At 52.8% G+C, this 230,686-nt stretch carries 201 protein-coding genes, 2 tRNA genes, 5 pseudogenes and 1 riboswitch (1 of these 209 cut by a window edge); of the genes and pseudogenes, 77 read left to right on the forward strand and 131 right to left on the reverse strand.

The features are described from left to right. Nucleotides 1-243 precede the first annotated feature (243 nt). The 9 genes from CEK60_RS09170 to CEK60_RS09210 all read right to left on the reverse strand — a co-directional run bounded on the left by CEK60_RS09170 (nt 244) and on the right by CEK60_RS09210 (nt 15,147). A complete protein-coding gene (locus CEK60_RS09170) occupies nt 244-2,445 on the reverse strand; it encodes a KAP family P-loop NTPase fold protein (protein WP_089038754.1) in 2,202 nt (733 codons plus the stop codon). A 236-nt stretch (nt 2,446-2,681) separates the two neighbouring features. Beyond that, nucleotides 2,682-3,479, reverse strand: coding sequence for a Cof-type HAD-IIB family hydrolase (locus tag CEK60_RS09175; RefSeq protein WP_089038755.1), 798 nt, complete (start codon nt 3,477-3,479; stop codon nt 2,682-2,684). 129 nt (nt 3,480-3,608) lie between these two features. Beyond that, nucleotides 3,609-6,302: a beta-N-acetylhexosaminidase gene (locus CEK60_RS09180; protein WP_089038756.1), complete on the reverse strand. Its 2,694-nt coding sequence runs from the start codon at nt 6,300-6,302 to the stop codon at nt 3,609-3,611. Between the two features lie 17 nt (nt 6,303-6,319). Continuing rightward, nucleotides 6,320-7,726: an OprD family outer membrane porin gene (locus tag CEK60_RS09185; protein ID WP_089038757.1), complete on the reverse strand. Its 1,407-nt coding sequence runs from the start codon at nt 7,724-7,726 to the stop codon at nt 6,320-6,322. 192 nt (nt 7,727-7,918) lie between these two features. Beyond that, nucleotides 7,919-9,658 carry an N-acetylglucosamine-specific PTS transporter subunit IIBC gene (gene nagE, locus CEK60_RS09190; protein WP_089038758.1) on the reverse strand — a complete coding sequence of 580 codons (1,740 nt, stop codon included), beginning with the start codon at nt 9,656-9,658 and terminating at the stop codon, nt 7,919-7,921. 1 nt (nt 9,659) lies between these two features. After that, nucleotides 9,660-12,239: a phosphoenolpyruvate--protein phosphotransferase gene (ptsP, locus tag CEK60_RS09195; RefSeq protein WP_089038759.1), complete on the reverse strand. Its 2,580-nt coding sequence runs from the start codon at nt 12,237-12,239 to the stop codon at nt 9,660-9,662. A 29-nt stretch (nt 12,240-12,268) separates the two neighbouring features. Further along, complete coding sequence (locus tag CEK60_RS09200) at nt 12,269-13,288, reverse strand: SIS domain-containing protein (protein WP_089038760.1); 1,020 nt, start codon at nt 13,286-13,288, stop codon at nt 12,269-12,271. Continuing rightward, entirely contained in the window at nt 13,289-14,404 is a 1,116-nt protein-coding gene (gene nagA, locus CEK60_RS09205) for an N-acetylglucosamine-6-phosphate deacetylase (protein WP_089038761.1), read from the reverse strand. Nucleotides 14,405-14,412: 8 nt separating this feature from the next. Then, nucleotides 14,413-15,147 (reverse strand): GntR family transcriptional regulator, encoded by a 735-nt coding sequence (locus tag CEK60_RS09210; protein WP_089038762.1) that lies wholly within the window; start codon nt 15,145-15,147, stop codon nt 14,413-14,415. A 265-nt stretch (nt 15,148-15,412) separates the two neighbouring features. On the opposite strand from CEK60_RS09210, the gene CEK60_RS09215 reads away from it, so the two are divergent. The 3 genes from CEK60_RS09215 to CEK60_RS09225 all read left to right on the forward strand — a co-directional run bounded on the left by CEK60_RS09215 (nt 15,413) and on the right by CEK60_RS09225 (nt 19,622). Further along, the gene (locus CEK60_RS09215) at nt 15,413-17,353 is read left to right on the forward strand and encodes an exoribonuclease II (protein ID WP_089040889.1); all 1,941 of its coding nucleotides are present in this window, start codon (nt 15,413-15,415) and stop codon (nt 17,351-17,353) included. Nucleotides 17,354-17,485: 132 nt separating this feature from the next. Next, nucleotides 17,486-18,604, forward strand: coding sequence for a glycosyltransferase family 4 protein (locus CEK60_RS09220; protein ID WP_089038763.1), 1,119 nt, complete (start codon nt 17,486-17,488; stop codon nt 18,602-18,604). Continuing rightward, a complete protein-coding gene (locus tag CEK60_RS09225; protein WP_089038764.1) occupies nt 18,582-19,622 on the forward strand; it encodes a lysylphosphatidylglycerol synthase transmembrane domain-containing protein in 1,041 nt (346 codons plus the stop codon). The genes CEK60_RS09220 and CEK60_RS09225 overlap by 23 nt, the downstream gene beginning before the upstream one ends. A 66-nt stretch (nt 19,623-19,688) precedes the next feature. On the opposite strand, the gene sucD is transcribed toward CEK60_RS09225, so the two are convergent. From sucD to sdhC, 9 genes are all read right to left on the reverse strand, one after another. Continuing rightward, nucleotides 19,689-20,561 (reverse strand): succinate--CoA ligase subunit alpha, encoded by an 873-nt coding sequence (gene sucD, locus CEK60_RS09230; protein WP_009722518.1) that lies wholly within the window; start codon nt 20,559-20,561, stop codon nt 19,689-19,691. Beyond that, nucleotides 20,561-21,727 carry an ADP-forming succinate--CoA ligase subunit beta gene (gene sucC, locus CEK60_RS09235; RefSeq protein ID WP_009722517.1) on the reverse strand — a complete coding sequence of 389 codons (1,167 nt, stop codon included), beginning with the start codon at nt 21,725-21,727 and terminating at the stop codon, nt 20,561-20,563. Before sucC ends, sucD begins: the two co-directional genes overlap by 1 nt. Nucleotides 21,728-21,876: 149 nt before the next feature. Further along, nucleotides 21,877-23,316, reverse strand: a complete 1,440-nt coding sequence (gene lpdA / locus CEK60_RS09240) for a dihydrolipoyl dehydrogenase (protein WP_089038765.1) — start codon at nt 23,314-23,316, stop codon at nt 21,877-21,879. A gap of 114 nt (nt 23,317-23,430) precedes the next feature. Continuing rightward, on the reverse strand, nt 23,431-24,996 hold the full coding sequence (odhB, locus tag CEK60_RS09245) for a 2-oxoglutarate dehydrogenase complex dihydrolipoyllysine-residue succinyltransferase (protein ID WP_089038766.1): 1,566 nt from the start codon (nt 24,994-24,996) through the stop codon (nt 23,431-23,433). Between the two features lie 38 nt (nt 24,997-25,034). Then, nucleotides 25,035-27,869, reverse strand: a complete 2,835-nt coding sequence (locus CEK60_RS09250) for a 2-oxoglutarate dehydrogenase E1 component (RefSeq protein ID WP_089040890.1) — start codon at nt 27,867-27,869, stop codon at nt 25,035-25,037. A gap of 434 nt (nt 27,870-28,303) precedes the next feature. Continuing rightward, on the reverse strand, nt 28,304-29,014 hold the full coding sequence (locus CEK60_RS09255) for a succinate dehydrogenase iron-sulfur subunit (protein ID WP_009722513.1): 711 nt from the start codon (nt 29,012-29,014) through the stop codon (nt 28,304-28,306). 27 nt (nt 29,015-29,041) lie between these two features. Then, nucleotides 29,042-30,814, reverse strand: a complete 1,773-nt coding sequence (gene sdhA / locus CEK60_RS09260) for a succinate dehydrogenase flavoprotein subunit (RefSeq protein WP_009722512.1) — start codon at nt 30,812-30,814, stop codon at nt 29,042-29,044. Between the two features lie 3 nt (nt 30,815-30,817). Further along, a complete protein-coding gene (gene sdhD, locus CEK60_RS09265) occupies nt 30,818-31,165 on the reverse strand; it encodes a succinate dehydrogenase, hydrophobic membrane anchor protein (protein ID WP_038482412.1) in 348 nt (115 codons plus the stop codon). After that, a complete protein-coding gene (gene sdhC / locus CEK60_RS09270; RefSeq protein WP_171880175.1) occupies nt 31,159-31,536 on the reverse strand; it encodes a succinate dehydrogenase, cytochrome b556 subunit in 378 nt (125 codons plus the stop codon). Before sdhC ends, sdhD begins: the two co-directional genes overlap by 7 nt. Nucleotides 31,537-32,022: 486 nt before the next feature. Here sdhC and gltA point away from each other — a divergent pair, with 486 nt between their 5' ends. Together gltA and CEK60_RS09280 are read left to right on the forward strand one after the other, a co-directional pair. Next, complete coding sequence (gene gltA, locus CEK60_RS09275) at nt 32,023-33,309, forward strand: citrate synthase (RefSeq protein WP_083002030.1); 1,287 nt, start codon at nt 32,023-32,025, stop codon at nt 33,307-33,309. Nucleotides 33,310-33,452: 143 nt separating this feature from the next. Further along, the gene (locus CEK60_RS09280; protein ID WP_089038767.1) at nt 33,453-34,334 is read left to right on the forward strand and encodes an NAD(P)-dependent oxidoreductase; all 882 of its coding nucleotides are present in this window, start codon (nt 33,453-33,455) and stop codon (nt 34,332-34,334) included. Between the two features lie 420 nt (nt 34,335-34,754). Here the strand turns inward: CEK60_RS09280 and CEK60_RS09285 are convergent. The 3 genes from CEK60_RS09285 to gltX form a co-directional block, all read right to left on the reverse strand. Then, a tRNA-Glu gene (locus CEK60_RS09285) sits at nt 34,755-34,830 on the reverse strand. A gap of 75 nt (nt 34,831-34,905) precedes the next feature. After that, nucleotides 34,906-34,981 (reverse strand) — tRNA-Ala (locus CEK60_RS09290). A gap of 137 nt (nt 34,982-35,118) precedes the next feature. After that, entirely contained in the window at nt 35,119-36,597 is a 1,479-nt protein-coding gene (gltX, locus tag CEK60_RS09295) for a glutamate--tRNA ligase (RefSeq protein ID WP_089038768.1), read from the reverse strand. Between the two features lie 285 nt (nt 36,598-36,882). On the opposite strand from gltX, the gene CEK60_RS09300 reads away from it, so the two are divergent. Further along, nucleotides 36,883-37,407, forward strand: coding sequence for a helix-turn-helix domain-containing protein (locus CEK60_RS09300; protein ID WP_089038769.1), 525 nt, complete (start codon nt 36,883-36,885; stop codon nt 37,405-37,407). A gap of 23 nt (nt 37,408-37,430) precedes the next feature. Here CEK60_RS09300 and CEK60_RS09305 read toward each other — a convergent pair whose 3' ends face one another. Next, on the reverse strand, nt 37,431-38,012 hold the full coding sequence (locus CEK60_RS09305; RefSeq protein WP_089038770.1) for a hypothetical protein: 582 nt from the start codon (nt 38,010-38,012) through the stop codon (nt 37,431-37,433). A 333-nt stretch (nt 38,013-38,345) separates the two neighbouring features. On the opposite strand from CEK60_RS09305, the gene dusA reads away from it, so the two are divergent. Further along, nucleotides 38,346-39,374, forward strand: a complete 1,029-nt coding sequence (gene dusA / locus CEK60_RS09310) for a tRNA dihydrouridine(20/20a) synthase DusA (protein WP_089040891.1) — start codon at nt 38,346-38,348, stop codon at nt 39,372-39,374. Nucleotides 39,375-39,436: 62 nt separating this feature from the next. Here dusA and CEK60_RS09315 read toward each other — a convergent pair. The 5 genes and pseudogenes from CEK60_RS09315 to CEK60_RS09335 form a co-directional block, all read right to left on the reverse strand. Continuing rightward, nucleotides 39,437-39,541 (reverse strand): annotated as a pseudogene (locus CEK60_RS09315) (catalase); the annotation flags it as partial. Nucleotides 39,542-39,560: 19 nt separating this feature from the next. Further along, nucleotides 39,561-39,929: a hypothetical protein gene (locus CEK60_RS09320; RefSeq protein WP_157698026.1), complete on the reverse strand. Its 369-nt coding sequence runs from the start codon at nt 39,927-39,929 to the stop codon at nt 39,561-39,563. A gap of 75 nt (nt 39,930-40,004) precedes the next feature. Then, nucleotides 40,005-41,672, reverse strand: a complete 1,668-nt coding sequence (locus tag CEK60_RS09325) for a phosphoethanolamine transferase (RefSeq protein ID WP_089038772.1) — start codon at nt 41,670-41,672, stop codon at nt 40,005-40,007. Nucleotides 41,673-41,697: 25 nt separating this feature from the next. Further along, the gene (locus tag CEK60_RS09330) at nt 41,698-42,390 is read right to left on the reverse strand and encodes a phosphatase PAP2 family protein (RefSeq protein WP_089038773.1); all 693 of its coding nucleotides are present in this window, start codon (nt 42,388-42,390) and stop codon (nt 41,698-41,700) included. After that, nucleotides 42,366-42,743: a diacylglycerol kinase gene (locus CEK60_RS09335; RefSeq protein WP_232471494.1), complete on the reverse strand. Its 378-nt coding sequence runs from the start codon at nt 42,741-42,743 to the stop codon at nt 42,366-42,368. The genes CEK60_RS09330 and CEK60_RS09335 overlap by 25 nt, the downstream gene beginning before the upstream one ends. A 245-nt stretch (nt 42,744-42,988) precedes the next feature. On the opposite strand from CEK60_RS09335, the gene CEK60_RS09340 reads away from it, so the two are divergent. Next, nucleotides 42,989-43,651, forward strand: coding sequence for a response regulator (locus CEK60_RS09340; RefSeq protein WP_089038774.1), 663 nt, complete (start codon nt 42,989-42,991; stop codon nt 43,649-43,651). After that, nucleotides 43,648-45,060 (forward strand): ATP-binding protein, encoded by a 1,413-nt coding sequence (locus tag CEK60_RS09345; RefSeq protein ID WP_089038775.1) that lies wholly within the window; start codon nt 43,648-43,650, stop codon nt 45,058-45,060. Before CEK60_RS09340 ends, CEK60_RS09345 begins: the two co-directional genes overlap by 4 nt. 71 nt (nt 45,061-45,131) lie before the next feature. Here CEK60_RS09345 and CEK60_RS09350 read toward each other — a convergent pair whose 3' ends face one another. Then, nucleotides 45,132-46,163, reverse strand: a complete 1,032-nt coding sequence (locus CEK60_RS09350; protein WP_089038776.1) for a succinylglutamate desuccinylase/aspartoacylase family protein — start codon at nt 46,161-46,163, stop codon at nt 45,132-45,134. Between the two features lie 209 nt (nt 46,164-46,372). Between CEK60_RS09350 and CEK60_RS09355 the strand changes: the two genes are divergently transcribed. Both CEK60_RS09355 and CEK60_RS09360 read left to right on the forward strand, forming a co-directional pair. Further along, nucleotides 46,373-46,984: a TetR family transcriptional regulator gene (locus tag CEK60_RS09355; RefSeq protein ID WP_089038777.1), complete on the forward strand. Its 612-nt coding sequence runs from the start codon at nt 46,373-46,375 to the stop codon at nt 46,982-46,984. A gap of 62 nt (nt 46,985-47,046) precedes the next feature. Next, complete coding sequence (locus tag CEK60_RS09360; RefSeq protein ID WP_089038778.1) at nt 47,047-47,979, forward strand: alpha/beta fold hydrolase; 933 nt, start codon at nt 47,047-47,049, stop codon at nt 47,977-47,979. 26 nt (nt 47,980-48,005) lie between these two features. On the opposite strand, the gene CEK60_RS09365 is transcribed toward CEK60_RS09360, so the two are convergent. The 16 genes from CEK60_RS09365 to CEK60_RS09440 all read right to left on the reverse strand — a co-directional run bounded on the left by CEK60_RS09365 (nt 48,006) and on the right by CEK60_RS09440 (nt 69,136). Continuing rightward, complete coding sequence (locus CEK60_RS09365; protein ID WP_089040893.1) at nt 48,006-48,680, reverse strand: hypothetical protein; 675 nt, start codon at nt 48,678-48,680, stop codon at nt 48,006-48,008. Nucleotides 48,681-48,927: 247 nt separating this feature from the next. After that, a complete protein-coding gene (locus CEK60_RS09370; protein ID WP_089038779.1) occupies nt 48,928-50,946 on the reverse strand; it encodes an oleate hydratase in 2,019 nt (672 codons plus the stop codon). 204 nt (nt 50,947-51,150) lie between these two features. Beyond that, a complete protein-coding gene (locus CEK60_RS09375; protein ID WP_089038780.1) occupies nt 51,151-54,342 on the reverse strand; it encodes an efflux RND transporter permease subunit in 3,192 nt (1,063 codons plus the stop codon). Beyond that, nucleotides 54,342-55,610, reverse strand: a complete 1,269-nt coding sequence (locus CEK60_RS09380; RefSeq protein ID WP_089038781.1) for an efflux RND transporter periplasmic adaptor subunit — start codon at nt 55,608-55,610, stop codon at nt 54,342-54,344. Before CEK60_RS09380 ends, CEK60_RS09375 begins: the two co-directional genes overlap by 1 nt. A 91-nt stretch (nt 55,611-55,701) precedes the next feature. Then, nucleotides 55,702-57,165 carry a TolC family outer membrane protein gene (locus CEK60_RS09385; protein ID WP_089038782.1) on the reverse strand — a complete coding sequence of 488 codons (1,464 nt, stop codon included), beginning with the start codon at nt 57,163-57,165 and terminating at the stop codon, nt 55,702-55,704. Nucleotides 57,166-57,544: 379 nt separating this feature from the next. Next, nucleotides 57,545-58,390, reverse strand: coding sequence for a fructosamine kinase family protein (locus CEK60_RS09390; protein WP_089038783.1), 846 nt, complete (start codon nt 58,388-58,390; stop codon nt 57,545-57,547). A gap of 89 nt (nt 58,391-58,479) precedes the next feature. After that, nucleotides 58,480-59,964 (reverse strand): xylulokinase, encoded by a 1,485-nt coding sequence (gene xylB, locus CEK60_RS09395; RefSeq protein ID WP_089038784.1) that lies wholly within the window; start codon nt 59,962-59,964, stop codon nt 58,480-58,482. Then, nucleotides 59,964-61,451 (reverse strand): mannitol dehydrogenase family protein, encoded by a 1,488-nt coding sequence (locus CEK60_RS09400; protein WP_089038785.1) that lies wholly within the window; start codon nt 61,449-61,451, stop codon nt 59,964-59,966. The genes xylB and CEK60_RS09400 overlap by 1 nt, the downstream gene beginning before the upstream one ends. Before the next feature lie 37 nt (nt 61,452-61,488). Further along, nucleotides 61,489-62,109, reverse strand: a complete 621-nt coding sequence (locus CEK60_RS09405) for a nucleoside/nucleotide kinase family protein (RefSeq protein ID WP_089038786.1) — start codon at nt 62,107-62,109, stop codon at nt 61,489-61,491. Nucleotides 62,110-62,116: 7 nt separating this feature from the next. Continuing rightward, a complete protein-coding gene (locus CEK60_RS09410) occupies nt 62,117-62,902 on the reverse strand; it encodes an L-iditol 2-dehydrogenase (protein WP_089038787.1) in 786 nt (261 codons plus the stop codon). Then, nucleotides 62,886-63,584, reverse strand: coding sequence for an HAD family hydrolase (locus CEK60_RS09415; protein WP_089038788.1), 699 nt, complete (start codon nt 63,582-63,584; stop codon nt 62,886-62,888). Before CEK60_RS09415 ends, CEK60_RS09410 begins: the two co-directional genes overlap by 17 nt. Then, nucleotides 63,581-64,738, reverse strand: a complete 1,158-nt coding sequence (locus CEK60_RS09420; protein ID WP_089038789.1) for an ABC transporter ATP-binding protein — start codon at nt 64,736-64,738, stop codon at nt 63,581-63,583. The genes CEK60_RS09415 and CEK60_RS09420 overlap by 4 nt, the downstream gene beginning before the upstream one ends. An 11-nt stretch (nt 64,739-64,749) precedes the next feature. Further along, the gene (locus CEK60_RS09425) at nt 64,750-65,604 is read right to left on the reverse strand and encodes a carbohydrate ABC transporter permease (protein ID WP_089038790.1); all 855 of its coding nucleotides are present in this window, start codon (nt 65,602-65,604) and stop codon (nt 64,750-64,752) included. A 32-nt stretch (nt 65,605-65,636) separates the two neighbouring features. Next, nucleotides 65,637-66,527 carry a carbohydrate ABC transporter permease gene (locus tag CEK60_RS09430; RefSeq protein ID WP_089038791.1) on the reverse strand — a complete coding sequence of 297 codons (891 nt, stop codon included), beginning with the start codon at nt 66,525-66,527 and terminating at the stop codon, nt 65,637-65,639. A gap of 78 nt (nt 66,528-66,605) precedes the next feature. Then, entirely contained in the window at nt 66,606-67,928 is a 1,323-nt protein-coding gene (locus tag CEK60_RS09435) for an ABC transporter substrate-binding protein (protein ID WP_089038792.1), read from the reverse strand. 251 nt (nt 67,929-68,179) lie between these two features. Then, entirely contained in the window at nt 68,180-69,136 is a 957-nt protein-coding gene (locus CEK60_RS09440; protein ID WP_089038793.1) for a sugar-binding transcriptional regulator, read from the reverse strand. 95 nt (nt 69,137-69,231) lie between these two features. Here CEK60_RS09440 and CEK60_RS09445 point away from each other — a divergent pair, with 95 nt between their 5' ends. Beyond that, nucleotides 69,232-69,543, forward strand: a complete 312-nt coding sequence (locus CEK60_RS09445; protein ID WP_089038794.1) for an NGG1p interacting factor NIF3 — start codon at nt 69,232-69,234, stop codon at nt 69,541-69,543. Nucleotides 69,544-69,603: 60 nt separating this feature from the next. Here CEK60_RS09445 and CEK60_RS09450 read toward each other — a convergent pair whose 3' ends face one another. After that, nucleotides 69,604-70,161 (reverse strand): NUDIX hydrolase, encoded by a 558-nt coding sequence (locus tag CEK60_RS09450; protein WP_089038795.1) that lies wholly within the window; start codon nt 70,159-70,161, stop codon nt 69,604-69,606. Between the two features lie 94 nt (nt 70,162-70,255). On the opposite strand from CEK60_RS09450, the gene CEK60_RS09455 reads away from it, so the two are divergent. Genes CEK60_RS09455 through CEK60_RS09470 form a run of 4 tightly spaced genes read left to right on the forward strand, consistent with a single transcriptional unit; the run spans nt 70,256 to nt 73,841 of the window. After that, entirely contained in the window at nt 70,256-70,915 is a 660-nt protein-coding gene (locus tag CEK60_RS09455) for a CoA pyrophosphatase (RefSeq protein ID WP_198361489.1), read from the forward strand. Beyond that, nucleotides 70,912-71,601, forward strand: a complete 690-nt coding sequence (locus tag CEK60_RS09460; RefSeq protein WP_089038797.1) for a 2OG-Fe(II) oxygenase — start codon at nt 70,912-70,914, stop codon at nt 71,599-71,601. The genes CEK60_RS09455 and CEK60_RS09460 overlap by 4 nt, the downstream gene beginning before the upstream one ends. 6 nt (nt 71,602-71,607) lie before the next feature. Continuing rightward, a complete protein-coding gene (locus CEK60_RS09465) occupies nt 71,608-73,140 on the forward strand; it encodes a PAS domain-containing sensor histidine kinase (protein WP_089038798.1) in 1,533 nt (510 codons plus the stop codon). Beyond that, on the forward strand, nt 73,137-73,841 hold the full coding sequence (locus tag CEK60_RS09470) for a response regulator transcription factor (RefSeq protein WP_232471495.1): 705 nt from the start codon (nt 73,137-73,139) through the stop codon (nt 73,839-73,841). The genes CEK60_RS09465 and CEK60_RS09470 overlap by 4 nt, the downstream gene beginning before the upstream one ends. On the opposite strand, the gene CEK60_RS09475 is transcribed toward CEK60_RS09470, so the two are convergent. Together CEK60_RS09475 and CEK60_RS09480 are read right to left on the reverse strand one after the other, a co-directional pair. Then, a complete protein-coding gene (locus CEK60_RS09475; protein ID WP_089038799.1) occupies nt 73,834-74,799 on the reverse strand; it encodes a L,D-transpeptidase family protein in 966 nt (321 codons plus the stop codon). The two genes, CEK60_RS09470 and CEK60_RS09475, sit on opposite strands and share 8 nt — an antisense overlap. 391 nt (nt 74,800-75,190) lie before the next feature. Then, nucleotides 75,191-75,613 (reverse strand): OsmC family protein, encoded by a 423-nt coding sequence (locus CEK60_RS09480; protein WP_038482328.1) that lies wholly within the window; start codon nt 75,611-75,613, stop codon nt 75,191-75,193. A 238-nt stretch (nt 75,614-75,851) separates the two neighbouring features. Here CEK60_RS09480 and CEK60_RS09485 point away from each other — a divergent pair, with 238 nt between their 5' ends. Beyond that, nucleotides 75,852-76,757: a DMT family transporter gene (locus CEK60_RS09485; RefSeq protein ID WP_089038800.1), complete on the forward strand. Its 906-nt coding sequence runs from the start codon at nt 75,852-75,854 to the stop codon at nt 76,755-76,757. Here CEK60_RS09485 and CEK60_RS09490 read toward each other — a convergent pair. The 6 genes from CEK60_RS09490 to CEK60_RS09515 all read right to left on the reverse strand — a co-directional run bounded on the left by CEK60_RS09490 (nt 76,711) and on the right by CEK60_RS09515 (nt 82,370). Continuing rightward, nucleotides 76,711-77,556, reverse strand: coding sequence for an MOSC domain-containing protein (locus CEK60_RS09490; RefSeq protein WP_089038801.1), 846 nt, complete (start codon nt 77,554-77,556; stop codon nt 76,711-76,713). The genes CEK60_RS09485 and CEK60_RS09490 overlap by 47 nt on opposite strands. Before the next feature lie 93 nt (nt 77,557-77,649). After that, nucleotides 77,650-78,645 carry a gluconate operon transcriptional repressor GntR gene (gene gntR, locus CEK60_RS09495; RefSeq protein ID WP_089040895.1) on the reverse strand — a complete coding sequence of 332 codons (996 nt, stop codon included), beginning with the start codon at nt 78,643-78,645 and terminating at the stop codon, nt 77,650-77,652. Nucleotides 78,646-78,777: 132 nt separating this feature from the next. Further along, the gene (locus CEK60_RS09500; protein ID WP_089038802.1) at nt 78,778-79,302 is read right to left on the reverse strand and encodes a gluconokinase; all 525 of its coding nucleotides are present in this window, start codon (nt 79,300-79,302) and stop codon (nt 78,778-78,780) included. 12 nt (nt 79,303-79,314) lie between these two features. Further along, on the reverse strand, nt 79,315-80,595 hold the full coding sequence (locus CEK60_RS09505) for a TRAP transporter large permease (protein ID WP_089038803.1): 1,281 nt from the start codon (nt 80,593-80,595) through the stop codon (nt 79,315-79,317). 2 nt (nt 80,596-80,597) lie between these two features. Continuing rightward, on the reverse strand, nt 80,598-81,224 hold the full coding sequence (locus CEK60_RS09510; protein WP_089038804.1) for a TRAP transporter small permease: 627 nt from the start codon (nt 81,222-81,224) through the stop codon (nt 80,598-80,600). Nucleotides 81,225-81,296: 72 nt separating this feature from the next. Then, complete coding sequence (locus tag CEK60_RS09515; RefSeq protein ID WP_089038805.1) at nt 81,297-82,370, reverse strand: TRAP transporter substrate-binding protein; 1,074 nt, start codon at nt 82,368-82,370, stop codon at nt 81,297-81,299. A gap of 249 nt (nt 82,371-82,619) precedes the next feature. Here CEK60_RS09515 and CEK60_RS09520 point away from each other — a divergent pair, with 249 nt between their 5' ends. Together CEK60_RS09520 and CEK60_RS09525 are read left to right on the forward strand one after the other, a co-directional pair. Then, nucleotides 82,620-83,069 (forward strand): MarR family winged helix-turn-helix transcriptional regulator, encoded by a 450-nt coding sequence (locus tag CEK60_RS09520; protein ID WP_089038806.1) that lies wholly within the window; start codon nt 82,620-82,622, stop codon nt 83,067-83,069. Between the two features lie 157 nt (nt 83,070-83,226). After that, on the forward strand, nt 83,227-83,652 hold the full coding sequence (locus CEK60_RS09525) for an organic hydroperoxide resistance protein (protein ID WP_089038807.1): 426 nt from the start codon (nt 83,227-83,229) through the stop codon (nt 83,650-83,652). Here CEK60_RS09525 and CEK60_RS09530 read toward each other — a convergent pair. Then, nucleotides 83,649-84,344: an aspartate/glutamate racemase family protein gene (locus tag CEK60_RS09530; RefSeq protein ID WP_089038808.1), complete on the reverse strand. Its 696-nt coding sequence runs from the start codon at nt 84,342-84,344 to the stop codon at nt 83,649-83,651. The two genes, CEK60_RS09525 and CEK60_RS09530, sit on opposite strands and share 4 nt — an antisense overlap. Nucleotides 84,345-84,498: 154 nt before the next feature. Between CEK60_RS09530 and yghU the strand changes: the two genes are divergently transcribed. Together yghU and CEK60_RS09540 are read left to right on the forward strand one after the other, a co-directional pair. Next, nucleotides 84,499-85,362, forward strand: a complete 864-nt coding sequence (gene yghU, locus CEK60_RS09535; protein WP_089038809.1) for a glutathione-dependent disulfide-bond oxidoreductase — start codon at nt 84,499-84,501, stop codon at nt 85,360-85,362. 161 nt (nt 85,363-85,523) lie between these two features. Then, entirely contained in the window at nt 85,524-85,754 is a 231-nt protein-coding gene (locus CEK60_RS09540; protein ID WP_089038810.1) for a DUF2798 domain-containing protein, read from the forward strand. A 210-nt stretch (nt 85,755-85,964) separates the two neighbouring features. Here CEK60_RS09540 and CEK60_RS09545 read toward each other — a convergent pair whose 3' ends face one another. The 10 genes from CEK60_RS09545 to CEK60_RS09590 form a co-directional block, all read right to left on the reverse strand. Then, entirely contained in the window at nt 85,965-86,282 is a 318-nt protein-coding gene (locus tag CEK60_RS09545; RefSeq protein WP_089038811.1) for a DUF6693 family protein, read from the reverse strand. Nucleotides 86,283-86,461: 179 nt separating this feature from the next. Next, the gene (locus tag CEK60_RS09550) at nt 86,462-87,451 is read right to left on the reverse strand and encodes a lipid A deacylase LpxR family protein (protein ID WP_089038812.1); all 990 of its coding nucleotides are present in this window, start codon (nt 87,449-87,451) and stop codon (nt 86,462-86,464) included. 196 nt (nt 87,452-87,647) lie between these two features. After that, nucleotides 87,648-88,187: a YaeQ family protein gene (locus CEK60_RS09555; RefSeq protein WP_089038813.1), complete on the reverse strand. Its 540-nt coding sequence runs from the start codon at nt 88,185-88,187 to the stop codon at nt 87,648-87,650. A 124-nt stretch (nt 88,188-88,311) separates the two neighbouring features. After that, nucleotides 88,312-88,929: a LysE family translocator gene (locus CEK60_RS09560; RefSeq protein ID WP_038482275.1), complete on the reverse strand. Its 618-nt coding sequence runs from the start codon at nt 88,927-88,929 to the stop codon at nt 88,312-88,314. Nucleotides 88,930-89,029: 100 nt separating this feature from the next. Further along, nucleotides 89,030-89,803 carry an enoyl-CoA hydratase/isomerase family protein gene (locus tag CEK60_RS09565; protein WP_089038814.1) on the reverse strand — a complete coding sequence of 258 codons (774 nt, stop codon included), beginning with the start codon at nt 89,801-89,803 and terminating at the stop codon, nt 89,030-89,032. 121 nt (nt 89,804-89,924) lie between these two features. Continuing rightward, on the reverse strand, nt 89,925-90,773 hold the full coding sequence (locus CEK60_RS09570) for a 3-hydroxybutyryl-CoA dehydrogenase (protein WP_089038815.1): 849 nt from the start codon (nt 90,771-90,773) through the stop codon (nt 89,925-89,927). Nucleotides 90,774-90,791: 18 nt separating this feature from the next. After that, complete coding sequence (locus tag CEK60_RS09575; RefSeq protein WP_089038816.1) at nt 90,792-92,423, reverse strand: acyl-CoA synthetase; 1,632 nt, start codon at nt 92,421-92,423, stop codon at nt 90,792-90,794. Nucleotides 92,424-92,469: 46 nt separating this feature from the next. Next, the gene (locus CEK60_RS09580) at nt 92,470-93,843 is read right to left on the reverse strand and encodes a solute carrier family 23 protein (protein WP_089038817.1); all 1,374 of its coding nucleotides are present in this window, start codon (nt 93,841-93,843) and stop codon (nt 92,470-92,472) included. A 199-nt stretch (nt 93,844-94,042) separates the two neighbouring features. Then, a complete protein-coding gene (locus CEK60_RS09585) occupies nt 94,043-95,833 on the reverse strand; it encodes an acyl-CoA dehydrogenase (protein WP_089038818.1) in 1,791 nt (596 codons plus the stop codon). 180 nt (nt 95,834-96,013) lie between these two features. After that, a complete protein-coding gene (locus CEK60_RS09590) occupies nt 96,014-97,384 on the reverse strand; it encodes an MFS transporter (protein ID WP_089038819.1) in 1,371 nt (456 codons plus the stop codon). A gap of 347 nt (nt 97,385-97,731) precedes the next feature. Here CEK60_RS09590 and CEK60_RS09595 point away from each other — a divergent pair, with 347 nt between their 5' ends. The 4 genes from CEK60_RS09595 to CEK60_RS09610 are packed head-to-tail and all read left to right on the forward strand — an operon-like array spanning nt 97,732 to nt 104,198. Next, entirely contained in the window at nt 97,732-99,234 is a 1,503-nt protein-coding gene (locus tag CEK60_RS09595; RefSeq protein ID WP_089040896.1) for an efflux transporter outer membrane subunit, read from the forward strand. Nucleotides 99,235-99,251: 17 nt separating this feature from the next. Further along, nucleotides 99,252-100,322, forward strand: a complete 1,071-nt coding sequence (locus tag CEK60_RS09600) for an HlyD family secretion protein (RefSeq protein WP_089038820.1) — start codon at nt 99,252-99,254, stop codon at nt 100,320-100,322. Then, nucleotides 100,319-103,072, forward strand: a complete 2,754-nt coding sequence (gene rbbA, locus CEK60_RS09605) for a ribosome-associated ATPase/putative transporter RbbA (RefSeq protein ID WP_089038821.1) — start codon at nt 100,319-100,321, stop codon at nt 103,070-103,072. The genes CEK60_RS09600 and rbbA overlap by 4 nt, the downstream gene beginning before the upstream one ends. Before the next feature lies 1 nt (nt 103,073). After that, entirely contained in the window at nt 103,074-104,198 is a 1,125-nt protein-coding gene (locus CEK60_RS09610; protein ID WP_089038822.1) for an ABC transporter permease, read from the forward strand. Between the two features lie 24 nt (nt 104,199-104,222). Here CEK60_RS09610 and CEK60_RS09615 read toward each other — a convergent pair whose 3' ends face one another. Beyond that, nucleotides 104,223-104,870: a class I SAM-dependent methyltransferase gene (locus CEK60_RS09615; protein WP_089038823.1), complete on the reverse strand. Its 648-nt coding sequence runs from the start codon at nt 104,868-104,870 to the stop codon at nt 104,223-104,225. A 39-nt stretch (nt 104,871-104,909) separates the two neighbouring features. Between CEK60_RS09615 and CEK60_RS09620 the strand changes: the two genes are divergently transcribed. The 4 genes from CEK60_RS09620 to CEK60_RS09635 all read left to right on the forward strand — a co-directional run bounded on the left by CEK60_RS09620 (nt 104,910) and on the right by CEK60_RS09635 (nt 107,078). Then, complete coding sequence (locus tag CEK60_RS09620; RefSeq protein WP_038482244.1) at nt 104,910-105,293, forward strand: VOC family protein; 384 nt, start codon at nt 104,910-104,912, stop codon at nt 105,291-105,293. A gap of 87 nt (nt 105,294-105,380) precedes the next feature. After that, on the forward strand, nt 105,381-105,773 hold the full coding sequence (locus CEK60_RS09625; protein WP_038482241.1) for a DUF4870 family protein: 393 nt from the start codon (nt 105,381-105,383) through the stop codon (nt 105,771-105,773). Nucleotides 105,774-105,776: 3 nt separating this feature from the next. Beyond that, complete coding sequence (locus CEK60_RS09630; protein ID WP_089038824.1) at nt 105,777-106,709, forward strand: lysophospholipid acyltransferase family protein; 933 nt, start codon at nt 105,777-105,779, stop codon at nt 106,707-106,709. Nucleotides 106,710-106,727: 18 nt separating this feature from the next. Next, nucleotides 106,728-107,078: a DUF4870 family protein gene (locus CEK60_RS09635; RefSeq protein ID WP_089038825.1), complete on the forward strand. Its 351-nt coding sequence runs from the start codon at nt 106,728-106,730 to the stop codon at nt 107,076-107,078. Between the two features lie 50 nt (nt 107,079-107,128). On the opposite strand, the gene CEK60_RS09640 is transcribed toward CEK60_RS09635, so the two are convergent. Further along, nucleotides 107,129-108,742, reverse strand: a complete 1,614-nt coding sequence (locus CEK60_RS09640; RefSeq protein ID WP_089038826.1) for an alkaline phosphatase — start codon at nt 108,740-108,742, stop codon at nt 107,129-107,131. A 176-nt stretch (nt 108,743-108,918) separates the two neighbouring features. Between CEK60_RS09640 and CEK60_RS09645 the strand changes: the two genes are divergently transcribed. The 4 genes from CEK60_RS09645 to CEK60_RS09660 all read left to right on the forward strand — a co-directional run bounded on the left by CEK60_RS09645 (nt 108,919) and on the right by CEK60_RS09660 (nt 114,069). Next, nucleotides 108,919-110,448: a glucan biosynthesis protein gene (locus CEK60_RS09645; protein WP_089038827.1), complete on the forward strand. Its 1,530-nt coding sequence runs from the start codon at nt 108,919-108,921 to the stop codon at nt 110,446-110,448. Further along, entirely contained in the window at nt 110,441-112,420 is a 1,980-nt protein-coding gene (gene mdoH, locus CEK60_RS09650) for a glucans biosynthesis glucosyltransferase MdoH (RefSeq protein WP_089038828.1), read from the forward strand. Before CEK60_RS09645 ends, mdoH begins: the two co-directional genes overlap by 8 nt. Beyond that, complete coding sequence (locus tag CEK60_RS09655) at nt 112,420-113,202, forward strand: FkbM family methyltransferase (protein ID WP_089038829.1); 783 nt, start codon at nt 112,420-112,422, stop codon at nt 113,200-113,202. The genes mdoH and CEK60_RS09655 overlap by 1 nt, the downstream gene beginning before the upstream one ends. Before the next feature lie 78 nt (nt 113,203-113,280). Next, nucleotides 113,281-114,069 (forward strand): creatininase family protein, encoded by a 789-nt coding sequence (locus CEK60_RS09660; RefSeq protein ID WP_089038830.1) that lies wholly within the window; start codon nt 113,281-113,283, stop codon nt 114,067-114,069. On the opposite strand, the gene ribA is transcribed toward CEK60_RS09660, so the two are convergent. Further along, a complete protein-coding gene (gene ribA, locus CEK60_RS09665; protein WP_089038831.1) occupies nt 114,066-115,169 on the reverse strand; it encodes a GTP cyclohydrolase II RibA in 1,104 nt (367 codons plus the stop codon). The genes CEK60_RS09660 and ribA overlap by 4 nt on opposite strands. Before the next feature lie 187 nt (nt 115,170-115,356). Between ribA and CEK60_RS22675 the strand changes: the two genes are divergently transcribed. Continuing rightward, nucleotides 115,357-116,091 (forward strand): RibD family protein, encoded by a 735-nt coding sequence (locus CEK60_RS22675; RefSeq protein ID WP_232471519.1) that lies wholly within the window; start codon nt 115,357-115,359, stop codon nt 116,089-116,091. 63 nt (nt 116,092-116,154) lie between these two features. Here the strand turns inward: CEK60_RS22675 and CEK60_RS22680 are convergent. The 4 genes and pseudogenes from CEK60_RS22680 to CEK60_RS09685 form a co-directional block, all read right to left on the reverse strand. Next, nucleotides 116,155-117,036, reverse strand: a pseudogene (locus CEK60_RS22680) (lysylphosphatidylglycerol synthase transmembrane domain-containing protein); the annotation flags it as partial. Between the two features lie 4 nt (nt 117,037-117,040). Then, complete coding sequence (locus CEK60_RS09675) at nt 117,041-118,987, reverse strand: glycosyltransferase (protein ID WP_089038833.1); 1,947 nt, start codon at nt 118,985-118,987, stop codon at nt 117,041-117,043. Beyond that, a complete protein-coding gene (locus CEK60_RS09680) occupies nt 118,984-119,382 on the reverse strand; it encodes a 6-pyruvoyl trahydropterin synthase family protein (RefSeq protein WP_089038834.1) in 399 nt (132 codons plus the stop codon). The genes CEK60_RS09675 and CEK60_RS09680 overlap by 4 nt, the downstream gene beginning before the upstream one ends. 34 nt (nt 119,383-119,416) lie before the next feature. Continuing rightward, nucleotides 119,417-120,406 carry a zinc-dependent alcohol dehydrogenase gene (locus CEK60_RS09685; RefSeq protein WP_089038835.1) on the reverse strand — a complete coding sequence of 330 codons (990 nt, stop codon included), beginning with the start codon at nt 120,404-120,406 and terminating at the stop codon, nt 119,417-119,419. A 227-nt stretch (nt 120,407-120,633) separates the two neighbouring features. Here CEK60_RS09685 and CEK60_RS09690 point away from each other — a divergent pair, with 227 nt between their 5' ends. Beyond that, the gene (locus CEK60_RS09690) at nt 120,634-121,368 is read left to right on the forward strand and encodes a CDP-alcohol phosphatidyltransferase family protein (protein ID WP_089038836.1); all 735 of its coding nucleotides are present in this window, start codon (nt 120,634-120,636) and stop codon (nt 121,366-121,368) included. A gap of 167 nt (nt 121,369-121,535) precedes the next feature. Here the strand turns inward: CEK60_RS09690 and CEK60_RS09695 are convergent, their stop codons facing one another. Then, nucleotides 121,536-124,697, reverse strand: coding sequence for an efflux RND transporter permease subunit (locus CEK60_RS09695; protein ID WP_089038837.1), 3,162 nt, complete (start codon nt 124,695-124,697; stop codon nt 121,536-121,538). A 6-nt stretch (nt 124,698-124,703) separates the two neighbouring features. Next, on the reverse strand, nt 124,704-125,888 hold the full coding sequence (locus CEK60_RS09700; RefSeq protein ID WP_089038838.1) for an efflux RND transporter periplasmic adaptor subunit: 1,185 nt from the start codon (nt 125,886-125,888) through the stop codon (nt 124,704-124,706). A gap of 479 nt (nt 125,889-126,367) precedes the next feature. Here CEK60_RS09700 and CEK60_RS09705 point away from each other — a divergent pair, with 479 nt between their 5' ends. Both CEK60_RS09705 and CEK60_RS09710 read left to right on the forward strand, forming a co-directional pair. Further along, on the forward strand, nt 126,368-127,327 hold the full coding sequence (locus CEK60_RS09705) for an AraC family transcriptional regulator (protein ID WP_089038839.1): 960 nt from the start codon (nt 126,368-126,370) through the stop codon (nt 127,325-127,327). A gap of 394 nt (nt 127,328-127,721) precedes the next feature. Beyond that, on the forward strand, nt 127,722-128,288 hold the full coding sequence (locus tag CEK60_RS09710) for a manganese efflux pump MntP (protein WP_089038840.1): 567 nt from the start codon (nt 127,722-127,724) through the stop codon (nt 128,286-128,288). 350 nt (nt 128,289-128,638) lie between these two features. On the opposite strand, the gene CEK60_RS09720 is transcribed toward CEK60_RS09710, so the two are convergent. The 5 genes from CEK60_RS09720 to CEK60_RS09740 form a co-directional block, all read right to left on the reverse strand. Beyond that, complete coding sequence (locus tag CEK60_RS09720) at nt 128,639-129,835, reverse strand: multidrug effflux MFS transporter (protein ID WP_198361491.1); 1,197 nt, start codon at nt 129,833-129,835, stop codon at nt 128,639-128,641. A 159-nt stretch (nt 129,836-129,994) separates the two neighbouring features. Then, nucleotides 129,995-130,423 (reverse strand): SRPBCC family protein, encoded by a 429-nt coding sequence (locus CEK60_RS09725; protein ID WP_089038841.1) that lies wholly within the window; start codon nt 130,421-130,423, stop codon nt 129,995-129,997. Continuing rightward, nucleotides 130,410-130,901, reverse strand: a complete 492-nt coding sequence (locus CEK60_RS09730; protein ID WP_089038842.1) for an SRPBCC family protein — start codon at nt 130,899-130,901, stop codon at nt 130,410-130,412. Before CEK60_RS09730 ends, CEK60_RS09725 begins: the two co-directional genes overlap by 14 nt. Next, complete coding sequence (locus tag CEK60_RS09735; protein WP_083007844.1) at nt 130,894-131,223, reverse strand: ArsR/SmtB family transcription factor; 330 nt, start codon at nt 131,221-131,223, stop codon at nt 130,894-130,896. The genes CEK60_RS09730 and CEK60_RS09735 overlap by 8 nt, the downstream gene beginning before the upstream one ends. Before the next feature lie 37 nt (nt 131,224-131,260). Further along, complete coding sequence (locus tag CEK60_RS09740; protein ID WP_089038843.1) at nt 131,261-132,856, reverse strand: MFS transporter; 1,596 nt, start codon at nt 132,854-132,856, stop codon at nt 131,261-131,263. 93 nt (nt 132,857-132,949) lie between these two features. Between CEK60_RS09740 and CEK60_RS09745 the strand changes: the two genes are divergently transcribed. Next, nucleotides 132,950-133,744: a helix-turn-helix transcriptional regulator gene (locus tag CEK60_RS09745; RefSeq protein WP_089038844.1), complete on the forward strand. Its 795-nt coding sequence runs from the start codon at nt 132,950-132,952 to the stop codon at nt 133,742-133,744. 48 nt (nt 133,745-133,792) lie between these two features. Here the strand turns inward: CEK60_RS09745 and CEK60_RS09750 are convergent, their stop codons facing one another. After that, complete coding sequence (locus CEK60_RS09750) at nt 133,793-134,641, reverse strand: LysR family transcriptional regulator (protein WP_157698027.1); 849 nt, start codon at nt 134,639-134,641, stop codon at nt 133,793-133,795. Between the two features lie 141 nt (nt 134,642-134,782). Here CEK60_RS09750 and CEK60_RS09755 point away from each other — a divergent pair, with 141 nt between their 5' ends. Further along, entirely contained in the window at nt 134,783-135,451 is a 669-nt protein-coding gene (locus tag CEK60_RS09755; protein ID WP_089038846.1) for an FMN-dependent NADH-azoreductase, read from the forward strand. A gap of 61 nt (nt 135,452-135,512) precedes the next feature. Here CEK60_RS09755 and CEK60_RS09760 read toward each other — a convergent pair whose 3' ends face one another. The 9 genes from CEK60_RS09760 to CEK60_RS09810 all read right to left on the reverse strand — a co-directional run bounded on the left by CEK60_RS09760 (nt 135,513) and on the right by CEK60_RS09810 (nt 142,646). Further along, nucleotides 135,513-135,848 carry a TfoX/Sxy family protein gene (locus tag CEK60_RS09760; RefSeq protein WP_089038847.1) on the reverse strand — a complete coding sequence of 112 codons (336 nt, stop codon included), beginning with the start codon at nt 135,846-135,848 and terminating at the stop codon, nt 135,513-135,515. Between the two features lie 159 nt (nt 135,849-136,007). Continuing rightward, nucleotides 136,008-136,607 carry a GNAT family N-acetyltransferase gene (locus CEK60_RS09765; protein WP_089038848.1) on the reverse strand — a complete coding sequence of 200 codons (600 nt, stop codon included), beginning with the start codon at nt 136,605-136,607 and terminating at the stop codon, nt 136,008-136,010. Nucleotides 136,608-136,777: 170 nt separating this feature from the next. Then, the gene (locus CEK60_RS09770; protein ID WP_157698028.1) at nt 136,778-137,245 is read right to left on the reverse strand and encodes a GNAT family N-acetyltransferase; all 468 of its coding nucleotides are present in this window, start codon (nt 137,243-137,245) and stop codon (nt 136,778-136,780) included. A gap of 89 nt (nt 137,246-137,334) precedes the next feature. Continuing rightward, nucleotides 137,335-137,874 carry a hypothetical protein gene (locus CEK60_RS09775; protein WP_089038850.1) on the reverse strand — a complete coding sequence of 180 codons (540 nt, stop codon included), beginning with the start codon at nt 137,872-137,874 and terminating at the stop codon, nt 137,335-137,337. 71 nt (nt 137,875-137,945) lie between these two features. After that, nucleotides 137,946-138,899 carry a hypothetical protein gene (locus CEK60_RS09780; protein ID WP_089038851.1) on the reverse strand — a complete coding sequence of 318 codons (954 nt, stop codon included), beginning with the start codon at nt 138,897-138,899 and terminating at the stop codon, nt 137,946-137,948. Then, complete coding sequence (locus CEK60_RS09785) at nt 138,900-139,541, reverse strand: hypothetical protein (RefSeq protein ID WP_089038852.1); 642 nt, start codon at nt 139,539-139,541, stop codon at nt 138,900-138,902. It lies immediately after the preceding gene. A 73-nt stretch (nt 139,542-139,614) separates the two neighbouring features. After that, nucleotides 139,615-140,202, reverse strand: coding sequence for an HNH endonuclease (locus CEK60_RS09790; RefSeq protein ID WP_089038853.1), 588 nt, complete (start codon nt 140,200-140,202; stop codon nt 139,615-139,617). Nucleotides 140,203-140,916: 714 nt separating this feature from the next. After that, a complete protein-coding gene (locus CEK60_RS09805; protein ID WP_089038854.1) occupies nt 140,917-141,687 on the reverse strand; it encodes an Abi-alpha family protein in 771 nt (256 codons plus the stop codon). A gap of 89 nt (nt 141,688-141,776) precedes the next feature. Beyond that, nucleotides 141,777-142,646, reverse strand: coding sequence for a TIR domain-containing protein (locus tag CEK60_RS09810; RefSeq protein ID WP_198361493.1), 870 nt, complete (start codon nt 142,644-142,646; stop codon nt 141,777-141,779). Nucleotides 142,647-142,900: 254 nt separating this feature from the next. Between CEK60_RS09810 and CEK60_RS09815 the strand changes: the two genes are divergently transcribed. The 4 genes from CEK60_RS09815 to CEK60_RS09830 all read left to right on the forward strand — a co-directional run bounded on the left by CEK60_RS09815 (nt 142,901) and on the right by CEK60_RS09830 (nt 148,008). Beyond that, the gene (locus CEK60_RS09815) at nt 142,901-143,089 is read left to right on the forward strand and encodes a phage integrase N-terminal SAM-like domain-containing protein (RefSeq protein WP_232471496.1); all 189 of its coding nucleotides are present in this window, start codon (nt 142,901-142,903) and stop codon (nt 143,087-143,089) included. Between the two features lie 89 nt (nt 143,090-143,178). After that, a riboswitch (TPP riboswitch) is annotated at nt 143,179-143,337 on the forward strand. Between the two features lie 90 nt (nt 143,338-143,427). Continuing rightward, nucleotides 143,428-144,126: a thiaminase II gene (tenA, locus tag CEK60_RS09820; protein ID WP_089038856.1), complete on the forward strand. Its 699-nt coding sequence runs from the start codon at nt 143,428-143,430 to the stop codon at nt 144,124-144,126. A gap of 44 nt (nt 144,127-144,170) precedes the next feature. After that, a complete protein-coding gene (thiC, locus tag CEK60_RS09825) occupies nt 144,171-146,117 on the forward strand; it encodes a phosphomethylpyrimidine synthase ThiC (RefSeq protein WP_089038857.1) in 1,947 nt (648 codons plus the stop codon). A gap of 181 nt (nt 146,118-146,298) precedes the next feature. Then, nucleotides 146,299-148,008 (forward strand): hypothetical protein, encoded by a 1,710-nt coding sequence (locus CEK60_RS09830; protein ID WP_089038858.1) that lies wholly within the window; start codon nt 146,299-146,301, stop codon nt 148,006-148,008. A 139-nt stretch (nt 148,009-148,147) separates the two neighbouring features. Here CEK60_RS09830 and CEK60_RS09835 read toward each other — a convergent pair whose 3' ends face one another. Next, the gene (locus CEK60_RS09835) at nt 148,148-149,227 is read right to left on the reverse strand and encodes an NAD(P)-dependent alcohol dehydrogenase (RefSeq protein WP_089038859.1); all 1,080 of its coding nucleotides are present in this window, start codon (nt 149,225-149,227) and stop codon (nt 148,148-148,150) included. Between the two features lie 188 nt (nt 149,228-149,415). On the opposite strand from CEK60_RS09835, the gene CEK60_RS09840 reads away from it, so the two are divergent. After that, nucleotides 149,416-150,882 (forward strand): DASS family sodium-coupled anion symporter, encoded by a 1,467-nt coding sequence (locus CEK60_RS09840; protein ID WP_089038860.1) that lies wholly within the window; start codon nt 149,416-149,418, stop codon nt 150,880-150,882. 65 nt (nt 150,883-150,947) lie between these two features. Here the strand turns inward: CEK60_RS09840 and CEK60_RS09845 are convergent, their stop codons facing one another. From CEK60_RS09845 to CEK60_RS09900, 12 genes are all read right to left on the reverse strand, one after another. Further along, the gene (locus CEK60_RS09845) at nt 150,948-151,127 is read right to left on the reverse strand and encodes a CsbD family protein (protein ID WP_089040899.1); all 180 of its coding nucleotides are present in this window, start codon (nt 151,125-151,127) and stop codon (nt 150,948-150,950) included. Between the two features lie 106 nt (nt 151,128-151,233). Continuing rightward, on the reverse strand, nt 151,234-152,316 hold the full coding sequence (locus CEK60_RS09850; RefSeq protein ID WP_089038861.1) for a DUF2955 domain-containing protein: 1,083 nt from the start codon (nt 152,314-152,316) through the stop codon (nt 151,234-151,236). Continuing rightward, a complete protein-coding gene (locus CEK60_RS09855; protein ID WP_089038862.1) occupies nt 152,306-153,367 on the reverse strand; it encodes an HlyD family secretion protein in 1,062 nt (353 codons plus the stop codon). Before CEK60_RS09855 ends, CEK60_RS09850 begins: the two co-directional genes overlap by 11 nt. A 295-nt stretch (nt 153,368-153,662) precedes the next feature. Next, entirely contained in the window at nt 153,663-154,172 is a 510-nt protein-coding gene (locus CEK60_RS09860) for a porin family protein (RefSeq protein WP_089038863.1), read from the reverse strand. 117 nt (nt 154,173-154,289) lie between these two features. Next, complete coding sequence (locus CEK60_RS09865; RefSeq protein WP_089038864.1) at nt 154,290-155,210, reverse strand: EamA family transporter; 921 nt, start codon at nt 155,208-155,210, stop codon at nt 154,290-154,292. Between the two features lie 307 nt (nt 155,211-155,517). After that, nucleotides 155,518-157,308 carry a DUF4153 domain-containing protein gene (locus tag CEK60_RS09870; RefSeq protein ID WP_089038865.1) on the reverse strand — a complete coding sequence of 597 codons (1,791 nt, stop codon included), beginning with the start codon at nt 157,306-157,308 and terminating at the stop codon, nt 155,518-155,520. Between the two features lie 221 nt (nt 157,309-157,529). After that, on the reverse strand, nt 157,530-158,453 hold the full coding sequence (gene cyoE / locus CEK60_RS09875) for a heme o synthase (protein WP_038482136.1): 924 nt from the start codon (nt 158,451-158,453) through the stop codon (nt 157,530-157,532). Continuing rightward, nucleotides 158,411-158,740: a cytochrome o ubiquinol oxidase subunit IV gene (cyoD, locus tag CEK60_RS09880; protein ID WP_089038866.1), complete on the reverse strand. Its 330-nt coding sequence runs from the start codon at nt 158,738-158,740 to the stop codon at nt 158,411-158,413. Before cyoD ends, cyoE begins: the two co-directional genes overlap by 43 nt. Before the next feature lies 1 nt (nt 158,741). Further along, nucleotides 158,742-159,353 (reverse strand): cytochrome o ubiquinol oxidase subunit III, encoded by a 612-nt coding sequence (cyoC, locus tag CEK60_RS09885; RefSeq protein ID WP_089038867.1) that lies wholly within the window; start codon nt 159,351-159,353, stop codon nt 158,742-158,744. After that, nucleotides 159,353-161,380 (reverse strand): cytochrome o ubiquinol oxidase subunit I, encoded by a 2,028-nt coding sequence (cyoB, locus tag CEK60_RS09890; protein ID WP_089038868.1) that lies wholly within the window; start codon nt 161,378-161,380, stop codon nt 159,353-159,355. The genes cyoC and cyoB overlap by 1 nt, the downstream gene beginning before the upstream one ends. A 2-nt stretch (nt 161,381-161,382) precedes the next feature. After that, nucleotides 161,383-162,435, reverse strand: coding sequence for a ubiquinol oxidase subunit II (cyoA, locus tag CEK60_RS09895; protein WP_089038869.1), 1,053 nt, complete (start codon nt 162,433-162,435; stop codon nt 161,383-161,385). Between the two features lie 273 nt (nt 162,436-162,708). Next, the gene (locus tag CEK60_RS09900) at nt 162,709-163,476 is read right to left on the reverse strand and encodes a DeoR/GlpR family DNA-binding transcription regulator (protein ID WP_089038870.1); all 768 of its coding nucleotides are present in this window, start codon (nt 163,474-163,476) and stop codon (nt 162,709-162,711) included. 260 nt (nt 163,477-163,736) lie between these two features. Between CEK60_RS09900 and CEK60_RS09905 the strand changes: the two genes are divergently transcribed. The 7 genes from CEK60_RS09905 (at nt 163,737) to cdd (ending at nt 170,606) form a co-directional block, all read left to right on the forward strand. Beyond that, the gene (locus tag CEK60_RS09905; protein WP_089038871.1) at nt 163,737-164,579 is read left to right on the forward strand and encodes an outer membrane protein OmpK; all 843 of its coding nucleotides are present in this window, start codon (nt 163,737-163,739) and stop codon (nt 164,577-164,579) included. Nucleotides 164,580-164,612: 33 nt separating this feature from the next. After that, entirely contained in the window at nt 164,613-165,896 is a 1,284-nt protein-coding gene (locus tag CEK60_RS09910; RefSeq protein ID WP_089038872.1) for a NupC/NupG family nucleoside CNT transporter, read from the forward strand. A gap of 83 nt (nt 165,897-165,979) precedes the next feature. Then, a complete protein-coding gene (gene deoC, locus CEK60_RS09915; RefSeq protein ID WP_089038873.1) occupies nt 165,980-166,798 on the forward strand; it encodes a deoxyribose-phosphate aldolase in 819 nt (272 codons plus the stop codon). After that, nucleotides 166,799-168,151: a thymidine phosphorylase gene (deoA, locus tag CEK60_RS09920; RefSeq protein ID WP_089038874.1), complete on the forward strand. Its 1,353-nt coding sequence runs from the start codon at nt 166,799-166,801 to the stop codon at nt 168,149-168,151. Further along, complete coding sequence (locus CEK60_RS09925) at nt 168,151-169,395, forward strand: phosphopentomutase (RefSeq protein ID WP_089038875.1); 1,245 nt, start codon at nt 168,151-168,153, stop codon at nt 169,393-169,395. Before deoA ends, CEK60_RS09925 begins: the two co-directional genes overlap by 1 nt. Nucleotides 169,396-169,449: 54 nt before the next feature. Continuing rightward, a complete protein-coding gene (deoD, locus tag CEK60_RS09930; protein ID WP_083001709.1) occupies nt 169,450-170,175 on the forward strand; it encodes a purine-nucleoside phosphorylase in 726 nt (241 codons plus the stop codon). A gap of 23 nt (nt 170,176-170,198) precedes the next feature. After that, the gene (cdd, locus tag CEK60_RS09935; RefSeq protein WP_089038876.1) at nt 170,199-170,606 is read left to right on the forward strand and encodes a cytidine deaminase; all 408 of its coding nucleotides are present in this window, start codon (nt 170,199-170,201) and stop codon (nt 170,604-170,606) included. Between the two features lie 4 nt (nt 170,607-170,610). On the opposite strand, the gene CEK60_RS09940 is transcribed toward cdd, so the two are convergent. From CEK60_RS09940 to CEK60_RS09965, 6 genes are all read right to left on the reverse strand, one after another. After that, complete coding sequence (locus CEK60_RS09940) at nt 170,611-171,603, reverse strand: LacI family DNA-binding transcriptional regulator (RefSeq protein WP_089038877.1); 993 nt, start codon at nt 171,601-171,603, stop codon at nt 170,611-170,613. A gap of 76 nt (nt 171,604-171,679) precedes the next feature. Further along, nucleotides 171,680-172,942 carry an ABC transporter substrate-binding protein gene (locus CEK60_RS09945; protein WP_089038878.1) on the reverse strand — a complete coding sequence of 421 codons (1,263 nt, stop codon included), beginning with the start codon at nt 172,940-172,942 and terminating at the stop codon, nt 171,680-171,682. Between the two features lie 60 nt (nt 172,943-173,002). Continuing rightward, entirely contained in the window at nt 173,003-174,052 is a 1,050-nt protein-coding gene (locus CEK60_RS09950) for a Gfo/Idh/MocA family protein (RefSeq protein WP_089038879.1), read from the reverse strand. Next, nucleotides 174,049-174,828, reverse strand: coding sequence for a ThuA domain-containing protein (locus CEK60_RS09955; protein ID WP_089038880.1), 780 nt, complete (start codon nt 174,826-174,828; stop codon nt 174,049-174,051). The genes CEK60_RS09950 and CEK60_RS09955 overlap by 4 nt, the downstream gene beginning before the upstream one ends. 194 nt (nt 174,829-175,022) lie before the next feature. Then, complete coding sequence (locus CEK60_RS09960; RefSeq protein ID WP_089038881.1) at nt 175,023-175,712, reverse strand: CBS domain-containing protein; 690 nt, start codon at nt 175,710-175,712, stop codon at nt 175,023-175,025. A 123-nt stretch (nt 175,713-175,835) separates the two neighbouring features. Then, nucleotides 175,836-177,266, reverse strand: coding sequence for a hypothetical protein (locus tag CEK60_RS09965; protein ID WP_089038882.1), 1,431 nt, complete (start codon nt 177,264-177,266; stop codon nt 175,836-175,838). Nucleotides 177,267-177,378: 112 nt separating this feature from the next. Here CEK60_RS09965 and CEK60_RS09970 point away from each other — a divergent pair, with 112 nt between their 5' ends. Together CEK60_RS09970 and CEK60_RS09975 are read left to right on the forward strand one after the other, a co-directional pair. Beyond that, nucleotides 177,379-178,377 (forward strand): J domain-containing protein, encoded by a 999-nt coding sequence (locus CEK60_RS09970; RefSeq protein ID WP_089038883.1) that lies wholly within the window; start codon nt 177,379-177,381, stop codon nt 178,375-178,377. A 65-nt stretch (nt 178,378-178,442) separates the two neighbouring features. Continuing rightward, nucleotides 178,443-178,874 carry a hypothetical protein gene (locus CEK60_RS09975; RefSeq protein ID WP_089038884.1) on the forward strand — a complete coding sequence of 144 codons (432 nt, stop codon included), beginning with the start codon at nt 178,443-178,445 and terminating at the stop codon, nt 178,872-178,874. Here CEK60_RS09975 and CEK60_RS09980 read toward each other — a convergent pair. Continuing rightward, a complete protein-coding gene (locus CEK60_RS09980; protein ID WP_089038885.1) occupies nt 178,791-181,289 on the reverse strand; it encodes a mechanosensitive ion channel family protein in 2,499 nt (832 codons plus the stop codon). The two genes, CEK60_RS09975 and CEK60_RS09980, sit on opposite strands and share 84 nt — an antisense overlap. Before the next feature lie 128 nt (nt 181,290-181,417). Here CEK60_RS09980 and CEK60_RS09985 point away from each other — a divergent pair, with 128 nt between their 5' ends. Continuing rightward, entirely contained in the window at nt 181,418-182,425 is a 1,008-nt protein-coding gene (locus CEK60_RS09985; RefSeq protein ID WP_089038886.1) for an amidoligase family protein, read from the forward strand. Nucleotides 182,426-182,454: 29 nt separating this feature from the next. Next, the gene (locus tag CEK60_RS09990) at nt 182,455-183,126 is read left to right on the forward strand and encodes a gamma-glutamyl-gamma-aminobutyrate hydrolase family protein (protein WP_089038887.1); all 672 of its coding nucleotides are present in this window, start codon (nt 182,455-182,457) and stop codon (nt 183,124-183,126) included. 21 nt (nt 183,127-183,147) lie between these two features. On the opposite strand, the gene tpx is transcribed toward CEK60_RS09990, so the two are convergent. Further along, on the reverse strand, nt 183,148-183,651 hold the full coding sequence (gene tpx / locus CEK60_RS09995; RefSeq protein ID WP_089038888.1) for a thiol peroxidase: 504 nt from the start codon (nt 183,649-183,651) through the stop codon (nt 183,148-183,150). Nucleotides 183,652-183,787: 136 nt separating this feature from the next. Here tpx and CEK60_RS10000 point away from each other — a divergent pair, with 136 nt between their 5' ends. Beyond that, a complete protein-coding gene (locus CEK60_RS10000; RefSeq protein ID WP_089038889.1) occupies nt 183,788-184,504 on the forward strand; it encodes a glutamine amidotransferase in 717 nt (238 codons plus the stop codon). On the opposite strand, the gene nfi is transcribed toward CEK60_RS10000, so the two are convergent. Together nfi and CEK60_RS10010 are read right to left on the reverse strand one after the other, a co-directional pair. After that, nucleotides 184,497-185,189, reverse strand: a complete 693-nt coding sequence (gene nfi, locus CEK60_RS10005; RefSeq protein WP_089038890.1) for a deoxyribonuclease V — start codon at nt 185,187-185,189, stop codon at nt 184,497-184,499. The two genes, CEK60_RS10000 and nfi, sit on opposite strands and share 8 nt — an antisense overlap. A 158-nt stretch (nt 185,190-185,347) precedes the next feature. Continuing rightward, nucleotides 185,348-187,060 carry a DEAD/DEAH box helicase gene (locus tag CEK60_RS10010; protein ID WP_089038891.1) on the reverse strand — a complete coding sequence of 571 codons (1,713 nt, stop codon included), beginning with the start codon at nt 187,058-187,060 and terminating at the stop codon, nt 185,348-185,350. Nucleotides 187,061-187,567: 507 nt separating this feature from the next. On the opposite strand from CEK60_RS10010, the pseudogene CEK60_RS10020 reads away from it, so the two are divergent. After that, nucleotides 187,568-187,764: pseudogene (locus CEK60_RS10020) on the forward strand (CsbD family protein). Between the two features lie 49 nt (nt 187,765-187,813). After that, complete coding sequence (locus tag CEK60_RS10025; RefSeq protein WP_089038892.1) at nt 187,814-188,296, forward strand: PRC-barrel domain-containing protein; 483 nt, start codon at nt 187,814-187,816, stop codon at nt 188,294-188,296. Between the two features lie 119 nt (nt 188,297-188,415). Here CEK60_RS10025 and CEK60_RS10030 read toward each other — a convergent pair whose 3' ends face one another. Next, on the reverse strand, nt 188,416-189,438 hold the full coding sequence (locus CEK60_RS10030) for a glutathione S-transferase family protein (protein ID WP_089038893.1): 1,023 nt from the start codon (nt 189,436-189,438) through the stop codon (nt 188,416-188,418). Nucleotides 189,439-189,537: 99 nt separating this feature from the next. After that, a complete protein-coding gene (locus CEK60_RS10035) occupies nt 189,538-190,458 on the reverse strand; it encodes a LysR family transcriptional regulator (protein WP_089040900.1) in 921 nt (306 codons plus the stop codon). Between the two features lie 636 nt (nt 190,459-191,094). Here CEK60_RS10035 and CEK60_RS10040 point away from each other — a divergent pair. Then, nucleotides 191,095-192,780, forward strand: a complete 1,686-nt coding sequence (locus CEK60_RS10040) for a peptidoglycan DD-metalloendopeptidase family protein (RefSeq protein ID WP_089038894.1) — start codon at nt 191,095-191,097, stop codon at nt 192,778-192,780. Nucleotides 192,781-192,914: 134 nt separating this feature from the next. Here the strand turns inward: CEK60_RS10040 and CEK60_RS10045 are convergent, their stop codons facing one another. Further along, the gene (locus CEK60_RS10045) at nt 192,915-194,555 is read right to left on the reverse strand and encodes a L,D-transpeptidase family protein (protein WP_089038895.1); all 1,641 of its coding nucleotides are present in this window, start codon (nt 194,553-194,555) and stop codon (nt 192,915-192,917) included. Between the two features lie 127 nt (nt 194,556-194,682). Between CEK60_RS10045 and CEK60_RS10050 the strand changes: the two genes are divergently transcribed. From CEK60_RS10050 to CEK60_RS10085, 8 genes are all read left to right on the forward strand, one after another. Then, nucleotides 194,683-195,408, forward strand: a complete 726-nt coding sequence (locus CEK60_RS10050; protein ID WP_089038896.1) for a murein L,D-transpeptidase catalytic domain family protein — start codon at nt 194,683-194,685, stop codon at nt 195,406-195,408. Nucleotides 195,409-195,700: 292 nt separating this feature from the next. Continuing rightward, a complete protein-coding gene (locus CEK60_RS10055) occupies nt 195,701-196,798 on the forward strand; it encodes a CZB domain-containing protein (RefSeq protein WP_089038897.1) in 1,098 nt (365 codons plus the stop codon). A gap of 104 nt (nt 196,799-196,902) precedes the next feature. Further along, nucleotides 196,903-197,922, forward strand: coding sequence for a patatin-like phospholipase family protein (locus CEK60_RS10060; RefSeq protein WP_089038898.1), 1,020 nt, complete (start codon nt 196,903-196,905; stop codon nt 197,920-197,922). Between the two features lie 301 nt (nt 197,923-198,223). Beyond that, nucleotides 198,224-199,576 carry a NarK family nitrate/nitrite MFS transporter gene (locus tag CEK60_RS10065; RefSeq protein ID WP_089038899.1) on the forward strand — a complete coding sequence of 451 codons (1,353 nt, stop codon included), beginning with the start codon at nt 198,224-198,226 and terminating at the stop codon, nt 199,574-199,576. Between the two features lie 115 nt (nt 199,577-199,691). After that, nucleotides 199,692-200,978: a nitrate regulatory protein gene (locus tag CEK60_RS10070; protein WP_089038900.1), complete on the forward strand. Its 1,287-nt coding sequence runs from the start codon at nt 199,692-199,694 to the stop codon at nt 200,976-200,978. Between the two features lie 77 nt (nt 200,979-201,055). After that, the gene (locus CEK60_RS10075) at nt 201,056-201,742 is read left to right on the forward strand and encodes an SDR family oxidoreductase (protein ID WP_089038901.1); all 687 of its coding nucleotides are present in this window, start codon (nt 201,056-201,058) and stop codon (nt 201,740-201,742) included. A 133-nt stretch (nt 201,743-201,875) separates the two neighbouring features. Beyond that, a complete protein-coding gene (locus tag CEK60_RS10080; RefSeq protein ID WP_089038902.1) occupies nt 201,876-202,868 on the forward strand; it encodes an LLM class flavin-dependent oxidoreductase in 993 nt (330 codons plus the stop codon). Between the two features lie 23 nt (nt 202,869-202,891). Beyond that, nucleotides 202,892-203,386 (forward strand): GNAT family N-acetyltransferase, encoded by a 495-nt coding sequence (locus CEK60_RS10085; protein WP_089038903.1) that lies wholly within the window; start codon nt 202,892-202,894, stop codon nt 203,384-203,386. A 58-nt stretch (nt 203,387-203,444) separates the two neighbouring features. Here the strand turns inward: CEK60_RS10085 and CEK60_RS10090 are convergent, their stop codons facing one another. After that, nucleotides 203,445-203,993 (reverse strand): DUF1415 domain-containing protein, encoded by a 549-nt coding sequence (locus CEK60_RS10090; protein WP_089038904.1) that lies wholly within the window; start codon nt 203,991-203,993, stop codon nt 203,445-203,447. 97 nt (nt 203,994-204,090) lie between these two features. Continuing rightward, on the reverse strand, nt 204,091-204,759 hold the full coding sequence (locus tag CEK60_RS10095) for a GntR family transcriptional regulator (protein ID WP_089038905.1): 669 nt from the start codon (nt 204,757-204,759) through the stop codon (nt 204,091-204,093). Between the two features lie 190 nt (nt 204,760-204,949). On the opposite strand from CEK60_RS10095, the gene CEK60_RS10100 reads away from it, so the two are divergent. The 8 genes from CEK60_RS10100 (at nt 204,950) to CEK60_RS10135 (ending at nt 213,305) form a co-directional block, all read left to right on the forward strand. Then, nucleotides 204,950-205,507, forward strand: coding sequence for a chromate transporter (locus tag CEK60_RS10100; RefSeq protein ID WP_089038906.1), 558 nt, complete (start codon nt 204,950-204,952; stop codon nt 205,505-205,507). Further along, nucleotides 205,504-206,034, forward strand: a complete 531-nt coding sequence (locus tag CEK60_RS10105; protein WP_089038907.1) for a chromate transporter — start codon at nt 205,504-205,506, stop codon at nt 206,032-206,034. The genes CEK60_RS10100 and CEK60_RS10105 overlap by 4 nt, the downstream gene beginning before the upstream one ends. A gap of 96 nt (nt 206,035-206,130) precedes the next feature. Continuing rightward, nucleotides 206,131-207,081, forward strand: coding sequence for a tripartite tricarboxylate transporter substrate binding protein (locus CEK60_RS10110; protein WP_089038908.1), 951 nt, complete (start codon nt 206,131-206,133; stop codon nt 207,079-207,081). Nucleotides 207,082-207,108: 27 nt separating this feature from the next. Then, nucleotides 207,109-207,606 carry a tripartite tricarboxylate transporter TctB family protein gene (locus CEK60_RS10115; RefSeq protein WP_089038909.1) on the forward strand — a complete coding sequence of 166 codons (498 nt, stop codon included), beginning with the start codon at nt 207,109-207,111 and terminating at the stop codon, nt 207,604-207,606. Between the two features lie 8 nt (nt 207,607-207,614). Further along, entirely contained in the window at nt 207,615-209,138 is a 1,524-nt protein-coding gene (locus CEK60_RS10120; protein WP_089038910.1) for a tripartite tricarboxylate transporter permease, read from the forward strand. A gap of 8 nt (nt 209,139-209,146) precedes the next feature. Continuing rightward, nucleotides 209,147-210,754 carry a gamma-glutamyltransferase family protein gene (locus CEK60_RS10125; protein ID WP_089038911.1) on the forward strand — a complete coding sequence of 536 codons (1,608 nt, stop codon included), beginning with the start codon at nt 209,147-209,149 and terminating at the stop codon, nt 210,752-210,754. A gap of 161 nt (nt 210,755-210,915) precedes the next feature. After that, nucleotides 210,916-212,766, forward strand: a complete 1,851-nt coding sequence (locus tag CEK60_RS10130) for an ABC transporter ATP-binding protein (protein WP_089038912.1) — start codon at nt 210,916-210,918, stop codon at nt 212,764-212,766. Between the two features lie 290 nt (nt 212,767-213,056). Beyond that, nucleotides 213,057-213,305, forward strand: coding sequence for a hypothetical protein (locus CEK60_RS10135; RefSeq protein WP_089038913.1), 249 nt, complete (start codon nt 213,057-213,059; stop codon nt 213,303-213,305). A 116-nt stretch (nt 213,306-213,421) separates the two neighbouring features. Here the strand turns inward: CEK60_RS10135 and CEK60_RS23025 are convergent. Next, nucleotides 213,422-213,703 (reverse strand): annotated as a pseudogene (locus CEK60_RS23025) (IS30 family transposase); the annotation flags it as partial. Nucleotides 213,704-213,788: 85 nt separating this feature from the next. Here CEK60_RS23025 and CEK60_RS10145 point away from each other — a divergent pair. Then, complete coding sequence (locus CEK60_RS10145) at nt 213,789-215,030, forward strand: IS110 family transposase (protein ID WP_089038914.1); 1,242 nt, start codon at nt 213,789-213,791, stop codon at nt 215,028-215,030. Between the two features lie 224 nt (nt 215,031-215,254). On the opposite strand, the pseudogene CEK60_RS23030 reads toward CEK60_RS10145, so the two are convergent. The 8 genes and pseudogenes from CEK60_RS23030 to rhmD form a co-directional block, all read right to left on the reverse strand. Beyond that, nucleotides 215,255-215,927 (reverse strand): annotated as a pseudogene (locus CEK60_RS23030) (IS30 family transposase); the annotation flags it as partial. Between the two features lie 84 nt (nt 215,928-216,011). Then, entirely contained in the window at nt 216,012-216,239 is a 228-nt protein-coding gene (locus tag CEK60_RS10160; protein WP_198361494.1) for a hypothetical protein, read from the reverse strand. A gap of 34 nt (nt 216,240-216,273) precedes the next feature. Then, complete coding sequence (gene aldA / locus CEK60_RS10165; protein WP_089038917.1) at nt 216,274-217,710, reverse strand: aldehyde dehydrogenase; 1,437 nt, start codon at nt 217,708-217,710, stop codon at nt 216,274-216,276. A 106-nt stretch (nt 217,711-217,816) separates the two neighbouring features. Then, nucleotides 217,817-218,614, reverse strand: coding sequence for an HpcH/HpaI aldolase family protein (locus CEK60_RS10170; protein WP_089040901.1), 798 nt, complete (start codon nt 218,612-218,614; stop codon nt 217,817-217,819). Nucleotides 218,615-218,635: 21 nt separating this feature from the next. Continuing rightward, entirely contained in the window at nt 218,636-219,919 is a 1,284-nt protein-coding gene (locus tag CEK60_RS10175) for a TRAP transporter large permease (RefSeq protein WP_089038918.1), read from the reverse strand. Further along, nucleotides 219,916-220,395 (reverse strand): TRAP transporter small permease, encoded by a 480-nt coding sequence (locus tag CEK60_RS10180; protein WP_089038919.1) that lies wholly within the window; start codon nt 220,393-220,395, stop codon nt 219,916-219,918. The genes CEK60_RS10175 and CEK60_RS10180 overlap by 4 nt, the downstream gene beginning before the upstream one ends. Before the next feature lie 20 nt (nt 220,396-220,415). Next, a complete protein-coding gene (locus CEK60_RS10185) occupies nt 220,416-221,420 on the reverse strand; it encodes a TRAP transporter substrate-binding protein (protein ID WP_089038920.1) in 1,005 nt (334 codons plus the stop codon). Nucleotides 221,421-221,494: 74 nt separating this feature from the next. Next, nucleotides 221,495-222,679: an L-rhamnonate dehydratase gene (gene rhmD, locus CEK60_RS10190; protein ID WP_089038921.1), complete on the reverse strand. Its 1,185-nt coding sequence runs from the start codon at nt 222,677-222,679 to the stop codon at nt 221,495-221,497. A gap of 250 nt (nt 222,680-222,929) precedes the next feature. Between rhmD and CEK60_RS10195 the strand changes: the two genes are divergently transcribed. After that, complete coding sequence (locus tag CEK60_RS10195; RefSeq protein WP_232471498.1) at nt 222,930-223,865, forward strand: LysR family transcriptional regulator; 936 nt, start codon at nt 222,930-222,932, stop codon at nt 223,863-223,865. A 102-nt stretch (nt 223,866-223,967) separates the two neighbouring features. On the opposite strand, the gene arfA is transcribed toward CEK60_RS10195, so the two are convergent. The 6 genes from arfA to CEK60_RS10225 form a co-directional block, all read right to left on the reverse strand. Further along, a complete protein-coding gene (gene arfA / locus CEK60_RS10200; RefSeq protein WP_084183661.1) occupies nt 223,968-224,117 on the reverse strand; it encodes an alternative ribosome rescue factor ArfA in 150 nt (49 codons plus the stop codon). A gap of 188 nt (nt 224,118-224,305) precedes the next feature. Then, on the reverse strand, nt 224,306-225,193 hold the full coding sequence (gene cobA, locus CEK60_RS10205; RefSeq protein WP_089038923.1) for a uroporphyrinogen-III C-methyltransferase: 888 nt from the start codon (nt 225,191-225,193) through the stop codon (nt 224,306-224,308). A 45-nt stretch (nt 225,194-225,238) separates the two neighbouring features. Next, entirely contained in the window at nt 225,239-226,957 is a 1,719-nt protein-coding gene (locus CEK60_RS10210) for a bifunctional protein-serine/threonine kinase/phosphatase (protein WP_089038924.1), read from the reverse strand. 69 nt (nt 226,958-227,026) lie between these two features. Continuing rightward, nucleotides 227,027-227,836, reverse strand: a complete 810-nt coding sequence (locus tag CEK60_RS10215) for a formate/nitrite transporter family protein (RefSeq protein WP_089038925.1) — start codon at nt 227,834-227,836, stop codon at nt 227,027-227,029. 68 nt (nt 227,837-227,904) lie between these two features. After that, a complete protein-coding gene (cobA, locus tag CEK60_RS10220; protein ID WP_089038926.1) occupies nt 227,905-228,804 on the reverse strand; it encodes a uroporphyrinogen-III C-methyltransferase in 900 nt (299 codons plus the stop codon). Further along, nucleotides 228,764-230,686 carry the 3' portion of a nitrate reductase gene (locus CEK60_RS10225; RefSeq protein WP_089038927.1) on the reverse strand. Its footprint extends 831 nt past the window's final position, so only the last 1,923 of its 2,754 coding nucleotides appear in the window; the start codon falls outside the window, past its right edge; the stop codon is at nt 228,764-228,766. Before CEK60_RS10225 ends, cobA (CEK60_RS10220) begins: the two co-directional genes overlap by 41 nt.

Here is a 230,686-nt window from a genome sequence, read left to right on the forward strand (position 1 = left end):
ATTTCCGAGTCGTCATCAACGACCATCAAGGTAGCAGGCGTGGTTGTCATGGTAGCAATATGCCCTGGGTTATTATTACTCGTTATTATCATTTTAGGGGCTAGATGATGGTGGAGTGGCCACCCTATCGCAAGTGACCATGGTTCCTGGATTCAGGCTCACAGCGCAAACCGCTGCGATAACCACTAAGCCACCGCAGCCTCGCCGTGACCAGAAGTATCAGCTCGTGGTTGAGGATTGTAATTAGTGTCGAGACTGCTTTATTGCCATTTTCAGCTCAGCAACTTTTTCTCTGAATTCACCATCTTTCAACCGCTCCAAACGAGCATTGGTTTCTTTCCAGTCAAGAAATACTGAAACGGACTCTTCTGAAAGAGGGTAGTAGACTCTATTACTCATCGCCCATCCTCGTAAGTGGTTTAAAATATTGAGAAAACCTTCATCGCGTTTGCAGTAATCTCTTACCCACTCAACCGCTTCGTCATTTCCAGAAATGTTTAGCCAGCCATAGAGATAGGCTGAAACATCCGGCAAGTCTGGTATAAGCTTTTTAGTAGCTGGCTGCCTTATACGCTCTTTGAGGATTCCGATCGCTCGATCAAGAACTTCCTCCGAAATCTCCCACTGATCCGCATGCTCAGCCTTATCACCTACCTTGCCATGGCGAAAAAGCTGGCTTCGGAAGAAATACCCAACTAGCCAATTTATAGCTTCTCCGTCACTTGCGATCTTTCGGACAGTCTTATCTTGCCTATCTGGATCTAGATTCTGTAGCCGGCTAAGGCAGCTTTTCATGATCAAGTTTGCAATTTCATTTAATGAAAGAGAAAAAGCGCGGTGATCACCATCTTCCTTGAGCGCAATGTCCATCATATTTGAAAGTGAAAGAAGCAACCCGACCAATTGATCTTCATCCAGTCTTGATATACACGCATCATCTAGTCTATCCAGCACATGTTCAAACCAAGTTTTACCAGATCTGCGTCGTTGCATAACTTCTTCAGATAGGCGTAATGTCAGTTGTTCAAAATCAGTTTTTGCCAATTCTAACAAGCTATTGAAGTCATCATCGGCCATGACTGTCTTTGGGCCAGTAAGCGCAAAATAAAATCGATAATGTAGCGGGCTGCCAAGCCTTTTTAATGATACTGCCTCAGACATTTCCGATGAACTCATCGCGCTAAAAACACGCTTTTGGGGGTCTTCTTCATCAGACAAGCCGGGCACAAATCGCCGCAAACTCCAGATTGACTGGGCAGTTCCAACGCCCTCTGATGGTAAAAGCCTCTTTAACTCTTCACCTATTTTAGCTCTTTCATCATTTGCAACAGTTGCATCACCTGTCACTAAAACAGAACGTACTGACAAGTACTCCTCCAGCCATTGATACAGTTTGTAGTTTGTAGTTTTGATCAAGCACAGGCGACAGAAATCTGGAAAATATACATCGTCTTTAATCTGTGGAAATACAAAACGAATGCCGTTCAGAGAAAGTTTAACTTCACGTGGCGTAGATAGTCTCATGCCTTGTTGGTCAACCGCAGATTTCAGGTCGCCAAGTAACTCACCCTCGACTTCATGACCCATCACTTCTTCATAGATGGATTTCGCTTCTTCTAAGAATTGTGTTCGAAGATCAAACGGCTCTGGAAGCGGGATATTAAAGGTAAGTTGCACAATTTTTTGCAAAAAAAGATCACCATCCTCTACTTTCAAACCAGTTTTCAGTGCCTGCGCCAATACTTCCCGGTCATAGCACATTAAATAGGCAACTCTTGGAAAATCAGCGACTGATCGGACAAGGCGCACTACCTCGACTGCTTGTTCGGGCTCAAGACGATCAAGATCATCTAGAATAACCACAAAACCGACATCCAATCCTTTAATTTTTTGACTTATTTTTTGTTTTAGCTCAGAAGGAGTCGATTCGGTCGGGAGCACCTGCTCTAATGCGTTTGCTCCTGCTTCAAGCGCATTGCCAACACCTTGTGCACCTGGAACAAAGTATCCTAGGACATTCGCAATTGATGCAGCCCCTCGCGCTGTCTTTGGGCCATAGCTACGAAGCAATTGGCTGACTTCAACCATCTGCTCCCCTGCATCTCTGGCCTGTCTGCCATCAGTTTGAGCAGTTTCTTTCTTCTTTAATATCGCACTCATCGGCTCCAACAATGAAGTTACCAATGATGAAGTATCCCCATTTAACCAAGGCGCAATTGTAATGGTATAAATTTCCTCATCTTGAGCGGCAACAAGCTCACATCGAAGGAAATTTAGCAGCGAAGTCTTGCCTGAACCCCATTTTCCTTCCAACCCAATGACTATGCCGTCACCTTTCGATGCCTCGACGATTGAAGGAGCCAGTCTTTTTGCCATACCAGCAAAACCAAACTTATCTTCATCTTCGTTCTCAAGAGCTCTATCCGAGTCTAATTGCGTTGTCATTCTGTAATCCAGTCAAGTTCACTCAATTAGTCTAAACCGGTCGTATATAAATATCTTTAGCTCACGAATTTCCGAGTCGTCATCAACGACCATCAAGGTAGCAGGCGTGGTTGTCATGGTAGCAATATGCCCTGGGTTATTATTACTCGTTATTATCATTTTAGGGGCTAGATGATGGTGGAGTGGCCACCCTATCGCAAGCGGCCATCGACCAAGGTTGCAGCGTGAAGCGGTTATTACAGCGCAAAGCGTTTTGCTAGCCACCGAGCCACAGCCGCTTCGCTATGATGGCCGATACGCTCAGCGCTGGAAACTCGATCGAAAAGCGCAGGGTGGGCGTTGTTCATTACCTGAGCTTCCCCTGCCAGATTAAGCATTTCAGTATCGTTTAGGTTATCGCCAAATGCTAAGCACTCTGCCGGCGTTAGCTTTAGCTTTTCCAGCAGTGCCGTTAAGGCCACGCCTTTATTAACGCCACCCGCCATAATTTCTAAAGAGTCGATCGTTGAGTATGTGATATGTAGGCTGTGACCATGCGCCTGCTGGGCCTGACATTCCAGTTGCGCTAACGCAGCCGGATCGCCTATATAGAGCACTTTACCAACCCCATCAGCATCCATCGCTGCCTGCGGCACAACCTCGTAACGAAAGCCCGTCGAGGCATGCAATGACAACAGATGCGGTGCGTCGGCATCGATATACCAGCCGCTTTCACGATAAAGGTTGAGCCTTACCTGAGGCGGGCGCGGCAACTGAATAAGCGTTTCGACGTAGGCTGGTTCAAGATGGGTCGCGCTCAAAAGCGTGCCGTCTGGAGCATGGACATATGCCCCGTTGGTACTGATTAAATAGGCCGGGATATCCAACTGATCGCGAAACACGCGCATATCGTTATAGTGGCGACCAGACGCCAGCGCGACATGATGGCCTTGCGCTACAAGCGCTCTCAGCACCTCAATAGTGTTGTCGTGCAGCCGGTGGTCGCTGCCTAACAGCGTACCGTCAAGGTCGGAAACGATAAGGCGTGATGTCATGGTGCACTCCTGATGATAGAACTTCTCAGCTTATCCGATTACGCTCGCCGCTCCCAGCCGGACTAAAGAGACTCAGAGCCCTCTAAGGCAACGCCGCCTGAAGAGGGCTCTTCGCTATCTTAACGCTGGTTAATTTAGCGTCACGACACGGCTATGCCGCTGACCATTGGCACTGGCGCTGCGCAGTAGCACCGTGTTTTCCACCTCAGGGCGCGCGCTGTCCTGATAGACCTGCCAGCTCGCCCCGTCGTCCAAAGAGTACTCAATACTTACTCCAGGTAACGCGACATTGGCCACTAGCCTACCCGCTTCAACCCGCGCTCCTGGCAACGGCAGACGATAAGCGATCCCATCGCGCTCCAGCCGTGGCAGAACACGTTGACCAAGCAGGTTGGCAAAACGCTGCCAGTCCTCGATCAACGATTCATCGTCGACAAAGGACGTCTCGCCACCGATGAACACCTGACCAGGTTGATAATCGAGTTCCCACTCGGCTTGGTGCCAGGCTCGCTCGGCCAACGCTAGCAGACGCGGGAAGATCATGTACTCCATCTGCGTCTCGCTACGAACCGTTTCACCCCAGGCTTGAGCGGAAATCCCCCGAGCACCTTGCCACCCCTCGGCGCTCTCGGAACGAAAGGTATTGCCGTCTCGATCAACTGAGGTTTCCGCATTTTGCGCCAGATTATCGGGGGCAAAGGAGAACACTTTGCGCGTATCGGTGAAACGTGTCGCCCAGTAGTAGCCTCGTTCGTGTGGATTGACCTCGTAGGGCATGTCGAAGTAGAGATAATCTGGGCTCGAAAGAATCACCTCATAACCCCGCGACTGCCACTCGGCCACCGACTGACTACCGCCCCAAAACAGCGGGTCCCAGAAATTGACCGCGACCTGCGGCGTCGCAAACTCGGCGGCGGACTCAACATGCTTAAGACCGTCTTGCCAGGCTGACATCCGCGCTATTCCGTAGCTGTCAGCGAGTTGATTGACCTGTAGGGCAAAACGGCTCGGCAGTTCCTCTACAGAAGCAACCTCTCCATCGGCAACGCTCTGTTGGCAAATTGGCGACGCCTCCCAGGGATGGTGCTGATCACTCTGGTCGATGGTTCCTCGCCAGTCGACCGGTTCTTCAGCATCGATATCCTGAAAACCATGACCTAGCAGGATATTCTTGGCTTCATCACCACCAAAGTGCCAGTTGTCCAGCGCCTGGCCCGCCTCTTGGTGCATCGATACCACTTCGCCCATCACCTTATCGACAAAGCGGTTCGTCGACTCAAGACAGGGGTTAAGGTAGCTGCGACGATCATAGAGCTGAACCGACAGCGTATTGGACGTATCTTCGGGGTCGATTAATCGATACTCATTGGCTGCCGCACTATCGCCCTCCTCCATCAGCCGACGATATCGCGCTTCCATAGCCACCACAGCGGCGCGAGCATGAGCTGGCATATCAATTTCAGGCACCACCTGAATATGGCGAGCCTCGGCATAGCGAACAATATCGATGTAATCCTCACGGGTATAGAAACCGCTACCGGCAGTATCGTCCTTTGGCCCAGAGCCCAACTGAGGTAAAAGACAGTTCGTTTCTGCCAGATCATGACAGCGCTTGCTGCCTACTTCGGTTAGTTCTGCCAGCCCCGGAATTTCCAGCCGCCAGCCCTCATCATCGGTGAGATGGAAATGGAAACGGTTGAGCTTGTACGCAGCCATCTGATCCAGCAGGCGCAACACGGCGGCCTTATCTTTGAAATTCCGTGCAACATCCAGCATGACGCCGCGATAGTCGTAACGTGGAGCATCATCAATGTCCATCGCTGGCACCAGCCCCTCCTCATCCATGGCCGCTATTAGCGACTGGACAGCGTAAAAAGCCCCGCTAGCGTCAAAAGCCAGAATATCGGCACCGGACTCATTGAGCTGCAGGCGATAGCCTCCTTCCCGTGCCAATGCTTCATCGAGAACGTCTGACTCAGAGACCAAGCGGGCTCGGATCACCAAGCTGTCGCCACCTTCGTTGACGGGGATGTCGAGCCGTTCGAAGCGCTCTCCCAGTACCGCTAGGCTGGCCTCGCTCAGCATTGGCATCTCGAGGCTGACCCCTTCAGACAAATCGAGGGTAGCCTCTCCCAGGCGAGATGAGCGCGGTGTCGGCAAAATAGCTCCCCGCAATGCGTCGGCGGGCATTGCAGTGGCCGCAGCGTTGCGCTCGAAGCGTGTCTCGGCCGTCATCACCACGTTGTTATCATCCGGTGTACGCATAAGCTGCTCACCGAACGGAGCACGGACAAAATCGGTCAGCACTTCATCACGGGTATTATCGATCACCGCGGTTTCATCGCCCACTGCCAGGTACCAATTGGGCATCACATCGGTCATGAATAGCTGCCAGTACTCACCCACGATGGGAATTTCCAGGCTCTCCCCAGCGGCCAGTCCAGTAAAGGTGTCGCTGGGTTCAAGGCGATGGAGATCCCCTGTGATACGCGTCAGCGACAGTTCAGGATGATCCATCTGCAGCAAGCGGCGAATACTCGAAAAATAGAGCTCCCAATCGCTCGCCTCAATGGCCTTATCAGAGGTATTGGTCAAAAGGATCGTCGCGGTGAAACAGGCGGCGTAATCCGCCCCCAACCTCTGGCAGTCGATATCATGCGCCTGTGGCTGGTTGGCGGTTATCGTGTACTGCACGTCTAGCCGCTGCGCCAAGTCACGGGCAGACGACGCGTCAAGCTGTGTGGTTTCGCTGGCCTGGGCTGTCGCCGAGTTGATTGCAACCCCGATAGCCAGTGTCGTTAGGGCCTTCGTCAATGTTGTCATTGTTTTCACCTCAAGCATTACAGAATCGAGAAAGGAGCCACAACCGTGAACTTGATGTCGTGCTCATCTTGAAAGGCATTTTTAAAGCCGCCATCTCCCCAGGAGGCGTAGTCGGTGCGGTTGTCGTAGCGGGTATAGTGCAGTTGAAAACGCGTGCCCTCGGCCCAGCCATTCTGAACTTTGTAATGCACATCAAAATTCCAGGCGGACTCACTAAAGCGGCGCCCGGGGTCCTCAAAACCTGAGTAGGGACGAGCATCCCAACCATAAGCATGAGCCAAGCCCAGCGACCAACCGGGCAAATTCCAGCCTTCCAGGTCATAGGTGACACCGGCGTAGAGGGACTTCTCGCCATCGTGATTCCAGTCGGATCGGGCATCCCACCAGATATCCAAGCGGCCGTTGGACGATGCATAAGGGGTGGTCATTCGCGGCAGGAAGTAGCCCTGAGACCCAGGGGCATGCACCCAGCTAAATTCAAGCCGCCAATCGAAGGCACCTTGATCATAGTGAGCGGTAAGCACCTGTTGCCAAGCAGTGCCGTCATAGACGTCGTTGGCCGAGTCATCGTCATGGCGGTCACGGGCGGCGTAGGTTTGGTAACTCAAACGCAGCGGGGAATCGTTTAGCTGGGTGGCATAAGACACCTTACCGAACCCTTGATCCATATAGCCCTGGGCTTGCCCAAAAGCTGCCTCGACGGCCAGATCATCGGTGACGTCGTAGCGTGCTCCCAGCGAGTGTAGGTAGTCGATCGTCTCTCCATCGGCTTGGCGGAACTCATAGAAGCTCTGATACCAAGGGGCCTTGTAACGATCAGCATGAAAATAGCTCAGCGATAGGTCACCTACCCTCGCTCCGAGTTCTCCACCGCGATAAGTGCCTGGCAGGAAGGACCAGTTAGGCGCGATGACACTGGTGCCTTGGGGCTGCAGATACCCTAACCGCCCCCACATATCACCAAACTTAAACTTGAGTGCGGCCCGGTAGAGGCTTGCACCATTCGTTTCCTTACCGTCCCAGCGTTCTTCCCACAGAGTGCTTGCTGGACGAAAATTGAATTCCGTGCCCTGGTGACGGTTCTGAAAGTCGTAAGCAGCAAAGGCGGCTAGATCCAGCCCCACAACGCCCCCCGCATGACCACTCGAGAAGTCGACAGCCAGATTGGCAGTGGAGTGCTGCAGGTTGGAAGCGTAAGCCCCTGGACTGCCCTCACCATCCGGCCCCATACCTCCCGAACGACGATCACGGTCACGATAGATATAAAACAGGGTGGTCTCAAGGCTGGCCTCTTCCATAAAGCCCCGAGGCTCGTCGGCAGAGGACATCAAGGGAACCAACGATAAAGTACCGATCAGGGCTAGTTGACCAAAGCGACCTAACGGCTGCCCTTTTTGGGGCGTAGGTATGCTTGATATCAGCATGGTGTCGTATCCGATTGTTGTTGATTTTGGATTAGCGTTGCAGTGATGTGCACGTTTTAAAGACGCGCGGGGTCTGTGGGGCAGCGCAACGCTGCCCCATAAACATGGGTCTATGACGTAGAAGTCTTGGCTAAATCGCTACGGCTCCCCGTTACTCAGCCGTTGCCGAGTAACGGGTGTCGATTACGAGCGTTAGGCTCTTAGTGAATGCGCGATAGCAGCGGCTTGATCACCGACGATCAGATGCCATGTATTGCCGTTCAACGCCTGGATGCCTCTACATCCCAGTTGGTCAAGCGCGGCGCTGTCTAGCCCAGCGCCATCGACTAGCTCCACGCGCAGGCGTGTCTGGGCTTGAACGTCCAGCCGTTGTACGTTGGCATTACCACCTAAAGCGGCCATCCAGCGTTGGGCCACCTCGGCGGGCAATGCCGTCGGTTTAGATGAGTTTGCGGGGGTGCCAGGGCTCTGTTCAGAAGGGCTATGTGCAGCAGGGCTATGAGAAGAGGTATTAGCATCAACCGCCGCTCCACTCTGCTTGAGCGCTTGTCGAATCTCATCTGCGATACCATCCGCAATGGGCCCCATCACTACCTGGAGACCACCGCCCTGGAGACGCATGATCCCCCGAGAGCCCAGCGATTTCAGAGCCGGCTCATCAATTGCCTCAGGATTCTCCAGCACCAAGCGCAACCGAGTCGTACAGGCACCTACGCTTTGCAGGTTGCTCGCGCCACCTAACGCCGTGACAAACGCGGGGCCACGTTCACCGAGTGGTGTTGGGGCTGCTGCGGAGGAAGCACTTTCCGGCTCGCGCCCTGGGGTAGGTAGATTAAAGCGGACGATGGCCCAGCGAAATACCGTGTAGTACAGAACAAAATAGACGAGGCCGACAGGCAGCATCAGCCAACCATTGGTGGAAAGCCCGTAAGAGAGTGCAAAGTCAAAGGCTCCAGCGGAGAAGGTGAAGCCAAGCTTCACGTCCAGCCAGTGCAGCAGCGCCATGGAAATGCCCGTTAACACTGCGTGCATGCCATAAAGCAGCGGTGCCAGAAACATAAAGGTGAATTCGATGGGTTCGGTGACACCGGTCAGGAAAGCCGTCAATGCCAGCGAAAGTAACAAGCCACCCACCTGGGCACGGCGTCCTTTTGGTGCGGCATGGTACATGGCCAGCGCCGCGGCTGGCAGGCCGAACATCATCACCGGGAAAAAGCCCGCCATAAAGCGCCCTGCTTCAGGGTCACCAGCAAAGAAACGGTTAAGGTCGCCATTGGCTACTACCCCAGCGGCTGTCTCAAAATTGCCGAAGACGAACCACACCAGGCTATTCAGCACGTGATGCAGACCCGTCATAATCAACAAACGGTTAATCGTTCCGTAAACGAAAAGCCCCAGTTCACCGGCGCCAATCAGCCAGTGACCAAGAGCATCAATGCCATGTTGAATAGGCGGCCAAATCACCCCAAAAACCACCCCCATTGCTACTGCCGCTAGGCCAGTAGCAATAGGTACAAAGCGTCGCCCACCAAAAAAGGCCAGATAGTCAGGGAGCTGAATCGACTTATAGCGATTATAAAGCAGGCCTGCCACGCTGCCGGCAATAATCCCTGCCAGCACCCCCATATCAATCTCAGGGTTAAGCGCGGTCAGCACCGCATCTAGCACCAAGTAGCCAATCACCCCGGCCAGGCCGGCAGCGCCGTTACTATCATCCGCGAAGCCTACGGCGAGGCCGATGGCAAAAATCAGCGCCAGGTTGGCGAAAATGGCTTGGCCAGCGCCAGCAATAAAGGCAACATCCAGCAGATCAGGCTGCCCAAGGCGCAGCAATAGACCTGCAATGGGCAATACCGCGATGGGTAGCATCAGAGAGCGGCCAAGCCGCTGTAGCCCGCCCATCAGGCGGGAACCGAAGGTCGTAGAAGACATTTCAGCACCTCTCAAGGGTCGTTGTTGTTATGTCGGTTTGGTTGGCCTTAGCAAGCCACGCGCTTAAGTGCTGGCGTACAGCGGTCGCATCGTCCAAGGCCAGTATTGCGGGAAGTTCATCTGCCAGTGCGGCAGCATTCAGGCAACGCAGGGCAGCTTTCACTGCAGGCACACGTGCAGGTTCTACAGAAAGTTCATCGACACCCAGCGCAACGAGCAGAAGCGCGACCCGCTCATCACCCGCGGCGGCACCGCAGACACCCACGGGGCAGTGTCCTTTCGCGCCGTCTACCGTCGCTTGAATCAGCCGCAGCACCGCGGGATGCAATACATCCGCTCGTGCGGTGAGCGCCGGGTCCTCACGGTCCATCGCCAGGGTGTACTGGGTTAAATCGTTGGTGCCGATTGACAGAAAGTCGGCTTCAACAGCGAGGCTTCTGGCGCACAGAGCAGCACTAGGCACCTCGATCATGGCACCAAGGCGCGGACGCGCATCGAGCCCCATTTCGCTGGCCAACGTCTCTAAGCGCTTGCGCACTTCGCGCAGCTCGCCAACCTCGGTCACCATCGGCAGCATGATATGTAACGTTTCCAACGGCGTAACGCCGAGTAGCGCTCGCAGCTGAGTCTCCAGCAGTTCAGGCTGGCTGGCCCACAAACGAGCGCCCCGCACGCCCAGCGCTGGGTTAGGTACTGACGGCAATCGCAGATAAGGAAGCTGCTTGTCTGCACCAATATCCAGAGTGCGAATAATCACAGGCTTGCCATCTAAGGCCTTCACAGCAGCCTGATACTCATCACGCTGAGTCGCTTCACTGGGGGCACTATCTCGCTCAAGAAACAGGAACTCACTGCGCAGTAGGCCTACACCATCAGCACCCGAATCTGCCGCTAAACGCGCCTCTTCGGCGCCACCGATATTGGCGCATACCTCAATTTCTCGCCCGTCCAGAGTGATCGCTGGTTCATGGGCTAACGCTTGAGCTTGCTCTGCTTCATAACGGCGAGCATCAATGCGCTCTGCCACTTCCGCCCGTTGAGTAGCGCTAGGGCTCAACGCCAAGCGCCCATTTTCCGCATCTAGAATGACGCTCTCGTTTGTGGCGCTATTAGCAGCGTCGATTAGGCTCGCCCCCATGGCCACGAGGCAGGGAATACCTCGGGCGCGTGCCAAAATGGCCACATGAGAAGTGGTGCCGCCGCCCGCGAGACACAGCCCAGCAGGATGCTGGGTAGCAACGGCCACCAGCTCTGAGGGTGTCAGCTCATCAGCAACGACGACGGCCCCTTTAGGCAGCTCAGGAAGTGCCGCTTGCTGGTCGTCGCTTAGTTCCACCATCACACGGCGCTGCAAGTCGCGCAGATCTGCAACCCTGGCGGCAAGCAGCGCATTTCCGCTCGCCGCAAGCCTTTCGGCCTCGTCATCAAGCGCCTCACGCCAAGCTTGGCCAGCGCTGCGACCTTCACTAATGTGCTTACCTGCCGCTGCTGCCAAATCGGGATCATCGAGCCAGGCGCCATGGGCAGCAAAGATTTCCGCCTCGGCGCTCTGCCCCTGGCGCGTTGCTTGCGTTTCAGCGTTGGCTAACGCCTCGCCAACGCTTAACAGCGCCTTTTTCAAGCGAGCTGTCTCAACGGCTTCGCCCTCGCCCATCAAGGGCACGGCGGGTAGCGGCAATTGATAAGAGACAAGCGGACCGATGGCTAAACCAGGGCTAGCCACTAAGCCAGCCAGTTCGCCCTCTTTAAGTGCCACTGCGGTTAATGTAGACGACGCAGGTGCGCTATGTTCGTCGGCTTCAGGCGTGGTCAACAGACGCTCGGCGGCATCCAGCGCAACCTCAGCAGCCTCTCCCTGGGCCGTCAGTTTTAACGTTGCGCCTTCGGTCAGGCCCAAGTTCATTAATGCGCTAAGACTAGCGGCGCTAGCACTGGCAGCGTTGTCGCTTGAACCCTCCTGTTGCACCGTCAGATTAACGTTATGCTCGCGAGCAATAGCACGCAGTCGGGCAGCCGGTCGCGCATGCAGCCCCGATGCCAAGGCTAGGGTCACGCGGCGCTCAGCTAACGGCCCGTCAGTACGTGTATCGGATTGCTCAGTAGCCGTGCGGGTTAGTACCAGCAAAGGCTCACCAAGGGAAACCTGCTCACCCTCGCGGTGCTTCGACGGCAGTAATTGCCAACCAGCCGCTTCGGTGATCACCAATGGGGTAATCAGCGCACTTGCGCCCAGCGCTAACGCATCGGCATCGAAGCGGCACAGCGGGTCACCCGCGCGCACGTGATCACCTACGGCGACCAAAGGCTCAATACCTTTTCCGTTTAACTCAACCGTATCCAGGCCAAGGTGAAGCAGTAATTCAACACCCGCCTCGGTTCTCAAGGTGAACGCATGATGGGTACGCGCGCACTGCACCACTTCACCATCACAGGGAGCATGCAGGCATTCGCCCAGTGGATCGAGAGCAATGCCCTCTCCCAGGGTTAGGCTGGCAAAAACCGGATCGGGCACCGCTGTTAGGGGTACCACAACCCCCGCCACGGGGGCCCGCAGCGTTAATGACTGATTTGAATCTGACATGGGAGGACTCCCAAGATTGTTGTTATACGTTACAGGGTGCAGGTAACTTTATTGAGGTGCCGTGGGCGATCTGGATCGCTTCCCCGGGCCTCTGCAAGACCAGCCACCATTTGATAAAAGCTCTGAATCACCGACAGTGGCTGCAGAGCCTCATGACCAGCATCTACCAAGGTCAAATTGCGCTGTACCACGCTCTTGTCGGCAGCAAGGACGACTCGGGCGCCAACACTCTTGAGCCAATCGGTTAACTCCAGCAAACCAGCCTGTTCGGGCCCTGGTGGCGCGAATACCAACACCGGATAATCAGGGCCAATCAGCGCCATCGGACCATGGCGAACTTCGGCACCGCTAAAGGATTCCGCTTGAATCGCACAGGTTTCTTTAAACTTGAGCGCCGCTTCCTGAGCGACTGCAAGACCTGCTCCACGACCAATCACCATCATCTTGTCGGCATTTAGTAATGCCTCGATGGCTGGGGACCAATCCATCGCCAGGGCCTGGGTCAGGCGTTCTGGAAGTTGTTCCAAAGCAGTGAGTAGCAGGCGGTCTTCCTGCCAGTGGCCGATAAGCTGCGCCATGGCAGAAAGCGTGGCCAAGTAGCTTTTGGTGGCAGCGACACTTTTTTCTTCTCCCGCGTAGAGCGGAATTTCACTATCGCTGGCCGCGCCCAGAGGCGACTGCGGCGTATTGACTAACGCTATCGTTCGAGCCCCAGCGGCAGCGAGCGACTGCTGCATCGCCACTAGGTCAGGGCTTTGTCCAGATTGGGAAACCGCCAAGGATAATTGCCCTGTTAGTCGCCAAGGTGCCTTAGCCAGGGTAGTCAGCGAGGGAGGCAGCGAGGCCACCGGAATGCCTTTACGCTGCATACATTGGTAGGCGAAGTAGCTGGCGGCATGATCGGAACTGCCCCGCGCCACGGTGACTGCGGCAGTCGGCTCGGCAAGGCGCAAGCGTTCACCTAGTGCAGCAAGCAACGCGTGATTACGCTGCAACTGACCGCGAACACGTTCAGGGGCGTTGCGAGTTTCTTCAAGCATCAAAGACATTTATGAGGCTCCTTGGGCGTTTCCACAGATATGACGGCCTTCGACATAGACCGCTTGGAGTTGAAGTTGGGGGTCAAGGATGACCAGATCCGCCAATGCGCCCTCTTGCAGGCGGCCAATGTCGTCGATCCCCAGGAAGTCGGCGGGGAAACGTGACAGGCGATCCGAGGCGTCCGCCAGGGTAAGACCGAGGCTAACGAAGTTACGTAACGCCTGATCCATGGTCAGCGTACTGCCTGCCAAAGTGCCGTCAGCCAAACGCACACCTCCCAGACATTTGGTGACGGTCTGCTCACCTAGACGGTAATCACCGTCTGGCATGCCTGCCGCTGCCGTGGAGTCGGTAACCGCGTAGAGATTAGGGATGCAACGTAAGGCGGCACGGATGGCACCAGGGTGTACGTGCAGCAGATCAGGAATCACTTCGGCGTACTGCGCATGGGCGAGCGCTGCGCCGACCATTCCCGGCTTGCGGTGATGCAGTCCGGTCATGGCATTGAACAGATGAGTAAACCCGCAGGCACCATGAGCCAATGCCTCAACGCCCTCTTCATAGCTGCCAAGCGTATGCCCTATCTGAACCCGCACGCCGCGTTCGCTGAGATGGCGAATTAATGCATAGTGGCCAGCTAACTCAGGGGCAAGTGTCAGTAAGCGGATGGGGGCCAAAGCACACAGCTCATCCACCCCCTCAATCACCCCATTACGCGCATAGGCGGGTTGAGCACCCAGCTTGCCAGGATTGATATAAGGACCTTCCAAATGGACGCCCAACACCTTGGCGGCGTCCGGCTCCTGCGCTTCCATATAGCGGGCGATATCGCCTAGCACCTGACGGATCCGCTCATCTGGCGCCGTCATGGTGGTAGCAAGCAAACGGGTAGTTCCAAAGCGCACATGGGTGCGCGCTAGGGTGGCAACAGCTGTGCCGCCCTCCATGGTGTCGGCACCACCACCACCATGCACATGCAAATCTATAAAGCCGGGAATAATGCGTGGATGGTCATTGGTATCAGGATCTACCGGATCGCCGTCAATGCGCTTAATACGCCCGTCTTCCCAGTGGATCTCTCCCAGGCGCCAGCCCTCAGAGGTGAGAATATTGCCAAACTGCATAAAACCTCCTAGCGGGTCATCTCGACCATAAAGTCGTAATAATCAGTGCGGCAGTAGGTAACGGTAAGCTCCGCCGGAGAGCCATCTGCGAGATAGCCTAGACGCGTCACTTTGAGCAACGCCTGGCCCTCAGGCACCTCAGCCAGCATGGCTAGTTCTGCGCTGGCATTGATAGCCGTCACATGCTGCAAAGCACGTGCTATGCCTCTGCCGCTGGCTTCCAACGTTGCATAAAGCGATGTATCGACCCGGAGAGGATCGGGCAGCACCGAGATGGGCAGGCAACTCTCTTCCACCGCCATTACCACCTCATCGGCTAAACGCAAACGCTTGAGACGCGCGACTTGAGCGTCAGCCCCCAGACCAAGGCGCATGCTCTCTTCTGCACTGGGGTTGGCCAGTTTGCGTTCCAACCAATGAGAACTCGGCGTAAACCCACGCTGGGTGAGCAGCTCGGTAAAACTGGCGAGCCGTGATAAGGACTGATTGAGGCGAGGGGCAATAAACGTGCCCGAACCACGGCTTCGGCGAATCAGCCCAAGTTCTGCTAGGCGATCTAACGCCTTCCGCGCAGTAATGCGCGAAACCGCTAAGCTTTCGGCCAAGTTGCGCTCAGAAGGCAACGCCTCGCCGGCTTGCCAGGCGCCCGTCTCAATTGCCTGTTCTAGCTGGCGCGCTAACTGCTGATAAAGCGGTGTTGCGCCCTGAGGATCAAGATGTAGCTGAGTAAAGCGTGGGTCCATGAGTGTCTCCCAGTAGCGGCCATACCAATTAGATACCACTATAGACCCAATAAGATACCAATCAAATACCAATCAAATACCAATAAGATACAACTATGGTTGAATAGTGGCGTCCAGCCCGGCCAATAAGGCAATAAAGCGCGCACATAATTGAACGCAGATCGTTGATAGTTCGGGGCCAAAGCGAACTTCAGGGTAACCACGATTGGCGCGGCCTTTGGGAATCCGTATAGTGGCAGGCTACTCTCGCCAACTGATTGAACACATGCTGCAAAACAACTCATTGCTTGCCCAGCTCAAGCAACAGATCCGTGATACCACCCCACGCGCTGAAGGGGTGATCAAAGCCACCGAAAAAGGCTTCGGCTTCCTTGAAACCGACAGCGGTGAATCTTATTTCGTGCCGCCCCCCGCCATGAAGCAAGTACTCCATGGCGATCGCGTCGAGGCGGTGATCCATGAAAACGGCGACAAAAAGTCCGTAGAGCCTGAAAAGCTGATCGAAGCTGGGCTTGACCGCTTTGTTGCCCGTGTTCAGAAGCGCGAAGACCGTTTAGCCGTTGTGCCCGACCATCCGTCGATTCGCAATGTACTGAAGGCGCGCATAAAGAACAGCCTGGATGAAGCCACTATTGCTGATGGCGACTGGGTTGTCGCGCGGCTGGTACGCCACCCGCTGAAAGAGAACGATCGCGGCTTCTTTACGCAAATTGATGAGCTAGTGGCTAAGGCCGACGATCCCGCCGTTCCGTGGCGCGTCACCCTTGCCCGCCATGCACTGGAGCAAGAGTGCCCGGACGCAGGTACCGAGTGGCCACTGCATGATGAAGGGTTAACCCGTGAAGACCTCACGGCGCAGCCCTTCTTTACTATCGATGGCGAAAAAACCCGCGACATGGACGACGCGCTACACGTGGAAGCGCTGGAAAGCGGCGGTTGGCGGCTAAGCGTTGCGATCGCTGACCCAACGGCCTACGTTGAAGAAGGCCATGCGGCCGACCTTGAAGCGCGCACCCGTGCTTTTACGGTCTACTTACCCGGCCAAAATGTAACGATGTTGCCTGAACAGCTGGCAGATGACCTCTGCTCGCTATGGGAAGGTCAGGACCGCCCTGCCCTTGCCTGCTCGCTGGACATTAATGCCGACGGCAGCCTAGGTGATTACCGCTTTTTTGCGGCTAACGTAAAATCCCACGCCAAACTAGTCTATGACCGCGTTTCCGACTGGATTGACGGTCAAGGCGAGTGGGCTCCCGCTGACAATATCGCTGAACAGCTGAAAGCACTGCGCGATTTGACTGAGGCGCGCACCGCTTGGCGCAACGAACATGCGCTGGTGTTTAAAGATCGTCCTGATTACGTTTTCGACCTGGACGACGCGGGCAACGTCTTAGGCATTCGCACCGAAGATCGCCGCATTGCCAACCGTATGATTGAAGAGTCGATGATTGCCGCTAACGCTTGCTGCGCGGACTTCCTCGCCAAACATATCGGTCACGGTATCTTTAATGTGCACCGCGCTTTTGAGCCTGAAAAAGCCGAATCTGCTCAAGAGTTCTTAGCAACTCAGGAGATTGAGGTCGCCCAGGAAGCGCTGACTGAGCTGGCTCACTACAAAGAGCTAAAGCGCGCTCTGGAAAGCCGTGATGATGCCTGGCTGGACGCGCGTCTGCGCCGCTTCCAAGGCTTTACCAGCATGTCCGCTCAACCTGGCCCGCACTTTGGTCTTGGGCTACCGGCTTATGCCACCTGGACGTCGCCAATTCGTAAGTACGGCGATATGGTCAACCATCGTTTGATCAAGCGAGTGCTTAAAGGTGAACAGGCTCCGGCAGAAGCCAGCCAGCAGCTCACCGAGCAACTCACCGAGCGGCGGCGCCTGAACCGTATGGCAGAACGCGACGTAAAAGATTGGCTCTACGTTCGCTACTTAACGCCAGCGGCTCAAAACCAAGACGCCTTCGACGCAGAGATCATGGCGATCAACCGTGGTGGTATGCGAGTACGCCTGCTGGAAAATGGTGCTACCGCCTTCGTACCCGCCCCGCTAATGCACAGCGATCGCGATAAAGTGGTCATTGATGATAAAGAGGGTCGCATTCAAATTGAAGGCGAAGAGCGCTACAAGCTGGGCGACAGCCTGCGCATTGCGCTAACAGAAGCCCGTGAGGAAACCCGCTCGCTGGTCGCCAAACCCACAGAATAACGTTACCTTGCACCGCCCACGCCACGGCATTGCCGTGGCGTTTTATTTTCCCGCCACCCATTAACTGTCGCAGAACTGACTTATTTCTTCCTTATGGTAATCCGATGACACCCTTGTAGTTCGGAGGTTACCTTGCACATCGCTGATGTGACCATGTTTCACGCCCCGGCAAGCGGCGGCGTTCGTACTTATCTGCAAGCTAAACACCGGGTGCTAGCGCACACGGCAAACCTACGCACTAGCTTGTTAGTGCCGGGAGCTGAGCGCGATAGCCTGGGTGACCACCACACCTTGCCAGCGCTACACCTCCCCTTGGGCCAGGGCTACCGCTTTCCGCTGAGAGGGTCACGCTGGCGCGATGCACTAATCGAGCTAAAACCTGATCTTATCGAGGCTGGCGACCCTTATGTAACGGCATGGGCAGCCCTTGCCGCAGGCCAAACGCTTGGCGTGCCGGTGGTCGGATTTTATCACTCAGACCTTCCACGCTTAATGGGGGATCGCTTTGGCCGCTACGTAGAGAAACGCTTAACGCGCTATGTCAAAGACCTCTACTGCCAATTTGATAGCGTGCTGGCCCCCTGTAACGCTATGGCTAATCGACTCAGGGAGTGGGGAGTCGATAACGTTCGCGTACAGCCATTAGGGGTCGATTTAAACCATTTTCACCCCCAGCAGCGAGATCCCGCCTTCCGCCAAGGCATGGGTATTCCCAGCGATAAAAAGCTGCTGATCTTTGTCGGTCGCAATTCCCGCGAGAAAAATATTGATGTGCTGCTGGCGACAATGCGCCAGCTCGGCAGTGATTACCATTTATTGCTGATGGGTCCCGGCATGCCCCATCAGGTACCCAACAATGTCACTGTCGTGGATCGCTGCTGCGGCGCACATGAAGTGGCCAAAGCACTCGCCAGTAGCGATGCCCTTCTGCATGCGGGTACCCGGGAAACCTTTGGCTTGATCGCTCAAGAAGCGATGGCCTGCGGTATTCCTATCGTGGGTGCCAGGGCCGGTGCGCTGGCTGAAAATGTGCCATTAGGCGCCGGCATTCTGTGTCAGCCACTCGACCCGGATGCCATGGCCGAGGCATGCACAGCCTTGTTCAGTAATGACATCGCCGCCAGCGGGCGTTATGCCCGTCATTTTGTCGAACGCCAGTTCAGTTGGGATAGCGTTATCCAGTCTCTTCTTGAGCACTACATCGACCTTTGCAACATTGAACGGCCCAATGCCCTCGCCCACCACCACTAAGCCCCAACGATTACTGCGTTTTCGCCCGCTGCATGGTTTTCTACTAGCGGGGGCACTCTTGGCCCCGCTAGTGCTTACCACTTGGCTGGGCGGTGCTGAGGCGCTGCAGCGTATTAAACATTTTCCATTGGCGTTATTGCTGTTGATGCTGCTATTAGCGTTTCTGTGTTGGAACCTGAATGCAGCAAGACTGCGGCTAATGTTAGGTGGCCGTGCAGGGCAACTTGGTCAACGTGGTGCGCTGGGCATTGAGCTGGCATCAAAGTTTGCATTGTGCGCTACGCCTGGAGGGAGTGGAGGACCAGCCACTCTACTTATCCTGCTTGCACGACGCGGCTTTCCTCCCGCCAAAGGGGCAGCGGTGTTTTTGATTGACCAAGGCTGTGACTTGCTGTTCTTCCTTACCATGCTGAGCGGTTTGATGCTCTTCTCTCTGGCCAGCGATACCCAGTGGCCGCATCAGTCACTAGTACAGTGGTCACTGGTCGGTTTAGCATTTATGGCGACGCTGGTCAGTGGTGTGATGTGTTATTTACCCAGCCTGCTGCGTGCAGGTGGCGTTATAACGACATGGCCAAGCCGTTACCGACGGCGCTGGTTAGTAAGGCGCTTATTACGATGCCGATATGCGCTCAAGGTCACACTCGCGCTGCCTTTTACGACGCTGCTCGCGATGATGATGCTTACCGCAGCGCACTGGCTAATGCGCTATAGCTTGCTCTATGTCGCGGTGCTGGGCGTGGGCGGCCATGCCGATTGGATGTGGACGTTTTTAACCCAAATGCTGGCCATGGCGGCCAGCCAGCTTAGTTTTCTTCCTGGCGGCGCAGGTGCGGCTGAAGTGGGCGTTGGCAGTTTGTTACTGCCCTTGATGGAACGCGAGCAGGCCGCAGCAGCCGTCTTAGTATGGCGACTGGTGAGCTACCACCTCTATTTAGCGGTGGGGGCACCACTATTTATTCTATACAGCTACCGAATGCTAAACAGAAAATCCGATAATAAAACGCCGGCAAGATAACCGTGCACCAACGAATAAGGGCGCCCCGAGGGGCGCCCTTATCGCGTGCGACTAGAGGTCGATAGCTTACCAGCCAGTGACTTCTTTCAGTGCATCGCCGATTTCAGCCAGAGAACGCACGGTTTTAACACCGGCATCTTCCAGGGCAGCAAACTTCTCATCCGCAGTACCTTTACCGCCAGAGATGATTGCGCCCGCATGGCCCATACGCTTGCCAGGAGGTGCAGTGACACCAGCAATGTAGGAAACCACAGGCTTAGAAACGTTGGCTTTGATGTAAGCCGCTGCTTCTTCTTCAGCCGTACCACCGATTTCACCGATCATCACGATCGCTTCGGTTTTCGGGTCTTTCTCGAACATTTCAAGAATGTCGATAAAGTTAGAACCCGGAATCGGGTCACCACCGATGCCTACGCAGGTAGACTGACCGAAACCATGGTCAGTTGTCTGCTTAACGGCTTCGTAAGTCAGGGTGCCTGAACGCGACACGATACCGACTTTACCCGGCTGGTGAATGTGGCCCGGCATGATGCCAATTTTACATTCGCCAGGCGTGATAACACCTGGGCAGTTCGGGCCGATCAGACGCACGCCCAGCTCGTCACATTTAACTTTTGCTTCGAGCATGTCTAGCGTCGCGATACCTTCGGTGATGCACACGATCAGCTTGATGCCAGCGTTAGCAGCTTCAAGAATCGAGTCTTTACAGAACGGTGCCGGAACGTAGATCACGCTGGCTTCCGCGCCGGTTTTCTCAACCGCTTCTTTCACGGTGTTGAAAACGGGCAGGCCCAGGTGCGTCTGGCCGCCTTTGCCCGGCGTAACACCACCGACCATTTGCGTGCCATAGGCAATCGCCTGTTCGGAGTGGAACGTGCCCTGGCCACCCGTGAAACCTTGGCAGATGACCTTGGTGTTCTTATCGATCAGGATGCTCATTACTTGCCCTCCGCTGCTTTTACAACCTGCTGAGCCGCGTCGGTCAGACTGGTAGCAGCGATGATGTTCAGACCGCTAGACGCCAGTTTTTCAGCGCCCAATTCAGCGTTATTACCTTCCAGACGCACAACCACTGGAACGTTAACACCAACTTGTTCAACAGCACCGATGATGCCTTCAGCAATCATGTCGCAACGAACGATACCGCCGAAGATGTTCACCAGAACCGCTTTGACGTTGTCGTCAGACAGGATGATCTTGAACGCTTCTGCAACGCGCTCTTTGGTCGCGCCACCACCAACGTCCAGGAAGTTAGCAGGCTTGCCGCCACTCAGGTTGACGATGTCCATGGTGCCCATGGCCAGGCCAGCACCGTTAACCATGCAGCCGATATTGCCATCAAGCGCTACGTAGTTCAGTTCCCACTTCGCTGCATCAGCTTCACGCTGATCTTCCTGGGAAGGATCGCGCATCGCTTGAAGGTCTGGATGACGGTACAGCGCGTTGCTGTCGAGCCCCAGTTTTGCGTCGAGGCAGTGCAGATTGCCTTCGTCGGTAATAACCAGCGGGTTAATTTCTAACAGTGCCAGATCTTTGTCATGGAACAGCTTAGAAAGGCCCAGGAAGATCTTGGTGAACTGCTTGATCTGATCGCCTTTCAGGCCCAGAGCAAATGCCAGCTCACGCGCTTGGTAGGGCTGTGCGCCGACCAGCGGATCGATTTCAGCTTTCAGAATCTTTTCTGGCGTTTCTTCTGCAACGGTCTCGATTTCAACACCGCCTTCGGTAGAGGCCATGAAGACCACGCGACGGGTGGTGCGATCGACGACGGCGCCGAGATACAGCTCGTCAGCGATGTCGGTGCAAGTCTCAACCAAAATTTTAGCAACCGGCTGACCTTTTTCGTCAGTCTGGAAGGTGACCAGGTTCTTACCTAACCACTGCTCGGCGAAAGCTTTTGCTTCAGCCGGATCTTTAATCAGCTTAACGCCACCCGCTTTACCGCGGCCGCCAGCGTGAACCTGGGCTTTAACCACCCACATGTCACCGCCGATCTTTTTGCACGCTTCTTCAGCTTCTTCGGGAGTGTCCACGGCAAAGCCTTTAGACACTGGTAGACCATAATCAGCAAACAGCTGTTTGCCTTGATACTCGTGAAGGTTCATCGATTCATGCCATTGGTTGCATGTGACTCGAACGATGACCCGCTGCTTTAAAAGAGCGGGGCATCCCCGTACCTTCGTCCCCGCTGATTTCTCACAGAGCCGAAAGTGTTGCGCCACCTGACGGTGGCGCTTGGTTGTTGCTTAGCGAATTACTTGCGCTTCTTACGGTTAGCCATATGAATGGCATGGCCGTCTACCGCAAGAGCGGCTTCATGCACAGCTTCCGACATAGTCGGGTGTGCATAGCAGGTCAGAGCTAGGTCTTCAGCGCTAGAGCCGAATTCCATTGCAATCACGCCCTGGGCAATCATCTCACCCGCGTGCTGACCAACAATATGCATGCCGAGAATACGGTCAGTTTCCGCATCGGCGATAATCTTGGCGCTACCCTCGGTGGCGTTATTCGCCATCGCACGACCACTTGCCGCGAACGGGAAGCTACCAGTCTTAACTTCAATACCTTTCGCTTTGGCATCTTGCTCGGTCATACCGACCCAAGCGACTTCCGGGAACGTGTAGATCACGTTCGGAATCGTGTCGTAGTTCATCTCGGCTTTGTGGCCAGCGATGATATCAGCGACCATGATGCCTTCTTCAGATGCCTTGTGCGCCAGCATGGGGCCACGCACACAGTCACCAATAGCATAAACACCGGGTACGTTCGTGCGGCACTGGTCATCAACAAAGATAAAACCGCGTTCGTCCAGTTCAACGCTCACACCATCGGCAATCACACCCTTGGTGTACGGACGGCGACCAACGCAAACAATCAGTTTGTCGAAGGTCATCTCCTGTTCGCCATTGGCATCGGTGTACTTAACGATGACTTCATCGCCATTGGATTCCGAGCCTGTTACGCGGGCGCCCAGTTTAATATCCAGCCCCTGCTTTTTGAGCAGTTTCTGTGTTTCTTTTGCGATCGCCGTATCGACCATCGGCAAGAAGCTATCCATCGCTTCCAGAACAGTAACTTCAGAACCTAAGCGGTTCCAAACGCTACCCAGCTCTAGGCCGATAACGCCAGCACCAATAACGCCTAAACGCTTCGGCGTTTCCTGGAATTCCAGCGCGCCGGTAGAGTCAACAATCAAGCCTTCGGTTAGCGGCGTCGGTGGAATTTCAACCGGCACGGAACCTGCAGCAACAACGATGTTATCAGCGTCGTAAGTGGTGGTATTGCCGTCCAGATCGGTCACTTCGACTTGCTTACCGGAAACCACTTTACCGGTGCCCTCAATAGCCGTAACACCATTGGCTTTAAATAAGCCAGAGATGCCGCCGGTCAAGTTCTTAACGATCTTGTCCTTGCGAGCCATCATTTTTTTGACGTCCATCGTGACGTCACCGGCATTAATACCCATGTCGTCGAAATCGTGCTTGGCTTCGACGAACTTGTGCGAGGCTTCAAGCAACGCTTTAGACGGGATACAGCCGACGTTCAAACACGTACCGCCGTGAACGACGTTGCCTTCTTTACCAATCCATTTTTCAACACAGGCGGCCTTCAGGCCCAGCTGCGCAGCGCGGATAGCCGCTACGTAGCCACCAGGACCTGCACCGATAACGATCACATCAAACTTGTCAGCCATGTTGGCTCCTTTAGCTTGGTTGCCTCCCCCCGTTTGAACTTAAAACGGGCAGGAGGCAAGGTGCGATTGCATTAGAACGCTAATACAGCAGAGGAGGCGGATCAGCGCGCTCCGTTATACGTCCAGCAGCAAGCGAGCCGGGTCTTCCAGCAGCTCTTTAATAGTAACCAAGAATCGTACCGCATCTTTACCATCAATCATGCGGTGGTCGTAGGACAGCGCCAGATACATCATCGGGCGAATCTCGACCTTACCATTCACAGCCATTGGACGATCCTGGATTTTATGCATACCCAGGATAGCGGTTTGAGGTGGATTGATAATCGGGGTCGACATCAAAGAACCAAATGTACCGCCGTTAGTGATAGTGAAGGTGCCACCGATCATGTCATCCATGCCCAGCTTACCGTCACGACCACGCTTACCGAAATCAACAATGGTGCGCTCAACGTCGGCAATTTTCATGCTATCGGTATCACGTAGCACCGGTACCACCAGGCCACGATCCGTTGATACCGCAACGCCGATATCTTGATAACCGTGGTAAACGATATCGGTACCATCAATAGAGGCGTTAACATCCGGGAAGCGCTTGAGTGCTTCAGAAGCCGCTTTTACAAAGAAGCCCATAAAGCCCAGTTTAATATCGTGGGTTTTCTGGAACGTATCTTTGTACTGCGCACGAAGCGCCATGATTTCAGTCATGTCCACTTCGTTATAAGTGGTCAGCATGGCAGCCGTTTGCTGCGCCTGAACCAGACGCTTAGCAATGGTTTGACGCAGACGCGTCATCGGAACGCGCTTCTCGACGCGATCACCTTCCACTGCCGGTGCGGCGGCTGCTGCTTTCGCCGGCGCTGAAGATTTCGCTGCTTTTTTGGCAGAACCATCTTTCACGGCTTTTTGCACGTCTTCTTTCAAGATGCGGCCACCTTTGCCGGTGCCCTCAATCTTGGCAACATCCAAATCATGCTCAGCAACCATCTTGCGTGCCGCCGGCGCTAGGATCTTATCGCCGACCTTCTCATCAGCGCCTTCATCATCGCTACCCGCAGCACTTGAAGCAGAGGCACTGCTGCTCTCTTCACCGGCGCCACCAGCACCTTCGGTAAAGATGGCCAGAACCGCTTCGGACTCAACCTGGCTGCCTTCTTCGGCTTTAATTTCTGCCAGTGCGCCGTCGGCAGGTGCGACAACTTCGAGCACTACCTTGTCGGTTTCGATGTCGGCTAACACTTCATCGCGTTTAACCGCTTCACCAACCTTCTTGTGCCACGTTGCCACGGTGCCTTCCTGGATAGATTCAGGGAAGCTTGGGGCTTTTACGTCATGTTGCTTACCACCGCCGTTACCGCCGCTGGCTTTTTTCTCTTCACTTTTCTCAGCAGGCTTTTTAGCACTAGCATCATCAGAAGATGTATCTTCTTTGCCACTTGCTGCGCTGCCTTCACCGATTTTGCCTAACACTTGCTCTGACTCAACGGTATCGCCTTCTTCTGCCATCACGTCAGTCAGGGTACCCGCTTCCGGTGCGACGACTTCTAGCACCACTTTGTCGGTTTCGATTTCAACAATCAGCTCGTCACGTTCGACGCTGTCACCCGGCTTTTTATGCCACGCAGCCACAGTGCCTTCGGCAACGGATTCCGGAAAGGTTGGCGCTTTGATATCAGTAGCCATGTCGTTTCCCTTATATGTTCTCTAAACCCGGTGGGCGCTTATAGGTTAAAAGCGTCTTCCACCAGCTGGCGCTGCTGTTCAGTGTGGACGGACATATAGCCCGCTGCCGGTGCGGCAGAGGCAGGACGTCCTGCAAATTTCAAATCACGTCCGAGGCCATCTTTCAGCATATCGGCGACGGCGCGCATGTGGTGCTGACTTGAGTACCAAGCGCCCTGGTTTAGCGGCTCTTCCTGGCACCACACGATGTCTTCCACATTGGCATACGCCTGGAGCACTTCCAGAAGTTCTTCTTTCGGGAAGGGGTAGAGTTGCTCGAGACGAATAATCGCCGTGTCATCACGCTCGTTTTCTGCACGCCAGTTGGCTAGGTCGTAGTACACCTTACCGGCACACATAATAACGCGAGTCACCTTTTCTGCCTCAAGATTCGCCTGATCCGGTAGCACCATGTAGAACTTGCCGTGAGCAAGATCTTCTAGGCTAGATACCGCTTCTTTGTGGCGCAGTAGCGACTTCGGCGACATGATTACCAGTGGCTTACGCAACGGACGAATGACTTGACGTCGCATCAGATGATAAATCTGTGCGGGCGTCGTCGGCACACACACCTGCATGTTGTGCTCAGCGCACAGCTGCAAGAAGCGCTCTAAGCGCGCGGAGGAGTGCTCTGGCCCCTGACCTTCATAACCATGCGGCAACAGCATGGTCAGTCCACACAGTCGTCCCCACTTGGTCTCACCAGAAGAGATAAACTGGTCAACCACGACTTGGGCACCGTTGAAGAAGTCACCAAACTGGGCTTCCCAAATGACTAAGTCACCCGGCGCTGTCGTGGAGTAGCCGTACTCAAACGCCAGCACAGCCTCTTCCGATAGGAAAGAGTCGTGAATGGTGAAGCGCGGCTGACCGTCTGACATATTCTGCAGCGGTACGTACGTAGAACCATCTTTCTGGTTATGGATAACCGCATGACGGTGAGAGAACGTCCCACGACCAACATCCTGACCGGTAATACGAATCGGATGCCCTTGATCAAGCAGCGTGGCATACGCTAGCGTTTCAGCGAAGCCCCAGTTAAGCCCCATGCCGCCCGCCTGCATTTTGCGACGGTCTTCATAGATTTTAGCGACTTGGCGCTGTACTTCGACGCCATCAGGAACCTCACACATTCTCGCAGCCAGCTGCTGCAGACGCTTCATATCGAAGGTAGTGTCTGCATTACCGGTCCACTCATGCCCCAGGTAGGGAGCCCAATCCACAAAGAGTGATGTATTAGGCTCCTGCACCAAGGCATTAGCTACGTGATTGCCTGCCACAAGATCATCGCGGTAGGTTTCAACCATTGCCTTAGCGTCTTCTTCTGACAATACGCCCTGTTCGACCAGACGCTTCGCATAGAGTGAACGCGAAGAAGGATGATCTTTAATCTTGGCGTACATCATCGGCTGGGTACCCGATGGCTCGTCGGCCTCGTTGTGGCCGCGGCGGCGATAGCACACCAGATCAATAACAACGTCTTTCTTAAACTGTTGCCGGTAATCCAACGCCACTTGGGTCGCATGGATAACCGCATCAGGATCATCGCCGTTAACATGGAAAATCGGCGCCTGAACCATCTTAGCGATGTCAGTACAGTATTCGGTGGATCGCGCGTCCAAGGGGTTCGACGTCGTAAAGCCCACCTGGTTGTTAATCACGATGTGTACTGTGCCACCGGTTTTATAGGCACGGGTTTGAGACATCTGGAATGTCTCCATGACCACGCCCTGACCAGCAAACGCTGCATCGCCATGAACGTTGATTGGCAGAACTTTGCTGCCCTCTTCATCATTACGGCGATCTTGACGTGCGCGTACCGAGCCTTCTACTACCGGCGCAACAATTTCCAAATGCGATGGGTTAAACGACATTGCCAAGTGAACTTCGCCACCAGGCGACATGACGTTAGAGCTGAAGCCTTGGTGATATTTCACATCACCAGAACCACGCTCAATCACCTTTTTACCGTCGAATTCGTCGATCAATTCAGCGGGATTTTTCCCCAGAATATTAACCAACAGGTTCAAACGGCCACGGTGAGCCATGCCAATAACAACTTCTTTAGTGCCATAGCCACCGGAGCGCTGAATCAACTCGTCCATCATCGGAACAAATGATTCACCACCTTCAAGACCGAAGCGTTTGGTGCCTGGATATTTAGACGCTAGGTAATTTTCCAAACCTTCGGCAGCGGTAAGGCGCTCAAGCACATGCTTACGCACATCGTCGCTGAATTTCGGCGCACTGCGCACCGATTCAAAACGCCGTTGCAACCAACGTTTCTCTTCGGTATCAACAATGTGCATGATCTCGCAACCGATAGAGCGACAATAAGTCTGCTCCAGCGCGTCAACGATCTCACGCAACGGTGCTTTATCAATACCTAGAAAAAACGAACCGGTCTGGAACTCGGTATCAAGATCAGCTTTGGAAAGCTGATGAAATGACAGATCGAGGTCTGGGACGGGGGTGGGATTACGCAGTCCTAGCGGGTCGATATTGGCCTTCTGATGGCCACGAAAGCGGTATGCGTTAATCAGCTGCAGGACTTTTACCTGCTTTTTATTCTCACCGCTATCGGAGGCGGCGGCTACCCGGCCTGGGCGACTTTCACGACCCAGTTGGTAGAACTGATCACGAGTGGGGCTTAGTGGAACATCGTGGGAGGCACTGCCCTCAGAACGAGGCAACTGATCAAAATAGCTGCGCCATTCATCTGAGACAGAATCAGGATCGGCGAGGTACTGCTCATAAAGCGCTTCCACGTAGTGGACATTGCCACCACTAACGTGAGAGGAACGCCACATCAACTCCATTATGCCTTGTTGCATCTCTCGGTCACCCTGCACTGATGGGGTGGTATCGGTATCGCTGCAATCGCGCAACGACATCGCTATTGCCCTGCCGGCGGGGCGGGACATATGCCGGCGGCGCCGACCGAAGGCCGGAAGCCCTATTCATACTAGCTGTAAGTACTACATTTTCACTACGTACCACTTCAGTACGCTCTATTTCACTACGTACTATTATACCTTCGTCTACTTACTACGTTAATACGAAGGCTTCTTTTATCTAGTCATACTCAATCAGTTCATGCTCAAAAGCCGGTACTTGCGGCACCGGCTTTTAAACTTGACTGGTTAGATGGTGCGACGCGTCGCCGCACCACCTAACGCCCCTATGATAACAAGCGAAGCGCCACGATTTAAGTGGCTTTGTGCAGCAACTTACGTAGCGATCGCATTTTTTTCATAGGATTAGGCGTTTACGTCGCATCAGCCAACAACATTTCACGAATTTTACCAATTGCACGGGTCGGATTTAGTCCTTTTGGACAAACCGCAACGCAATTCATGATGCCGCGGCAACGGAACACGGAGAACGGATCTTCCAGGCTGGTAAGACGTTCGCGGGTAGCCGTGTCACGTGTATCCGCAAGAAAGCGATAAGACTGAAGCAAACCAGCCGGACCGACAAACTTGTCTGGATTCCACCAGAACGATGGGCATGACGTAGAGCAGCATGCACAAAGAATACACTCATACAGGCCATCTAGCTTGTCGCGCTCTTCTGGTGATTGCAGACGCTCAATCGCCGGTGCAGGCTCATCGTTCTGCAAGTACGGCTGAATGCGCTCGTACTGCTTATAGAACAGCCCCATATCCACAACCATATCGCGGATAACCGGCAGACCCGGCAACGGGCGCAAGGTCAGTTTATTGCCTTTCACAACATCTGACAGCGGCGTAATACATGCCAAGCCGTTTTTACCGTTCATGTTCATGCCATCGGAACCGCATACGCCCTCACGGCAGCTGCGACGGAACGCAAGTCCGCTATCCTGCTCTTTCATCAGATGCAGAACATCCAGCACCATCAGATCGCGGCCTTTGGTATCGACCTGGAACTCCTGCATATAGGGCGCGGAGTCGGTTTCCGGATTGTAGCGGTATACGGATACCTGAAGGTTAGACATGGTGACTCCCTCTCGTCAGTGCAGAGATTAGTAGGTGCGAACCTTAGGCTCGAATGTATCAACAGTTTTCGGCTTGAAGTTAACGTCGCGCTTCTTCAGCTCTTTCGTGGCCGGGAAGTAAAGCGAGTGCTTCAGCCAGTTGACATCATCACGGTCAGGATAGTCGTAGCGCGAGTGCGCACCACGGCTCTCATTACGCTCAAGGGCAGCAATCGCCGTTGCTTCTGCCACTTCCATTAGGTTATCAAGTTCTAAAGCTTCAACACGCGCCGTGTTGAACGCATTGGACTTGTCAGGCAGGTGCGCATTGGCAATTCGGCTGCGCAGATCCGCCAGTTTCTTGACACCTTCCTGCATATTCTTCTCTTCACGGAATACACCGAAAGAGGTCTGCATGATGTCTTGAAGCTCAGCTTTAAGCTCAGGAATGCTCTCACCACCTTCCGATTCATTCCAGCGCGTAATACGTTTCATCGCTGATTCGATATCAGATTCAGAAGCATCCAGGTAATCAATACCTTCGTTCAGCGCGCCTTCAATAAACATACCCGCCGCACGACCGAAGACCACCAGATCCAGCAGTGAGTTACCGCCCAAGCGGTTAGCACCGTGAACCGATACACACGCCGCTTCACCACAAGCAAACAAACCGTTAACGATATGATCGTTGCCGCTTTCGTCCTGGGTAATTGCCTGACCATGAATATTGGTCGGAATACCGCCCATCATGTAGTGACATGTAGGCACAACAGGAATCGGATCTTTAGCAGGATCAACGTGAGCAAACGTTTTCGACAGCTCAACGATACCCGGCAGGCGTTTACCAAGAACTTCTTCGCCCAGGTGATCAAGCTTCAAGAAGACGTGATCGCCCTTCTCGCCACAACCACGACCTTCCAGAATTTCCATGACCATTGAGCGAGCAACAACGTCACGGCCTGCCAAGTCTTTGGCGTTCGGCGCATAACGTTCCATGAAGCGTTCGCCATCTTTATTGATCAGGTAACCACCCTCACCACGGCAACCTTCAGTGACCAGCGTACCCGCACCATAAATACCGGTCGGGTGGAACTGCCACATTTCCATGTCCTGCATCGGGAAGCCAGCACGTAGCGCCATACCGATACCATCGCCAGTATTGATCAAGGCATTAGTAGTAGAGGCGTAGATACGACCTGCACCACCCGTGGCCAGAACAGTGGCTTTCGATTTAACGTGGACAACTTCGCCAGTTTCGATGCACATGGCGATACAACCCACCACATCACCGTTGCTGTTTTTCACCAGATCTACCGCGTACCACTCATTCAAGAACGTGGTGTTGTTCTTGAGGTTGTTTTGGTAGAGCGTGTGAAGCAGTGCGTGGCCAGTACGGTCAGCGGCTGCACAGGTACGTGCCGCCTGACCGCCTTCGCCGAAGTTTTTCGACTGGCCACCAAACGGACGCTGATAAATACGGCCATTATCAAAGCGCGAGAACGGCAGCCCCATGTGCTCAAGTTCAAACACCGCTTTCGGGCCTTCTGAACACATGTACTCAGCTGCGTCTTGGTCGGCAATGTAGTCGCCGCCTTTAACAGTGTCGTACATGTGCCAGCGCCAATCATCGTTCGGATCTGACGATGCGATGGCGCAAGTAATACCACCCTGGGCAGAAACCGTGTGAGAGCGTGTCGGGAACACTTTGGACAGTACGGCTGTCTTTTTACCAGATTTGGCAAGTTCTAAAGCAGCACGCAAGCCAGAGCCACCGCCACCGATGATAATGGCGTCAAATGTCAGGCTACGAAGGTTAGACATGTATCAAGCTCCCCACAGAATTTGAATGCCCCACACCAGATATACGAAGATGGCCAGAATAATCAGAGTCTGGGCACCCACGCGCAGGCGAGTGGACTTGAGATAATCGGTGGTGACCGTCCACAAACCGATCCAGGCGTGCGCTGCAATGGAAACAAATGCGAGCAGCGAGAAAATACGCATCCAAGTTTGATCGAACAGTCCACTCCAAGCGTAGTAATCCAGATTAGGATTGAGCAGCAGGTAGGCGACGATAAAGACGGTATATACAGCCAGGATTACCGCTGAAACGCGCTGCATTAGCCAATCGGATAACCCGCTACGGCCAAAACTTGTGATGTTGGTTACCATACCCAAACTCCTGCCAGGATGATCAGAACGACACTGACGACAACAGTGATTTGTGCTTTTTTCACGCCACCTTCTAGGGTCACGCCGATATCCGCATCCATCAACAGGTGTTTGATACCTGCTACAAAATGGAATGCCAATGCGGATAACAATCCCCAGGCAATGAACTTGGCGAAAAAGTTATTGGCCAATGCGTTGCTGACGGCATCAAAGCCAGCCGGAGACGATAGTGATTTACCCAGCGCCCAAAAAGCGAAGATCAGGCCAACGAAGAGGATGACACCCGTAATACGGTGTGTAATCGACGTTAGCGCCGGTAGTGGGAAATGTATCGTAGTAAGGTCTAAGTTTACGGGTCGTTTGCTATTCACGGCGTTATACACACTCTCTTGGCCCGCTCTGCGACAGGTCGGGCATGGCCCGAGCGGGCAGTGGTTGCTGGAAGGGGCTCGGCCGTTGCCAAGTCGAGCACGACCTCCTACCTGCCGGTCGCGCGCCGTGGATTATAAGAACCTTCGCCCCTGCTGACAAACCGAACTCAAGCTTAACTCGACTATGGTGCAAGAAAATTGAGGTCAACCTGAGTCGATTTTGCGTTGCAGCATGGTTATAGTGACAGGAGATTGATGGTTTGATAAGTCCGTTAACGTGTCGTCAACCCCCTGACGCCTCTACCACGAACTCCACACTTACCATATACAAAGATTACCCAATACAACAACAGCTGTACAAGGATACCTAGCGCTTAGGCTAATTGACAAAATGTCGCACACTTCTATAGTAGGCGAGCCTTTTCGCCGGCGCGGTATGCGAAACAACGACATTACGTCCCAAACCGAATTCGAAAGGAGGCCAGCATGGCTGACAGGAAAGCGACATTGACGGTAGACGGTCTAGAAAAATCGATCGAACTACCCATGTATTCCGGCACACTTGGCCCCGACGTCATCGACGTACGCGGCTTAGGTGCTGAAGGCCTGTTTACCTACGATCCCGGCTTCATGGCCACCTCTTCCTGCCAGTCCGCTATCACTTATATTGATGGCGGCAAGGGCGTGCTGCTACACCGCGGTTACCCTATCGACCAACTGGCCAAAGAGTCTAATTTTGTCGAGGTATGCTACACCCTGCTATTCGGTGAGCTGCCTAACGATGAACAGTATGCAGATTTCGAGTCGCGCATTCGTAACCACACCATGGTGCACGACCAAATCAACAATTTCTTCAAAGGGTTCCGCCGCGATGCGCACCCGATGTCTATTCTTTGTGGCGTCGTTGGCGGCCTAGCTGCTTTCTACCATGATCACATGGACATCACCCAAGAAGAAGATCGCGTGATCAGCGCTATTCGCCTCATTGCAAAAATGCCGACCCTGGCCGCAATGTCGCACAAGTATAATGTTGGCCAGCCGTTCAACTACCCCCGCAACGACCTGAGCTATGCAGAAAACTTCCTCTACATGATGTTCAGCAATCCGTGCGAAGAGTACAAAATCAACCCAGTGTACGCGAAAGCCATGGACCGCATCTTTATGTTGCACGCGGATCATGAGCAAAACGCTTCGACCTCTACAGTACGCTTAGCAGGCTCAACCGGTGCCAATCCCTTTGCCTGCATCAGCGCCGGCATTGCAGCACTTTGGGGCCCAGCACACGGCGGTGCCAACGAAGCCGTACTGAATATGCTTGATGAAATTGGCGACGACTCTGAAGAAAACATTCAGCGCTTTGTCGACAAAGCCAAAGATAAAGACGACCCCTTCAAGCTGATGGGCTTTGGTCACCGCGTATATCGCAACTTTGACCCGCGCGCCAAAGTAATGAAAGAGACCTGTGATGAAGTCCTTGCTGAGCTTGGCTTAGCTGACGACCCGCAGCTCAAAATCGCCAAGCGCCTTGAGCAAATCGCCCTTGAAGATGAGTACTTCATTGAGCGCAAGCTGTATCCAAACGTCGACTTCTACTCCGGCATCATTCTCAAAGCCATGGGCATACCGACCAATATGTTTACCGTTATTTTCGCGGTATCTCGCACCATTGGCTGGATCTCTCACTGGCATGAAATGCTCAGCGAAAGCTACAAAATTGGCCGCCCGCGCCAGCTGTATATTGGCCACGACATGCGCGATTATCCTAAAAAATAACGCCACGGTAACAACGTAGCGTCACTAGGATAATAAAAGGCCACCCACGGGTGGCCTTTTGCTTATCGTAAATTCTTTTTTTTATTACTCTACACAAAATATTCCACACCCCTAATACTCTTCACACACCCACAAGGTGCTCTATGCGAACCATCACTACTGTTGCTTTTATTGGCCTGGGCGTTATGGGCTACCCCATGGCAGGCCATCTTGCCAAACAAGGCCTTACAACGCGTGTTTACAACCGCACAAGCAGTAAAGCAGATACCTGGGCAAACGAGTATGGCGGCACCGCACACGCCACCCCCAAAGAAGCCGCTGACGGCGCTGACCTTGTTTTGATATGCGTAGGTAATGACGACGACGTCAGGCAAGTAACTATCGGCACCGACGGCGTGCTGAGCAGCATGACAGCCGGCACCTATCTCATCGACCACACGACTGCTTCTGCAGACCTCGCTCTGGAATTAGACACCACCTGCCGCGAGCAAGGTGTAGCCTTTTTAGACGCCCCCGTCTCCGGCGGGCAGCAAGGGGCTGAAAATGGCGCACTAACGATTATGTGTGGTGGTGAACAGGCACACTTTGACGCTGTCCACCCTATCCTTAATCACTACGCCCGTGCCGTCACACTGATGGGCAGCGCTAGCAGTGGCCAGCTTACTAAAATGGTTAACCAGATCTGTATTGCTGGCTTAGTGCAAGGTCTTGCCGAAGGTCTTCACTTTGCTGAACAAGCAGGACTGGATCAACAACAGGTAATTGATGTGGTATCCAAGGGTGCTGCTGGCTCATGGCAGATGGAAAACCGCCACAAAACGATGATTGCCAATGAGTACAATCATGGCTTTGCAGTGGACTGGATGCGCAAAGATTTAGGCATTTGCTTAGAGCAAGCTCGTCGACTGAGCGCCACGCTACCCGTCACCGCCCTTGTTGACCAATTTTATGCTGATGTGCAACGCATGGATGGAGGACGCTGGGACACTTCGTCGCTTTTGAAGCGCCTCCAAAAGCCAGAATAATGCTTGACTTTTAAGCGTCTCGATCTTGAAAAGGGTTTTCCACACTATCTGTGGATAACCCTGTTCACAACCACTACAAAACGTCCCACAATCGCCATGAACAGTGACCCAGCCTTAAATTGATCATTTTTTAACCTAATGTAACTTATTGATTTAAAAGAAATAATGCTAAATCACTGATTTTTTGAGACAACAGCGCAGGGTTGTGCACAACCCCTTCCGCAAACTTGCAAAAGTGGACAAGTCAAGCACAAAATCGTCCAAAAACGATTGAAATGAGAATGATTTCAGCCAACAGCCATAATAACGGGAACGCAAAAACCGACAGATGAGTTGCCTCATTGTCTTTAATTAAAATGCGTATTTTGAGAAATGTTTGCCGACAATAAATCTGCAAATAAATTTCGGGGAAGTAGGAGATGGCGTCCCATAGGGGGTTCGAACCCCTGTTACCGCCGTGAAAGGGCGGTGTCCTAGACCACTAGACGAATGGGACGTTATTAACCTAAATAAATACGGCCTTGAGACGCTATATTGAAAACTTTGTATTAAAAATCAGAGTTTTCGATATTGGTGGAGCCTAGCGGGATCGAACCGCTGACCTCAACACTGCCAGTGTTGCGCTCTCCCAGCTGAGCTAAGGCCCCACATGCCTCGAAGACGGAGCGTATGTTACTGATTACGCCCGCCTTCGTCAAGCCTTTCAAGCACCCTTTTCAAGCACTCGTATTACAGGCACCTTTAGAAAGCCCGCTAGTGCCATATCCTAAACATCAACTAGACATTAGAGATCACGAAACTCTTTTTCAAAGCGTTTGGCTTGCTTCTTGGAAACACCGCCCAATACGTCAATGGCACTACGTAGCCGTGCTCGCGTCACGTCGGAACCTAAGATCGCCATGGCATCCATTACAGAGGTGCTCGACGTACTGCCCGTAATGGCAATAAAGACAGGGGCCAGGAAAGCCTTCATCTTAATATCGAAATGCTCAGCAAGCACTTTAACTTCAGCCAAGAGCAGCTCTTTCGTCCATGCAGGCACGGCTTCAAAACGCCACACCAAGAATTGCAGCAGCTTAACCAGCTCTTCTTTCTCAAGCTTCACGCTAGCAAAGTCGTTTTCCGTTAGCGTAGGCAGCCCAGAGAAGAAGTGCCCCGCCAGCGGAATTACTTGGGAAAGGGTTTCCACACGAGGACGCACCTGAGGAAGTATTTGCTTCACGTACTCTTCATTGAACGCCCATTCGCGAAGCGCCTGAAGTAGCGCGTCGCCATCTAAGTCTTCACGAATATAAACGCCGTTCAACCAGGTCAGCTTTTCCAAATCAAACACTGGCCCACCTAACGATACTCGCTGAATATCAAACTCAGCCATCATATCTGACAGGCTAAACTTCTCGCGTTCGTCAGGCATCGACCAACCCATACGGCCTAAGTAATTAGTGACGGCCTGCGGCAAGAATCCCATACGACGATAATAGTTAATCGACGTCGGATTTTTGCGCTTGGATAGTTTGGACTTATCGGGATTGCGCAGCAGCGGCATATGGCACAACTGCGGCATTTCCCAGCCGAAGTATTCATAAAGTAACTGATGCTTAGGCGCTGAATTAATCCACTCTTCGCCGCGCAGCACATGGGTAATGTTCATTAGGTGATCATCAACCACGTTTGCCAGATGATAGGTAGGCATGCCATCCGACTTCAGCAGAATTTGCGCATCAACTTGCGCCCATTCAACTTCGATTGTGCCGCGCAACATATCGTTCACCACACAAACGCCGGCACTCGGCACCTTCATGCGAACGACATAAGGCCAACCCTCCTGCTCACGACGAGCTTGCTCATCTTTGCTCAACGCTAAATCAACGGGCTTCAAAGCTAAGTGCATACCCGCCGCTTTGCGAGCTTCCCGCAGTTCATCCAACTCTTCACTGGTGCGGTAACACTTAAAGGCATGCCCCGCATCCATAAGCTGCTGGGCGTACCGAGCGTAGATATCACCACGCTCGCTTTGCCGATACGGGCCGTGAGGGCCGCCCACATCAGGGCCCTCATCCCACTCCAGCCCCAGCCAACGTAACGAATCTAAAATCATCTGTTCTGATTCAGCGGTAGACCGAACCCGATCGGTGTCTTCAATGCGCAGAATGAACTGGCCACCATGCTGGCGCGCAAAACAGAGATTAAACAGCGCGATATAGGCAGTACCTACATGCGGATCACCCGTTGGAGAAGGCGCGATACGAGTACGAACGGTCATCAAAATGTCCTTTTGGCAATAAAGCGTCTCGGCATTATACGCACCCTTAAGGCAACCAGCAGTACCTTGCAGGGAACGAGTTTGACTTAAAAGCGTCTGATCAGAAGTTGGAGGCTCATTAATAGGAAGATGCGCGTTAAAGCACAATCGCTTAGTATGGCGCAGCCCCTATGATTCGTGTTCATACTTGAGAGCGCCTCGCGATTTTTAGTATGCACAGAGCGCCGCCGAATAGGGTGGAAGTACACTCAACGAGCTTGTTTAGCTCAACGATAGGAAAATGAAATGGAATCGCTAGGCTCACGTATAAAGCAACTGCGGCTTCGGGCCAAGCTCAACAAAGCTGCCCTCGCACGTAAAGTAGGCGTATCAGATGTCACCATTTCTTACTGGGAATCCGGTGCTATCAAACAAATCGGCCACGAACGCCTTGTTGCGCTCGCCGATGCCCTTGATTGCTCTTTGGCAACCCTACTAGAAGGTGACAGTGCCGCTCCTCTGTTGATCCTGACACATACTGGTCCCCTCCCCTGGGAACAGGTTCAGGCAACGATGATGACGGTACCGCATTATCTGCCGCTAAAGATTGACTGGAAAGCTCCCTGCATAATGGCAACCCCCGGCCAAGAAACGGATTTCTCACCGGTGTCAGCAGGCGACTTAGTGCTATTAGGCCCTACCCATGTATTTCACAAAGCTGGTCATTATCTGATCCAGCAAGAACAAGGTTATGTTATTGAGCATTTTGCTAAAGCGCCCAGTGACACCACCATACATGCGGTACTGCTAGCACACTGGTCTCCTGCCTAAAGCATCTTTATCCCCCCCACGTCCTACATTTCTTCAACTACGTCCACCTGGTCGCGCGTACGTCTTGGTTCACTGCCCACTAAGAAACTGCGCGAGTAGGTGGCAACCTGCCCTAATCCATGGCGAGTTTGGCTAACCAGCTCGCCAGCTAAATGCTCCCCTTCACTGCCAATGCGCGCCTGAACCGCTTCTGGCTGCACGGCGGCTTCTGAAAGCTGGACCTGCACACTATATCGTCCATCCGGTAAGCCACTGCCAGAACCCAAGGGGCCAGCATTAAACTTCTCTTGCGAAACGCTGGTACGTTCCTGCCAACGCACGCGGCTTATCTCACGCTCAATGGTTACCTGAATAAGAGCGCCGTCCGGCAGGTTGGTTTCGCCTTCTACCATTAAACGACGATCAGAGCGCAGAGAGGCCCTAGCCGAAATGGCTACAACGAGAGGATCGACCACCTCTTGTGGTTCGACGCTTTGCTGTGGGCTAGGCACTTCAACGACCGGCTCAGGCGACTCTGAGGGTGACTCCTCCTCCTGACCGCCACAACCAGCCAGCAGCAGCACGCTCACCAACACTAAACTGATACCACCTAGTGTCTTATGCATAGAGACTCCTCAACAACGAAATATCAGCTTACCACTGCCTAGCCCTCATCACATTGAATAAGACCGCAAAACAAGCAAAGTGCTGCAGGGCTCAAAAGGCTTATTTCATTGGCAGACGAAACTAATTTCGTTTTTGTGGATTCAATACCTACGCGCCGGACTATGAACAAGCGATATTCACCTTCCACCTTTGCCAGCCTCTACCCTCACAATTGAGCAGCGCCTGCTTTGTACTCAAACCCGCTTTTTGCGTACAATCGCTCGCCAACGACTCCCCCGCTGTTAAGCAACCACGACTGGCTTATACCGCATCGAATGATGCAAGTGATTGATATGACTAAAACAAGCCCAGCAGACGCTGCTCGTCTGTTTTCTGTGGCACCTATGATGGATTGGACAACCCGCGATTACCGCGCGTTTGCACGCACGTTAACCAAGCGGACATTGCTGTATACCGAGATGGTGACCACTGGTGCCATTTTGCATGGAACGCCCCGTGAGCGCTTCTTAGGCTATAGCGATGTAGAGCATCCGATTGCGTTGCAGCTGGGTGGCAGCGATGCGGGAGAGCTGGCCGAGTGTGCAGCTATTGCCGAGGCGTGGGGTTACGACGAGGTCAATCTGAATGTCGGCTGCCCCAGCGACCGAGTGCAGAACAATATGATTGGCGCTTGCTTGATGGGCTACCCTGAAAAAGTGGCGGCGGCGGTGAAAGCTATGCAGGCGGCAGTGTCGATTCCGGTCACGGTGAAGTGCCGTATCGGGATTGACGATCAGGATGAAGATGCTGACTTGGCGCGGTTTATTGAGATCGTAGCGAATGCCGGTTGCGACGTCTTTACGGTTCATGCGCGCAAGGCGTGGCTGCAGGGTTTGTCGCCTAAGCAGAACCGGGATGTACCGCCCCTTAACTACCCCCGCGTACACCGCCTGAAGCAGAGCCATCCAGAGCTGCATATTGGCATTAATGGGGGGATTAAAACCCTTGCCGAGTGCAAAGCCCAGCTTGAGCACGTAGACAGTGTGATGGTGGGCCGCGAGGCGTATCAGAACCCGTGGCTACTCGCCGGGGTCGATGAGCTGCTGTTTGGTGAAGCGGGGCCTGCGCGCACGCGCTTGGAAGCGGCTAACGCATTTCGCCCATATATTCAGCAGCGGTTAGATGAAGGGGCCAAGCTGAATCACATTACCCGCCATTTGCTGGGGTTATTTCAGGGCTGTCCCGGTGGCAGACGCTTCCGTCGCCACCTGTCTGAGCACGCGCACAAAGAGGACGCGGGCCTGCGCCTTTTCGATGAGGCACTGAGCTTGGTGCGCGAACCAGAAACAGAGATTCAGGAAGCACTACAGCCCGCGACCTAGTTCGGCTTGCATGTTAATACGACGCCTAGCGGCTTGGGCAAGCTAGGCGTAAAACACCATCATGGATTGCGGTCGAGCGTCAGCTTACCAACGTCGATTAATAGGTAATCTTTATAGGACCAGACCTTGGTTAAATCGAAGGGGTTGATGCGGTATTTTTTGGCATCACCACACATATTAATCGCGCTAACCCAATAAATATAAAATTATTAATGTTCCAGCCCCAGCAGCTCCTAATGCGCTTAAAGCATCTATCAAATCATTTTCAACCACTTCCAATACATTGACAGAAAAATAGCGTTCAAGTAACTGTGACATACCATTCGACGTTATACTGAATATGGCAATAATGATCTCGATTTTTTCTATTCCCATTAACCACAATAGAGTTGCTAGCATAGTAATTAAAACAACGCTGACTCTAAAGGAAAGCCATTTAGCAGAACTTATAGATGCATTGACACCACCTATCAAGCCTTCCTCTGTTGTCATTTTTGTAGGTAGAAGCCGTCTCCAAAAACCTTGGTTAGAGTCCAATAGATGCAATAAAACCATGTGCACACACCAGAATAGTTGAGCGGAGTGAAAAACAGCTTGCCATCTAATACTTAACGATCACTTAAACACTCATTAATTGACGCGGCTCTGGCACAGTTGGCTAATATCTTCTGCCTGCTGATAAACGTCCGTTGTTATGTCAAGCAAACCCAGTACGCTGTGAAATAAGTTATCGTGCGAGGCGGCTTGATCAGAGATTTGTCGTAGGCAGTCCGTATCAAGCCCTTGCTGCTGTGAAAATGAGTTGGACAGCCACCAAACCATAGGCACATGCGTCTGTTCGTCGGGGGCAATGGCGTAGGGAATACCGTGCAAATAAAGCCCTTTTTCGCCCAGTGATTCACCATGATCAGAGAGATAGATCATCGCTGTTGCGTATTCATCCTGATGCTTTAGCGTCTCAATCACCTGATCCAACACAGTGTCGGTATATAGAATGGCATTGTCATAGCTGTTGGTAATGGCATCTCTTGAACACTGGGCTAAATCAGCGGTAGTACAAGCGGGAACAAAACGTTCGTAGTCATCAGGGTAGCGTTGGTAATAGCTGGGGCCATGGTTGCCTAGCTGGTGCAGCACGACCACCTGATCAGTTGAGGTACCACTAATTTGCGTGGTTAAAGCTTGAACCAGTGCCTCATCCAAGCATCGCCCATCTTGGCACAAAGATGCATAGTCCTCTGGCGCAAGCGCTTTTGTCGTCACTCCCTCGCAGACGCCTTTACAGCCTGACTGGTTATCAAGCCAGGTGACCTCTAAACCGGCGTGGGCTAATACATCCAGCAAGGATTCATGCTGCTGAGCATACGATTTAGCGTAATCGGCGCGTCCTGGTAATGAAAACATGCAGGGTAATGAGACTGCTGTGCTTGTACCGCATGAGGAAACATCTGAAAAATTGATAACGCCAGGCTGCTGGGCAAGCTTAGGCGTGGTTTGGCGTTCATAACCATTTAACCCCCAGTTCGACGCCCGCACCGTTTCGCCCACCACAATGACGAGTAGTGTAGGTTTGTCGCCTACTTGCGAACTGATACGGGCGTCCTCCCCCACAGGAGAACGCACCGTATTCGCGGTAGCGTGTTGGCTGGAAAGGGCCTGAGCCATCGAAACAATATAATTACCTGGGGTCACCAAGTAGCGAAGCTCTTTATTGTTGCGCATGAGTGACGACAACTCTTGATAAGATAAGAAGATCGCCAACAGCAATATAGCAGTGCTGGCAAGGCAATAAGCCGAGCGACGCAACACTGCTTTCTTCCAGGTTGAAGGTGTTATTTTAACTCGCCAAATCATGACGGTAGGCAAGCCAAAAAAGATTGCCAAATGAATCAGCAAACCAACTGTGAGTAGTTCCTGTGCTTCGTTAGCGTCCGTTTGAAGCACATTTTCTAGCATGGAAGTATCAAAATAGGTGCCGTAGTAACTGGTAAAGTAACTGACGAAGGCGGCAATTAGAAATAGCAAGATTAATAAGGGTTTTACCAGCGTTCGAAAAGCAAGGCTAACGAAGACCAAATAGTTAAGGCAGGTCATCACCAAAAACATATTGGCAAAGGTTAGCCACGTCTTGGTGGCAAAAGGGTCATAGCCAGCAAAGGCTTGTTGCCAAAAAGGGACATTGTAAAAAACACTGAATATGACAACGCTCCATAAGACAAGCTGCTCCGTACTTAATGCGGGACGATAATGCCAAACGGTGTCAACGGCTTTTGAAGGCAATGATAGCAAAGAGGGCATCGAAAGGATCTCTGTATAAAAAAGATTAATGAACGCTGGGGCGTAATAAGAAGCTTGAAAGCACAAAACTTACTGTCCAACAAATCATGACGGTCCAGAGGTCATGAGAGAGAAAGTGCGCCCCGCGAAACTGTTGAGTGATTCCAAACGTAAGGCCAAGCCCTAAACCCAGTGCGAGCCCTGCCCATCGCCATTGGGGCCGTATGGCGGCAAAAAAGAAGTAGCAGGCTATCCACATATATCCTGCGCTGGCGTGCCCGGCGGGAAAGCAGGCGGACGCTGGCATTGAGGAAGGCCGCATGTTGAACAAGCCAATAAAGTCACGTGCTCCACCATAGCGAACTAAATCCCAAGGGCATTCCATACTCACCAGGTGTTTAATAGTTGCTACAAGTAGTGCTGAAAGAAGCGTTGCGGAAAAAAGATAAAACAGCGGCGTGCGATATGTTTTAAGACAAGCAACCGTGGTGCTTAGCATCAATAGTAGAAGTGTGGCTAACCCCATAGCCAAGCTTAGCCATTTACCGCCTTTATGAAGAACATCTTGGGTAAGATAGCTATCTTTCCATGTCCAAGCATTACCCTGAAGGCGATAGATAAAATCAGTTACCGTGAAGTCTATATTTAAAACACTAAAAACTGACATAGCGATTAGAAATAAAATCCATGCGCATGCTACAGGTTTGATAACATTTAGTTGATCAGCACGCACAGCCATACACCCATCATCATAAAAATGGTCATCATGACGGCGGCAGCTCCCATGTCTTTAGCACGCCCGCTAAGTTCGTTATTTTCTAGCCCGATACGGTCGATCGTGCTTTCTATGGCGGAGTTAATGAGTTCCACTATCACTACAAGGGTGAGTGAAGAAAACAGCAACGCTTTTTCTACAGAAGTGGCATTAACAAAAAATATAAAAGGGTAGAGAATGAGACAGAGCATTACCTCTTGTCTAAAGGCAGATTCATTTAGCCAGCAAGCTTTTAAACCCGACACTGCATTTATAGAAGCGCGAAAGATGCGTTTAACACCGGCACCATTGCGTTTTGGTGTAGTTAAAATAGGCAAGACAGCACTCTCGATAACGTAATAGTAGCGTCACTATAAAGTGCGAAACTTAACGAACAGTTATGCCGTTAATTCAGTCGCTAGAACATAAACACCCATCACTGAGTGGTGATGTTACCCACTGTATTGGTTGGCCTACTGGCTGAATTCAGATGAGTGTGCTATTTGGAAAGTAAGTTACCGTATTTAAGAAAAGCTTAAGTTTTGGTAGCGAAGATAACAGTTTGTCGATTGAGGGGATCAGCATGCGCGCACTGCTAATAGAAGATGACCCCTTGCTTGGGGATGGCATTAAGACGGCGCTAGAGCGTGAGGGCTATACGGTCGATTGGTTTATGCTTGGCCGCGAGGCAATCAGCGCTATCGACAGCGAGACCTTCAGTGTGATTATTTTGGATCTTGGCCTGCCCGATATGGACGGTATGCAGGTACTGCGTTTACTCCGGCAGCAATCTACTCTACCTATTCTGATTTTGACGGCTCGTGATGCGATGGAAGACCGTATTGGCGGTTTAGATGCGGGAGCGGATGACTATGTGCTAAAGCCGTTTAATTTGCAGGAGCTACTCGCCCGTTTGCGGGTCGTAATGCGGCGCGCTGAGGGGCGTGCCTCGCAAATATTAACGCTGGGTGCACTGAGCATTGATGAAGCTCGCCATACAGTGAGCTGGCGGGGCAAAGACGTAAAATTGGGTCGACGCGAGTATGCCCTATTGCTAGAGCTAGCTAGACACCCAGACAGGGTGCTATCTCGCCCTCGTTTAGAAAGTTTGCTGTACGGCTGGGGCGAAGAAGTGGAGTCCAATACGGTGGAGGTTCACATTCATCATCTGCGTAAAAAACTTGCAAAGCATCTGATTATTAACGTGCGCGGGATTGGCTACCGGCTGGATAGCCAGGCGCAATGAGATCGATACGGCATTATCTGCTTCGCACGCTAGCCATTGCCATGGTTGTCGCCGGAGGCGTTGCGGTCACCGCGGCTTATTTAATTACCGATCACGAGCTAGAGGAGATCCTCGATACACAGCTCAGTCTGCATAGCCGGATTGTGGCTGGCCAGCTCAATCCTAACGCGACCATTGACGACTATGCTCGTCTGGCTTCGCGTATGGGCCTTCCTGAACATCCAGCTCAACTATATCGCGACGGTAACGCAGTGCCCGTGAGTAGCTCTGAATCAAGCCCTAAGCTTTACCACGAGGAAGAGCTTAAATTAGTCCTGGGTTTTTGGAATGCCGATGGCTCACCCAGGCTGCTAGGAGGCAAATGGAGTGATGCAGGCCCTTTCCCCGCGCCTTTAGAAGAGGGTTTTCGCTGGGAAAACTACGATGGCCATCGTTGGCGGGTTTTCAGCATGTTCGATGTTGCCAGCGATACCTGGATTAGCATGGGGCTGCGAGGTTCGTTTCATGATGCAGTGGTGGAGCGCATTACCTGGAACAATTTGTTGCCAATGCTCCTGTTGCTGCCACTCCTGCTTTGGCTGATGAGTCGCATTATCCAACGTGGCATTGCGCCCATCCAAGCGCTTTCCAGCCAGGTACAAGGCCGCTCCGCCCACGACCTGCGTAAAATTGATAATTCGGTTCCTCAAGAGCTTTATGGATTACGCCAATCGCTAAACGACTTTATCGCCCGGTTGAAAGAAACCTTAGAGCGCGAGCGGCGCTTCACTGCAGATGCAGCCCATGAGTTACGCACGCCCTTGGCTGCGCTGAGAATCCACTTAGATAATGCGCAGGCAGGCGGAGAGCAATCATTACAAAAGGCTTATGTCGGGGTTGAACGGCTTCAGCGGGTGGTAGAACAACTGCTTATTTTGGCTCGATTGGACCAAGTGGCCACAACCTCAACGGCCACTATCGACCTCTATCCGATTATTGCTGAACTGGTAGCCGAACTGTGGCCACTCGCTGAAGAGCGCAATCAGCACTTGAGGCTAATAGGCTTAACCCACCTGGAGGTTCGCGCCGACGAAATTGAGGTGGGAATTCTCTTTCGTAACCTGCTGGATAACGCCCTGCGCTATACGCCGCAAGGCGGTCAAGTGGAGGTAGAATTAGCGCGTTGTGAGGGGTTGCCTCAACTCACAGTGAGAGACACGGGCCCCGGACTCCCCGAAGCACTTTTGGATAAAGTCACTGAGCGCTTTAGGCGCGCTGCTGGCCAGGGTACCACCGGTAGCGGATTGGGTTTATCGATTGTCTCGGAGTTGGCCCAGCGCCAAAAAGCACGCCTTACGCTTAGTAATCGCACGCCCAACGGACTAGCGGCAAGTGTGACGTGGGAGCAAAACCAACATCAAGATAGTTAATTAGCTTCAGCACAGTGATTGTCACCAACTCCAAACACTAAGTAATACGCACCACGCACTAAAGCCGAGTATCAATACATCGCATCAGGCTGAGGCGTCAGGCTTGATTGAAAATTCTCAATCGCCGTCTCAGCTTCTTCAATTTCATCAAAGCGGGCGATGTGATAAAGCGCTTCACCTTCGTTTGCTAGTGGCAAGCGGCTCATACCAATAACAATCCCGTCGGCCATAGAGAGCACCTCACCTTCATCATTGCCGAAGGGGTCTGCCACTTTACCGAGCACCTCGCCTTTTGCTACCCGAGCGCCCAGACGCACCTTAGGACGCAAAATGCCATCAATAGGCGCCCTCGCCCAGCTGGAGCCATTGGCAAGTTCAGCAGGCATTGGCGAGCGGCGACGCTGCTCGCCGGTCAGCATACCTAAACGGCGCATCACGCGTAAAACGCCACGCACGCCGGGGGCAATTGCCCACTCATCAAAACGTAGCGCCTCACCAGCTTCATAAGTTAGCACCGGAATGCCACGGTTCTGAGCATAGTGGCGTAAGCTACCTTCGCGAAGCTCTGCATTGAGTACCACAGGGGCACCAAACGCATCGGCCATGCGCTCAGTTTCACTGCCTGGCTGTAGCTGAGCACGAATTTGCGGAAGATTGGTGCGATGAATAGCACCCGTATGCAAGTCGATAATATGCGTGGCGTGATCGACAATTTCATCGCGAAATAGCGCCGCAATACGCCCGCCTAACGAGCCCTTTTCACTGCCCGGAAAACAACGGTTCAAATCGCGGCGGTCTGGCAAATAGCGCGTTTGCTGTAAAAAACCGAAAACATTAACGACGGGTACAGCGATTAACGTGCCACGCAAGCTATTGATTGCCTTGGAACGCAGCAAGCGACGAACAATTTCAACCCCATTAATTTCATCGCCATGAATTCCACCGCATACCAGCATGATCGGGCCATCTTTACGCCCATGCACGACTTCAACCGGAATATGCAGCTGCGTGTGGGTATATAGGCGTGCCACAGGCACATCAATTTGTAAGCGTTGGCCAGGCATTACAGTGCGCCCAGCTAGGGTAAAAGGTGCTCGCGCCATGCTGAAAATCCTATAGCGTGCCTAATAACGGTTTCGTTTCGAAACGGCGTTTCCAAATAAATCTTATACGCTTTTTACTGACAAATGACGAATTTGTTAATCCACGTTATGAGCTAAAGTAATTAACCATACAGTTTTGAATGTAAAAAGTGGTGCACATAAGATAAAATGGGCTCATCACGTGTCAATTACTGAGGTTACGTTTTTATATGGCAAGAAAAACCAAAGCGGAGGCTGCTGCAACTCGCGAAGCGCTGTTGGATGCGGCTGAAGAGGTGTTTTTCGCAAAAGGCGTAGCTCGCACATCGCTGGAGCAAATTGCTCGTCACGCTGACCTGACGCGCGGTGCTGTTTATTGGCATTTTAAAAATAAAGGCGACCTTTTTATGGCGCTAGTGGAGCGTGTGCGTATGCCCTTCCAGTCGCTAATGGAAGAGGTAAATAACGCCGACCCGACTATCTCACCACTAACTGCCATACAACTTGCCTGCCATGCCGGCTTAAACCGCATGGAGCAGCCATCCCATCAGCGAATTTTATCGATTCTTTTACACCGCTGTGAATTCTTTAGCGATATCAACCCGATTCAGATGCAAGATGAGATTGCAGACGAGTGTTTTGATGAAATGCTGTCGGTATTTCAACTGGCCCAACAGCAGCAGTTGCTACGCGATGATTTAACCCCCGAGGTGGCAACGCGGCTTATGCAGGCGGCACTGGGTGGCTTATTTCATGATTGGTTGCGAAATCCAGAGTCTTTTTCGTTGTGCGAACGCGGCGGTGAACTCATCGATACATTAATCACCATGATGAAGCGCTAACCGTCTCGCTGCAATGCAGCAATACTCCTATACTGAGCAGATTATCAGCATAGGATAATTTTATGGATGCTCTTGAATTTGTTCGTATCCGCGAACTTGATATCGCTGTGCGCATTTGGAATCCCGACGCACCCCGCACGCTAATTGCATGGCATGGTCTTGCTCGCCACGGCGGTGATTTCGAAGCCCTAGCCCATCAGTTGGGCAGCGAATGGCGTATTCTTGCGCCAGACACGCCCGGTCGCGGCCTGTCCAGCTGGTCACTGTTTCCTGCCCACGATTATCTCTACAGCCACTACATGACTATCGCGATAGGCGTGCTAGATCATTTTCAATTAAAGCAGGTCGACTGGCTGGGCACTTCCATGGGTGGGCTATTGGGCATGCTGCTGGCTGCTGACAAAACACATCAACAGCGGATTTCTAGACTTATCCTGAATGATGTTGGGCCTGAGTTGAATAAAGACGGCCTAATCGCGCTCTCCAGTTATTTCAGCCTAACTCACCGTTTTACGAACTTTGCAGACCTACAAAAAGAGCTGACACAGCACTACGCAAGCTTTGGAATTACCACTGACGATGAATGGCGAGCGCTGGCATTGGGAAGCGCACGACGACTCCCTGATGGTAGCTGGACCTATCACTTCGACCCCCGTATTGGCGAGCAATTCATCCATGACACACCGCGAGACACATGGGCAGATTGGGCAAACATTCGCTGCCCTGTGATGGTGATTCGAGGTGCCGAATCAACCTTACTGGATGCCGAAACGCTGCCGCGTATGAAAGAGGTGCAACCCGGCTTAGTCACTTTCACCGCCCCAGGCTGTGGCCATGCTCCTATGCTGAATCAACCCGAGCAAGTAACACCGCTCCGTCAGTTTCTCGACACGCCACTCAGCGCCTTCCCCTGCAGCAAACCAGCAAGCGCCACCGCCACTTCACACCCTATTGGCCAGTGGCTTATTAAGCAGTGGCGGCGCCTATTGGGCTAGGCAATGCGTTGGCTAGACAACATTCGCTAGGTGGAATAGCCGTTTGAATGATGCTTACGGCGCAAGCGAAGCTTATTCACGCGAACCCGCGTATCAAGATACTGTTGCTCAAGCACACTGCGGTACGCACCTTCGCTGGCAAGATATTTCACAAGCACCCGGCGCTCGCCAGTTTGAGGGCAGTCCCCCGCTTTGCAATGCAATTTAACGGCGCTGCCGGGCTCATTCTCCAGCTGAGCAGATGCGTATTCATCATTCTGGCGCTCTGAGACAACGACCGTAGCGCCCAATAAACAGCGGCGATTGAATGGCTGATAGCGATGAAGCGCGCGTTGCAATGAATGGCACACCGCTGCCGCAACTGGCGACGCAACTGCAAATGAGATCCACAGCACGAGCACGCCGACAGGCACCCTCAACATCCCCAGCGATAACCAGCGGAGGGCTAGTAGCTCAATAGCCAGCGAAATAGCACTCGCAAAAAGTACCAAAAAGCTTAATGCAAGCGTGGCAGGCACACCTGCAAAGCCTAAAGACACCAGTGTGCTGGCCATATGATCGTCGCGCAGGCTATCGCGCTCATATAGCTCCAGCGGCGCAAGTCTGATTAACACCAGCAGCCAGTAGAGCGCTATCAAAGCCAACAAGAAGGTAAAGACAATCGTTGGAAATTGCAGTACGGCGGAAACAAGTGATTGCATCATGGCGTGTTCTCCTCCAGACGAAGCCTGGTGATGTTTTCGCTTGACGTTATATTTATTAGCACAAGCTAAAAACAGGGTCTCTTTTAGCGTAGACCACCTTACGCGTTTATGTGTTTAGCTACCTTGACTGCCATCACTTATCGACCAAAAGCTAAGCCCTGCGTTTCGTACGAAAACGGCCTCAACTCACCGCACAAAGGCAGCGAGCTGAGACAACTAATCAACTAAAATAAATTACCTTAAATCAGCGACGCCCCCGCAGCTTATCCCTTAACGCTTGAAACCGGCTTTTAACTTCATCTAGGGTATGGCTTTCGCCCATCAAACCACGTATAGCCTGGAGCTGATGTTCAAACAGTCCATGATGGTGGAGATCCTCGGGGGTTTCTTCCCGACCAAGCGGCAGGATATTTTCGAAGTAGGTTCCCCCCAGAATACGCCGTAATACGCCTTCTCCCAGAAATGCTTCATCACTGTTCAGAGTGCGAGTTGCCCGCAGCAAGCGACGCACATCGTATTGACCAGGGTAGATGTCCGGCACCTGCTTCTTGAGCCCAAGCAAGCTATAAACACCAATACGAGCAGTTCTTACCGAGCTTTCCAGTGTGAACACGACATCGTTATGGGTTTCTACAAACTGCCCCATGCAGGCTAGGTTGGTACAGCCTTCAGGAACCACGCTGGGGCGATCTCCCTTGGCTCTTGGCATGAATTGAGCGGTGATATAAGGCATTAGCGCGATACGTGTTTTGGTAGCAGCCAGTATGGCGTCGAGCTGATCAGTCAGGCCAAGGTGATAACACATCTCGGTCAGCACTTCTTTCCCGGTACACTCAGGCATTGGCTTTTTGACATAATTGCCGGGCTTGTCCATCAACAATGCGTATGTCCATAGCACAATCACATCATCGGGCTGGTCGGGAAAATGCGGTTGGCGATTACAGGTAAAGCTCATCAGCCAGGAAGAGTCGGTAAAGGTGATAATCCCGCCTGTAGCCGTGAACCCTGAATAGGGGTCATTAACCGACAGTTCTTTAAGTTTATCCATCAGGGGCGAAGGTTTACAGGTAAGCGTTACTGACTCCCAGGTAGAGCGTGGAATGTCCCCGCAGAACTTTTCTGGCTTCCCGAAGATGTCTGATTCTTCTGCGAGATTCTTCCACAGTTGCCAGCCTGAACCCTTGCCAGCCTGAACCCGATCCTTCAGGTGTGGAATGGTGTCGTCGTCGCCATAAGCAGTGTCTTCGGTCATCGAGCCCGTAGTAACAAACACCAAGTCGCGGGGGGCGATAGCAATGGTTTTGTTGCCATCACTACCACGGCACTGAAGAGCGGTGATGGTGCTGCTGCCGTCCTGGGTATCCATGTCCAGGTTTTCGACAACCGTATCGTACTGGATATTCACGCCCTGATCTTGCAGCCAGTTCATCAGCGGTCGGACAAAACTGTCGTACTGGTTGTACTTTGGAAAAACCAGTGACGTCATGTCGTTAAGCCCATCCATCAAGTGCAGAAAGCGATGCATGTACAGCTTCATTTCAAGTGCTGAATGCCAGTTCTGGAAGGCAAACATAGTGCGCCAGAAGGTATAGAAATTGGTTTCCAGAAACCCTTCACTGAACCACTGCTCTACTGTGACATCATCCAGATCCTCTTTGCGTGCTAGCAGTAGCTTAACAACCTCTAACTGCTGGCGTTTGGTGAGATTCATGGTGGAAAAGTCTTTGATCTGGCCCTGCTTTTCCAACAGACGCGCTTTTGACCAATTTTTGTCGGCGTCATTCACGATGCGATACTCATCCAGCACAGTAAATGGTGGCGGCAACTCCAGAGCCGGTATTTCCGAGAAGACGTCCCAGAAATTCTGGTAGGTCATCTCCATTTCACGGCCTCCACGCACGATATAGCCTTCTTCCGCGTTGCCAGCACCATCCAGCGAGCCACCTCCTATGCTCTGCTCCTCTAGGAAGGTGATATTGCCAGCCGGCATGTGGCCGTCACGAATCAGAAAGAAGGCAGCAGACAATCCTGCAATGCCGCCGCCAACGATCCAGGCACGGCGCCCCTCAATACCCTCGGTCGGAAGTGGACGGTGATTGGTGTAGCTTCCATGCAGGTCAGCGGGTGGAAATGGCGTATCGATACCGTTGTGTAAGTGTCTTGATGACGCGTCTGGCGCAATATCGAGAGGCTGTCTCTCGAGTGCTTCAATATGGGCTTTCAGCGCTGAATCCGATGTTTTTGAAGCATTAGATTTACTCATTGATAGATATCCTTTTCTGGGTAGCCACTATCAATTAAGTGTAGTTTAAAAAACTCACTAAACGTTTATAACTATAAATAATTAATACAAAAAGCCATCTAAGCAGCAGTATTTATTACAAGCATCGGAAATAACAGAGATAACGCATTCAAAAAAACGGGCACCATGAAAACATGGTGCCCGCTAGCAAGTCGCTAAACAGCGTTACGCTTGGTCGTGACCTAGCGCTGCCGACTCGTTGTTACCATCCCGGTCGGGGTGGCGTTTCCGATAGAGCCAATCAGATACCGTGGCAATCATTGCGTAGAAGCTTGGAATAAACAGGCTTCCCAGCACGGCAACAGACGCCATACCAACCGCAACAGTGGTACCTATGTGGTGGCTACTCACATCGCTCGCACCAGAGGCCAGTGCCAATGGCAAGGTACCGAAGATAAAGGCCAGTGACGTCATAACGATAGGACGGAAACGAAGCTCCGCGGCGGTAACCGCTGCTTCACGAATCGATTTACCATGCTCTTTGCGCTGCAACTCCGCAAACTCAACGATAAGAATCGCGTTCTTAGCGGCCAAGCCAACCACCACCAGCATACCAATTTGGACATAGACACTGGTATCCAGGCCACGCAACGCAATACCACCCACGCCCCCCAAAAAGGCAAACGGCGTGGCGGTAAGTACCGCTAGTGGTAACGACCAACTCTCATACTGTGCCGCCAGTATCAAGAACACCATCAAGATACCAAACACAATAGCGAGCAAAGCGGTATTGCCAAGGTTAGACTCTTGGTAGGCAGTCCCCGTCCAGCCCATTCCCCAGTTTTGGCCCAATGTTTCCTGAACCACTTCCTCCATCGCTGCAATAGCCTGTGTAGAGCTGTAGCCTGGCGCTGGATTACCCTGGAACTGAGCCCCCGCATAAACACCGAAGCGAGAAACAACAGATGGACCCGTTTGGCGTTCGAGCGTTACAAACTCAGAAAGAGGAATGCGTTCACCATTGCCACCACGTACATAAACGCTACTCACATCATCGGGCGTTTTACGGAATTTATCTTCATTCTGTAAATAGACCTGGAAGTTACGGTTTTGGTAGCTAAAGAAGTTAACAAAACCATTACCGAAGGTGTTGGCTAGCGCCGAGTTGATATTCTCAAGGGCGACACCATAGCTGAGCGCTTTTTGCTGATCTATTTCCGCACGGTAAGAAGGCACATTGACGTTAAACGTTGTAAAAACGCGACTTAATGCCGGGTGCTGGTTAGCCGCCTGCATAATTTGCAATGACGCTTGATACAACTCACGAGGTGACGCGCCTTCAAAAGATTGCAAATAACCGGTGAAACCACCCGTTGTTGAAAGCCCCATGATCGGCGGTACGTTAAACGCCATCGCCGAACCACCATCAATGCTCGCCCCCAACTGCATAATACGACCAACCAACTCATTAGCCGTTAAGTCACGTTCTGCCCAGGTTTTCATGTTGATAAACATAATGCCCCGTGCAGTATTGACCGCACTCGACAGAATGTCGTATCCCGCGACAGCAGAGGAGTACTCAACGCCCGGAATGGCTTCTATCTGAGAGCTAAGCTCATTCATGTAGGCTTGAGTTCGGCTAAGCGACGCAGCATCGGGCAATGACACGCTAACCAGCACGATACCTTGGTCAGTTTCCGGCACCAGTGTGGAAGGCGTATTTGCATAGAGCCAGTAAGAACCGGCCCCCACCGCCACAGTCAGCGCAAGCGCTAACACCCAGAAACGCACCAGCTTTTTCACAAACCACATATAAACGGCGGTAAAGCCAGCGAAGAGGCGGTCAAACAGACGCAGCGGTGTGGTAATCGCACGCTTAAACGCGGACTGCTTCGTTTTATGCAGGTCATGCTTGATGAAGATGGCCGACAGCGCAGGAGTGAACGTCAGTGCCATCAGCGCCGATAGCGCCACCGATATTGCCACGGTAATCGCAAACTGCTGATAAATCTGGCCGGTAAAACCGCCCAGGAACGCTACGGGTACAAACACCGCCGCCATAATCAGCGATGTGGCAATAACCGGACCACCCACCTCTTTCATCGCGCGGATAGTGGCGTCACGAACCGTAATATCATCCTCTTCGCTCAATACCCGCTCAACGTTCTCCACCACAAGAATCGCATCATCTACCACGATGCCTATCGAAAGCACCAAGGCAAACAGCGTTAGAAGGTTGATTGAGAAACCAAACAAGTAAAAACCAGCAAAGGTACCGATAACCGAGACCGGCACGACCGACATGGCAATGACCGTAAAACGCCAGTTCTGTAGGAAAATAAACAGAATCACGATAACGATCAGGAACGCTTCAATAAACGTATGCAGAACGGTTTCTACCGAGGCATCAATAAACAGCGTGGTGTCGTAAGGCGTTACATACTCAAGCCCTGGCGGAAAACGCCCCGATAGTTCTTCCATCGTGGCACGCACTGCTTCAGCGGTTTCCAGTGCGTTTGCACCCGGCTGCTGGTTGATGATGATCGGCGTCATTGTGGCGCCGTTTAAGCGTGCATCAACACCATAGAACGAAGCGCCTAGTTCAATACGTGCTACGTCCGCAAGGCGCAATGAAGAGCCGTCAGGATTAGTACGCAGATAAATATTGCGGAAATCATCGGTTCCCGATAAGCGCCCACCGGCGGTAATCGTATAGGTATAAGCACGCGGTTCGCTTTGCGGTGTTGCCGCTAAGTTACCTGCGGGAATTTCGGTATTCTGCGCGCGAATAGCACTGGCCACCTCACTGGGCGTGAGGTCATACTGAGCCAGCTTGTCAGGGTCCATCCACACCCGCATCGCAAACTCACCGCCGCCTAACACTTCGGCATTACCTACGCCGGGCACTTGGCGTAGCTCATCCAAGATATTCAGCGTGGCGTAGTTTTGCATGTAAATTTTGTTGTAGTCACCGCTAGGTGACGTCAAGGCAACAAGCATCAGAATAGAGTCAGAGCGTAACTCAACCGTCACCCCTTGAGACTGAACCGCCTCAGGTAACTGCGAAAGCGCGCCCTGCACTCGGTTATTGACATTGATGGTGTTGATATCACCATCAGTGCCAATGTTAAACGCAACACTCAGGCTCATAAGACCATTATCAGCGCTGTTTGAGGTCATATATAGCATGTCCTCAACACCATTGATGGCCTCAGCAAGCGGTGCCGCGACGGTTTGCGCTACCGTCTCAGCATCTGCCCCGGGGAACTGAGCCTGAACTGACACAGTGGGAGGTACAACGCTGGGATACTGCTCTATCGGCAGTATTCGCATCGCCATCGTACCTACCAGCGTCAAGATAATCGCCAAAACGGTGGCGAAAATCGGTCGGCTGATAAAGAAGTTGGAAAAGTTCATTATTGCGCGCCCTCTTCCCCTTCAGCGGGCTGTGCGTCAGCCGCCCCATCCTGCATTGCCTCTGCCTGCCCGGCTTCTTGCTGGGCATCTTGCTGCTCAGCTTCTGCGACGATGTCGGCAGCGTTACCTTCAAATGGCTGGGGGTCAATTAGCATTCCTGGCTCCAGACCAGCGGGGTCGCCTACGATGACACGCTCGCCAGCAGTCAGGCCATCATGAATGATTTGCCATGGGCCAGCCACTTCACCGAGTTGAACCGTGCGCTCGCGCGCTTTATTTTCATCATCGACAATAAAGACCCGCGGTCCCATTAACCCTTGAGTAACGGCAATTTCTGGTACGGCCAGTACATCAAAACGCTTCAAGCCTTCAACACGAACCCGGACAAACTGACCAGGCAATACCGCGCCATCAGGATTTGCGAACGCTGCTGACGCCTGCACCGTACTGGTGCCGCTATCAACACGAGAACCCAGGAAGCTCAAACGACCTTCAAGCTCAGCGCTGTCGTCACCATACTGTCCTGGCACACTCAAACGCGCGGTTATGTCTGATGCGCTACCACTCTCACCCAGCTGTCGACGCAGCTCAAAAGCATCGCGCTGAGGTAGTTGAAAACGCACTTCAAGAGGATCAAGCGGGGTAATAGTGGCTAACTCAGTTCCTGGCGTCACCAAATTACCAACGTTTATCTGACTTAAACTGATCATGCCAGACACCGGTGCGGTGACGTTTGAATAGCCTAAATCAAGATTAGCACTGGTTAACGCAGCATCGGCTTGAGCGACACTTGCTTGGGCAACGCGCTGGTCAGCTAGTGCTTGGTCATACTGCTGACGACTGACCGAGTTTTGGCTCAGCAACTGCTCAAAACGCTGCGCATCACGCTGGGCACGGGCCAGTTCAGCGCGCGCACTTTGCAAGTCGGCCTCACGCTGGTTAACGGTTGCTTGGTAGAGATCTGGCTCGATGGTATAGAGTCGGTCCCCCTGCTCTACCAGTTGCCCTGGCTCAAAATGGCGCTCTTCAAGAAACCCGTTCACCCGTGCCACAAGCGTGACTTCACTGTCGCTGCGCAGCAGTGATGGGTAGGATTTATTCAGAGGAATATCCTGACGGGCTATTTCAGCTACTTCTACCGCATGAGGCGGAGCTTCCTGCTGCCCAGCCTGCTGTTGCTGAGGTTGCTCCTGGCCGCATGCGGCTAGCGCCAATGCAGCTATCAGCGTCACTAGACTCGCTCTACCTGAGTGAATCGTTTTCTTCATACGTTGGTTTCCCATTAATCTTTGCAACATTGACGGATAGCAGCACAGCGAGAGGTTGGTTAATGTGTTAGAAAACTAACAACTCGCTAGCTTACGCACCCGGCGTGGGTGGAGCGCCAATATCCATAGCCCTCTGGTAGGCGTCGGGGTCGCCACCCTCAGGCAGAGTGAAGTTCACCTCATCTCCCGTTAGCCACGCATTGACGTCTTCAATCGCCTCAACGTCTAACAGACCCGCCTGCTGGCGCAGTGAGAGCAAATTAACCACATAGTCATAACGCGCTTCGGCATAGTTAGCGATAGCGTTATAGAGGCTTTGTTCAGCGTTCAACACGTCCACGATATTACGTGTGCCTACTTCATAACCGGCACGGGTAGCTTCTAAAGCACTACGGTTAGAAACGATGGCCTGCTGACGAGCCTCAACGGTATCGACGTTGTTGCTAACCTGGGTATAGAGCGAACGCACTTGTTGGATGGTAGTGCGGCGTTGGGACTCGAAGTCGTATTGGCTACTTTCAAGCTGGAAGGTACCTTGGCGAATACGGGCGCTGGTGCTGCCACCGGTATAGATAGGTAAGTTCGCCGAGACACCCACTTGGCTTGACGTGTTGTAGCCACTCACCAAATCACTATCGCTATCCGAGTACTGGTAGTTAGCAAATGCCTGAACAGTCGGCATACGCCCGGCACGCGCCAGCTCGACGCCTACGCGGGAAAGCTCAATGCCTGCCTGCTGCGCTAATACCTGCGGGTTACGCTCAATGGCTTGCTCTACCCAATAGTTACGATCCGTGGGGGTTGGCAGGGCAATCGGCATACTGTCGCCTAACGCGTCGATACTGGCGTAACGTTGCCCCGTCAGCTGTTCAAGCACCTCAAATGCCACCTGAAGATTGCTCTCTGCTGCTATGCGATCAGCGCGGGATTGATCAAAGCTCGCCCGAGCTTCTTCTACTTCAGTGATGGCAATGAGGCCAACTTCAAACTGCTCTCGAGCCTGCTCAAGCTGGCGACCAATCGCACGCTCTTGGGCTAAGCGCGCCTCGAGTACTTCATGGGCACGCAAAATATCGAAATAAGCGCTCGCGACATCAATCAGCAACTGCTGCTCGGTAGCGGCCAATAAGTACACTTGTTGATCAATCTGACGTTCAGCCTGATTCACTTCCTGACGCGTGACGGCATTGAATAGTGCCTGAGTCGCTTCAAGCGTTAACGACGCCGTGTTGTAGCGGTCATCGCTGACACCCGCCGCATCAGAACCAGCACTCTGCCCCGCCCTAGAGGAGGACTGGCTTTCGTACTGCTGGTTGTGGACGACATTGCCAGAGGCATTTACCTGGGGCAACAGGGCACCACTTGCCACATCGCTTGCCGCTTCAACACTTGAAAACTCAGCACGTGCTGAGGCCAAGGCAGCGTTATTGTTAAGCGCATCGCGGGTGATATTGACTAAATCTGCCGCTTGAGCAGGCAGGATGAAAGAAGATGTCAGCACTGCTAATAGCAGGGGACGAAAAGGGGCATTGACTGCCCAGTGTGCCAGTCGCATGGGATTGCCTCTAGGTGTCAACGTAGGGTGGCGATAATGATAGCCATTCTGAAAGGTGGCATTATAGTTACATTCATGTATGTATGCTAGGCTTGAACTTAACCTAAATATATGAACAGCGTCACGTATAGATAACCGTACTACACAAGACTCTCTATTACCTTAGTCCAAAGCTCCATGAGCTTGCAGCTTTTTAGCGCTCCTTTACCCACTCGAATCTTAAGTGAACCATGTTACAGCTAATGTAATTACACGCTAACTAAAGTGAGCGCTTGAGTCTCTCAACAACATACGGCAGTGATTGGCAATCCAAACAGATAGCTAATAAAGCGAGAAAATCAGCACCATCACCACTATTGCTCCGCCAAACGCTGCCCCATTAACTCTCAAAAGCTTCCAATACTGCCACGCAGCGTTCAACGGCACTGCGATACCCTGAACCAAATAACAGCAGATGGTTAAGCAATGGATAAAGCTGAAACAGCGCTTCGCGTCTTGGCCATTCGGTTGGCTTATCGCCGTTCCAGTAAGCATCAAAAAAAGGTGCGCCAGGCGATCCAAACAGGGTCAGCATGGCCACATCAACGTCGGGATAATGGCGATAAACAGCAGGATCGATCAGTGCCGGCCCTCTAGTGGTTGTCAGCACATTACCCGACCATAGATCACCATGAATAAGGCTGGCAGACGAATCTGGCAGCCATGTTTCTAGTTGCTCTGCTTGGTGTTCAACACGGCGTCGCAACGCGCCATTCAGCAGGCCCTGCTGATAACAAGCTTGAGTAAGAGGCAGTAGACGCCGTTCGCGCTGAAACGCACGGCCATCTGCCAGCGGGGAGTTGGGTTGGGGCGTACGCCCACACGCATTGTCCTGATGCCAGCCATGGGCATCACCTATCACACCATGCAACTCACGCAGCCCTTCGCCTAAAGCGACGCTACTTTGGGTATTTGCGGGTTGGGTATCGAGTGACTCTATCACCAGCCACCCCAGCGACTCTCCCAGCACCTCAGGTATCACTAATGACGTGCCCGCCCCCTTGAGCGCGCGGAGCCCTTCTGCTTCGCCAAGCAACCGCGCGGAATCGTCGTGTTTAATAACGACTTGCCCTTGGCGGGTCGTCAAGGCGTAAACAGCCGCTATATCACCACCACTGAGTGGCTGAAGCTTATCAGTGGGGATTAATCCCAGCGTATCTAGCAGATCGCGCAAAACGGCATCCATGACTCTCTCCACTCAAGGCGCGTGTACTCTCCGCATCTCTCCTTAAACGGTACAAGGCAAAGCAATATCTTTCTAGGCAATCCGCATTATTAAACGTTATGACGCTGAGCAAGCGCCTCGCGATAACGCTGATAAATCACCTCATAAGCAGAAACACGCTTAGCGTCAGGGTCGGCAAGGGAAGCGGCATCCAGGTGCACCAAGCGCTCACAAAGCGATGCCAGGGTCACACCCTCCTGATGTAAGTCGCACCAAGCCGCTTGAATAGCCGCACCTAACGCGGCGGCATCGGTAATTTCTGGGCAGATTACCTGGGTATTAGTAATGTCAGCCACCATTTGCCGCCAGACTGGACTCTTGGCACCGCCGCCAATCAGCCTAATCTGGCTGGTGCCGTCAGCTAGATCACCTAATAGTTCCAAGCCATAGCGCAGGCCAAAGGTAGCGCCTTCCATCACCCCTCGGCAGAGGTTAGCTTGAGTCATATTAAGGCTGGTCAAGCCAAGAAAATCACCCGTCGCATTGGGCAGCATCGGCACCCGTTCGCCGTTAAAAAACGGCAGTACAATCACTCCCTCGGCCCCAATCGGCGAGCTGGCAACCTGGTCGCCAAAAGCGGCTAAATCCAGCCCAAACAGCTCACGCACGCGAGTAGTCGCAGAGGTAACGTTCATCGTGCAGATTAACGGCAGCCAGCCACCGTGGCTGGCACAGAAGTTGGCCACCATGGCGCTATCGCACACCACCGAATTAGGTGAATAAGCGCACACCGTGCCGGAGGTTCCTAAACTAAGCGTCACCAGCCCCTGAGTAATATTACCGGTGCCAATTGCGCCCAGCATGTTGTCGCCGCCGCCAGAAGACACCACCACATCATCATGAAGCCCCAACTCTTGCGCCACTAGCGGGCGCACTCGCCCTGCTGGCTCGTGCGCCTGGATAAGGCGAGGTAGCACACGGTCAGGGTCAAGTTCCGGCGCAATGGCTGCAAATACCTCTTTCTGCCAGCATTGGGCACGGGTATCGAAATAACCGGTGCCCGATGCATCACCCGCCTCAGTGACCCGCTCACCGGTCAGCCAGAAGTTGAGGTAGTCGTGGGGCAGTAGCAGAGTGGCTATACGCTGGTAGGCGTCAGGGTGATGCTCCCGCAGCCACGCCACTTTAGACGCGGTATAGCCAGTTTGTAACACCAGACCAAGCTTCTCCAGGCAGCCCGCGTCACCGCCAAGTCGGTCGACTAAATCGCTGTTTTGAGCACTGGTTTCGGTATCGCACCACAGTTTGGCGGGATACACCGGCACACCATCCGCATCCAATGCCACCATGCCGTGCTGCTGTCCGGAAACGCCAATCCCCCGCACCTGCTTGGCATCAATACCAGCACGCTCAAGCGCTTGAAAAAAAGCCCCTTTGAGCGCTGCCAGCCACTCTGCTGGTGCCTGCTCCCGGCGGCCATGCTCTCCCTCTTCTAGGCTATGAGGACGACTGCCTTCACCCAGGATGACGCCACGCTCCACATCTACCACCACGACTTTGGTACTCTGCGTACCGCAATCTACCCCGATATACATCACAACGTTCCTTTGGACGCGACCAGAGCCTCAAGAGTAGCCCGTGTTCCCCGTTGATGCAGCGACGTCAATGACTTTAGGTAAGCGTTTAGAAAGCGAGGCTGGTCAGCCAAGTCACCAAACAGCTCGCGGTTCTCGACAAACGCAGCGGGGTTCGTGCGGTTGTTAGTGGCAATAGCCATCAATGGCTCACGCAGACGGTCCACAATATCGATAGCTTCTCCCTGCTCATCGACGCCTTCAGCGTAACGTGCCCAGCTGGCGACCACGGCGGCGCTGCGCTTAATCTCACCTCCCAGGGCAAGTTGCTGGCGAATGACAGGCACGAGCCATTTGGGAATGCGATCAGAGCTTTCAGCACAGAGTCGTGCCAGAGTGTCTTTAATTTGCGGGTTGGCGAAGCGTTCAATCAGGGTCAACCGATAGGTTTCTAAATCTACCCCTGGCACTGGCGCCAGCGTAGGCGTGCCCTCTTCACGCATATAGCCCAGCAAAAACTCGACAAACAGCGGATCTTGGCACACTTCATGGGCGTAACGGTAGCCTGCCAAGTAGCCGAAGTAAGCAAGCGCCTGATGACTGGCATTGAGCAGGCGCAGCTTCATCAGCTCATAAGGCTCTACATCATCGACAAGTTGCACACCTACTTTCTCAAGCGCCGGGCGACCCAAGGGAAAGTGATCTTCCAACACCCATTGGGTGAAGGGCTCGCATACCACTGGCCAGGCATCTTCTATATCAAACCGCTGGGCCAGCTCGTCAATATCCGTGGGCGCTGTCACTGGTGTGATGCGATCCACCATGGCATTGGGAAACGCTACTTCGGCAACTAGCCAATCGCCAAGCCCTGCGCTGCGGGCATGGGCGTAGGCACTGAACATGCGTTTAGCCACGTCACCGTTACCTTGAATATTGTCGCAGGACATCACCGTAAAAGGTGCAATGCCCCGCGCCCGGCGGCGAACCAGAGCTTCCACCACTAAGCCAAAGCTGGTGGAAGGCTGCTCTGGATGGGCGAGATCATCACGTACCTGTGGAGAATCCAGATTGAATTCTCCGGTTACCGGATGGAAGTTATAGCCACCTTCCGTCACGGTGAGCGACACAATCTTGATGGCGGGATCGGACATTTTTTCGATCACCGCTTCGGGGTCTTCTGGCGCAAACAGGTAATCCACCATACTGCCGATCACACGGGGCTGATACTCGCCGTCGGGGTGTTTCACCACGAGCGTATAGAGATAGTCTTGCGCAGCAAGGGCCTGCTGCATACGCTTATCGCCGGGCATTACCCCCACTCCCACAATGCCCCACTCAAGCGCCTCACCCTGGTTCATTAGTGCGTCTAGGTACATCGCTTGATGAGCACGATGAAAACCACCGACGCCAATATGCACGATGCCTGGCGTCACGGCCTGCCGATCATAAGTAGGCGTCTCAACCGCCGCACTGAGAGCACCCATGTTGTGATTATTAAGCTGAGTCATCGTCACTCTCCGGGTTATTTGTTAGCCACGCCGCGCCCTAGCGCCAGCGCTGGTCAGGTGGCACGCTGCCGCTTTTAACAAGTTCAGCGTTAAGCATGTCTTTTTGATGCGCGCGCTCGAGAGCGCCGGTATGGTCTTGGCCCATGCACAGCCAGCGATTCACCAACCGCTCAACCAGTACGGCATCGTCCACATCGATAAACAGCGTCCAGTCGAACAGCTTGTGCAGCGCCCGCCAGGGTTCTTGATCCAGCAGTAGGTAATTACCTTCCACAATCACAATGCGCTGCGCTGGAGTAATCAACCGCCCCCCGGCTCGAGCAAGATCCAGCGGACGGTCAAACACCGGCACCGCTACCGGTTGATCTGCGCGACGAATGCGCGCTAAATCATGATGTAAGCCATCGACATCGAAGGTGTGCGGCGCGCCTTTCACCGGCAGTTGCTCATCACCTAGCACAGCGTTATCGAAGTGGTAGCCATCCATCGGCACCACGGCTGCCTGCCCTGGCCGCTGCTGATTTATCGCATCGCATAACAGCGCGCTGCGATAAGACTTGCCTGCCCCGGGTGGCCCCGCCAGGGCAACCATAAAGCGCGCTTTGCCTTCGGCGGCATCCAACAGTTGGTGGCTTAACGAAACAAGATCAGGGGTCATAGGCGTATCAACTCATCCAGTTGCCACCATCGACGTTGAGCGTCTGAGCAACGATGTAGTCACTATCCTGACTAGCAAGAAACACGGCGGCCCCCGTGTGGTCTTCCGGCAATCCCATACGCCCAAAGGGCACAGACTCGCCAACCAAACGCTTTTTCTCGCCCAGCGGGCGGTTCTCATAGCGTGCAAACAGTGCATCGACTTCTTCCCACATCGGCGTATCCACTACCCCCGGTGCAATGCCGTTCACGTTAATACGGTGCTTGATCAAATCCAGCCCGCAGGACTGGGTCAGGCTAATCACAGCGGCTTTACTCGCACAGTAAACGCTGACGAGTGGCTCGCCGCGTCGGCCTGCCTGAGACGACATATTAATAATTTTGCCCCCTTGGCCTTGTGCCACCATGGCGCGAGCCACGATCTGCAGGGTAAAAAACAGCCCCTTGGCATTCACCGCAAACTGCTTGTCAAAGCTGGCCTCTGTCACCTCGAGCACCGGTGCCATATCAAACACCGCGGCGTTATTGACTAAAATATCGATCCCGCCAAATCGCTCGGTAACGCGCTCCACCATGGCGTTGATAGAGGCTTGATCGCACACGTTCAGCACGACACCCATCACGCGCTCGGCACCACCGTCTTGTTGCAGCGTAGCGAGCGCATCGTCAATGGCATTGGCATCGATGTCGGCCACAATGACCTTCGCCCCTTCGGCGAGGTAGCGCTGAGCAATGGCTAAACCGATACCACGGGCACCGCCTGTGATGACGGCGCGTTTATTGAGCAGTTTCATTGTTATCTTGTCCTTGCAAATGGGATTGCCACTCGTCTACTAAAGCGTGAAGTCCGCGCATATGGGGCAAAATTCGCCAAGCGCCCGCCGCCAGTAACCGTGAGGACTGCTGTTCATCAACATGACTTGCCCCCACAAAACCAATCACTCGCATGCCCGCAGCATAAGCAGCGGTTACCCCTGCCACGCTATCTTCTACCACCAGACAGCGGCTGGGTGAGCAGCCAAGAGAACTGGCCGCTAAGTGATAAATAGCGGGGTCCGGCTTGGGGTTTTCGACCTGCTCGGCGGTGAAAATCGGCACATCTCCTAGCGCGCCGTTCAGTTGGGTAGTGGCGAGCGATGCCAGCACGCGGCAACGGCGGCTGTTCGAGACCACGGCCTTGGGTAAGTCGATCCCGCTGATGGCTGCATGCGCCCCCGCAATGGCGGTTAATTCCCTCGCCAAGCGCGCTTCAATGGCGCTATCGACCAGTTCAGCGGCATTAGGCGGCAACAGGTGGCGGCTTAGCTGTTCCAGGTGCTGGAGGATGTTGGCCGTTGTCATACCCAGGGCTTGGCTAAGTAACGTCGGTATATCCAGATCCGGTAGCCACTGTCCAAGGTGGGTTTCCAGAGTCTCTTCAGCGAGTGCTTCGCTATCCACCAGAACGCCATCACAATCAAAAATCAGCGCTTTCATACCTGCTCCCCCGGAGAGGCAGATTCCGTAGCCGCACGATTATCTTGGCGGGTCAGGCTTGCTAACGGGTGCTGCTGCAAGCTAGGTAGGGCTAGCCCGTCTGCGTCAAACAGATGGGCGCGCTCGGGGGCAAAACCAAAACGCACGCTATCGTTGACCCGGTAGGCCACATCGCCATCAGCCATAATAGTGATCAACTCATCGTCCATTTGAACGTAGAGCGAGGTTTGACCGCCGAGGCGCTCAAGCACTTTGATCTGCCCACTCAGCGGCCCCTGTTCATCAAGGACCAAGTGTTCTGGGCGAACACCCAGCTCAAGGGTGGCATTAGCGTCCAAGTGCCCACCGTCGACCGGCACACTGCGCTCACCGCCGCCGGGCAGACGAATCGCGACGCCTTCAGGCGTTACGCCGGTCAACGTCACCGGTAGAAAATTCATTTTCGGTGAGCCAATAAAGCCCGCCACAAAGCGATTGCGCGGGTGGTGGTAGAGCGCCATTGGCGAGCCCACCTGCTCCACCACGCCATCGTGTAGCACAACGATTTTATCGGCCATGGTCATGGCTTCTATCTGATCGTGGGTGACGTAAATCATCGTGGCATCTAGTTCTTCATGCAGCCGTGCCAGCTCAATGCGCATCTGCACCCGCAACGCCGCATCCAAATTGGAGAGCGGCTCGTCAAACAGGAAGATGCTGGGGTTACGCACAATCGCCCGGCCAATCGCCACTCGCTGGCGCTGGCCGCCTGAAAGCGCTTTGGGCTTGCGGTCTAACAGCGGCTCCAGCTGCAGAATTTTGGCCGCCTCCAGCACTTTGGCGCGACGCTCCTCTTTGGGTACTCCAGCCAAGCGCATGCTGAAACCCATGTTGCCCTCAACCGTCATGTGCGGGTATAGCGCATAACTCTGGAACACCATGGCCAAGCCGCGATCGGCGGGGCCCACATCGTTTATTCGCTTACCATCGATCAGAATGTCGCCGTCGCTTGCACTCTCCAAGCCCGCGATCATGCGCATCAGCGTGGATTTGCCACAGCCCGAAGGGCCAACAAACACCACGAACTCACGGTCGTTCACCTCGAGATCAATGCCTTTGATGACCTTAGTGTCGCCAAACTGTTTGATAATGTTCTTCAGTTGTAAGGTTGCCATGGGGAACTCCTTTACTTGACGGCGCCAAAGGTCAGGCCGCGCACCATTTGTTTTTGGGTCATCCAGCCGAGGATCAGGATGGGGGCGATTGCCATGGTGGAAGCCGCTGAAAGCTTGGCCCAGAATAGCCCTTCGGGGCTTGAGAACGAGGCAATATACGCGGTCAGCGGTGCCGCTTTCGACGAGGTTAAGTTGAGACTCCAGAACGCTTCGTTCCAGCTCAAAATCACTGAGAGCAGCCCGGTAGAGGCGATGCCCGGCAACGTTAGCGGCAGCAGCAGGAAAAACACCTCCTGCAGAGTGGACGCGCCGTCCATCCTGCCGGCTTCCAGAATGTCTTTGGGCATATCTTTGAAGAAGGTGTAGAGCATCCACACCACAATGGGCAGGTTCATCAGAGTGTAAATAATGATTAGCCCGGTACGGGTATCCAACAGCCCCACATCGCGGAAAATCAAATAGATAGGTACCAAGACACCGACAGGTGGCAGCATTTTGGTAGACAGCATCCAGAGCAACGTGCCCTTGGTTCGCTTAGTGGGCAAAAAGGCCATGGCATACGCCGATGGAATGGCAATCAGCAGTGCTAAAAAGGTCGAGCCAAATGCCACGACGACGCTATTTAGCGCAAAACGCGCATAGCCCGAGCGTGCCTGAACGGCTTGATAGCTCTCAAGGGTGGGGGAAAAGATAAAGCTTGGATCTGCAATTGCTGCCGTTTCGGTTTTAAACCCGGTCAGCACCATCCACAGGATGGGAAAAAAGATAATCAGAGCAATCGACCAGCCCACTAGGGTTAAGACCAGTTGCCTGATGGGCAACGAGCGAGCGTTAGCTGGCGCGACGCTATTACGATGAAGTGTCATTGAAATGCTCCCAAGACGCCCTGTCACCGGGGTTAGTCTTCTAAGTTCTTAGCGACCATACGGACAAGGAAAATCGCGACGATATTGGCGAGAATGATGGCGATCACCCCACCCGCTGAGGCCAAGCCCACATCGAAATCCAGCAGCGCTTGGATATAGATCAAATAGGCTAAGTTAGTGGTCGCGAGTCCCGGCCCGCCGGAGGTGGTGACAAAAATTTCGGCAAAAATCGTCAGCAAGAAGATCATCTCAATCATGATCACCACGCTAATGGCACGCTTTAGGTGCGGCAGCGTAATGAAGAAGAAAATCGCCAGTGGCCCGGCACCATCCATACGCGCTGCTTCCACTTGGTCTTCATCCAGCGACTGCATGGCGGTGAGCAGGATCAATAGTGCAAACGGCAGCCACTGCCACGACACAATAATGATGATGGAGGTCAGCGGTAGCGATGAGAACCAGTCCAGTGCAGGCAGCCCCAGCGACTGCGCCAGCCACGCCAACACCCCGTTAGAGGGGTGCATCATCATGTTTTTCCATACCAGCGCGCTCACCGTTGGCATGACAAAGAAGGGAGAAATCGCCAGCACGCGCGCAATGCCACGCCCAGCAAACTCCTGCTGGAACAGCACCGCGAGCAGCGTGCCGCCCACCACTGTGATCACCAGTACCGACCCTACCAGCAACAGGGTGGTGCCCATCGCCGACCACAAGGCAGGGTCAGTCAGCAAGTATTCATAGTTTTCCAGCCCGGCGAAGCCGGTCATCCCGGGCATGAGTAAGTTATAGCGCTGAAAAGAGAACCAGATCGTCATGCCCAGAGGCACGATCATCCAGAGCAGCAGCAGCGATACCGCGGGCGCTTGAAGCGAAAGCGTTCTTAGCCCGCCGACCGTTCGGCCGGAAGCACGTGTTCTATTCATGGAAATACCTGCAAGAAAACAGACCTGCTAGAACCACTGAAATACGTCTGCCCATAACTGGGCAGACGCAAGAGTGCATTAACGTTCGATGTAGCCTGCCCGCTGCATGGTGCGCTCGGTGGCTCGCTGAGCGCTATCAAGCGCCTGAGCTACTGAGGTGTCACCGGTCAAGGCAGCGGCAATCGTTTGGCCCACTTGCGTACCAATCGACTGGAACTCTGGAATACCTACAAACTGAACGCCGACATAGGGGGTTGGCTCTAGGCTGGAGTCGGTAGGATCAGCTTCTTGTATGGCGTTAAGTACAAAATCGGCAAATGGCGCGGCATCAACGTACTGCTCGTTGGCGTAGGTGGATTCACGAGTCCCCGGCGGTACGCTGGTCCAGCCGTTCGTTTCACCAACAAGCTCGATGTACTCCTGTGAAGTCGCCCAGGTAATGAATTGCTGTGCTGCTTCTTTGTGCTCAGAGGAAGCGGGAATCGCCAGCGCCCAGGACCACAGCCAGTGAGAGCCTTTAGGGGTTTCGGCGATGGGTGCTGGCGCAAAGCCTAGCGTACTTGCTACGTCCGACTCGTTTTCATCGTAGAGCTTGCCTGCTGCCGAGGTGGCATCAACCCACATGGCGCAGTTCCCACGAGAAAAGAGCGCCAGGTTTTCGTTGAAGCCGTTGGAGCTGGCTCCGGGCGGACCGTAGTTGCTTAGCAGGTCAACATAGAACGCAATCGCATTGTTCCAGGCCTCGGAGTTAAGCTCCGGGTTCCACTGCTCATCAAACCAGCGGCCGCCAAAGGTGTTCACCAGCGTCGAGACAAAGGCCATGTTTTCGCCCCAGCCCGGCTTACCGCGCAAGCAAATACCTGCCAGGTTCTCTTCGCTACCGTGTAACTGCTCGGCCCAGTCGCGCACCTGCTCCCAGGTGGGCTGCGCTGGCATCTCGATGCCAGCCTGCTCAAACAGATCGGTGCGGTAGTACATCATGGAGCTTTCCGCATAAAACGGCAGGGCGTGCAGCGTGCCATCTAGGCTTAGGCCATCGCGTACCGATGCCAGCAAATCATCTTCATTGTAGTCATCGGGCAAGTTTTCCAGCGGCTCAAGCCAGCCACGTTCTGCCCAGATGGGCACTTCATAAGTACCGATAGTCATCACATCGAACTGCCCGCCACCGGTGGCAATATCCGTGGTCATACGCTGACGCAGCACATTCTCCTCAAGCACGACCCAGTCCAGAGTGATATCCGGGTGCGCTTGCTCAAAGGCATCGGTCAGGCTCTGCATGATGACCATGTCGTTATTGTTTACCGTGGCAACGGTGATTTCTGTTTGAGCGTGGGCTTGGCCAGCTACCGCAATAGCGGCCGCTAGGGTCGTGATGGGTAAATGACGGGCAAGACGCATACAGCTTTCCTCTTGGCAAATATTGGCATTGTTTTTATCGGCACAGCGATTACTGGAATTGTCGTTATTAGGGCTGTGGTTATTAAGGACTGTGGTTACTGGCAATGTCGCTATTGTCACCGCAGCCAAACTGATCAAATTGATCAACTGTCGATCAAATGATCGTACGAAAGCCAAAAAAAAGCAAAGCCTACCCTTTTAGACTTTATGCTAATTCATTCAGCTATTTGCATGTTGCACTGCGCTATAAATCATTGAGCAATAGTGTTAACGATTTGTCTCGCCGCAATTTCATCCGTTATCAATCCTTTTAACCAGCCTCCTCGCAATGCTGCCCGTATGGCGGGCGCTTTATCGTGCCCACCCGCTATTGCCACCATAAGATGCTTACCGAACCGCTCTAGAGGCAAACTGGTCACTCGCCGTGTTATTGAGCAATCAATCACTTCTCCCTGGTCGTTAAGCGGCCAGCCCAGCAACTCACCTACTGCTTTAAGGCTTAATAGCTCATCTAGCTCACTTTCGCTGATGAAGTGGTCTTGAAACAGCGTGGCTTGCCGGTCAATTCTGCCGACTCCAATAAAGGCAGCTTCAGACTCTCTCGCCACATCGGCAATCGCCTTAAACAGGCGCTGTGTCAGCATGGCCTCTTTCTCGACTAACGACTCCGCTACCACGGGTGCAGGTAGTAAAAAGCGCTCGCCACCCGTTTTATCCGCCAGCAGCATGACCGCGTCGTAGCGGTTAGCCGAACCATCCCTGGCAACATTCCCTACCAGAGAAACAAAGCGATGTTGGGGCCGCTCAATACGGCTAAGAGCCTCTACCGCAGCCCGAACCGAGCGCCCAGTCCCCAAAGACAGCGTTAATGGATCGCTGCGCTCCACCAAACGAGCCATCCGTTCAGCACCTGCAACAGCTAAATAATACGCAGCACTTTCAGGAGCCTGGCTATCGGCGGGCACAACATCGCAATATGCCAAGCCGAAATGATCGCGAAGCACGCTGCCTAATGTCATACAGGTAGAAATAGGATGGTCAATATGGACCTTCACCAACCCTTCTTGCCTTGCGAGCGCTAACAGGCGCTGGACACCGGGTCGAGAAACCCCTAATTGGTTGGCAATTTCATCCTGAGTCATACCGCCGACATAAGACATCCAAGCAGCTCTGGCCGCCTGATCAAGCTTCACCTCAAACTTATCCATTGACACACTCACTGCCCTATAATTTGAACTATTGTCGCACAACGCCTTCACTAGGGCTCTTGCGCCATGGTTTATTAATAAGGATAAAGATGACTATGTACAAGCTTGCTTTTTTTGTTCCCGTTGAAGATGCCGAGAGTGTTAAAGAAGCGGTCTTTGAAACAGGAGCTGGCCGACTTGGTGATTATGAGGCCTGCTGTTTTCAAACCCGCGGTACCGGCCAGTTCCGCCCACTAGAGGGCGCGCACCCTCATATTGGACACGTAGGGTCACTGGAAACTGTCGAAGAAGTGAAGGTTGAACTTGTTTGCCGCGATGAGTATATACGGGCAGCGATTGCGGCATTGAAGTTAGCCCACCCCTATGAAGAGGTGGCCTATGATGTTTGGCAATTGGCTGACCTGTAATTCAGCAATACAAGGCTTTAATAGATCACCTTGCTAGCCACGCCTAAACAGCAATAAAGCTTAGGCACTGCCAAAATATCGCTCCCTATCTTCAGGGGTAATCGAGCTGATGTGCAGCGGGTAGTGGGCATTTTTACGGTCTTCATAAAAGTGCTGTAACGTGCGCTCAATCGTTGGAAAAGCAAGCTCGTCCCAAGGAATTTCATGCTCTTCGAACAGCGCAACTTCCAAGCTTTCAGGGCCTGCGCTAAAGCCACCGAGAAGCTCTGCACGAAAAATCATATACACTTGATTGATATGAGGCAGATCAATAAGCGTGTATAACCCCTCCAGCTTTACCTCTGCAACGGCCTCCTCCCAGGTCTCGCGTGCGGCGGCCTGCTGAGTGGTTTCGGCGTTTTCCATATAGCCCGCGGGGAGTGTCCAATACCCTTTACGCGGAGAAATCGCCCGTTTACACAGCAATATTTTATCGTCAATCACCGGCAGCGTCCCCGCCACAATACGCGGGTTCTGGTAATGAATAGTGCCACAGGCATCGCATAAATAGCGCGAACGGTCATCGCCTTCAGGAACAGCAAAACGGACTTTTTCACCACACTGACTACAAAAATTCATCGCGTTTTCTCTACGGCTGATGGGGCAAGGCTTTAACGTACTTGACGTCAATAACCGCTGCTGGGTAAAAGAGAACAAAGTAAATGGAAGCCCTATGTTAGAGAAACTGCGCAAACAACTGCAACAGCACTCCCCCCAACGGCTAGACCACGTTGTAATGCCCGAGGCTGCCGTGCTAATGCCTATTGTTGAGCGTCCATCGCCCACACTGCTGTTTACACGGCGAGCGAGCCATCTCAGCACTCACAGTGGCCAAGTCGCGTTTCCCGGCGGCAAACGCGAGGCCTGCGATGCCGACCTCTATGCTACGGCTCTTCGCGAGGCACAAGAAGAGATTGCGCTAGCGCCTTCCCTTGTACAACCCTTGGGAAGGTTATCAGACGTTATTTCGCTACATGGCATCCGAGTCACGCCATGGGTCGGCATTATTCCGCCAGATTTACCGTTAGTAGCAGATCCCTCAGAATTAGACACCATTTTTGAAGTGCCACTCAGCCACTTTCTAGACGACAAGCGCACCCACACCGATGTAATAACGGTAGATGGCGTTGCTCACTACGTACCTAGCTACCATGTCGACGGCCACGTGATCTGGGGGCTTTCTGCCATGATGCTGGTAGAACTACTGGCGGAAGGGTTTGGCATGCCAATTGACCTGTACCAGCGCCCACCTGGGGCGTTACGTCACTATCCTGAGAGAAGCAGTCGCCTACCAAAAGCAGCTCGCATGCCGACTAAGAGAACCATGAAATGATTGCCTCTGCAGCGCCAAATTCGTTACCCAATAGCAATAGCCCCCCAGCGATCAACCCTATCGCCCATATTGCACTGGTTGATGCGCTTGTTGAGCAAGGCTGGTACGTGGGTAACAACGTGATAGACCTTGATCTTTGCCAAGCGCTGCACCGAGAGCTGCACCATATGGCCGAACACGATGTGCTTGATGAGGCTGGCATTGGCCGCGGCAAAGAACATCACCTTCGCAAAGATATTCGCGGCGATGCCATTCACTGGTTGGATAGAGAAAGCGCAGCCCAGCGCCGCTATCTTGACGCCATGGCAGAACTCCAACTATCTCTCAATCAAGCGCTTTTCCTGGGGTTGTTTGAGTATGAAGCTCACTTTGCCCACTACCCGCCAGGCGCGTTTTATCAACGCCACTTAGACAGTTTTCGAGGGCGAGCTAACCGGGTTATTTCAACCGTCGGTTACTTAAACCCTCAGTGGCCCTTAGATGGCGGCGGAGAGATGGTCATTTATCACCCCGACACCCCTTCTCTGGAAGTCGCCCGCGTAGTGCCTGAAGCAGGAACGTTCGCCTGCTTTTTATCCGAAACCATTCCCCACGAGGTGCTGCCAACCCAGCATCCGCGTGCCAGCATCGCTGGCTGGTTTAGGCGTAACGCCTCGCTGGATGGCGTGCTCGACCCGGCGCGTTGAAACACTATGGACACCAGTAACGAAGCCACATTAAGCGCCAGAATCAAAGCCCTAGAAGCGCAAAATGCAGTGCTGGAAGAAGAGAAGCGTCATTATCAGTGGCTGGCAGAAAGTACCACTGACTTGATATCTCGCCATGCCCGCGACGGTACTTTTTTATATGCCTCTCAAGCGGCGCGAGACTTACTAGGGTACGAACCCGAAGAGCTGATTGGCGTATCGGCCTATCAGCTGTTTCATCCTGCTGATCTAAGTGATCTGCTAAACAAATCACCTCGGGTCTACTATCACGACGGTTTTTATCAGCAAACGTATCGGTTTCGGGCTAAGGCAGGTCACTACATCTGGTTTGAAACCACCAGCCGAACCCGCCGAGATGCTGCCACAGGCGAGCTAATTGATATTTTATGCGTCTCTCGGGACGTGAGCCGCCGAGTCCATGCCGAAGCCACAAGAGAGCGTTTAGCGCAGGTGGTCGAATCTACCACTGACTACGTACTTTTTTTAGGGCCTAACCACCATATCTTCAGCGCCAACGAAGCAGCTCGACGCTGTTTTTCACTCCCGCGCGATGCCATGCAAGTTGCTCTGTCAGCGCTTTACCCTAGTGACTCGTTGGCGCTGCTGGAACAGGTCGTCTTTCCGGCGGTGGAACGCTATGGCTCCTGGAGCGGCGAGCTGGAAATGCTCAGCACAAACGGCTCGGTTCCTGTGCTCAGTGTCGTGCTTACCCACCGCAGCCGCGGGGCGGAACCTGGGCACTTTGCCTTAATTAATCGCGATATTAGCGTGCGTAAAGCGGCCGAAGCCCAGGCACGTCGGCACCAAGAACAAATTGCCCATGCCAATCGGTTAGCCGCCGCCGGAGAGCTTGCGTCTAATATTGCCCATGAACTCAATCAGCCCCTTGGTGCCATCGCCAACTACACCAGTGGCGCCCTTTTGAAAACGACGCATACGCCTAACTTACCCGCCAGCGAACTACAGCTGCCACTGGCCCGCATTGATGAGCAAGTACAGCGTCTTGCCCAACGACTCCGCCATATGCGCAGCTTTGTGCGTAAACGCAGCCACTGTGTCAGACCCCTAGTACTTGAACACGTCATTGCCGCCGCCTTTCAACTGTGCGACTGGCAGTATAAGCAGGCCTCCGTTCAGCTTATTCAGCAATTGCCCCACGGGCTGCCACGTATTTATGCGGACCCTATTGCCCTTGAGCAAGTAATCGTTAACCTATTGCTCAACGCGCTAACCGCGAGCCGTGACTTCCCTGATGCCGATCAGGTCATCGTTGCCGCGCAAAAAAGCGGCAATCGACAGCTGACCCTTAGCGTTGAAGACCAGGGTCCAGGTGTAGCGCCAGACCATCAAGACACCATTTTTGATGCCTTTTTCACCACCCGCGATGAAGGATTGGGAATGGGTTTGGCAATTAGCCGTTCGCTAATCGAGAGCATGGGCGGGGCGCTGACTCTGCGCCCCCAGCAAAACGCGAAAGGCGCATGCTTTGACATCACACTTCGCACAGAAACAGTATGATTGCGCAATCAGTGCATCAACAGGGGCCAGTAATGACCAGTAGTGTTGAACGACAGTCTACCGCCACCATTGCGGTTGTTGATGATGATCAAGCATTGCGTGAATCGCTGGTTTGGCTGCTTGAGTCCGTCGGATTAACCGCTCAAGCGTTTCATGACGGCGAACAATTCTTAGCAAGTCAGCACGATAAACTGGGCGCACTGCTGCTTGATGTTCGCATGCCAGGCATGAGTGGACTGCAAGTGCAGCAGCAGCTGGTTGACCAAGGCGCTACCCTGCCGGTCATTATGATGACAGGGCATGGCGATGTCCCCATGGCAGTGGCTGCACTAAAGAACGGCGCATTTGATTTTATTGAAAAGCCGTTTAACCACCAGCAGCTGATTGACAGCGTGCAACAGGCGTTGGGCAGCGCTCACCAACAGCAGCGCGCTCAGCAGCAGTTGGCAATGCTGCGAACACGTTACCAATCGCTACGCCCGAAAGAGCAGCGCATTGTGATTCATGTAGCAGAAGGAATGACCAGTCGTGAAATTGCCGAGCACATGGAGATTAGCGGTAAAACCGTCGAGGTCTATCGGTTAAGAGCCATGAAGGCCATGCACGCTGCAAATTTGGCAGAGCTGGTGCGGCAAGCGGTGGCGCTGGAGCTCGTTTCCTCGCTCAGCGCCCCCCATGTTGATAGCGAACGGCCTAGCTAAGTGGCACAACCTGGCCATTGGCTTTTTCCAGCACATTACGCACCTGCTCGTAATCAATGCCGTGCTCATCACCCTCGTGAGCCTCAATTAGGCTAACCACCTCTAACAGCGTTTCCATTCCAAAACTCTGTTCATCCGTGGGCGTAAAAGCTTGAACATAGGCATTTTCGTTACTCCCCCAGCCCACCTTAACGGGGCTGTCGATAATGTTTACCTGCGTGCCGACTGGAATACGCCAAAATACCGATTCAATATCTTCTGGGTGCATCCGAATACAGCCACGGCTAGCGCGCATGCCAACACCGTCAGGCTGATTAGTGCCATGAATTAAGTAGCCAGGGATATCCAGCAAAATAGCGTATTGCCCTAATGGATTATCTTCACCAGGAGGAACAACCGCGGGCGCAGGATCACCGCGTTCAGCAGCTTCTTGGCGAATAGATTCGGGTGGATACCATGCCGGATTCTCAAGACGCATGGTGGTCTTAGTAATGCCCAGCGGCGTATTGAACGCATCGCGACCAATACCAATAGGATACGTTTCGACCCGCGGAGCCTTGCCCTCTTCTACCTCTGGGTAATAGTAAAGCCTAAGCTCAGCAACATTAATCACAATGCCAGTACGCGGCTCGTCTGGCAGAATATATTGGCCGGGTATTGTCACCTCAGTACCTTCGCCTGGTATCCAAATACTGGTATCCGGGTTGGCCATGCGAATCTCTTCGTAACCCACATTATGCTCGCGAGCGATGTCGAGCAGGGTATCCTCTTTTTTCGCCGTAACGGTATACACCTCGCCCACCATATTCCCTTCATCAGGGAGCAAAAAGTGGCCTTTGGGTAATTCACTTTCACTGGCAACGGCACTGGATGCAAACAACCAAGCTCCCAAAGCGACACTGCTAGCCCACAATTTTTTAACCTGTCGAAGCGTTTGATACCGTGCGGCAACTGTCATGGGGTCTCCTTTATTATATAGCCCCAAGGCGCTACCTGCTGTTAAGCAAGCCACTGTGGGGGCAATTTGCGTACGAATATGAACAAGCGGTCTGAATGGGTCAATTCGACAGACTGTCGCAGCAATCTCAACGACCAACGTGGGTGAGACGTTTCATTGAGAGTGATTTTAACGTTTATTAATAAATCTAACACGCCCTGGTTTAACGCTGATGTCCATTTAATTTGATCTTAACTATGCGTGCTTCATTAGCATTGCTAGACAGTGCATAGCATCTATCTTTCATAAACGCCTTTTCATAAATGCCTAAAGCGGCTATTGCGTACCCAGAAAAAATCATAAAAAAGCGCTGCATACATGCAGCGCTTTTCGGCGTTATCTGGCGTTCGAATCACCCCTTTAAGGTTGCGTCCATAGTTATGTCAGCATTTAATACTTTGGAAACAGGGCAGTTCGCTTTAGCTGTTTCAGCAGCTTCTTGAAAAGCAGCGTCATCGGCACCGCTTACGCTGGCAACAACGTCCAAATGAATGCTGGAAATATCGAAACCATCTGCGCTTTGTGAAAGCGTTACGCGCGCATTGGTATCAATAGCATCAGCGGTAAAGCCTTTCTCTCCAAGAATCATCGAAAGCGCCATTGAGAAACAGCTTGCATGGGCAGCGCCAATTAACTCTTCCGGGGTGGTGCCGGGTGCTCCTTCAAAGCGCTGTTTGAACGAATAGCCAGCATCCAATGCTCCACTTTCCGTCGCCACATTGCCCTGGCCATCTTTGAGTCCACCTTCCCAACGTGCGCTTGCTTTACTATCCATTCCGTTCTCCTTTCCTCTGATAGTTAGCGTCATCTCGTTTTAGGACGCAGTCACTGCGCCCGCCAACTCAATCAGCGTAGCTGATTCTGGCGCCGCTGCCGAATTTACTCGATCAACATGTCTATACTACTGCTTAGCTGTTATACGCTATTCGCTTTCCAACGCTTTATCGTTAAGCTGAGCAGCACTATGGCACTCACCACACCTATGGTCGCCGCAATGAATCTAAGGACACATCATGTCATCGGCTGATGCGCTGCGTTTGGTTTTGCTCTCCTCCCTATGGGGACTATCGTTTATTTTTATGCGTGTCGCCGCGCCAGAATTTGGTGCTATTCCGCTAGTGTTAGTCAGGATGGGAGTTGGTGCTTTGCTCTTGGTGCCGCTGCTCCTGAGCCTGCGCTACCTGCGGCTGATCTGGCAGCACAAAGGACCGTTACTCCTGCTGGGTGTGATGAATCATGTGCTGCCTTTCTCATTGTTGGCGTTAGCGACAACACGCTTAGAGGCAGGGTTTACTTCGCTGATAAACGCCACCACACCGATTTTCACGGCCCTACTAGGCGCCGCCTTTTTTGCCACTCCCATCCAACGTCAGCAGTACATTGGTCTCGCACTAGCGCTACTGGGTGTGTATGTGCTGTCTGCTGACCGGCTAGACTTCACTCTAGGCGGCGACGGCTGGTTTATTGTTGCGGTACTCGGTGCCACGTTTTGCTACGGACTTGCTGGTAACTACTCGAAAACACGCTTGAGTCATCTACCCAGCCGCGTGTTGGCGGCTGGTAGTAGCGCGATGTCAGCCCTGGTGTTACTGGTACCTGGTTTGCTGCTCTGGCCTAGCGAGCCTGTCAGCGTGCTCGCCTGGGGTAACGCCCTGGCGCTGGCGATGCTAAGCACCACATTAGCCTTCCTACTTTATTTCGGCCTATTAGCTAGCGCAGGGGCCACAGCGACCTCAACCGTCACCTTTTTGGTCCCTGTCAGCGCACTGCTATGGGGCTACTTGCTACTTAATGAGACGCTGAGTCTTCAAGTGGTGGCTGGCATGGTCATTACCCTAGCAGGCACCGCCATTGCTACCGGACTATTAAGGCTTAGGTCGCGCGGCGCGTTGGCACCACCTCATCCCCCACACGAATAGTGCTACCTTGCCCGGCAGTTAGCGTGGCGTTTTGGCCAAAATGCGCGCCTTTAAGATGAGGCTGAGTGTTTAAGGAAAGCAGCGTTTTTAGTGGTTCTGCCTGTTGCGGCACAGTGCCGGTTTGCTGGTCCACTGTGGTAATTTTGCAGCGCTGGCAGGGTTTGCGAAGCGTCAGCTCATAGCCACTCTGGCCCGCGAGTGTGGCCCACTGGTCTTCCGCCCAGGCATCATCACAATCGACCACAATATTCGGCCGAAAACGGTTCATCGGCACAGAGGATTGCCCATTGGCAACAAGCGCTTGATTCAAGGCATCCAGAGAGCCGGTGGTGGTTATCAAGAAAGGGTAGCCATCAGAAAAGTAGGTATGGGCCTCGCCTCCCGCCAGAAAATCTTCTTCAACAGAACGCGTAAACTCGGTAGCAAAGCGCACTAAGCTAATGCCTTGTGCTTGCTCGCCCAATGCCGCCACAAGCCAGTGCGATACATCCTCGCTTTCTGGCACTGCTTTGCAGTGGTCGTTCCACACTTTTACCAGGCGCAAATTACCTTGGGGGTCTTCAAGGGGAATCGCGATCGGGTCTACCTTCGGGTGAGATAGTACCAATGCCTGATCGGTTAACTCGACCGCGATGGTGGCAAGCTGTGGTAGCTGGCGCTGAGTAACAAAACGCTGCTGGGCATCCACCAGCATCCAGCGTCGATCCCAGGCTAACCCATGGTCATGGAGTTCACTTTGAGTAACGTTAATTCCCTTTAAGGATTTAACCGGGTAGACAATGAGTTGGGTAATATTCACGGCGGTCTCATGCTCTCTATAGCGATTTTTTAATGACCAATCTTTAATTAACAGCCTATCGAGTTTGCTGGCTCGCCGCTAGCCACCCTGAAGCTAAAGTGTTTTACCCGTCTCAATTCGATACCCCAAATCCATGATTTGGTGTTCAGGTACTTCGCCACGAATGCGCGACAATAGCGCTTTCGCAGCGGCTTCCCCAATGGCTTGCCGAGGTGTAATAACGCTAGCAAGGCGCGGGCTCATCGCCTGGCCGACATCGTGGCCATGAAACCCAGCAATCGCCATCTGTTCGGGGACATTAATGCCATGGCGCAAACACTCAAAGTAAGCCCCCACCGCAACATCGTCGTTGGTGCAGAAAACACCATCGGCACTAGGGTGATCTCGTTGAATTTCCTGCATGAGCGCCGCCCCGACGCTGTAGGAAGAGCGCTGACTGCTCTGCAGCGTTATCGGCGTTAACCCTTGCTCTTCCATAGCTTGGCGATAGCCTTGCTCACGCTGGCGTGTCCGCTCATCCAGACGCACAGCCAGATAAATCACCTGACGCCTGCCACGGCGAATCATCTCACTGACCATATCGTAAGCGGCCTGCACGTTATCGTAGCCCACCGCCTGCTGCAGTGGCGGGCGACGGGTATCCATAATCTCCACAATAGGAATACCGGCTGTCTCCAACATCCGCAGACTACGCGGAGTGTGATCGCGGTCAGACAAGATGACCCCATCCACATTATAAGAGAGCAGCGAGGCCAAACTACGCTCTTCAAGCTCAGGGCTGTAACCGTAGTGAGACAGCATTAAGTGATAACCGGCAGGCTCGGTGTACGCTTCGATACCGACAATGACATCAGCAAATACCTGGTTGGTCAGCGATGGTACCAGCACGCCGATAGAGTGGCTGGTTGCCCGAGAAAGCAGGTCTGGTGCCCGATTGGGAATATAGCCAATCTGTTCAGCAACGCTAAAAATACGTTCGCGAAGCCCTTCCGATACCGTTTCAGGGTCTCGCAAGCAGCGACTGACGGTCATTTTTGTCGCATCAACGCGATCAGCAATATCTTGTAATGTCGGGCGTTTTTTCTTCAATGGCGTCACTGACTGTTCTGTTAAGTGCGTAAGTCTGTTAAGTACGTAAGCCTACTAAATACAGGTCTGTAAAATGCGCAGGGGCCATACCATAGCGAATAGTACGGCCCCTCGCCTATCCCATCCTTTAGCCTAATGAACGCGTAGCGTAGGCGCTAGCGCCGCCGTAAAGTGCTCGACAATCTCGCTAGGCGATAGCGCAATGGAGACGGTCATCGCTTCATCACTGCTTGGCGGCTCTAAATCGGCGAGCTGGCTTGCCAGCATATTATCACCTTTAAAGAAGTGCCCTGCCCTGGTTGCTAACCGTTCACGCAGAAGCGCATGGCTTCCTTCTAGATATAAAACATGCAGCGCAGGGTCACCTTCGCGCAGGCGATCCCGATAGCGTTTTTTAAGGCCGGAACAGGCGATGACCACGGACGCATTGCGCGCTTTATGAGCCGCGAACAAGTCAGCAAGCGTTGCCAGCCAGTCACGACGATCGTTGTCATTGAGTGGCGTGCCGCTGGCCATTTTCGCCACATTGGCCGGTGAATGATGGTCGTCACCGTCAATAAACGTTGCGCCCAGCGCTGCTGCTAATTGCTGTCCGATATGCGACTTCCCTGATCCAGAAACGCCCATGACAAGAATACGATGTGATGGCTTATTCACTCGATGCTCCTATCAATTGCCGCGCACGGCGGTGAGGTCAGGCAGCCAAGTAACGATGCCAGGGAACGCAATCAGCACCACCAGAACAACGATCAAGGCGGCGTAGTAAGGCAGCATGGCTTTTACCAGGGACTCCATAGACACCTTGCCGACACCACACCCAACGTACAGACAGGTACCAACCGGCGGGGTTAACAACCCAATGCCTAAAATAAAGGCCATTAGAACGCCAAAGTAAGCGGCATCAACACCCACCGATGTCACGATCGGTGCAAGCATTGGCGCCATAATCACCATGGCTGGCGTTAGGTCCATTACAAACCCCACCAATAGCAGTAGCCCCGCCACGATCAGCAGCAGCAAAAACGGCTCCTGGGTAATCGCCTGTACTTGGCGCACTAAGGTTTGTGGAACCATGTTAATGGTTAGAAACCACGCAATAACGGTGGCAAAAGCCAACAACATCATCACCATGCCAGTGAGCCTTGCGGTGCGAATTAACATACCGCCCAACTCGCTGAGCTTAAATTCACGGTATACCAGCAAAGAAATGAACAGCGAGTAAAGCAAAGCAGCCACAGCGGCTTCAGTGGCAGTAAACACGCCGCCAATAATGCCGCCAATAACGATCACAGGGAGCACCAGCGCTAACCAGGCATCCTTAAACGCTTTCCACAACCGATCCCAGCGGAATTGGCGAACGCCGCCACCCTGCTTGCTCGCCAGAATAAAGGTGGTCACCATGAGCGCGGCGCCAATTAACAGGCCAGGCACAATCCCCGCGATAAACAGACGACTGATCGACGTCTCGGTAACAATGCCATATAAAATAAGCGGTATAGACGGTGGAATAATAATGCCGATCACCGACGACACGGTGTTAATCGCCGTGGCATTTGCGGCGGTGTAACCTTGCTGTTTCATCGATGGGATCATCATTGCGCCAGTCGCTGCGGTATCCGCAACCGCCGAGCCGCTGATCCCACCAAAAAACATCGAACCGGTAATCGCTACCTGACCAAGTCCGCCGCGCATAAAGCCAACTAAGGCGCCAGCAAGCTCCATCAAGCGTCGTGCAATACCACCATTACTCATCACTTCGCCGACGAGAATAAAGAAGGGGATCGCCAGCAGCGGGAAGCTATTTACGCCACGAATTGACTGCTCAATCATAATCGATAGCGGGATATCAGACAGCACCGCCATGACTAAGGCTGCTACCCCTAGGCCAAACGCAATCGGCAAACCAATCACAATAGACGCCAATAATATGGCTAGAAAAATCCACAGCATGATTAACGCTCCCCTGGTAAGTCAGCCGATTGGCGATGTGGTTGACGGATAACCCCCACGCTGACCCACATACGCCAGAGCGATACCGCCGCGATAAAAATAACGCACAACACCAACGACAGGCTGACCAAGCTTAGCGGTACGCCCATGATCGCGGAGCGTCCACTTGAGCGCGTGAGCACTTGATAACCGCCCCAAATCATCACTAGCATCAGCCCACTAATAATCAGGTGTTGTAAGCAATAGAGCATGTGCGCGACACGTAACGGCAAACGCCTCACCAGCGCATCAACAGCAATATGTTCATAGCGTGCAAACGCCGCCGCTGCGCCGATAAAGACCAGCCAAATAAATAGCATGCGCGCCAACTCATCGACCCAGGGCAGTGAGTGGTTGAACACAGAGCGGCCAACGACATTGCTGGAAACCGCGACAATCAGCGCCACCAAAATAGCGCCAATCAAATACTCCATAGCGAGTGTTAACCAGCGGAACAGCGCAGGACCGCGACGCGTCTCAGTATCAATCTCAAGCAGCTTGCGATTAGGGTCGTTCAAATAAACCGACGGATCTTCCAACGTTGGTGCTGTAGAGGTCACCACGTTTGGGGGAGTAGAGGAGGTAGTCATAAGAACTCCGAGGGGCACTGACAAGTCGGGCAGGCGTGTGGGCCTGCCCGATGGTGCGCTATACGTAGCAGATTAGTGGCTGCTGTCTTCGACGATTTGCTGAATTTCAGCGATCAGATCTTCACCGATACGCGGCGCCCACTCTTCATAAACAGGCTGCACGGCGTCTTGGAAAGCGGCTAACTGGTCATCATCTAAGCGGGTAATTTGCATACCGCGTGCTTCTAACTGTTCACGCGACCAGTCGTCATATTCGGCAGAAAGTTGGATTTCGTACTCAGCCGACTGTCGGGCGGCTTCCTGCACCAGTGCTTGGTACTCAGGTGCCATGCGGTTCCAGGTACGCTCGGAAAGCATCATGATAAATGGCGTATAAACGTGGCGTGTTTCGGTGCCGTAATCCTGCACTTCATTGAAGTTAGAGGTAAGGATGGTGCTCCACGGGTTTTCCTGGCCGTCCACAACGCCTTGCTCAAGCGCCGAAAATAGCTCGCCGAAGGCCATTGGTGTTGGGTTGGCACCTAACGCTTCCCAAATGGCTAGGTGAACCGGGTTTTGCATAGTGCGTACGCTCAGGCCGCGAACATCCAGGCCCGCCACATCTTCTGGTGATTCGACAGGGCGTGCACTGTTAGACAGCTGACGATAGCCGTTTTCAGAGAACGTCAGCGCTTTTAAGCCTGTACCCTCAAACGCATCCAACATTCCCTGAGCCACGTCACTCTGCATAACAGCCACTGCGGCTTCTCGGCTCGGTAGTAGGAACGGCAAATCAAATGCTGAAAGTGCCTCCACGTACCCAGTCGTTGCCGAGCTTGAAGGATAGGTCATATCCAAGGTGCCGGTTTGCAGCATTTCCATCATTTGGACATCGTCGCCCAACTGACTGTTGGGAAAAACATTGACCGTAATACGACCATCGGTACGTTGCTCAAGAATTTCACCGAAGTACTGGCTAGAGAGAAACTGCGGCGATGTTTCGGACAGGCCAATGCCCATACGCAAGGTGTGACTGCCGTGGTCAGCCACTACGTCGCCTTCAATCGCGGGCGGATCAGAAAGTTCAGGGCCTTGAGCATGTGCCATGCCAAAAGTCAGAGTGGTCGCGCCGACCAGAGTAAGCGTGCTGCGCCAGATCGTTGTCATGACGTTATCTCCAGAATAGTCGTTGTTGTTGGTTGGCTATTTACCGAAAGGCTATCGAATCGTATCGGCCATCAGGTTTGCAGTTTATGTTCCAACAAATTGTTACCGGTAACATCCGATACGTGAAGGCTAGCTATCGCAACACGCGGTGTCAAAACAAAACGACCAACTTACGACCAACGTCTAGGGATAGCTACTCACTTCCCCGCGCGCTACATTACGCGTTATGCACCCTGTCCTGGAGTCGACATGCCAGCGCTAGACCCTTGTAGCGAATTAGAGCTAGATCACCAGCTCTGCTTTGCGCTGTATTCAACATCGTTGATGATGACCAAAGTTTATAAACCTCTGCTCAAAGAGCTGGGGCTCACTTACCCGCAATACCTCGCCATGCTGGTACTGTGGCAAGAAGATGGCCTAACAGTAGGTACCCTAAGCAAACGCTTACTTACAGATCCTGGCTCGTTAACGCCGCTACTAAAGCGACTTGAAAGTGATCAGCTACTTATCCGGCAGCGTAGCCTGCAAGATGAACGTGTCGTCGAGTTATTCCTGACCGATAAAGGCCGCTCGCTTCGTGAACAGGCGCGCCATATTCCCAGCTGTGTGGTCAACGCCAGCGAAAAGTCGGTTGAAGCACTCAACCAACTGAAAGAGGATTTAGTCCAACTGCGCGAAAACTTACTTAAGGTCAAGTAACCAGCTGAACGTTGTGGCCGGGTAGGTAATTTCTTCACCCATTCACTTGCGCGCAAAATAAAGCTGCACTAAATTAAACCCCCAAACACACGTTTGGCTCATAACAGCCATGCCCATAACAACTATGTCCATAACAACCAAGTTTAGGAAATAATCTATGTCTATTGAAACTGTTGCTTACCGCGCACATGCTCACGCCACTGGCGGCCGCGAGGGCTATGCTAAGTCCTCTGACGGCGCGCTGGATGTTCAGCTCAGCACACCCAAAGAGCTAGGTGGCGCCGGCGGTGAAGGCACCAACCCCGAACAGCTGTTTGCTGCAGGCTACTCTGCTTGCTTTTTAGGTGCTCTTAAGCACGTCGCCAGCCAGGAAAAAGTTAAACTGTCCGACGATACCCAGATCAATGGCAGTGTCGGTATTGGCGCTATTCCTACCGGTTTCGGCATTGAAGTTGAGCTAAAAATTAGCTTGCCTGGTTTGGAAAAAGACGTTGCCCAAGCACTGGTCGATAAAGCCCATATTGTGTGCCCCTACTCCAACGCTACCCGCGGAAATATCGATGTCACTCTGACGCTGGTTTAATTACCTAGCGCCCAAGCCACCGCTTTGCTTGCGTGCAGGGCGGTGGTGTCATAAAGCGCTATCTGGGTGTGTTTCTGCTCAACCAACAGCGCTATCTCGGTACAACCTAGAATGATCGCCTCGGCGCCCTGCTGGTGTAGCGACGTCATAATATCCAGATAACGCTCACGCGATGAGGCGTGGATATGACCATGGCATAGCTCGTCGAAAATGACCTGGTGCACCTCGACACGCTCTTGCTCATTCGGAATGACGACATCAATCCCAAAGCGCTCTTTTAAGCGCGCCTTGTAAAAGTCCTGCTCCATCGTAAAACGGGTGCCTATCAACCCAACCCGAGTCACGCCATCACTCTGACATTTTTCCCCGGTAGCATCGGCGATGTGCAAAAAGGGAATCTGAATAGCGGCTTCAATCGCAGGCGCGACGTTGTGCATGGTATTGGTGGCCAACAGCAAACACTCTGCCCCAGCCTCTTCAATACGTTTGGCTGCACTGGCGAGTAACTGGCCAGCAGTTTGCCAATCGCCCTGCTGCTGCAAGGTTTCTATTTCAGCAAAATCAACACTTACCATCACAATCTGCGCTGAGTGAAAACCGCCAAGAGCCTGATTAATCCCTTGGTTTAGCGCCTGATAATAGCTTTGTGTCGACTCCCAGCTCATACCGCCTAATACGCCAATAGTCCGCATCACATTTCTCCATGGTAAATAACTATTTATTATCAGACTAACAACCCACTATCCTTGTACCCACATTTTAAGGCCCCATAACGCCTTAGTAGCCGCAACATTTCGGGTGAGTCGCCGCACCGCCCTTTTTTATTGTAGGAATAGCGAGGACATCATGAGCGACAACACGACCTATACGCCACCGCGGGTTTGGAAATGGGAACCTGGTAACGGTGGAAAATTCGCTAACATCAATCGCCCCGTTGCTGGTGCGACCCACGAGAAAGTATTACCCGTGGGTAAGCATCCGCTACAGCTTTACTCTCTGGCAACCCCAAACGGCGTGAAAGTCACCGTAATGCTTGAAGAGCTGCTGGAACAGGGTATTAAACAAGCGGAATACGATGCTCACCTGATACAAATTGGCGAAGGTGATCAGTTTGGCAGCGGCTTTGTTGAGGTAAACCCCAACTCTAAGATTCCAGCGCTAATGGATCACAGCACCACTCCGCCCCAGCGGGTCTTTGAGTCAGGTGCGATTCTGCTTTATTTAGCTGAGAAATTTGCTGCGTTCTTACCCAACGACCCAGCGAAGCGGACCGAGTGCCTATCCTGGTTATTTTGGCAAATGGGCAGCGCGCCCATGCTGGGTGGCGGCTTTGGTCACTTTTATGCTTACGCACCAGAAAAATACCAGTACCCGATTGATCGCTATACCATGGAAGTGAAACGTCAGTTGGATGTATTGGATCGTCACTTAGCAGATAACCGCTTTATGGCGGGTGATGAGTACACCATCGCAGATATGGCGATTCACCCATGGTACGGCGCACTGGTAAAAAACCGCGTGTATGAAGCCGCTGAGTTTTTAGACGCCCATACCTATCAGAATGTCTTACGCTGGACCGATGAGATTGACGCACGTCCTGCCGTTCAACGTGGCCGAATGGTTAACCGCACCTGGGGAGAGCCTGGCGAACAGCTCCACGAGCGTCACGATGCCAGTGATTTTGATCACAAGACCGAAGATAAACGTTAAACCCAGGACAACTGTGAACCGGTAAGGCGGCCGCATTGGCTAACGATCGCTAAGGATGGCGATTTACCGTATTCCACTACCGCTCTTTACTGCATTATCGATCCTGATTTAGTTAGCGATTTTTACTTCATTATTCATAGTGTGTCTGACAGAGGCAGCCCATGTTTGATCCAAAATACGCCCAGCTGATATTTTCTTTCTTAATGGCACTGTTTATGTCGTGCATTATGTCGCTGGTGATTACGCTCTACAATGTCGGCTTCATTGAAGGCATTGTCTTTGTTTGGCTGAAAGCATGGCTCTTTGCTTTTGCAGTTGCTCTACCGGTAATTAACCTCGTATCGCCTATTGTACGGCGATTGGTTAAGGTACTTATTAAGCATCCACACTAACCATCTATACAAACCATCCAGACTAGGCGCTACTGAGGCACCACAGGGGCACTTCCCTTCATCGACAAAGCGCTCAGAACAATAAAAGCCTTGTCAGCCCAGCTCTAGCGCTACTACCTGAGGCAAGAACTGGGCAGAAACCTGGCTTTCATCTCCCTAACGATTGAGCCGCTGAGTGGCAAAAGCCTTTGAAAGCAGCACTTCTTCTAGTTACTGGACGCGAGAGTTATTCAGTGCGTAATTCCAAACACGATAGAAATAAAAAATATATCCAAGCCCAAGCGTCAAAACTGAGATAATCATCCACAAAATGATATGACCAATATTGCTAAAAATATTGATATCACACACCATCTTACGTTCTACGCCTGTTGCTGTATCCACCACTGAAGTACGATTAATCACAAAGCGTGAAAACGAGTAGGGGAAGAAAAACAGTGCAATCCCGAAAGTAATAATCGTTAGCACGACCCAAATCAGCAAGTGGCCAACAATATCTAGAATAGAGAGATTCGCTTTAATATTCACGGTGCGTCCTTAAGTGTTAAGAAACAAAGTGCCGCAGATTACCACTGTCGACTACTCCCGTCAGCGCAGTTAATTGCATAAGTGTATTTCACAAGAGGAAACACCCCGTTTCGTCATACTGACGGGCGTATCGATAATACGTTGATTACTTCTGTTTATCGCGTCTGTTTATCACCACTCTAAAAACGTCTCGTTAACGTAATCGCACCGAATTTGTCCTGCTCATCTTGTCCATCAAACTCACGAGTACGCTGAACAGCAGCATAGGTTATTTGCCAGTCTTCCCAGGCCATGGCAAGTCCTGCGGAGGCTTCAGCTACCCATTCTTCACGGTCAACGGAGTGGCTATCTCTGAATGTATTACCATCCAGTGTTAGGTTCTGCGCCATGTAATAGCCTTCTACATTTGCAAACAGATACCACTGCCACCCACGATGGCCACTCATTAGATGGCGGCTACCCGGGTTGGGTGTCAGCGCAGGAATACCTTCGGCACCATCTCCCCAGCGTACGCTATAGCCAGCACTAGCATAGGTATATAAGTTGCCTAACGCTGCCCCCACACTGGGCCCGTGGGAGAACTGTTTACCGGCTAGCGGTATGTCACTCCACCATTGGCGACGAACGGTTAAATTCACCAGCGCCTCATCGCCCAGCTGATTTTGCCAGCCTCGAGGACGATCGCTATCGGTGACTAGGTGTACTTCGCGCTGAATACTGTCAGCAAGGGAAGATGGCCCCACGAGCCCAATATCGAGATGTAAATCGGTCGCTTGCGTCCATTGCCCCATCGGCACGTCTTCATAGAGCGACACTCCGCCGTAGACAAGACCTGCATAAGGGCGATCATCCTCGATCAACGTGCGGCGCTCGATATTGTTCGGCGTATAAATCTGGTGAATCAAACGATAAGACGCCCTATCCGCTTGGCCGATAAGGCTATCGGGCAACGCTGTCGCAAGGCGTTGCACCCAACTTGCTTCTTGCGGCGTAAAGGTCCAGTTAAGCTCAAAACCACTGGTAAAATGGCCGTCATCGCTGCTGGCAAGGCCATCATTTGCAAACTTTACCGACAGGGAGCTATCGCTAGCCGCGGCCAATGTGGGCATTAGGCTTAACGGTAAAATAACAAGTAGCACCTTCCTGCCTAGAGCAGAGGTATTATTCATGGCTCAATCCTTGAGTATCGGGGAAAGCAAGAGCGATCAATTATTAACAAACATGAATGATTGTATGTAATGGCGCGAATAGATAGCAAGCGAACTTTCTTGCTATCTACATCGCTAACTCACTGCCTATCACGACATCCTGTCGTGAAAAAAACGTCGCCACACCATGCATGGCCACTCGCTAGCTTTGAACTTTCTAACGATCCCGGAGAAGCCACTGAGGCGTTACTTCATGCTGGCCATTTTCATCGGTAATGAACAGCGATCCGTCGCTGATCATGACTGCCCAGTTAATGGACCGTGGCAGACCCTCTGCGATAGTAGCAAGTGCCTCTTGCGGTAGCCCTGCTACATGCACATTCTTGAGCGACGCCACCGCCGGTAGCACTTTATTTTTCCAAAGATCTACTCGCCCATAAGCTAATAGTGACACCCGCTCCGCACGGCGTGAACACCAAGTAAGACGCTCGGCATCCGGCAAACCGACTTCTATCCAGTGCAGCACGCGGCCATCCAAACTTTTTTCCCACAAGGCAGGTTCGTCCACATCGGAAAGGCCACGACCAAAAGCGAGCGCTTCGCTGTACCACAATAGGTAGGCGATTAAACGTGCGCACATCCGGTCTTCGGTTTCAGAAGGGTGCCGAGCCACGGTAAAACGCAGTGTCTCATAGACATTGCGATCAAGGTCGGTCAGGTTGACATCAACTTTGTAAGGGGTAGCACTCAACGCCATTGGAAATATCCATCTAAAATTTGCGTCAGTGTAGCGGATTTATCGAAACACAGGGCATATCCGAAGCGCTGTGAATAAGTAAAGCACAGGATGGGAAATTAAATCCGTCGATATAAAGCCACTCTTAACGCGCCGCCTGAGCTAAGGTATTGCCTCCTAATCCCATTAATACGCCGCCGCCAATGCGTTGAATCAATCTGGAGGAGCCATGGGACTTTTGTAGCCACTCCCGTAGCGGGCTAGCCAGCAGCACCACCATGACATCTGCAGAAGAGAACAACACATTGGTGGCGATACCCAGCCAAAGCAGTTGCCATGCCACCGGTATGGCGCTATCGGGTTGAACAAATTGAGGTAGAAATGCTACGAAGAAGAGCGCCGTCTTAGGGTTGAGCACTTCAACCAGAAAGCTGTCACGCAGTACGCGCTTAGTGGTTGCCAGTGGAACTTCATCGCCATGGGAGCGAATGCCCTGCTTCCAGAGGCGCAGCCCCATCCAGAGCAGGTAAAGCCCACCGATGACCTTCATCGCTATGTAAGCTGGCGGAATAGCCGCAAACAGTAGCGCTAAGCCTAGCGCGGCAGCAATCACGTGGACGTAGCAACCGATATGCACACCGATAACGGCTAACCATCCTGCCCGTCGGCCTCGCCCCAGCGTTTGCGCTGCGGTGTACAACATCGCAGGTCCGGGTAGGTAAGCAAAACCAAGCGCGGCGAGGATAAACGCGGCCCATTGCATCGTGGCAACTCCATAGAGAGCTAAGGTAGTAAGCCTGAGAATAAAACGGGGGTAGCGCAAGCGCTACCCCCTAAAGAAGTAAAATTGAATGAGTGAACGCTTAGAAGTTAGGTTTGCGCTTCTCAACGAAAGCGCCCATGCCCTCTTTCTGCTCTTCGCCGGCAAAACAGAGCGCAAACAGGCTGGTTTCCAGCGCCAAGGCGCTATCAAGATCTTGATCTAACCCATCGTGAACGGCTTGCTTCGCGCCGCGTACTGACAGCGGGCCGTTGCCTTTAAGTTGCTTGGTGAGCTCTTCTACATAGCTTTCCAGCTCAGCCTGGGGCATAACACGGTTGACTAGCCCAATGCGTAACGCTTCCTGAGCATCGATTTTGCGGCCAGTAGTTACTAGATCAATCGCCATGGCGGGGCCAACACGACGCGGCAAACGCTGAGTGCCGCCAAAGCCAGGAATCACTCCTAGCAACACTTCTGGCTGGCCGAAGACAGCGTTGTCGCTAGCTACCGCCCAGTCGCAGGCCAACGCCAATTCGCAGCCGCCGCCAAGGCAAAACCCGTTCACTAGCGCGACCACCGGCACGGGCAATGTTTCTAAGCGTTTCATGGTGCGTAACGCCTGGGTAGCGAAAGCACGCGCTTCTTCTGGCGATTTATCGCGCATTTCGGTGATATCAGCACCGGCAACAAACGACTTTTCACCAGCACCGGTAATGAGGACAGCGCGTAAATGTGGATTCGTTTCAAGTTCCACAAGATGAGCTTCTAAGGCACTCAGCACATCACTATTCAGCGCATTCAATGCCTTAGGGCGATTAATCGTTAGGCGTACCACACCGTCGTTATCAACTTTCTCAATCACTGCATCGCTCATACAGGCTCCTTAATTGTTATTACGCATTTAAAGTGAACACCTACCAACCCTAGCGAACGCTTGGTTGGTAGGCAATCACTTCTTTTGTCGCGCTTGACTGACCTGATGCGCTTACGTGTGCTCACTCGTATATATGAAAGCCGCGACCGCTCTTACGTCCCAGATATCCCGCATCCACCATGCGCTTTAGCAGCGGGCAGGGACGATATTTAGGATCGCCAAACCCTTCCTGCAACACGTTCATGATCGCCAAACAAACATCGAGACCAATTAAATCCGCAAGCGCCAACGGCCCCATTGGGTGGGCAGCGCCCAACTTCATTGCTTCATCGATGGCCTCTGGTGTTGCGGTTCCTTCTTGCACGATAAAGGCGGCTTCGTTAATCATCGGCACCAACAAGCGGTTAACCGCAAAGCCTGGCGAGTCACCAATCGGTACCGCTGTTTTACCTAGCGCTTTTGCCAACGCTTCTATGCGCTCAACAGTGGTATCAGAGGTCTGCTCAGCACGAATCACTTCCACTAACTTGAGCACCGGCACTGGGTTGAAAAAGTGCATGCCCACTACCCGCTCAGGCCGTTCGCACACGGCGGCCAACCGCGTTAGCGAGAGTGACGAGGTGTTCGAAGCGAGAATCGCATCGCTGCTTAGATGACTCAGATCACGAAACAGCTTTTCTTTCAGCGCGGGTTGCTCTGGTGCGGCTTCAATAATAATACCGCAGTCACTCAATGCTTCAAGATCAGTGGTCGTGGAAAGCCGCGCCAGCGCTTCCTGCTTAGCTGGCTCGCTGATTTTTTGTTTCGCGACCAGCTTGCCAAGGCCTTTATCAATATTGGCTTGGGCGCGGCTAAGCTGCTCATCGGCGACATCAAAGAGACGAACCGTAAAACCACTGGCAGCGACGACCTGAGCGATCCCCTGCCCCATGGTGCCTGCTCCCACTACACCGATTGGTTGTTCACTCATCGTTATTTATCCCCTGAATCAGTGCTGTTTCGCTTCTTCGCGCAAAACAAATTTTTGAATTTTGCCCGTTGACGTTTTTGGCAATTCGCTAAAAATGATTGTCTTCGGTACTTTGAAGCTCGCTAAATGCTCTCGGCAATGAGCAATAATGTCGGCTTCGGTAATTTCACCATAACCGATTTTTAATTTAACAAACGCGCATGGAGTCTCGCCCCACTTTTCATCGGGCTTGGCCACAACGGCGGCTTCCTCTACCGCTGGGTGGCTATAAATGGCATCTTCCACTTCAATAGTGGAGATATTCTCACCGCCAGAAATGATGATGTCTTTAGAGCGGTCTTTAATTTCGATGTAGCCATCCGCGTGCCAAACTGCGAGATCGCCAGTGTGATACCACCCTCCTTCTAAGGCTTCCTCAGTAGCTTCGGCATTCTTCAGGTAGCCCTTCATTACGTTGTTGCCGCGCATCAAAATTTCACCAATGGTCTCGCCATCTTTTGCGACGGGCTCAAGGGTCAACGGGTCAGCGACACAAAGCGCTTCAAGCATGTGGTAACGCACCCCTTGGCGCGCCTTGATTTTGGCACGGGCTTCCAGCGGCAACTCATTCCACGATTCACGCCAAGCGCACACCGTCACCGGACCATAAACCTCGGTTAACCCGTACACATGGGTCACTTCAATCCCAAGTTTCTCAACGCCCGCAATCACTGATGCAGGCGGCGCGGCACCGGCAGTGGTCACTTTAACGGGATGATCAAATTCACGCTTCTGATCAGCAGGCAGGTTGACAAGGCCGTTCAGTATAATCGGCGCACCGCTGAAGTGCGTGACCTTCTCATCCACAATCAGGTCGTTGATCCGCTTTGGATCAACTTTGCGCAGGCACACGCTAACACCGGCGTTGGCGGCAATTGTCCAGGGGAAACACCAGCCGTTACAGTGGAACATCGGCAGGGTCCAGAGGTAGACCGGATGATGCGGCATGGCCCACTCTAAGATATTGCTGACCGCGTTTAGGTAGGCGCCACGGTGATGGTAAACCACCCCTTTGGGCTTGCCCGTGGTGCCCGAGGTGTAGTTCAGTGAAATCGCTTGCCACTCATTTTCAGGCAGTTTGTAGACATAGTCAGCATCACCTTCAGCGAGCAATGCTTCGTACTCAACCTCACCGATGCCTTGAGTTTCGCCTAAAAACTCTAGATCGAAAACGTCAATAATCAGCGGTTTATCGTCTAATAAGGCAACGGCTTCGTTGATGACCTGTGCAAATTCAGGGTCAACAAGAACGGCTTTCGCTTCACCATGGGCCAGCATGTAGCTGATGGCTTCGGCATCCAGGCGAATATTCAAGGTATTGAGCACGCAGCCAGCTAGAGGCACCCCAAAATGGGCTTCAAACATCGCCGGAATGTTAGGCAACATCGCCGCTACCGTTTGGCCGGGCTGAAGGCCGCGTTTTTCAAGCGCCGACGCCAATTGGCGACAGCGGGTCCAGGTTTCTGCCCAGGTGCGGCGTGTTGTGCCATGCACAACCGCCGGGTAATCAGGATACACCGCCGCCGAACGCTCAATAAACGTCAACGGAGAGAGCGGTACATGATTAGCAACGGTGGGCGGCATGCCCTGCTCAAAAATGGATGCGTTCATAAATCACCTTTTATGTTGATCGTTTTGGTGTTGGTCATCTTTATCGTTAGCGCTGATCTTGCTCTTCCGCTTCTTGGGTAGCCGAAGGCTCACGCCCGAACATATTTGTTTTTTGCACTAACACGTACAGTACGACTCCAGCGGCTAACCCCCACCCTGCACCATATACCGCCAGCACTACGGCCATCGTGCCTGCAACGCCACGCTCAGCAGTGGTTTTAGTCTGTTCAATACCCACCATTAAGCAAATATAGCCAGTCAGCAGAAGAGTAAGCGAAAGTGCAATGGGCAGCACCGGCTGAAACATGCTGACCAATGGCAGGGTGAATAGCGCAATAAAGCCGGTAATCCAGAAAGTGCCACCGCCGCTATAAATCGATTCCATCGCATGGCGGCCATTTTTATAACGCTCAGCCATGGTGGCCGTAACGGCCGTCCAGATCGGGCCCGCCAAACCAGGATAGGGGGCAAAGAAAGCGTGCATGCCGTTACGAATAGCGGTGACGTGGTGGATACGATCCGTGCTGTAGTCGATTTTTTCATCGCTACGAATATGGTCAACACGAGACATCAACGTACGCCCGACGACGATATCGCCGAACGCGATGACGTAGGCGATCACCGCGGTGGGTATGGCCAGCATAAAGACATCAGCGCCAGGAAAGCCGACCGTAAAGGGTAGGTAGTTCCACATCTCGGTGAAGTTCGGCTGGGTAATCCCCCACTCAATAGTAGGGCGCGGGTACTCACCAATCGCCCAAGCCACCAGGATCGCAATAATCATGCCTGGCACCATGCCGTAGTTGGCAATTTTGCGCATGATCGCGTGTTCTTCTACCCAGCGCTTAAAGGCCACTGAAAAAAGCATAAATATGGCAATTAACATACCAGCGATCAGTGACACCGGGGTCTCAGCTAAGCGCCCGCCCTGCTGTATTTCACCAGTAATAGCCGCAATACCGGCACCAATAATAATGCCTGCCTGGAGGGAGTTAGGCACCAAGTGAACCAGCTTACGGCCCAGCCCAGTGACGCCTAAAATTAAGAAAATCAGAAAGACCAAGAATTGAAGTGCAAACAGCGCCTGAATAGCCTCTGGGCCTGGCTCAAAATCTCCTAGGAAGGCTAACACCACCGGCACCGCAGGCGTAATCCAACCAGGCACCATTGGCACGCCTAACAGCGCAGGGAGCATAAAGCCGACGCCGCACACCACCACATAAGCCAAGGCAACATCATAAGGTAAACCAAGGTACTGCTCTAAAAGTGGAATCATCGCCAGACTAACCACAAACATGATGAGTCCTTGAATCATCTCCGCCATTTCCCAGCGATAATGGACAAAGGGGAGCCGCACTTTAAACGGCCCTAAGGGCCAATATGGCTGCTCTTCGCCGTGCTGGCGGTGCTTAAGTTGCATGAAGTACTCCTTGGTTTGAGTCATTAATGTTGTTGTGAACCGGGAAAAAGAGTCAGCGCAACAATACGCACAGGCGCACTGGCGCGGTTAAGCACAACGATACGTTTTAAAACGACCGTTTCATTGCGTCTTAACGTAAGCCGCCGACCCAATGGGTCGGCGGAAATAAGTGGTTAAAGCACTTAAGCTTGTCGGTGGTTTATGGCGTTAATTCGAAATCACTCAGGCACTGCATACCCGCTTCGATAACCGCGCGTTGCGCGCGGCCAGCAGGCAGCCACTGGGTGATAACAAAGTTGGCGCTGGACAACTTGACGCGATAAAACGGCTCATCGCTGCCTTTTTGCAGCGCTCTGGTCGCGTGAAGTGCGGCGTTGCCCATTTGCCAAGCACATAGCACATGGCCAGCTAGGTTGAGCAACGGCGTTGCATAAGCCTGCACTGCATCTGGGCCAGTTTGCGGGTCACTGCCTTGCTCAAGCACAAGCTGCATGGCGGCACGCAGATCATCGGCACCGACCGCCAGCGCACTGCCCATACCTGCAAGGCTAGGCTCTGAGCGCATTGTCTCAGCGGTTTTTTGCACTTCATCAATTAACGCAGATAACGCGGCTCCACCATCACGCTGTAACTTACGCCCCGCCAAATCGAGGGCCTGAATGCCATTCGTGCCTTCATAAATAGGCGCGATTCGTGCATCCCTAAGTAGCTGGGCAGCACCCGTTTCTTCCACATAGCCCATACCGCCATGTACCTGAATACCCATTGAAGCGATATCCACGGCTTGGTCGGTCGAAAAGCTTTTGACGATAGGGATCAGCACATCGGCGCACGCCTGAGCAGCTTGGCGCTCGCTGTCGCTTTCACTGTGTCGGGCAAGGTCAAGCTGGCCAGCGCAGTAAAGCGCCAGAGCACGAAGGGCATCGGTGCGGGCGCGCATTGAGAGCAGCATCCGGCGAACATCTAAGTGGTCGCTGATCGAGCATTCGTTACCACCACGAGATTTAGGCGCTCTCCCCTGAGTGCGATCCAAGGCGTAAGCAAACGCATGCTGGCAGGCACGCTCAGCCACCCCGATACCTTGAATACCCACTTTGTGGCGCGCTTCGTTCATCATGGTGAACATGTGGTTAAGACCACGTCCCTCTTCACCCACCAGATACCCAATAGCGCCGTCGTTTTCGCCAAAGCTTAAGGTGCAGGTGGGCGAACCATGAATGCCCAGCTTATGCTCGATAGAGGCGCAGGTGACGTCGTTGCGCTCGCCCAACGAGCCGTCTGCGTTAACCAGGAACTTCGGCACTAGGAACAGCGAAATGCCCTTATTGCCTTCGGGCGCATCGGGTTTTCGCGCCAGCACAAGGTGAATGATATTTTCGGCGGCGTCGTGTTCGCCCCAGGTGATATAGATTTTTTGGCCGCTAATGCGGTAATGGTCGCCTTCAGGGATAGCTTTGGTACGTACTTTAGAAAGGTCGGAGCCTGCCTGAGGCTCCGTCAGGTTCATGGTACCTGTCCAGGTACCTTCAACGAGCTTGGGGAGATAGGTCGTTTTTAGCGTTTCACTACCATGATGCGCCAGCGCTTCGATCGCGCCTGCCGTCAACATAGGGCAAAGACCCAAGGCCATATTGGCACCGTGAAGCATTTCTTGAACAGCGCTGGCGACCACCTCAGGTAGGTTTTGTCCGCCTAACGCTTCAGAAACACCAATGCCGTTCCAGCCGCCTTCTACATACGCCTGATAGGCCGCTGCGAAACCCTCTGAGGTGGTGACACTGCCGTCGGTGTGGCGCTTAGCACCTTGTCGATCACCGACACTATTTAGCGGCCCCCACACATCGCCTGCAAGCTTTGCTGCCTCTTCCAGCACCGCCTCGACCAAGTCGGGCGTGGCTTCTTCGAAGCCAGGCAGTGCAAGCGAGCGGTGCGCGAGTAGCTCTTCGAGTACAAAACGTAAATCGCGTACCGGCGCGGCATAATAATTCATGGCGAAACCTCAGAGAAAATCGGTGATAAATAGCAATTAGTAAAAACACTATCACGAATAGTAGTTTCACTACTTTCATCACACCATTAGCCCAAGGTCTCACCTGCTGAATTAACGTCAGTCCGCTAGCTGCGTTTTTGGCTACGTTTTTAGCTACGTTTCACCCACTCCCAGCATGGGTTATCGACGTGCCTCAGTTTCCACATCATCGTAATAAACAATATGAGTTTGATCTTCTGAGGGTGGACCAACGATGGGTTCGACAGCATCCACGTCAGGTATAACATCAGAAAGGTCTTCCAGGTGCTCATGCTCGAGCGCGCCTTGCATCAGTTCCTCGGTAACCACTAGCTCGGCACCTGCTGCGGTCATCGGCGTTGTCGGTGTAAAGGGAGCCACAGGAACTGGCGCAGGCCGCACACTGCGTCGCCAGCTAAAAAATACAACAAAAAACAGGCTCAGCGAGCCAAACGCCCAGAACAACCCAGCATCGCCCATCGCGGTCATTACTGGAGAAATCATTAGCGGGCTGATAGTAGCCCCAATAGAGTTGATCAATAGCAGGCCCTGGCTCATGCGTACCAGCGCTCCCGCCGGAGCACGGTCAGCGGCATGGCTAACCGCCACCGGGTAAAGCGCAAAGACACCGCCACCGAGTAAAAACAGCAGCGCCGCCAGTAAAGGGGTCGACATCGGAAGCCATATCATGGCCGCGGAAATCACCACACAGAAAGTGCTGATGGCGATCAATACGAGTTGGCGGTCGTGACGGTCAGACCAGCGTCCAATCGGATACTGAAGCAGCATGGCGCCAAGAATCACGACGGCCATCATTTGCCCCACCTGATTGACGCTCATACCAATGCGCTGCAAATACAATGGCAGCAAGGTGTAGGCGGCAGCCACCACCATGCCAGACCCTAAACTCCCCATTACCCCTGTTGGCGTCATCGTAATCAAGCGGTGCGGCGGTAGCGGCTCAGCGTGTTCCATAATAGGCGACACCCGCGGAATCATGGCCATGGGCAACACCGATAACGATGCCAATAGGCCAATCACCATAAAGGGCGCTGTCACCCCCATGGCACTGGTGACGCCTAATAGCAACTGCCCAATCACGCCCGCGGCATATAGCGAGATCATATACATCGCTAGCAATCGACCACGTACTTTTTGCTCGCCTGATGTCAGCAACCAACTCTCAATCACTAAGTAAACGCCCACGGTGGCCCAGCCGCCAATTAAACGCAGCGCAAACCATGCCCAAGGGTCGAAAAACAGCCCTTGCAACAGCACCGTGACAGCGACCAACGAGGCGAAGCTACCGTATGCACGAATGTGCCCTATGCGCAGCAGCAGCCGGTCATTGAATAGCGCGCCAAGTGCTAAGCCAATAAAGTAAGCCGAGGAGACAATACCTATCACCGTTGCCGACTCACCCGCAGCGTCTAGCCGCACGGAGATCAGCGTGGCGAGAAAGCCATTGCCAATCCCAAGAATAAATAGCCCTAATAAGGGCGCTAACGCCATGGCTAGCAGTTGCCGCGACATATCGCTTCTTGCCTCACAGAATAAAAGCCCCCTTCAGGGCTAACACATGGCCGGAGAAAACTCCAACCGCAGAATCGGGCGGCGAATCTACACTCGTTCCGTGGGTTTCACCAGTTTTTTTCGCTACCCATTGCCAGTGTAATCCGCAATAGTGAGAAGCGCATTTGCAACTCACCAGAAAGCAGCCGATATTGAATGCGCTGGCTGCGTCATTAGCCCTCTTGCCCTACATCAACAAATGCTAGAACAAACATTGCCATACTGACGCCTTCCAGGCTGAGACACACGCACTGTATCGACTCATTTGACACGGAGAGGTCTCCTTTCTATTTGCCATGGCCAATCAGATGCCCAATACGTTCGCTCCCTTACCTGCGGTCATTCGCATGAAATATCGGTCCGCCCCTAAGCAACAAGACAAGGTGGCATATTTAGCGATCATGCTGCTAGTCCTGGGCCTGTCTGGCTGCACCTCGCTGGCCCCCCCTCACTCGGTGCCAGCAGCAACATTGCCCGATGTTTACCCAGATGAGCGCATGCCAACAACGGCTGCTGGTGCTGATATTGCTTGGCGCAGCTACTTCACCGACACCAGGCTACAAGCGCTGATCGAACAGGCACTGACCACTAATTATGATTTGCGAAGTGCTTTATTGCGCGTTGAGCAAGCACGTGCAGCCTATGGTATTCAACATGCAGAGTTGCTACCCACACTTGGCGTGCAAGCTGCTGGTGAGCGTTCACGCACACCCTCTGACCTGAGCCCTAGCGGACGTACGCGGATTGGCAATCAGTTCCAGGCGGGCGTCGGCTTTAGCAGCTGGGAACTAGATTTCTGGGGGAGAATACGCAGCCTTAATGAGGCTGCCCTCGAGCAGTACCTAGCCACCGACGAGGCGCGGCGTGCCACCGAAATCAGCCTAATCGCTCAGGTTGCCGACAGCTATTTTCGTCTTCAGGAACTAGATTTGCGCTTGGACCTAGCCCGCCGCACCATCGACAGTCGGCAAGAGTCACTGCGGATATTTACTCGGCGCGTCGAAGTAGGCGCAACGTCACCACTGGAACTCACCCAAGTTGAAATGTTGCTGCAGCAGGCCAAGGCACTAGGTGCTCAGTTGGAGCAAGCCCATGCTCAGCAAGCCAACGCCTTGGCGCTATTAGTTGGTTCACCTATCGAAAAGGTAACAAGTGACGGGGATAAAATAGCGGATGATGTTCTGCCCCCTCTCGCGCCGGGGCTGCCATCGGAGCTAATGACCCGCCGCCCCGACATTCGCGCTGCCGAGCACCTACTGCGTTCTGCTAACGCTAATATTGGCGCTGCGCGCGCGGCTTTCTTCCCACGTATCGCGCTGACAGGTAGTTTGGGCACGGCGAGTGCTGACTTGAACGGCCTGCTAGGAACTGATAGCCAGGCATGGAATTTTTCCCCCACCCTGTCACTGCCCATTTTTGATAGCGGACGCCGAAAAGCCAACCTGACGCTGGCCGAGTTACGCCACGAACAAGCCATAGTCGAATATGAGCAAGTCATCCAGCAAGCCTTCCGTGATGTTGCCGATGCGCTGGCTGCTAACCACTGGCTGGCTGAACAAGTAGAAACTGCCAATGACATGTTAGCAGTACAGCGCGAGCGTGCTCGCTTAGCCATGCTGCGCTATGAAAACGGTGCGGTGCCCTACCTAGAAGTCCTGGATGCACAGCGCGACTTGCTTTCGGCCGAACAACAGCGGCTAGCAGTTCGCCGCCAACTACTGTCAGCCCGAGTGGCCTTATACACGGCTCTCGGCGGAGGATCAGCTACTGTGACAAGCACTTCCGCTCTCACTCCACCCCATGCTGAATGACATTAGGGCCTAGCAATATGCACTCTTCGCTTAAGAAACTGATCCTTGCCGCCGGGGTAATCCTTATTGCTGCTGGAGGCTACTATTACTGGACTGAATTGCGCGACGAAGGCCTGGGGGAAGGCTTCGCTAGCGGTAATGGGCGTATCGAGGCCACTGAAATCGATATCGCTACCAAGCTTCCTGGACGCGTTGACGCAGTCCTGGTCGATGAAGGTGAGTTTGTCACCGTTGGTCAACCCCTGGCGCGCATGCAGATCCAGGTACTGGAGGCGCAACGCGATGAGGCAAGAGCCCAGTATCAACAAGCACTCAATGCCGTACTCAGTGCGGAAGCACAGGTTGCTCTGCGGCAAAGCGACCATCTTGCCGCTCAGGCCGTAGTGACTCAGCGTGAAAGTGAACTTGATGCGGCTCAACGCCGCTTGGCTCGCTCGGAAACCTTATCGCGTGAAGGAGCCGCTTCGGCACAAGAACTTGATGATGATCGCGCTCGGGTCAATAGTGCACGAGCAGCCGTTGCCGCCGCTAACGCCCAGGTGGATGCTGCACAGTCGGCCATAGCGGCGGCCCGCGCCCAGGTGACCGGCGCCCGCTCTGCGGTTACTGCCGCTGAAGCCACCATTACGCGTATCGAAGCAGACATCACCGACAGCCAGTTGGTTGCGCCTCGTGCAGGGCGTGTGCAATTTCGTATTGCCCAGCCTGGCGAGGTACTTCCAGGTGGAGGGCGAGTGCTGAACCTGGTCGATCTTAGCGACGTACACATGACGTTCTTCTTACCTGCCGAACAAGCAGGTCGTGTGGCGCTGGGCAGCGAGGCACGTATCATCTTGGATGCGGCACCTGACCTAGTCATACCGGCACGCATCTCGTTTGTCGCCAGCACGGCACAATTTACGCCTAAGACGGTAGAGACCGCTTCAGAACGACAAAAATTAATGTTCCGAGTGAAAGCACAGATTGATCGAGACCTTCTACAACGTCATCTTGAGCAAGTTAAAACCGGTGTCCCTGGGGAAGCCTGGGTTAAGCTTGACCCCGACGCAGAGTGGCCTGCTGAGTTGGCTGTTCGGGTACCACAATGATAGCAACACCGCCCTCATCATCTACGCCAGCGGTAGTAACACTATCAGCCATCCAACTGCACTATGGTAAGCAGGTTGCCCTGGCGGGCATCGATCTGGAAATCCCTGCGGGCAGCATGGTTGGGCTGATAGGGCCTGATGGCGTTGGAAAGTCCAGCCTGTTAGCGCTTATTGCGGGGGCACGCGCGATCCAACAAGGACAAGTAGAAGTGCTCGGCGGCGATATGGCCAACAAGCGTCATCGCGACACTATCTGCCCGCGCATTGCCTACATGCCCCAAGGGTTAGGCAAGAACCTCTACCCGACGCTTTCAGTAGAGGAAAACCTACAGTTCTTTGCCCGCCTCTTCGGCCATGAGCATGCCGAACGACGCCGCCGAATCGACGATTTAACCCGTAGTACGGGGCTGCACAGATTCCTCGACCGCCCAGCAGGCAAACTTTCCGGCGGCATGAAGCAGAAGCTGGGGTTATGCTGCGCGCTGATTCATGACCCCGATTTATTGATCCTCGACGAACCAACCACCGGCGTCGACCCGCTGGCCCGCGCCCAGTTCTGGGAATTGATCGCACGTATACGTCGCCAACGCCCGCAGATGAGTGTCATGGTTGCGACCGCTTACATGGATGAAGCCCAACGCTTCGACTGGCTAGTGGCCATGGACGACGGCAAAATTCTGGCTACCGGAACGCCAGCGGCATTGCTAGAGCGTACTGCCAGCAACTCCCTGGAAGCTGCCTTTATCGCCCTGCTACCGGAAGAGAAAAAACGCGACTATGCACCCGTGCATATTCCGCCGTTGGCACAAGATGACGATGAAGTCGCCATTGAGGCTAAGGGCCTCACTATGCGCTTTGGCGATTTTGTCGCCGTCGACCACGTCAGCTTTCGGATCCGGCGTGGCGAGATTTTCGGCTTTCTTGGCTCCAATGGTTGTGGCAAATCAACCACCATGAAGATGCTTACTGGTCTGTTGCCCGCCAGTGAAGGCCAAGCGTGGCTGTTCGGCAAACAGGTGGATACCCGCGATATCGACACCCGCCGTCGTGTGGGCTACATGTCCCAGGCATTCTCACTGTATGGCGAACTAACCGTTGAGCAGAATCTTATCTTGCACGCCCGGCTTTTCCAGGTCCCTGAAGCGGAGATAGCCACCCGCGTGGATGAGATGGTGAAACGCTTCGACCTACAAGAGGTACGCGGCAGCCTGCCGGAAAGTTTGCCACTCGGCATCCGTCAGCGTCTTTCGCTGGCGGTGGCCATGGTCCACAAGCCAGAACTACTGATCCTGGATGAGCCGACTTCTGGGGTTGATCCTGTTGCCCGCGACAACTTCTGGCGGCTGATGATTGAACTAGCGCGCCGTGACCGGGTGACCATATTCATTTCTACCCATTTCATGAATGAAGCCGAGCGCTGTGATCGCATGTCGATGATGCATGCCGGTCAAGTGCTTGATAGCGATACGCCTGCGGCACTGGTGAAAAAACGTGGAGCAGCGACTCTGGAAGAGGCATTCATCGGCTATTTAACCGAAGCAGGCGCCGACGAACAGAGCCAAGAAGCGCCTGAGGCAACGCCCAAAGCATCGCCCAGCACGGCGCCTAACAATGTAAAACACAGCGCTTTTAGTCTCCAGCGTCTACTTAGCTACACTTGGCGAGAATCGCTGGAGCTTCGCCGCGACCCGGTCCGCGGCACCCTCGCCCTGCTTGGCTCGCTAATTCTGATGTTGGTCATTGGCTATGGCATCAGCCTGGACGTGGAGGATCTCAGCTATGCCATCCTTGATCGCGACCAGACGACCCTGAGCAATAGCTATGCGATGAATCTTGCCGGCTCCCGCTACTTTATCGAGCAACCGCCATTGATTGATTACGCAGATATGGACAAGCGCATGCGCAGTGGCAAGCTCACCCTGGCCATTGAAATCCCTCCTGGCTTTGGCCGTGATGTGAAGCGAGGAAGCCCGGTTGAAATCGGCGCCTGGATTGATGGTGCCATGCCCCAGCGTGCTGAAACCGCACGCGGCTACGTGCAGGGCATTCATCGACAGTGGCTGCTCGAGCAAGCAGCGCAAGCCGCGACTAATGTCACTGCCCCCGCTGCCAATGTCGAAACCCGCTTTCGCTACAATCCGGATGTTCAGAGCCTGCCAGCCATGGTGCCAGCAGTCATCCCTCTTCTGTTAATGATGCTACCGGCGATGCTGACCGCGCTGGCCGTCGTGCGGGAAAAAGAGCTAGGGTCGATCATCAACCTCTACGTCACACCCGTCACCCGTAGCGAATTCCTAGTCGGCAAGCAGTTGCCTTATATCGCTCTCGCTATCATCAATTTTCTGCTAATGGCATTGCTCGCGGTCACGCTATTTGATGTGCCCATCAAAGGCAGCTTCCTGACGCTGCTGTTAGCAGTAGTGATCTACAGCATTATCGCAACAGGCATGGGACTGCTCGCTTCTACGTTGACGCGTAGCCAAATCGCAGCGATGTTCTTCGCCATCATCGGCACGTTGATTCCCGCCGTGCAATTCTCAGGAATGATCGACCCGGTCAGCTCACTAGAAGGCGCGGGGCGTTTCATTGGCACCATCTACCCCACATCTCACATGTTAACCATCACGCGCGGTGTATTCAGCAAAGCACTGGGGCTTAGCGACCTTTATGCCTTATTCATACCACTGTTGATCGCGGTACCAACGATCATGGGACTGTCTATTTTCCTGCTAAAAAATCAGGAGCGCTGAGATGCATAGTGTCCTGACTATCTACCGACTGGGCGTCAAGGAACTATGGAGCCTGATCCGCGACCCGATTATGCTAATTCTGATCGCCTACGTGTGCAGTATCTCGGTCTACACCAAGGCGACCGCGTTGCCCGAAAGTCTCCACATGGCTCCCATCGCCATCGTTGATGAAGATAACTCGCCGCTGTCATCTCGTATCATCACGGCGTTCTATCCCCCCCAATTCGCTACCCCAGACAAGATCTCACTTCATGAGATTGACCCTGGGCTAGATGCAGGCCAGTACACTTTCGTCCTCAATATACCACCCGACTTTCAGCGCAACGTATTGGCTGGTCACGCCCCTCAGATTCAACTCAATATCGATGCCACACGCATGAGCCAAGCATTTACTGGCAATGGCTATATCCAACAGATCGTCATGGACGAGATCAACGCGTTTACTCAACGTTACCGCAGCTCTAGCGCTCCACCCGTCGACCTAGTGCTGCGAGCGCGCTTCAATCCTGGGCTCGAAAAAGCCTGGTTTGGATCGCTGATGTCTATCATCGATAACATTACCATGCTCTCTATCATTCTCACGGGCGCGGCATTGATACGCGAACGAGAGCACGGCACCATTGAACATCTACTGGCAATGCCAGTCACCCCGACGGAAATTATGCTGGCCAAGATATGGTCAATGGGCCTGGTGGTTCTGGTCTCCGCACTGCTTTCGCTCTATTTAGTTGTTAGCTGGGCCTTACAGGTGCCGATAGCAGGCTCAGTGGCACTGTTCGCTGTGGGGGCAGCGCTCCACCTCTTCGCGACCACCTCTATGGGCATCTTTCTCGCCACCCTTGCACGCAACATGCCACAATTTGGCATGCTAATGGTGCTGGTACTGCTGCCCCTGCAGCTGCTATCCGGGGGTACGACACCACGCGAAAGCATGCCGGAAATTGTCCAGCACATCATGCTGCTCGCCCCAACCACTCACTTCGTTGAACTGGGTCAGGCAATCCTTTATCGAGGTGCGGGGATAAACGTAGTATGGCCGCAGTTTCTGCTGCTGCTGTTGATCGGTAGCGTTCTATTCGCTTTTTCTTTATCGCGTTTTCGCAAGGCCATCGGCCAGATGGCATGAGTCATGAACTATGGCACCGAATCATCAAGATAATGGTCTGCGGCGGAGCAACACCACATCCGCTGCGGGAAATTCCACCACCATGCCCCAACGTTCGGCTATCCAACAAAACGTCGCTTCACTAAAAAAACTCACATGCGTCGGGTCGTTTATATAGTGCCAGCGGGCAAATGCTGCTGGGGTACTGACACGCTTTGTCATGACCCCAAGATAGCCCCCAGGGACTATTTTCTCGACCAGTCGACTAAGCTCTTCGCCGGGCCTCGCAAGGTGCTCTAACACCTCGGTGGCAGTAATAAAGTCATACTGGCGGTTGAGTACTTCAACGTCTGGGGCGTAAAAAATATCGTAAACCGCCATCGTGAACCCCGCCTCTTCAAACATCACCGACAGCGTAGGCCCCGGGCCACAGCCAAAGTCTAGCCCATGGGCATCTTGTGGCAGCTTAGCCACTAGCGGGGCAAATAAGCGCCCCAAGAAATGCCGATATCCCGTATCATGCGGCGAATTCTGGTGCTGGTCGTACTCTGCCTTTTCTTGATGCGCATCTAAATGCTGCTCGGCAGGCACAAACACCAAGGCGCACGTGGCACACTGGTAGTAATCGCGGCGACGGTCTTGGTGATAAAGGGCTGGTTTAGGCGTATTGCATAGCGGACAGCGTCGCATCATCGTATTCTCATGTTTTACGTTTGTTTTAAGGAAAGTGGCATGCTCTCAGGTTTTGACCATCTTGTTGTTACGGTGACTGATATGGGTCGCGCCGTGGATTTTTACTCCCGTGTACTAGGGTTAGACGTGCGCTACCGAGATGCGCAGCGGGTGGATCTTATGCTAGGCGACACGGCACTGCGCCTGCATCAAACCGACACTGATATTGCGCCTGTTTCTGCCACCCCAACCCCAGGCAGCCTGGACTTATGCCTGCGCTGCCAACTGCCGCTGGATGAGTTCAAACAGCACTTGGATGCGCTTGCTATTGACGTAGAGCTTGGCCCGGTTGCTCGCCAAGGCGCTAATGGTCCCATTGAGTCGATTTACTTACGCGACCCAGACGGTAATTTGCTGGAAATTTGCCGACCTGCTACCCGCTAATGATAAGCCGCGCCAGCCGCGCTATCATAGTGAGCTTTAACGGCGTCCTCGGGGATGCCTCATGGCGAATAGCAAAAAGGATCGGTTATGCACGACGATGCCAACAAAGCACCTTTAGAAGGTGAAGTAATTAACGAAAGTACGTCTTCAGAACAGCCGGATACCACCATGGCGATGGTGATTTACGCGCTTTATTTGGCAAGCTTTTTGGTAGGGTTTACCTCACTGGTCGGCATCGTTATCGCCTATGTCTATCGTGGTAAAGGCCCTGAATGGCTAGATGAGCACTACCGTTACCAGATCCGTACGTTTTGGATTGGGCTGCTCTACGGCAGCATCGCCACGTTGCTAACGTTTATTCTGATTGGCATCCCCATGCTATTGGCACTGGCCGTATGGTTTATTGTTCGCTGTGTGAAAGGCTTTAAGGGTCTGCAGGAGAAGCGTGCGCCAACCAACGTTGACAGCTGGTTCCTGTAACTTATGACACAGCAGTCACCTTCTAACAAATCACGTTTCCAAGCACGTGCCATCACATCACTTTGGAAACTACTGGCGCGCTGGCCACTTGGCGCGCTATGGCGTATCGCCGTGCGGTTAGGTCCGCTGGTCTATCGCTTTAGCAAACGAGAGCGTCAGGTGACGGAAATCAATCTGGCAGTGGTTAACCCAGAAGCCACTGCCAGCCAGCGCAAAGCCCTTGCCATACAAAGCCTGCGCCACTCGGCAGCGACTATGCTGGAACTTGGCCATGCGTGGATGGCTGCGCCCGAAAAAGTAGAAGCCAGCATTTTGTCGGTTCATGGCCGAGATAAGCTTGACAGCGCACGTGCCGAAGGCCGCGGCGTCATTGTACTTGCTCCACACTTTGGTAACTGGGAGGTGCTTAATTTTTGGCTCTCCAGCCACTTCCCTTTTACCGCTATGTACGAGCCACCCAAAATTGCCGACCTTGAGCCCATTATTCGCCATGGCCGCGAGCGCATGGGAGCCAGCTTGGTACCCACCAACGCCAGAGGCGTTGCTGCCCTTCTCAAAGCGCTTAAGCGTAGCGAAGCTATTGGCATCTTGCCGGATCAAGAACCTAACTGGGGCAGCGGTGTATTCGCCCCTTTTTATGGGCGCGATGCCTATACGGCAACGTTGCTACCGAAACTGGTCGCCCGCACTCAGGCAAGAGTCGTCACTGGCGTTGCCTTACGGGTGCCTGGCAAGGGATTTGAAATTCATTTCCTTGACGCCGATGAGCAGGTTTACAGCGCCGATGATGTGGTTTCAGCCACCGGTGTTAACGCTAGCGTAGAAGCGTCAATTGCACTTGATCCAACGCAGTATCAATGGGAATACAAACGCTATCGCAAGGTCATAGAGCAACAGCAAGGGCTGGCAAACGCCAAAGAATTTCGGATTTACTAACGGGTAACGAGGTAATTTATGACCCAGCGTTATAGTCCCACTGAGGAAACGCGCCCACCCCAGATCATTTACGCGCTCTACTTAGCGGGTCTAGTAACAGCCAATATTACACTGTTGATTGGCGTTATAGTCGCTTACGTATATCGCAAAGAGGCAGCACCGTGGTTGCAAGCTCACTACCGTTATTTGATCCGGACTTTTTGGATAGGCTGCCTCTACTTTTTCGTCACCTTTACCCTTAGCTTGATGTTAGTAGGCACCTTGCTATGGCCGCTATTAGCCGTGTGGCTTGGTGTGCGCTGTATTATTGGCTGGCTCGCAGTGCGCAAGGGAGAGCCGCCAGCTCGTCCTGGCAGTTGGCTCTGGTAACACAACTAAGCAAGCCCCTATACCACCACCGCTAAGGATGACGGGCTGGATCATGGTGTCGCCCCTGTCGTTGACCCAGAAGAGGTTAATGCTGGTGTGCCAAAGTCTTGCTGTAACCAATGACGCAGTTGGCTCATTTTCGCGGCCTCTTCAGGGCTTTTCAGTGATGGCAGCATGCCATCAATAAAACCACGTGCCTTAAAAGGTGCTAAGAGTCGGGGGTCTCCGCTAATCACATGCACAGGCACCGCTGCACTGGCGTTGTCGCCGGTAATTAGCGGTGCCGCTTGATGGTCCCCAAGTACAATCAATAGTGTGTTGTCATCAACCACTCGCTCAGCCCAGCGCCCTGTGACCTTCACAGCGTAGTCTATTGACCACGCGTAATGGTCACGGATGCGTTCAATATCCTGCCAAAGCACTTCTGGCGGATCACCGGCCTCCTCCCAAGGGGCGAAAACACGCCCATCGCCGATCATCGACCAGTCTTCGAAAACGGGCAAAATGGGCGTCCATGGTGCGTGGCTGGAGATAAGTGCGAGTTGCGCGAATACCGGCGCCTCACCCAACAAATGTCGCTGGGTGTAATCCAGCGTGAACTGATCGGGCATCGTGACCCAGTTCAGCGCTGGCCCCGCATAGGGTATATCTTTCGCTACTGCAATCTGATCAAATCCGTAGGCCAGCCCTTCTGGCCAAACCAACGTAATGGCTGGCATGACACTGAGCGTCCGCTGCCCCGTGCTACTAAAATCATTAATCAGCGTTGAATGATCGCTTTCCAGCATCAGCCGATACCATAGCTGATTATCAATCCAGCGACCGCTTAGTGCCGTGGCATGAGCAAGCCAAGACTGACCTCCCCGAATAGGCGCTTCTAGCAACCCCGAAACAACGTGTAGATCGCGCTGACCCAAACGTTGCTGTATGTCATCTAGCGTAGGCAGTACGACACTGCTGTAGCGAGCATCATTAATGGCCGACACACCGTAAGATTCAATAAACGTTAATAAGACATTGCGCCCTAACAAACCAGGTAATGGTTTAGGAGCTAATGGTGACGCCTGTAGCTGTTCGCTAAACGCCACTCTCGCCCGATGAGTCGCCACCACCTGCTCCCACTGGAAACGCGTGGTGTTAACAGCAGGCAACGCTGATTTAGCGACTAATCGCTTGCCGTTAGCCTCGGAAACCGCAAAACCTGCCGCGGTGATCATCACGAGGATGGCTAGAGCACCTGAAGCACGCCTCACCGATAGAGGCTTAGCAGGCAACAGCAATCGCAGCAGCATCCATAAACTACCTAGCAGGGTCGCACTGCCCAACAACATCAGGAAAGTTGCTGCCAGTTGACCTACATTACCTACTAGCAAATGGTAGATAGAGCGCACCAAGGGCACGTCTAGATAGAGGTTTAGTGATCGCCCAAACGCGGTGTGTGTCGCGGCATCGCCTAGGTTGGCCATCGTTACCAACGCCAGCCAACCTACCAACAAAATAGCTAACCAGCGACGTAAGCTACCAGGGCGAATAAGCAGCATCGCAGGGGCTATAAGCCATGCCTCCCACGCAATTAGATGAGAGCCAATCTCACCGAAACGCCACCAAAGCGGCAATACCAGTAGAAAGTTGAGCGTTATACACGTGAGTAGAAGACGAATCATCAGCGCTTCAACAGCATAGTAATCACCTAAATATTACACGCTTAATGGAATTTAAAGCTTGCACATGACCATAAAAATCATGTACCAACAATACAAATGGTATAACTTTTGTTGAAATATTTCATATACTGATTTTATGGTTACCATGCTGGCATGCAATCGAAAGGAACTCGCCCATGAGTGTTCGTACTGCAGCAAAATGGATGTTGTCATTTAACTGTCTGATCGCCTTTTCTGCGGTTGCTAACGATGATGGTGTTTTTGACCACGTTATTGAGCGTGCCCAAACCCTGGCCGATGCGCCTTATCAACCCCCAAACGAGACGCTTCCCAGCGCTTTGACGTCGTTAGATTACGACCTGTATCGACAAATCCGTTTCAATCCCAAGCGAGCCTACTGGCGCGATGAAAGCCCTTTCAGTATGCAGCTATTTCATAGCGGATTTATATTTCAAACACCCGTCACTATTAATGTGATCGACGATGGTGACGTTGAACCACTCTCCTTCTCGGCCGATGACTTTCAGTACGATGGTGATGCCAACCGCTTGTTAGAGCATGATTTGACAGGAAGCGGTCATGCCGGCTTTAGGCTGCACTATCCTATCAATAGTGATGATTATGCCGATGAATTTGCTGTTTTCCTTGGCGCAAGCTACTTCCGTCTAGTAGGACGCGACCAGGCCTACGGCCTTTCTACCCGTGGCCTTGCCATTGATACCGCATTAGCCAGTGGTGAAGAGTTTCCCGAATTTCGCGAATTCTGGCTCTATAAGCCTGATGAAGATTCTGACAGCGTTACGCTACTCGCACTCATGGATAGCCCATCGCTAAGCGGAGCCTACCGCATTACGTTAACGCCGGGCGAGAGCACTGAGGCAGATGTAGAAGCAACGCTGTTTGCACGTTCTGATATAGCAAAGCTAGGGGTTGCGCCGCTCACCAGCATGTTCACCTTTGGGGAAGCCAGCACCGAGCGAGCTGATGACTTTCGTCCTCAGGTACATGATTCCGATGGTTTGCTAATCCACACGGGGGCCGACGAGTGGATCTGGCGGCCGTTGCAAAACCCCTCATCGGTTCGAGTATCAGCGTTTATCGACGATGCCCCTTCTGGGTTTGGTCTAATGCAGCGGGAGCGGGACTTTAGCCGCTACCTGGACCTTGAAGCCCGCTACCATCGCCGCCCTAGCCAATGGGTCGAACCCCTTGCTGACTGGGGACCAGGGCATGTAGAACTCGTCGAAATTCCCACGCCAGATGAGACTCACGACAATATAGTGGCTTATTGGGTGGCCGAGGAGGCGCTCACTGCTGGCGAGTCTCGCCACCTTCACTATCGAACGTTTACGCTCAATGAACAGCCCGAGGCTAATTCACTGGGCAAGGTGGTGCGTACCCGCCATGGAGGCGCAGCGGTTCCAGGCGAGGCCGACTCCCCGTCTGCTGATCAGCGCCAATTCATCGTCGATTTCCAGGGCGGCAAACTGGATGATCTGACATCAAGCGAGCCAATCGAGCTGGACATCAGCGTGCTAAATGGCGAGGTATTACTACCTCAAGTCAAAACACTGCCCAACAACGGACAACGAGCCACTTTCCGATTGCCCCCCAGCAGCGAGCCCAGTGATATCCGGCTACGGCTGATGGTCGAAGGAGAGCCGATTACTGAAACCTGGAATTACGTGTGGTATCCCGATGCCTGATCTCCACGCGTTGCGGCCTTCGATGCCCTGGCTTAACGGTCGCCGAGCCTTCCTTGCTTTTACAGTGTTAGCCACCAGCATCGGTGGCTGCGTTGCGATGGCGAAGGTCGTTGCCAACCTTGCCATTGGTTGGCAGCTCACCATGTTGATCCTATTTGCATTAACGTTCACTTGGATAGCGCTGGCTTTCTGGGGGGCACTATGTGGCTTTGTGCTTTGTGTGCTACGCCGAGATCCGCTCAGTTTACGTCGCCAAACTATTAAAAATCCTAATGCTAGCCTGTTAGTCAGCCGCACAGCGTTAGTAATGCCTATTTATGCAGAGCCTCCCATCCCGACCATTGCAGGGCTAGAAGCAACGTGTCGTTCACTTCTCCAGCAAGCAGAAACGTATGGGGCAGGAACACCCAGTGCTATCAACAAACACTTTGAAGTGTTTGTATTGAGCGACACCCAAGACATGACCATGGCAGACATCGAAGCGGCCCATGTAGCTGCCTTGCAACAGCGCCTTGCTGGGCAGATAGCCGTTCATTATCGGCGACGCCCTAATAATGACGGCCGAAAAGCTGGCAATATTGCCGAGTTTTGCCGCCGCTGGGGTCGCCGCTATGACTATTTAGTGGTGCTCGATGCCGACAGCCTAATGAGTGGCGCTACGCTACTGCATTTAGTCCATCGGATGCAGCGCCAACCCAGCGTAGGACTTATTCAAACGGTGCCGATTCCCGTTGGCCAACGCACGCTATTTGGTCGTTTTACCCAGCTAGCTTCAGCACTTTACAGCCCGATGCTGGCAGCGGGCCAAAGCTTCTGGCAGGGCGATGCGGCGAATTACTGGGGCCATAATGCGATTATTCGCACACGGGCCTTTATGGCCCATGCCGGGTTACCTATTCTTCCAGGAAAGCCTCCGCTGGGAGGAGAGCTATTAAGCCACGATTTCGTCGAAGCGGCTCTCCTGAAACGAGGTGGCTGGCAGGTGTTGCTGGATACCTCTGCGACCACCGCCGTATCTCGTCATAACCCTTACGCTAGCGCGTCACACAACAGCTTTGAAGCCATGCCGAGTAACATGCTCGACTTTGCCAAGCGTGACCGCCGCTGGCTACAGGGCAATCTGCAGCACTTACGCCTACTCACCGGCGCAGGGTTTCACCCGATTAGTCGACTCCACTTTTTATTCGGCGCGTTTGCCTACCTTTCTTCGCTTGTTTGGCTTGGGCTTCTGCTCTGCACCAGCCTGATGGTGGGGTATCAAGCCATTGAGACCACCTCAAACCCACCGTTGCCTGAAGCCCTCTCTCTGGGGCTGTTAAGTGTAACGCTGGGTATGCTGATTGCGCCCAAGCTGATGGGGCTATTGCTAACGTTCTGGCAATGTCCCCATGCGTATGGCGGGCGACTCAAGCTTGTCACCAGCACGCTATTGGAAATTCTGTTTGCTGCTCTGATTGCACCACTGATGATGGCGTGGCATAGCTTATTTATCATCAACGTGTTGATTGGCCGAGCTATCGACTGGCAAACCCAACACCGGGGGGAGCGCTCGCTAAGTTGGCGAGAGACATGGCACCACACCGGGTGGATGACGCTGTGTGGTATGGCCTGGGCAGGCACGATGATGCTTTTTTCACCCTCGGCGTTCGGCTGGTTAACCCCCGCATGGCTGGGGCTGATTGGAGCTGCTCCACTGGTGAAATACTCCAGCAGTGCCACCTGGGGAGGCCTCGTTAGCCGCAAGTTCAGCTTACTGCAAACACCTAGTTCAGCACAACAACCACCGCTTTTGGAGGAGTTTGTCGCGTTAGAAAGCCGCAGCCATCAATCCAGTGCCACCTTAGCTCGCTCGTCGCTAACACTTTCTCTAGCGCTTCCCCAAGCACAGCCAGGCGATATGCCCTGCCAGTCATTTCGATGTCACGTTCAAACAGCAACCGAGCATGCGCCACCTGTTAAGGAGCCCTACTAATGCCTTCTGCTTTTTTTCATCGGCTGCGCAGTGCCAGCGGTATGGCGCGTTCACTGTTTATTTACTGGCGGCCTGGAAGGCAAAAGGGTCTGAAACAGTTATATCGTCCGTTTATTCAACCGGGCGATATCGCTTTTGATATTGGCGCTCACTTAGGCGACCGTAGTGCCGCCTTCCACGCGCTAGGTGCTAAGGTAGTAGCACTAGAGCCACAACCAGCACTGGCCAAATGGTTTAAACGGATACTTAATCAGCCTAACATCACGCTCTTACCACTGGCCGCTGGACCGCAGCCCGGCCATGCGGATATCGCTATCAGTGTTAGCAACCCGACCCTCTCTACCCTAGCGACCGAATGGCGACATCAGGTGGGCGAACGGAACCCCGGCTTTCAGCACGTACAGTGGGAACAGCAGCTAAGAGTGGAAGTCACTACACTGGATCAACTGATCACCACTTACGGTGAACCAAGCTTTATAAAAATTGATGTTGAAGGGTTTGAAGCAGAAGTATTGATGGGGCTTAACCACCCAGTGGCAGCGCTTTCGGTAGAGTTTGTTGCGGGCGTGTTAGAGGTCAGCCATGCCTGCGTTGAACAGCTGTCCCGCCTTGGCGACTACCGCTTCAATGCAATTGCCGGTGAGCAGCGCCACTTTCGCTGGGCAACCTGGCAGCCCCCTGAAACCATTACCCAGTGGCTTAACGATGGCGTTGACGGTTTGGCCTCTGGGGATCTCTACGCCTGCCGCGCCGATCATCCGCTGTTAAACGCATCCGCATAACTCTTCAAAAAACGATTTTAATACACGGCTTTTAAAACACTGCTTTTAAAACATAGCTTTCAAAACAAGAGAACCTGCATGATTTACCACTGGCAAACCCTCACCGCTCCCCAACTCGCCTCGATTGCCGAAAGTGATCCAGTCGCAGTGATCACCTTGGGGGCCATTGAGCAGCATGGTACCCACCTGCCGCTGGGAACCGACCTGATCATTGGTGAAGGGTTACAAGCCGCCATGTTAGACATGATTGACCCAGCACTCGACGTACTGTGTCTGCCAGCAATTGCCGTCGGTGCGAGCGACGAACACGCCAGCTTTGCTGGAACGCTTAGCCTACCCGCCCCACTCGCCATTGCAACGCTAGAGGCTTACGGCGCAAGCATTGCGCGTACGGGGATAAAAAAGCTGGTGCTGATTAATAGCCACGGTGGCAATAAAGCCGTGATGGACCTTGCCGCACTGACCCTACGCAAGCAGTTTGAAATGCGCGTGGTGAAAGCCACCTATACACGCCTTCCGCCACTGGAAGGTGCTATCAATGCCGATGAGCTGCGCTACGGGTTGCATGGCGGGCTGCTGGAAACCGCCATCATGCTGCATTTAGCACCGAAGCTAGTGCAGCTCGATAACTACCAACCTACTCCACCGGCAATGCCTAAAGGTGACGCCTTGGTCAGCCCAGAGGGTAGTGCAGCGTTTGCCTGGCTTGCCGAGGACCTGAGTAGGTTCGGCGTTGCCGGTGATGCAACGGGTGCTCATCAAGCATTGGGTGAACGGTTAGTCAGGCACTACGCCACTCAGTTGGCGCAGGTGGTGGCCGAAACCGCCCACCTGCCACCGCTTATCACTGGTAAAACGCCAGATTAACGCCCACGACCCTCAAGCACTTCGTCTAAGAAATGCCCTGCTCGGTTGGCTTTGGCGCTTAGGTAGCGGTGATTGTGATCCGTCACACTGCCGTAGAGCGCCTGACGTGAGACGACCTCAATCCCCCCTTCACGCAGCGCTGCCATTTTTAGCGGGTTGTTGGTCAACAGCTGAACTTTATCGATCGCTAGCGCATTGAGCATATCCACCGCGACGGCGTACTGTCGCTCGTCGTCGCCAAACCCTAGTACTTGATCGGCATCGACGGTGTCTAAACCGCCATCTTGCAAGGTGTAGGCACGCAGTTTATTGGCTAAGCCAATTCCCCGCCCCTCTTGTGCTAAATAAAGCAGCACGCCGCCACCCATCGCTTGAATATCAGCCACCGCGTTACGCAACTGTTCGCCACAGTCACAGCGCAGGCTGCCGAACAGATCGCCAGTGAGGCAAGCCGAGTGCATCCTCAAAGGAACCGCCCCATGATTGGCTTTCAAATCACCAATCACTACGGCCACATGCTCACGCAAACCATCAGGTTCACGGAACAGCACAAAGCGGCTCTCAGGCGCGTCTTCAAGAGGAATACGCGCTTCACTGACACGCTTTAGCATCCCCGGCGCACCGGCTAAACACGCCTCTGCATCGCGAGCATTAACTTCTAACAGCTCGCCTTTGGATAACTGCTGAGCAATATGCTCGGCGGATGTCGCACTGACCTCTGCGCAGAGCGCCGCCGGTATCAATAGCGCACGACGCATAAGTGCCACAGCGCCTCTCTCTCCCACGCCAGCAGGCTTCAGGCCGCTTAACAGCGAATGAGCCTTCGACGCGGTATGAGACACAGCAAGGTGATGCAAATCACGCTCACTGATTTGCTCGGTGAGCGGTAAGCAGGCCGCATCCGCCTTGAGCGACATGCCCATTGCCTGCAAGCGATGACGCGTTAATACCAGTGCTGGCCGAGAGCCGGAGAGTTTCGCCAGTGAATCGACCGACACACTGCCTTCAAGAGCCTGTACCAACAGACGTTGCTCTCCGGTATTAATTACCACGGGCAATCCACGGCGAATATCGAAAATAGCGCGTTCAATGTGATACATGTAGGCCTCCAAGTTGCCGGTTGGGGCGGACAACGTTTGCTTGCGTCGGGCAACATGGCCCCGCATGATGAGTTGCTGTTTTTTGAGTGGAGATACCATGCCTAGTAGCAACGACGTAACGATCGATATCGACCAAGCGTGGGCATGGTTGCTGGACACTCAACAGGGCATCAAAAGTGACGCCACTATGACGCTTGATACCCATGGCGGTTGGCACTCTTCCTGCGCAGTCACAAGCGCCGCGCAGGAGCTGTTGACGTGTTTGCTGCCACTGGTGCGTCATTCGAGCTGGGTGGTTGCCCAACTGGGGCAAAGCCTGGATGGGCGCATCGCCACGGAAAGTGGTCACTCCCACTACATCAATGGCGTTGAAAGTTTGGTGCATCTGCACCGGCTGCGAGCGCTGGCCGATGCCGTGGTGATCGGCGCGGGTACGGCGAGTGCTGATAATCCTCAACTCACCGTGCGCCATGTGGCGGGCAAACACCCCACCCGAGTGGTGATTGACCCACGAGGACGTGTGCCCGTTGATTTGGCACTGTTCACCTCGTCTACCGCACCCACGCTGCATCTCACCGGGCCAGAAGCAACGGTGGCGCCAACGGCCGCCGAACACTGCGTGCTGCCGCTGGATACCAACGGTCAATTCCACCCTAACGACGTTATTGCCCTGCTGGCGGAGCGTGGTCTTACGCGGGTACTGGTAGAAGGCGGCGGCGTCACTGTTTCGCAATTCATTGAAGCGAACGCGGTCGACCGCTTGCATTTGCTGGTTGCGCCGCTGCTGATCGGTTCCGGCCGACCCGGGCTGCAGATGACGCCCATCGATACCCTTGAGAATGCGTTGCGCCCGACGATGCGCTCTTTCCGGTGCGGGGACGACACGCTGTTCGACGTAGTGCTGAGCGGACGCACTGCCTGACTGAGAACCAGACGGCGTAGCATGTGTACGTGAAGCCAGCGCTGCCCAAATACCTGGCAGGCTAGCCATCAGTACTAACACACCATACGCCAGTGATATCGCCACACCTTGCGCCGAAGGCAAGCCAACAAACATCCAAATGCCTGCGGCGGCGCCTTCCCGCAACCCCCATCCAGCAATCGAAAGGGGTACCAGCATGGCAAGCAGCAACACTGGAGCCAACGCCAAAATATCTAAGGTCGCCAGCTCTATGCCGATTGCCCGAGCCGCGCAGACCATCACCAGGCCATAGCTAAGCACGATAGCAAGAGAAGAGATCAGTTGCCGTGGCCATACGTCGCGCTGCAGTAGCCCGCGACGCATATCCTGCCCTAATGCAGCGCACCAAGCGGGTAGCGTTACCGCCGAGCGCCGCAGCCAGACCATCAGCGTCACACCGGCCACCATCACGATAACCGCTACGCCCGCCACTACCATCAAGCCACTGAAGCCCAGCGCTGTTAGCCAGAGTGGTGACGTGAACAAGGCGATTAGTGTGTAAAGTGCAATCGCCAGCTGCCCAGAGGCACGCTCAATCACCACCGCACGCCAAGCACTTCCCTTCGAAGAAGACTGACGGGCATGGCGATGAGCACGACCCGCATCACCCAACACACCGCCTGGTAGGAGTTGGTTAACCAACAACGCTAAGTAGTACTCCCGCAGTGCATAACGGTAGCGCAGCGGCACGTCGATTAAGCCTGCCGTCAACTGCCAGCGCCACGCGCTCAGCATCACTTGCAGCACACTGATCAACAGCGCCAGCGCCATCCAACCCGGCGCAAAACGCTGCACTTCGGCCATCACCGCATCTGGCTCTACCCACAGGGCAACAGCGGCCAGCAGCCCTAAGCTCACTAGCCCTTTTTGCACCCACGGGGTTCTCAGCCAGCGCCAGCGTCGCATGGGGTTAGCCCTCGTCCGCTGGCAGCGCCAGCAAGTCGCGGTGGCCTACCCAAATACCGATCTCGCCTTTGGCTACCTGACTTAGGCGCTCATTACGCCACTGGGCAATCCGTAACGCCGCCTCTGGAGCCTGTTCGTTAGCAGCGCTCGCCCATCCTTCAATCAACGCGCACATTAAGGGGTACTGCGCTGGCTTGCCCGCTGCCAAGCGCCATGGTGTTTCAGCCTCGTTAACACGATAACCGTGGCCAGCCATCGCGTTAGCTAGCGCGCTGTGGGCAGCACCGCCTAATGCACCGCCTAAGCCCTTATCGCGACGCTGGTGTGCGTTGAACAGCTCACTGATCCAGCGATCGTCAAGGTCGTTCAGAGGTTGCTGCTGGGCATTGGTAAAGTACCATTCGCCAGTAATGCTTAGAGTGACAAGAAGCGCTTGGCGATGTTTAGCGCACTGTGCAGCCAAGGCATCAATCCACTCTTGAGATACCAAGTCAATCAGCGCAGATGCCGTCACTACGTCACAGCGCGTAAGAGCTGGGTGATCAAGCTGTTTAAGGGTGACGCAGTGGGTTTCGACCTGCAGCGGTTCACTTTTACCGGTGTTCAATTGGCTGGTTCGCGAGTAGGCTTCATTAAGTAAGGCAGAATCATGGTCAATCAGCATCCAGCGCTGGGCATGCTGCAAGCGAGGTGCAAGAAACTGGCTATTGCTGCCGCGTCCACAGCCTAAATCCGCCAGTGTTATTGGCGACGAAGGTTCTGCTCTCTGCTGATTTTCTGATAACCAGCTCGCTAGTGCATCGACCAATGCTTGGCTGCGCGAATTGGCATCGACGCTTTCACGCAGCGATAGCCAATCCGCGGTAAATTGGCTTCCTGCCAACAATGTCGAAGGTTGCTGCAGCGCATTGGCAAACGCCTCCCCTGCAACCTGCCAGTCACCCAAGTGGGCACGTGCGGTGGCGGCGCCTGCGCGTAGTTCAGTACGTAGTGCCTCATCGTGGCAGAAAGCCGACAGCGCCCTCGACAGCGCCTCAACATCCCCCGGTGCTACGCTGATGCCAGCCCCTTTGGGTAAGGTATCTCTCAGCGCACCGCCGGTGGTGGTAATAACCGGCAAGCCATGGGCTAGCGCTTCAGTCACCACCATGCCGTAACCTTCATACCAAGAAGGCAACACCAGTGCATGGGCATTCTGATACGCGGCTTCCAGGGTCGCTGCATCACATTCGCCGTGAAGCGTTACCCGATCACCAAGTTGATGGTTGTCGATCAGTGTTTGAACGCGATCCGTAAATGCAGCATCACGCGCACCGCCAAAGCAGTCGCATCGCCAGTGCCCGCTCTCAACACCCGCCAAGGCTTGAACCAAAATATCCTGCCCCTTGCGCGGGGTCAGCGTTGCCACGCATAGCAGGCGGATAGGTTCGTTGGGTTGCGCCGCGGAGCTGAATGGAGCACGTTCAACGCCAGGTTCCACCACGCTGATAGGGGCACTAAATGGCAGCGCGTACTGTTCCGCCAGTGCTGTTACACGGCGTTCAGTAAAGCGACTGGTCACAATCACTCTATGCACATGCGCCAGCCCGAGCAGTTCGCAACGGTGAAAACGCTGCTGATCCAGCTCACTCAAGCCCTGCTCATCACCTAACGGATGATGCAGTAACGCAGTGATATCAAGGCGCTCAGCGTGGACAGCCACTACCTCTGGCAGCGCCCCCATGGCCAAACCGTCGATAATGACCCGCGCACGATCCTGCAACGCGGAAAGCGTGTCGGCGAGCGACTGAGCAGCCTCATCATCGGCATCTGGAAAACGCCCTGCCAACCCCACCACATTGATAGTCAGCCCACGCTCGCGCAGTGCAGCGACAATATGGGCGTCGTAAATATACCCACCGGTACGCTGGTCTGGATCGCCAGCCACTATCAAGGTCAATGGCTGACTCATAGCGCCCCTTCATAACTTGCCCACGCCACATGAGATTCATGCAGCTTGATCTCCATGTGCGTCAGCCCCTGAGCGGTGGTGCCCATTCTTCCTGCTTTAATGGCAGCCGCCAACTGGTCAAAAATCACCTTGGCCATAAATTCTGTGGTGGTGTTTTTACCGCTAAACTCGCTTACCTCATCAAGGTTGCGATAGTTGTAAGCCGCCAGCACCTCTTTAACCGTCTCACTAGCCAAACCGATATCAATCACTAGACCATCCTGGTCAAGTTCAGGGCGCTGGAATACTACGTCCACGACATAGGTGGCGCCGTGGGTGCGTTGGGCAGGGCCGAATATTTCCCCATTAAAACTGTGGGCAATCATGAAATGGTCACGAACGCATAAACGGTACATAGACACTCCTGTCGTGTTAAATAAGCCACATCGCCTAAGCGGGCAATGGGTAACGAATTCGATGACAAAGCGCTGTGCTATCAGGCCCAAACAGAGCAGGCGCCAGCGTTGGAAAATCGGCAAAATCGCTCTCACCGCTAATCAGCGCATCTAACCGCGGGTCGGTGAGTAAGCGTAAAGCGAGCGCTAAACGGCGACGGTAATTCCAGCGCGGCTGCAACTTGGTAGGCAGTTGCCCAACTTGGCTGGCGCGAAGCGTTAAACGCTGGGAGTGAAAAGCGCCCCCGAGTGGTAGCGACACATCGCCTTCGCCAAACCAGCTCATTTCAATCACCCGGCCTTCGTTGCCCAGCAAGCTCATGGCCAGCCTCAGGCCATCCGGCTGACCACTAGCATGGATCACGCAATCTTGGTCGCTGGGTGCCTGTTCTGGTGTACAGAAGGGAATCCCCAAATGCGTTGCCAGCGCTTCTCTCTCGGGGTTAATGTCGACCAGGCGTACTTCTACACCTGGAATTTGCGCACACAGATACGCCACCAGTACACCGACGACGCCAGCGCCCACCACACAAATGCGCTCGCCAAGCATGGGATTAGCATCCCACACACCGTTAATGGCAGTTTCCATATTGGCGGTTAACACGGCACGGGAAGCGGGTACGTCGTCGGGGAGCGCTAAAACAGCGTCTACCGGAACGACGTAGTAGTCCTGGTGCGGAAAAAGGCAAAAGACAGTTTTATTAAATAAATGATCTGGCCCCTGCTCCACATAACCAACGTTGCAGTAGCCGTATTTCACAGGAGTAGGAAACTCACCCGCTTGGAAGGGAGCGCGCATGCGCAAATATTCACTTTGCGGCACCCGTGCGTTAAACACGAGCGACTCAGTGCCACGGCTTACGCCACTATAAAGGGCACGAACCCGTACCTCATTGTCGTCGGGTGATGCTAGTGGCTCCTGCTTGAGCTCACCATGGGTAGGGTGGGTCACCCAAAAAGCCGTAGCGGTATCAGGCGGCAACATGACATTTCCTTATGGTTTAAGCGCTTCATCCCTCCATACAGCGTAGCCTAGAAAGCGAAGCGGCTGCTTAAGCCCTGGCTGCTTAACCCCTGTAAGCGCGAAGATGATTTGAAACAACTATATTCACATCATGGACAACCTTACCTTCTTATACAAGAATGGTACATAAGAAATAGTTTGCACACTTTAATTCAACCGCGGGCCAGTCAGCCGCTTTGCGAGTAAGCATGCTCTCTTTCTCCAACACCTCCAGTGTCTCTTTGCCCAAGCGTATTTACACCTTGGCTGAGATAGCCCTGGCCAGCCTATTACTCGCAGGCTTAGGATCGATGCTGCCGGGATTAGTCGCCAGCGCTGCAAACTGGTGGTTGGCAGTTGGCTTCTACGTCGTGATGGGCGTACTGGTGGTAAGTTTTTGGCCCCATGGCCCGCTCGGTTGGGCAAACCGGGTAACGCTTGGGCGCGGCGTACTCGTCGCCATCGTGGCAGGGGCACTGGCAGCGAATGCCTTTACTAACGCAATTTGGCTATGGCTAGCGGTGGCCGTCATCGCGTTATTACTGGACGGTGTGGATGGCTGGATTGCCAGGCGCACTAAAACCCACACCACGTTTGGCGCGCGCTTTGATATGGAGCTGGATGCAGTATTAATCCTGATACTCTGCATTGGCTTATTGCAGAGCGAACATCTAGGCGCTTGGGTACTACTGATTGGCGGCATGCGTTATTTATTTATCGCCGCTAGCTGGCCGTTTGCGTGGTTAAAAGCACCGTTATTCGAAAGTTTCCGGCGTAAAGCAGTGTGCGTGTGGCAGGTCATTGCATTGCTGCTGGCGTTAACGCCATTCACCTCTCCTCTTGTTGCCAGCCTGCTGGCACTGAGTGCGTTAGCCTCACTCAGCTACTCATTTGGCTTCGATGTGTGGTGGCTGTACCGGAAACACAAACATGACGCCCACTAGCAAAGTAAAGGTCAAGATATCATCTCGGTAAGCGTCTCCAACACGCCACTTTGGCCGAGCCAAAGTGGCGTATTAGATTGCTCAACTGCGCCACACTCTGTTGGCCAGAATGCGCATGAGTACGTTAGCAAGGCCCTCCTTCTAGTGCCCCTTCCTGGCCGGCATCATTATTCAGCGGCCAAAGTAGAGAGGTGATGACTGACAAGCGGGCGAGAGCCAGAGAGTTTACGCAGCGCCACATAGAATACCGGCGTGAGGAAAAGCCCAAACAGGGTGACCCCAACCATGCCGGCAAACACCGCCGTACCCAGCGCTGCCCGCACCTCGGCGCCCGCCCCGGTAGCAATGACCAACGGTAGCACAGCGGCGGTGAACGTGATCGAGGTCATAATAATGGGGCGCAGTCGCAGTCGGCAGGCTTCTAGGGCCGCGTCCACCACACTTTTGCCCTGCAGTTCCAGCTCGCGGGCGAACTCCACAATCAGAATAGCGTTCTTACACGCCAAGCCAATTAGCACCACCAATCCTACCTGTACGAAAATATTGTTGTCGCCATCACCAAACCAGACGCCGATGAGTGCCGAGAGCATGCACATGGGGACAATCAGGATCACCGCTAAGGGTAACGTCCAGCTTTCATAGAGTGCCGCCAGCACCAAAAACACCAGCAGAATCGACAGTGGAAAGACCACCAGCGCAGCGTTTCCCTGGGTGGACTGCTGGTAACTTAGGTCGGTCCATTCGAACGCCATGCCCGGCGGCAGCACCTCCATTGCCAAGGCATTGATCGCATCCATTGCCTGAGCAGAAGAGAGCAACCTAGGGTCAGCCTCCCCGGCCAAGTCCGCCGCCGGATAGCCGTTGTAGCGCAGTACCGGGTCTGGACCGAAGGTTTGTGTGATATTTACCATGGTACCAATAGGCACCATTTCGCCCTGGTCATTGCGGGTACGCAGGCGGGCAATGTCTTCCACGCTAGTCCGGTAAGGAGCGTCCGCTTGGGCAATTACCTGCCAGGTTCGGCCAAAGCGATTAAAATCATTCACATAGGTCGAACCCAGATAGATCTGCAGAGTGTCGAATAGCTCGGTTAGTGGCACTCCCTGGGCTTTAGCCCTCAGCCGATCGACCTCGGCATCTAACTGCGGCACATTCGATTGGTAGCTGCTAATCGGGAAGCCCATCCCTGGCGTTTGGGCGATAGCGCCCTGGAGCTGATTAACCGCTCCCTGCAGCGCTCCATAACCCAGGTTGCCGCGATCCTCGATGAACATCTGGTAGCCCGACCCATTGCCAAGACCCAGAATGGGGGGCGGCATAAACGCAAACGCAAAGCCCTCTTTTAGGCCTCCTATGCCCTGATTAATCCTGGCGTTTATCTCTGCGGCGGTGAGGCTACGCTCGCCAAAGGGGCTAAGGGTGAGAAACACTACTCCTGTGTTGGAAGTGTTAGTGAACTGCAGCGCGTTAAGGCCAGGAAAGGCAATGGCGTGCTCAACACCGTCGGTCTCCATGGCAATATCTACCACCTCTTGGAGCATCTGATCGGTTCTCTCCAGGGATGCCCCCTCTGGCAAAATAACGCCGGCAATCAGGTACAGCTTGTCCTGCACCGGAATAAAGCCGGGTGGCACCACCTTGAACATCAATCCCGTTCCGGTGAGTAATAGAGCGTAAACCATGAATACCGCGCCACGCCGTTTTAGGGAACGCGCCACGCCGCCCTGGTACTTTTCTGCGCTGGCGTTGAAGAAGCGATTGAAGGGCCGAAAAATCCAGCCGAATAGCCAATCGATTAGCCGGGTGAGTCGATCCTTAGGCGCGTCGTGGGGTTTGAGCAGCATCGCCGCCAAAGCGGGCGACAGGGTTAAAGAGTTAATCGTGGAGATAACAGTAGAGATGGCAATCGTTACCGCAAACTGGCGGTAAAACTGCCCGGTCACCCCGGAAAGAAAGGCCATCGGTATAAACACCGCACACAGCACCAAGCCGATAGCAACGATTGGGCCAGAGACCTCTTTCATCGCCTGATGGGCCGCGGCCTGGGGATTGAGACCTTCACCGATGTTGCGCTCGACGTTCTCCACCACCACGATGGCGTCGTCGACCACAATGCCGATGGCCAACACCAGCCCGAATAGGGTCAGCGTGTTGATCGAGTACCCCAACAGATAGAGCGCCCCAAAGGTGCCGATCACCGATACTGGCACCGCCAATAGAGGAATGATGGAGGCGCGCCAGGTTTGCAGAAATAGAGTAACGACCAGTACCACCAGCAGCACGGCTTCCAGCAGGGTTTTGACGACTGCCTTGATCGAATCGCTAACAAAGATAGTGGTGTCGTAGACCGCCTCATACTCAACACCGGTAGGGAACTGCGTGGCCAACTCATCCATGGTGGCCACCACCTGTTCGCGGATAGCCAGCGCATTGGCACCCGGCGCCTGGAAAATACCAATGGCGACCGCATCATTGCCATCAAGCTGCGAACGCAGAGTGTAGTCCCCAGCGCCCATCTCCAGTCGGGCCACATCCGACAACCTTAGAATGTCGCCACTGTCACCGCGTTTCAGCACGATGTCGCCAAACTCCTCCGCCGTCTCCAAGCGCCCACGGGCGTTGATCAGGGTCAGAAAATCACTCTCTCCGATCGGTTCAGCGCCCAACTGCCCGGCGGATACCTGGACATTTTGCTCGCGCATGGCAGCCACTACATCGCTAGCGGTGAGACCACGCGCCGCCACCCGCTCGGGATCGAGCCAGGCACGCATGGCGTAGTCACCACCACCAAATATCTGGGCGTCCCCTACCCCTTCTAGCCGGGCCAGACGATCTCTGACATGCAGCCGCACGTAGTTGCGCAGATAGAGAGTGTCGTATTCGCCCCCGGGCGAAGTAAGGTGAACAACCATCAGGAAAGTGGGCGACTGCTTCTGGGTGGTCACGCCCTGGCGACGCACGGCTTCCGGCAAGCGCGCCTCGGCTTGACTTACCCGGTTCTGCACCCTGACGGCCGCCTCCTCCGCATCAGTACCAGGGCGAAAGGTGACGGTCATCTGCAGTACGCCGTCAGAGCCTGCGACGGACTTGAAGTACATCAAGTCCTCGACACCATTGATGGCTTCCTCCAAAGGCGTCGCTACCGTCTCGGCGATCTCCTTCGGGTTGGCACCCGGATAGACCGTGCGCACCACCACCGAGGGTGGCACCACATCCGGGTACTCGCTAATCGGCAGGTTGGGGATGGAGATCAGTCCGATCGCCAGGATGATAATCGACAGCACCGCCGCAAAGATCGGTCGGTCGACAAAGAAACGGGAGAAATTCATGGCGGTTTACTCTTCCCTAGCAGCAAGGGTGGTGGGTGGGGCATCGACAGTCGAGGCGGCAACGGCGCTTTGCGGGTTCACTTCCATTCCAGGGAAGAACACTTTTTGCACACCGTTGACGATAATTCGATCACCGGGGCTAAGTCCTTCGGTGATCACCATCTGCTCCCCCATCTGACGACCGGTCGCTACTTGGCGACGCTCTGCCCGATTGTCACCATCAACGACATAGACATAGCGACGATCTTGGTCGGTCAAAATTGCCTTACGTTCCACCAGCAGCGCCTGTTCCAAACTCGCTATCGGCATTTCAACCCGGGCAAACTCTCCCGGCCGGATACGGCCATCAGGGTTGGCCAACCGAGCCCGGAACTGCAGTGTTCCCGTGCTGGGGTTTAAACGGTTATCAATAAAGTCCAGCGTGCCACTGTATTGACGCTGCGGATCTCCGCCCAACTCAATCTTCAGGCTGCTCTCTTCATCAGTTAGCAGGACTTGGCTGGCAAAAGCGGCCTGTTCGTCCGCTTCGAAGTAGACATGAATCGGGTCGATGGTCACGAGAGTCGTCAGCAGGCTTTGGTCAGCGTTAGCCAAATTGCCTCGGGTCACCATTGCCCGACCGGCACGACCACTGACCGGCGCTGTAATGCGGGTGTACTCAAGGTTAAGCTCGGCGGTCTGCAGCGCTGCCTCAGCGGCATCGACCATGGCACGAGAAGTACTCAGGGCCGATTGACGCTGGTCGTGCACCTCCTGTGAAATCGCCTGACGCCCCAGCAAGACCCGAGCACGCTCAGCTTCACTGCCCGCTTGAGCCTGCTGGCTCCTGGCCTGGGCTAGATCCGCCTGGGCGGCACTAACACGGGCTTGGTATGGGCGCGGATCAATCAGGAACAGTAGATCCCCCTGCTCCACAAGCTCTCCCTCCTCGAACGCCACCTCCTGGATATAGCCGCTGACGCGAGGTCTTAGTTCCACCGTTTCCGCCGCTTCTACTCGCCCGGTGAAGGTTTCACTCAACACTACCGGTTGGGAAACCATACTCACCACCTCTACTTCTGGCGGCGGTGGTGGCGAAGCTGCCGCCTCCTCGCTCTTGGCCTTGCAGCCGGTAAGCAAAGCCATTACCAGTAGCAACGGGATGATTCCCCGGCAACTCGTTGAGCGAGCACTTTGATCCAAACTTCCCATGATTACTTGCTCCAGTGACTATCGGAAACCGATATCAGCGTTGGTTATATAATTGCGTACCGCATTGGTGGTTAGCGTTTAACTAGTCGGTTGGGTAGCGTCAGATTCGACATCCACTTTGCAACCTCAAGTTAAGTTGAGGTCAATAGGTCAACGGTCGATTTTTTATCAAGGAGGCTGACAGGGGGTTGCTAGCTCCTAATCAGAAGCTCTCTACGGTAGGGTCTTTAAGGGCAATGGAGGTATCGGGTTCCTGCGGTAAGATTGCCTATTTCTGTCGTGAGGAGTGAAAGGCTTCACTTGGCGAGGTATTTGGATCATCGCGCTGTTTCGATTTTTTAGCATAATGACCGTTTTCTGACACGCGGCACGGATTGCCGGTTTCTACCCAGTGCTTGCCCGATCCTGCAAAAAAACTGAAAAAGCCTCCTATGCGCGCAGCGAAGACATATACTGCAGGCTGTTAGGGAGGAGAGCCATTGACCGATACCGTGCCTGAGCAGGCCACCTATTTCAGTGACAGCCTGCCGCAGCAATTAAGCAAAATTGTCCGTCGCTGGACGCCCTTGGAGGAGCTTCAGAATACGGCGATTCCCGAGGTGCAACTGATACGTGCTGACGCCCCCACCACCTTTCACTGCGCCGTATACGAACCGTGCCTGTGCTTTGTCATTCAGGGCAGCAAGACAGTGCTATTGGGTGACAAGGAGATCGTCTACACCGGGCCTAGCTATATGGGAAGCGCCATTCACCTACCGGTGGTAGGCAGAATTGACCATGCCACTCCGGAAATCCCCTACCTAGCAGTAAAAGTCTCGGTAGACCCTCAGGAGGTAGCAGGACTGATACTGGAACTGGGTGACAAAGCACCGCCCGCGGGAAATGATACTATCTGCCCCGAGACAGACTGTGGATTAAAATCGGCGCCCATGGACACACCTATGCTGGGTGCGCTCTATCGGCTGTTAAGCCTGCTCGACTCACCGGAAGATATTCAGATACTTTCGCCCCTAGCTAGGCGCGAGCTAGTCTACCGGGCACTCATGGGTGCAATGGGGCCTCACATGCGCCGATTTGCCGCCTCTGACTCCCAAGCCAACCGGATTGCCAAGGTCATCTGCGCTCTTAAAGAACGCTACACGCAACCGTTCAAGATCAGCGAGCTGGCCGCCGCCGCCAACATGAGCGAATCGACGCTTTACCATAGCTTCCGACAAGTCACACGCATGTCGCCGCTGCAATACCAGAAGAAACTACGCCTGCACGAAGCCCGACGGCTGATGCTGGCAGAAGGGCTGGAAGCGGCCACGGCCAGCTACCGGGTGGGTTATGAAAGCCCTTCCCACTTCAGCCGCGAATATAGCCGCATGTTTGGCGCGCCGCCACGTGCTGATGTTATCCAACTACGCGGCATCGCTGCTGCCTCGCAGCCAGCTTAATTCTGAGTGTATTGTCGCGATGATGAATCGATGCTGGCAATACCACTCTGATTACCGCGCGCTATTCCTCAACACCCATTACTTATGAAACTAAGCTAACAAACTCACTACTCTTTTTAACATCCACTTTTAGCCTCATGCTATTTAAACAACCTTGAATCAACTATTATAAAATATATAAAAGCCAAGAAAATAAGCCAATATAAACACTGTTAGCCAAGGCTATACTAGTTCGCAACTACAAACTTTATTTTTAACTACGCTGCTTGTTTGTTTAATCAAATATGGTAGGATTCATCGCAACTGAATACCCGACCTTGTTACTCAGGCATACCGCTCTAGGTGATGCCCAAGGGATTTATGCGCGGTAATTTTTGGCGAGAGTTCACACTCAATGACACCGACCACCATGTTGTTTCTAGCCGTTTCCATGTCGGCCGATGCATTTGCCGCCTCGATAAGTAAAGGTGCCGAGTTAAAAAAACCCAGATTCCGACATGCCATTGGCATTGGTCTCGTCTTCGGCATTATTGAAACGTTAACCCCCTTACTAGGCTGGATAGCGGGCAAAGCATCTCAACAGTACGTTGAAGCCTGGGACCACTGGATTGCCTTTACCCTGCTAGCACTGATCGGCCTGCATATGATGCATGCTGGGATCACAAAGGAAGACAAAATAGAGCATCGCAAACAGACGCTCTGGTTATTGGTGTTAACCGCCACTGCTACCAGCATTGATGCCATGGCTGTGGGCGCCAGCCTCGCCTTCATCGATGCCAATATCATCGCCACCAGCCTAGCTATCGGTCTCGCTACTACGGTAATGGCCTCTATCGGCACTTTTCTGGGTAATAAGCTTGGCCATTTTGTCGGTCACTGGGCCGAACTTATCGGCGGTATTGTGCTAATCGGAATTGGCTTAGCAGTATTAGCCGAGCACACAGCTTTTTTTAATGCTTAACCAGCCAATTATAACCATGCCCCCTTTTTAAACTTGGAACTCTTTCTTAAGCGATTGAGCTTTCACACATCAAGCCACCATAAAAAGCGTAAGAAGAAGCCATTTATTTAACTAAAGACTAAAGCTTCGGTAGCAGGTCAGCCAAATGGCGTAATTTATCTGGATTACGCATAACGTATAGTGCCTGGATACGACTATCCACAACTTCCAGTGTCATGATCTGGGTTAGCCCTTCGTATTCGATCGTTAACCACCCAGGAAGCCCATTAACAATTACAGGGCTTACCCTGCAAGGGCTGGATGACGTCAACTTGCGGGCCAAGCCTGCAAGTTGACATCTTTCAAAAACCCTAGACCACGGCCTCTTGTGGCGTACCGCGCAAGGTCAACAGCGACAAGCCCGCGGCCACCAGCGAGCACAGTGCGATGGCTGCGGTCAGCATCAGTGGGGTGCCGTCGAACACCACACTGACCACAGCAATGGCGGCAGCGCCCAGCATCATTTGTAGGGTGCCGCCCAAGGCCGCCGCTGTACCGGCGATGGGGCCGTGTTCCTCCAGCGATAACACCATGGACGTGGGAATCACCAGACCAAGAAACGCAAAGGTTGTAATCAGCATTCCCACCAGCAGCGGGAAACTGGTGTATCCCAGCGCCACCAGCGTAAACATCAGGCAGGCCGACACGGCGTAACCTGCCACCGCCCATTTCACCACCGTGATGGAACCGAAACGGACACCGAGATTGGAGGCAATCTGGCTGGTGGTAAAGAACCCCAGGGCGTTCAGTGCGAACGCGAGACTGAACTGGAATGCTGTAAGGCCGTAGTAGCCGGTGTAGAGAAACGAGGCGGTGGCCAGAAAGGCAAAGAAACTGGCCATGCCCATACCACCAATCAACGTCAGGCCCATATATCCCGAGTCCCGGAACAATACGCCGAAAGCGTTCATCATGGCGTTGAAGCGAAAAGGTGCGCGGTCTGCCGGGGCCAACGTTTCCTTCAAAGCGAAGCTGGTCAGAAACAGGCCCAACACCGTGGCAATGGCGACCGCGACAAAGACAGCACGCCAGCCGAAGGGCACGATGATCGAGGTGCCCATCAGGGGTGCTAGCATCGGTGAAACGGCAATCACCAGCATGATGGTGGACATCATGCGAGTCGCCTCGGTGCCGGTGTAGCGGTCACGGATCACCGCGCGCGGAATAGACATGACCGCAGCCGCCCCCATACCTTGCAAAAAGCGCAAAGCAATCAGCCATTCGATGGTGGGCGCGAACGCACAACCAATCGAGGCGACACCGAAGATACCAAGGCCAAAGTAGAGCGGTGGCTTGCGGCCGAACACATCGGAGGCCGGTCCGTAAAAAAGCTGGCAGATACCAAACGCAATGAAGAACGACATCAACGTCCACTGCGCGGCCGACACCGACGCCCCCAGGTCTTCACTGATGGCCGGCATAGCGGGCAAGTACATATCAATGGCAAAAGGGCCGATCCAGCTCAGCAGGCCGAGCACCAGTGCCATTTTTATCATATCGGCTTTCACTGAATATTCCTTTATCAATAAGTGTGTTCATCCGAAAGCCGAAATGGCTTCGTCCTATGCCAAGCAGTCGTGTGGGGGAGGTAAATATCGACAACAATTTGCAAAATATTATTCTGAAGGCTGATCGTGATTGCTTGTCACAATTGAACAGCGGCTCTACTAAAACGTCCGGGTCTGGTAATGAATACCGGCCCCTTCTTCACAGTATTGCTTAAGGCTCAGCAGGAATATCGCCCAGTTATAGTTGCAGAAACGGAAGAACTCGGTCACTTCACGCCAATCGGTATGCTTGAGAGTGACGGCCGTTTTGCCTCCTCGTTGTTCTAGCTCGAAACTGACGCTGGTCCCAATCCACTCCGGGTCTGAATCGATACATTGCCAAGTCATCTTAGCATTGGGCACCAGCTTCACGATCGTCATCTTTGTCGGGTGCTCATCCCCAAATCGGAATTCATTGACCGCATCAAGTTGGGCAGTGAATGTTAAATCCTGGGTCCACACCTCGGCCAGGCCACGAGCCGTGGTCAACACTTCGTAAACACGTGAAAGAGGGGCATTTACGTATTGAATATGTTCAATGCGCGCCATCAGTATCACTCCTTAGCAGAGGGCTGCCGCCTTCCAGCAAGCTTTTGAGACTGGAAAGAATGACTGGCCAGCCGACGCTGATGCCTTGCAGTACCTTGCTGTTCTCCTCGAATTGATCGTGAATCAGCGTTAGGCGTACTTGGCCCATATACTCGGCAATCTCAAACGTGACCCGAGACGGTTTTTCAGGTCTCGTCAGATCAACTTTTTCGCCCTCGTATCCTGGCATCTCGTCATCGTTTTCAGGAATGAAGGTATAGGACAAACGGTGCGGCGGGTCTGACTCCAGCACCTCGCCGCGCCAATCCAGTGATCCATCGGCCTTGACTAGTTTAACCGTTGCTCCCGCCGTCCACGCCGACGTAAGCTGCCGCCCACCCCAGTATTCGCGGGTAAACTCCCCTTCCGTCAACGCTTTCCACAGTTGCTCGGGCGTCGTGTTAATGTAAATAACGTAGGCAAAATCGGGCTTACTCATTGTGATGGTCCTCAAGCTTCTGTTTGAGACTGTCCACCGCCGCAATCCGCTGATGAGTGAACTTACTGACCCAGCGTTGGTGGATCTGCTGAATTGGCTCGGCATTGAGGTAATGCAGCTTTTCTCTCCCCCGCCACGCCGTAACCACCAGCCCCGCTTCTTCCAGCAGCGCCAAGTGTCTGGTAACGCCCTGTCGACTCATGGAGAGTCGTTCGCACAGTTCATTGAGTGCCTGCCCATTATTTTCAAACAGGCTATCCAGCAGCTGGCGCCGCGAGGGATCAGCGAGCGCTTTGAAAACAAGATTGAGATTAGTTGTCATAACGACATTATGCAACCAAATAGTTGCATGTCAAAATTTAGTGCTCACCCTCACCAACTGCCTGTACATGCCGAAGGCTAGCAGCCGACAACAACGCCAGCGCCAAAATAGTGATGCCACTGACGATGGCCACAGCATTCATTCCTTGCGTAAACGCTGACTGTGCTTGCTCAAGTATCCCGTCGGGAAGTCGTTCAGCAACGGACGTTGCGGACCACAAACTTTCTCCAAGGGCACGGGAGACATCGTCTGGCACCTCATCAGGAATCGCACTGGCAATCTGCACGCGATACAACAGGGTTGCCAGGCTACCGAGAAGTGCTACGCCCAGCGCTACACCCAACTCCTGAACCATCTCGGACATGGACGACGCGGACCCAGCTTTTTCCGCAGGAGCCGCGCCTACCACCAAGTCGGTGCCCAGCGCAGCGATGGTGCCCAACCCCAGATACACTAATGAAAATCCCAAAACGACCTGGAGTACCTGAACAGACAGCGGGTCTACTCGAGCCAGAAAAGCACAGCCGATGCTTGCAAGCATCAGCGCGACAGCAATAACAAACGCAGGCCGAATACGGCGCGCCAAGATAGGAGCAAGAATACCGGCAAGCACCATCATCAGCGCCGGCGGCCCCATCCACAGTCCAGCAATCAGCGGCGTGTAGCCCGCTACTAGCTGAAGATATTGAGTGACTAGAAGCATCATTCCCGCCACACCCACCAGCCCTAGCAACATTATGACCAGCGCAGCAGTAAAGGTTTTACTAGCAAACAGTTTGAGATCAAGCAAAGGATCAAGAAGCTTCTTTTGTCGATGCACAAAGAGCAATGTTCCTATGATCCCTAACGCCAGTGTCATCACTACCAGTGGCGTCACACCGGCTTTAGAGAACGCCTTTATGGCATAGATACTTGGCAGAATTGCTATCAACAGCAGTAGAACACTTAAAATATCCAGACGGCCTGCCTGCGGATTGCGATACTCCGGCAGCAGTAATGGCGCAGTTAATAACAGTACGATGACGATGGGCACGGCAATTAGGAAAGCCGCTCCCCACCAAAAGGGGGCTAACAGCAACCCACCGACTACCGGCCCCAAGGCCATCCCCAGTGCAAACATGGTCGCCCATATCCCAATCGCCAATGCCCGCTGGCGCAGATCAAAAAACATATTGCTAATCAAGGCCAGCGTAGAAGGCATCAGCGTTGCTCCGGCAACACCCAGCGCTGCCCGCGCCACAATAAGCCACTCGGCATTAGGCGCATAAGCGGCAAACACTGACGCGACCGCAAACGCAAAGGCCCCGATCATTAGTAGTCGACGTCGGCCAACCCGATCCCCTAGCGTGCCCATCGTGATAAGAAAACCAGCGATCATGAAGCCGTAGGCATCCATAATCCACAGCGCCTGCGTACTGCTCGGCTGTAGCTCTACCGCTAAGGCAGGAAGCGCAAGGTAGAGAATAGTGACATCGAGCCCAAGCAGCATGGTGGGCAGGGCCAATACCGCAAGCCCCGCCCACTCTTTAATGCCAGCCTTGTTGCAGGGCCTTCCGCCGGTATCCGTATAACCTGTGTCCGTATTACCTGTGTCCGTATTAACAGGGGTGTGAACATCACAGCTGAATGACATGTCGCCTCCGACTTCATCATGGAAGTAGGCATTCTCAGACACTCTATATGGGGTTACAATATAGCTAATTATCCTATTACTAGAGGTAATAGCGTGGCGAATCATAGGCTTGAGCGAACACAGTGTGATCTCACCGAATTCATGCTGCGGCATCGTCAAAAATTAACGCCTGCTGACGTCGGGCTTCCCACTAGCGGGCGAAGGCGTACCCCGGGCTTAAGACGAGAAGAGGTTGCTGCGCTCGCTGGGGTAGGCCTGACGTGGTACACCTGGTTTGAGCAGGGCCGTGACATTAAGGTCTCCGAACGTTTTCTGCTCAACCTCTCCCGTGCCCTAAAACTGGATGACGCCGAGTGCTGTCACCTATTTCTATTAGCGCACCGCCGAGCACCGCCTGCAGAAGCGTATCAAGAGCAGAGTACTTCCCCCCGAATCCAGTCGCTGATGGATGACCTCTCTCGCCCTAGTTACGTGATGAACCTGCGTTGGGATGCTATTGGCTGGAATGCGCAGGCTGATGAACTACTTCAGTTCAGCAGCCGAGAAGCGTCTGAGCGCAATCTATTAAGGATGGTATTTACCGCTCCCGACCTGCGTCGACGACTCCCTGACTGGCAACAGGATGCGTCGAATATGCTGGCACAGTTTCGTTGTGACTTAGCTGTCGCCCCTGAAGACCCAGTCATGCAAACGCAAATTGAAGAGCTTTGCCAGTTATCGCCAGACTTCCGGCACTGGTGGGAAGCGTCAAGCATGGAAGGTTACAACCGAGGAATCAGTAGCCTCCTTGATACAGAGGGCGAGCATCATACCTATACCCATGAGACGCTCATCGTTGATGAACACCGTCATCTCAAGATGGTTGTTTACTTCGCAGCAGAAGAGTGAACAGACAAACCCTGTTATGGAGGAAGCTGATCACTCAGAATATAAATCTCAATCAATCATAGACTTAAGCCAATCGACAAAAGCCTGCATTTTGGCACTATGCTGCCAGCTTTCGGTCGGGATGTAGTAACACAGCAGTGAATCGACGCCTTGATACGAAATGGGCTGCAATGCGTTGGCTTTCACAAAGTCAGAAACCAGGGTCTCTGAACAAAACACCAGCCCTTTCCCAGCTATAGCTTCATACACACCATAAAGCTCCTGATCAAAATACCTTATTTCAAAATTTGGCAGTGACTCTCCATTTTCAATTAACCAGTTTTCCCAAGGTGAGTCCGGCAGTTTATTGTTCTTCCACTTAGTCAGATAGACCGTTGTCGGCTTATCCACTGTGATGGAGCGGATAAAAGGACAGCTCCCATATAGGTTAAAACGCTTTTTCTTTAATAAATTTGATTCATCAACGCGATTTACGTCTCCCAAACGGATAGATAGGGTATTCACTTTCGATGCCACTACTTCACCCGTTGATATTTCAACATCAACATTTTGATAAATTTTATTAAAGTCATGTAGCAACGGAATTAGCACCAGGGCGGCAAAGGATGAGGTGGTATCAACATTCAGCTTTGAGGCATCTGACTTAATATTATCTAAAGCAGTCTGGATTTTCTGCAAACCGGCGGTTGTCGCCTCAGAGAGCTGGTGCCCTTCTGACGTTAAAATCACGCCCCGATTGATTCGGGTAAACAGCCGCACTCCCAACCTATTCTCAAGGTTGCTGATGTGATGCGACACATTCGCCGACGTTATCGACAGCTCCTCCGCAGCATCTTTAAAGCTTCCCAGCCGAGCGGCCGCTTCAAACACCTTAATCGCCTGTAGCGAAGCATTCACCGCTAGCCTCCTATTTCTTGGTCTCAGCCCGGCTTCTCAATAGATAAGTTTTTCTCACCTATCGATCCAGTTTATTCATTTGTCGCAGTATTGGCAAAAGGGCAGCATAGCCACTCCACACCGCTATCTGCTGAGGCCATCATGCGCACATTACTTCATATAGACGCTAGCGTACGTAAGGCGACAAACCCAAACCCCGATCACAACTCAATATCAAAACGTATTGCTATGCAGTTTGTGGATAAATGGCAATCTGCTAACAGTGCAGATAATTACATTTATCGTGATATTGGCTTGAACCCACCTGATTTTATTGACCAAGATTGGATAGGTGCCGTTTTCACACCGGATGAGCGAAAAAGCTCTGAGCAACGTGAAAAACTAGCGTTATCAGATCAGTTATTTAGCGAGTTAGCGCAAGCGGATGTCATCTTAATATCTTCACCTATGTACAACTACGGCATGCCTGCCCCTCTTAAAGCGTGGTTCGACCAGGTAATGCGTATAAATAAAACATTTAGCTTTGATTTAGCTCGTGGCGACCATCCTATAGAGCCACTTTTGTCTGGGAAGACTCTTATTTTAGTCTCTTCATGCGGAGAGTTTGGCTTTGGGCCAGGAGGTGAACGTGAGCATATGAATCACCTAGGGCCACATATTAAAACACTGGGTAGATACTTGGGCGTCGAGTCATTTCATGAAATAACGTCAGAGTACCAAGAATTTGGAGATGAAAGGCATCAGAGATCAGTTGCTAATGCGCTTAAAAATGCCGGATTGCTAGCAGTGGATTTGGCTAGCAACGCATAAACCTTTGCTTTGAGTGGCCGCCGGGCAGTCTTAAAGGACTGCCCTCGTTGCTCTGGTCGCGTCAACGAGCTTTTTGCCGCAATGCCGCTTTATAAGCACGATCAGCCCACTCCTTAGCATGTTCTGGATCTTCAAATATCTCCTCGGGTGCCGCGTAATAAGTCATTTTTACCCTTTTGCCGCTCTTCTCGTATTCAAACTGCTCCATTCCCAGCTCGATAAAAGAGCCTACCGAACGCTCGTCGACTTTAAGGTAAAGAATATCATCGGCGACTAGCGCAAACATAAGGCCATCGCGATAAACGCAATATCCGCCAAACATACGCTTAGTTTGGATGTCACCAAATAGTACAAATACGTCGCTAAGGTTTGCGATAAATTCGCTGGTAGCTTTCATTCCCCTTCCCCGATTTCGGCCGCATCGCGTAGCAGTGTTGATAAAGTTGCGAGGCTTGGTACTAAAGGGCATCCGGACATAGCAATCGATGCTACTTAGCCTAGCGGTAGCATCAGGCCAACCTTAGAAGCGATTCAATCCAGTCTCACACCATAAATCTCACTGTGCGCAGGATCGGCTTATCAGATAGTTGAGGTGTGAGCACACCTCTGGCCACTCGCCCCTGCTCAGGCTATACATCACTGTATCGCGAATGGTCCCATCGCGGCGCAGCGCATGGCCACGGATGACACCATCTTTCTTCGCACCTAGGCGCTCGATCGCACGTTGGCTGGCAAAGTTGAAGTTGTCGGTACGCCAACCGACCACGTTACAGCCCAGTGTGTCGAAAGCGTGAGTCAATAGCAGTAGCTTACAGGTGGTATTGACATGCGTACGCTGAACCCGCTTGGCGTACCAGGTGTAGCCAATTTCAACGCGTTTTACGTTGGGCAAAACATCATGGTAACTCGTGGTGCCAAGCACCCTACCACTCGCCTCTTCAATCACGGCGAAAGCAAAGCGATGGCCTTCCTCGCGGCTTTTTAAGGCGGTGTCAATATAGTTACGTGTCTCGTCGGACGTTGGCACCGAGGTAATGCGCAGATTCCATAACTCGCCATCTGCAGCGGCGGCGCGCAAACCGGCTTCGTGATTGAGTGAGAGCGGCTCAAGCGTTACGCCATGGGCAGTAAGGGTGATAGGTGCGATAAAGGCCATGTGTATACTCAACTATCTTCTTGAAGGATGGGACGAACGCTCAACCAGACTGAGTCATCTTAATATCGGCATTCAGCTAGATAACCATAACTCGCTAACGTCTCAATATTATGCATCAGGCAGTATAACTGCCACTGGCCCTGCCTCTTTCTACAGCCGCAACGCCTGAGTTAGAGCGCTTTCTCATAGATGGATACGTTATCCCCTCCGTAAAGCACGGTTTCGATATACGACCAGCCACTTCGCTCCAGAAGGCTGTTTGCTGTGCTTGTGCCGGAGTAGATTTTTTTGTACCCCAGCTTGCGTGCGATGCTTTCAAGCTCAACAATCAATGTTGCGCCAATTCCACGACGCCGGTACTGAGGGAGTACCATGCCGCCACCCATCCAAGGAGTGAGGTGGTCGTGTGTAGTAACACATTTAGCCTTCAATACCGCGATACCAAGCGCAGAGCCATCCTGCATCGCAACGACCCCAATAGGAAGTTTATTGTGATTGGAATATGCCAGCAGGTCTTCTTCTGCGTTTCCCCTGCCGCGCGCACCGTAATACTCCGGCCATCCACACTCAAACATTTCTCGAAGTGCTGGCAGTAGCTCGGGATGATTGGCTAGAAGGGCCAAGTTTAAATTACTCACCATGGCCTCCAAAGCACTCTAATGCCGCGCACAACGGCGCGAGCGAAGTGAGTGTACGGCGACCGCAGGGAGCGAATTTCATGGCTTTGTTATGCATTTTCTCTCGCAAGCATTTTATCCCAGTCGGTTATGAACATTCTCAGATAGTCATCGCTGGTTAAGCTCGTTTCGTCATAGCCAACATCACGACGAAGTGCGACCATTAACTCACCTAACCCTCTAAGCAGCTCAAATGGGTCAGCGCCTTCAACAGCGGATTCAGTTTTCCATCTGCCATAACGCTGCACGGTTTCGTCTGAGGCAAAGAAAAACAAACCAATTCCTAGCTCGACTACTAACTCTCTTAGTCTCGTTACCGCTTTAGGGTCTTTCGCTGCTATTTTTCGCTTAAAATCTTCGTTCGTTAAGATATCTTGCTGAAGCTTTGCAAAATCTATGAACTTTTCAATCTTCCTCAGTTGAATTTGCGATTGACTGATCTTTAACAATTCAAGCTCTTTGGACAACTGTTGACTAAAAAGCTGCTCCTGTCGCTTATGAATTGCAGCCGGTAATCCCTTAATCCAGCTCCATGCAAGAGTAAAAAGTATGGCTAATAAGACCTGAAATCCTAATATAATCCAAGTCATAATATTTCTCGATCCCTCAAAAATGTATCGCCGCGTTCACCGGCTCGTCCGGTGCAACGCTTTGTTAGTGCCTAATCATTGCTGAAATGAAAATAGCCATGGTCTTCAGCATATGAATCCATAGCTTCTCTGTCGTTCGGGTCCACAAGCTCATAAAACTCTTCTGGAGTATAGTGCACTCGATGGGTGAAATGGTCCGCAACATTTGCAGCCATTAACTCGCCGTATCCATTCAAATTTAGGCCGCACGCGTTACATGAAAAATTTGTCGGGATAACAGACTGCCTTACAACTACTTCATCTTCTGTGTTCTCAATTTGCTCACGCCCGTATGTATCCCCTTGAACTGTTGCTACACAACTACAAGCAGGGCATTCGACTCTATGATGCTGTTGATGGCTAAGCACTTCACCTTGATCTTCTGACTCCTGTTTTAGTCTAGCCTGTTCATCAGGATCTTTTTCACTAAAGACCTTTTCAAAAGCAGCAATTTTACTTTTAACTTTGCTTGTCACTTGACTTTTAACTTCTTCTATTATCTTCTCGGCGGTTTGCGCCTCGTCCTCGCCTAGCAAGCTAGTTAAGCTTTCCCCCTGAGCTTCAGCCAAGACTTTGCAGCATTTATAGAACCCACCAATCCACTTTTGATGTTTATATTCTACAAATGCTGCGGTACCAGAATGCAGTTCTTCATTTCTCCTTCCGGCTAAAGCTAACGCAATGGAGAGCTCGTCATCTGTGAACTGCGGAATCAGTTCTTTACAGAGGCGAAGTACTTGACTTGTGGCTATTGACTTGCGCTGAGACGTCGATGATCCAAGCCCCAGAGCCGATAGAACATGGCGCTGATCCTTGTCAGGTTCGGCCAAGAGCACAGGGCTAAAATGTGCTACCGTAGACCGTGACAATAACTCCAAGCCCATGGCACACCACAATCCAAAAACATCATCTGTTCTATCTACGTCAAATGAGCGCTCAAAATATAATTTTGATTTTGCCCATAGCGAGTCTTTATCCCAGCTCATCTACCCCTCCAAATAAATTCTAAATATCTCACGCATCTCATTATTCACTGCGGATCGGCTATGTAAATTTTTCCAGTTATCAAAAACAATAGCTTTGTTTCCATCCCAGTGAACCTTTCTCGGCTCGATAGCATCCACAGCCGCTAACAACTCGCCATGAAACTTTTTGGCATGACCGTTTGCTGGCTCCATAACATTTGGATCGAATCGAATCCCCAGAACCCCATTTCGACAAAAAACTGGAGATGTATATTTACACCCTTCAAAGGTTTTAACTAGATAAATCGATTTTTCTGCCTCCGCACGAAAATCGCTGGAAACAACTCCAGCGATATCAGAAAGTGAAATGTAGTTGGTAGTACATTGACTCTTCCTGAACATTCCCATTACGACATACCTAGCAGGAACCCCCCAAAACGCTGTATCGGTATGAAAAGGAAATTCTGACAACCAATAAATTTTACTTAATGTTCCAGGAAGAGATTTCCTTCCATCGCTAGATTTTAATGTGAATATATCTTCACCATTCGGGTGGGGCCTTATTTCACCAACAGACTTTGCCAACTCGATTAATTCAGCACGGGAACGAACATCATCAACTATAACTACGCCATCGTGCTCTAAATCACCAAGTTCCAGCATTAATTAAAAATCTCTCTTTAGACTACGAGCACTAACGCCCCGCCATCATGCACTTGTCGCATGCATGGCATTGTTAACTATTTGCCCATGATTGGTAACGCAACAATTCAACAAGAAGCGCCTTTGCATGTTCATTGTTATCGATCAATTGCTGTCTATACTGCTCTTTAGATTTTCTCATCTGCCGTTCAAATTCAGGATCGTGACCACCACCGAGACTGAAAATAAAAGCCATCTTAGGCTTTCCAATCAGTTCTTTAAGTCGCTTTCCATAAAACTCGCCCATTTCTAAAGACGCCACAAATTCAATTAGCTCATTTGCGTGTTTCTCCAACTCTTCGACAGGTTCAACATTGACTTCAACATCATCTAAAAATGATTGCCGAACATATATTGGGTGAAACTGAGGCTCAAGAATTCCTGGATCTTTATACTTCCTAAAAATTTTCAGCTTAGGAATATCAACTTTTCTAGTAGGGTTATGCTGATCTCTGAGGTGACAATTCGGACATAACGGCAAGAGGTTCTCTGGAACATTATTCGTTGCATCCTCGTCAATGTGGTGTAGGTGCGGCCTATCACCACCACACACCCCGCATCGATAGTCATACTCATCAAGAACTGTTTCCCTTATACCCTTAGGGATAGAATCACGAGCCATCTACTCCTCCCCCTTCATAGTTAACGAGGCTGTAGAAAAACCCGATTTCGAGCCGTTTCCACCGCCTGTTGTCCTTATTCATTTACCCAACCGGTCATCTGGCTGAGTAATCTTAATATCGGCATTTAGCCACTTGGGCGTCCAGCTAAAGCTTGTTGAAGACGGCCTTTTGCTCTCAAAAAGCAACTTACTCCACTCTAAGCCCTTCATGATGCGGCTAAGTGGCCGTAATTCGCCAACTTCTCAATATTATGCACCAAGCACTATAGCCACTGGCCCTGCTCCTTTTTCTTACCCCGTAGGCTGAACCGGTTTCGTCGTGCCAATATTGCCGAACACCGGTTCCACTACCGACATGCAATGGCTGTAGACCTGCTTGTCCTTGGGGCTATCGACTCGGTTCTTCATCCAATCAGTGTAATTGGGCAAGCGCTTATTCTCGATAATAAAAAATACCTATCGACCGGTACCGTTGCGATGGCACTTGCCGTATTTGTCTTATGGAAAACGGACAAGTCGAGCTTGTGCTCGGGTAGTGCACAGCGTGTTCAAAGGTGCCTGGCTGGAGCTGATCTTGGTAGTTGATCACCACCATGGCGTTCTGGTCGTAGTTATAAGCTTTGAAGCGCGGCATGCTGACCACTCCTCGTCTGTTTCCTAGATCCTACCAAAACTTAGCCGTCAGCGGAGTTTTTCTACAGGCTCAACGCCCTACTAAAGCGCCGCGGCTTTTTCGCGGTCGCCTTTGAGTGGTTTGTTACAGGATGAAATAAATGAGAATCCCAGAGGAGTAATTGTTGCCTTTATTGTATATCTCTTCGATCCTTTTGAATTACCGAGAAGCGCTGTTATTTTAATTAAACCTAGATATTCAAGATGATTTATGTCGGTCGTATAGCTATATGAACCTCCACCTACACTTCCAACCTCGTCGCCCTCTGGAAATATTTCATTGGTCACAATGTAGCGACCAAATTCATCTATACCTGTATTTTCATCTATATGATAACTATGGAAATCTAAATTATCACCATCAGGTGAGTCTCCATATACATACAAGGTATTATCTATACTGTTTAAATATTCTTCATTTGAAGATGACCACATATTTTGAAGGAGCTGTACATCTTGTGGATCTAGTTTCGAAAGAATTTCAGTATACGAGATAAATTCTGTCCTAAAATCCTGCGAGGCAGTAATAAGCAACCTTGCCCATGTTTCGCAGAGGTCATTTTCATCAGGTTCTAGTGATGACTTTTCTAGAAATGGGACCAAAAACTTTGTTGGGATGTTGTTCAGCTCCACACCATGGATGTTAGCGTAATCTTTAGCAATAGAAAGCGTTCTAATTGCAGATCGCCATCTTGCAGCTCTGATTTTGTCGCCTAAATAGTCAGAGGCTTCAGCTATTGGGCCAAGCAACCTTTGAGTGAATCCAACTATTTCTCTTGCTTCATTTTCGGAAAATTTTATATTGATACTCATATACTATCCTTGGGTATGATGCTTATTTAGCTTAACGCCAGAGCGCACCGGCGCACTTTAGTGCGTCCGCGTGGCGCGACTTGTTAAGCCTATATGACTTTATTCATATCGACAGTATAGCCGGCCTCACGAAGTTCTTTGGCTAGCTCTAATTGCCAATTTTCATTATCCATAGAGGTATATACCACTCCAGAAATATCATTAGGAGTTTCAACATTCCCTTTTACTAAAGGACAGACATTCGGCCGACCTAATTTTCCAATTAGAAATCCGTGTTCAAAAACGACATTCTGCCTTGCACGGCCTTTTAAGTTCTCAGCATCGTCGCTTTTAGCACCCACGTCGCAAGGGCTATAAATAACCACACCAAATCCTACATCGGAATATGCTTCTATTTTCTCAATTATTGTTTTACTAGCACTCACTTGCTCATGAATGATTATTGGTTCGAACCCAATTTTCGTGACAAACCTCGCGACTTCAAGTTTTGCTTCGTTATCATGACCGTGAACAATGAAGACCTTGCTACGGTCTATTTTTTGTTTGTTTGACTCTGTTGCTGGAGATGAAGACAAAGTGCCAGATACCGGTATTAATTCTAAACGCTCAATGATGGATTCGATTCTATGTATCTTATTTTCAATATCATCTTTTAGGTCTCTTATCTCTTCTGCCAGAGATGGACCATCCATCGAAACAGCAAAGCTGCCTACAAATGCACTATATTCCTCGGACAACTCATCGGTAGTGAATTGCCGCTTGAGAAGCTCCACATTGAAGTCATCCCATTTGTAATATTGCCTTTGTGCCTCTTTGAACTCCTCATGCGACCTCGGGCAAAGTTCTAGGATCTCCTTACCTTTTTCGATTCTCTCAGTAAGCTTTGACTCAGCCTCAACAGGCGAAATCAGAAGCTCCAAGGCCGCTTTCGGTTCATTTACTGACTGTCCCTTGGCCATGTATTACTCATCCTCCAAATGTTTGAATTTTCGTGGCTTAACAGTGATTATACGCCTCGCTACAAAACCCCAATAAACGCGACGGCACATTCATTGGGGTTTTGCAGCCACCCAATTTGACTCTACCCCATTGATTCCCAAGGGGGCAAAGCCAATTTTGGAAGCATATCCAAAATTCGCGTGCTTGCGTGTTTTTCACTGCCCAATAAAACTGTATAAATGAACATAAATTAAAGATGGCTCTTATGAGACTAATGGAACGCGTCAAGGCGACACTGCGGGTCAAGCGCTATAGCCTCCGTACTGAGAAAACCTATTGCTACTGGATTCGCTTTTTCACTCGTTTTCATAACTTTCGGGACTTTGCCACCCTGTCAGGCCATGAAGTACGGCACTTTTTAGATTGTCTGGCAATCGAGAGACGCGTGGCAGCGTTAGAGTAGCCGAGTCCATCAACGTTTTTAAGAAGCTCGCTATTCACTCACTATCCCCCTTGCATCTCTTCTCTCCTCCTCCTAGACTGCTTGGCACTAACTGCTTGACGGGGTGCCGGTGAATCCGGCTGAGATGGCGCAGGGCGTATCCACTTGATACTGCCAAAGCGCTGGTCCCGCTGAACCTGATCCGGCTAATGTGCTGCTCCTATGACGAGCACGCGGGTACCGGCGTAGGGATCAAGCGATGGCCTTGGCTAGCTCTTTCTCACGATCGCACGCCACCTTCAGCGCCATTCACTCGATCTCAATCGCTCGCCCTCCGGATCATTACTACCGGAGGCACCATGGGCTACCGCTTTGCTGATCTTACTAATGCCTGCTATGACGACTGGCGCGCCTATATTGAGCACGATTTTGTCCGTCAGTTGGGTACCGCCGCGCTACCAGAAGCATCGTTTCGCCACTATTTGAAACAGGACTACCTGTTTTTGATTCACTTCGCCCGCGCCTACGCGTTGGCCGCCTATAAAAGCCCTACGCTGGCTGATCTGCGCCAGGCCCATGAAGGTTTAAAAGCCATTGTGGATGTGGAGCTGGGCCTGCACGTGGGCTTTTGCCAGGAGTGGGGGATTTCCGAGCAAGAGCTGGCGGAGCTTCCCGAAGCCAGAGCTACCTTGGCGTATACCCGCTACGTATTAGACACCGGCAATCGCGGCGACCTGCTCGATTTGCACGTGGCGCTGGCTCCTTGCTTAGTGGGCTACGGCGAAATCGCCAACTGGCTGAACGCTCAGCCTTCTACCCTACGCGGCAGCCAAAACCCGTTTGATGCCTGGATAGCGATGTACGAAAGCCAGGAGTTTCAGGCCGCCATGCAGGCAGAGCTTGAGTGGCTCAACGCCCGCCTGGCCGATGTTACCCCCGCCCGCTTTGCCGAGCTAAGCAAGATCTTCCGCGACGCCACGCGTCTGGAAATCGATTTCTGGCAGATGGGTCTGGATCTGATAGACAGCGATCTAACAGACAAAAGCCTCACCCATTAAGCCAACACAATAACCATAATCAACAACGAAGGAAGACGACCGTCATGACGAAGACTTTAGAAACTGAAACTGTAAAAACTAAGACCTCAAAAAGTAAAACCAGCCACTTTTTAGCTGAAACCGCCCAAGTCGATGCCGCTGCCATTCAGCCGCTGCCCGCGTCGCGCAAGGTGTACGTTGAAGGCTCACGGCCCGATATCCGCGTGCCGTTTCGGGAAATCACCCTGTCGCCTACTAAAACCAGCAGCATTGATGAAGAGAACCCGCCGCTGCTGGTGTACGACACCTCTGGCCCTTACACCGACCCAGCCGCCAACAACGATTTACGCAAAGGCTTACCCGCCCTGCGCCGCGCCTGGATTGAAGAGCGCAACGATACCGAGTTCCTTGACGGCCCCACCAGTGAGTACGGCAATCGCCGCGCTAACGACCCGACACTTGCCCAGTTGCGTTTTGATTTAACTCGCACCCCGCGCCGGGCAAAACCAGGTAAAAATGTCACCCAACTGCACTATGCGCGCCAGGGCATTATTACCCCTGAAATGGAATTTATCGCCATTCGCGAAAACCAGCGCCGCCAAACATTAGGCACCGCTGAAGTTGAGCGTATTCTTGGTCACCAACATCCTGGCCAGAGCTTTGGTGCAAAACTGCCGGAAGAGATCACGCCGGAATTTGTGCGCGACGAAGTTGCCCGGGGGCGCGCAATTATCCCCAACAATATCAACCACCCAGAATCCGAGCCGATGATTATTGGCCGTAATTTCCTGGTCAAGATTAACGGCAACCTGGGTAACTCGGCAGTTACCTCGTCGATTGAAGAAGAAGTCGACAAAATGACCTGGGGTATCCGCTGGGGATCGGACACCATCATGGACCTTTCCACTGGCCAGAACATTCACGAGACCCGTGAGTGGATTATCCGCAACTCGCCGGTGCCGATTGGTACAGTGCCGATCTATCAAGCGCTTGAGAAGGTCAACGGCATTGCCGAAAACCTGACCTGGGAAGTGTTCCGCGACACCTTGATTGAACAGGCTGAACAGGGCGTGGATTACTTCACCATTCACGCGGGCGTACTGTTGCGCTATGTGCCAATGACTGCCAACCGAGTGACCGGCATTGTCAGCCGTGGCGGCTCTATCATGGCCAAGTGGTGCTTGTACCATCACCAGGAAAGTTTCCTGTATACCCACTTCGAAGAGATCTGTGAGATCTGCAAGCAGTACGACGTAGCGTTTTCGTTGGGCGATGGCCTGCGCCCCGGCTCAGTCGCCGATGCCAACGACGAAGCGCAGTTCGCTGAGCTGGAGACCCTGGGTGAGTTGACGAAGATCGCCTGGAAACATGATGTTCAGGTGATGATCGAAGGCCCTGGCCATGTGCCCATGCACCTGATTAAAGAGAACATGGATAAGCAGCTTGAGGCGTGTCACGAGGCACCTTTCTATACCCTCGGCCCACTGACCACCGATATCGCCCCCGGCTACGACCACATTACCTCAGGCATCGGTGCGGCCATGATCGGCTGGTTCGGCTGTGCAATGCTCTGCTATGTGACGCCAAAGGAGCACTTGGGTCTGCCGAATAAAGATGATGTCAAAACCGGCATCATCACCTACAAAATTGCTGCCCACGCAGCGGACTTGGCCAAGGGCCACCCAGCAGCACAGCGTCGCGATAACGCGCTTTCCAAAGCACGTTTTGAATTCCGCTGGGAAGACCAGTTCAACCTGGGGCTAGACCCGGACACCGCCCGTGAATTCCACGACGAAACCCTGCCGAAAGACTCCGCCAAAGTGGCGCACTTCTGCTCCATGTGTGGGCCGAAGTTCTGCTCCATGAAGATCAGCCAGGAAGTACGCGATACCTATCGGGACCGCACACCGGAGAATGCCGCTGAAAGCGATTCCGAGGCCGTTAAGCGTGGCATGCAGGAGCAAGCCGAGAAGTTTCGCCGAGAAGGTAGCGAACTGTACCAGGAAGTTTAAAATAGCAGCCTGTAAGTTTCACTGCTAACACGTGGCTCTTGGGTCTTACACGACCTCAAGGGCCATTTTCTTAACCAAGAAGAGGCTAGTTTAAATTAATTTGTGTATGATTATCATTCACAATGAGTGTTATTTGAAATGCTCACTTTAAAGTCACCATTTTTCAAAGGACTGATGTTAAATGAGAACTAAATTATCCTTGGCTGTTTCTCTTGCTCTTCTCAGCACGGGCGTACTGAGTGGCTGCAGCGATGATAGCGCGCCAACAGCAACAGACACCCAGCAGGAAGCACCAAAAAACCTCTCAGCTTCCCTGTTGAAATATATCCCCGCCGACTCGCCCTATTTTGTGGCAACACGGGAATCAATGCCTGAACAAGATGCTTTTGCTCTTTACCAGCGCATGCAGCCAAAGGGCAACCTGGAAGCTGACTTGGATGAACTGCGCGACATGCTGCACGACATAGACGATGACGTGTTGCATTCGCTGATGTCACTGTTGATCGCGATGGGTGAAGAGTTTGTCGGGGTTGAAACACTCGATGATATTCATGCACTGGGCTTTAAAATGAGCCCCCAGGTCGCTTTATACGGACTGGGTATCTTGCCCACTCTGCGTATGGAACTGCAGGATGAAGACGCTTTCCGCGAAACGCTGCAGCGCATCCTCACCAATGCAGATATCAACCCTAGTACGGCCACAACAGATGGAAAAGAGTACTGGGTGCTAACACAAGATGGTCCGATTAAAGCCATCATGGCCATTATCGATAAGCAACTGCTGATGTCTGTGGTGCCAGAAAATGTTAGTGATGAGTTGCTATCACAGGTGCTGGGTAGCACCCTGCCTGACAGCAACATTGGTGATACCGGCGCTCTAGAGGAAATTGAACAGCGTCATGGCTTCACGCCCTATGGTGCCGGGGAAATCGACTCATCACGCCTGCTTAGTGAGCTGAGTACACCCACACACTTAGCTACTCAAGCACTATTGGACGCGGCTGATGCAGAGCGGCTGGACCTCTCCGCCTGCCAAGCAGATATTGACCGCATCACCAACCGCTTCCCCGGTATTGTCATGGGTATGCGTGAATATAACCTCGACCGTATGGAGATGAATCTCATACTGGAAACCGATGAGGCTATTGTCAGCGATCTCCGTGCAATGACCGCTCAGGTTCCGGGCCTTGGTAGCACAGAGGGCATGGCCAGCTTTGGGCTAGGCCTGAATCTACCTGTACTGATGCAAACTGTTCAGAAGTATGCCCAGGAAGTGCGTCAAAACCCGTTTAGCTGTGATGAGCTGCAGGAGTTAAACAGCACCTGGAATGAGATCAATATGGCGATCAACAATCCAGTCGCCATGATGATTGGCCCATCTCTGTCTGGTTTCAGAGCACGCCTTAACAACCTGACAATGAAAGAGGGCGAACCCGCTGGTACCGGTCTTCTGACCCTCGCTTCGCAAAACCCGCTTGCCCTGCTGTCTACAGCAAGTGCGTTCGTGCCTGATTTAGGGGCACTTGGACTTGAACCCGGTGGAGAAGCCAAAAAAATTGACAGCATGATGCTGCCACCAGACTCACCAAAGCTCTACGCGGCTATGTCTGAAAGCGCCATTACCTTGGGCGTTGGCATCAGCGATTCCGAAACACTACAGGAAGAACTGCAAGCCCCTGTTTCCGAGCGTGACCTACTGGTTCATGGCCATCTGACTGGTGAGTTCTACCATTCGCTGGCCGATGTCATAGCACAAATGCCTTCCGATGAATTGGCAGAGTTTGATACTGATCTGCTCAGGCAATATAGCGATATCTATAAGAACATGGAGTACTGGTTCAGAGTGGATGACGCAGGCGTTGAAATGAGCTTCTCGCTGGAATTGAACTAAGCACTGGCTATCCCTAACATCCGAAAAACTCGCTATTGGATACAGCTGTCATCGTGTCACTGTGATCGTTAGCGAGTTTTTCGTCGGCAGCCACGCTGATAAAGGTGGCGTATGGATGGCTCTTGAACTTACTTAAGCGCTATGAGACCTCAAGGGCCACTTTCAACACACCATCGCGCTGGTGGGAGAACAGGTCATAAGCATCGACAATGTTCTCCAACGCATAGCGGTGCGTGACCATGGGGCCAAGATCTAGTCGCCCTGCGGCTATGATGCTCATCAGCCTGCGCATTCGCTCTTTTCCACCGGGGCAGAGTGACGTAATAATTTTGTGATCTCCAAGCCCAGCACAGAAAGCACCCAGCGGAATCGTCAGGTCTTCAGAGTAAACGCCCAGGCTCGACAGCGTGCCGCCAGGTTTTAGCACCCGCAAGGCAGACTCAAAGGTTTGCTGCAGGCCGAGTGCCTCAATGGCCACATCAACGCCGCGCCCGCCGGTTAGCTTTAGAACCTCCTCGACGACATCAACCTGACGAAAATCTAGGGTGACATCCGCGCCCATCTGCTTGGCCATTGCAAGCCGCTCATCAACACCGTCGACAGCAATAATCATCCCCGCCCCACGTAACCGCGCACCTGCTGTCGCACACAGCCCAATCGGACCTTGCGCGAATACCACCACCGTGTCACCAATATTGATACCGGCTTTTTCGGCACCCGCAAAGCCGGTCGACATGATATCGGGGCACATCAGCACTTGTTCGTCGGTTAGACCATCGGGCACGGGAGAGAGATTAGCCTGAGCATCGGGCACCAATAGGTATTCAGCTTGGGCACCATCGATAGTGTTACCAAAGCGCCAGCCGCCCATTGGTTTATAACCGTGGCTGTGGTGGCCGCCATCTTGAGAGCAGCAGCCATCTTGGCAAGCATAAGAAGTGAAGCTGGGGCAAATCGCTCCGGCGATGACTCGCTGGCCCTCTTGATACCCCTTCACATTGGCACCTAACTTTTCAATCACGCCCACCGGCTCATGGCCAATGGTTAGGCCGCGCTCAACGGGGTATTCGCCTTTTAAGATGTGTACGTCGGTGCCGCAAATAGTCGTGGTAGTCACGCGCATCAGCGCATCATTGGGGCCAATCTCGGGAATGGGCTTGTCGTTAATCTCAATGCGCCCAGGCTCAACAAAAATAGCGGCTTTCATCATGGCAGGCATGTAGCGGCTCCTATTGAAGTGAGTGATACCCCATCACTATTGAGCCCACTGGATTAAGGAACGGCAATTGACGTGGAACAATGAGAGATACATTAGATATATATAGACTTAAATAGCGTTTACCGCGCTATCTTATTTATACCAAGTGTACCGCTAGCCGCTGTTTTTTTAATCTATAGGTATCCATTATGCCGACACTACCTTTCAACCCCTGGTCGACCGCAGTCGCTGTGGCCACCACTCTATTGATTTGGCTGGTAATTCCTTTGCCAGAAGGGCTGACGCCAAACGCTTGGCTCATGCTGGCAATATTTGTCGGCACTATTGTCGCTATCATCGGCAAAGCTATGCCTATTGGAGCGATCTCTGTAATTGCGATTTCTATTGTCGCGGCAAGTGGCGTTACCGGCGATACGCCAGGCGAGGCCATCAATGTCGCCTTAAGCAGTTATGCCAACCCACTTATCTGGTTAATTGCCATTGCGATTATGATTTCACGCGGGTTGATTAAAACTGGCCTGGGTGCGCGTATTGGCTACTACTTCATCTCGATTTTTGGCAAGCGCACGTTGGGAATTGGCTATGGCCTCGCCTTTTCCGAGCTTTCAATTGCACCTGTCACACCAAGCAATACCGCACGGGGTGGCGGTATCATTCACCCCATTATGCGCTCTATCGCGCACAGCTTTGACTCACATCCTGAAGACAATACGTCGGGCAAAATCGGCAAATATCTAGCGCTGGTGAATTACCACAGCAACCCCATCACCTCGGCTATGTTCATCACTGCCACCGCTCCTAACCCATTAACCGTTCAACTTATCTCGTCCGCCACTGGAGCAGAAATACAGCTGAGCTGGTTAACCTGGGCGATCGCCATGCTGCTGCCGGGCTTGGTCGCCATCCTGGCGATGCCGTACATTCTGTACCTGCTTTACCCACCGGAAATTAAAGAAACCCCGAATGCCACCCAGTTAGCGAAAGACAAACTTGCCGAACTCGGAAAGCTAAGCCGAAACGAAGGCATCATGCTGTTCGTTTTCTTAGTGCTGCTTTTGCTTTGGGCGGATATCCCAGCGTTTTTCCTGGGGGATGCGGTCACGCTTAATACCACCACGTCTGCGTTTATTGGCTTATCGCTACTGCTGCTAACAGGGGTTTTAACCTGGGAAGATGTGCTGAAAGAAAAAAATGCCTGGGATACGCTGCTGTGGTTTGGTGCTCTTATCATGATGGCTAGCCAACTTAACGAAACAGGCCTAATTAGTTGGTTTTCAGCGAATATGCAGAGCTGGATTACCACGATGGGGATTGGTTGGGCGGGAGCCTCTGCACTCTTGGTACTCACCTTTCTTTATACCCACTACTTTTTTGCCAGCACGACTGCACACATCACCGCGATGATGGCAGCATTTCTCACCGTTGGCTTAAGCCTCGGCGCCCCACCTATGCCTTTTGTGCTAATTATGGCGGCCACATCTTCGATTATGATGACCTTAACCCATTACGCCACAGGCACTTCACCAGTCATCTTTGGCTCAGGCTACCTGACGCTGGGAGAGTGGTGGAAAGCAGGTTTCATTATGAGCGTGGTGAACCTGCTCATTTGGGTAGTCGTTGGTGGTTTATGGTGGAAGCTGCTTGGCCACTACTGAGTTACCACCTAAAAGCCAACAGAGGTTATTGACCTCTGTTGGCATTGAAATGCCCTGGCTAGACGCTATTTCTTAGCCTTCTCTTTGGCCTTACCTTTACCTTTCTGCAGTTCGCCCTTTACTTGTTGGGCTTTACCCTTAGCTTCGGTTTTACTACTTCCGGTTACTTTGCCAGCTGCTTCCTTCACTTTTCCGGCGGCCTTATTGATAGTACCTTTCACTTTATCTTCTTTGCCACTTGCCATGACGAACACCTCTAATCCGTTAGTGGGGATGATGTCGTTCACTAAGTGAACACTCACTTCGAATGGCGACACCTTCCTTAGCGTAGCCTTTGTTAGAAAAGTTACCTCAATTACTTTTAGGCAGGCGCGTTGGCTGCCAACTATTTAGCAAACAGTGCAAACAAGCCATGACCAACAAGGTGCCCACGAGCGCAACGCTCATCGAAGAGAACCGATAAAGCGCACTATAAACAAGGTCTTGCTGCGGGCCTAACGATTGGCCAAAGAGAATACCCAACGTTGTCAGCCCTCCAAAGCCAATGCCTGAGCCGCCACCTTCCAAAATATGTTCTCTAGCAAACAGCATTAATCCAAGCCAATAGAGCAAAATCACCAGCAAAAAATGATGGCTTTGGGTGTAAAGCAATAGCTGCATTGCCAGCGCCAGATTACAGCCCAGTAGCGTGCCGATGGCTCGCTTACCTGCCGACACTCGAGCGCCGGAATAACCTAAAGCAAACAGAATCAGAATGGTGGCCATTTGCGCTGACAGCGAATCTCTGAGGTCAAACATTTGGAACACTACGAACGAGAGTGTGGCCGTAATGCCGCCCATCAATGTTTCATGGCGAATTTGGGCTGCAGGCTTTGCACCACGCGGTGGTAGCTGGCGAGGTTCAACATCGGGAAATAGCGTATGCATCAACATGGCGATAAATACCGCCAGCAGGCTAGCCATAATATTACTCGCCAAGAGATCGCTTAAATCAACACCAGGGTAGCTAGCAAAGTGCAGCAATATGCTTAGCGTCAACACACCATTCGCGCCAAACAGAAACAGCGGGCCTTTTGCCATTAGATTGAAGCGCAGCAAAAACAGACCTAGTACGACCAGCGTCATCACTACCGGCATATGCTTTAGAAGCCCCACCACCAAGCTGACTTCCAAAGCATTCAAGCTAACGTTCGCCAAAAACTGGCGAATGATGCTGCCATTTAAAATGGGCACCATACCCAACAAGAACATCGGGAAAACGGTAAAAAAAACGCCATAATTCCAGCCCATCAATTGGCTAATAATAAAACCCAGCGAACCGCCTCCCGCTACCCGCAGGCACTGGCGCAGGCCGTTTTGAGAGAGCGCTGGCTTATTAACAGCGACTACAGGCGTCTTTTTAATAAACGTTCTAATAGCCGCTTTAATAAACATAGTGCAGCCAACTAATCAGGTGCGCCTGCAACCACGCAAACGGCTTAGCCATTGCATGTTCGCCCGGCACTAGTTGCACCGTTGCCCGCGCACCACTCGGGGGTAGTTCAGTCAACGGCGTATCTAACGCCACATGAATACGCGCACGTTGCGCATCTCGTATCCAACGATCTGAAGCAGGAATATCCACAAGTTGACCATCCACTGCCTGCTGGCCTGCGCGGGTGCCGGCATCAAAGGCACTGACATGCCCTTCAAAAATTTGTCCAGGCAACGCATCGAAGACCACTTTTGCTTCATCGCCAAGCACCACATGGCGCAGGCTCTTTTCACGAAAATCAGCCACGACCTCTACCGTGCTCGCGACCAGCGCCACCGCAGGCTGCCCCGCCTGCACATAATGCCCAGGCTGTAGCTGAAGATTAGCGACCACACCGGACTCTGGCGCTTTTACCACCGTATGGGCTAAATCCAGCTCAGCTTTTTCAAGGGCATTATTCGCTTGGCGAAGGCGTAAGTTATCGTCGCCCTCTTCTCCCAACTGTACCTCTAAGCTTTCAATTTGTGCCTGGGCAGATGCTACAGCCGCCTGCGCGGTATGTTCAGCCGCGACCTGCTGTTCATACTGCTGGCGGGAAATTCCCTGACGCCCAAGCAGCGCTTCAGCACGGCGGCGCTCACCGCTGCGCTCATCGAAAGTAGCCTGTGCCGAGGCAAGTGATGCCCTGGCAGCCGCTAGCTCTGCATTTAAGCGAGCGTTTTCTTGCTCCGCTTGCTCCCGGTTTAATTGGGCTTGGGAGTGAGCGATTTGAAAGGGCGATGGGTCTAAGCGAAATAGCACATCACCCTGGGTTACCGGCTGATGGTCGCTCACCACGACTTCTTGCACAGGGCCGCTTAGCTCAGGAGCAATACTGGTGACGGGGCGCATTGCCCGCGCCTCAGGTGTCATGGGCATAAAGCTATCGGCCATTAAGAAGTAAACGAACAGCAATAGAAATACGGTCAGGGCTATTTTCACCCAGCGAGTAAATTTTTGATCAGGGGACATTGGGATTTCTCATTGACGAGCACCAAAGCGACTATGTCACCGCTTGGAGATATTATTAGGTGGAATACTTTAGTCTAACAAACCATTAGCACGCTAACAATATTTTCATTATGAACAATCGCTCAATGAAGCCACTCCAATGACTTTCCCTCGATACATCAACTTATTATGCGAACTAGATACCCTTACCATTCGCTAGCAAGCCCCTTTGCTTAGCGCAAAAAAAGCCCTATCGCTAGGGTTAGCGATAGAGCTTTGTTTCAACTGGTAGATTAATCAAGTATTGGCGGTTGCCTTAAAACCGGTACTTTAGGCCTACACTGGCAGCATCAAAATCATAGGCAGATTTATCCAGGTAGCGCATGTAGTCAGCGCCTACTGATACATTGGAGCTGATATCCATTTCCGCACCGGCACCGTAGGAGAAACCGGTTTCACGGTTGCTGTTAATATCAACCTCTGTGAAGCCCGCCAAGCCATACAAACGCACTTCTGGAGCAATGGGTACGATACCTTTCGCATAAGCACCCGCAACATGATTTAGCTCGGCGCCACGATCTGAACCACCCGTGCCCAAATGACCTTCTAAGGCGAAATAATCATTGAACTGTGCCCCACCACGGAGACGCAAACCAACGTCATCGCGTGAAGAGCCTCTTTCTGGGTTCAGACTCCAAAACATGGCATCGCCGCCCACATATCCTTGTGGGTACTGGAAGGATTGTTGCGCTTGAGCCGATGCCGCGAACGTACCCGCACCAACTAAAAGAGCGGCAGAGGTGAGTGATAATACGGTCATCTTCATAAGTTAAACCTCAGTTAAAAAACAGCGTTTCCTTACACTTTTTAATTTTGGCTTATACTTTAGGAGAACGCAATCTGCCGGCCCAACTTGCACACAGTTTCCTTTTTCCTCTCCTGTTTACCTACCTTTAGAAAGGCTGAGCACAACAATGCCACCAACGACCACTGCCCCACCTACGAGTTGGCTTGGGCTTAGCATCTGACCTAGAACGATATAACCAAGCAATAACGACGCTACTGGCTCGAAGTTCATCACCGGCGCATTGCGCGCCATGTCCAGGCGTGGCACAAAAATAAACAGTAGGGAAAAAGCACTACCGTATAGCAAGGCTAACAAGGCTAGTCCTGTCCAGCCTGCGCTGTTATCTGGCAAGCTCATTCCCCCAGGAACCGCACCCAGCACCCCACCAACAATCATGACAATAAACACCGTTTGCATGGTCAGCAGGCTACGTAAGGTGCTGCCAACCCCTGCCAACCGATGCTCAGTGACCCAAAGCGCACAAGCAAACGCAAAAGCGGCACTTAACCCAAACCCAATACCAACCAACCACTCAGGCCCCATGGCATTGGCATCCGCGAACCAACTCGGTATATCGAGTACCACGAGCAGCCCAATCAAAATAGTGCCCATAATCAGGCAACTGCGCAGCGAAGGCCGAGGTCCGCCCAGCGCCCAACTTAACAGCGCTAATTGAATAGGAAAGGTGTTAACCAGTAACAGCGCAATGACCACCGGCAAACGTGCAACCGCTGAATAAAGGCTCACGCTTTGAATGGCAATCAGAAGCCCTACTGCCAACTGCCATGGCCATGTGCCGGGCGGTAGCCAAAGCCGCTTTTTTTGAACCACGACCAACGTCAGTAAAATCAAACACGCCACGCCAGAACGCATCAATACCGCAAGAAGTAAGCCAGTACCATTATCAAACGCAAGCCGCGCGGAAACGTGGTTAGCTGCGAACATGGTAGCCACCGACATCATCAGAAAAATGGCTAGGTGGCGAGGCAGTAGCGTTGGTAACGAGGTAGAAGGCATAGGAACAAAACGGCTCACGATAAGTAGATTAAACAGCAGGATGACGACACTTTATGGTGAAGGCTAACGCAATACCGCGCCAACATCATGCAGCGCAGCATATTATACCAAGGTCTACCTCTCTTCTACGCTAACTACTTTACAAAGGTTGTCATAAACACACCGATGCAGGTCATTAACCGTGGCTCTTCTATCAACGATGCATTGATTGATTCTGACCCTCAGGCACCAGAATGCTGAAGCGAGAGGAAGTTGATAGCTTATTTTCCAAACTATCCTGATCGACGCTATCCCCCTTCACATCAAGCTAGTTCTCAGCGGTTGATAATTGCTGCCTGACGAACTCAAGAGAGGGCCGTAAAAAGTGTAAACAGGAGCCGGTTCGATAGATATTCAAAGATTCAGGTATACGCTGTAATTTGCTATACGAGTAGCTATGTAGACACTCTTCGGCATGATGTTTCTGCTCGCTACCCAACGAAACTAAACCACCTACCCAATGCCAGGCCTGATTGCTCTCGGCGTAGGCCTTCGCTTGAAAGGTGTATTGGTCGTAAATCAGCCACTGGATACTCGGGTCATCGTCAATACGAACCGCTCTGCAAGGGTCCGGCTGGTTCAAGCACATCAAATCCTGATTAGCCAGCAGCACCAGTAAAGACTCGGGCATCGTAGCCATCTCAGGACTTATACGAAACTGTTGGGCTAGCTCACCCAGATCGTTAGTATCCACCAGAGACTCGGTGTTACCGGATTGAGCTTGCTTTATGTGAAGCTCGACACGACGTTTCAGCTCAGGATGCGCCTGGGCAAACTCGCTCTCGGCCAGCTCTTGCAGAGCTAGGTTCCCGGGCTGCCCAAGTCGATAGCGCAAATAGCGGAAATCAAAGTCTTCCACTGCTGTGTGCCCATCCAATAATCGGTTTACCTGATGCTGTGCAGACCAGTGGCGCATGTCAGCCAGCGGCGTATTAACTAGCATCAGCACACTGGCCACCAGAAGGGCCAGCCACTTATTGACGCGGTGAAGGCTGGGTAACGCTGCTTGTCGGCGCCAAAGCAATATCAGGCTGTAACTGAAGGTAAAAGCCGCCGTCAGCGCTTGCAGCAGCCCTGCCCACAACCTGTCCAAACTGAGCCCGTACTGATCGATACGTAGCCATAGTGCCCACGCCGCCAATAGGCTTCCAATTGGCAGGAGTACGACCGCCATCAAAACCGTATTGCGTAGCCAAACAGGGTAAGGAGGGTTGCCCTGGGTTTGATGAAATACAGCGTTAAAGAACAGTAGCAAGGTTAACATCAACGCCATGAGTATTTGCGCCGCCTTGCCTGTATCCCATATGGGTTCTAACCCTGTCCAAGGCAACACGGCAAAGAACAGCAGGATGACCAGGGCAACCAACGGCAAAAGTGTCTTGATAAGCGCTTCGCACATCAGTCTTACGCTGGCAAGAAAGCGGAAGCGATTGCGGATCATCACCACGACGATACCGAGAATCAACCAAGTAACCGGATAGATAAACACAGGTTCCTGGAAAACCCGTGCAAAAAAGTCTATGCCAATGGCAGCAAAAAGCGCTCCCCAAAGCCCTAGAATTGCCCAAAACACCCCTATAAACAAACTGACCTGGGCAATTGTTAGGGCGAATTCCCATGAGTAATTCAGCAATGGTTGATAGGCTTTTGGCCATGTGCCACTAGAAGCACTGCTTCGAAAGAACAGAGCAAGAATGAACATAGCCACCCCCACAGTCATACAAAAGGAAGCAGTAAGGGGCTGTGAGTTCTGGTAAGGCACTTCCGGCATAGGGGTTGCCCAACCAAGATGCCACCCCATCCAAAACAGTAGAGGGATCAACAACAGCGGTATTAAATTGATACGCTCCCGCAGTCGCACCATGCTAATCAGGTAAAAGGCAGGCACCACGATAGTGATGGAATAAAGTGCGCCCAACCAGCGTTGGTCAGTGGCCAGCCAGTGTGCATGTTCAACAGCCAGGTGCAACGCGTAGAGCGCAACCCCCTGAAACAGGGCAATAAGGATCAATCCAATGCTGGTGCTACGATCCAATGTGTTTAGACGGTTATCATCCATGACAATTCTCTGAGGAGCAGGTGACGAACGTGATATCACGTCATTAGTCGGCTCAGAATACCAATAATTGCGGGTAGGCGTTACTTTGGGTGACCAATATCAATTAACAGTGGCATCACGTCTTAAGTCATTACTGACCGTGACTCCACATAGAAAAATAGCCCCAGGCACTGCCTGGGGCTATTTTTATTTAGCGAATTAACGTGTGTAAGAATTCCCTGTCACGCCCACATAGGCACCATGGCTTCCAGTACCATCACTAAGCTCATTGCGGTAATCGTCAGAATCGATACACCGAACACCTTTTTGGCCCAGCGCACGTCATCACCCAGTCGAAAACCACACAGCGCTAAGTACAGCCAGTAACCGCCCATTGCTAATGCAACACAGAGGTAGCCCGTACCCGCTTGACTGGCTAGCACCAAGGCGAGCGACGCAGGAATAAACGCGACGATGTAGCCCAGAATGTGGTGTTTTGCCCGTTTGATACCATGCACCACCGGCAGCACCGGAATCGATGCCCGGCGATAATCCGCATAGCGAAAAATCGCAATGGCATACGAATGCGGCATCTGCCAAAGGCAGAAGATGACCAGCAGCATGAAAGCACCGCTATCAAACTGCCCCGTCACCGCACAATAACCAACAACCGGCGGCATCGCCCCAGAAAGGCTGCCCACCAACGTGCCGTATTCAGAGTGCCGCTTCATGTAGAGGCTGTACACCCCAACGTAAACGCCCCAGCCGATCACCGCTAATGCCACGGTTAAGCCGTTGGTGCCCAGCGCCAAACACACCACGCCCGCTACCCCAAGCAGCGCCGAAACGCCTAATGCTTGAGTAATAGAGATACGTCCTTTGGCCAGAGGGCGATGGCGCGTACGCGCCATCAAAGCATCAATATCACGGTCAATAACGTTATTACAGGCGCAGCCAGACGCAATGACCAGTGCAATACCCAACATGACCGTACTAAACGTGACCCAATCAAAGGTACCGTGGGCGGCTAAAAAATAACCGCCTAAGGTCGCAATGAGATTGCCGCCAATAATGCCTGGCTTTGTTAGCGCGAGCAGGTCACGCCAACGGCTAGGCACCACCGTTAACCGATCATCATGTTGAGATGCAGATGCTGCATGATCCATAAAGAGCCCCCTACCACCAAGACAAGTATCGTCAGCGTGAAAACGAAAGACATCACGTTCCACCCTTCGTCGGCGTTGGTGTTCATATGCATAAACATGACCAGCTGAACCAAAATCTGCAGCACGGCTGTTACTGCGATAACGACCACCGTCGTGACGGTGCCTAGCGCACCGCTCATCACGACCGCGAATGGAATCACGGTTAGCACTAAAGATAGCAGAAGCCCAGTCACATACGATTTAACGCTGCCATGGGAAGAAGTTGAATTAGATGAAGAATGGCTCATCTCACAGCACTCCCATTAAATAAACAAACGAGAAAACACAGATCCAGACGATATCCAGAAAGTGCCAGAATAGGCTTAGGCACAGAATTCTGGGACGAGTCATCGGTGTTAGCCCTTTGGTAGAAAGCTGCACCAACATGACGAGAATCCATACCAAACCAACAGTCACGTGCAGCCCGTGAGTACCCACCAGGGTGAAGAATGACGAGAGAAACGCACTCTGATCGGGCCCATGCCCTTGATGAATCAAGTGCTGGAACTCATAAACTTCCATGCCAACAAACGCCGCGCCCAGCAGGAAAGTTATCGCTAACCACGCCTTTACCTGGCCAATGCGCTCAGCATTCATGGCCAACACGCCTATGCCGAAAGTAAAGCTACTAAACAGCAGTAAGAAAGTTTCGACGAGCACGAAAGGCAGCTCGAAAATATCTGCCGCCGTCGGGCCGCCCGCCGTGCCCTTCATGAGCACGGCGTAGGTAGCAAACAGTGACCCGAAGATCACCAGATCGCTCATTAGATAGACCCAAAAGCCGAATAATTTGGTGCCGCTGGCATCATGGTGCTCATGGGGCTCAGACGTTGCGCCATGGTGTAGGGTATCGGTAGCCATTACGCTCGCGCCTCCGCATAGTTTGTCTGCTTACTATCAGTTGAGTCACTGGCGGTCGGGGTGGTTTTGCGCTGCTGGTGCTCACGCTCAATCCGCGCCACTTCTGCGGCAGGCACGTAGTAGTCGATATCATCGTTGAAAACACGCGCTAAGAAGCTGATGACTACGCCAAGCGCACCCAACGCGGCTAGCCACCAGATATGCCATACCAGTGCAAAACCAAGTACCAGGGCAAACAAACTAATGACCGGCCCTGCCACGGTATTACGAGGCATGTGGATATCGGTATAAGGCGCTTCATCCAACTGCTCGTTGCTACGCTGTTTTTGCGACCAGAAACTGTCGATATCGCCAACTTCAGGCAAACGGGCAAAGTTGTAGAACGGTGCTGGTGATGACGTTGACCACTCCAATGTACGGCCATCCCATGGGTCGCCAGTCACATCGGCATTCAGCTTGCGATCACGAATGCTCACCCAGAACTGAATAATGGTGCAGGCAATGCCCATCATGATGATGACGGCACCTACCCAGGCCAGGATCATCCACGACTGCCACTCCGGGTTGGCATAGGACTGCATGCGGCGCACCGCGCCAAAGAAGCTCAACACATAGAGCGGCATAAAGGCGACATAGAAGCCAATAAACCAACACCAGAATGAACGCTTGCCCCACTTCTCGCTAAGCGTGAAACCGAATGCTTTGGGGAACCAGTACGTTAAGCCCGCCATCATGCCAAACACCACGCCACCAATAATTACGTTGTGGAAGTGGGCAATCACGAACAGGCTGTTATGCAGTACAAAGTTGGCAGCGGGTAGCGCCAGCATCACGCCAGTCATACCGCCTAAGGTGAAAGTAATAATAAAGCCTAAGGTCCATAGCACCGGCGAGGTCAGTTCCAGGCTGCCGCGGAAGATGGTGAACAGCCAGTTGAATACTTTCACCCCGGTAGGAATGGCAATAATCATCGTCATGATGCCGAAGAAGGCGTTGACGTTAGCGCCAGCCCCCATGGTGAAGAAGTGGTGCAACCAGACAATAAACGACAGCAGCGTGATCGCCACTGTGGCCCATACCATGGTGGTGTAACCAAACAAACGTTTACGCGCGAAGGTCGCGATCACTTCAGAGAACACGCCAAAGGCTGGCAGGATCAGGATGTACACTTCCGGATGGCCCCAAGCCCAGATGAGGTTGACGTACATCATCATGTTGCCGCCAAAATCATTGGTGAAGAAGTGCATGCCGAAGTAGCGGTCTAGAGTTAACAGCGCGATCGTCGCGGTAAGAATCGGGAAAGAGGCAATAATCAGGACGTTGGCACAAAGCGATGTCCAGGTAAAAATAGGCATGCGGAACATAGTCATGCCTTTAGTGCGCATTTTCAGGATCGTGACAAAGAAATTAATCCCGGTGAGCGTCGTACCTATGCCGGATATTTGTAACGCCCATATCCAATAATCGACCCCCACACCAGGGCTAAACTCTATCCCCGAAAGCGGCGCGTAAGCGAGCCAACCCGTTTTGGCGAACTCTCCTACTACTAGGGAAATATTAACCAGAATCGCGGACACCGCGAACAGCCAAAAGCTCAGGTTATTCAAGAAAGGAAAAGCAACGTCGCGTGCGCCAATTTGCAGTGGCACCACCAGATTCATCAGGCCGATGACCATGGGCATCGCAACGAAAAAGATCATAATCACGCCATGGGCGGTAAAGATCTGATCATAGTGTTCAGGAGGGAGGTAACCCGCGGCCCCACCAGCAGCCATAGCCAACTGGGTACGCATCATAATGGCATCAGCAAAGCCGCGTAGCAGCATCACCAAGGCAACCACAAAATACATAATACCGAGCTTTTTGTGGTCAACGGAGGTAAACCACTCGTTCCACAGCCAGCCCCACTTTCGGTAATAGGTTAATGCGCCGATAAGCGCAGCACCGCCAATCGCCATCATGGCGGCAACGATCATGATGATCGGTTCGTGATACGGAATCGACTCTAACGTCAGTTTTCCAAACATGCTTAACCCCCCGCTTCAACGCTTGTGGGATGGCCGCTCATCGCGTGATCCTCACTCGCATGCTGATTGGTAACGTGGCCAAACGCGGCCTGATGATGGGTAGCGCTTGCGCTTTCTAGCTCGCCAGACTCGCCGTGGCTATCGTCAACATCACTGACGGCTTCGTGGTTAACATGGTCGCCATGACCGCCGTGCCCACTGCCACCGGTATGAAAGCTGGTCAGAATCGACGTATAGAGCGCCGGAGATACCTCAGAGAAGTACTCGACCGGGTGGTATTCACTCGGTTTGGCTAAATCGCTATAACGGTCGGGATAGGTCAGGGTTTCATTGGAAGCCCGCACGTTTTCAACCCACGCATCAAATTCTTCAGGGGTGGTAACGTGAGCATCGAAGGTCATTCCTGAGAAGCCAGCACCGCTGTAATTTGTGGAACGGCCTGGATAAACGCCGACGTCGTCTGCAATGAGATGAACATCGTTATCCATACCCGCCATGGCATAAATTTGGCTGCCTAAGCGCGGAATAAAGAACGCATTCATCACCGAGCCAGAACTGACTCGAAAACGCACCGGCGTATCCACAGGAAAGGCAAGCTCGTTGACACTGGCAATGCCTTGCTCGGGGTAGATGAACAGCCATTTCCAGTCCAGCGCTACCACTTGGATTTCCATTGCGGCGGTATCGCTTTCGATGGGCTTATGGGGATCTAAGCTATGGGAGGTTTTCCAGGTAAGAAACGCTAAGACAGCGATGATTAAACAAGGCACTGTCCATACCGCGACTTCAATCGCATTAGAGTGCGCCCAGTCGGGTAGGTATTTAGCAACATTGCGATTGCTGCGCCGATAACGCCAACCAAACAGCAGCGTCATCACTATCACCGGAATAACTACAATTAGCATCAGCCCAAATGAGGTCAGTATTAGCGAGCGTTGCTCAACGCCAATCTGCCCTTTGGGATCCAACAATGCAGAACTGCAGCCCGTTAACAACAGGCACAACATGACGAGCACGAATGTGCCTCGCCTGCGCCAGAGGGTATGTCGTTGCATGGTGTGATCTCGTCAGAGAGTTGTCCAAAACAGCGCACTATTTGACCAGCTGAATAGCTAGCTAAATAGCCCGCTAACTAACACCCCATACTTTTCCCAGAACAGTGAGTACGTATGCGTTGCTCCGGGAAAAATATGCGCTACCGAAGGGATTGGTAGCGAGTCATAGTCAATACACGCCACGCGCGCATAAACTAAGACTAAAGTATTTTCTATTGATCTGGATCAATCAGAAAGAGGCGCTTTGCCGCACCCTGTATACTTAAAAATATGTTAAGCGACTGTCACGCTGGGTGATGCATGAGGAAGGCAATCTTGTACTTTCGGTGCATGCTCATCGTCGGTCACGACAATATCGAAATCGGATAACGCGGCAAAATAGGCTGGGCGCACTAAACCAAATTTGCTGGCATCAACAATCAACAGGCGCTGCATAGCCGTCGCTATGGCAGCCTGTTTTGGCGCCACTTCATGAAAATGGAAACAACTAACCCCACGTTCGCAGTCCACTCCTGCGGCAGAGATCAGTGCTTTATTAATGCCTAAACGCTCAATCGCAGCACGCATACCATCACTACCAAACGATTGTGACGAGGCATAAAACAGTCCCCCTAGCAGCACTAACCGCACATTAGGCAGCGCGGCCACTGAGTTAGCCACGTTAAGGGCATACGTCACCACAGTGAGCTCGCGGAAATGGCTTAACTGACTAAGCAAAGGAATCAGTGTTGAACCGCAGTCAATGAATAGCGTATCGCCGTCTTCGATAAAGCTGGCAACTCGCTGACAGAGGCGGTGCTTAATCTGATAATGGCTCGCCTGTTGCTCAGTCAAGTCATACACCGGCGTTACGCCAGGATAGTTTGCCATGACCAAGCGACCGCCCAACAAGCTAATCGCCGAAGGCTGCGTAGTAACGTCCCGACGGATCGTCATTTCAGAAACACCGCACAGCTCAGCAGCATCGCGCAGATGCAATGTCCCCCCGCTGGCAAGCGCTTCTTGCAACATTGCCAAACGCTGAGCGCTTCGGTCATTCATGGCAAACCTCTCCTTTAATCCCAAGTTCAGGCGTTATTTGTTATCAGCGGTTAGTGGGTATCCAAGGCCTATGCTGAGCCAGCCCTCATTATATTTCCACTGTCAGACGCTGCTCTTCGACTATTTGAGAGTCATATCACATATACAAAGCGTTGATGGGGCAATACTTGCAAATCAACGTTAAAAAAATAACACTCAATGTTATAATTTTAACATCAACGCCAGCCCACACGACTCATAACAACCCTGTTGAGGCTTCCATGACTGCTCAAAACCCTTCTCGCTCTTCTTTCGTCACGCTTGGCGCTGGCGTTTTACTGGCTAGCTCTGCGCTGGTAACGCCAGCGTTAGCCAACGACACCCCCGCGTCACCAACGACGCCCCTTTGGTCGTTTGCCAACGTTTCGGTGAACTACTTGGATTGGTCTAACGGTACTGAAGCGCGTACCGCTAGTAACGCAGCAAAAAGCGACTTCACGTTTGTCGAAATCGAAGGCGGCGTAGGTTACAGCTGGGGCGAATTCTACGGTTTCTTCGATTTCGAGAACCCAACCAACGACCAGTTTGACGAATCAAGCGGTGGTAAAGACAACTTTCGTACCGCAGGCAAAATCACTTCGCATATTTATTTAGGCGACAGCCCGCTATCGATCTACGCGCACCTGTACGACTTCCGCGATTATGGTTTCAACGCTCGCGAGCAGGATCAAATTCTCGGCCTCGGCTACCGCACGACGTTCGACAACGGCCTATGGTTTAAACCGTTTATTGGCGCAGCACGTGTACAGAGCGACGGCTACACTGGCATGAACGGCTTTATGGCGGGTTGGGTAGCAGGTTATGACTTCTCAGCGCTCAACCAGAACTTCAGCGTCACCAACTGGCATGAACAAACCTTTGGCCGTGACGACGAGTACCTGGAACAAAACTACGTAGGTGATAAAGCGGGGAGCGTAGGCACCAACGGCGCGCTTAGCTTGTGGTGGCATCCTTCTGAGCTAATTACCACTGGCGTGCAGTATCGCTACTCAGACAATAAGCTGGGTACCCCGAACGCTTACCAAAATGCGATGATTTACTCAGTAAAATTAAACTTACTGTAATCGCTCCACCTCACACGCTCGGAAGGTACCCACATGACTCTCATCATGAGCTTGGTAGGCATGGTTACGCTGGTAACCATCGCACTTATCTTCTCTTACGACCGTAAATCAATTCGGCTGCGCACCGTGCTTGGCGCGTTTGCCATCCAGGCGGGTATTGGTGCATTTGTCCTTTATGTGCCCTTTGGCCAAGCAGTCCTGCAAGCCATTTCGTCCGGCGTTAGCCAAATATTGGTCTACGCCAATGACGGCATCGGCTTTCTGTTTGGCGGCTTAGCCGATGTCGATAACGTCGGCTTTGTTTTTGCCATTAAAGTACTGCCAGTGATTATCTTTTTCTCGTCACTCATTGCAGTGCTTTATTACATAGGCATTATGCAGTGGGTCATTCGGATTTTAGGCGGCGCGCTGCAAAAAGCACTCGGCACTTCTCGCACCGAATCGCTTTCTGCCACGGCAAATATCTTTGTTGGCCAAACCGAAGCGCCGCTGGTGGTACGTCCGTTTATCGCCCGCATGACGCCTTCGCAGCTATTTGCAGTGATGTGCGGTGGCCTGGCATCGGTGGCTGGTTCGGTACTGGCGGGCTACGCCGCCTTGGGCATTCCCATGGAATACTTGGTCGCCGCTTCGTTTATGGCGGCACCGGGTGGCCTCCTGTTCGCCAAACTCATCATGCCTGAAACTCAAGACGCGACCGATAGCGACAGCGTTTCTAAAGTAGAAGAAGAGCTTAAAGAGCAGGAAGACAAACCCGCCAACGTATTGGATGCAGCCGCCGCGGGCGCTACGTCAGGCATGAAACTTGCCGCCAATGTCGGTGCCATGCTGCTCGCGTTTATTGCGCTTATTGCCCTGATTAACGGTATTCTAGGCGGCGTTGGCGGTTGGTTTGGCTTTGAATCACTCAGCCTTGAACTGATTCTTGGCTGGCTGTTTGCGCCGCTTGCCTTCTTGCTTGGCGTCCCTTGGGAAGAAGCTACCCTGGCGGGTTCGTTTATCGGTCAAAAACTGGTGGTGAATGAGTTTGTCGCCTTTATCAACTTGGCTCCCTACATTGATGGGGAACAGGTGGTGGCCGCCACGGGTCAAATGATGACTCCGCACACCATGGCGATTCTTTCCTTTGCGCTATGTGGCTTTGCCAACCTGTCCTCCATTGCCATTTTGCTGGGCGGCTTAGGCAGCATTGCCCCTACACGCCGTAAAGAGATTGCCCGTTTTGGCGTGAAGGCCGTATTGGCCGGTACACTCTCTAACCTAATGTCGGCCTCAATTGCAGGCTTCTTTATTGCGTTGAGTAGCGCCACGGCTTAACGCAGCGAGCACGACACTTTGCAACGGGCGCTGCTGTTTTCACGCAGGGCCCGTTTTGTCTTTTATTAATTTGCGAGAACTCCATGACTGCGACTGCCTCCTCTCAGCACACTCAAGCCCAACTTACCCAAGCTGCCCGTCAAGCACTCACCCTCATGGATCTAACGAGCCTGAACGACAGCGACACCGATAGCACGATTGAAGCGCTCTGCCAGCAACTTAAAACACCCTTTGGCAACCCAGCAGCGGTATGCGTTTATCCGCAATTTGTGGTTACCGCGCAGCGTGCACTAACCGCTCACAAGCTCAATGACCACGTTAAAATTGCCACGGTTACCAACTTCCCAGATGGTGGTGACGACATCATGGGTGCCGCCCGTGAAACCCGCGACGCTGTCGCTTCCGGTGCCGATGAAGTCGATGTGGTCTTCCCCTACCGCGCATTGATGGCAGGCGATGAAGCAATCGGCCTAGAGCTGGTCGAAATGTGTAAAGCCGCCTGCGCTGGTCAAGCACGCTTAAAAGTCATCATTGAATCGGGCGAACTCAAAGATCCCGCGCTTATCAAGCGTGCCAGTGAACTGGCCATTGAAGGCGGCGCTGACTTTATTAAAACATCGACAGGCAAGGTCGAAACAAACGCCACCCTGGAAGCCGCTGAGATCATGCTTAACGCGATTAAAGCCAGCGGTGAAGATGTCGGGTTTAAAGCCGCCGGTGGCGTGCGCACCACTGAAGAAGCCGTCGAGTATCTAGCACTTGCTACGAATATTATGGGCGCGCAGTGGGTAACGCCTGAGCACTTCCGGTTTGGTGCCTCCAGCCTGCTGGGTAATTTATTGAATACGCTAAGCGGCGCCCCACAAACTGCATCGCTCGCCACTACTAACGGAGGCTACTAAATGTCATCTACCGCTTCTCATCACGCTCTCCTGCCCCAGGAACTAATTCGCCTCAAGCGCGATAATCAGCCGCTACCCGCGGAAGAGATCAAAGCCTTCGTACAGGGCATTGCCGATGATCGCATCAGCGACGCCCAAATTGGCGCCTTCACCATGGCGGTGTTCTTAAACGGCATGAGCCGTGAAGAAGTCGTCGCCCTGACCACGGCGACCCGCGACTCTGGCCATGTCATGCAGTGGGACTCCCTCAACCTACCCGGCCCGATTGTCGATAAACACTCTACTGGCGGCGTTGGTGATCTAGTGTCGTTGGTGCTCGGCCCCTGGGTCGCCGCTTGCGGCGCGTTTGTGCCGATGATTTCAGGTCGTGGCCTTGGCCACACCGGCGGCACGCTGGACAAGCTGGAATCGATCCCCGGTTACGACCCCTACCCAGCGCCGGAACGCTTTAGCAGTGTGGTGAAATCCACCGGTGTAGCGATTATCGGCCAAACCGGCAATCTGGCCCCCGCCGATAAACGCATTTACGGCGTGCGTGATGTGACCGCCACCGTAGAGTCCATTCCACTGATTACCGCCTCTATTCTGGGTAAAAAACTGGCCTCCGGTTTAGATGCCTTAGTGATGGACGTTAAGGTTGGCAGCGGCGCCTTTATGCCCACGCCAGAAAAGTCCCGTGAGCTAGCCAAAAGCATCGCCAACGTGGCAACCCAAGCCGGAACGCCGACCACTGCTCTGCTCACCGACATGAGCCAGCCGTTGGCCCCTTGCGCTGGCAACGCGGTCGAAATTGTCGAGACCCTGGCCCTACTGCGCGGCGAACGTGCCAACAGTCGCGTTATGCAGGTCACCCGCGAACTGGCGGTGGAAATGCTGATCGCTGGCAAACTGGTCAACAACCGTGAAGAGGCCCTTACTAAGCTGGAAAAAGCGCTCACCTCGGGTGCAGCAGCCGAAGTCTTCGCCCGGATGGTACGCGAGCTGGGCGGTCCCGCCGACTTTATGGAACGCTCGGATAGCTACTTGGCCACCGCACCGGTTATTCAGCCGGTGTACCCTGAGCAGAGTGGCATCGTACAGCGTATCGACACCCGTGCCGTCGGTATGAGCGTCGTCGAGCTAGGCGGTGGCCGCCTGCGCAACGACGCTAGCGTCGATCACAGCGTCGGTTTTAGCGATATTGTCGAGATTGGCGACCGTGTCGATAGCCAGCGTCCGTTAGCCATCGTTCACGCCCGCAGTGAAGATGCGGCCAAGCGTGCCGCTGCTCAGTTGCGTGCCGCCATGACCCTTAGCGAAGAGCCTGCCGCAGCGGACACACTGCTTCAAGACACCTTCCGAGGAGAAGCCTAATGCGTCGTGCGATTGTATTAGTCCTTGATTCGTTTGGGATCGGTAGCGCCCCCGATGCTGATAAATTCGGCGACCAGGGTGCTGACACCCTGGGCCACATCGCTGCCGCCTGCGCCCGCGGTAACGCCGATACCGCTGAGCGCTCAGGCCCCCTAAAACTGCCCAACATGGCGGCGCTTGGCCTGTTCTACGCCCACCGCGATGCAACGGGAAGCGTCGCCGAAGGCGTTAACCTGCCAGCTCAATTAACAGGTGCGTACGCCCACGCCAAAGAGATCTCCAGCGGCAAGGACACTCCCTCCGGCCACTGGGAAATTGCTGGCGTACCAGTGCGTTTTGACTGGGGTTATTTTCTTGATAAAACCAACAGCTTCCCCCTTGAACTGCTCGACGCCATCGTGCAAGAAGCCGGCCTCACTGGGGTGATTGGCAACTGCCACGCTTCGGGCACCGAGATCATCGCCCGTCTGGGTGAAGAGCACATAGCCACCGGCAAGCCCATCGTTTATACCTCGGCAGATTCGGTGTTTCAGATTGCCGCCCACGAGGAGCACTTTGGCTTAGAGCGCCTCTACGCGCTGTGCGAAACCGTGCGCGAGCTTCTCGAGCCCTACAACATTGGCCGTGTGATTGCCCGCCCGTTTAACGGCGATGACAGCACCAGTTTTGCCCGCACCGGCAACCGCCGTGACTACAGCGTTGAGCCGCCCAGCCCCACCGTATTGCAGAAACTGGCCGATGCCGGCGGCGAAGTGGTCTCGATTGGCAAGATCGCGGACATTTACGCGCATTGCGGCATTACCCATAAGGTCAAAGCCAGCGGCCACGACGCCCTGATGGAAGCCACGCTCGCCGAAGTAGCCCGCACCGCGAAAGAAACCAGCGACCGCCCAACCATGATCATGACCAACTTTGTTGATTTTGATTCGGTTTACGGCCACCGCCGTGACGTGCCGGGCTACGCCGCCGCACTTGAGCATTTCGATGCCCGCCTGCCGGAACTGCTTGCCGCACTCAACGATGATGACCTGTTGCTGCTCACCGCCGACCACGGTTGCGACCCCAGCTGGGAAGGCACCGAACACACCCGCGAATATGTGCCGGTGATGGTGCATGGCGCAGGGTTTGCCCCCGGCCCGCTAGGCGAGCGCGACACCTTTGCCGATATCGGCCAGACATTAGCCGCCTTCTTCGCCGTTGAAGCGATGGAAGACGGCAAGAGCTTTTTACCTAACGCTGCCTGAACCGCAGCGTTGAGCGAATTAATCTGATTAAAAAACGATCAATAGGAGCGTTTTATGGCAACACCACATATCAATGCTGAAATGGGCGATTTCGCGGATACCGTTCTGATGCCCGGCGACCCGCTGCGCGCCAAGTACATCGCCGATACCTACCTGGAAAATGTTCGCCAGGTCAACGATGTACGCAGCATGTTCGGCTACACCGGCACTTACCAGGGCCGCGAAATTTCGGTCATGGGCCACGGCATGGGCATTCCGTCGGTGTCTATTTATGCCAAAGAGCTGATTACCGACTACGGCGTTAAGTCGATTATTCGTGTGGGTTCCTGCGGCGCGGTACGCGACGACGTCAACGTACGTGACGTGGTTATTGGCATGGGTGCCTGCACCGATTCCAAAGTGAACCGCATGCGCTTTAATGACCACGACTTCTCGGCCATCGCTGACTTTGAGCTGACAAGCCATGCCGTTGCTGCCGCCAAGGCGCAGAATGTACCGGTAAAAGTCGGCAATATCTTCTCAGCGGATCTGTTCTACAACCCGCAGACCGACATGGCCGAACTACTCAAGCGCTACGGCATCGTGGGTGTGGAAATGGAAGCGGCAGGCCTTTACGGCGTTGCCGCAGAGTTTGGTGCTCGCGCACTAACCATCTGCACGGTGTCCGACCATATTCTGAAAGGCGAGTCGCTCTCCAGCGCCGACCGCCAGACCACCTTCAACGACATGATGACGATTGCGCTAGACACCGTATTGCGTGACGACGCTGCCAAGGCCTAATAGCCATTGATGAGGATAACGCCATGAGCCAAGCGGATCAGGCACTGGTTGACACGCTGCTGACCACTTTGGGCAACGCTTATGCGCCCTACTCCAACCACCCAGTCGCCGCGGTAATGGAGTGCCCGGATGGCCAGCAGTTTGCAGGCGCTAACGTGGAAGTGGCGCACTACAAAGGGCTGTGCGCGGAAGCCTCGGCGATTTCCGCCATGATCACCGCTGGCCAGCGTGAGCTTGCCAAGGTGTACGTGATGGGACCAGGCGAGCATCTGTGTACACCGTGTGGCGACTGCCGTCAGCGCATTCGTGAATTCGCCACCCCAGAAACGCAAATTATGGTGCTTTCACACCAGGGCGACGTGCTAAAAACCTATACCATGGAAACGCTGCTTCCCGATGCCTTCGGCCCCGAGCAACTGCCGCCGCGTTAAGTGTTCAGGCTGTTTCCCGCATGACGAGCGTCACCGGCAGCGATACATGCCGGGGCGCTTTGCTTGCTAGCGCTTCGCCCAACAGCTCGACACTCATTGCCGCAATCGCTGCGATATCTTGACGAATGGTGGTTAACCCAGAAGCAAGCGCTGGCAGGTCATCAAAACCGGTCACTGCGACTTGGCGAGGCACGTCTACTTCCCGGTCTTCCAGCGCAGCGATACACCCTAGCGCCAGTTCGTCGGTGGCGCAGACTAGCGCATCAAACGGCAGCGCTTGCCCAGTTGTGATCTGCGCCAACGCGCGATTTAAATAACGATAACTGGTCAGTGAGTCTGAGCTGAATCGATGTGGCAGGCTAATTAGTTGCTCAGAGAGCCCGGCTTCATCCAGCGCCCGTCGGTAACCCTCTAAACGGCTATGAGGCCCCGGCACTTCCAGCTCACCACCGACAAACGCAAGCTGTCGGCGTCCCTGAGCGATAAGGTGGTGCGTCATTTCATAAAACCCTTGGGCATCATTCGGTGCGACCGAAAAACCTCGCCCTGGGTTGCCAATGCGCACAAAAGGCACGCCAGCGTTTTCTAGCAACGTAGGGCGCGCATCCTCAGAGGTTTCTCCCAGCAGAATAGCCGCGCCCGCCCGTTCTGGAAGCTCGGCAGTTTGATCGTGGTGGAAAAAGATCGGCACCATGCCCTGCTGGTGTAGAGCGACGGTTAAGTGTTGGTAGAGCAGAATATAGTAAGGACGCAGCTCGATATCCTGGCGTCCCAGGGGAATTCCTACCACTGCGGCCTTGCCACTAATCAGTTGCCTGGCCGCTGCGCTGGGCTGGTACGCCACATCGCGGCTGATGGTAAGAATTTTTTCCCGCAACGCGTCGCTTAGCCCTGGCTTACCATTAAGTGCCCGACTGACCGAAGCAATAGAGACATCGGCCCGCCGGGCTATTTCGCGTATGGTCGCCGTTTGAGCGCTCTGTTTGGTCTGTTTCATGCCATGCCTCAGCGATTCGACTTATGATTGTGCCAAAAATTGTGCCGAAAATCGCTGAGCATTGCGGTAAATCCAGCTACCAACCACGCCTCCCTATACGGGCAAGCTCGCTATCGAGCTGCTGAATTGCTTGTTTGGGGGAAATATCACCGGATAGGGCGTCATGCACACGGTTGAACACGGCGTTAGACACCCGCGGATACGCTTCTCCAGTAACGCTCGCAGGACGTGGCACACCATTCATAACGGTTTCATAAAGTTCGCCAATAAACGGGTGGGCTTCCAGCACCTCGGCATTTTCATAGAGCACAGGCCGCGTCGGGTTTCGACCAAACTCAACGGCGTGAGCTTTTTGTTGCTCTTCAGCGGCGAGATAAGCCACTAGGTCAGCGGCGATATCAGGATGCTCTGAGTAGCGTGAAACCGCCCAGTTCCAGCCGCCAAGCGTCGCGACAGACTGCCCTTCGGGCCCGCGAGGTAACGGCGCGACGCCAAACTTGCCTTGAATGGGTGTGCCATCGGCCTGCCCCAACGACCAAGCATAGGGCCAGTTACGCATAAACACGGCGTTACCCGATTGGAACACCCCGCGAGCTTCTTCTTCCATATAGTTGCGCACGCCCTCAGGGCTGATGTCCCCCACCCAAGAGGCTGCTAGCGCGATGGCCTCCACTGCTTGGGGATTATTGATGGTGACTTGTCCATCGGCATCCACAAAAGTGCCGCCACCGTAGCTGGCTATCCACTCCAATGCATTGGTGGTCAGTCCTTCATAGGCTCGCCCTTGGAACACAAACCCATGCATGCGCGCATTACCTGCGTCGCGCTCAGATTGCTGGATATGTCGCGCAGTGTCCGTCAACGCCTGCCAGGTTTGCGGCACTTCAGCGTCGTACTTGTCCAACAAGTCCTGGCGGTAATAGAGCAACCCTGCATCCGTAAACCACGGCAACGCCACCAGCTTGCCCTGCACGGTATTGTTATCCATCAGTGAGGGAATAAAGCCGTCAGCCGCGCCTTCCGGCAGATAGTCATTTAGGTCAACCAAATGGTCGGCAAGTAGCCCTGGCCACACAATATCTACCATCAGCACATCCACATCTTGCGATTGGCTGCCTAATAGTTGCTGATAAAGCGACAACTTCTCAGTGGGTGATGCCGGGGTGGTGACGATATTCACTTGGTGACCATTAGCATCGGCCCACCGTTCTGCCAGGATTGGGCAAAAATCTGCTGCCCCACCATCGCCACAGGCAATGGTAATTTCAGCCGCCATGGCAGGCAGCGTTGTGGGCAGCAGGGCAAACAGTATCGCTGACGAGCGCAGGTAGTGACGCATAGCATTCACCTCTATTGTTATTGGTAGGTAGGGAGCTAGTTAAAGGGTCGAGCCATCCACCTAGCTGGCAATCGCTAGGCTGCGGTCTTCCTGACTTGAAACAAAGCAGGCATCAAGCACGGTTTGAATTGCCGCACCACGCGCAAAGTCGGGTTGATCATTATTGCCACTGCGAATGCTCTCGACGAAGCGTTGGTAAATACTCGGCGTGGACGGTGCTTTCACAGTGCTCCAGCGGGCAGGATGTACGTCATCATCGAGACATACCTGCACATCCTCTTTTGAGGCGTCCAGGTCAATACGAATCGCGCCTTTATCGCCGTGCACACTCAGCGCCAGCGAGTTGTGATGCCCTGTTGCCCAGCGAGTGGCCTGAATAGTGCCTTTCGCACCATTGGCAAATGACACTCTCATCAGCGCGGTATCATTGGCATCCAGCACATACTCACCAATGCGATTGTCTGGGGCTTTTTCAAAGCAGGTTAACTCGCAGTTTACTCGGGTAATGTCGCCAACAGGGAAGCTGGCAAAGTCGACAATATGCACACCAACATCGCCTAATACGCCTTTGCTGCCGTGGGCTTCAGAAAGCCGCCACAGCCACTGGCTATCTTCATTCCAGCGCCCCCAGGCGTTACTCACTAGCCAGCTTTGCCTATAACTGGAATCGACATGACGAACTTGACCAATCGCCCCTCCCGCAACGAGTGCACGCGCGTGCTGAATCGCTGGGGCATCGCGGTAGCTTAGGTTGACCATGTTGATCACGTTAGCGGCCTGAGCAGCGGCCGCCATTTCATGGGCATCTTGTGCATTTGTCGCCAGCGGTTTTTCACACAGGATATGCTTACCTGCGGCAATGGCGACCAGCGACGTGGCTTTGTGAACACCATCTGGGGTGACGTTACTTACCGCGTGAATATCATCCCGAGCCAACATGGCCTGCAGGTCTTGATACACGTCGGCAATGCCATGATGCTCGGCAAACGCCTGGGCTTTGGCAAGGTCTCGGTCGCACACAGCCACCACTTCGATGCCTTCAAGACGGCCAAAATGCTTGGCGTGCTCGCCAGCCATGCTGCCTGCACCAATTATCGCTAAACGGATCATTTAAAGCCCTCCTCGCCGGGTTTATGCAGGCTTTCGCCTTTAATCTCGACCGGATTAGGCGCTTGGTCAGCGGGTACATTAGGGCAGCTGTCGATCCATCGCGAGCCTTCCGGGCGTGCCCAGTTCACGGCGTTTTTCAACACGGTTTTCACCTGGGCATCGTAATAAATCGGATAGGTTTCATGGCCAGGGCGGAAGTAGAAAATCTTGCCGTTGCCACGTTTGTAGGTCAGGCCGGAGCGGAACACCTCTCCCCCCTCAAAGGCACTGATAAAGATCACTTCATCGGGGTTGGGCACCGCAAACGGTTCGCCGTACATTTCGGTATGGGGCAGCTCAATGTAATCCCCCAGGCCCTGAACAATCGGGTGACCTGGGTTCACTACCCACAGCCGTTCCCGCTCGCCCGCTTCGCGCCACTTGAGTGAACACGTAGTTCCCATTAAGCGCTTAAAAATTTTCGAGTAGTGCCCCGAGTGCAGCACAATCAAACCCATGCCCTGGAGTACGCGTTTTTGAACGCGATCAACCGTCTCCTCCAACACATCGCCATGGGCGGCGTGGCCCCACCATAGCAGTACATCGGTGCTTTCAAGCGTTGCTTCGCTCAAGCCCTGCTCTGGGTCTTGTAATGTGACAGCAGTGGCATTGATACCTTCTGCTTCGTTTAAACCTTCGGCGATGCACTGGTGCATACCCTTAGGGTAAATACGCGCCACGATGTCATTGGTCTGCTCGTGGACGTTCTCCCCCCATACAGTCGCGTTAATACTCATAGATTCTCCTTGCGAATTAAAACATCTTAAAAAATGACAGCTGAAGCTTAAAGTAAACGTTTACTCACGAAGAGTAAACGTTTACTTTAATACAACTTTAGTCGCTTTTTGCTCGTAAAAAGAGTGCGCATTAGCGCTCATAAAAAAGCCCGCTGCATAAAGCAACGGGCTGTTTAGCTAAGAAACACAACGTGTTAGAAGTAGCCTGCTCCACGAGGCATCATGCCAAGATGATTTTCAACATGCTTGACGCCCTGAGTATTTTCAGCCGCTACGGTCACTGCCTGCTTCTGTTCTACTGACTCTACTAGCCCCCAAATCTCTACGTTCCCACCATCAACAATCACACTGAAGCTTTCGGTTCGCACGCCGGTGTTATTGTCGATCTCTTTGAGAATGGCTTCACGGATAGAGCGATCATCCTCCGGCGACTGAGTGGGCGCTACAACCGCGTTAGCAATCCCTTGAAGTAAGTTTGCGCGACTGACAATACCAACGAGCTTACCGTCTCGCACCACTGGCACCCGCTTGATGTGATGCTTTTCCAGCAAACGAGCAATGCTATGCAGCGGTGCATTTTCTTCGACAGTTAGTGGCTTGGAGGTCATTACCTCATGCGCCTTACGCCCATGGGATTTAATATATGTCCCCGCGTCTTTACCGCCACTGAAGAGCGAGAGCCACCAAGAGCGGTTATCGTCCGCTTCATCTTTCACGCGACGCATCAAATCGCCTTCGCTCACGATACCCAACACCCTACGTTCATCATCGACGACCGGTACGGCACTGATGCGATTTTCGAGTAGCAACTGCGCGATATCGCGCACGTTTGCGTCGGGCCCTACACTCACCACGTTGGGTGTCATAATGTCGATAGCTTGCACAGTATCCTCCAGGCGACAGGGTCGCAGTCGCAAATTATATGGCTCACCTTTGAGACTAGTGTGCTACTGGTGATTTCGCTATGCAGACCCAGCCTCAGTGCCAGTCTATTGATCCAACGCAGTTTATTTGCTGGTTTTCTCTACACTTTCCTCAGCGACTTTCTCGACATCGACAATGCCAGAACGGCTTACAACCACTTTCCAGCGAGCTAGGTAGGTTGTGTCCTCACTACCGGTCTCACGAATGACCAAGTTAAACAGGTGACGTCTCTCGACACTTTCTCTAACGGCCTGACCTTCCTTCAGACGGTAAATGAAGTGCTTCTCTTTGCTCATTAAACGCGTCAGCATGGAAAGATCGATATGCAGCGTTTCACGGGTATGCTCATAACCGCTTAAAAAGCGGGTGGGCGACATACGCGAGCTGGAACGATAATGAAGTACTTCTTCTTCACGCTGAGCGACCGTGCGACGGCGCATTTGCTGAATATCAGCATCTAGTGCGGCATAGCGCTTATAGTCGAACCACTCTAACTGCCGGCCGACCGATTGATTGCGCGTGGGGTCGATATATTGCCGCCGCCACTTTGGCCTTCCACGCCGAAGCCAGCGCCATAGCGTGTTACGCAGGTCGTCTTTAAACACTTCCCGCATCGCATAAAGCAGCGCCAACGCCAATACAAACAACGCAGTGACATCGCCCAACACACTACGCAAGTGGAGCACACCAAGCGATACAAAGGTCATTACCACTGCCGTCGCCAACGCTTTTACTGCCTTCTGCTCGCCGCTCCCAAGCTCTAGAGCACGCTGTTTGAGCGTAATGGGATGCTCAATAAGCCGCCTTAGCAAGCGCATTTTATTCGACATCCGAGTGGGATCTTCCATCACCCGTTCAGCGTTATACTCTTGCTCTTTTCGATAGTCGCTCTCACGCTGGCAGACGATGATAAAGCGACGCTTTATCTCACTAAACTCGCCGCCACGAGGCATATGCGCTACCAATGCCAACAGTTGCTGCTCGGTAAACCAGGAAAGGTAATTATCGATGTTGGCAAAGTATTTATAGAGCCTCTCGTCGGTGGGCGAATTGCGCCGCAACCGTTTAAGAATGCCGTCACTCAAATCGCTCATTTCATACAGTTGATCACGGAGCGCATCGGCAAGCTCTTGAAGCTCGCCGCTCTCCTGGCGCTGATCGCTAGTTGCATGGCGTAGTTTTCGGGCGCTGACCAGCATTGCCTGGGTCGTTCGCTCTAACGCCCCAACGTATTGATAAGCGTACAAACTTAAACTTAACCGATAGGAATCACTGCCTAACTGATTACGGCTGGCTAAACGGCTATGGACCAACGGTAAATGGTACTCATCACTGTAGTAAGTGCGTGAAACGCTAATCGCGCCGTGGTAAAACGCCTCTTCTGAAATGACATGGGTGCTAAGCCCAAGCTCTTTGGGCACAAATAGGTAAACATCGAGCGTGTGCGACGTTTCTTCCTTGAGCCGTCGAGTGAGCCTCAGCTGGAAGCTATTTTTACGCTCAACATTGATCACCTAACGAATCTCCTACTTCATTGCGTAACGCGATGATATACCATGGCCAATCATTATCAGGATGGCCGTTAAAGTACTTCTGCGGTTAACCTCTTTGCCTTGGAGCCAGGGAATGTCCATTGCCCGTTTTTCACCCTTTGAGCTGTTGCTGCTAAAGAGCCGCAGCCAAGTGGATACGGCAACACTACTACTGTTAGCCTGGGTGCTTGTACATCGCCAGCAGGTGTCTGAAGGCCAGCGGCGACGCCGACTGGCTCAAGTCACCGCGCAATTTCGTCACGGGCACGAACTTGGGCCAGTGATGAGCATTGCTCATAGTCAAGACCTTCAAGCCATTCAGTTAGCGGCCGAGGTTGTGCGCAAAGAGTGCTCCAACGAGCGCAGTCTCAGCATACTTTACCAAGCGATCACTGTAGCCACCGACGATGGCGAGCTATCTCTGAATAACCATTACATTCTGGGCTTTCTCGCTGATTTGCTAAATGTCACACCTGCCACATTCAGCACTCTCTTTCATGAGTTAACGGGTAAACCACTGCAATCAGCAGAGGACCCCAGTCGAGATGCTTACTGGCAGGTGCATGATCCAGAATATCACGCGCGCAAGGCACGTGATGCACACGCGGCTGAGCAGAAAGCAAAAGAGGCCGAAGAGCGCCAGCGTGCTAATCAAGAACAACAGCAACAAAAGCAGCAGAATAAACAACGCCAACAGGAAGAAGCACACCGCGAGAAGGCAAAACAGCAGCAGGCCAAGCAAGAACAGAACAAGCGGGAACAGAACAAACAAAAAGAGCGCCGCAAACGACAAGAACAGACCCAACAGCAAGAGCGTCAGCGCTGGCAACAAGAGCAGAAACGTCAGGAAGAAGCTCATCGCCAACAGCGTGATCGCCCCTCTTCACCACCCGATCGCCACACACGGGCGCTGGCAGTATTAGGACTAACACCAGGGGCTAATCGTGCCGATATCCGCCGTGCCTATCGCCGCATGGCGCAGCTGCACCACCCTGACCGTTTCTATTCGGGTAGTGAACATCAAATAGCACTGGCATCAACCCGTTTTCAGCGCATCAAAAGTGCCTACGATTATTTGATGCAGAACACCTGATCAGCCTACTGTTAACGATCAAGGGCAGAGCACCCAAACCGACAGTGAGTATCGACTCGAACATTATGCGCGATTTGTATCAACGACTGACACTAACACCCGATGCGAGCGATCAAGAAATCAATAGCGCGGTGGCTCGCTGCCCAAACAGCGCGTTGCGCCAGGATGCTGAATCCGTACTTGGTGTTGCAGAACATCGCGACGCTTATAACAAGCTCCACAAAACCGTCAGCGACATAGGACAACTGCGGGCAAGGCTTGGACTCACCCACGCTGCTCATTGGCAAGGCGATGTGGCCAACGACTTTTCCCTACCACCCGATCATGCTATTTCGCGCCATGACGAGCTGATTGATCGCGTTAGCCTTGCGGTATCGCTTTATAACCGCTGGCGGCGCTTCAAAGGCCTGTGGCTACTCATTGCCCTGTTCTCCATTGGTGCTAGCATAGGTCTCGCCTTTGGGCTCGCCTTGGGCCTTGGGCTTAGCATAGGATGATGCCTCTGCCCGCTCGCGCTCATCTCGGCGGGTTTCAGCTTCTGTCGGGCGCGGAGCAGGTTTTGGCGGCGCTGGCCGCTTTCGCGGGCTATCGCCGTCTTCATCACTGATACTCCCTCCCCGGCTCTTACCACCCGGCTCATCGAGCGTGAAATCCGTGCCGGTGCGCTCTTTTACCGTAGGCTCTTCTCTCGCAGCCTCATCGGGCATACGATCTTGCCGACGATCTTCTGAACGCGCCTCCATGCTGACACTGAGACGCGGTACGCCCAGATCGATTTCCTGCGCTTCCATGCGTTGCTTCAATAGCAAGTTAAAGGCACGCGATACGTCCCACTGCATTTCGGGTGCTGTGCGAAAACGCATGCGCAAAATAGGGCAACCATCTTCAAAGCCCTGCACACCCTGCATTTCTAAAGGAGACCAAATATAGTGACGCATCATAGGGTCTTTGCGTAACTCTTGCGCTGTCTCTTGCATCAGCGTAATTGCATCATCGATTTTCATCGCATAAGGGATACGAATACGCATTAGCGCAATACCGAATTGGCGCGACATGTTATGAATCGACTCAATACGGCTAAAGGTAATGATATGGACAACCCCATCTAAATCACGCAGCTTCACAGTACGTAGTGTTAAGCCCTCAACGGTCCCCATATGGCCATTAATTTGCACGAAATCATCCACCGCCAGGGAGTCTTCAATCAGAATAAAGATCCCGGTGATTAAATCCTGCACCAACGTTTGGGCACCAAAACCAATCGCCAGACCGATGACACCCGCACCCGCAAGTAGTGGTGTGACGTTAACGCCAAGATTTGCTAGCCCGGCAATCACCGCGATAATCAAAATCGTCACAAAAATAACATTACGAATCATCGGCGTAATGGTTTGCGCCCGAGCTTGATTCACTCGCCTTCCGCGAGAGCGCGCGGATGACGTTAGCGCCCGCTGAATAGCCGTATCAGCAAAGATCCAGACCAGCCAAGCCAGCAGAATAGTTGACCCCAGACTTATTAAGGCTTGACCAATACGGGCACTGGCTACCGCTTGCTGACCAAGGCCAAACAGCGAACCGCCCCAAACCTGCATAAACAGTTCGGCGAATACCATCCAGGCGCAAAGGTGGGCAAGTACAAAGCCGAAGCGCTCTAAACGCTTACGATATTGGCTGTAACGACGGCGATGACGGCGCTTACCCAAGCGCTCTGACTGACGTCTTAACAAGCCCGTCACCACTAACGTCAACACCAATAAGCTTGCCGAGATAATCGAGCGCGCAAGCGCTGTACCCACATCACCCACGGTGATAAAGATCGCTAATAATGAGCCACCCACCATCAGCAGCGCAGGAATATGCCAGAGGCCGCCCAGCGCACGGATCATCTCAACGGCGGCACTAGCATCACGGCGCTGCTTGTAAGGGCGGTTACAGATCAAATGGCGAACAGGCCGTTTAAATTTAAAGATAAAGCGTGCTGAAAGCAGCGCAGCCAACATATTCGCAAGCACAGACACTAAACTGGAAAGCTCACTACCCAGTAGCTCAACCAAGCGGGTAGAGTTCACCGCATCGCCCAAGGCGATTAATGCGCCAATGACAAACAGACCACGCAAGGCTTTTTGCTGCAGCACCTGTACCGCTGTAAAACGATGACCGCGGCTGAAAAACGCAATGACCGTTTCAATCACCACCGACAACGCGCGACCGCACACACAAACGTAAGCCACAACCAGTACAACCGCTCGGCCTGGGCTGTAAGGTAATATCTGCCCAATCCCTAGGGTAATCGCGAATGACAGTGCCCAAGGCAACATGCGGCGTAAAAAGTGCACTGCCAATAACCAGGCTTTCGGGTCACGAGGCAAATCAAGCGGCCATTCTCGTCGTGTGGCGATCAAACGCCCAAACGCAATCATAACGACCAGCAGCGTCCCCCAAATAACACCAAGGACGGCGCCTTCAGCCACTGCGCGTAGCGCCTCCCCCTGGTCAGCACCATCATTTAATGCGCGTAAGTCGGCAGCTCCTTGAACCAATTGTCGTGACCATTCATCAACCGGCGAATCGCCAGCCTGAGCTTGCTCGCCAATATCGGTCAGCGTATCGGCTAGTGCGCCCAGCAGGCCTTGATGAACGATTTTGTCCTCTTCGCCAGCCTCGGTGGCAAGCTGCAATTCACGCAGGGAGTCGAGCAGCGCTCTACGCTGCTCTTCATTTTCCAGCATTGCGATCACATCGCTAAGCGAGCTTTGGAAGCGTTCACTACTGACACTCTGCTCTTCTGATGCATCATTGCCTCCCCCCAGGCTTGGCAGAGAAACGCTCTGCGCCTGTGCGAAGGTCATCACACCTAGGAGTAGCGTCAAAAAAACGCCTAACACGATATTGATTGTCCAGTGCTGTCGCACGCTTAACTCCCGAAAATGAACTGACATAACACGCCGCTTAGTTAGCGTTTACTTAACTTTGTACGCTCAGCCTTAATGCGTGACTATGATAGGCTGTTGGCTTAAACGTTCACCTCAAGGATACCGAGATGACGCTGCACGCTCCTCCTAACCGTACAAATAGTGATGGAAAAACAAGGCGTGTCGGTGTGGAAATCGAATTCGCCGGACTCCCGCCGCATGATACCGCTGAGCTGGTACGCGAGCTATTTGGGGGTGAGCTTAACGTGGTCAGTCCCCATCGGCTACTCGTTGAAGCGACTCGATGGGGCGAATTCGGTATTGAGCTGGATACCCAGTATGCTCATCCTGATAAGACGTTACTGGAAGAACACCATGAAAGCGACAGTGAATGGGCGCGCCAGCAGCGCCATCGGCGAATAGAGTTCCATCAAAAAACCCGCGAACTGATTGGCGACATGGTAACGGGCCTAGTGCCTACGGAAATTGTCTGCCCGCCGATTCCCTGGGATGAACTAGGTGAACTAGACCAGCTATTTAGTGCCCTACGCGACAAAGGCGCGAAAGGTACAGATGCCAGTTTACTCTACGGATTTGGCTTGCATCTAAACCCCGAAGTAGAACGGTTTGACGTTGCTTACCTTCTAGCCATGATGCAAGCGTACTTGCTTCTCGCCAGTTGGCTGCGCGATGAAATCAAAGTCGACATTACCCGTGAAGTACTGCCTCACGCCAATCCATTTCATAAAGAGTACGCTCTTAAAGTCCTGGATTCTGGTTATCAGCCTGATTTAGATACGTTTATCGATGACTATCTGCACTACAACCCAACGCGTAATCGAGAGTTAGATCTACTGCCGCTGTTTGCGCACCTGCGTCCTGACCATCCCCATGAGCTGCTGCATAGCCAGCTCACTAAACCACGCCCGACGTTTCATTATCGGCTACCCAATGCGCAGCTTTCTCAGCCCGGCTGGGGGTCAGTTGTGGAGTGGAATCGCTGGGTTGAGGTAGAAAAGCTAGCCGCAAACAGTGACGTGCTGCGCGCTCGCTGCGATGAGTATATTGCTGAACACAGCCAACCTTGGTGGAAACGCTGTAAAACGAAGCTGCTTGGCCTATTGAAGTCATCCTAAACACACTGCCTGAGTGAGAACGTGCCAGCATGTCTCGACCACTTATTGGGATTACAACCTCTGATCAAAAAAGCCACCTAGCGTGGTGGTTTGACTGGTTCGCCGTATGGCGACATGGCGGCAAACCGCTTCGCTTGTCCCCATCACGCCCCTTGCCTGCCCACCTTGACGGGCTAATTATTGGAGGTGGCGATGACATCCAAGCACACCTTTACGGCGGCGAAGTACAGCTGGATGTGCGGCTAGACCCAGCCCGCGATGAACTGGAACTCAATCTACTCGGCCGATTTATTCCACAAAACACTCCTGTATTGGGAATTTGCCGGGGAGCTCAGCTAATTAACGTCCATTTAGGAGGCACCCTCGACCCTGATATTTATACCACCCATGAAGGCCTGAAACGACGGCGCACTGTGCTACCGCGCAAAACAGTGGATATTGTCGGAGGAAGCAAGCTTTATCAGCTGTTAGGCGTCACGTGGTGTCGCGTGAATAGCCTGCACCATCAGGCGGTCAATCAAGCAGGTGACGGTATCAATATTGTCGCCCGCGACCGAGACGGGCTAGTCCAGGGAATTGAGTCGACAAAACATGATTTTCTGATTGGCGTGCAGTGGCATCCCGAATGGCTTATTTTCAACCGCCCCCAGCAACGTTTAATTAGTGCACTGGTGGCGGCAGCGAAGCAAGGCGCAGGCTAGAAACCTGCGTACCGCCTCTGGCTAGCCTTTTAGAGCTGCCAGCGCGGCCTCATAATCAGGCTCATTTTTCAGCTCGCTTACCAGCTCACTGTGCAACACGCGGTTGTCTGCATCGAGCACTACCACGGCACGGGCGCACAACCCTTCCATTGCACTATTAGCCAATGCGACACCCCAAGCTTCTTGGAACTCTCGATGGCGGAAGGTAGACAAGGTTTCAACGTTATCTAACCCTTCTGCGCCGCAAAAGCGCTTGGCTGCAAATGGCAGGTCAGCAGACACGACCAGTACAACGGTATTATCCAATTGCGAGGCCAGTTCATTGAACCGCCGAGTAGACACCGCACAAGTGGGCGTATCCACACTGGGGATAATATTCAGTACTTTGCGCTTGCCCGAATAAGTATCAAGGGTGACATCATTTAAATCGGCATTGGTGAGCGTCATCAGCGGAGCAGTTTGGCCTGGAGCAGGTAGCGTTCCCGCCACATCCATGGGCTCGCCAGCACGGGTTATCTGTTGCATATTAGGCTCCTAATATAAAGCGAAAAAGGTGTATGGTGAGAACTACCACCTTACAGGGCAATGCCCTGATTGGGCTAACTTTTCCTCTCTAACCTTTCTTCGCTAACCTTGCCTCTGACAGGACAACGAGAACGCCATGATCTCTTTAGTCATTATCAAAACCGGTGACGCCTTCCCTGAAGTGGTCGACCAATACGGTGATTTCGAGCAACTCTTTATCAATCAGCTTTCGACGGTACTGCCGACACATCTGTCACTCAGGGTTTGGGATGCGCGCAAACAAGGTGTTCCACCTACTCCTACCTCATTCGCCGGCATTATGCTCACGGGTTCCCACAGTATGGTGAGCGAACAGGAGCCATGGAGCGAGGCGCTAAAACCTTGGCTTGAGCAAGCGCTAGCCGAGAACGTCCCTATGCTTGGCGTGTGCTATGGTCACCAGTTGATGGCGTCAGCCTTCGGTGGCATTAGCGATTACCACCCTGCAGGAAGAGAATCAGGAACGCGCAAGGTACGGCTGACCCAAGCAGGCCATCAAGACCCCCTGTTTAGCAAGCTGCCCACACACTTCTCGGCTCACCTGACCCACGCCCAGTCCGTCATGCAGTTGCCACCCAACGCCAAGGTGTTGGCGCATAACAACCACGATGCTCATCAAGCATTACGTTATGGCCCCCGCCAATGGAGCGTGCAGTTTCACCCAGAGTTCACCCGACCAGTGATGCATGCTTATATCGAGCGCCAGAAAGCCGCATTGCGCGACCAAGGTGAAAATCCCGACGCCCTCATTGACGCGATCACCGACACTCAAGCGGCCTCTAGCCTACTGCGCCATTTCCTACGCTTTACGTAAGCCGCTTTTGGTCGCGTCTTGATGCAAGCCGATCCGCTAATCGCGTGGGTTCTGGTAACTTGGTGCGTCCTAAACAGCGCACCACCCAGTCAAGCGATGTTTCAAGGGATAATCGATGCCCAGGCGATACGAACACCGGTTTCACATTTTCCCGCGAGCGTAGCACGGCACCAATAACGTCGTTACCTGATGTTAGAGGCACCCAATCCCCCCGCGTGTTTCCCACCTCTGCATGCTGCCCCGTTAAGCGGGACTTAGCGATGCCAATCGTCGGTAAATTCAGCCATAGCCCCAGGTGGGCAGCGACACCAAGCCGCCGAGGATGCGCAATCCCCTGCCCGTCGACCATTACCAGTTGGGGTGTGATCGCAAGCTTAGCGAACGCTTCCAGAGCGGCAGGGATCTCGCGAAAAGAGAGCAGCCCGGGAATATAAGGCATCCGCGTTGGCTCACGATGAACCACCTGCTCTACCATCGTTAGGTGTTGCGTGGTGTCAGGCTGCCATTTTAGGACAACGACCGCCGCCCGAGTGATATCACCACCCGCTTCAAACCCAATATCGACCCCAGCAATGTGGTGCACAGAACCGATACGATCAGTGGTTTCAAGTCGTTTCGCCAGCACTGTTTGCAGCGCTACGGCCTCTTTTGGAGCTAAATTCCAGTCATGTAGCGGTGCGTCCATGCAGCCTCCTTTTACTGAACCATAACCATACTAACGTAGCTCAATTTCCCAGCTGCAATGACAGGCAAAAAAAAACCCCTTAAGCCGCTGGGCGTAAGGGGATAGAACGATCGTTAAACGTCGTTTTAAAGCACCATTATATGGCGCTATATATTAACTTAAGCGCGTTCGCGGCGACGAACGGGTGCATCACCGTCATCACGACGACGACGTGGAGCACGCTCAGGTGCACTGTCTTCACTAATTTCTAACGGGCGACCAGCAACGCGGGCACGTGCCATTTTCGCCAGAATAGTGGAAGGCAGGCCACTGGGTAGCTCAACTACCGAGAAAGCGTTGCGGATATCAATACGACCGATACGGGCGCCCTCGATACCACCTTCGTTCGCCAGTGCACCCACCAGTTGACCAGGCTTAACGCCATCTTTATGGCCAACAGAAACACGGTAACGAATCATACCTTCGCTAGGTGCGCTTGAGCGCTCGCGACGGCCACCGGGCTTGCCACCAGGCGCGCTATCACGCGGAGCACGCTCTTTACGCGGGGCTTGCAAGCGACCAATCGGCGCTTCGTCAGCACGCGCCATCGCGGCAAAAGCACAAGCTAGCTCAACGGCATCATGGCCTTCTTCTACTAGGCGCTCAACCAGTGCACGCTGCTCTTCAGCACCTTTAGTCAGGGCTGCCACAACGCGATGATGGAATACGTCATCACGGTGAGCGCGAATAGCGGCTTCGTCTGGCAGCGGCATTTCAGTCATTTTCTGACCGGTAGCCTGCTCCATCCAGCCCACTTTACGGCCTTCACGGAAACCAGCGAACGTAATCGCGATACCGCTACGGCCCGCACGACCGGTACGACCGATACGGTGGGTATAGGCTTCTGCGTCTTGCGGCAGATCGTAGTTGATAACGTGCGTAATACGCGGAACGTCAAGACCACGAGCAGCGACGTCGGTCGCAATCAACACATCAACCTTGCCACGCTTGAGGCGTGTAATGGTGCGCTCACGCAGGCTTTGGTCTAGATCGCCAGACAGGCCAGCGGCATTAACGCCACGAGCTGTCAGCTGTTCAACCAGCGTGGTACAAGCAGCACGAGTACGCACGAAGACAATAGCGGCATCAACCGGCTCAACTTCAAGGATGCGTGCCACTGCTTCAAGCTTAGCGCCACCATCGACGCGTACAATACGCTGTTCAATGTTTTCACCGGTCGTCGTGCGCGACTCAATCGCAACTTTTACCGGATTAACCAGATAGCGGTTAACAATGCGCTCAATTTCAGTCGGCAGCGTTGCCGAGAAGAACACACGCTGAGCATCTTTAGGGGTATCGGCAACCACGCGTTTTACGTCGTCGATAAAGCCCATGCGCAGCATTTCGTCAGCTTCATCCAGCACGAGTGCCGAAAGACCGTCGAGTTTCAGACTACCGCGATCAAGGTGATCGATAATACGGCCGGGGGTGCCAACAATAACCTGGGCACCGCGCTTTAGCGCGCCTAACTGTTCACGGTACTCTTGGCCACCACAAAGGATAGCGACTTCAAGACCCTTGAGGTTTTGGCCATATTTACTGAACGAAGCCGCAACCTGCTGAGCAAGTTCACGGGTCGGAGCCATAACCAGTACTTGAGGCTCGCGACGGGTAAGTTCTAAACGCGATAACAATGGCAATGCAAATGCAGCGGTTTTACCGGTGCCGGTTTGTGCTTGGCCCAGCATATCGCGGCCTTCCAGCAACGCAGGAATTGTCTGCGCCTGGATCGGCGAGGGAATTTCGTAGCCTTGTGCTTCAACAGCAGAGAGAACGGCAGGCAACAGAGCAAGATCGCCGAAGCTCGGCGAAGCGACAGAAGTCGAGGTCATTAATCACACCTTGGTAGGCCGGTTTTTCCGGCAAAAAACATCGTAAGCGTCTCTGACTCTGCTCGTTAATACGCGTGACAATGCATATTAATAAACAAGGATCCGCAAGGCGGATATCATCATCAATGGAGTCGGAGACGCCGGTCGCACCTAGCATTCGGTTAGCAAACACCGCATAAGCGGGCTAACCGCTGTGGCGACCTTCTGCGCCGATTTCACCCGTTTGGTGAAATACTGGAGGCGCGCCATCTTCACAGCAATGAACATCTGCAGTTGGCAAGATGTTCCAGCAAGCATTTCACTTCGTAGTCAACGCTACCTAGGAAATTGCTTATCGTCGTGATGGAGGGGTCAACACATGCGAGGAGGGCGCATCCTAACACCGCCAGTCGCTTATGACCAGTTTTTTTGCTTTAACCGTTATTAATACTCCGACTTGCACATATTCACTGTTTGTCTAACCTGAGAAGTGCCTGACGATGTTCACTAACTTCAAGGAGTGATGCTATGAACTGGGATCAAATTGAAGGCAGCTGGAAAGAAATGAAAGGAAAAGCTCGCGCAAGCTGGGGTGAATTAACTGACGATGAGCTTACCCAGATTGGCGGCAAAAAGATCAACTTGTTGGCAAGCTACAGCAGAAATATGGTTTAGAGCGGGAAGAAGCCGAACGCCGCGCTGATGAATGGGCGAACGATCTTTAACGTTTGTCGTCCAATTAACCGCACATTAATAGCTACATGGAGAGATGCTATGCGCAAGACAATGCTTACCACTGCTATCAGTACCGCCCTTTTAGGCAGCTTAGCCTTCGGTGTTCAGGCCTCAACTGAACCCCAAGGTATGTATTCTGCAGATGACATCATGGATGCAGAGGTGTTTTTTGTTGGTGGTTCTGGTGAAGAAATAGGTGAAGTGGAAGATATTCTTTTTGATGAAGAGATGCGCATTTCAGCGTTAGTCGTTGAAAGCGGCGCAGTTCTGGGCCTGGGTGGTCGTGAAATTGTGATTAATACCGATCAGTTTACCCTGGAAACCCATACCGAGAGTGATGGTGGTACCGAGCACCGTATTATGCTCGAGGCTTCCCAAGAGGAAGTCGAATCCTTCCCTACCTATAATCGTGATTGGTGGGAGCAGACTAAAAACAGTGCTCGCGATGCGTGGCAAACGACCAAAGAAGGTGCCCAAAGCGCTTGGCAGACTACTCGCGAAGCCGTTAATGACAACCAGTAACTTAAATCGCTCAAGCTAGCGATTAACTAGCCAAATGGGCCACCCAGCAACTGGGTGGCCCATTTGTTAGTAACGAGATTTGAGATGCAATTTCTGAGAAGCTCTCTGCTTATCAACTATTATGAAGCTCGACGACGGATGCCCTGCCCTGGCAAGCGTTCACGATCATGAGGGCGCTCTAAATCCAATAGCGGTCCGGCAGGCACAATGCGCGTTGGATTAATCGTGTCATGGCTGTAGTAGTAATGGCGTTTTATCTGGTCCATATTGATGGTCTCTGCAATGCCCGGCCACTGATACAGCTCGCGAACGTAATTTGCTAGACTGGGGTAATCTTCAATACGTTTTAAATTGCACTTAAAATGACCGAAGTAGACAGCATCAAAACGGATCAGCGTGGTGAAAAGCCGAATATCCGCCTCTGTTAACCACTCCCCCGCCAGATAACGATGCTCGCTCAAGCGTTTTTCCATTCGATCTAAAGCATCGAACAGCGCCAGCACATGTTTTTCATACACCTGCTGATCCGTCGCAAAACCCGACTTATAAACACCGTTATTAATGTGCTCGTACACATCGTCGTTGATGTCATCAATAGTGCGACGCAGGTCATCAGGGTAAAAATCTAAATCGTTACCGGTCAACTCATCAAACGCGTGATTAAAAATGCGTATCAAATCAGCTGACTCATTATTGATTATTGCGCTACGTTGCTTATCCCAAAGCAGCGGTACCGTGACCCGTCCCGTATAGGCAGAATCACTCATCGTATAGAGCTGATGGTGATAGTCGACGTGGTTAACCGGATCCCCGCTGGAGCCCTCAGATTGGTCATACGTCCAGCCCTTATCCTGCATCAACGGGCTGACATGGGAAGTGCCAATGAGTGATTCCAGCCCTTTTAATTTGCGCATAATCAGAACTCGATGCGCCCAAGGGCAGGCTAGCGATACATAAAGATGATAACGGTCTGCTTGCGCAGGGTAGCTCTGCCCTTCCCATTCTTTGCCTGACGGTGCGCCCATCATGGCATCGTCGCCCACCCAGTCGCGCAGTTGAGCAGACTCACGGACAAATTCCCCACCATGCTTCTTAGTGTCGTACCACTGATCAACCCATTCGCCGTTAACAAGCAGTCCCATCGGGCGGTCTCCTGTTGTAATAATCGTATGTAGTAAACGTATTAATAGTGCTGATGACGTTTAGCATACGCCCGCTTCCCCGATGCTCAAGCGGATGTTTTACGGCGATTCATTCGATGAAATCGAATCCTTAGGGCAGAGCTCGCTCACTCCCTGCTTCAATGCCTGTGCCATGGCATGGGCTGCAGGGCCAGCGCGATCTCGGTCTCTGAATATCAACTGCATAGGCACCATTCGTATGCCACCAGCACTGAGCGGCAAAGGTTTGAGTTGCCCACTTGAAAGTTCATCAGCAATACGAGTTTCTGGCATCCAGGCAAACCCTAACCCACGCTTCAGCATATCTAATGACGTGTTTAAGTGACTCACCGTCCATCGTTGCTCCGCTTTCAACCAGCCGGAATTAGTCGACTGGCGTATCGCTGAATCACGCACGACCAACTGACGGTGTTGGGTTAGATCCCGAAGGTCTAGCGAGCGGCTAAGCTGGTGTAACTCGTGGCTTGGGTGTGCAACGGCGATAAACCGCACGTTCACCAGCGGTTCACCTAAATACCCTTGAGCCGCAATCCCTGAGACGACGAGGTCCGCACGACCATCGTGGAGCATTTCCGTGCCACCATTGAGCACGCTTTCATGCAACTGCACTCTGACCTGAGGATACGTTTCCGAGAAACGTTCAAGCGCTTTCGCTTGAGCAGCAGCTGGAAAAATCTGGTCAATAGCGACCACGATTTCAGCTTCCAGGCCTGCAGCCAAACGGGTAGCAACATCTTCTAAAGAGGCAGCACTCTCAATTAACTGACGGGCTCGGCGCAATAAGAGTTCGCCCGCCTCAGTCAGGCGTACCTGCCTGCCCACCGGTTCCAGAACCTGAACACCCAACTGCTCTTCTAGCTTGTGCACGGCATGGTTAAGCGTAGATGGGCTTTTGTGAATAGCCTCGGCCGCCCGCGCAAACCCACCATGGTCAACAACGGCTGCCAGCATCTGCCACTGTGCAAGAGTTACTCGAGACATTTCGATTCCCTCGACGCTAAACAGCGAAATAATCCGCTTTATGTTCGAAAAACCCTTATAGAATGCCAGGAAAAAGCGCGGAGTACTTGCTTGCAAACAATTATTCCTAGGTATCAGGCGGCCAAGGGGAGCTACCTGACACTTTTTCCCTTAAATCACGGCTAATCGACACTAAAATTGCCAAACACGACAAAAGAAACAATTTTTTACAAAAAAGACAGCGTCTAACACCAGCCAATCACTAAGTCCTCTTAACAAATCTACTGAGGACTGCCTCATGATGAGTAATTGGCTTTCGAGCAGCCTTAATTTTTTGACAAAAATAATACAGATCTAATACAAAAGCATTATGAAATTAATTTAACTTTTAAATTTGGTGGAAAATATTGCTAAGCGTCACCTCCCTATGGTTAATTACTCTGCCCACTTAGCCCTAACGCGGCTATCAAGAAGTTACTTTTTTTAGCGAACGGTGTTCACAAATAGATTTACTTACTTATTACTTCCGTATTTCAATGAAGTACATTTAGTGTACAGGCATACAGTCTGTTCACTCTTACCCTCATGGGGTATGGTTCTTGGGTTTACTTTCTTTCATGTTATTCATTTACCACGAACTCGGCGGCCCATTTACCCATGTTGCGAATTCTTCATTCGCTGCCCCGCACACATAAATTGTTACTGTTACCCGTGGCTACAATGGTCACTGTGCTGGGCACACAAAAGTTAATTACGACCTACCACGACTTAAATCAATCCCATACACCACTGGAAAGCGTGCTTGTACCGCTTCCCAGCGACTCTGCTCCAGGGGTTCCTTCATTGCGTCAAGAACGCACCCCCGTTGCTGAAGCCATTGATCGCGCTTCTCGCGCTATTGATGCCACGCGAGATAATATTCCGCTGAACGACCTCGCGGCTACCGAAATTGTCGATCTAGATGTCATCACTAGCGCCGAAGCCTCGATGGCTAGCGTCACGACGCAACCTCCCACTAATGCCCAGCTGGATGACGGCGCGCTTCACATGGCCGTGGTCTTAGGGACCCTCTCAAGCGGTATGCTCGATGCTGATAAAACGGCTTCCTCCGAAGTGGATAACACGGCTTCCGTGGAAATTGCCGATGCCACTTCATATGAAGATTATGGCAATGAGCTATTTGGTGATATTTCGTTTCTCGAACTGGAACTTGCTGCGGACGAGCCCTACGTCCCTAGGTGGAAAACACATATTGTTGAGTCGGGTGAGACCTTTGCATTGCTGGCACAGAACAAGCTAGGCCTTGGCTACAGCGAAGTAATGGCGTTGCTAGAGGATCTCCCGGATCCACGTATGCTTACTCATTGGCGTGCTGGCCACAGTTTCGATTACAAGTTAGATGAAAATGGTCGTTTACTGTCGTTGCGCATGATGAAAAACACCCGTGACGGTATCTTGCTGGAGCGCGATGAAGAGCACTTTGCCGCCACGGTTATTGAGCGCCAGGGTGAAGCGGTACAGCGTCTTTACGCGGGTAGCGTAAGCGGTAGTTTTGCGCGCTCAGCCCAGGCAACGGGGCTAAGTAGCAGCGCCGTTACTGAACTCACTCACCTACTTGAGCAAAAACTCGATTTTCGGCGCGACAGCCGTCGTGGAGATCGCTTTCAAGTGCTAGTTGAGTCAGACATGATTGATGGAGAAGCGTTTGACTCTCGCGTGCTTGCTGTTAAGTACGATGGCGAACGTATGGACTTAACGCTTCTTCGCAATGCTACTGATAGCAATTTCTATACGCCCGAGGGGAGTAGCTTAGACCCTGCTTTCTCGCGCTATCCGTTTGAAGGCAATTACCGTCTAAGTTCCAATTTTAACCCGCGCCGCAAACACCCAGTGACTGGCCGTATAAGCCCACATAATGGAACCGATTTTGCGATGCCTATTGGCACACCTGTCGTTGCTCCCGCCAATGGCCGCGTGGAAAAAGTGGGCAACCATCATGCCGCGGGACGCTACATTGTCGTTCGTCATGATAATGGCTATCAAACCCGCTATCTGCACCTCTCTCGTCCGCTAGTCACCGAAGGTGCGCGTATTGAAATGGGTGAGCGCATTGCGCTTTCGGGCAATACAGGGCGGAGTACGGGGCCTCATCTGCACTATGAAGTCATCGTCAACAACACGCCTGTCAACGCGATGAACGTAGAGCTGCCTGAAAATACCAGCCTAAGCGGAGATACTTTGATTGCTTTCCAGCGCCAGGCTGAGCCCATGATGGCAGCATTGGATAGCGGTGAGACAGGTACTATCAGCGTTGCCAACTACGAGCGCCAAGAAGAGCAGTAACCTTCCCTCTCTTTACATTGAACAATAACGCCGCCCTGAAGGGCGGCGTTATTGCTTTGAAGCAAGTCTACGTTTACAAACCTTGCTTATAAACCATTCTTATAGAAAACCTAGCAATCAATCCGCCCTTCACGTTATACCGCTCGTGACAATGCAGCCAACAGGTCGGCGTCACGACGGTAAATATCATCGCGGAATTCTACTTCCCCTTGAGCATTTGGCCAGGCCGTTAAGTAGTGCAGCGCGACAGGAATACGCTGAGGGAGATTAACATTACGATCACTTCCACTACTGTTAAGCAACGAAGACAGTTGGTAGCGACTGCCACTATCTTGAAGCAGTAACTGCGCAAATTCCGTTACGCCTTCAACGCGCACACAACCAGAGCTGAGCGCTCGCTGATCGCGCTGAAACAACCCTCTGGCGGGTGTATCGTGAAGATAGATCATTTCGCTGTTGGGAAAACGTACCACCACGCGGCCTAGCGGATTACCGCCACCTGATACTTGGCGCAACATCACTGCACCTGGCCGTTGCCAGTCAATAGCGTCAGCGTTTAACCGCTCGCCGGAGTGGCTTATCACTTGGATATTACGCCGGGCCAAATAGCCTGGATCTCGTCTAACCTGAGGTAAGACGTCCTCGCGCATAATGGTCGGTGGAATCGTCCATGACGGATTGATGGTTAAGTGGCTAATCGCCGAATGAATAATAGGCGTTTCGCGCCGCGGTGTGCCGACTACCACTCTGGTATCCCAGTGCTCACCATTAGGCCGAGTGTAGTGCAATCGATACCCCGCAATGTCAACCCACACGCGCGGTTCATTGGTTTGAATGGGCCTGATCCAACGCGCCCGCTCTAAGTTGACACGCAGTTGATCGATTCGCGACGTGACCGGCGTGTTCAATGCAAGCCGCGTGCGCTGACCCACAACACCATCTTCTTGCAACTGATGACGACGTTGAAATTGCTTAACTGCCCCTTCTAACTCAGCATCATAGGTACGCTGGTTGCTAACCGCAGATTGAACCTCAATCATTGGGTAGGCATTGCTATCTGCCGCCAGCAAGTTGGTTTCTCCCCAATAGGCCAAGCGCTGTCGCAATATCAGCACATCCTCATTAGTATCACCTGGGCGTAACGCCTCATCTCGACCTGCCAGGTAGGGAACATTGCCTTTTTCAGCCAGCGTACGGTATTGACGCAGCGCATCGCGTAGCTGAGCGTACTCCGTTGATGAGGGCCTCACATAGTCAAACGCGCCCTGAATATCGTCATTTTCCACCGCATGGGCAATGCGCAGCAAAGAGTAGCGGCGCTCAGGCCTAGGGATATCCCATTTCGGCTCGACCTCGTTTGGATTCACCTTGCCCCGCGAAAGGTGCTCAAGTGCGAGTAAAAGTGCTGTCGTGGCCTGAATATCAAAGTCAGCTTGCGCCAACGCACCTGCTTGCTGGCTAGTCTGAAATGCGTTTAGCAGGATGCCCGCATCGTAATCACTAGGCGCTAAACCATCATCTTCAAGACTATTTAACGCCTGCACCAGTGCTTCAACACGGCTGATATCTTGCCAGACGGGCCGTTGATTTAGCTGCTGGTAAAAGTCCTCAACAGGCAGTAACGCACTGGATTGAGTATCTAAACGCTGAGCTAACGCCTGCCCAAGAGCGCCTGTATCAGCTTGCGCGCTGGTAACCAACTGAGGCGCTTGGATCAGCGTCAGACATAGAGCCACCCCTATCGCCCATCGTCTAATTAACGTTGTCTCGTTCATCGCTCCTCCTTGCGTTACTATTCATCGTCGCTATTTATCATTGCGATTCATCATTATTACGCTACATCTATTTATCATAGCCGTTTACATGTCTCCTTCGTCGATATCTATTGCAGGATTGCACTCTATGCCTTTTTACCTACGTGCTTCTACCGCCATTTTGTCGCTTCCACTGTTGTTATTGAGCCTTCCCTTACAAGCCGCTAGCTTTTTCTCACAGGTCGCTTCTGCAGCACCTCCCGGCGTTTCGCCCTTGCATCATCAACTACTCCAACTAGCCCCATCAGCAACGCCAGAGGCGCTGCGACTCGCCGCTCAATCGCTTAGCTGTGCGGACCCAACCGCTGAGCGCTTAGCCGTCATTGATTACTCGCTTCCGTCTACCGAGCCACGGCTTTGGGTCTTCGACCTGCATCGACATAAGCTGCTATTTGAAGAGCTGGTTTCTCATGGGCAAGGCTCTGGCGATGCGTTGGCAGAGGTCTTCTCCAATACCCCCGAGAGCCACCAATCCAGCATCGGGCTCTTTCGCACAATGAATAGTTATTATGGTCGTAATGGCTATTCATTGCGCCTGGATGGCTTAGAGCCAGAGGTTAATGACTTGGCGTTTGAGCGAGCGATTGTGATCCATGGCGCTGACTATGTTAGCGACGACTTTATTACCCAGACCGGCAGGCTCGGACGTAGCCACGGCTGCCCTGCCGTACGCGAAGACATCACGTATCCGCTTATCGACAGTTTGAAAGAGAACCAGTATGTCTTCGCCTACTACCCTGATGAAGAGTGGTTAGCAACGTCGCAGTTTCTGCGCTGCCCAAACGACAATGCTGCCCACCTAGCCCAACGCTGATAATCTTGCTATCAAAATTATCTAGCGGCGACGCTGCCCACTTTGTGAGACCAGCCTTAAGGCTGGTCTTTAAACTGGTCTTTAGAATTCGCCGTTGAGACTGGTCTTTGAGACTGGTCTTTGAGACTAATCTTTGAGACTGATCCGGATACATTAAGAAACATAGTCCTCAAAAACGCAAGAGACTGGTTTTCATCATTAATACAAGGTAAATCCGGCACGCACAGCAACCACCTGCAATACTTTGTGACAAAACATCACAAAGCTATTTACTATTTTGCAGGTACTGGCCATGTTTGCTTTTATGCATCCGTATCAAACTATCCATCGCCTAGAGCAAGAAGTGGCAGCGTTGAATGCCCAATTAGAGGCTGAAAAAAAGCGCCACCGCTGTCGCGCGATCAGCTTGATGACGCCGGTTGAGTCGCTCAGCATGCTTCAGGCCAGGGGCGCGGACATGCTTTGCTCATTGAGCAAAGGCGTAGAAGTGCATGCTCAGCACCTTGCTGCCGAGCAATCGACACTTACTGACACTTTCAGCCGACTCCATAAAGCCGAGCAAAGCGCACAAACGTTGCAGCAACACCGCCAACGCTGCCAGCAAATAGACACGTATTTAGCGTCCCCTTTAGTGACTGAGCAAGCCTTCCACGATATACGTCAGCTGAGTGTCGAATTAGGGCACAGCGCAGGCCATACACAAGCGTTAGCCATTACTGCGGCCTTGGAAGTCGCTCACTTTCATGAACAACCGGCAGGCATGCCAGCAATTGTCCAGGACCTGCAAGAGTTATCAGAACACTCTCGGCAATTAGCGCATCAGCTAGCGCAGTGGATCGAGCGCACGGCATTGCAAGTCAATGAAGATGCAAAGATCCGTGATTATCAGCAGCAGGAAATAAAGGCCTTAACCAGCGCCGCCCAAGCAGCAGAACAGGTCATTGAGCAGTTGATAGACCAGTCACGCCATATGTATAAGGTCATACACCACAGTACAACCACGGCTTATTTGCACGCCGCCAAACTCGAGCATGCGGTATGGAAAAGCCGCCTTTATAGGCAACTACTCTCTGCTCATCTGGAAGAGAATTTAGAAGATCACCAGCACTGCACGCTTGGGCATTGGTACTTTATGGGGGACGGTCATCGCTATAAGCATACGGAGGCTTACAAAGCGCTGGCGGCACCGCACAAGCGTTTTCATGAAAGCGGTTTAGAAGCACTTAAGTTTGCCCGCCAAGGTGATCATAATGGCCAGCTTGCGGCACTGGCTATGATGGAAGAAGCCAGCAGTCAGCTAGCGCTCCAGCTTGATAAACTGATGGAGCATGCCGTTTATGAGGTTCCCCTTTCAAATGGGCGCCCTTCACCATTAGCAGATTCACCTTGATGACGTGCTGTGGGCCTGCCTAGCAGGCGTACACATATCACACCCTTTTATGCCATGCTGAGTGGGTTACTGCGCTTTTAATCACTCACTCAGCAGGGAAGGCAATGTCGCAGATCAAAAAGCTAGATCTCGCTTTACAGGGCGGTGGAGCCCACGGTGCTTATACATGGGGTGTCATCGACCGCTTACTTGAAGATGACCGTATCGAAATAGAGGGCATCAGTGGCACAAGCGCTGGCGCAATGAATGGTGTGGTTATGGCAGACGCCCTCACCCGCGGTAACAAAGAGACAGCTCGCCAGGCGCTACACCAGTTTTGGAAAGCGGTTAGCCGAGCGGGGATGGCGAGCCCAATTCGCCGCTCACCACTTGATGTACTTACCGGAAACTGGTCTCTCGATCACTCACCGGGTTATGTGGCTATGGATCTTTTAAGCCGCTTGGTATCCCCCTACCAACTGAACCCTCTGAATATTAATCCACTGCGTGACATTGTCGCCGAACATATTGATTTCAAACGTGTAAGACGTTGTGAGCAGCTTAAGCTATTTGTGACAGCCACTAACGTTCGCACTGGAAAACAGCGCGTCTTTCGCCGCGAAGAGATGAGTGTAGATGCGGTGATGGCCTCTGCTTGCCTGCCATTTGTATTTCAAGCCGTTGAGATAGAGGGTGAAGCGTACTGGGATGGCGGTTATATGGGTAACCCAGCGCTGTTCCCGTTAATGGAGGAGTGCAGCGCACGCGATATTCTGTTGGTGCAGATTAACCCCATCAGTAGAGAAGAAGTCCCTACGTCTGCCTCAGCCATAATGAATCGACTAAATGAAATTACCTTTAATTCAGCCCTGATTAAAGAAATACGCATGATTGCGCTGCTTAAGCGCACCCTGGATGAACAGGGGATCGAAAACTGCTATCAGCAAGCGCTTTTCCACCGTATCAGTGGCGAACAGGCGCTAGAGGATCTCTCGGTATCCAGCAAAATGAACTCAGAGTGGCCGTTTCTATGTTACCTGTTTGAGCAAGGGCGAGAGGCCGCCGAACGCTGGCTAGAAACTCACTTTGAAGCGATAGGTGAACGTTCAACACTGGATATTGACGCTGTTTATTTGCACGAATAACCAGCACTCAGGTGTCGCACGTCTTCACCACAGATGCGCCACCTTGGTGCATTAGCAGCCTGCTACAACTCTCCACCTATCAAACAAACATATATAAGAAGCTGATTTTAAAATTAAAATAATTTTATGGCGAACTAATTGCTTAACTCTTACTGAATGATGGTAGGCGTGGACCAGGCCCAACGGGTACGAGTGCGTCGAACCTGCCCTTCAATGGCGAAGGCATGTTCTCGTTAACAACATAGCGCCTTTCCAAGCGCCATGTTTTGACCCACTCGTATCGTGCTCTGTGAGGCCATCCATGGACATTCGCAATAAAGCTAACCGCATTCGGCTATTCAACTTCTCTACCCCTCAAATGCGTGCGTTCCACTTCTCCTGGTTCGCGTTCCATATCTGTTTTTTTGGTTGGTTTGGCATCGCTCCACTGATGGCAGTGGTCCGTGAAGATTTATCACTCACCCAAACGCAGATCGGCAATACCATTATTGCCTCCGTTGCTATTACCGTTATTGTCCGCCTGCTCATTGGCGTGCTGTGCGATAAAATTGGGCCTCGTAAAACCTATACCGGTTTGTTGATGCTCGGCGCTGTGCCCGTTATGTGCATAGGTTTTGCCAATAGCTTCGAGACCTTCTTACTCGCTCGGCTGGCCATCGGCGCCATCGGTGCATCCTTTGTGATCACCCAATATCACACCACGATGATGTTTGCGCCGAATGTCGTTGGCACCGCCAATGCGACCAGTGCTGGCTGGGGGAACTTGGGCGGCGGTACGACGCAAATCCTGATGCCGTTGATCTTCTCAGGTCTACTAATGCTTGGCGTTAGTGAAACGCTAGGGTGGCGCTTAGCAATGGTGGTGCCTGGCGTCGTACTGTTTTTTACTGGGATTGGCTATTGGCTGTTTACCCAAGACGCTCCCGATGGCAACTTTAGCGACCTGCGCGCCCGCGGCGAGCTACCCGAAGCCACAGGTGAAAATAGCGCAGTACAAAGCTTTATGACCGCAGCAAAAGATATTCGCGTATGGGCGCTGTTTATTGTTTACGGGCTCTGCTTTGGCGTCGAACTAACCATCAATAATATTGCCGCTATCTACTTCTTCGACAAGTTTGACCTGACCCTGGCAACCGCTGGTTTAATCGCTGGTTTATTTGGCCTAATGAATATTTTTGCCCGTACCCTTGGCGGCGTTTTTTCAGACCTGTTCGCCAAACAAGGCGGTTTAAAAGGGCGAGTTCGCTGGCTGTTTATCGCCTTGGTGTGTGAAGGAATAGCACTCATTGCCTTCTCACAAATGCACGTCTTAAGCCTCGCAATCGGCATCATGCTGGTCTTCAGCCTGTTTGTTCAAATGGCCGAAGGAGCAACATTTGGCGTGGTGCCCTTTATCAATAAAAAAGCACTCGGTGCTGTTGCCGGTATCGTGGGGGCGGGTGGAAACGTCGGTGCTGTATCCGCCGCCTTTCTGTTCCGTAGTGAAAGTCTTGGCTACCAACAAGGGCTTTTTTACCTTGGCATTACCGTATTAGTGCTCGCTTCCTGTGTACTGGTAGTACGCTTCAGCGATGCCACAGAAGCCGAAGAAGCAACCGCCTACCGTGATGCAGTTGGCGGCGATACGAGCGCAGGCGCACTCTCGCTGCGTTAGCACTCACTTACCCCTCTGTATGCTTTATCCGCGACGATTTTTTACGACACGTTTTCGCGACACTTATCGCAGCAGAGGGGATTTCATCTCAGGCGGGGAGTAAAAGGAAACCACTATGTCTTCAGCCCAACAACTACTCTTAACCGCCCTTCGATGCGATATCGATAGCCTGCACCACCTAGCCACTACCTCAGAGATCGTTGGCGACATTAGCGGTTTTATCCATGCGCTCCAACGTGAACGAGGCGCCTCGACGATTTACCTTGTCTCGAAAGGTAAACGGTTTGCTACTCGGCGAAAGGAATTTGTACAGCATAGCCAAGAAGCCGAGACCGTTATGCGCCAGCGGCTAGAAGCGCTTACCGAAGAAGCACGACCACAGGCAGCGGCACGCTTACTCAGGCGGATTGCAGCGGTGTGGCTTGCCCTGGATGACCTAAACACGTTACGGCAAGCCATTCATTCGTTTGCGATCTCTCCTGATGCGGCAACCCAAGCCTTTAACCACTTAATTAGTGGGCTCCTCGCCATTGTATTTGAAGCAGCAGATACCTCGGTAGACCCGGATATCACTCGCGCACTAGTGGCTATTTTCCACCTTATGCAAGGCAAAGAACTCGCTGGGCAAGAACGTGCCTGTGGTGCCTTTGGCTTTACTCATGGGCATTTCGACGATGCCCATCGCGAATTGATTCACCAATTAGTACGCGATCAGCAACGCTGCTTCGACACCTTTGAAGAGTTTGCCTCACCCGAGGCTGAACTTATTTGGCAGCAGACTCTTTCGCCGCGAACACTCGATGGGATTCAGCAGCTTCGCAATATTGCTTACCAACATGCCGGCCAAGACTCTCATCAAGAGGGCCGCGTAAACAAAACGCTTAGTGAAACATGGTACGACCTAACAACATTACGCATTGATAGCATCAAAGCCGTTGAAGACACCCTAAACCACCAATTAACGGCGCTATGTCATCAAAAAATCACTCAGGTGCATGCGACGTTAGAGCAGGCTAAAACACCTCTTAACCAGCCAACTCTTGCTCCCTGTGAGCAGCTTCTTGCCTTAAGCGATACACAGCCATTAGGAGAGCTGACAGCTAGCGCTTTAACCTCTCCATTAGGACGTTCACTGATTGAGCTTGCCCATGCCCAGTCGAGCCACCTTCAAGGTCTCAGCGATGAGCTGGAAAATACCCGTAAAGCTCTGCGTGAACGTAAGCTCATCGAACGCGCCAAAGGCCTTATCATGGCCCACCAGGAAATGACTGAAGAAGAGGCTTACCGTTTTTTACGTAAAACCTCGATGGATCACAGTAAAAGCATGGCCGATATGGCGCAGTCGATACTCGACCTTTCATCTATGCTCAAACGCAAAGACGAACACACGCACACAAGCTGAAACAGCTCATTTGCAACACTGTGGGCAATTAGCCATTCTTATATCTCCCCTTTCTGAATGAGCTAGGAGCACACGCTATGCAGCACCGTGTCCTAATGATCACTGGCGCCTCAAGTGGAATTGGTGCCGCCACCGCGCGAGCAGCCTCACGTGAAGGCTATCAGCTGATACTTGCCGCCCGCTCTACCGAAAAACTTACCGCATTGGCTCAGGAGCTTGGCCCAGAAAACGTGCTGGCATGTGCGTTGGATGTCACCGACATGGCGCAACAGCAAGCAATGGTCGATCAAGCGATTGAAACATTTGGGCGTATCGATGCAGTCTTTGCAAACGCTGGGCGCGGTGGTTCTCCCGGCGGTTTTAGCGGTGCCGATCACGACGCTTGGCGTGAGATGATCCTGACCAATATTTACGGTGTAGGGCTAACGCTTCAGGCATGCCTTCCCGCGCTAAAGCGAAGCAAAGGGCATGTACTATTAACCGGCTCAGCTGCTGGACGAACGACGATTCCAGGCTCGATGTACAGCGCCACAAAATGGGCAGTGACCGGTATAGGCTATAACTTGCGTGAAGAGCTACGCGGAACGGGCATGCGCGTCACCTTGATTGAACCGGGCATGGTGGATACCCCTTTCTTTGATAAGTCACCAGAGCATGCGCTTGAAGATCGCGATATTGCCAACGCCGTGATTTATGCACTCTCTCAACCACCACACGTCGATGTGAACGAGATTTTAATTCGGCCAACGCCACCCACTGATTAAGCGACGCTACGAACGGGCAATAATGGCACCTTGCATTTCTTCTTACCTGCCCACATAACACTGGAATACCTAGCGTGCTAATAAATAACGCCGTAAATTTAGCCGCCCATACGCTTTTAAATGCAGGTGCCCCATGAGCCAACTCGCCAATACCGCCCTTTCCGTGCTCGATCTAGCACCGATTCGTCAAGGAGGTAGCGCTGAAGAAACATTTCGCAACAGCGTGTCCCTAGCGCAACGGACAGAACAGCTCGGCTATACGCGTTACTGGCTGGCTGAACACCACAACATTGCCGGCATCGCCAGCGCAGCAACGGCCGTATTAATTGGTCATGTTGCTGGGCAAACCTCCACGATACGCGTGGGCAGCGGTGGTATCATGCTACCCAACCATCCGCCCCTGGTGATTGCCGAGCAGTTCGGCACCTTAGAAACCCTTTACCCAGGCCGGATTGATTTAGGACTGGGCCGTGCGCCCGGTTCAGATGGCGCCACCATGCAGGCGATGCGCCGCAATGCACAGGCGGGCGTCGATGACTTTCCACAGCTGCTAAATGAGCTACAAAGTTACTTAGCAGATGCAGACCCTCAGCAGCGTGTGAAAGCCGTCCCTGGACAAGGCACCCACGTACCTATCTGGCTACTCGGTTCTAGTGGCTATAGTGCACAACTAGCCGCAAAACTCGGGCTCCCCTTTGCGTTTGCGGCCCAATTTGCACCGGGTTACTTATTTGAAGCATTGCGGCTTTATCGTGATAACTTCCGACCGTCGGAGCACTTAGACAAACCCCATGCCATGGTAGGGCTACCCGTTATCGCTGCCGAAAATGATGCCATGGCCCATTACTTAGCAACGACTTCTCAACAGAAATTTCTTAGCCTTATTCGAGGCAAGCCGACCCAGTCGCTGCCCCCGGTTGAGCAGATGGACTGGTCGCCGATGGAGCGCTCCCAAGTAAGCCAGTTCCTAGGTGCCGCCATCATTGGCGGGCCCGACACCGTCAAAGCTGAGCTAGAGGCCTTTCAAGCGCGGACTGGCGCGGACGAGTTAATGATCAATAGCGACTTTTATGATCATGCCGACCGCTTGCGTAGCTATGAAATCGTGGCTGACGTCGCTCGATAACTTATTAATGAAACGCTAAAACTATGACCACACTTAGCTTTACACCTATGACGCAAGAGGACTTCACGGTCTTCTGGCCTACTTTTCAGTCCATCGTTAGCGCTCAAGAAACGTACGCTATCGATCCTGACATTACCTTTGCAGCAGCTTATGCATTGTGGTGTCAGCAGCCCAAAGCGTCATTTGCGGTAAAAGATAGCCAAGGCGAGTTACTGGGCACTTACTATCTGAAAGCCAACGCTGCAGGCCCAGGCCAACACATCTGTAACTGCGGCTATATGGTAACGCCTGCTGCCAGGGGGAAAGGTGTCGCCCGCCAGATGTGCGAACACTCGCAGCAGGTAGCACGTCAACATGGCTTTGAAGCGATGCAATTTAATGCCGTGGTGGCCACAAACCAAGTGGCCGTTGCCCTGTGGCAACGGCTAGGGTTCACGATTGTCGGCACGATTCCTAACGCCTATCGGCACGCATCCCAGGGGTTAGTCGATAGCTACGTGATGTATAAAGCGCTGTAGTGACCACTTGATAACCAGGCACGCTTTATTGGTAGGACATCATAGAGAGGTCACCGAGTTATTTAAGGCAGCGCTGCAGAAGCTCTTCAGCGGCGACGCTGCCCAGCTCGGTTAAGTGGGCAATATTGCGTTCTGGGATTTGTTCCGTATCACCGTAAAAAGCAATCGCTTTTTCGACGCTGGCCTCGCGCAATAGATGAACCATCGCGTAGGGCGAGCGGTTAGTGTAATTCGCTGCGTCTTCAGGCTCAGCATCGGCAAAACAGTAATCAGGATGGAAGGTTGCTAGCTGATAGACACCTTCATACCCCAGGTCGACCAGCAGGCTTTCGGCAAGCTCGACATAATCCAGGTAGTGATCGAAGCTTTTAAACAGCGTAGGAAATACCAGCAGTGTGGTTTCCGTTTCCGGATGCTCGTTCAGCCACTCTACTTCGGCTATTAGTTCTTCCAATGCCACGTCGACTTTTTTCGAGCGCACCACCTCGACCCGAACGTTACCGCCGTCAAGCTCGCGCTTAGCAAACGGGCATATATTGTGCTCCACAATAAAGCCGCGTACCCACGCTAACGTTTGCTCTGCTATCTGGTTATCCGCCTCTTGCATCACGCCTACTACCTTACATTAGAGTGGCTATTACCACGGTTAGAACCTGCTCGTGTACCGGTAAGAAAGAGTGTACCTGCAAGAACCAGTAAATGCTTCAGACGTGTTCCTGAAACCGTGCCAACGCCACTTCATAAGACTTATGAATATGATCATCCATTAGGGCCCGAGCCACTTTTCCATCTCTGTTTAACGCCAGCTCCACCAATTGATGGTGTTGCTCGTCCAACTCTTGCCGAATAGAGGGCATTTTGGGCCCCAAGCGGCGATAGCGATCAAACTGGTCGTGCAGCTGCTCTATAAATCGCAGTAACCACACCGACCCACAAGGCGCCACCAGAGTGCGATGGAACTGAGTATGTAAACGCTCCCACTCCTCCCCTTTATCGAGTGATACATCCGCACGTTTTAAGCGATGAGCCGCCGCCAAAAGATCGGCTTCCCAGACCGCATCGCCGTGGGCAATGGCACGCTCAAACGCCATGCCTTCTAGTTCAGTGCGCAAGCGTGCAATATCATCCAGCTCTTCCCTCGACAGCTTCGGAACCCTGAAGCCACGTTGGTTTTCTTGGATTAATAAACCGTACGCCGCCAGTTTATTTAATGCTTCACGCAGCGGGCTTAGCCCTACCTGGTAGTACTCTTTCAGCGCATTAATGGCTAATTTTTCTCCCGCCGCAAAGCGGCCACCGACTAAATCTCTGCGCAACGCATCGTAAATAGGGCTGGAGGCTGTATCAGCAGCAGGAGGGATGTGCTTGTTCATTCCGTGATCCTTTTGCGCATCTTCGCGAACGCGTCTGTTAACGGAGATTCTAGGGCTAGGTGTTGACGTCTCACAATAGCCTAGCCTATATTCTATTTTATTCATAAAAATCGATTTTCAACAAAACAAACGATTAAGAGGCGAAACAGATGCTTTTAACTGAGATGCCGCTGCTAATGGCACTGGGCATATGAAACAGTCGGCACTCTTTTGGGCTTTCTTGCGTGTTGGCCTCCTCGGCTTCGGCGGGGGGCCGGCCATGATACCGCTAGTACGTGCTGAAGTTGTGACCCGGCACAAGTGGCTAACCGATGAGGAGTTTGCCGACGTACTTGCCATCGGCAACACGCTGCCCGGCCCTATCGCGACTAAGATGCCTGGCTATATCGGCTACCGGGTTGGCGGCATCAGCGGCTGTATTGCGGCGGTTATTGCCGTGATTGTGCCTATGATTGTGGCAATGATTGTCATGCTCGGTATTTTTAGTCGCTATCGCGACGTTGCCTGGATACGTGGCATGGGGCAGGCAGTTATTCCTGTCGTTATGATCATGATGGGGCAATTAACCTGGGATTTTTTCGACAAATCTCAAGCAGCTCTTGGCTGGCTAGCAAGCGTGCTAATGGCCGTTATTGCAGGTGGATTAATTTATTGGCTGGGTGTCCACCCTGGCTGGGTAATTGGTGCCATCTTGCTAACAGCCATGCTGCGCCCAACGGGTAAAAAACGCGTGGAGGGCTCGGCATGATCTATTGGGAGCTTTTCTTAGCGTTTTTCATTCCTAACATTATTGGCTATGGCGGCGGCCCCGCCATTATTCCTCTCATTGAAGCCGAGGTGGTTGGCCGTTATGGCTGGATGACCTCTCAGGAGTTTGCCGAAACCCTGGCCTTGGGCAACGCCCTCCCCAGCCCTATTGCGACTAAAATGGCGGGCTACATTGGCTATGACATCGCCGGCATTGGCGGTGCATTGGTGGCTGTTTCCGCGACGGTTATTCCTTCTTTAATGCTGATGCTGGGGGCATTGGGGCTGCTTTACCGTCATCGTGACTCTCCCCGCGTCAAGCGTATGAGCCAGTGGGTGCGCCCGGTCATCGCCATCATGATGGCGTGGCTAACCTTAGGCTTTCTACTCGAAAGCCTTAACACCAGCGGGGCTATCCATACGCTGATTATCGGCATAGCGGCCGCTATCGCCTTGTTGCGCTTCAACATGCATCCCGCCTTTGTGGTTATGGGTGCTTTAGCTTATGGAGGGATCATCATTCCATAACAGAAGACGCAGAAGCCTTATAACAATAAAAGCCATGCACCTAAGTTTAACGCGCCACAGCTCACAATAACTCAAGCACTATAAATGGGGAATCCAATGACCTTTAAATCACTCTTCACCACTACCGCGATAGCTGCAGCACTCTCTCTGCCTACCTTTGCGGCAGCCACAGAGCATTACCCTGAGAAGCCGATTGAATTTATCGTTCCCTGGGGGCCAGGTGGCGGCAGCGACCTGCTAATGCGCCTTGTTAGCAAGCACCTTGAAACAGAGCTGGAGCAGGCTGTCCCCGTTATTAATATGCCTGGCGCTAGTGGCACGGTAGGTCTGCGCGAAGCTTCCCGGCGAGATAGCGATGGATACACGATTTCGCAAATACATGAAGGCTTGCTAATTGCGCACCATTCGGGGGTTACCGACCTCAACTGGGACGATTTTGATGTCGTTTCCATGATGACCAGCGATAACTCAGTCATCGTAGTCAATGCCGATACGGGTTGGGAAACACTTGATGACATGCTCGAAGATGTCACTTCAAGTCCAGGTGAGTACCGAATGGGCGTTACGTTGGGTGGTATTCCACACTTATGGGCTGTGCAGTTTGAAGAATCCACTGGCACTCAGTTCGGCTATGTGGGGTATGAGGGGACCGGAGAGCGGTTACGCGCACTAGCAGGCGGCCATATCACAGTGGCTATTGAAGATTATTACTCCGCTCGCGCCTTCGTCGAAAATGGCGATTTGAATGTACTGGCAGCCGCGACCTCTGAACGCATCGAAGAGCTACCCGATACGCCTACGCTGAAAGAGCTAGGCCATGATCTGGAGTTTTTAGTCACCCGTGGCGTTGTTGTACCAAAAGGCACACCAGAATCGGTGATTACAACGCTGGAAAGCGCACTTAAAAATGTCGCTAACAGTACAGAATTTAAAACCGATATTGAGAACGTAGGCGGTACCGTTCGTTACCTTAACCGGGAAGATTACACCGCTTATTTAGAGCGCAATAACGCGTTCATTGAAAATAACGCCCACCTTCTTGATTAAGGTAACACCACGCTTGAGGAGGCCATTATGGAACGCAGAAGCCCTGAGATAGCGCTGACCTCTGCTTTACAGCTGCTGTCTTATCTCATTATCGCCCTAGGTGCTTTATTAATGGCCTTCAAGGCCGGCTCATTGCCGGCCTCTCGCTGGGAGCCCATGAGTGCTGGGGTCTTCCCACAAATTATTTTCGTTAGCATTGCAATTTTATGTGGTGTCGCTGCTATCTCTGACATTTCCAAGCACGGCTTACCACGCCTATCCTTTAGCGTTGCTTGGAAAAGGTTAATTGCGCTAAAGGCCGTCATCTTTAACCTAGTGTTCTTTATTATTTATGTGGCAATCATGCCTGTCGCCGGTTTTATTATCAGCACCTTTGCGTATTTACTTATTGCTCAATTTTATCTAGCGCCCAAAAAACCTATTACCGTATTGATTGCCATTTTCGTTGCCATCCTCTTTTCTACAGGGCCTTACTATTTATTTTCTGAGGTCTTCAATATCTATCTTCCCCGAGCTCAATGGTAAGGTGATCTATGACTGACGCTTTTCTCGTAGCGCTAGGGGGTGTCACTGAACCCTATACGCTATTACTCATGGCAGTAGCGACGTTTGCAGGTATTGTTGCCGCGGCAATCCCCGGCTTTACGATTACCATGGCAATTGTCCTTACCTTGCCACTCACCTTTGCTATGCCGCCAATGCAAGGTATTGCAGTCATGCTTGCTGTCTACGTTGGGGGCTTGAGCGGCGGCTTATTTAGCGCCGCTTTACTGGGCATTCCAGGAACGCCTTCGTCAGTTGCGACCACGTTTGATGCCTTTCCCATGGCAAGACAGGGCAACCCCGGCAAGGCGCTATCATTAGGATTATTTGCTTCATTTGTAGGCTCGATTATTTCTATTGCAGTGCTGATCGTTGCGGCACCACCGCTCGCACTTCTAGCCGTTAAGTTAGGCCCATGGGAGTATTTTGCCCTCATTATTTTTGCCTTAACCGTCATCGCCAGTCTGGTGGGTGATTCACTAATTAGAGGGCTGATTGCAGGCCTTATTGGTATCGGTATTGCAACGATAGGGCCTGATCCATTAATGGGTCGCGAGCGCTTTACCTTTGGTTATGAAATCCTTACGGCGGGCATCCCCTTCCTGGTTGTTTTAATTGGCATGTATGCCATGAGTCAATTGCTGTCAGAGCTGGAGAATAAAGGAGGAGATAATCACTCTTCTGGGGCACTGATTAGCGGGGATATGCGCCCTCACCTCTGGCAAACCGTAAAAGACATCACCCTGAAACCCATCAACGTTATACGCTCATCCTTACTCGGCGTATTTATTGGTGCAGTACCCGGTGCAGGTAGCTCAATTTCTAACCTGTTGGCCTACGACCAAGCTAAACGTGCTTCTAAACACCCAGAGACGTTTGGCAAAGGCGAGCCCCAAGGGGTAGTTGCTTCTGAATCAGGCAACTCCTCAACGGTTGGCGGTAGCATGATTCCCTTAATTGCATTAGGCATTCCAGGGTCACCCGCCGATGCAGTTCTCATGGCAGCCATTATGGTACACGGCATCAGCATTGGTCCGCGCTTAATCCTTGATCATCCCGACTTGGTTTACAGCATGTTTATTGCCATGGCGATAGCTTCTGTCTTCATGCTGTTAATCGGCGTTGTTTTGATGAAGGCTTTTTTACGGCTACTAAATGTACCGAAGTATATTGTTGTTCCCGTTGTGCTCGCTTGCTGCGCGATTGGTACTTACACCCTAAATAACCGCTTATCAGACCTTTATCTGCTTGCCTGCATCGGTGCCGTGGGCTACCTGCTGAAGAAATTGGATTATCCGTTAGCGCCTCTTGTACTGGGCGTTGTATTGGGCCCTATTGCAGAAACTAACTTAAGACGGGCTTTCCAGACCAGTGCTGACTGGACGCTCTTTTTCACTCGGCCTATATCAGCACTGCTGCTTACATTAGCGGTTGCCTCTGTGATTTACAGTATTTATAGCTATATAAAGCAGCGCCGTCTAATGGCTCAACGTCTAGGTGCCACCTCTAAATAGGAATACTAATGCACACTGATCCACACTATTACCCTTCCGCTTCACGTCGCATGGTTACCTTTGGCAAACGCGGGATGGTCGCGACATCTCAATCGCTTGCGGCACAGGTAGGTATTGATATTTTACGCAAAGGTGGCAATGCCATTGATGCTGCCATTGCGACAGCAGCTGCTTTAACGGTTGTTGAGCCGACCTCGAACGGTATTGGTAGCGATGCTTTTGCTCTGGTATGGGTAAAAGGTGAGCTACATGGCCTCAATGCTAGCGGCCCTGCTCCAAAGGGTATTTCATGTGATGCCGTTAAGGCTCTGGGCCATGAGGAAATGCCTGCCCATGGATTAGTCCCGGTCACCGTGCCTGGTGCGCCTGGCGCTTGGGCTGCGCTTTCAGAGCGTTTTGGTAAACTGCCGTTTGAGCAGTTGTTAGCACCAGCAATAGAATTAGCCGAAGAAGGTTTTGCTGTATCTCCAGTAGCGAGTCAGCTATGGGAAAGCGCCGTAAAGCGCTATGGTCAATACAAAGCAGCAGAGTTTACCCCTTGGTTTACGCACTTTACTTCCAATGGCCAGGCTCCCAAAGCGGGTGATGTTTGGCGCTCTCCAGATATGGCAAAAACGCTGCGTGAAATTGCCAACAGCCATGCGGATGCGTTTTATCAAGGAAGCCTAGCAGATGCGATGGATGCCTTTTCACGCCAGCATGGCGGCTTCTTACGCAAAGAAGATTTACAAGCATTCAAGCCGGAGTGGGTCAAACCCATCAGTGTCCGGTATCGGGGCCATGATATTTGGGAAATCCCCCCCAACGGCAGCGGGTTAATTGTGCTTCAAGCGCTGGGGATTCTTGAGTCACTAGATGACCAATCGACAGATCCGGTGGAAACCCTTCACCGCCGTATCGAAGCAACAAAACTGGGTTACGTAGATGGCTTACGCTACATCACTGAACGCTGTGCCATGCAACCCAGCGTTGAGCAAATGCTATCGAGTGATTACCTCTCGCAACGTGCAGGTCTTATTGGCCAAGACGCCATTAACCCGGTTCATGGCAATCCGCTAAAGGGCGGCACCGTCTACCTAGCAACAGCGGATGATGACGGTAATATGGTGTCATTTATTCAAAGCAATTTTGAAGGCTTTGGTTCTGGAATGGTCGTGCCTGGTACCGGTATCAGCCTACAAAACCGGGGTTGGTCATTCTCCCTAGATCCACAACATCCCAACGCGTTAGCACCCGGCAAACGCACTTACCACACTATTATCCCCGGCTTTATCACCAAAGATAACCAAGCCGTTGGGCCCTTTGGCGTGATGGGTGGCTACATGCAACCCCAAGGTCATGTGCAGGTAGTAACAGCGATGCTAGAGGATCACCTAAACCCACAGGCAGCACTGGATATGCCGCGCTGGAAGTGGACCAACGGCACAACAATTGAAGTCGAAGCCGATTTCCCCAACCACTTAGCACTTGCCCTAGCCCGCCGCGGGCATCACATCGTAAAAGTCGCCGACTCGATTACTTTTGGCCGGGGTCAAATCATTCTACGCGACCCTGACAGCGGCGTGCTCCAAGGCGGTACCGAGCCGCGCACCGATGGCGCGGTACTGCCTCTTTAAATTTTCGTTCACCCAACGTTCGCCACGAACTTTCAATATCCGTCTTGCAATACTGTCCGATAGCCAGCCTACTGCAGTTTACGCACTGCAGTAGGCTGGCTATCAACGCCAAAGCGTCGCATCATGGCACTCTTTCTTGCTAGGTACTTGCCTGTCTCACTATGCCGCCATTACCGTCCGACACTGCCTCCCCTTCACCGCTGAGCGGTTTCTTTAGTGTGTTCCGCTATAGCAGACGAGCGCTTGCACTCGTGTGGGAAACTTCACGCTGGATGATGCTGGGCTTAGCGTTATGCACCTTGGTGGCAGGGGTTCTACCTGCCGTGGCTGCCTGGGTCGGCCAACTGATTGTAGATGGCGTCGTGGCGGCGATGGACAGCTACCAGGCGGCGAGTTCGCCCAACCTCTGGGAAACACTAACGCCTGTATTAGGCTTAGTGGCCTTGGAAGGGCTGATTATTGCGTTTATTGCCCTGGCACAACGTGGCCTTTCGGCCCAGCAATCGCTACTGCGTGCGTTGCTGGGCCAGAAAGTTAATGTGATGATTCTAGAGAAAGCGGGCACGCTGTCACTCAGTCAGTTTGAAGATTCAGAATTGTACGACCAGCTCACTCGGGCACGGCGGGAAGCGTCTACGCGCCCGCTCGCGCTGGTGAATAAAACCTTTGGGTTGCTACAAAATGCTATTTCATTGGCTAGCTTCGGGTTTCTACTGGTGCAGTTCTCCCCCTGGGCGTTACTCATCTTGGTGGTGGGGGCATTGCCTGTGTTTCTCTCAGAAGCGAAATTTTCCGGCGATGCCTTTCGGCTATTTCGCTGGCGCTCACCGCAAACCCGTATGCAAATATACCTAGAAACAGTGCTTGCTCGGGAAGACAGTATCAAAGAGGTAAAGCTCTTCGGCTTAGAAGGTCTTTTTCTCCAGCGTTACCGGGATATCTTTACCAAACTATTTGCCGAAGACCGCCGCCTAACGTTACGTCGGGAAGGCTGGGGATTTATTCTTGGCTTACTGGGCACGCTGACATTTTATGCCGCTTATGGCTGGGTGGTGATTGAAACTGTCGCGGGCGCGCTTACCCTTGGCCAAATGACCATGTATTTGATGGTATTTAAACAAGGCCAAAGCGCCCTTTCAGCAAGTTTGACTGCTATTAGCGGTATGTACGAAGACAACCTCTATCTTTCCAATCTTTACGAATACCTCGAGCAACCCACCGAAGGTGAAGAAGGCCACCTCACCAAAGGTATAGCGCCAGGCGATGGGTTACGCTTCGAACACGTCAGCTTTGCCTACCCCGGTGGCAGCGACGTACTGCACAATATTTCGCTACATTTAGCGCCGGGCAAAAGTATTGCATTAGTCGGGGAAAACGGCTCGGGCAAAACCACGCTGATTAAGCTATTAACGCGGCTCTACCACCCGACCAAAGGACGCATTTTGCTGGACGGTAGTGACCTCAAGCACTGGGATACCCAGGCATTACGGATGCGGGTTGGGGTTATTTTCCAGGATTTTGTGCGCTACCAACTCTCTGTTGGCGAAAACCTTGGGGTTGGCGACACTCAAGCCTTTGATGACCAACAACGCTGGCAGCAAGCCGCTCACGATGGCATGGCGGATAGCTTTATCGACCGCATGCCACATGGCTACCAAACCCAGCTAGGGCGTTGGTTTAAAAATGGCCAGGAACTCTCTGGCGGTCAGTGGCAAAAAGTAGCGCTTTCACGCGCTTATATGCGCCACAATGCCGATATTTTAGTATTGGATGAGCCTACCGCAGCGATGGATGCCGCAGCGGAAGCCGAAGTATTCGCCCGCTTTCGCGAGCATAGCCACGATAAAATGACGATTTTAATCTCCCACCGTTTTTCGACAGTGCGCAGCGCCGACCAGATCATTGTGATTGACCAAGGGAGTATTATTGAGCGTGGCACCCATGAAGAACTGCTTACTTATAATGGTCGGTATGCAAAACTGTTTCGGCTTCAAGCCAAGGGTTATCGTTAACTGAACTGTTGACGCTCCTATAAGCATCGGTTAAAAGATAAAGGCTGCTTTTAAAAAGTAGCTTTATTTTTATTAACGAGACTTTCTCATGCGCTGGCAAATCCCCGCGACTCGAATGAATAAGCTGCACCGAGTTATTAATAATTCGGTATCGGCTTATTGTTGTCGCGCGCCAGAAATGTAGTGAGAAAATTGGCCGCGGCAGGTGTCGCGGCCATGTGTTTTATCGTTACCTTTGATACTCCCTGATCGCGATGTTGCCCGGCCTCCTAACCCAGGAGACCGACCCCATGGCAGTAGCAACCATTACCCGCAAACTACTCAACGCTGTTAAGCACTATCGTACCCAGCGGCGTCTTTACGAAGACCCACGTCTCCAAAACTCGCACCTGTTAAAAGATATTGGCTTACGCTGGGAGCAGGGCCAACTGGTATCTATTCATGGTGTAGAGGAACCAAGTCAGCGCAACCAACGCCACCAGGCCGAAACCCGCGATGCCTATGAAACGTGTCCACACTGCGGGAGCAGCCTGACATAGCCAACGCCCCGGTCACAGGAAGTGGCCGGGGCGTTTTCTATTTCGAGTCCCACACCAGCTAATTTTTCGCTTCTGCCAAGAACCAGCCCTGCTCTTCTCATTGAACCTTAGTTCAACTAATAAGTGGTTTTTAGTGCTCCTGAGTATTCTCCTAAGAACACCTGGGGTGGGGTTCGGTATCCCAGCCGTCTTCTTGGTCTATCGTTCAGCTTATTGACGACCCTTCGTAGCTCTGTGCCAGACACATTTCGGAAATCAGTCCCTTTCGGAAAATATTGGCGAATCAGACCGTTAGTATTTTTATTGGTGCCACGCTGGCATGAGCAGTACGGGGCACAAAAATAGATATTGCCCGTGACCGCCTTGGCAACCTGGCAGTGCTCAGTGAATTCCGCCCCGTAGTACTTGCTGAATAAGCAGGTTGGAGCCAGCCATCTGTACCAAAATCTCTGATGCCAATCAGTGGATTTAGGAGATGTACACATGGCTGACAACTTAAAGAATAGCTCTGTGAAAGTGATGATCGCCATCGACATTGCCAAAACGTCCCATGATGCTGTCATTTTATGGCCGTCAGGTCGTACCAAAACGTTTAAGCTCCCTAACACGTTAGTGGGTTATCAGAACCTCATTAATGCAGCAGAAGCACCTGCTGAAGATATTTTGGGGGCCTTTGAGCCAACGGCTGACTTTCATCGTAATATTGCCTATTGGTTAAGGTCTCAAGGTGCCTTGTGCCATATGGTGTCGTCTTTAGCCTGCGCCAGAGCGCGTGAAATGTTGTTTAAAAGCTGGGATAAAAACGACAAGAAAGACGCGCGGGTTATCATGTACTTGATGCAGCAGGGCATGATGCAACCATTTTACGATCCGTTAGTGAATGAAATGCTAGATATTCAGGAGCTTGCGAATACGTATTATCAAATCTCACTCGCTAGATCCCGCTGTCAACATAGTTTATTTAATCATTACCTCACCCTCTTTTTTTCAGAAATGGAGCGTTTTTTTAATAGCTCCCGTGCCGTATGGTTTTGCCGCTTCTTGCTGAAATCCCCTACTCCACTAAGTATCACGCGCTATAAAAAAACGACCTTCGTGCAACGTGCTTGGGAGGTAGTGGGGAGGAAGGTGGCCAAACAGCGCTTTTTAGAAGAGATGTATGAAGTGGCAGAGCAGTCGATAGCGTTACCCGTACCGCTTAATAGCCCCGCAATTGCCACCTTCAAATTGCAGATCAGACGTTATTTGACGCTAACCGAGCAACGGCAGCAAATCGAAGAAGCCGCTGACCAGTTGATATCTCACCGCGATGATTACCAGCGACTTCGGACATTGCCTGGTATTGGTCCTGTCATTGCGTTAGTTATTATTGCCGAAAGCGGTGACCTAACGCGTTTTTGTCATTATCGCCAATACCTTAGCTTTTGCGGCTTCAACTTGTCGGCAAGTCAAAGTGGTAAACAACAAGGGCATTACCGCTTATCAAAGCGAGGCAATGCACGTTTACGGTACGCCTTCTGGTTGGCAGCCACGGTCGCCATCAGACAGCGGGAAAATACATTTCGACAGAAATACGAGCGCTATATTCGGGCAACCCCTGATGATCCTGATATCAAGCGGAAAGCCCGTGTGGCAGTGGCTGTTAAATTAGCCCGCGTTGCGCATGCTTTAATAAAGACAGGTAGTGATTATCGAGGCTATTATGAGTTTGGTTGTGAGACGTAAATCTGTGCCGTTAGGGCGCCCAGTGACCCTGTAGATAATGCTCAACGCTCACAACCGTTCCAAAATGCTTTGTTAAGTCCTGTTGGGCCATTTGGACCCTTGCACACTATGGTGAGCACCCTTTAGATCTGGTTGCGACGTATGCGCCTGAGTAGTGAGTAAGTGTTCCGATGCCGAGCACGAAGTGAGATTTTGTGTACATATTGAGCGGGTTCCGTAGGTAGTCCGTTATCCAAGGTGATGGTCTGCACTGCGCCTCGGCGTGATTCTAATAACCGTGTCATCGCCTTGGTCGTCCCAGTGGCCGTGATTTCGGCAGGCGCGCCACCAAGAGATAACCGCTGCGTCTTTCGACAAGGGTCACTAGGCCAGATTCTTTGTGGCCCTTGAGTACCGTATCGCCTTACCAGTGACCGATATAGCGTCGTTCTTCCACTTCAGCGGGGCGTTGTTCAATGCCCACTCTGGGATCTTGCCCAATGGCCAACTGACTCTGATAGCGCCGCTGGCGTGGTAGTCGAAGTCACTTCCATAATGCGCCGCCGTGTTTCTTGTCATCCCAGATTAACGCATAGATCCACTGATGGCTTACCCGCACCCCATTGGTATTCGCCATGAAGCCACTTATTTGCTGAGGGCTCCATTTATCCACCAGTTGATCAGTCACCCAGCGGATCAGGCTTGGCAGTTGCTTCGTGACTTTCCAAGCACTGCGTCGGCGCTGATCACTTCTCGATTGCGCTTCCTCGGGCACATAGCCAGCCTTCAGGCCATTGCGCTTTATCTCCCTGCTAATGGAACCCCAATCGCCTTGGCTATTTGTCGCTGGCTGATGCCGGTCTCAAGATAGGTAGAAAGTTGGTATCGTTGGGCTTGGGTCAGCTGTCGGTATCCCATGCTCTGCTTCACTTTGGTTGGTAAAGTTGAGAAGGTACTGGTGCTTCCCCTCCCTCCTCTACTGTGTGATCCAAAGTGCTATGGTTATTCTAGGAATCCTGGAAGTCCCATTACTACATCAAAAGCAGCGACCCCTGCTAATACAAAGAGCGGGCCAATCATCAACTCTGTACCTGCAGTGTGTTCACCTGCATACATACCGATAAAACTTTTGAAGCCAAGCCGGGCCTTTTCTGGCACCGGCGTACGCTCATACTCCCCCCCAACAGCAGGCGTTGCTGCCGATGGGGCTGAGTAATTTGCATTACTCATAGCGAGTACCTCATATTGTTGTTAGCGTTGTGTATCAAGCCTCCAGATACACCACATGGCTATGGGTATATTCATAAAGACCGTGCTTACCATCCGCACCGCCGATACCTGACTTACGAACTCCAGCGTGGAAGCCTTGCATTGCTTCAAAGTTCTCTCGGTTGATATAGGTCTCGCCAAAATCAAGCTCACGACAGGCCTGCATGGCGTTATTAAGGCTCCGGGTATAAATCGATGAGGTAAGGCCATATTCACAGTCATTGGCCAGTGCTATAGCTTCATCAAGGTTATCGATGATTTGAATGGGCAGAACCGGGCCAAAAATCTCCTGGCGCATAATGGCCATGTCTTGGCGACAGCCTGCCAGCACCGTAGGCTGATAGTGGAATCCTGCCCCCAGATCCGCGACATTCCCGCCGGTAATCAATTCAGCCCCATTCCCACGAGCGGTTTCTACCATTTGGGCCACTTTATCCAGGCCCGCTCGGTTGATCATGGGCCCCATCTCAACATCGCTATCCACTAGCGGATCACCATAGCGGGTGGATTCCATCGCTTTAGCAATACGCGCAATAAACTCATCTGCAACGCCACGCTGAACGTAAACGCGTTCGGCGCAATTACATACCTGGCCGGTATTGATAATCCGTGAGCTGCGAATCGCATTCACCGCCAGGTCGAGATCCGCATCATCCAGCACAATAGCCGGTGCTTTACCACCTAACTCCAGATTGAGCTTAGTGATGTTGTTAGCAGCATTGGCCATGATGCGTGATCCCGTTTCCACGCTGCCCGTAAAGCTAATCATATCGACCTGCTGGCTAGCGGTAAGGGCGTTACCCGCTTCAGCGCCCGTGCCGCTCACCACGTTGAATACACCTTTTGGCAACCCCACTTCATCTAGCAGACGGGCGAACTCAAAACAGTTATTGGGTGTTTCTTCGCTGGGCTTAATTACGATGGTATTGCCCGTGACTAATGCCGGCGCCATCTTGCGTGCGATCAAGAAAAACGGGAAATTCCAAGGCAAAATGCCCGCTACCACCCCAAGTGGCTTACGGAAAAGGAAAATGTTCTCCTTAGGGCGATCGCTTTGAATGATTTCGCCTTCAATGCGGCGCCCCCACTCGGCCATATAATCCAAATAGTCGGCGGTAAAGTTAACTTCCACTTCCGCCAACCCACTGATTTTTCCCTGTTCTTCCGTAATGGTACGTGCCAAATGGGCAACGTTATCACGCAGTTTATTGGCTAAACGGTGTAGAAATGCAGCACGCTCAACGGCAGGCATCGCTGCCCAGCTCTTTTGTGCTGCACGCGCTGCATCTAACGCTCGCTCGACATCATCAGCATTGGAGGCGGGAACACGTGATAGTAATGCCTGATTGGCGGGGTTAAATACTTCCAGGTGCTGCTGAGCCGCTTCAAATGCGCCGTTGATATAGTTTTGGTAGGTGGTCGGCTGTGTCATCTTCATTCTCCTATTGTCGTTATATTGGCCCCGCAGAGACCATCTGTTGGTAAGTGCTCAACTGATAAGTACTGAGTTGACAAGTACTGAATTAAGAAACGCTTCGCTAATAAGTGCTGGAAGACTGGCTTGCGGCTTGCCCCTTGTAGCGGGCAACCGTTGCCAGCGCCCCCTGGCGAAGAAGGCTAATATCGATCCCTACCGCAATAAACTGGCAGCCCAACGCCTGATAACGACGTGCGTCATCTTCAAGCGGCGCCAGAATACCCACCGGCTTACCTGCCGCCTTCACCGTTTTAACAACCGTCTCAATGGCTTTTTGAACGTCTGGGTGCCCCGGATTGCCTGGATACCCCATTCCCACCGAAAGGTCTGCCGGGCCAATAAAGACCGCATCAACGCCATCAGTTGTCGCAATCGCTTCTGCCTGCTCAACGCCCTTAGGTGATTCAATCTGCACGATTAGGCAGAGCGACTCATGGGCCTGATTCAGGTAGTCATCCACCCTATCCCAGCGGGTTGCACGTACCAAGCCGCCGCCGACGCCGCGTATACCCTGGGGTGGATAGCGGGTAGCACGTACCAGGGCCGTAGCTTGATCACCGCTTTCCACCATGGGCACCATCAGTGTCTGAACGCCAATGTCGAGTAGTTGTTTGATCAACGCAGCGTCCTGGTTAACGCTGCGTACCACCGGCGCCGCTGAATAGGGCGCCACTGCCTGTAGTTGAGCCAAAATAGTCACCACCGTATTGGGGGCATGCTCACCATCAATCAGTAACCAATCAAAACCAGTGCTCGCCACTATTTCAGCGGCATAACCAGTCGCAAAACCAGCCCAGCAACCCCACATGGGGTCACTTTTAGCCAGTGCGCTTTTAAATGTATTAACGTGCATTTCCATCATCGTTACACTCCAGTGGTACTAGTCAAAAGCCCCAAGCAGGCCAGGTAAGCCAAGTGTTAAGAAGGGTAAATACATGATGCATAGCAACCCAATAACGAGAACCATGAAGAAAGGCACGAGAGGGCGCATTGTCTTCATGTAATCAACCTCAGCGATCTTGCACCCCAATAGAACGATTAAAGCCACAGGTGGCGTCAGCGAACCTAAAAGCAGAGCAATAATGACCACGACTGAAAAATGGATCATGTCAAATCCGAACATTTGGGCAATCGGCGTCAGTATTGGCACCATCAAGATTAGCGCTGAAATTGTTTCGATAAACATGCCAACCAGGATCAGTACCAGCACGATAAGCAGCAGTACGATGGCAGGCTCGCTGGTCATACTAGAAAGCCAAGTAGCTAATGTTGCGGGCACGCCCTCTCGAGCAATAATCCAACTGAACAAAGCGGCACTGCCGAGAATGATCAGAATACTGGCGGAGGTGACGACAGACTGAAGTGCGAAGCGGTAGGTATTTCTGACATTCAGGCGATGAGAAAGCAGGCCAAACCCGAGCCCATAGGCAACGGCCACAATGCCTGCCTCGGTAGGCGTGAATAAACCGCTCTGGATACCGCCTACAATGATCACCGGCATCACCATCGCGGGTGCTGCTTTCAAAAACACCTTGCCGGTTTCGCCTAAGCTGGCTCTACGGTGACGAGGCGCGCCGATCTCATCAGCTTTCCAGTAAACCAGTGCCATCATGATCATGGCGAGAAACAGGCCTGGAACGATACCGGCCAAAAACAGCGTGCCAATGGAAAGTCCCGTCATAGCCCCATAGATCACCATTAGTAGGCTAGGCGGAATAATGGGCCCCAAGATTGCTGAAGCGGCGGTAATCACTACCGCCCACTCTGGCTTGTAGCCCTCCTTTTTCATCGCAGGAATCATCATCCCTCCGACCGCAGCCACATCTGCCGAAGCCGAACCGGAGATACCCGAGAACAGCACGCTCGTCATGATATTCACCTGGCCTAATCCGCCCCGTATATGGCCCACTAAAGAACGGGAAAAACCGACGATTGACGAGGTGATACCACCGTAGTTCATTAGATTCCCGGCAAAGATGTAGAGCGGGATGGCCAGCAAGGGGAAACTATCCAAAGAGCTGAAAAAGCGTTGAGGTAACACTAGAAGCGGTACCCCGCCATCAATGACCAGGACGGTAACGGCACTAAGCCCCATGGCGAAGGCGATGGGCACGCCGAGAGCGAGAAGAACTGTAAATAACCCAAACATTAAGGCAACGATCATAGTAGCTCCTCTACGTCTGATGCTTTTTTAACTTCATCACGACGAACAATGAAAGCAAGAATCGTCAGCACGCCCCCAATGGGGATGGGTGCATACAGCCAAGCTCTAGAAATACCCAACGAGGGTTGCATGGTGCCCAAAGCGCGTAGTGTGAATAGGTACCCCCAGTAGGCTAAAACGGCACAAAAAACAATTGAGATAGCTGCCACTGCGAAACGCCTCACCTTTTCAAAGCGGTCGTTGTTAAACCGAAACAGCTCCACCTTTATTTCATCGCATTTGTAAACCACCACAGGGGTTCCCATAAGTACCAACCAAACCAGCAGCATCCTCACCACTTCTTCTGTCCAAAAAAGTGGCAACCCCAGGAGAAACCGGTTGATGACCTGTATGAAAATCAACGCCATGATCGCCGCAAAGATGGCGACGGTCATGGCGCCAAGGGTGGCAAATGCAGCATCCAGATAACGACGCATTTGCGAGCTCCTTTTTAGAGTCACTGCTGCCCAATGGACTCAAGTAGTTCTACGGCGCCAATATTGGCAGCAAACTCTTCGCGGAAGCCTGCCAATGCTTCTTGGAAAGGCACGGGATCCACCTCATTAATAGCGATTCCCTCTTCTTCTAGCCGGCTAAACCAGGACTGCTCACGCTCAAACCACTCGCTGCGCTGTATTTCAGCCGCTTCCCGGGCGGCCCGGTTGACTGCCTCGCGGTCGCTATCAGACAGGTTGTTGTAAAAGGACTCGTTGATGGCAAAACTGCCATCGAAAAGAATATGGCGTGTTTTGGACAGTGACTCCGCAACCTCAAATATGCGGAAGGTGTAACCAACTTCCGGGGTGCCTTCCATGGCATCGACGACACCTGCTTGTAACGCGGTGTAGACCTCCGGCATGGGTACAGGCGTCGGCTGAGCTTGCAGTGCGGAGAAGGTGCCCACAAACACGGGGGACTCCGGTACGCGAATCTTCAAGTTATTGAAATCTTCGGGGGTATTAATTTGTCCTTCGGCCAAATACGTATCTCGATAGCCTGCCAGAATCCAGTTAAGCGGTCTGATCCCGGAAGTGGTAACCAATTGCTCGATCAATTGGCCGCCTATTTCACCTGCTACCACGCTTTCCCAATGATCAACGTCTCGATAAAGATAAGGTAGCGTCAGCAGACCAAATTCGGGTACATAGTTGGCATAGAGGCCCGATTCGCCATACCCCATCTCCAGTACGCCAAGCTCAACAGACTCAATAATTTCTCGTTGCCCTCCCATTTGTCCGGCGGGAAAGATCTCCACCCGGACTTCACCGTCACTGTATTCAGCTGCCAGATCGCGAAATCTTTCAGCCGCTAAATGCTGCTCAGAATCAGTCGAAATATGGTGTGCGAAACGAATTTTCGTTTCAGCATAGGCAGTGCCAAAGGGCATCATGAAGAGCAGCCCTGCGGCACCAATCATGGTCAATTTAGAGATTGAAAGACGTGAGGTGTTATTCATTTTCATTGTAGTTTCCTCTGATATTACTTGTTTTAAGTTCCCTACTTTTTAGCGGGAACAATGCTTATCAGGCCATAATGTTAATGTTGGTAAGGCCTAGAAAGCTCGCAATCCGGATTAAGGCGAACGCCAAACCCTGGTTTGTCGAGCTTGGAAGCCGCCATACGACCATTTTCAGGCACAGGCTCATCCAGCAGCAGCGGATTAAACATGGGCACCACTTCATCGGCCTTTGGCGCCATCATCAAGAACTCAGCGAACGGACTGTTATGGCGTGTAATAACAAAGTGGTAGCTGTAGACCGATGAGCCATGGGGTACAACCAGCTTGTTATGCGCATCAGCCAGCGCTGAAATCTTGATCAGCTCGGTGATACCACCGCACCAACCCACATCCGGTTGGATAACGTCGCAGCACTCCATTTCCAGAAGCATACGGAAGCCCCAACGGGTGGCCTCGTGCTCACCGGTATTCACCAGCATGCCTTTGGGGACATCGCGTTTGAGCTGCGCGTAGCCCCAATAGTCATCGGGCGGAAGCGCCTCTTCGATCCATTTCAGGTCGTACGCCTTAGCTCCCTGAGCTAGCCGAGTGGCGTAATTAACATCCAGGCTCATCCAGCAGTCATACATCAGCCAGAAGTCATCGCCGACAGCGCTACGCATCTTCGCCAGGTGCTCGAGGTTTTTCTGTAGCCCTTCGTCGCCTTCAGCTGGCCCATGCACGAGGGGCATTTTGCCGCCAATAAAGCCCATTTTCTTGGCGAGATCAGGACGTGCGCCGGTGGCGTAAAACACCAGTTCATCGCGAACCGGGCCGCCTAATAGCTGATGCACCGGCAGTTGCCGCACCTTACCAAGCAGATCCCAAAGCGCCAGATCAACGCAGGAAATTGTATTAATCACCACCCCTTTACGGCCGTAATAGAGCGTGGCGTTAAACATCTGATCCCAAATTTTTTCGATTTCAGTTACCTGTTTACCCTCAATGAAGCGGGCAAGATGCTTTTCGACAATCCAGGCACCAATTTCGCCACCGGTGGTTACAGCAAACCCTACGGTTCCATCGCTTGCCTCTACCTCAACCACCAAGGTGCCCAGAACATTGAGCCCGAAGCTTCGACGTGTCATGCGGTACTCTGGGTACTTGCTCATGGGCGTGGCGATTTGGGAATCGATCCAGTGACCTTCGGCTTGGTCATGGTAGTCAGCACCGCCACCCCGGACGGTGTAGGCGCGCACCTGTTTGATGGTGGGTTCGCTCATAAACACTCCTCGTTATGCTTGTTTACGTCATCTTCTTGAGGAAGTTGTAAGTAAAAGCGGGCAAGGTAGCTAATGATTATCTGGTTCGACTCGATACCTTTAAGTTATCGAAGAGCGCTAAGCCAGTAATGACGCCAGATTACGCTAGGCCTTTTAATAACAGGAAACCGAATAACTAGACTAATGTCGCACAGCCAAATTAAGCGTAAACACCATACCGTTTGGGTATCGATTTAAAAGTGAGATGAGAATGGATAGCTTTCAAGCACTGGTAGCAAGACTGCGTTATAAGCACCTTCTTATGCTCTCGACGCTGGGCAAAGTCGGTAACCTACACCAGACTGCCGTGGTCATGCATATGTCACAGCCTGCCGCGACACGTATGTTGAGTGAAATTGAGCGGGTGTTTGCGTGCCAGTTATTCGAGCGCATGGCAAAGGGAATGCGCCCGACCAAAGTGGGCGAAATGCTGGTGGAATTTGCTGATAATGCATTAACCCGTTTGGATAGATGCGCCGAAGAGGTTCACCGCTACCAGCTTGGTGGGCGTGGCCAGTTGACCGTTGGCGCCATTATGGGGGCCGCACCCGACCTAGTGGCTCAAGCGATCATCGAGATGAAACGCCTGCGCCCCATGCTACAAATTCGTTTGATGGGTGAAACTAGTGATCAATTAGTGGCGCTACTCGAACAAGGAAAAGTGGATATAGCAATCGCCCGCTATGCGACCTCCATACAGCATAATCAATTCGATTTTGAGCCATTGGGTAACGAAAACATGGTTACTGTGGTACGCCGTGGTCACCCATTAACTGATGAACATTTGCCCCCCCTTGAGCAGCTACTGGAGCACTGGCCCTGGATACTTCAACCGATAACCACGCCAGCACGCCAAGCGCTAGAGAAAGAGCTAGAAATGGAAGGGTTAATGTCGCCACGCGATATCATCGAATGCGCTTCAATCTTTGCTGCCTTACAGCTAGTCCAAAAAAGCGATGCACTATTAGTAATGGCTGAATCCGTTCTCAGAGATCATCTCAATATAGGGCTCATTGAGATGCTGCCACTAACCCTTGGACGAACGCTTTCGCCGTTTGGGTTATTGACTCGAAAAGATACGTTTTATAGTGAACCGGTGACCGGCTTTTGCGACATTTTGCGTCGCAATGCAGTTCAATGGGAGTAAATAAAAAAGCCGACCTTAAGAGGTCGGCGAAGCTGATGAGAGTTGCTCGGTAAAAAGGCCGAGCAATAAGATGCCTGGGGAAGGCATCGCCAAAACGCCTACTCAAGCGGCTTGGCGATACCCTCGCCCGTCACTTTTACCTTTACGAGAGTAACTACCCTTACCTTTCTTCGGTGTTTGCTGCTGCATTTTGAACATAGGCGTTCGCAGTTGCGCTTTCAGTGCGTTATCGCGTATCTTGCCTTTTTTCACGGTGTACTCCTCAGTCTTTGAAAAAACATTCTTTGAAACATAGTCTTTAAAAAAATAGACATTAACAAACACTTATCTGGCAACGCAGTAGTTTGTCTTGCCCCTACTGTGGCCGCCGTCCTATTGGTTTCTGCCGCTTGTATGACCCAATCAGATCGGCCAAGTTCCCAAAATGCTTATGCCGATGCTTAATCACCACAGGTGGTTAACGTGCTCGCGGCAGGACTTTCCGCCACCATGCTCACCACGCTGCCCACCATAATCAGGCACGGTGAGGGTAACGGTTGAGCAGCGAGTCGCGCGGGCATGTCCGCCAACGTGCCCACTAAGGATTGCTGTTCAGGCTGGCTAGCGTTTGCTACCAACATAATGGGCCACGTATCCGGCAGGCCCGCTTGGCGAAGGCCGTGGCAGATAGCGTCTACTTTGGAAAGCCCCATATAGAACACTAGGGTTTCATCTTGACGGGCAAGGGTTGCCCAGTCCGGCGTACCGCCTTCTCGGCACAGTTGCGCCGTAATAAAGCGCAGCTGCTGGGCATGGCCACGATCTGTTAGTGGAATCCCCATCCCCGCAGCGGCCGCCGAGGCAGCAGTAATACCTGGCACTATTTCAGCAGATATCGAGGCATTCGCTAGCGCCCCCAGCTCTTCGCCCATACGCCCAAATACACCGGGGTCGCCACCTTTCAAACGTACAACCGACTTACCCGCCTGAGCAAGCGAGACGATCAATGCACCTATCTCATCCTGAGGCACGCTGTGATGCCCGCTTGCTTTCCCCACGTAATAGCGTTCAGTACCTGGCGGTATCAGCCCCAGCACATCGTCACCCACTAAACGGTCATAGACCACCGCATCAGCCTGCATTAACAGTCGCGCCGCTTTCAGGGTAAGCAGCTCCATATCGCCGCTTCCTGCACCGACTAAGTACACCGTTCCAGAACGGCACTCACCGCTTAGCGGTAGGCGTAAGCGCTCGGCTGACTCGCGACCAAAGGGCGCTAACACCCGCTGACTGAGGCGCATAAAGGCCTCAAGCCATTTCCGGGTCAGTTGTTTGCTTAGCGCGCGCATGTGGACGCTCCTCTCAGTGATGAGTAATGATTCACGCTCTCAGCCTCACTTAACGACGAGCAGTGCAATCACGACTATAGCCAACGCCAACGAGACGCCTTTCCAAAAAAGCACTGGATCGCGCTCCAGTAGAGGCTGTTTAGCGCGATTGAGCATTCCTGGGCTTGGCGAGTGAAGCTCAAAGACAAACTCCGAAAGCGCCAGGTAACGGTAGTGAGGGTTAGGATGCAAGGCTTTTTTGAGCACTTCATCCACCCAAGCGGGTAACTGACGATTTTCGCTTAGCGCCGATTGGTAAGCAAGCTTATGTTGCGCCGCCCGGGTGCGAGTTTTGGCCACCTCGGTGCCATAGGGCAGCGTGCCGGTTAGCATCTGATAGGTAATCACTGCCAGTGAGTACTGATCAGAACGGGGCGTGCCGCCTTCCCCCAGAAAATACTCCGGCGCGGTGTACTGGGCGGTACCTAGAATATCATCACTAACCGCATTGACCTCTTCAGCAAGACCCGCCACCTTGGCAGCGCCAAAATCAATCAGCTTCACCGTTCCGTGGCTATCGATCATGACGTTATCGGGGCGTAAATCCTGATGCAGCATTTCCAGACGATGAAAGGCGCGTAGCCCCTTGGCGATCTGCTCGACGATAGGACGAACACTGGCTAATTCGGCGTTGGGGTGGTCACTTATCCACTGGGTCAAAGTTTGCCCTTCAATATATGCCAGCACGGTGTAAAGGTAGTGGCGAGGGCGCTCTTGGATGGGGGCTTTAAGCACGTGCTGATTGTCGATGCGCCGTGCAATCCACTCTTCGCGCACAAACCGCTCGATACTCGCGGGATCTTGGCTTAGCTCGGTTGAGAGGGTTTTTAGTGCCACCTTCTCGCCACTGGCGACATCTTCCGCCAGGTAGACATGGCTGCGACTACTGGCGTGCAGTTGACGCACAATGCGGTAGCCGTCCAGCTCGCTTCCTGCGCGCAGTTCAGACGGTGACGGCAGTGTACTCAGAGCCGCGTAGAGCTCATTAGCGTGGCGCTCAGGCAGCGAATCAATACGCACAATTTGCACGGTGAGATTATCGTCGCTGCCTTTGTCGATTGCAGCCACGATTAGCGCCTCAGCCGCCGCATCAAGATCGCCCCAATGGGCGTGAATCAGCGCGGCCATTTCGGCGCTGCTTAGCCACTCATAAACACCGTCGGTAGTGAGTACAAACAAATCGCCCACGTTCAGCGATACGGCGCAATAATCCAGCTCCAGGTGCTGGCTGGCCCCCATGGCGCGGCTTAAATGGCTGACTTCCCGGGATGCCCAGAAGCGGTGATCCTCGGTCAGTGGCTCCAACGTATTACCAGCGAGCTGATAGATTCGGCTATCGCCGACGTGAAACAGGTGCGCAGTGGTGGATTTAATCACCATCGCGCTGAGGGTACACACATAGCCACGATCCAGGTTGTAGCGATACTGGCTTTGCCGGGTTTGGGCATAAAGCCATGCATTGGTGGCCTGCAGCACCCGCTGGGCGGAGGTCTTAACCGCCCAGGTAGCTGGGGTGGCGTAGTAGTCTGTTAAAAACCCGCCCACTGCCGCTTCGCTCGCCTCGCGGCTTACCTCACTGCTGCTAATCCCATCCGCCAACGCGATCGCAATACCTTTGGTGGCGCGCAAGGGTTCGCTGGGTAGATAAGCGCCATAAAAATCCTGATTGCTGGGCTTGCGCCCTTTATCAGAGTGCTGGCCGAGCGAAATGGTCAGCGCTGCCATTATGCTTCCCCTAAAAAAAGCCTCCGCCGGAGCGAAGGCTTGGTTAATGACAAACTACTGCCTATCAGATCATAGGGCTTTTTGCGGCGCGGTACGCACGTGAGTGGTGTAGAGCGTGAGCCCTGTTAACGCCAAACCACCGATCAAGTTACCCAGCACTACCGGAATTTCGTTCCAGATCAGGTAATCCATAATCGAGAAGTTACCGCCCATCATCAGCCCAGATGGAAACAGAAACATGTTGACCACCGAGTGCTCAAAGCCCATACCGAAGAACAGCATAATCGGCATCCACATGGCAATTACCTTACCGCTCACCGTAGTTGAGATCATCGCCCCCACTACCCCAAGCGACACCATCCAGTTGCACAATATGCCGCGAATAAAAATAGTCGCCATGCCGCCAGCGCCATACTCTTTGTAACCCACCGTGCGCCCTTCACCTACTTCACCAATGACCCGCCCTACTTCGCTAGGTTCGGTGCTAAAGCCGTAGGTAAACACAATCGTCATTAGAAAGGCGACCGTTAATGCGCCACCAAAATTACCGATAAACACAATGCCCCAGTGCTTGAGAATACGATTAATCGTCACCCCAGGCCGTTTATCCAGCCACGCCAGCGGCGTTAACACAAATACCCCGGTCAACAGATCAAAGCCCATTAGATAGAGTATCGAGAAGCCCACCGGAAACAGGATGGCGCCGATAATCGGGTAGCCGGTTTGCACTGCTACGGTCACCGCAAACACCGCCGCGATGGCCAATATAGCCCCCGCCATAAAGGCGCGAATCAGCGCATCACGGGTAGACATATGCAGCTTGGCTTCGCCAGCATCGACCATCTTGGTAGCAAATTCGGCAGGCAATAAGTAGGACATTGAGAGCTTTTCCTTGGTAGCTGATTGTAAGGGTCAGAAGAGTCAAACAAGCACAGCAAACCCTGCCGTTAAGGCGTAGTTTGCTGTGCAGAGCAGAAATTGGTGGCTAGGGCAGCGGGCGTCGTGGCGACTCTTTGCACGACGCTGCCCACCACAATCAAGCAGGGGGATGGCAAGGGTGTGGCGGCGAGCCTCTCGGGCATATCCGCAAGCGAGCCCACCAGCGACTGCTGCTCGGGCTGACTGGCATTAGCCACCAGCATGATCGGCCACTCATCCGGCAGGCCCGCTTGGCGCAGGCCGTGGCAAATCGCACTTACTTTTGAAAGGCCCATATAAAACACCAGGGTTTCATCCTTGCGTGCCAGCGACGACCAATCTGGGGTGCCGTCTTCGCGGCATAGCTGGGCAGTCACAAAGCGCAGCTGCTGCGCATGGCCACGATCAGTGAGCGGAATACCCATGCAGGCCGCGGCGGCAGAGGCCGCGGTAATCCCTGGCACAATGGCAGCGGGGATCTCGGCCGCAGCCAGGGCATCCAGCTCTTCGCCCATTCGCGCAAACACCGCCGGGTCTCCGCCCTTCAGACGCACCACCGATTTACCTTCCTGGGCAAGTTTTACCATCAGCTCGCCGATCTCAGCTTGCGGTACGCTGTGATGGCCACGGGCTTTGCCAACGTAGTAGCGCTCGCTGTCGCTAGGAATCAGCGCCAGCACGTCATCACCTACCAAGCGGTCATATACCACGGCGTCCGCCTGCATAAGTAAGCGTGCAGCCTTGAGGGTTAACAGCTCTGCATCGCCGCTACCCGCGCCGACCAAGTAAACCTGCCCGGCGCGGCACTCGCCACGCAGTGGCAAACGTATGTCTGCAGCCTGCTGAACCCACGGCGTTAGCGCGCGGTGCGACAACCGCATAAAGGCATTAAACCACTTCTGTAGCAAGGGGTTGCTTAGTGCGGGCATTGGGCCGCTCCTCTTCAATAAGTGATTTCAATTCGGGAATACAGCTACCGCACTGGGTGCCGCAGGCAAGCCTGGCGCCCAACGCTTCTATGCTGATGTCGCCCTCACGGATAGCGTTGACGATAGTGGTTTGGCCTACTTGGTGGCAGCTGCACACCACCGAGCCGGTATCCGCGGCGCCGTCGTCGCAGCCAGCTAACAGTCGGCGGCGGTGGGTATCGCTTAGTGCCGCTTCGTTAAAGCGCGCTTCCAGCCACGCTAACCCTGGCAACTCATTGGGCGGGCCGACCATCAGCCACCAGCGCAACTGACCATTTTCCACGCAGGCGGCGCGCAGACGTCCGTTAGTGGGGTCTTGGCTGACGACCGATACGTCGCCGGGCAGCCACGTTTTCAGCTGCGCTAGCCAGTCATTAACCGACTGCGTGTTGGCAAGCTGCCAGCGCTGGCAGCCGCGCATGGGAATACGTGTCCAGTAGGCACTGGTGCACCAAGGTGTTGATTGCGCTGCCCCTTCGGCAACCAATAGGGTGGCCTGCCAATCAGTAGCAAGCGGCGCCAGCGCTACGGCGCCATGCTTCGATTCCGGCTGCCCAGAGAGCGGATCGGTAATGCTGTCGATCAGCACGCTGCTTCTGGCCTGCTGGGTGAAACAGTCAGTCCAATGGATGGGTACGAAGACCTCACCACGGCGCTGGGCATTGGAGACCCGCACCCGAGCGCGAAATTCGCCTTTCACGGCGGTTAACACCGCCAGCCCTTGATCCATAACACCGGCAGTGCGGGCATCCTCTGGATGCACATCCATAAAGGGTTCGGCACGGTGATTCATTAACCGAGGTGAACGAGCGGTGCGGGTCATGGTGTGCCACTGATCACGAATCCGGCCAGTGTTCAGACGCAGCGGATAAGTGGCGCTCAGCGCCTTTTCAGGCCCTTGGGGATGAATCGCCAGCAACTTGGCGCGACCATTGGCAGTGGCAAATTCGCCATCCTCAAACAGCCGTGCCGTACCATGGGGTGCGGCTTTCGTGACCGGCCATTGAATGGGTGCTAAAGCGTCGTAACCCTCCCGGCCCAGCCCTATTAAGCCTGAGATATCAAACAACCGCTGTGGGCTATCAGGCACCGAACCGTTTTCAAACCCAGAGAGCTTGGCGTGCTCGTCGAAAATCTCCCAAGGGTGCGTATAGTTAAACGCCTCGGTAAACCCCAGGCGTTTGGCCACCTCGCAGATTATCCACCAGTCATGGCGGGCCTCACCTGGTGGCGGCAGCATGCCCCGCTGGCGAGAAATGCGCCGCTCGGAGTTAGTCACGGTGCCATCTTTTTCCGACCACCCCGAGGCAGGCAGCACGATATCGGCATAAGGCAGCAGGTCAGTATGGGCAGCGCACTCGGAAACAATCACCAGCGGGCACTTTTCCAGCGCAGCACGAACCCGCACAGCATCGGGAAGGCTAGTGGCGGGATTGGTGGCCATCACCCACAGCGCTTTTATTTCGCCACGCTCAATGGCCTCAAACAGCTCCACTGCTTTATAACCTGGCCCTTCCGGCAGGATCGGTGTAAGGCTGTCGGTAGCCCAGAAGCGGCTGACCAGATCGAGGGCGCCTGGGGTGTGATAATCCATATGCGCGGCTAGCTGGTTGGCAAGCCCGCCCACTTCGCGCCCCCCCATGGCGTTGGGCTGGCCAGTAATCGAGAATGGCCCTGCCCCCGGCAAGCCGATTTTGCCGCCGGCCAAGTGGCAGTTAATAATTGCGTTGCACTTATCGGTGCCGCTTGAAGACTGGTTGACGCCCTGGGAGTAAAGCGTGACCACATGCAACTGGCTGGCGAACCAGTAGTAGAAGGTTTCCAGGCGCTCGGGGTCGACATC

The sequence above is a fragment of the Halomonas sp. N3-2A genome (assembly GCF_002216165.1).
In the GTDB taxonomy this organism is placed as follows: Bacteria; Pseudomonadota; Gammaproteobacteria; order Pseudomonadales; family Halomonadaceae; genus Vreelandella.

Coding starts and splice junctions, on each gene's coding strand:
- CEK60_RS09170 (WP_089038754.1), bottom strand. CDS start 2,445: ATGACAACGCAATTAGACTCGGATAGAGCTCTTGAGAACGAAGATGAA.
- CEK60_RS09175 (WP_089038755.1), bottom strand. CDS start 3,479: ATGACATCACGCCTTATCGTTTCCGACCTTGACGGTACGCTGTTAGGC.
- CEK60_RS09180 (WP_089038756.1), bottom strand. CDS start 6,302: ATGACAACATTGACGAAGGCCCTAACGACACTGGCTATCGGGGTTGCA.
- CEK60_RS09185 (WP_089038757.1), bottom strand. CDS start 7,726: ATGCTGATATCAAGCATACCTACGCCCCAAAAAGGGCAGCCGTTAGGT.
- nagE (WP_089038758.1), bottom strand. CDS start 9,658: ATGTCTTCTACGACCTTCGGTTCCCGCCTGATGGGCGGGCTACAGCGG.
- ptsP (WP_089038759.1), bottom strand. CDS start 12,239: ATGTCAGATTCAAATCAGTCATTAACGCTGCGGGCCCCCGTGGCGGGG.
- CEK60_RS09200 (WP_089038760.1), bottom strand. CDS start 13,288: ATGTCTTTGATGCTTGAAGAAACTCGCAACGCCCCTGAACGTGTTCGC.
- nagA (WP_089038761.1), bottom strand. CDS start 14,404: ATGCAGTTTGGCAATATTCTCACCTCTGAGGGCTGGCGCCTGGGAGAG.
- CEK60_RS09210 (WP_089038762.1), bottom strand. CDS start 15,147: ATGGACCCACGCTTTACTCAGCTACATCTTGATCCTCAGGGCGCAACA.
- CEK60_RS09215 (WP_089040889.1), top strand. CDS start 15,413: ATGCTGCAAAACAACTCATTGCTTGCCCAGCTCAAGCAACAGATCCGT.
- CEK60_RS09225 (WP_089038764.1), top strand. CDS start 18,582: ATGCCCTCGCCCACCACCACTAAGCCCCAACGATTACTGCGTTTTCGC.
- sucD (WP_009722518.1), bottom strand. CDS start 20,561: ATGAGCATCCTGATCGATAAGAACACCAAGGTCATCTGCCAAGGTTTC.
- sucC (WP_009722517.1), bottom strand. CDS start 21,727: ATGAACCTTCACGAGTATCAAGGCAAACAGCTGTTTGCTGATTATGGT.
- lpdA (WP_089038765.1), bottom strand. CDS start 23,316: ATGGCTGACAAGTTTGATGTGATCGTTATCGGTGCAGGTCCTGGTGGC.
- odhB (WP_089038766.1), bottom strand. CDS start 24,996: ATGGCTACTGATATCAAAGCGCCAACCTTTCCGGAATCCGTTGCCGAA.
- CEK60_RS09250 (WP_089040890.1), bottom strand. CDS start 27,869: ATGCAACAAGGCATAATGGAGTTGATGTGGCGTTCCTCTCACGTTAGT.
- CEK60_RS09255 (WP_009722513.1), bottom strand. CDS start 29,014: ATGTCTAACCTTCAGGTATCCGTATACCGCTACAATCCGGAAACCGAC.
- sdhA (WP_009722512.1), bottom strand. CDS start 30,814: ATGTCTAACCTTCGTAGCCTGACATTTGACGCCATTATCATCGGTGGC.
- sdhD (WP_038482412.1), bottom strand. CDS start 31,165: ATGGTAACCAACATCACAAGTTTTGGCCGTAGCGGGTTATCCGATTGG.
- gltA (WP_083002030.1), top strand. CDS start 32,023: ATGGCTGACAGGAAAGCGACATTGACGGTAGACGGTCTAGAAAAATCG.
- CEK60_RS09280 (WP_089038767.1), top strand. CDS start 33,453: ATGCGAACCATCACTACTGTTGCTTTTATTGGCCTGGGCGTTATGGGC.
- gltX (WP_089038768.1), bottom strand. CDS start 36,597: ATGACCGTTCGTACTCGTATCGCGCCTTCTCCAACGGGTGATCCGCAT.
- CEK60_RS09300 (WP_089038769.1), top strand. CDS start 36,883: ATGGAATCGCTAGGCTCACGTATAAAGCAACTGCGGCTTCGGGCCAAG.
- CEK60_RS09305 (WP_089038770.1), bottom strand. CDS start 38,012: ATGCATAAGACACTAGGTGGTATCAGTTTAGTGTTGGTGAGCGTGCTG.
- dusA (WP_089040891.1), top strand. CDS start 38,346: ATGACTAAAACAAGCCCAGCAGACGCTGCTCGTCTGTTTTCTGTGGCA.
- CEK60_RS09320 (WP_157698026.1), bottom strand. CDS start 39,929: ATGGTTTTATTGCATCTATTGGACTCTAACCAAGGTTTTTGGAGACGG.
- CEK60_RS09325 (WP_089038772.1), bottom strand. CDS start 41,672: ATGCCCTCTTTGCTATCATTGCCTTCAAAAGCCGTTGACACCGTTTGG.
- CEK60_RS09330 (WP_089038773.1), bottom strand. CDS start 42,390: ATGGCTGTGCGTGCTGATCAACTAAATGTTATCAAACCTGTAGCATGC.
- CEK60_RS09340 (WP_089038774.1), top strand. CDS start 42,989: ATGCGCGCACTGCTAATAGAAGATGACCCCTTGCTTGGGGATGGCATT.
- CEK60_RS09345 (WP_089038775.1), top strand. CDS start 43,648: ATGAGATCGATACGGCATTATCTGCTTCGCACGCTAGCCATTGCCATG.
- CEK60_RS09350 (WP_089038776.1), bottom strand. CDS start 46,163: ATGGCGCGAGCACCTTTTACCCTAGCTGGGCGCACTGTAATGCCTGGC.
- CEK60_RS09355 (WP_089038777.1), top strand. CDS start 46,373: ATGGCAAGAAAAACCAAAGCGGAGGCTGCTGCAACTCGCGAAGCGCTG.
- CEK60_RS09360 (WP_089038778.1), top strand. CDS start 47,047: ATGGATGCTCTTGAATTTGTTCGTATCCGCGAACTTGATATCGCTGTG.
- CEK60_RS09365 (WP_089040893.1), bottom strand. CDS start 48,680: ATGCAATCACTTGTTTCCGCCGTACTGCAATTTCCAACGATTGTCTTT.
- CEK60_RS09370 (WP_089038779.1), bottom strand. CDS start 50,946: ATGAGTAAATCTAATGCTTCAAAAACATCGGATTCAGCGCTGAAAGCC.
- CEK60_RS09375 (WP_089038780.1), bottom strand. CDS start 54,342: ATGAACTTTTCCAACTTCTTTATCAGCCGACCGATTTTCGCCACCGTT.
- CEK60_RS09380 (WP_089038781.1), bottom strand. CDS start 55,610: ATGAAGAAAACGATTCACTCAGGTAGAGCGAGTCTAGTGACGCTGATA.
- CEK60_RS09385 (WP_089038782.1), bottom strand. CDS start 57,165: ATGCGACTGGCACACTGGGCAGTCAATGCCCCTTTTCGTCCCCTGCTA.
- CEK60_RS09390 (WP_089038783.1), bottom strand. CDS start 58,390: ATGGATGCCGTTTTGCGCGATCTGCTAGATACGCTGGGATTAATCCCC.
- xylB (WP_089038784.1), bottom strand. CDS start 59,964: ATGTATATCGGGGTAGATTGCGGTACGCAGAGTACCAAAGTCGTGGTG.
- CEK60_RS09400 (WP_089038785.1), bottom strand. CDS start 61,451: ATGACTCAGCTTAATAATCACAACATGGGTGCTCTCAGTGCGGCGGTT.
- CEK60_RS09405 (WP_089038786.1), bottom strand. CDS start 62,109: ATGACCCCTGATCTTGTTTCGTTAAGCCACCAACTGTTGGATGCCGCC.
- CEK60_RS09410 (WP_089038787.1), bottom strand. CDS start 62,902: ATGAAACTGCTCAATAAACGCGCCGTCATCACAGGCGGTGCCCGTGGT.
- CEK60_RS09415 (WP_089038788.1), bottom strand. CDS start 63,584: ATGAAAGCGCTGATTTTTGATTGTGATGGCGTTCTGGTGGATAGCGAA.
- CEK60_RS09420 (WP_089038789.1), bottom strand. CDS start 64,738: ATGGCAACCTTACAACTGAAGAACATTATCAAACAGTTTGGCGACACT.
- CEK60_RS09425 (WP_089038790.1), bottom strand. CDS start 65,604: ATGACACTTCATCGTAATAGCGTCGCGCCAGCTAACGCTCGCTCGTTG.
- CEK60_RS09430 (WP_089038791.1), bottom strand. CDS start 66,527: ATGAATAGAACACGTGCTTCCGGCCGAACGGTCGGCGGGCTAAGAACG.
- CEK60_RS09435 (WP_089038792.1), bottom strand. CDS start 67,928: ATGCGTCTTGCCCGTCATTTACCCATCACGACCCTAGCGGCCGCTATT.
- CEK60_RS09440 (WP_089038793.1), bottom strand. CDS start 69,136: ATGGATAAGTTTGAGGTGAAGCTTGATCAGGCGGCCAGAGCTGCTTGG.
- CEK60_RS09445 (WP_089038794.1), top strand. CDS start 69,232: ATGTACAAGCTTGCTTTTTTTGTTCCCGTTGAAGATGCCGAGAGTGTT.
- CEK60_RS09450 (WP_089038795.1), bottom strand. CDS start 70,161: ATGAATTTTTGTAGTCAGTGTGGTGAAAAAGTCCGTTTTGCTGTTCCT.
- CEK60_RS09455 (WP_198361489.1), top strand. CDS start 70,256: ATGTTAGAGAAACTGCGCAAACAACTGCAACAGCACTCCCCCCAACGG.
- CEK60_RS09460 (WP_089038797.1), top strand. CDS start 70,912: ATGATTGCCTCTGCAGCGCCAAATTCGTTACCCAATAGCAATAGCCCC.
- CEK60_RS09465 (WP_089038798.1), top strand. CDS start 71,608: ATGGACACCAGTAACGAAGCCACATTAAGCGCCAGAATCAAAGCCCTA.
- CEK60_RS09470 (WP_232471495.1), top strand. CDS start 73,137: ATGATTGCGCAATCAGTGCATCAACAGGGGCCAGTAATGACCAGTAGT.
- CEK60_RS09475 (WP_089038799.1), bottom strand. CDS start 74,799: ATGACAGTTGCCGCACGGTATCAAACGCTTCGACAGGTTAAAAAATTG.
- CEK60_RS09480 (WP_038482328.1), bottom strand. CDS start 75,613: ATGGATAGTAAAGCAAGCGCACGTTGGGAAGGTGGACTCAAAGATGGC.
- CEK60_RS09485 (WP_089038800.1), top strand. CDS start 75,852: ATGTCATCGGCTGATGCGCTGCGTTTGGTTTTGCTCTCCTCCCTATGG.
- CEK60_RS09505 (WP_089038803.1), bottom strand. CDS start 80,595: ATGCTGTGGATTTTTCTAGCCATATTATTGGCGTCTATTGTGATTGGT.
- CEK60_RS09510 (WP_089038804.1), bottom strand. CDS start 81,224: ATGACTACCTCCTCTACTCCCCCAAACGTGGTGACCTCTACAGCACCA.
- CEK60_RS09515 (WP_089038805.1), bottom strand. CDS start 82,370: ATGACAACGATCTGGCGCAGCACGCTTACTCTGGTCGGCGCGACCACT.
- CEK60_RS09520 (WP_089038806.1), top strand. CDS start 82,620: ATGCCAGCGCTAGACCCTTGTAGCGAATTAGAGCTAGATCACCAGCTC.
- CEK60_RS09525 (WP_089038807.1), top strand. CDS start 83,227: ATGTCTATTGAAACTGTTGCTTACCGCGCACATGCTCACGCCACTGGC.
- CEK60_RS09530 (WP_089038808.1), bottom strand. CDS start 84,344: ATGCGGACTATTGGCGTATTAGGCGGTATGAGCTGGGAGTCGACACAA.
- yghU (WP_089038809.1), top strand. CDS start 84,499: ATGAGCGACAACACGACCTATACGCCACCGCGGGTTTGGAAATGGGAA.
- CEK60_RS09540 (WP_089038810.1), top strand. CDS start 85,524: ATGTTTGATCCAAAATACGCCCAGCTGATATTTTCTTTCTTAATGGCA.
- CEK60_RS09550 (WP_089038812.1), bottom strand. CDS start 87,451: ATGAATAATACCTCTGCTCTAGGCAGGAAGGTGCTACTTGTTATTTTA.
- CEK60_RS09555 (WP_089038813.1), bottom strand. CDS start 88,187: ATGGCGTTGAGTGCTACCCCTTACAAAGTTGATGTCAACCTGACCGAC.
- CEK60_RS09560 (WP_038482275.1), bottom strand. CDS start 88,929: ATGCAATGGGCCGCGTTTATCCTCGCCGCGCTTGGTTTTGCTTACCTA.
- CEK60_RS09565 (WP_089038814.1), bottom strand. CDS start 89,803: ATGAGCGATGCAGTGATTGAGAAAGTTGATAACGACGGTGTGGTACGC.
- CEK60_RS09570 (WP_089038815.1), bottom strand. CDS start 90,773: ATGAGTGAACAACCAATCGGTGTAGTGGGAGCAGGCACCATGGGGCAG.
- CEK60_RS09575 (WP_089038816.1), bottom strand. CDS start 92,423: ATGAACGCATCCATTTTTGAGCAGGGCATGCCGCCCACCGTTGCTAAT.
- CEK60_RS09580 (WP_089038817.1), bottom strand. CDS start 93,843: ATGCAACTTAAGCACCGCCAGCACGGCGAAGAGCAGCCATATTGGCCC.
- CEK60_RS09585 (WP_089038818.1), bottom strand. CDS start 95,833: ATGAATTATTATGCCGCGCCGGTACGCGATTTACGTTTTGTACTCGAA.
- CEK60_RS09590 (WP_089038819.1), bottom strand. CDS start 97,384: ATGTCGCGGCAACTGCTAGCCATGGCGTTAGCGCCCTTATTAGGGCTA.
- CEK60_RS09595 (WP_089040896.1), top strand. CDS start 97,732: ATGCCCAATACGTTCGCTCCCTTACCTGCGGTCATTCGCATGAAATAT.
- CEK60_RS09600 (WP_089038820.1), top strand. CDS start 99,252: ATGCACTCTTCGCTTAAGAAACTGATCCTTGCCGCCGGGGTAATCCTT.
- rbbA (WP_089038821.1), top strand. CDS start 100,319: ATGATAGCAACACCGCCCTCATCATCTACGCCAGCGGTAGTAACACTA.
- CEK60_RS09610 (WP_089038822.1), top strand. CDS start 103,074: ATGCATAGTGTCCTGACTATCTACCGACTGGGCGTCAAGGAACTATGG.
- CEK60_RS09615 (WP_089038823.1), bottom strand. CDS start 104,870: ATGATGCGACGCTGTCCGCTATGCAATACGCCTAAACCAGCCCTTTAT.
- CEK60_RS09620 (WP_038482244.1), top strand. CDS start 104,910: ATGCTCTCAGGTTTTGACCATCTTGTTGTTACGGTGACTGATATGGGT.
- CEK60_RS09625 (WP_038482241.1), top strand. CDS start 105,381: ATGCACGACGATGCCAACAAAGCACCTTTAGAAGGTGAAGTAATTAAC.
- CEK60_RS09630 (WP_089038824.1), top strand. CDS start 105,777: ATGACACAGCAGTCACCTTCTAACAAATCACGTTTCCAAGCACGTGCC.
- CEK60_RS09635 (WP_089038825.1), top strand. CDS start 106,728: ATGACCCAGCGTTATAGTCCCACTGAGGAAACGCGCCCACCCCAGATC.
- CEK60_RS09640 (WP_089038826.1), bottom strand. CDS start 108,742: ATGATTCGTCTTCTACTCACGTGTATAACGCTCAACTTTCTACTGGTA.
- CEK60_RS09645 (WP_089038827.1), top strand. CDS start 108,919: ATGAGTGTTCGTACTGCAGCAAAATGGATGTTGTCATTTAACTGTCTG.
- mdoH (WP_089038828.1), top strand. CDS start 110,441: ATGCCTGATCTCCACGCGTTGCGGCCTTCGATGCCCTGGCTTAACGGT.
- CEK60_RS09655 (WP_089038829.1), top strand. CDS start 112,420: ATGCCTTCTGCTTTTTTTCATCGGCTGCGCAGTGCCAGCGGTATGGCG.
- CEK60_RS09660 (WP_089038830.1), top strand. CDS start 113,281: ATGATTTACCACTGGCAAACCCTCACCGCTCCCCAACTCGCCTCGATT.
- ribA (WP_089038831.1), bottom strand. CDS start 115,169: ATGTATCACATTGAACGCGCTATTTTCGATATTCGCCGTGGATTGCCC.
- CEK60_RS22675 (WP_232471519.1), top strand. CDS start 115,357: ATGACGCTTGATACCCATGGCGGTTGGCACTCTTCCTGCGCAGTCACA.
- CEK60_RS09675 (WP_089038833.1), bottom strand. CDS start 118,987: ATGAGTCAGCCATTGACCTTGATAGTGGCTGGCGATCCAGACCAGCGT.
- CEK60_RS09680 (WP_089038834.1), bottom strand. CDS start 119,382: ATGTACCGTTTATGCGTTCGTGACCATTTCATGATTGCCCACAGTTTT.
- CEK60_RS09685 (WP_089038835.1), bottom strand. CDS start 120,406: ATGTTGCCGCCTGATACCGCTACGGCTTTTTGGGTGACCCACCCTACC.
- CEK60_RS09690 (WP_089038836.1), top strand. CDS start 120,634: ATGCTCTCTTTCTCCAACACCTCCAGTGTCTCTTTGCCCAAGCGTATT.
- CEK60_RS09695 (WP_089038837.1), bottom strand. CDS start 124,697: ATGAATTTCTCCCGTTTCTTTGTCGACCGACCGATCTTTGCGGCGGTG.
- CEK60_RS09700 (WP_089038838.1), bottom strand. CDS start 125,888: ATGGGAAGTTTGGATCAAAGTGCTCGCTCAACGAGTTGCCGGGGAATC.
- CEK60_RS09710 (WP_089038840.1), top strand. CDS start 127,722: ATGACACCGACCACCATGTTGTTTCTAGCCGTTTCCATGTCGGCCGAT.
- CEK60_RS09725 (WP_089038841.1), bottom strand. CDS start 130,423: ATGGCGCGCATTGAACATATTCAATACGTAAATGCCCCTCTTTCACGT.
- CEK60_RS09730 (WP_089038842.1), bottom strand. CDS start 130,901: ATGAGTAAGCCCGATTTTGCCTACGTTATTTACATTAACACGACGCCC.
- CEK60_RS09735 (WP_083007844.1), bottom strand. CDS start 131,223: ATGACAACTAATCTCAATCTTGTTTTCAAAGCGCTCGCTGATCCCTCG.
- CEK60_RS09740 (WP_089038843.1), bottom strand. CDS start 132,856: ATGTCATTCAGCTGTGATGTTCACACCCCTGTTAATACGGACACAGGT.
- CEK60_RS09755 (WP_089038846.1), top strand. CDS start 134,783: ATGCGCACATTACTTCATATAGACGCTAGCGTACGTAAGGCGACAAAC.
- CEK60_RS09760 (WP_089038847.1), bottom strand. CDS start 135,848: ATGAAAGCTACCAGCGAATTTATCGCAAACCTTAGCGACGTATTTGTA.
- CEK60_RS09765 (WP_089038848.1), bottom strand. CDS start 136,607: ATGGCCTTTATCGCACCTATCACCCTTACTGCCCATGGCGTAACGCTT.
- CEK60_RS09775 (WP_089038850.1), bottom strand. CDS start 137,874: ATGACTTGGATTATATTAGGATTTCAGGTCTTATTAGCCATACTTTTT.
- CEK60_RS09780 (WP_089038851.1), bottom strand. CDS start 138,899: ATGAGCTGGGATAAAGACTCGCTATGGGCAAAATCAAAATTATATTTT.
- CEK60_RS09785 (WP_089038852.1), bottom strand. CDS start 139,541: ATGCTGGAACTTGGTGATTTAGAGCACGATGGCGTAGTTATAGTTGAT.
- CEK60_RS09790 (WP_089038853.1), bottom strand. CDS start 140,202: ATGGCTCGTGATTCTATCCCTAAGGGTATAAGGGAAACAGTTCTTGAT.
- CEK60_RS09805 (WP_089038854.1), bottom strand. CDS start 141,687: ATGAGTATCAATATAAAATTTTCCGAAAATGAAGCAAGAGAAATAGTT.
- CEK60_RS09810 (WP_198361493.1), bottom strand. CDS start 142,646: ATGGCCAAGGGACAGTCAGTAAATGAACCGAAAGCGGCCTTGGAGCTT.
- CEK60_RS09815 (WP_232471496.1), top strand. CDS start 142,901: ATGGAACGCGTCAAGGCGACACTGCGGGTCAAGCGCTATAGCCTCCGT.
- tenA (WP_089038856.1), top strand. CDS start 143,428: ATGGGCTACCGCTTTGCTGATCTTACTAATGCCTGCTATGACGACTGG.
- thiC (WP_089038857.1), top strand. CDS start 144,171: ATGACGAAGACTTTAGAAACTGAAACTGTAAAAACTAAGACCTCAAAA.
- CEK60_RS09830 (WP_089038858.1), top strand. CDS start 146,299: ATGAGAACTAAATTATCCTTGGCTGTTTCTCTTGCTCTTCTCAGCACG.
- CEK60_RS09835 (WP_089038859.1), bottom strand. CDS start 149,227: ATGCCTGCCATGATGAAAGCCGCTATTTTTGTTGAGCCTGGGCGCATT.
- CEK60_RS09840 (WP_089038860.1), top strand. CDS start 149,416: ATGCCGACACTACCTTTCAACCCCTGGTCGACCGCAGTCGCTGTGGCC.
- CEK60_RS09845 (WP_089040899.1), bottom strand. CDS start 151,127: ATGGCAAGTGGCAAAGAAGATAAAGTGAAAGGTACTATCAATAAGGCC.
- CEK60_RS09850 (WP_089038861.1), bottom strand. CDS start 152,316: ATGTTTATTAAAGCGGCTATTAGAACGTTTATTAAAAAGACGCCTGTA.
- CEK60_RS09855 (WP_089038862.1), bottom strand. CDS start 153,367: ATGTCCCCTGATCAAAAATTTACTCGCTGGGTGAAAATAGCCCTGACC.
- CEK60_RS09860 (WP_089038863.1), bottom strand. CDS start 154,172: ATGAAGATGACCGTATTATCACTCACCTCTGCCGCTCTTTTAGTTGGT.
- CEK60_RS09865 (WP_089038864.1), bottom strand. CDS start 155,210: ATGCCTTCTACCTCGTTACCAACGCTACTGCCTCGCCACCTAGCCATT.
- CEK60_RS09870 (WP_089038865.1), bottom strand. CDS start 157,308: ATGGATGATAACCGTCTAAACACATTGGATCGTAGCACCAGCATTGGA.
- cyoE (WP_038482136.1), bottom strand. CDS start 158,453: ATGGATCATGCAGCATCTGCATCTCAACATGATGATCGGTTAACGGTG.
- cyoD (WP_089038866.1), bottom strand. CDS start 158,740: ATGAGCCATTCTTCATCTAATTCAACTTCTTCCCATGGCAGCGTTAAA.
- cyoC (WP_089038867.1), bottom strand. CDS start 159,353: ATGGCTACCGATACCCTACACCATGGCGCAACGTCTGAGCCCCATGAG.
- cyoB (WP_089038868.1), bottom strand. CDS start 161,380: ATGTTTGGAAAACTGACGTTAGAGTCGATTCCGTATCACGAACCGATC.
- cyoA (WP_089038869.1), bottom strand. CDS start 162,435: ATGCAACGACATACCCTCTGGCGCAGGCGAGGCACATTCGTGCTCGTC.
- CEK60_RS09900 (WP_089038870.1), bottom strand. CDS start 163,476: ATGAATGACCGAAGCGCTCAGCGTTTGGCAATGTTGCAAGAAGCGCTT.
- CEK60_RS09905 (WP_089038871.1), top strand. CDS start 163,737: ATGACTGCTCAAAACCCTTCTCGCTCTTCTTTCGTCACGCTTGGCGCT.
- CEK60_RS09910 (WP_089038872.1), top strand. CDS start 164,613: ATGACTCTCATCATGAGCTTGGTAGGCATGGTTACGCTGGTAACCATC.
- deoC (WP_089038873.1), top strand. CDS start 165,980: ATGACTGCGACTGCCTCCTCTCAGCACACTCAAGCCCAACTTACCCAA.
- deoA (WP_089038874.1), top strand. CDS start 166,799: ATGTCATCTACCGCTTCTCATCACGCTCTCCTGCCCCAGGAACTAATT.
- CEK60_RS09925 (WP_089038875.1), top strand. CDS start 168,151: ATGCGTCGTGCGATTGTATTAGTCCTTGATTCGTTTGGGATCGGTAGC.
- deoD (WP_083001709.1), top strand. CDS start 169,450: ATGGCAACACCACATATCAATGCTGAAATGGGCGATTTCGCGGATACC.
- cdd (WP_089038876.1), top strand. CDS start 170,199: ATGAGCCAAGCGGATCAGGCACTGGTTGACACGCTGCTGACCACTTTG.
- CEK60_RS09940 (WP_089038877.1), bottom strand. CDS start 171,603: ATGAAACAGACCAAACAGAGCGCTCAAACGGCGACCATACGCGAAATA.
- CEK60_RS09945 (WP_089038878.1), bottom strand. CDS start 172,942: ATGCGTCACTACCTGCGCTCGTCAGCGATACTGTTTGCCCTGCTGCCC.
- CEK60_RS09950 (WP_089038879.1), bottom strand. CDS start 174,052: ATGATCCGTTTAGCGATAATTGGTGCAGGCAGCATGGCTGGCGAGCAC.
- CEK60_RS09955 (WP_089038880.1), bottom strand. CDS start 174,828: ATGAGTATTAACGCGACTGTATGGGGGGAGAACGTCCACGAGCAGACC.
- CEK60_RS09970 (WP_089038883.1), top strand. CDS start 177,379: ATGTCCATTGCCCGTTTTTCACCCTTTGAGCTGTTGCTGCTAAAGAGC.
- CEK60_RS09975 (WP_089038884.1), top strand. CDS start 178,443: ATGCGCGATTTGTATCAACGACTGACACTAACACCCGATGCGAGCGAT.
- CEK60_RS09985 (WP_089038886.1), top strand. CDS start 181,418: ATGACGCTGCACGCTCCTCCTAACCGTACAAATAGTGATGGAAAAACA.
- CEK60_RS09990 (WP_089038887.1), top strand. CDS start 182,455: ATGTCTCGACCACTTATTGGGATTACAACCTCTGATCAAAAAAGCCAC.
- tpx (WP_089038888.1), bottom strand. CDS start 183,651: ATGCAACAGATAACCCGTGCTGGCGAGCCCATGGATGTGGCGGGAACG.
- CEK60_RS10000 (WP_089038889.1), top strand. CDS start 183,788: ATGATCTCTTTAGTCATTATCAAAACCGGTGACGCCTTCCCTGAAGTG.
- nfi (WP_089038890.1), bottom strand. CDS start 185,189: ATGGACGCACCGCTACATGACTGGAATTTAGCTCCAAAAGAGGCCGTA.
- CEK60_RS10010 (WP_089038891.1), bottom strand. CDS start 187,060: ATGACCTCGACTTCTGTCGCTTCGCCGAGCTTCGGCGATCTTGCTCTG.
- CEK60_RS10025 (WP_089038892.1), top strand. CDS start 187,814: ATGCGCAAGACAATGCTTACCACTGCTATCAGTACCGCCCTTTTAGGC.
- CEK60_RS10030 (WP_089038893.1), bottom strand. CDS start 189,438: ATGGGACTGCTTGTTAACGGCGAATGGGTTGATCAGTGGTACGACACT.
- CEK60_RS10035 (WP_089040900.1), bottom strand. CDS start 190,458: ATGTCTCGAGTAACTCTTGCACAGTGGCAGATGCTGGCAGCCGTTGTT.
- CEK60_RS10040 (WP_089038894.1), top strand. CDS start 191,095: ATGTTGCGAATTCTTCATTCGCTGCCCCGCACACATAAATTGTTACTG.
- CEK60_RS10045 (WP_089038895.1), bottom strand. CDS start 194,555: ATGAACGAGACAACGTTAATTAGACGATGGGCGATAGGGGTGGCTCTA.
- CEK60_RS10050 (WP_089038896.1), top strand. CDS start 194,683: ATGCCTTTTTACCTACGTGCTTCTACCGCCATTTTGTCGCTTCCACTG.
- CEK60_RS10055 (WP_089038897.1), top strand. CDS start 195,701: ATGTTTGCTTTTATGCATCCGTATCAAACTATCCATCGCCTAGAGCAA.
- CEK60_RS10060 (WP_089038898.1), top strand. CDS start 196,903: ATGTCGCAGATCAAAAAGCTAGATCTCGCTTTACAGGGCGGTGGAGCC.
- CEK60_RS10065 (WP_089038899.1), top strand. CDS start 198,224: ATGGACATTCGCAATAAAGCTAACCGCATTCGGCTATTCAACTTCTCT.
- CEK60_RS10070 (WP_089038900.1), top strand. CDS start 199,692: ATGTCTTCAGCCCAACAACTACTCTTAACCGCCCTTCGATGCGATATC.
- CEK60_RS10075 (WP_089038901.1), top strand. CDS start 201,056: ATGCAGCACCGTGTCCTAATGATCACTGGCGCCTCAAGTGGAATTGGT.
- CEK60_RS10080 (WP_089038902.1), top strand. CDS start 201,876: ATGAGCCAACTCGCCAATACCGCCCTTTCCGTGCTCGATCTAGCACCG.
- CEK60_RS10085 (WP_089038903.1), top strand. CDS start 202,892: ATGACCACACTTAGCTTTACACCTATGACGCAAGAGGACTTCACGGTC.
- CEK60_RS10090 (WP_089038904.1), bottom strand. CDS start 203,993: ATGCAAGAGGCGGATAACCAGATAGCAGAGCAAACGTTAGCGTGGGTA.
- CEK60_RS10095 (WP_089038905.1), bottom strand. CDS start 204,759: ATGAACAAGCACATCCCTCCTGCTGCTGATACAGCCTCCAGCCCTATT.
- CEK60_RS10100 (WP_089038906.1), top strand. CDS start 204,950: ATGAAACAGTCGGCACTCTTTTGGGCTTTCTTGCGTGTTGGCCTCCTC.
- CEK60_RS10105 (WP_089038907.1), top strand. CDS start 205,504: ATGATCTATTGGGAGCTTTTCTTAGCGTTTTTCATTCCTAACATTATT.
- CEK60_RS10110 (WP_089038908.1), top strand. CDS start 206,131: ATGACCTTTAAATCACTCTTCACCACTACCGCGATAGCTGCAGCACTC.
- CEK60_RS10115 (WP_089038909.1), top strand. CDS start 207,109: ATGGAACGCAGAAGCCCTGAGATAGCGCTGACCTCTGCTTTACAGCTG.
- CEK60_RS10120 (WP_089038910.1), top strand. CDS start 207,615: ATGACTGACGCTTTTCTCGTAGCGCTAGGGGGTGTCACTGAACCCTAT.
- CEK60_RS10125 (WP_089038911.1), top strand. CDS start 209,147: ATGCACACTGATCCACACTATTACCCTTCCGCTTCACGTCGCATGGTT.
- CEK60_RS10130 (WP_089038912.1), top strand. CDS start 210,916: ATGCCGCCATTACCGTCCGACACTGCCTCCCCTTCACCGCTGAGCGGT.
- CEK60_RS10135 (WP_089038913.1), top strand. CDS start 213,057: ATGGCAGTAGCAACCATTACCCGCAAACTACTCAACGCTGTTAAGCAC.
- CEK60_RS10145 (WP_089038914.1), top strand. CDS start 213,789: ATGGCTGACAACTTAAAGAATAGCTCTGTGAAAGTGATGATCGCCATC.
- CEK60_RS10160 (WP_198361494.1), bottom strand. CDS start 216,239: ATGAGTAATGCAAATTACTCAGCCCCATCGGCAGCAACGCCTGCTGTT.
- aldA (WP_089038917.1), bottom strand. CDS start 217,710: ATGACACAGCCGACCACCTACCAAAACTATATCAACGGCGCATTTGAA.
- CEK60_RS10170 (WP_089040901.1), bottom strand. CDS start 218,614: ATGGAAATGCACGTTAATACATTTAAAAGCGCACTGGCTAAAAGTGAC.
- CEK60_RS10175 (WP_089038918.1), bottom strand. CDS start 219,919: ATGATCGTTGCCTTAATGTTTGGGTTATTTACAGTTCTTCTCGCTCTC.
- CEK60_RS10180 (WP_089038919.1), bottom strand. CDS start 220,395: ATGCGTCGTTATCTGGATGCTGCATTTGCCACCCTTGGCGCCATGACC.
- CEK60_RS10185 (WP_089038920.1), bottom strand. CDS start 221,420: ATGAAAATGAATAACACCTCACGTCTTTCAATCTCTAAATTGACCATG.
- rhmD (WP_089038921.1), bottom strand. CDS start 222,679: ATGAGCGAACCCACCATCAAACAGGTGCGCGCCTACACCGTCCGGGGT.
- CEK60_RS10195 (WP_232471498.1), top strand. CDS start 222,930: ATGGATAGCTTTCAAGCACTGGTAGCAAGACTGCGTTATAAGCACCTT.
- cobA (WP_089038923.1), bottom strand. CDS start 225,193: ATGCGCGCGCTAAGCAAACAACTGACCCGGAAATGGCTTGAGGCCTTT.
- CEK60_RS10210 (WP_089038924.1), bottom strand. CDS start 226,957: ATGGCAGCGCTGACCATTTCGCTCGGCCAGCACTCTGATAAAGGGCGC.
- CEK60_RS10215 (WP_089038925.1), bottom strand. CDS start 227,836: ATGTCCTACTTATTGCCTGCCGAATTTGCTACCAAGATGGTCGATGCT.
- cobA (WP_089038926.1), bottom strand. CDS start 228,804: ATGCCCGCACTAAGCAACCCCTTGCTACAGAAGTGGTTTAATGCCTTT.